This is a genomic window from Kordia aestuariivivens (assembly GCF_014397005.1).
GTDB classification, from domain to species: Bacteria; Bacteroidota; Bacteroidia; order Flavobacteriales; family Flavobacteriaceae; genus Kordia; species Kordia aestuariivivens.
The window spans coordinates 1-230,686 of the sequence record NZ_JACGWS010000001.1 but is presented as its reverse complement, the minus strand read 5'-3'; the positions used below and the strand labels follow the sequence as shown (position 1 = coordinate 230,686).

The 230,686-nt window shown below is 34.4% G+C and carries 204 protein-coding genes and 5 tRNA genes (1 of these 209 cut by a window edge); 80 read left to right on the top strand and 129 right to left on the bottom strand.

Going from position 1 to position 230,686, the window contains the following annotated elements; genetic code table 11:
• Positions 1-1,364 carry the 5' portion of a DUF5686 family protein gene (locus H2O64_RS01040; RefSeq protein WP_187560274.1) on the bottom strand. Its footprint begins 1,159 nt before the window's first position, so only the first 1,364 of its 2,523 coding nucleotides appear in the window; the start codon lies at positions 1,362-1,364; its stop codon lies beyond the left edge, outside the window.
• Positions 1,365-1,440: 76 nt separating this feature from the next.
• Positions 1,441-2,418 carry a pyruvate dehydrogenase complex E1 component subunit beta gene (locus H2O64_RS01035; RefSeq protein ID WP_187560273.1) on the bottom strand — a complete coding sequence of 326 codons (978 nt, stop codon included), beginning with the start codon at positions 2,416-2,418 and terminating at the stop codon, positions 1,441-1,443.
• 533 nt (positions 2,419-2,951) lie between these two features.
• Here H2O64_RS01035 and H2O64_RS01030 point away from each other — a divergent pair.
• The 8 genes from H2O64_RS01030 to H2O64_RS00995 all read left to right on the top strand — a co-directional run bounded on the left by H2O64_RS01030 (position 2,952) and on the right by H2O64_RS00995 (position 10,936).
• The gene (locus H2O64_RS01030) at positions 2,952-3,698 is read left to right on the top strand and encodes an electron transfer flavoprotein subunit beta/FixA family protein (protein WP_187560272.1); all 747 of its coding nucleotides are present in this window, start codon (positions 2,952-2,954) and stop codon (positions 3,696-3,698) included.
• An 84-nt stretch (positions 3,699-3,782) separates the two neighbouring features.
• Positions 3,783-4,751, top strand: a complete 969-nt coding sequence (locus tag H2O64_RS01025) for an electron transfer flavoprotein subunit alpha/FixB family protein (protein WP_187560271.1) — start codon at positions 3,783-3,785, stop codon at positions 4,749-4,751.
• Positions 4,752-4,846: 95 nt separating this feature from the next.
• On the top strand, positions 4,847-5,488 hold the full coding sequence (locus H2O64_RS01020; RefSeq protein ID WP_187560270.1) for a bifunctional nuclease family protein: 642 nt from the start codon (positions 4,847-4,849) through the stop codon (positions 5,486-5,488).
• A 13-nt stretch (positions 5,489-5,501) separates the two neighbouring features.
• Positions 5,502-7,538, top strand: coding sequence for a NupC/NupG family nucleoside CNT transporter (locus H2O64_RS01015; RefSeq protein WP_235982729.1), 2,037 nt, complete (start codon positions 5,502-5,504; stop codon positions 7,536-7,538).
• A gap of 115 nt (positions 7,539-7,653) precedes the next feature.
• Entirely contained in the window at positions 7,654-8,478 is an 825-nt protein-coding gene (locus tag H2O64_RS01010; protein ID WP_187560269.1) for a thymidylate synthase, read from the top strand.
• A 22-nt stretch (positions 8,479-8,500) separates the two neighbouring features.
• Entirely contained in the window at positions 8,501-9,358 is an 858-nt protein-coding gene (locus H2O64_RS01005) for an energy transducer TonB (RefSeq protein ID WP_187560268.1), read from the top strand.
• Between the two features lie 68 nt (positions 9,359-9,426).
• Positions 9,427-10,269 (top strand): energy transducer TonB, encoded by an 843-nt coding sequence (locus tag H2O64_RS01000; protein ID WP_187560267.1) that lies wholly within the window; start codon positions 9,427-9,429, stop codon positions 10,267-10,269.
• 73 nt (positions 10,270-10,342) lie between these two features.
• Positions 10,343-10,936, top strand: a complete 594-nt coding sequence (locus tag H2O64_RS00995) for a GNAT family N-acetyltransferase (protein ID WP_187560266.1) — start codon at positions 10,343-10,345, stop codon at positions 10,934-10,936.
• Positions 10,937-10,990: 54 nt separating this feature from the next.
• Here H2O64_RS00995 and H2O64_RS00990 read toward each other — a convergent pair whose 3' ends face one another.
• Complete coding sequence (locus H2O64_RS00990) at positions 10,991-11,287, bottom strand: isoamylase early set domain-containing protein (protein WP_187560265.1); 297 nt, start codon at positions 11,285-11,287, stop codon at positions 10,991-10,993.
• A gap of 348 nt (positions 11,288-11,635) precedes the next feature.
• Between H2O64_RS00990 and H2O64_RS00985 the strand changes: the two genes are divergently transcribed.
• From H2O64_RS00985 to lspA, 5 genes are all read left to right on the top strand, one after another.
• Complete coding sequence (locus H2O64_RS00985) at positions 11,636-12,124, top strand: energy transducer TonB (protein ID WP_187560264.1); 489 nt, start codon at positions 11,636-11,638, stop codon at positions 12,122-12,124.
• Between the two features lie 13 nt (positions 12,125-12,137).
• Positions 12,138-13,073 carry a dihydrofolate reductase gene (locus tag H2O64_RS00980; protein WP_187560263.1) on the top strand — a complete coding sequence of 312 codons (936 nt, stop codon included), beginning with the start codon at positions 12,138-12,140 and terminating at the stop codon, positions 13,071-13,073.
• A 167-nt stretch (positions 13,074-13,240) separates the two neighbouring features.
• Complete coding sequence (locus H2O64_RS00975) at positions 13,241-14,251, top strand: DinB family protein (protein WP_235982727.1); 1,011 nt, start codon at positions 13,241-13,243, stop codon at positions 14,249-14,251.
• 123 nt (positions 14,252-14,374) lie between these two features.
• The gene (fabD, locus tag H2O64_RS00970) at positions 14,375-15,265 is read left to right on the top strand and encodes an ACP S-malonyltransferase (RefSeq protein WP_187560261.1); all 891 of its coding nucleotides are present in this window, start codon (positions 14,375-14,377) and stop codon (positions 15,263-15,265) included.
• Positions 15,266-15,281: 16 nt separating this feature from the next.
• Positions 15,282-15,788, top strand: coding sequence for a signal peptidase II (lspA, locus tag H2O64_RS00965; protein ID WP_187560260.1), 507 nt, complete (start codon positions 15,282-15,284; stop codon positions 15,786-15,788).
• Positions 15,789-15,797: 9 nt separating this feature from the next.
• Here lspA and H2O64_RS00960 read toward each other — a convergent pair whose 3' ends face one another.
• Positions 15,798-16,268, bottom strand: a complete 471-nt coding sequence (locus H2O64_RS00960; RefSeq protein WP_187560259.1) for a hypothetical protein — start codon at positions 16,266-16,268, stop codon at positions 15,798-15,800.
• 119 nt (positions 16,269-16,387) lie between these two features.
• On the opposite strand from H2O64_RS00960, the gene H2O64_RS00955 reads away from it, so the two are divergent.
• The 3 genes from H2O64_RS00955 to H2O64_RS00945 all read left to right on the top strand — a co-directional run bounded on the left by H2O64_RS00955 (position 16,388) and on the right by H2O64_RS00945 (position 18,820).
• Positions 16,388-16,624 carry a class I lanthipeptide gene (locus H2O64_RS00955; protein ID WP_187560258.1) on the top strand — a complete coding sequence of 79 codons (237 nt, stop codon included), beginning with the start codon at positions 16,388-16,390 and terminating at the stop codon, positions 16,622-16,624.
• Positions 16,625-16,788: 164 nt separating this feature from the next.
• A complete protein-coding gene (locus H2O64_RS00950) occupies positions 16,789-16,974 on the top strand; it encodes a hypothetical protein (RefSeq protein WP_187560257.1) in 186 nt (61 codons plus the stop codon).
• A 265-nt stretch (positions 16,975-17,239) separates the two neighbouring features.
• Positions 17,240-18,820 (top strand): hypothetical protein, encoded by a 1,581-nt coding sequence (locus H2O64_RS00945; RefSeq protein WP_187560256.1) that lies wholly within the window; start codon positions 17,240-17,242, stop codon positions 18,818-18,820.
• Positions 18,821-18,897: 77 nt separating this feature from the next.
• Here the strand turns inward: H2O64_RS00945 and H2O64_RS00940 are convergent, their stop codons facing one another.
• The 3 genes from H2O64_RS00940 to H2O64_RS00930 all read right to left on the bottom strand — a co-directional run bounded on the left by H2O64_RS00940 (position 18,898) and on the right by H2O64_RS00930 (position 22,514).
• On the bottom strand, positions 18,898-20,178 hold the full coding sequence (locus H2O64_RS00940; protein ID WP_187560255.1) for a metal-dependent hydrolase family protein: 1,281 nt from the start codon (positions 20,176-20,178) through the stop codon (positions 18,898-18,900).
• 125 nt (positions 20,179-20,303) lie between these two features.
• A complete protein-coding gene (gene galE, locus H2O64_RS00935; RefSeq protein ID WP_187560254.1) occupies positions 20,304-21,329 on the bottom strand; it encodes a UDP-glucose 4-epimerase GalE in 1,026 nt (341 codons plus the stop codon).
• A gap of 27 nt (positions 21,330-21,356) precedes the next feature.
• A complete protein-coding gene (locus H2O64_RS00930; protein WP_187560253.1) occupies positions 21,357-22,514 on the bottom strand; it encodes a DegT/DnrJ/EryC1/StrS family aminotransferase in 1,158 nt (385 codons plus the stop codon).
• Between the two features lie 98 nt (positions 22,515-22,612).
• Here H2O64_RS00930 and H2O64_RS00925 point away from each other — a divergent pair, with 98 nt between their 5' ends.
• Positions 22,613-23,884: a 3-deoxy-D-manno-octulosonic acid transferase gene (locus tag H2O64_RS00925; RefSeq protein ID WP_187560252.1), complete on the top strand. Its 1,272-nt coding sequence runs from the start codon at positions 22,613-22,615 to the stop codon at positions 23,882-23,884.
• A 105-nt stretch (positions 23,885-23,989) separates the two neighbouring features.
• Positions 23,990-24,379 carry a hypothetical protein gene (locus H2O64_RS00920; protein WP_215907107.1) on the top strand — a complete coding sequence of 130 codons (390 nt, stop codon included), beginning with the start codon at positions 23,990-23,992 and terminating at the stop codon, positions 24,377-24,379.
• Positions 24,380-24,453: 74 nt separating this feature from the next.
• Here H2O64_RS00920 and H2O64_RS00915 read toward each other — a convergent pair whose 3' ends face one another.
• The 7 genes from H2O64_RS00915 to H2O64_RS00885 form a co-directional block, all read right to left on the bottom strand.
• Positions 24,454-24,648 carry a hypothetical protein gene (locus tag H2O64_RS00915; protein WP_187560251.1) on the bottom strand — a complete coding sequence of 65 codons (195 nt, stop codon included), beginning with the start codon at positions 24,646-24,648 and terminating at the stop codon, positions 24,454-24,456.
• Between the two features lie 135 nt (positions 24,649-24,783).
• Entirely contained in the window at positions 24,784-25,017 is a 234-nt protein-coding gene (locus tag H2O64_RS00910) for a hypothetical protein (protein WP_187560250.1), read from the bottom strand.
• A gap of 540 nt (positions 25,018-25,557) precedes the next feature.
• Positions 25,558-25,743 (bottom strand): hypothetical protein, encoded by a 186-nt coding sequence (locus H2O64_RS00905; protein ID WP_187560249.1) that lies wholly within the window; start codon positions 25,741-25,743, stop codon positions 25,558-25,560.
• Positions 25,744-25,781: 38 nt separating this feature from the next.
• Positions 25,782-27,356, bottom strand: coding sequence for a tail fiber domain-containing protein (locus tag H2O64_RS00900; protein WP_187560248.1), 1,575 nt, complete (start codon positions 27,354-27,356; stop codon positions 25,782-25,784).
• Between the two features lie 237 nt (positions 27,357-27,593).
• Complete coding sequence (locus tag H2O64_RS00895) at positions 27,594-29,171, bottom strand: tail fiber domain-containing protein (RefSeq protein ID WP_187560247.1); 1,578 nt, start codon at positions 29,169-29,171, stop codon at positions 27,594-27,596.
• 216 nt (positions 29,172-29,387) lie between these two features.
• Positions 29,388-30,914 carry a tail fiber domain-containing protein gene (locus H2O64_RS00890; RefSeq protein ID WP_187560246.1) on the bottom strand — a complete coding sequence of 509 codons (1,527 nt, stop codon included), beginning with the start codon at positions 30,912-30,914 and terminating at the stop codon, positions 29,388-29,390.
• 283 nt (positions 30,915-31,197) lie between these two features.
• Positions 31,198-31,279 (bottom strand) — tRNA-Leu (locus tag H2O64_RS00885).
• A 111-nt stretch (positions 31,280-31,390) separates the two neighbouring features.
• Between H2O64_RS00885 and H2O64_RS00880 the strand changes: the two genes are divergently transcribed.
• The 4 genes from H2O64_RS00880 to H2O64_RS00865 all read left to right on the top strand — a co-directional run bounded on the left by H2O64_RS00880 (position 31,391) and on the right by H2O64_RS00865 (position 36,882).
• Complete coding sequence (locus H2O64_RS00880; RefSeq protein WP_187560245.1) at positions 31,391-32,779, top strand: dipeptidase; 1,389 nt, start codon at positions 31,391-31,393, stop codon at positions 32,777-32,779.
• Positions 32,780-33,142: 363 nt separating this feature from the next.
• Positions 33,143-33,514, top strand: a complete 372-nt coding sequence (locus H2O64_RS00875; protein ID WP_187560244.1) for a BlaI/MecI/CopY family transcriptional regulator — start codon at positions 33,143-33,145, stop codon at positions 33,512-33,514.
• The gene (locus tag H2O64_RS00870) at positions 33,511-35,649 is read left to right on the top strand and encodes a M56 family metallopeptidase (protein WP_187560243.1); all 2,139 of its coding nucleotides are present in this window, start codon (positions 33,511-33,513) and stop codon (positions 35,647-35,649) included. The genes H2O64_RS00875 and H2O64_RS00870 overlap by 4 nt, the downstream gene beginning before the upstream one ends.
• 132 nt (positions 35,650-35,781) lie before the next feature.
• Positions 35,782-36,882: a DUF4407 domain-containing protein gene (locus H2O64_RS00865; RefSeq protein ID WP_187560242.1), complete on the top strand. Its 1,101-nt coding sequence runs from the start codon at positions 35,782-35,784 to the stop codon at positions 36,880-36,882.
• On the opposite strand, the gene H2O64_RS00860 is transcribed toward H2O64_RS00865, so the two are convergent.
• The 10 genes from H2O64_RS00860 to H2O64_RS00815 all read right to left on the bottom strand — a co-directional run bounded on the left by H2O64_RS00860 (position 36,879) and on the right by H2O64_RS00815 (position 43,115).
• Positions 36,879-37,103, bottom strand: a complete 225-nt coding sequence (locus H2O64_RS00860) for a hypothetical protein (protein ID WP_187560241.1) — start codon at positions 37,101-37,103, stop codon at positions 36,879-36,881. The two genes, H2O64_RS00865 and H2O64_RS00860, sit on opposite strands and share 4 nt — an antisense overlap.
• 126 nt (positions 37,104-37,229) lie before the next feature.
• A complete protein-coding gene (locus H2O64_RS00855) occupies positions 37,230-37,952 on the bottom strand; it encodes a LytR/AlgR family response regulator transcription factor (protein WP_187560240.1) in 723 nt (240 codons plus the stop codon).
• Between the two features lie 12 nt (positions 37,953-37,964).
• Positions 37,965-38,288 carry an Hpt domain-containing protein gene (locus H2O64_RS00850; RefSeq protein ID WP_187560239.1) on the bottom strand — a complete coding sequence of 108 codons (324 nt, stop codon included), beginning with the start codon at positions 38,286-38,288 and terminating at the stop codon, positions 37,965-37,967.
• A 1-nt stretch (position 38,289) separates the two neighbouring features.
• Complete coding sequence (locus tag H2O64_RS00845; RefSeq protein ID WP_187560238.1) at positions 38,290-40,353, bottom strand: PAS domain S-box protein; 2,064 nt, start codon at positions 40,351-40,353, stop codon at positions 38,290-38,292.
• A gap of 147 nt (positions 40,354-40,500) precedes the next feature.
• Positions 40,501-40,911 carry a response regulator gene (locus H2O64_RS00840; RefSeq protein WP_187560237.1) on the bottom strand — a complete coding sequence of 137 codons (411 nt, stop codon included), beginning with the start codon at positions 40,909-40,911 and terminating at the stop codon, positions 40,501-40,503.
• 151 nt (positions 40,912-41,062) lie between these two features.
• Entirely contained in the window at positions 41,063-41,338 is a 276-nt protein-coding gene (locus tag H2O64_RS00835) for a DUF1272 domain-containing protein (RefSeq protein ID WP_187560236.1), read from the bottom strand.
• Positions 41,339-41,351: 13 nt separating this feature from the next.
• The gene (locus H2O64_RS00830; RefSeq protein ID WP_187560235.1) at positions 41,352-41,723 is read right to left on the bottom strand and encodes an MmcQ/YjbR family DNA-binding protein; all 372 of its coding nucleotides are present in this window, start codon (positions 41,721-41,723) and stop codon (positions 41,352-41,354) included.
• A gap of 75 nt (positions 41,724-41,798) precedes the next feature.
• The gene (locus H2O64_RS00825; RefSeq protein WP_187560234.1) at positions 41,799-41,936 is read right to left on the bottom strand and encodes a hypothetical protein; all 138 of its coding nucleotides are present in this window, start codon (positions 41,934-41,936) and stop codon (positions 41,799-41,801) included.
• Between the two features lie 200 nt (positions 41,937-42,136).
• Positions 42,137-42,751, bottom strand: coding sequence for a DUF4230 domain-containing protein (locus tag H2O64_RS00820; RefSeq protein ID WP_187560233.1), 615 nt, complete (start codon positions 42,749-42,751; stop codon positions 42,137-42,139).
• Positions 42,752-42,854: 103 nt separating this feature from the next.
• A complete protein-coding gene (locus tag H2O64_RS00815; protein ID WP_187560232.1) occupies positions 42,855-43,115 on the bottom strand; it encodes a hypothetical protein in 261 nt (86 codons plus the stop codon).
• Between the two features lie 137 nt (positions 43,116-43,252).
• Between H2O64_RS00815 and H2O64_RS00810 the strand changes: the two genes are divergently transcribed.
• The gene (locus H2O64_RS00810; RefSeq protein WP_235982725.1) at positions 43,253-43,642 is read left to right on the top strand and encodes a hypothetical protein; all 390 of its coding nucleotides are present in this window, start codon (positions 43,253-43,255) and stop codon (positions 43,640-43,642) included.
• A 297-nt stretch (positions 43,643-43,939) separates the two neighbouring features.
• A complete protein-coding gene (locus tag H2O64_RS00805) occupies positions 43,940-44,287 on the top strand; it encodes a hypothetical protein (RefSeq protein ID WP_235982723.1) in 348 nt (115 codons plus the stop codon).
• Between the two features lie 16 nt (positions 44,288-44,303).
• Here H2O64_RS00805 and H2O64_RS00800 read toward each other — a convergent pair whose 3' ends face one another.
• From H2O64_RS00800 to ruvC, 4 genes are all read right to left on the bottom strand, one after another.
• The gene (locus H2O64_RS00800; RefSeq protein ID WP_187560231.1) at positions 44,304-45,053 is read right to left on the bottom strand and encodes a cyclase family protein; all 750 of its coding nucleotides are present in this window, start codon (positions 45,051-45,053) and stop codon (positions 44,304-44,306) included.
• Between the two features lie 79 nt (positions 45,054-45,132).
• Complete coding sequence (hemW, locus tag H2O64_RS00795) at positions 45,133-46,257, bottom strand: radical SAM family heme chaperone HemW (protein WP_187560230.1); 1,125 nt, start codon at positions 46,255-46,257, stop codon at positions 45,133-45,135.
• Between the two features lie 2 nt (positions 46,258-46,259).
• Positions 46,260-46,997, bottom strand: coding sequence for a DUF3667 domain-containing protein (locus tag H2O64_RS00790; RefSeq protein WP_187560229.1), 738 nt, complete (start codon positions 46,995-46,997; stop codon positions 46,260-46,262).
• A gap of 59 nt (positions 46,998-47,056) precedes the next feature.
• Positions 47,057-47,632: a crossover junction endodeoxyribonuclease RuvC gene (gene ruvC / locus H2O64_RS00785; RefSeq protein ID WP_187560228.1), complete on the bottom strand. Its 576-nt coding sequence runs from the start codon at positions 47,630-47,632 to the stop codon at positions 47,057-47,059.
• A gap of 119 nt (positions 47,633-47,751) precedes the next feature.
• Between ruvC and H2O64_RS00780 the strand changes: the two genes are divergently transcribed.
• From H2O64_RS00780 to H2O64_RS00770, 3 genes are all read left to right on the top strand, one after another.
• The gene (locus H2O64_RS00780) at positions 47,752-48,693 is read left to right on the top strand and encodes a lysylphosphatidylglycerol synthase domain-containing protein (RefSeq protein ID WP_235982721.1); all 942 of its coding nucleotides are present in this window, start codon (positions 47,752-47,754) and stop codon (positions 48,691-48,693) included.
• Positions 48,690-49,820 (top strand): glycosyltransferase family 2 protein, encoded by a 1,131-nt coding sequence (locus H2O64_RS00775; protein WP_187560227.1) that lies wholly within the window; start codon positions 48,690-48,692, stop codon positions 49,818-49,820. The genes H2O64_RS00780 and H2O64_RS00775 overlap by 4 nt, the downstream gene beginning before the upstream one ends.
• Positions 49,821-49,916: 96 nt before the next feature.
• On the top strand, positions 49,917-51,200 hold the full coding sequence (locus tag H2O64_RS00770) for a hypothetical protein (RefSeq protein WP_187560226.1): 1,284 nt from the start codon (positions 49,917-49,919) through the stop codon (positions 51,198-51,200).
• A 7-nt stretch (positions 51,201-51,207) separates the two neighbouring features.
• On the opposite strand, the gene H2O64_RS00765 is transcribed toward H2O64_RS00770, so the two are convergent.
• Complete coding sequence (locus H2O64_RS00765; RefSeq protein WP_187560225.1) at positions 51,208-51,672, bottom strand: RES family NAD+ phosphorylase; 465 nt, start codon at positions 51,670-51,672, stop codon at positions 51,208-51,210.
• The gene (parS, locus tag H2O64_RS00760; protein WP_187560224.1) at positions 51,672-52,085 is read right to left on the bottom strand and encodes a type II RES/Xre toxin-antitoxin system antitoxin; all 414 of its coding nucleotides are present in this window, start codon (positions 52,083-52,085) and stop codon (positions 51,672-51,674) included. Before parS ends, H2O64_RS00765 begins: the two co-directional genes overlap by 1 nt.
• A gap of 102 nt (positions 52,086-52,187) precedes the next feature.
• On the opposite strand from parS, the gene H2O64_RS00755 reads away from it, so the two are divergent.
• Positions 52,188-52,934, top strand: a complete 747-nt coding sequence (locus H2O64_RS00755; RefSeq protein ID WP_187560223.1) for a Bax inhibitor-1/YccA family protein — start codon at positions 52,188-52,190, stop codon at positions 52,932-52,934.
• 76 nt (positions 52,935-53,010) lie between these two features.
• On the opposite strand, the gene H2O64_RS00750 is transcribed toward H2O64_RS00755, so the two are convergent.
• The 5 genes from H2O64_RS00750 to H2O64_RS00730 all read right to left on the bottom strand — a co-directional run bounded on the left by H2O64_RS00750 (position 53,011) and on the right by H2O64_RS00730 (position 58,609).
• Positions 53,011-53,493: a hypothetical protein gene (locus tag H2O64_RS00750; protein WP_187560222.1), complete on the bottom strand. Its 483-nt coding sequence runs from the start codon at positions 53,491-53,493 to the stop codon at positions 53,011-53,013.
• Positions 53,494-53,585: 92 nt separating this feature from the next.
• Positions 53,586-55,493, bottom strand: coding sequence for an NACHT domain-containing protein (locus H2O64_RS00745; RefSeq protein WP_187560221.1), 1,908 nt, complete (start codon positions 55,491-55,493; stop codon positions 53,586-53,588).
• A 106-nt stretch (positions 55,494-55,599) separates the two neighbouring features.
• Positions 55,600-56,742: a tetratricopeptide repeat protein gene (locus H2O64_RS00740; protein ID WP_187560220.1), complete on the bottom strand. Its 1,143-nt coding sequence runs from the start codon at positions 56,740-56,742 to the stop codon at positions 55,600-55,602.
• An 8-nt stretch (positions 56,743-56,750) separates the two neighbouring features.
• Positions 56,751-58,244 carry a M56 family metallopeptidase gene (locus H2O64_RS00735; protein WP_187560219.1) on the bottom strand — a complete coding sequence of 498 codons (1,494 nt, stop codon included), beginning with the start codon at positions 58,242-58,244 and terminating at the stop codon, positions 56,751-56,753.
• Positions 58,241-58,609, bottom strand: coding sequence for a BlaI/MecI/CopY family transcriptional regulator (locus H2O64_RS00730; RefSeq protein WP_187560218.1), 369 nt, complete (start codon positions 58,607-58,609; stop codon positions 58,241-58,243). The genes H2O64_RS00735 and H2O64_RS00730 overlap by 4 nt, the downstream gene beginning before the upstream one ends.
• 136 nt (positions 58,610-58,745) lie before the next feature.
• Here H2O64_RS00730 and H2O64_RS00725 point away from each other — a divergent pair, with 136 nt between their 5' ends.
• A complete protein-coding gene (locus tag H2O64_RS00725) occupies positions 58,746-59,246 on the top strand; it encodes a DUF456 domain-containing protein (protein ID WP_187560217.1) in 501 nt (166 codons plus the stop codon).
• A gap of 547 nt (positions 59,247-59,793) precedes the next feature.
• Here the strand turns inward: H2O64_RS00725 and H2O64_RS00720 are convergent.
• The 3 genes from H2O64_RS00720 to trxA form a co-directional block, all read right to left on the bottom strand.
• Positions 59,794-59,867 (bottom strand) — tRNA-Asp (locus H2O64_RS00720).
• Positions 59,868-59,953: 86 nt separating this feature from the next.
• Positions 59,954-60,883, bottom strand: coding sequence for a DUF58 domain-containing protein (locus H2O64_RS00715; RefSeq protein WP_187560216.1), 930 nt, complete (start codon positions 60,881-60,883; stop codon positions 59,954-59,956).
• Positions 60,884-61,204: 321 nt separating this feature from the next.
• Positions 61,205-61,525, bottom strand: coding sequence for a thioredoxin (trxA, locus tag H2O64_RS00710; RefSeq protein WP_187560215.1), 321 nt, complete (start codon positions 61,523-61,525; stop codon positions 61,205-61,207).
• Positions 61,526-61,837: 312 nt separating this feature from the next.
• Between trxA and H2O64_RS00705 the strand changes: the two genes are divergently transcribed.
• Together H2O64_RS00705 and H2O64_RS00700 are read left to right on the top strand one after the other, a co-directional pair.
• A complete protein-coding gene (locus H2O64_RS00705) occupies positions 61,838-62,266 on the top strand; it encodes an SRPBCC family protein (RefSeq protein WP_187560214.1) in 429 nt (142 codons plus the stop codon).
• Complete coding sequence (locus tag H2O64_RS00700; RefSeq protein ID WP_187560213.1) at positions 62,256-62,582, top strand: ArsR/SmtB family transcription factor; 327 nt, start codon at positions 62,256-62,258, stop codon at positions 62,580-62,582. Before H2O64_RS00705 ends, H2O64_RS00700 begins: the two co-directional genes overlap by 11 nt.
• Before the next feature lie 3 nt (positions 62,583-62,585).
• Here the strand turns inward: H2O64_RS00700 and H2O64_RS00695 are convergent, their stop codons facing one another.
• From H2O64_RS00695 to dnaE, 4 genes are all read right to left on the bottom strand, one after another.
• Positions 62,586-63,599 carry a transglutaminase domain-containing protein gene (locus tag H2O64_RS00695; protein ID WP_187560212.1) on the bottom strand — a complete coding sequence of 338 codons (1,014 nt, stop codon included), beginning with the start codon at positions 63,597-63,599 and terminating at the stop codon, positions 62,586-62,588.
• Positions 63,600-63,627: 28 nt separating this feature from the next.
• Positions 63,628-64,047, bottom strand: a complete 420-nt coding sequence (locus H2O64_RS00690; RefSeq protein ID WP_187560211.1) for a carboxypeptidase-like regulatory domain-containing protein — start codon at positions 64,045-64,047, stop codon at positions 63,628-63,630.
• Between the two features lie 233 nt (positions 64,048-64,280).
• Entirely contained in the window at positions 64,281-64,937 is a 657-nt protein-coding gene (locus H2O64_RS00685; protein ID WP_187560210.1) for an HAD family hydrolase, read from the bottom strand.
• Positions 64,938-65,257: 320 nt separating this feature from the next.
• The gene (dnaE, locus tag H2O64_RS00680; protein WP_187560209.1) at positions 65,258-69,640 is read right to left on the bottom strand and encodes a DNA polymerase III subunit alpha; all 4,383 of its coding nucleotides are present in this window, start codon (positions 69,638-69,640) and stop codon (positions 65,258-65,260) included.
• 324 nt (positions 69,641-69,964) lie between these two features.
• Here dnaE and H2O64_RS00675 point away from each other — a divergent pair, with 324 nt between their 5' ends.
• From H2O64_RS00675 to H2O64_RS00660, 4 genes are all read left to right on the top strand, one after another.
• On the top strand, positions 69,965-70,468 hold the full coding sequence (locus H2O64_RS00675; protein ID WP_187560208.1) for a 30S ribosomal protein S16: 504 nt from the start codon (positions 69,965-69,967) through the stop codon (positions 70,466-70,468).
• A gap of 71 nt (positions 70,469-70,539) precedes the next feature.
• A complete protein-coding gene (gene rimM / locus H2O64_RS00670; RefSeq protein ID WP_187560207.1) occupies positions 70,540-71,067 on the top strand; it encodes a ribosome maturation factor RimM in 528 nt (175 codons plus the stop codon).
• 2 nt (positions 71,068-71,069) lie between these two features.
• Positions 71,070-71,783: a tRNA1(Val) (adenine(37)-N6)-methyltransferase gene (locus H2O64_RS00665; RefSeq protein WP_187560206.1), complete on the top strand. Its 714-nt coding sequence runs from the start codon at positions 71,070-71,072 to the stop codon at positions 71,781-71,783.
• Between the two features lie 105 nt (positions 71,784-71,888).
• On the top strand, positions 71,889-73,067 hold the full coding sequence (locus H2O64_RS00660; RefSeq protein WP_187560205.1) for an acyl-CoA dehydrogenase family protein: 1,179 nt from the start codon (positions 71,889-71,891) through the stop codon (positions 73,065-73,067).
• A 587-nt stretch (positions 73,068-73,654) separates the two neighbouring features.
• Here the strand turns inward: H2O64_RS00660 and H2O64_RS00655 are convergent.
• The 8 genes from H2O64_RS00655 to mutS form a co-directional block, all read right to left on the bottom strand.
• Positions 73,655-73,834 (bottom strand): hypothetical protein, encoded by a 180-nt coding sequence (locus H2O64_RS00655; RefSeq protein WP_187560204.1) that lies wholly within the window; start codon positions 73,832-73,834, stop codon positions 73,655-73,657.
• Positions 73,835-73,988: 154 nt separating this feature from the next.
• Complete coding sequence (locus H2O64_RS00650) at positions 73,989-74,171, bottom strand: hypothetical protein (protein WP_187560203.1); 183 nt, start codon at positions 74,169-74,171, stop codon at positions 73,989-73,991.
• A gap of 86 nt (positions 74,172-74,257) precedes the next feature.
• A complete protein-coding gene (locus H2O64_RS00645; protein ID WP_187560202.1) occupies positions 74,258-75,841 on the bottom strand; it encodes a response regulator transcription factor in 1,584 nt (527 codons plus the stop codon).
• A gap of 294 nt (positions 75,842-76,135) precedes the next feature.
• Entirely contained in the window at positions 76,136-76,678 is a 543-nt protein-coding gene (locus tag H2O64_RS00640; protein ID WP_187560201.1) for a DinB family protein, read from the bottom strand.
• Between the two features lie 46 nt (positions 76,679-76,724).
• Entirely contained in the window at positions 76,725-76,946 is a 222-nt protein-coding gene (locus tag H2O64_RS00635; RefSeq protein ID WP_187560200.1) for a hypothetical protein, read from the bottom strand.
• Positions 76,947-77,420: 474 nt separating this feature from the next.
• A tRNA-Leu gene (locus H2O64_RS00630) sits at positions 77,421-77,504 on the bottom strand.
• Between the two features lie 15 nt (positions 77,505-77,519).
• Positions 77,520-77,592, bottom strand: a tRNA-Gly gene (locus tag H2O64_RS00625).
• A gap of 122 nt (positions 77,593-77,714) precedes the next feature.
• The gene (gene mutS / locus H2O64_RS00620) at positions 77,715-80,324 is read right to left on the bottom strand and encodes a DNA mismatch repair protein MutS (protein WP_187560199.1); all 2,610 of its coding nucleotides are present in this window, start codon (positions 80,322-80,324) and stop codon (positions 77,715-77,717) included.
• Positions 80,325-80,406: 82 nt separating this feature from the next.
• Here mutS and H2O64_RS00615 point away from each other — a divergent pair, with 82 nt between their 5' ends.
• Positions 80,407-80,937 carry an RNA methyltransferase gene (locus H2O64_RS00615; RefSeq protein WP_187560198.1) on the top strand — a complete coding sequence of 177 codons (531 nt, stop codon included), beginning with the start codon at positions 80,407-80,409 and terminating at the stop codon, positions 80,935-80,937.
• Between the two features lie 267 nt (positions 80,938-81,204).
• On the opposite strand, the gene folK is transcribed toward H2O64_RS00615, so the two are convergent.
• Positions 81,205-82,335, bottom strand: coding sequence for a 2-amino-4-hydroxy-6-hydroxymethyldihydropteridine diphosphokinase (gene folK, locus H2O64_RS00610; protein WP_235982715.1), 1,131 nt, complete (start codon positions 82,333-82,335; stop codon positions 81,205-81,207).
• A gap of 417 nt (positions 82,336-82,752) precedes the next feature.
• Between folK and sppA the strand changes: the two genes are divergently transcribed.
• Entirely contained in the window at positions 82,753-84,519 is a 1,767-nt protein-coding gene (gene sppA / locus H2O64_RS00605) for a signal peptide peptidase SppA (RefSeq protein ID WP_187560196.1), read from the top strand.
• Between the two features lie 81 nt (positions 84,520-84,600).
• On the opposite strand, the gene H2O64_RS00600 is transcribed toward sppA, so the two are convergent.
• Positions 84,601-84,762 (bottom strand): class I lanthipeptide, encoded by a 162-nt coding sequence (locus H2O64_RS00600; protein WP_187560195.1) that lies wholly within the window; start codon positions 84,760-84,762, stop codon positions 84,601-84,603.
• Between the two features lie 182 nt (positions 84,763-84,944).
• Here H2O64_RS00600 and H2O64_RS00595 point away from each other — a divergent pair, with 182 nt between their 5' ends.
• The 3 genes from H2O64_RS00595 to H2O64_RS00585 all read left to right on the top strand — a co-directional run bounded on the left by H2O64_RS00595 (position 84,945) and on the right by H2O64_RS00585 (position 89,147).
• Positions 84,945-85,661: a queuosine precursor transporter gene (locus H2O64_RS00595; RefSeq protein WP_187560194.1), complete on the top strand. Its 717-nt coding sequence runs from the start codon at positions 84,945-84,947 to the stop codon at positions 85,659-85,661.
• Between the two features lie 91 nt (positions 85,662-85,752).
• On the top strand, positions 85,753-88,398 hold the full coding sequence (locus H2O64_RS00590; protein ID WP_187560193.1) for an AsmA family protein: 2,646 nt from the start codon (positions 85,753-85,755) through the stop codon (positions 88,396-88,398).
• A gap of 128 nt (positions 88,399-88,526) precedes the next feature.
• Positions 88,527-89,147 (top strand): LysE family transporter, encoded by a 621-nt coding sequence (locus H2O64_RS00585; RefSeq protein WP_187560192.1) that lies wholly within the window; start codon positions 88,527-88,529, stop codon positions 89,145-89,147.
• Positions 89,148-89,222: 75 nt separating this feature from the next.
• Here the strand turns inward: H2O64_RS00585 and H2O64_RS00580 are convergent, their stop codons facing one another.
• The gene (locus H2O64_RS00580) at positions 89,223-90,017 is read right to left on the bottom strand and encodes a DUF2797 domain-containing protein (protein ID WP_187560191.1); all 795 of its coding nucleotides are present in this window, start codon (positions 90,015-90,017) and stop codon (positions 89,223-89,225) included.
• Positions 90,018-90,148: 131 nt separating this feature from the next.
• Here H2O64_RS00580 and H2O64_RS00575 point away from each other — a divergent pair, with 131 nt between their 5' ends.
• Entirely contained in the window at positions 90,149-91,669 is a 1,521-nt protein-coding gene (locus H2O64_RS00575) for a GH3 auxin-responsive promoter family protein (RefSeq protein WP_187560190.1), read from the top strand.
• Between the two features lie 188 nt (positions 91,670-91,857).
• The gene (locus H2O64_RS00570) at positions 91,858-93,471 is read left to right on the top strand and encodes an OmpA family protein (RefSeq protein WP_187560189.1); all 1,614 of its coding nucleotides are present in this window, start codon (positions 91,858-91,860) and stop codon (positions 93,469-93,471) included.
• Between the two features lie 152 nt (positions 93,472-93,623).
• Here H2O64_RS00570 and H2O64_RS00565 read toward each other — a convergent pair whose 3' ends face one another.
• The 7 genes from H2O64_RS00565 to H2O64_RS00535 form a co-directional block, all read right to left on the bottom strand.
• Positions 93,624-94,127: a DinB family protein gene (locus tag H2O64_RS00565; RefSeq protein WP_187560188.1), complete on the bottom strand. Its 504-nt coding sequence runs from the start codon at positions 94,125-94,127 to the stop codon at positions 93,624-93,626.
• A gap of 81 nt (positions 94,128-94,208) precedes the next feature.
• Positions 94,209-94,802 (bottom strand): hypothetical protein, encoded by a 594-nt coding sequence (locus H2O64_RS00560; protein WP_187560187.1) that lies wholly within the window; start codon positions 94,800-94,802, stop codon positions 94,209-94,211.
• Positions 94,803-94,865: 63 nt separating this feature from the next.
• A complete protein-coding gene (corA, locus tag H2O64_RS00555; protein ID WP_187560186.1) occupies positions 94,866-95,957 on the bottom strand; it encodes a magnesium/cobalt transporter CorA in 1,092 nt (363 codons plus the stop codon).
• Positions 95,958-96,001: 44 nt separating this feature from the next.
• A complete protein-coding gene (locus H2O64_RS00550) occupies positions 96,002-96,538 on the bottom strand; it encodes a mechanosensitive ion channel domain-containing protein (protein WP_187560185.1) in 537 nt (178 codons plus the stop codon).
• A 102-nt stretch (positions 96,539-96,640) separates the two neighbouring features.
• A complete protein-coding gene (locus tag H2O64_RS00545; protein WP_187560184.1) occupies positions 96,641-97,537 on the bottom strand; it encodes a mechanosensitive ion channel family protein in 897 nt (298 codons plus the stop codon).
• A gap of 63 nt (positions 97,538-97,600) precedes the next feature.
• Positions 97,601-97,939 (bottom strand): hypothetical protein, encoded by a 339-nt coding sequence (locus H2O64_RS00540; protein WP_187560183.1) that lies wholly within the window; start codon positions 97,937-97,939, stop codon positions 97,601-97,603.
• A gap of 20 nt (positions 97,940-97,959) precedes the next feature.
• Positions 97,960-98,121 (bottom strand): DUF1328 domain-containing protein, encoded by a 162-nt coding sequence (locus H2O64_RS00535; protein WP_187560182.1) that lies wholly within the window; start codon positions 98,119-98,121, stop codon positions 97,960-97,962.
• Positions 98,122-98,426: 305 nt separating this feature from the next.
• Here H2O64_RS00535 and H2O64_RS00530 point away from each other — a divergent pair, with 305 nt between their 5' ends.
• On the top strand, positions 98,427-99,056 hold the full coding sequence (locus H2O64_RS00530; RefSeq protein WP_187560181.1) for an SOS response-associated peptidase family protein: 630 nt from the start codon (positions 98,427-98,429) through the stop codon (positions 99,054-99,056).
• Complete coding sequence (cls, locus tag H2O64_RS00525) at positions 99,056-100,477, top strand: cardiolipin synthase (RefSeq protein ID WP_187560180.1); 1,422 nt, start codon at positions 99,056-99,058, stop codon at positions 100,475-100,477. The genes H2O64_RS00530 and cls overlap by 1 nt, the downstream gene beginning before the upstream one ends.
• Here cls and H2O64_RS00520 read toward each other — a convergent pair.
• Positions 100,474-101,511 carry a helix-turn-helix domain-containing protein gene (locus H2O64_RS00520; protein ID WP_187560179.1) on the bottom strand — a complete coding sequence of 346 codons (1,038 nt, stop codon included), beginning with the start codon at positions 101,509-101,511 and terminating at the stop codon, positions 100,474-100,476. The genes cls and H2O64_RS00520 overlap by 4 nt on opposite strands.
• Before the next feature lie 211 nt (positions 101,512-101,722).
• On the opposite strand from H2O64_RS00520, the gene H2O64_RS00515 reads away from it, so the two are divergent.
• Positions 101,723-102,196 carry a hypothetical protein gene (locus H2O64_RS00515; RefSeq protein WP_187560178.1) on the top strand — a complete coding sequence of 158 codons (474 nt, stop codon included), beginning with the start codon at positions 101,723-101,725 and terminating at the stop codon, positions 102,194-102,196.
• Positions 102,197-102,573: 377 nt separating this feature from the next.
• Positions 102,574-102,798, top strand: a complete 225-nt coding sequence (locus H2O64_RS00510; protein ID WP_187560177.1) for a hypothetical protein — start codon at positions 102,574-102,576, stop codon at positions 102,796-102,798.
• Between the two features lie 170 nt (positions 102,799-102,968).
• On the opposite strand, the gene H2O64_RS00505 is transcribed toward H2O64_RS00510, so the two are convergent.
• The 10 genes from H2O64_RS00505 to H2O64_RS00460 form a co-directional block, all read right to left on the bottom strand.
• Positions 102,969-106,925 carry a T9SS type A sorting domain-containing protein gene (locus H2O64_RS00505; RefSeq protein WP_187560176.1) on the bottom strand — a complete coding sequence of 1,319 codons (3,957 nt, stop codon included), beginning with the start codon at positions 106,923-106,925 and terminating at the stop codon, positions 102,969-102,971.
• Between the two features lie 391 nt (positions 106,926-107,316).
• Positions 107,317-108,567 (bottom strand): serine hydrolase domain-containing protein, encoded by a 1,251-nt coding sequence (locus tag H2O64_RS00500; RefSeq protein ID WP_187560175.1) that lies wholly within the window; start codon positions 108,565-108,567, stop codon positions 107,317-107,319.
• Between the two features lie 118 nt (positions 108,568-108,685).
• A complete protein-coding gene (locus H2O64_RS00495; RefSeq protein WP_187560174.1) occupies positions 108,686-109,498 on the bottom strand; it encodes a LytTR family DNA-binding domain-containing protein in 813 nt (270 codons plus the stop codon).
• Positions 109,499-109,508: 10 nt separating this feature from the next.
• The gene (gene clpX / locus H2O64_RS00490) at positions 109,509-110,741 is read right to left on the bottom strand and encodes an ATP-dependent Clp protease ATP-binding subunit ClpX (protein ID WP_187560173.1); all 1,233 of its coding nucleotides are present in this window, start codon (positions 110,739-110,741) and stop codon (positions 109,509-109,511) included.
• Positions 110,742-110,767: 26 nt separating this feature from the next.
• Positions 110,768-111,457 (bottom strand): ATP-dependent Clp endopeptidase proteolytic subunit ClpP, encoded by a 690-nt coding sequence (gene clpP / locus H2O64_RS00485; RefSeq protein WP_187560172.1) that lies wholly within the window; start codon positions 111,455-111,457, stop codon positions 110,768-110,770.
• Positions 111,458-111,536: 79 nt separating this feature from the next.
• Positions 111,537-112,865 carry a trigger factor gene (gene tig / locus H2O64_RS00480; protein ID WP_187560171.1) on the bottom strand — a complete coding sequence of 443 codons (1,329 nt, stop codon included), beginning with the start codon at positions 112,863-112,865 and terminating at the stop codon, positions 111,537-111,539.
• 309 nt (positions 112,866-113,174) lie between these two features.
• Positions 113,175-114,683, bottom strand: a complete 1,509-nt coding sequence (locus tag H2O64_RS00475; RefSeq protein WP_187560170.1) for an SGNH/GDSL hydrolase family protein — start codon at positions 114,681-114,683, stop codon at positions 113,175-113,177.
• Between the two features lie 20 nt (positions 114,684-114,703).
• Positions 114,704-115,957 carry an OmpP1/FadL family transporter gene (locus H2O64_RS00470; protein WP_187560169.1) on the bottom strand — a complete coding sequence of 418 codons (1,254 nt, stop codon included), beginning with the start codon at positions 115,955-115,957 and terminating at the stop codon, positions 114,704-114,706.
• Between the two features lie 126 nt (positions 115,958-116,083).
• The gene (locus H2O64_RS00465) at positions 116,084-116,854 is read right to left on the bottom strand and encodes an alpha/beta fold hydrolase (protein ID WP_187560168.1); all 771 of its coding nucleotides are present in this window, start codon (positions 116,852-116,854) and stop codon (positions 116,084-116,086) included.
• Positions 116,854-117,570: a pyridoxine 5'-phosphate synthase gene (locus tag H2O64_RS00460; RefSeq protein WP_187560167.1), complete on the bottom strand. Its 717-nt coding sequence runs from the start codon at positions 117,568-117,570 to the stop codon at positions 116,854-116,856. Before H2O64_RS00460 ends, H2O64_RS00465 begins: the two co-directional genes overlap by 1 nt.
• Before the next feature lie 95 nt (positions 117,571-117,665).
• Here H2O64_RS00460 and H2O64_RS00455 point away from each other — a divergent pair, with 95 nt between their 5' ends.
• The 9 genes from H2O64_RS00455 (at position 117,666) to H2O64_RS00415 (ending at position 126,733) form a co-directional block, all read left to right on the top strand.
• Positions 117,666-118,322 carry a CBS domain-containing protein gene (locus H2O64_RS00455; RefSeq protein ID WP_187560166.1) on the top strand — a complete coding sequence of 219 codons (657 nt, stop codon included), beginning with the start codon at positions 117,666-117,668 and terminating at the stop codon, positions 118,320-118,322.
• Positions 118,323-118,325: 3 nt separating this feature from the next.
• A complete protein-coding gene (locus H2O64_RS00450; RefSeq protein WP_187560165.1) occupies positions 118,326-119,210 on the top strand; it encodes an NAD kinase in 885 nt (294 codons plus the stop codon).
• 99 nt (positions 119,211-119,309) lie between these two features.
• Positions 119,310-119,996 (top strand): type IX secretion system protein PorG, encoded by a 687-nt coding sequence (gene porG, locus H2O64_RS00445; RefSeq protein ID WP_187560164.1) that lies wholly within the window; start codon positions 119,310-119,312, stop codon positions 119,994-119,996.
• A 20-nt stretch (positions 119,997-120,016) separates the two neighbouring features.
• On the top strand, positions 120,017-120,757 hold the full coding sequence (locus H2O64_RS00440) for an isoprenyl transferase (RefSeq protein WP_187560163.1): 741 nt from the start codon (positions 120,017-120,019) through the stop codon (positions 120,755-120,757).
• 7 nt (positions 120,758-120,764) lie between these two features.
• Positions 120,765-123,389, top strand: a complete 2,625-nt coding sequence (gene bamA, locus H2O64_RS00435) for an outer membrane protein assembly factor BamA (RefSeq protein WP_235982712.1) — start codon at positions 120,765-120,767, stop codon at positions 123,387-123,389.
• A 48-nt stretch (positions 123,390-123,437) separates the two neighbouring features.
• Complete coding sequence (locus H2O64_RS00430) at positions 123,438-124,358, top strand: OmpH family outer membrane protein (protein WP_187560161.1); 921 nt, start codon at positions 123,438-123,440, stop codon at positions 124,356-124,358.
• 51 nt (positions 124,359-124,409) lie between these two features.
• Positions 124,410-124,916, top strand: coding sequence for an OmpH family outer membrane protein (locus tag H2O64_RS00425; protein ID WP_317173810.1), 507 nt, complete (start codon positions 124,410-124,412; stop codon positions 124,914-124,916).
• A 147-nt stretch (positions 124,917-125,063) separates the two neighbouring features.
• Positions 125,064-125,843, top strand: a complete 780-nt coding sequence (murI, locus tag H2O64_RS00420; RefSeq protein WP_187560695.1) for a glutamate racemase — start codon at positions 125,064-125,066, stop codon at positions 125,841-125,843.
• Positions 125,844-125,929: 86 nt separating this feature from the next.
• Positions 125,930-126,733 carry a hypothetical protein gene (locus tag H2O64_RS00415; protein WP_187560159.1) on the top strand — a complete coding sequence of 268 codons (804 nt, stop codon included), beginning with the start codon at positions 125,930-125,932 and terminating at the stop codon, positions 126,731-126,733.
• Between the two features lie 18 nt (positions 126,734-126,751).
• Here the strand turns inward: H2O64_RS00415 and H2O64_RS00410 are convergent, their stop codons facing one another.
• The 3 genes from H2O64_RS00410 to H2O64_RS00400 all read right to left on the bottom strand — a co-directional run bounded on the left by H2O64_RS00410 (position 126,752) and on the right by H2O64_RS00400 (position 130,487).
• Positions 126,752-127,261 carry a gamma carbonic anhydrase family protein gene (locus H2O64_RS00410; RefSeq protein WP_187560158.1) on the bottom strand — a complete coding sequence of 170 codons (510 nt, stop codon included), beginning with the start codon at positions 127,259-127,261 and terminating at the stop codon, positions 126,752-126,754.
• 271 nt (positions 127,262-127,532) lie between these two features.
• Complete coding sequence (locus tag H2O64_RS00405; RefSeq protein WP_187560157.1) at positions 127,533-128,264, bottom strand: LytR/AlgR family response regulator transcription factor; 732 nt, start codon at positions 128,262-128,264, stop codon at positions 127,533-127,535.
• On the bottom strand, positions 128,265-130,487 hold the full coding sequence (locus H2O64_RS00400; protein ID WP_187560156.1) for a tetratricopeptide repeat-containing sensor histidine kinase: 2,223 nt from the start codon (positions 130,485-130,487) through the stop codon (positions 128,265-128,267).
• Between the two features lie 227 nt (positions 130,488-130,714).
• On the opposite strand from H2O64_RS00400, the gene H2O64_RS00395 reads away from it, so the two are divergent.
• On the top strand, positions 130,715-131,731 hold the full coding sequence (locus H2O64_RS00395; protein ID WP_187560155.1) for an SIMPL domain-containing protein: 1,017 nt from the start codon (positions 130,715-130,717) through the stop codon (positions 131,729-131,731).
• 17 nt (positions 131,732-131,748) lie between these two features.
• Positions 131,749-132,921 (top strand): VWA domain-containing protein, encoded by a 1,173-nt coding sequence (locus H2O64_RS00390; protein ID WP_187560154.1) that lies wholly within the window; start codon positions 131,749-131,751, stop codon positions 132,919-132,921.
• Positions 132,922-133,250: 329 nt separating this feature from the next.
• Here H2O64_RS00390 and H2O64_RS00385 read toward each other — a convergent pair whose 3' ends face one another.
• The gene (locus tag H2O64_RS00385) at positions 133,251-134,258 is read right to left on the bottom strand and encodes a PorP/SprF family type IX secretion system membrane protein (RefSeq protein WP_187560153.1); all 1,008 of its coding nucleotides are present in this window, start codon (positions 134,256-134,258) and stop codon (positions 133,251-133,253) included.
• A gap of 434 nt (positions 134,259-134,692) precedes the next feature.
• On the opposite strand from H2O64_RS00385, the gene H2O64_RS00380 reads away from it, so the two are divergent.
• The 4 genes from H2O64_RS00380 to H2O64_RS00365 all read left to right on the top strand — a co-directional run bounded on the left by H2O64_RS00380 (position 134,693) and on the right by H2O64_RS00365 (position 137,264).
• Complete coding sequence (locus tag H2O64_RS00380) at positions 134,693-135,598, top strand: NifU family protein (protein WP_187560152.1); 906 nt, start codon at positions 134,693-134,695, stop codon at positions 135,596-135,598.
• A gap of 80 nt (positions 135,599-135,678) precedes the next feature.
• On the top strand, positions 135,679-135,879 hold the full coding sequence (locus H2O64_RS00375) for a dodecin family protein (RefSeq protein WP_187560151.1): 201 nt from the start codon (positions 135,679-135,681) through the stop codon (positions 135,877-135,879).
• Positions 135,880-135,965: 86 nt separating this feature from the next.
• Positions 135,966-136,334, top strand: coding sequence for a DUF1304 domain-containing protein (locus H2O64_RS00370; protein WP_187560150.1), 369 nt, complete (start codon positions 135,966-135,968; stop codon positions 136,332-136,334).
• Between the two features lie 90 nt (positions 136,335-136,424).
• Positions 136,425-137,264: a mechanosensitive ion channel family protein gene (locus H2O64_RS00365; protein ID WP_187560149.1), complete on the top strand. Its 840-nt coding sequence runs from the start codon at positions 136,425-136,427 to the stop codon at positions 137,262-137,264.
• Between the two features lie 102 nt (positions 137,265-137,366).
• On the opposite strand, the gene tsaB is transcribed toward H2O64_RS00365, so the two are convergent.
• The 14 genes from tsaB to cyoE form a co-directional block, all read right to left on the bottom strand.
• A complete protein-coding gene (tsaB, locus tag H2O64_RS00360; RefSeq protein ID WP_187560148.1) occupies positions 137,367-138,044 on the bottom strand; it encodes a tRNA (adenosine(37)-N6)-threonylcarbamoyltransferase complex dimerization subunit type 1 TsaB in 678 nt (225 codons plus the stop codon).
• A gap of 265 nt (positions 138,045-138,309) precedes the next feature.
• The gene (locus tag H2O64_RS00355; RefSeq protein WP_187560147.1) at positions 138,310-139,641 is read right to left on the bottom strand and encodes a TolC family protein; all 1,332 of its coding nucleotides are present in this window, start codon (positions 139,639-139,641) and stop codon (positions 138,310-138,312) included.
• A gap of 26 nt (positions 139,642-139,667) precedes the next feature.
• Positions 139,668-140,837 (bottom strand): efflux RND transporter periplasmic adaptor subunit, encoded by a 1,170-nt coding sequence (locus H2O64_RS00350; RefSeq protein ID WP_187560146.1) that lies wholly within the window; start codon positions 140,835-140,837, stop codon positions 139,668-139,670.
• 40 nt (positions 140,838-140,877) lie between these two features.
• Positions 140,878-142,140 (bottom strand): ABC transporter permease, encoded by a 1,263-nt coding sequence (locus H2O64_RS00345; protein ID WP_187560145.1) that lies wholly within the window; start codon positions 142,138-142,140, stop codon positions 140,878-140,880.
• A 22-nt stretch (positions 142,141-142,162) separates the two neighbouring features.
• Positions 142,163-143,392: an ABC transporter permease gene (locus tag H2O64_RS00340; protein WP_187560144.1), complete on the bottom strand. Its 1,230-nt coding sequence runs from the start codon at positions 143,390-143,392 to the stop codon at positions 142,163-142,165.
• A complete protein-coding gene (locus tag H2O64_RS00335; RefSeq protein WP_187560143.1) occupies positions 143,385-144,086 on the bottom strand; it encodes an ABC transporter ATP-binding protein in 702 nt (233 codons plus the stop codon). Before H2O64_RS00335 ends, H2O64_RS00340 begins: the two co-directional genes overlap by 8 nt.
• Positions 144,087-144,219: 133 nt before the next feature.
• Entirely contained in the window at positions 144,220-144,450 is a 231-nt protein-coding gene (locus H2O64_RS00330) for a hypothetical protein (RefSeq protein WP_187560694.1), read from the bottom strand.
• Entirely contained in the window at positions 144,450-144,998 is a 549-nt protein-coding gene (locus tag H2O64_RS00325; RefSeq protein WP_187560142.1) for a DUF420 domain-containing protein, read from the bottom strand. Before H2O64_RS00325 ends, H2O64_RS00330 begins: the two co-directional genes overlap by 1 nt.
• A gap of 12 nt (positions 144,999-145,010) precedes the next feature.
• Positions 145,011-145,712, bottom strand: coding sequence for an SCO family protein (locus H2O64_RS00320; RefSeq protein ID WP_187560693.1), 702 nt, complete (start codon positions 145,710-145,712; stop codon positions 145,011-145,013).
• Between the two features lie 4 nt (positions 145,713-145,716).
• A complete protein-coding gene (locus H2O64_RS00315; RefSeq protein ID WP_187560141.1) occupies positions 145,717-146,424 on the bottom strand; it encodes a hypothetical protein in 708 nt (235 codons plus the stop codon).
• 284 nt (positions 146,425-146,708) lie between these two features.
• Entirely contained in the window at positions 146,709-147,098 is a 390-nt protein-coding gene (locus tag H2O64_RS00310; RefSeq protein ID WP_187560140.1) for a cytochrome C oxidase subunit IV family protein, read from the bottom strand.
• 29 nt (positions 147,099-147,127) lie between these two features.
• A complete protein-coding gene (locus tag H2O64_RS00305) occupies positions 147,128-148,213 on the bottom strand; it encodes a cytochrome c oxidase subunit 3 (protein ID WP_187560139.1) in 1,086 nt (361 codons plus the stop codon).
• 46 nt (positions 148,214-148,259) lie between these two features.
• Positions 148,260-148,841 (bottom strand): cytochrome c oxidase subunit 3, encoded by a 582-nt coding sequence (locus H2O64_RS00300; protein WP_187560138.1) that lies wholly within the window; start codon positions 148,839-148,841, stop codon positions 148,260-148,262.
• A 3-nt stretch (positions 148,842-148,844) separates the two neighbouring features.
• Positions 148,845-149,756, bottom strand: a complete 912-nt coding sequence (cyoE, locus tag H2O64_RS00295; protein WP_187560137.1) for a heme o synthase — start codon at positions 149,754-149,756, stop codon at positions 148,845-148,847.
• A 157-nt stretch (positions 149,757-149,913) separates the two neighbouring features.
• Here cyoE and H2O64_RS00290 point away from each other — a divergent pair, with 157 nt between their 5' ends.
• Complete coding sequence (locus tag H2O64_RS00290) at positions 149,914-150,816, top strand: MBL fold metallo-hydrolase (RefSeq protein WP_187560136.1); 903 nt, start codon at positions 149,914-149,916, stop codon at positions 150,814-150,816.
• Between the two features lie 286 nt (positions 150,817-151,102).
• On the opposite strand, the gene H2O64_RS00285 is transcribed toward H2O64_RS00290, so the two are convergent.
• The 11 genes from H2O64_RS00285 to ruvB form a co-directional block, all read right to left on the bottom strand.
• Entirely contained in the window at positions 151,103-153,220 is a 2,118-nt protein-coding gene (locus tag H2O64_RS00285; protein WP_187560135.1) for a gliding motility protein RemB, read from the bottom strand.
• Positions 153,221-153,647: 427 nt separating this feature from the next.
• The gene (locus H2O64_RS00280) at positions 153,648-154,445 is read right to left on the bottom strand and encodes an energy transducer TonB (protein WP_187560134.1); all 798 of its coding nucleotides are present in this window, start codon (positions 154,443-154,445) and stop codon (positions 153,648-153,650) included.
• Positions 154,446-154,557: 112 nt separating this feature from the next.
• A complete protein-coding gene (locus H2O64_RS00275) occupies positions 154,558-155,274 on the bottom strand; it encodes an energy transducer TonB (protein ID WP_187560133.1) in 717 nt (238 codons plus the stop codon).
• Between the two features lie 54 nt (positions 155,275-155,328).
• Positions 155,329-155,721: a VanZ family protein gene (locus H2O64_RS24140; protein ID WP_187560132.1), complete on the bottom strand. Its 393-nt coding sequence runs from the start codon at positions 155,719-155,721 to the stop codon at positions 155,329-155,331.
• Complete coding sequence (gcvH, locus tag H2O64_RS00265; RefSeq protein WP_187560131.1) at positions 155,714-156,094, bottom strand: glycine cleavage system protein GcvH; 381 nt, start codon at positions 156,092-156,094, stop codon at positions 155,714-155,716. The genes H2O64_RS24140 and gcvH overlap by 8 nt, the downstream gene beginning before the upstream one ends.
• Positions 156,095-156,169: 75 nt before the next feature.
• Positions 156,170-163,396, bottom strand: coding sequence for a T9SS outer membrane translocon Sov/SprA (gene sov, locus H2O64_RS00260; RefSeq protein ID WP_187560130.1), 7,227 nt, complete (start codon positions 163,394-163,396; stop codon positions 156,170-156,172).
• A 5-nt stretch (positions 163,397-163,401) separates the two neighbouring features.
• Complete coding sequence (ruvA, locus tag H2O64_RS00255; RefSeq protein WP_187560129.1) at positions 163,402-163,983, bottom strand: Holliday junction branch migration protein RuvA; 582 nt, start codon at positions 163,981-163,983, stop codon at positions 163,402-163,404.
• A gap of 97 nt (positions 163,984-164,080) precedes the next feature.
• Positions 164,081-166,378, bottom strand: a complete 2,298-nt coding sequence (locus H2O64_RS00250) for an NADP-dependent malic enzyme (protein WP_187560128.1) — start codon at positions 166,376-166,378, stop codon at positions 164,081-164,083.
• Between the two features lie 137 nt (positions 166,379-166,515).
• The gene (gene queG / locus H2O64_RS00245; RefSeq protein WP_187560127.1) at positions 166,516-167,445 is read right to left on the bottom strand and encodes a tRNA epoxyqueuosine(34) reductase QueG; all 930 of its coding nucleotides are present in this window, start codon (positions 167,443-167,445) and stop codon (positions 166,516-166,518) included.
• Positions 167,442-168,776: a cytochrome P450 gene (locus H2O64_RS00240; RefSeq protein ID WP_187560126.1), complete on the bottom strand. Its 1,335-nt coding sequence runs from the start codon at positions 168,774-168,776 to the stop codon at positions 167,442-167,444. The genes queG and H2O64_RS00240 overlap by 4 nt, the downstream gene beginning before the upstream one ends.
• Before the next feature lie 162 nt (positions 168,777-168,938).
• Entirely contained in the window at positions 168,939-169,961 is a 1,023-nt protein-coding gene (gene ruvB / locus H2O64_RS00235) for a Holliday junction branch migration DNA helicase RuvB (RefSeq protein ID WP_187560125.1), read from the bottom strand.
• A gap of 222 nt (positions 169,962-170,183) precedes the next feature.
• On the opposite strand from ruvB, the gene H2O64_RS00230 reads away from it, so the two are divergent.
• Positions 170,184-170,390 carry a hypothetical protein gene (locus tag H2O64_RS00230; protein ID WP_187560124.1) on the top strand — a complete coding sequence of 69 codons (207 nt, stop codon included), beginning with the start codon at positions 170,184-170,186 and terminating at the stop codon, positions 170,388-170,390.
• 147 nt (positions 170,391-170,537) lie between these two features.
• Here the strand turns inward: H2O64_RS00230 and H2O64_RS00225 are convergent, their stop codons facing one another.
• From H2O64_RS00225 to H2O64_RS00190, 8 genes are read right to left on the bottom strand one after another with little or no spacing between them, the layout of a single operon-like run.
• A complete protein-coding gene (locus H2O64_RS00225; RefSeq protein ID WP_187560123.1) occupies positions 170,538-172,337 on the bottom strand; it encodes a cytochrome c oxidase subunit I in 1,800 nt (599 codons plus the stop codon).
• A gap of 30 nt (positions 172,338-172,367) precedes the next feature.
• Positions 172,368-173,438, bottom strand: coding sequence for a cytochrome c oxidase subunit II (locus tag H2O64_RS00220; RefSeq protein ID WP_187560122.1), 1,071 nt, complete (start codon positions 173,436-173,438; stop codon positions 172,368-172,370).
• 25 nt (positions 173,439-173,463) lie between these two features.
• Positions 173,464-174,906: an urease accessory protein UreE gene (locus tag H2O64_RS00215; protein ID WP_187560121.1), complete on the bottom strand. Its 1,443-nt coding sequence runs from the start codon at positions 174,904-174,906 to the stop codon at positions 173,464-173,466.
• Between the two features lie 27 nt (positions 174,907-174,933).
• Positions 174,934-175,506 carry a c-type cytochrome gene (locus H2O64_RS00210; protein WP_187560120.1) on the bottom strand — a complete coding sequence of 191 codons (573 nt, stop codon included), beginning with the start codon at positions 175,504-175,506 and terminating at the stop codon, positions 174,934-174,936.
• 8 nt (positions 175,507-175,514) lie between these two features.
• Entirely contained in the window at positions 175,515-176,039 is a 525-nt protein-coding gene (locus H2O64_RS00205) for a DUF3341 domain-containing protein (protein WP_187560119.1), read from the bottom strand.
• A complete protein-coding gene (gene nrfD, locus H2O64_RS00200; protein WP_187560118.1) occupies positions 176,032-177,423 on the bottom strand; it encodes an NrfD/PsrC family molybdoenzyme membrane anchor subunit in 1,392 nt (463 codons plus the stop codon). The genes H2O64_RS00205 and nrfD overlap by 8 nt, the downstream gene beginning before the upstream one ends.
• A 36-nt stretch (positions 177,424-177,459) precedes the next feature.
• Positions 177,460-180,624, bottom strand: coding sequence for a TAT-variant-translocated molybdopterin oxidoreductase (locus tag H2O64_RS00195; protein WP_187560117.1), 3,165 nt, complete (start codon positions 180,622-180,624; stop codon positions 177,460-177,462).
• A gap of 33 nt (positions 180,625-180,657) precedes the next feature.
• Positions 180,658-181,944 (bottom strand): cytochrome c3 family protein, encoded by a 1,287-nt coding sequence (locus tag H2O64_RS00190; RefSeq protein ID WP_187560116.1) that lies wholly within the window; start codon positions 181,942-181,944, stop codon positions 180,658-180,660.
• A gap of 212 nt (positions 181,945-182,156) precedes the next feature.
• Between H2O64_RS00190 and H2O64_RS00185 the strand changes: the two genes are divergently transcribed.
• Positions 182,157-182,555 (top strand): SPOR domain-containing protein, encoded by a 399-nt coding sequence (locus tag H2O64_RS00185; protein ID WP_187560115.1) that lies wholly within the window; start codon positions 182,157-182,159, stop codon positions 182,553-182,555.
• Between the two features lie 283 nt (positions 182,556-182,838).
• On the opposite strand, the gene infB is transcribed toward H2O64_RS00185, so the two are convergent.
• From infB to rimP, 3 genes are read right to left on the bottom strand one after another with little or no spacing between them, the layout of a single operon-like run.
• Positions 182,839-185,730: a translation initiation factor IF-2 gene (gene infB / locus H2O64_RS00180; RefSeq protein ID WP_187560114.1), complete on the bottom strand. Its 2,892-nt coding sequence runs from the start codon at positions 185,728-185,730 to the stop codon at positions 182,839-182,841.
• A gap of 49 nt (positions 185,731-185,779) precedes the next feature.
• Positions 185,780-187,012: a transcription termination factor NusA gene (nusA, locus tag H2O64_RS00175; protein ID WP_187560113.1), complete on the bottom strand. Its 1,233-nt coding sequence runs from the start codon at positions 187,010-187,012 to the stop codon at positions 185,780-185,782.
• 13 nt (positions 187,013-187,025) lie between these two features.
• A complete protein-coding gene (gene rimP / locus H2O64_RS00170) occupies positions 187,026-187,490 on the bottom strand; it encodes a ribosome assembly cofactor RimP (protein WP_187560112.1) in 465 nt (154 codons plus the stop codon).
• Positions 187,491-187,646: 156 nt separating this feature from the next.
• Between rimP and H2O64_RS00165 the strand changes: the two genes are divergently transcribed.
• The gene (locus H2O64_RS00165) at positions 187,647-188,471 is read left to right on the top strand and encodes a universal stress protein (RefSeq protein ID WP_187560111.1); all 825 of its coding nucleotides are present in this window, start codon (positions 187,647-187,649) and stop codon (positions 188,469-188,471) included.
• 77 nt (positions 188,472-188,548) lie between these two features.
• On the opposite strand, the gene H2O64_RS00160 is transcribed toward H2O64_RS00165, so the two are convergent.
• Together H2O64_RS00160 and H2O64_RS00155 are read right to left on the bottom strand one after the other, a co-directional pair.
• Positions 188,549-189,865 carry a hypothetical protein gene (locus tag H2O64_RS00160; RefSeq protein WP_187560110.1) on the bottom strand — a complete coding sequence of 439 codons (1,317 nt, stop codon included), beginning with the start codon at positions 189,863-189,865 and terminating at the stop codon, positions 188,549-188,551.
• A gap of 81 nt (positions 189,866-189,946) precedes the next feature.
• Entirely contained in the window at positions 189,947-190,162 is a 216-nt protein-coding gene (locus H2O64_RS00155) for a hypothetical protein (RefSeq protein WP_187560109.1), read from the bottom strand.
• A gap of 189 nt (positions 190,163-190,351) precedes the next feature.
• On the opposite strand from H2O64_RS00155, the gene H2O64_RS00150 reads away from it, so the two are divergent.
• Positions 190,352-192,142 carry a helix-turn-helix domain-containing protein gene (locus H2O64_RS00150; RefSeq protein ID WP_187560108.1) on the top strand — a complete coding sequence of 597 codons (1,791 nt, stop codon included), beginning with the start codon at positions 190,352-190,354 and terminating at the stop codon, positions 192,140-192,142.
• Positions 192,143-192,554: 412 nt separating this feature from the next.
• Here H2O64_RS00150 and H2O64_RS00145 read toward each other — a convergent pair whose 3' ends face one another.
• The 4 genes from H2O64_RS00145 to H2O64_RS00130 form a co-directional block, all read right to left on the bottom strand.
• Complete coding sequence (locus H2O64_RS00145) at positions 192,555-193,955, bottom strand: TolC family protein (RefSeq protein ID WP_187560107.1); 1,401 nt, start codon at positions 193,953-193,955, stop codon at positions 192,555-192,557.
• A 2-nt stretch (positions 193,956-193,957) separates the two neighbouring features.
• On the bottom strand, positions 193,958-195,316 hold the full coding sequence (locus tag H2O64_RS00140) for an HlyD family secretion protein (protein ID WP_187560106.1): 1,359 nt from the start codon (positions 195,314-195,316) through the stop codon (positions 193,958-193,960).
• Positions 195,310-196,980, bottom strand: a complete 1,671-nt coding sequence (locus H2O64_RS00135) for a peptidase domain-containing ABC transporter (protein WP_187560105.1) — start codon at positions 196,978-196,980, stop codon at positions 195,310-195,312. The genes H2O64_RS00140 and H2O64_RS00135 overlap by 7 nt, the downstream gene beginning before the upstream one ends.
• 526 nt (positions 196,981-197,506) lie before the next feature.
• Positions 197,507-197,579, bottom strand: a tRNA-Gln gene (locus tag H2O64_RS00130).
• Positions 197,580-197,737: 158 nt separating this feature from the next.
• Here H2O64_RS00130 and H2O64_RS00125 point away from each other — a divergent pair.
• Entirely contained in the window at positions 197,738-201,010 is a 3,273-nt protein-coding gene (locus H2O64_RS00125) for a glycosyltransferase family 117 protein (RefSeq protein WP_187560104.1), read from the top strand.
• Between the two features lie 12 nt (positions 201,011-201,022).
• Positions 201,023-201,676 carry a polysaccharide deacetylase family protein gene (locus H2O64_RS00120; protein ID WP_187560103.1) on the top strand — a complete coding sequence of 218 codons (654 nt, stop codon included), beginning with the start codon at positions 201,023-201,025 and terminating at the stop codon, positions 201,674-201,676.
• Here H2O64_RS00120 and H2O64_RS00115 read toward each other — a convergent pair.
• From H2O64_RS00115 to cphA, 3 genes are all read right to left on the bottom strand, one after another.
• Positions 201,673-201,969 carry a thioredoxin family protein gene (locus H2O64_RS00115; RefSeq protein ID WP_187560102.1) on the bottom strand — a complete coding sequence of 99 codons (297 nt, stop codon included), beginning with the start codon at positions 201,967-201,969 and terminating at the stop codon, positions 201,673-201,675. The two genes, H2O64_RS00120 and H2O64_RS00115, sit on opposite strands and share 4 nt — an antisense overlap.
• Positions 201,970-202,057: 88 nt before the next feature.
• The gene (locus H2O64_RS00110) at positions 202,058-203,344 is read right to left on the bottom strand and encodes a metallophosphoesterase (RefSeq protein WP_187560101.1); all 1,287 of its coding nucleotides are present in this window, start codon (positions 203,342-203,344) and stop codon (positions 202,058-202,060) included.
• A 184-nt stretch (positions 203,345-203,528) separates the two neighbouring features.
• Positions 203,529-206,180, bottom strand: coding sequence for a cyanophycin synthetase (gene cphA, locus H2O64_RS00105; protein ID WP_187560100.1), 2,652 nt, complete (start codon positions 206,178-206,180; stop codon positions 203,529-203,531).
• Positions 206,181-206,397: 217 nt separating this feature from the next.
• Here cphA and H2O64_RS00100 point away from each other — a divergent pair, with 217 nt between their 5' ends.
• Positions 206,398-207,261 (top strand): cyanophycinase, encoded by an 864-nt coding sequence (locus H2O64_RS00100; protein WP_187560099.1) that lies wholly within the window; start codon positions 206,398-206,400, stop codon positions 207,259-207,261.
• Between the two features lie 336 nt (positions 207,262-207,597).
• Here H2O64_RS00100 and H2O64_RS00095 read toward each other — a convergent pair whose 3' ends face one another.
• The 6 genes from H2O64_RS00095 to H2O64_RS00075 form a co-directional block, all read right to left on the bottom strand.
• Complete coding sequence (locus tag H2O64_RS00095) at positions 207,598-208,527, bottom strand: isoaspartyl peptidase/L-asparaginase family protein (protein ID WP_187560098.1); 930 nt, start codon at positions 208,525-208,527, stop codon at positions 207,598-207,600.
• 395 nt (positions 208,528-208,922) lie between these two features.
• On the bottom strand, positions 208,923-209,120 hold the full coding sequence (locus tag H2O64_RS00090) for a hypothetical protein (protein WP_187560097.1): 198 nt from the start codon (positions 209,118-209,120) through the stop codon (positions 208,923-208,925).
• A gap of 419 nt (positions 209,121-209,539) precedes the next feature.
• Positions 209,540-209,725 carry a hypothetical protein gene (locus H2O64_RS23955; protein ID WP_215907105.1) on the bottom strand — a complete coding sequence of 62 codons (186 nt, stop codon included), beginning with the start codon at positions 209,723-209,725 and terminating at the stop codon, positions 209,540-209,542.
• Between the two features lie 161 nt (positions 209,726-209,886).
• The gene (locus tag H2O64_RS00085; RefSeq protein ID WP_235982711.1) at positions 209,887-211,098 is read right to left on the bottom strand and encodes an aminotransferase class V-fold PLP-dependent enzyme; all 1,212 of its coding nucleotides are present in this window, start codon (positions 211,096-211,098) and stop codon (positions 209,887-209,889) included.
• A 67-nt stretch (positions 211,099-211,165) separates the two neighbouring features.
• Positions 211,166-211,264, bottom strand: a complete 99-nt coding sequence (locus tag H2O64_RS00080; RefSeq protein ID WP_187560096.1) for a bacteriocin — start codon at positions 211,262-211,264, stop codon at positions 211,166-211,168.
• Positions 211,265-211,359: 95 nt separating this feature from the next.
• Positions 211,360-211,515, bottom strand: coding sequence for a hypothetical protein (locus H2O64_RS00075; protein ID WP_187560095.1), 156 nt, complete (start codon positions 211,513-211,515; stop codon positions 211,360-211,362).
• Positions 211,516-211,727: 212 nt separating this feature from the next.
• Here H2O64_RS00075 and polA point away from each other — a divergent pair, with 212 nt between their 5' ends.
• Positions 211,728-214,562, top strand: a complete 2,835-nt coding sequence (gene polA / locus H2O64_RS00070; protein ID WP_187560094.1) for a DNA polymerase I — start codon at positions 211,728-211,730, stop codon at positions 214,560-214,562.
• Positions 214,563-214,663: 101 nt separating this feature from the next.
• Here the strand turns inward: polA and H2O64_RS00065 are convergent, their stop codons facing one another.
• A complete protein-coding gene (locus tag H2O64_RS00065) occupies positions 214,664-215,035 on the bottom strand; it encodes a hypothetical protein (protein WP_187560093.1) in 372 nt (123 codons plus the stop codon).
• 305 nt (positions 215,036-215,340) lie between these two features.
• Between H2O64_RS00065 and H2O64_RS00060 the strand changes: the two genes are divergently transcribed.
• The 3 genes from H2O64_RS00060 (at position 215,341) to H2O64_RS00050 (ending at position 218,464) form a co-directional block, all read left to right on the top strand.
• Positions 215,341-215,763 (top strand): hypothetical protein, encoded by a 423-nt coding sequence (locus tag H2O64_RS00060; RefSeq protein ID WP_187560092.1) that lies wholly within the window; start codon positions 215,341-215,343, stop codon positions 215,761-215,763.
• A 152-nt stretch (positions 215,764-215,915) separates the two neighbouring features.
• Complete coding sequence (locus H2O64_RS00055; protein ID WP_187560091.1) at positions 215,916-217,838, top strand: ATP-binding protein; 1,923 nt, start codon at positions 215,916-215,918, stop codon at positions 217,836-217,838.
• The gene (locus tag H2O64_RS00050) at positions 217,835-218,464 is read left to right on the top strand and encodes a response regulator (protein WP_187560090.1); all 630 of its coding nucleotides are present in this window, start codon (positions 217,835-217,837) and stop codon (positions 218,462-218,464) included. Before H2O64_RS00055 ends, H2O64_RS00050 begins: the two co-directional genes overlap by 4 nt.
• Positions 218,465-218,628: 164 nt before the next feature.
• On the opposite strand, the gene H2O64_RS00045 is transcribed toward H2O64_RS00050, so the two are convergent.
• A complete protein-coding gene (locus H2O64_RS00045) occupies positions 218,629-221,256 on the bottom strand; it encodes a DUF5916 domain-containing protein (RefSeq protein ID WP_187560089.1) in 2,628 nt (875 codons plus the stop codon).
• A gap of 184 nt (positions 221,257-221,440) precedes the next feature.
• On the opposite strand from H2O64_RS00045, the gene H2O64_RS00040 reads away from it, so the two are divergent.
• The 3 genes from H2O64_RS00040 to H2O64_RS00030 are packed head-to-tail and all read left to right on the top strand — an operon-like array spanning position 221,441 to position 224,577.
• Entirely contained in the window at positions 221,441-222,346 is a 906-nt protein-coding gene (locus tag H2O64_RS00040) for a nucleotidyltransferase domain-containing protein (protein WP_317173809.1), read from the top strand.
• A complete protein-coding gene (locus H2O64_RS00035; RefSeq protein ID WP_187560088.1) occupies positions 222,339-223,802 on the top strand; it encodes a B12-binding domain-containing radical SAM protein in 1,464 nt (487 codons plus the stop codon). The genes H2O64_RS00040 and H2O64_RS00035 overlap by 8 nt, the downstream gene beginning before the upstream one ends.
• Positions 223,795-224,577, top strand: a complete 783-nt coding sequence (locus H2O64_RS00030; RefSeq protein ID WP_187560087.1) for a class I SAM-dependent DNA methyltransferase — start codon at positions 223,795-223,797, stop codon at positions 224,575-224,577. The genes H2O64_RS00035 and H2O64_RS00030 overlap by 8 nt, the downstream gene beginning before the upstream one ends.
• Before the next feature lie 120 nt (positions 224,578-224,697).
• On the opposite strand, the gene H2O64_RS00025 is transcribed toward H2O64_RS00030, so the two are convergent.
• Positions 224,698-225,756, bottom strand: coding sequence for a mechanosensitive ion channel family protein (locus H2O64_RS00025; RefSeq protein ID WP_187560086.1), 1,059 nt, complete (start codon positions 225,754-225,756; stop codon positions 224,698-224,700).
• A gap of 339 nt (positions 225,757-226,095) precedes the next feature.
• Here H2O64_RS00025 and H2O64_RS00020 point away from each other — a divergent pair, with 339 nt between their 5' ends.
• From H2O64_RS00020 to H2O64_RS00005, 4 genes are read left to right on the top strand one after another with little or no spacing between them, the layout of a single operon-like run.
• Complete coding sequence (locus H2O64_RS00020; protein WP_187560085.1) at positions 226,096-227,481, top strand: B12-binding domain-containing radical SAM protein; 1,386 nt, start codon at positions 226,096-226,098, stop codon at positions 227,479-227,481.
• A gap of 2 nt (positions 227,482-227,483) precedes the next feature.
• Positions 227,484-228,230: a class I SAM-dependent methyltransferase gene (locus H2O64_RS00015; protein WP_187560084.1), complete on the top strand. Its 747-nt coding sequence runs from the start codon at positions 227,484-227,486 to the stop codon at positions 228,228-228,230.
• A gap of 4 nt (positions 228,231-228,234) precedes the next feature.
• Complete coding sequence (locus H2O64_RS00010; protein ID WP_187560083.1) at positions 228,235-229,338, top strand: SGNH/GDSL hydrolase family protein; 1,104 nt, start codon at positions 228,235-228,237, stop codon at positions 229,336-229,338.
• A gap of 8 nt (positions 229,339-229,346) precedes the next feature.
• Positions 229,347-230,456: an SGNH/GDSL hydrolase family protein gene (locus H2O64_RS00005; RefSeq protein WP_187560082.1), complete on the top strand. Its 1,110-nt coding sequence runs from the start codon at positions 229,347-229,349 to the stop codon at positions 230,454-230,456.
• Positions 230,457-230,686: the final 230 nt, after the last annotated feature.

Genomic DNA, 230,686 nt, shown 5'->3' with positions numbered 1-230,686 from the left:
AAAATCGGCCCATAATCGATGTTGTATTTATCAAATTCTACATAACCAGAAGCTAAAATAGAAGCCAAATTATACAAGCGTTTGAACTTTGGAACTGTTTTTAAAGTATCTAACATTTTGTAGACACCTTTTTCATCTTTGTTTAATTTTTCTAAACGATTGGTTTCCCAGAAAGCATCATCGCGTTCGTAAATTTCTTCGTTAAACGGATTGATTTCTTTTGCATAGAAGCCAGACGGTTTTTCTTCATCAAACACATAATTATCAAATAAAGTAGTACGCTTTCCATACACACCTTTTGATTTTTCTTTTTTGTTTAATGCGAAATCAGACAGCATATAATCGCGTTTCAACAAGAAAACAGAATCATTGACAACATCAAATTCTTGCTCAATGTAAATCTCTTTTACCCAGTTGATATTGGCGCTTTTACTTGCTTGAAGGTTTATTTTTTTGATCGCAAACGTAGAATCATTCACCCAAAAATCACCTTTAAAAGTCAGTTCGTTTTTTCGTCTAGGATAGTATACAATATTGTAACACAGCTTGTTATCAATATACGCCGTGTCGACCAATACATAATTATAAGTATTGATTCCTGTTCGTGATAATGGACTTGTAAAGCTCTTGTCAAAAAACTTTAAATAATTATCATAAATATCATACTCAGCATATAAATCTTTGATAAATGCTGTAATGGTTTCGTTGCTACTAAATCCTGAATTTTTGTTTCCGAGTAAATCTTCCTTTTCCTTATTTTTGACATTATCGCCATATACTTTGGAAACCGCTTCATTAATAAAGATTGGCAAATATGTTTTTCCTGTAATGCGTGAAGTATCTATTTCACTGAAGATGAATTCCATTCCGCGAAACAATCTACTTTTCATCATCGCGCTGTCAATTGTATTTAAATCAAACTCTACTTTTTCGTACTTATCATACGCGTATTGCTTGAACTGATTGACACCATTGAAACGTTTTCGGTCCCAAATTTTTCGGAGAATATCAATCGCTGGATTGTTCTTTTTGGATTGCTTTCCTGAAACAATGACAACGGCTTTCAGTTTTTCACCTTCTTCCAGCACAATTTCCATTTTGTAATTAACCTTTTTAGTTAATTTAACTTCTTTTGTAGTATAACCCACAAAAGAAAACACAACGATATCGTACGTTTTATCGGATTCTAGGTAAAATCGCCCATCTTCATTACTAATTGTTCCAACAATGGAATTTTTAAATACAACATTGGCAAATGGCACAGGTTCTCCATTAGTATCTTTGATTAATCCACTTACTTTCGTTTGAGAAAATCCTGAATAGCAGAAAAATAGGGCTAATAAACAATAGAATGTAGTCTTCAAATTTTTATCTTTTTAAAAACAAAAACTTCATCAACAAACATGCCGATGAAGCTTTTACTATGTTAAAAGTACATTTTTATTTGTACATAACTTTCTTTACAGCTTTGATTACGTCGTTTTTATTTGGCAACCATTCCTCCAATAAAACTGGTGAATATGGTGCTGGTGTATCTGCTGTATTTATTTTTTGAATTGGTGCATCTAAGTAGTCAAAAGCTTCTGCTTGAACTTGATATACAATTTCGGTAGAAACATTTCCAAACGGCCACGCTTCTTCTAAAATTACCAATCTATTTGTTTTCTTTACTGATTTTATGATGGCTGCACTGTCCATTGGACGTATGGTACGTAAATCGATCACTTCACAAGAAATTCCTTCTGCGGCTAATTCATCTGCAGCTTTGTACGCTTCTTTAATGATTTTACCAAAAGAAACAATGGTTACATCAGTTCCTTCACGTTTAATATCTGCAACACCTAATGGAATTGTGTATTCGCCTTCTGGAACATCTCCTTTATCGCCATACATTTGCTCAGATTCCATAAAAATAACTGGATCATCATCTCTAATAGCAGCTTTTAACAAACCTTTTGCATCATATACATTAGATGGAATTACCACTTTTAAACCTGGACAGTTTGCAAACCAACTTTCAAAAGCCTGAGAGTGTGTTGCTCCTAACTGACCTGCCGAAGCTGTTGGTCCACGAAATACAATAGGAATATTTAATTGTCCACCAGACATTTGACGCATTTTTGCTGCATTATTGATAATTTGATCAATTCCTACTAGTGCAAAGTTGAATGTCATAAACTCAATGATAGGCCTGTTTCCGCCCATGGCAGAGCCAACTCCAATACCTGCAAAACCTAGTTCTGCAATTGGTGTATCAATAACTCTATCTGGTCCAAACTCATCAAGCATTCCTTTAGAGGCTTTGTATGCTCCATTATATTCGGCAACTTCTTCTCCCATTAAATAAATGCTATCGTCAGTTCGCATTTCTTCGCTCATAGCTTCAGCTACCGCTTCTCTAAACTGTATTGTTCTCATACAATTGATGTTATTTTTAAAAAAGTGAAAAACAAAAATAACAATTAATTCTAAAAATGAGAGTTACAAAATCAAACATTTCTCAAAGTCCTGTCTTTTTGTGATATCTTTAGGAAATTCAGTAAAGGATTGCAGTATATTTTAATTTTCATCATTAAAATCATGAGAAAAAAATTAGGCGTAGCCTTTAGACTACTTCTATTTAAAAAAAGATCAAATACTTCTTCTGTAAATAAATCCTAGATCGTTTTTTTACAACGCACCTTCACTTCTATATAGTAGAATGAATAAAAACTTCATTGAAAACGATTGCGTTTAAGGAATTTCTATCAAATCAGAGAGAAAAAATGTAACTTCATTATTATAAAAATATGATAAATTAGATTCAAAAGAGCTTATATATTGCGGATAATGAAACAAAATGAGCCAAACATAAAAAATAATTGAATTTTACTATGCATGCATAGCATTTTTAGAGAAATTATCAGTATCTTCGTAAAAATTTTCAAAAACATTCAAAATATATAATACCAATGAAGATATTAGTATGTATTAGTCACGTACCTGACACTACTTCAAAGATCAACTTTACCGAAGGAGATACTAAATTTGATACCAATGGTGTACAATTTGTAATTAACCCAAATGATGAGTTTGGATTAACACGCGCTATGTGGTTCAAAGAAAAGCAAGGAGCATCTGTAGATGTTGTTAATGTTGGTGGTACAGAAACTGAGCCTACATTACGTAAAGCATTAGCCATTGGAGCTGATGGAGCCATCCGTGTGAACGCAGAAGCGACAGACGGATTTTTTGTTGCTAAACAATTAGCTGCCGTAGCAAAAAATGGTGGTTACGATTTAATTATTGCTGGAAGAGAATCTATTGATTATAATGGAGGAATGGTTCCGGGAATGCTAGCAACGTTAATTGAAGCTAATTTTGTAAACAATTGTATCAGTCTAGAAGTTGACGGAACAGCTGCAACAGCGATGCGTGAAATTGACGGAGGAAAAGAAACTTCAAACACTTCACTTCCATTAGTAATTGGTGGACAAAAAGGATTGGTTGAAGAAAGTGATTTGCGTATTCCAAACATGAGAGGAATCATGATGGCACGTAAAAAACCATTAAATGTCATTGAACCAACAGACGCAGCTAAAGAAACAACAGCTGTAAAATTTGAGAAACCAGCACCAAGAGGCGCTGTAAAATTAGTTGATGCAGCTAATATTGATGAATTAATCAATTTACTTCACAACGAAGCGAAAGTGATTTAGTCAAATGACTAAATCATTCCGAATTTATTTCGGAATCTTTTCAACTAATGTTTCAATTATTTAATTTTTAAATAGAAAAAAATTATGTCAGTTTTAGTATATACAGAATCAGAACAAGGAAAATTTAAAAAAGCAGCTTTTGAAGTTGCTTCTTATGCTAAAGAAGTTGCAAATCAACTAGGAACAACTGTAACTGCAGTTGCTATTAATGTTGAAGATGCTTCTGAATTAGGAAACTATGGTGTAGATAAAGTATTAAATGTATCAGCAGATACGTTAAAAGACTTTAATGCCAAAGCATACGCATCAGCAGTACATCAAGCAGCAACAAAAGAAGGAGCTAAAGTAGTCATCGTAAGTTCAAGTGCAGATAGCAAAACATTAGCACCTATTTTAGCTGTTAATTTAGAAGCTGGATACGCTTCTAATGTAGTTGCAGCACCAACAAGCACAAATCCGTTTACCGTAAGAAGAACTGCTTTTACAAACAAAGCATTCAACATAACAGAGATTAGCTCTGATGTAAAAGTTGTTGGAGTTTCAAATAACTCTTTCGGATTGGTTGAAAATTCAGGTGCCGCAGCAGCAGAATCGTTCGCGCCAAGCTTAGATGATTCATTATTTGGTGTAAAAGTAGCATCTGTAGATAAAGTATCTGGAAAAGTAACCATTGCAGATGCAGAGGTTGTTGTATCCGCAGGAAGAGGAATGAAAGGTCCAGAAAACTGGGGAATGATTGAAGAGTTAGCCGATGTATTAGGCGCTGCAACAGCATGTTCTAAACCAGTTTCTGACTTAGGATGGAGACCACACGGAGAACACGTTGGACAAACTGGAAAGCCAGTTGCTTCTAACTTATACATTGCAATTGGAATTTCTGGAGCCATTCAGCATTTAGCTGGAATTAACGCTTCTAAAGTAAAAGTTGTCATTAATACAGATCCAGAAGCGCCTTTCTTTAAAGCGGCTGATTACGGTATTGTTGGAGACGCTTTTGAAGTAGTTCCGACACTTATCGAAAAATTGAAAGAATTTAAAGCGAATAACGCATAATTTTTTTTAAATTGTGCCCAACTAAGGGCTGTCTAAAAATGGGTAATCCCTTCTTTTAGACAGCCTTTTTTTTATGTCAATGTATTCAAAGACACATGAGTTTAGTAAAACTAAATATTAAGGGAATTTCATACAGCCAAACACAAAATGGAGCGTACGCACTAATTTTGAACGAGGTTGATGGAGACCGAAAACTACCAATTGTAATTGGCGCATTTGAAGCGCAATCAATTGCCATCGCACTAGAAAAAGAAATAAAACCTCCACGACCATTAACACACGATTTATTCAAAAATTTTGCGGATCGGTTTGATATTGTTGTAAAACAAGTAATTATTCACAAATTAGTGGATGGCGTTTTTTACTCAAGTATTATTTGCGAACGCGATAAAATTGAAGAAATCATAGATGCGAGAACTTCCGACGCCATTGCGTTAGCACTTCGTTTTGACGCGCCTATTTTTACATACAAAACAATCTTAGATAAAGCTGGTATTTTCTTAAAGTTAACTTCCAAAGAAGAGGAAGAAGCTGCCGAAAAAGAAAGTATTGTCGTTGATGAACTCTTCACAGAAGAAGATGATATGGACGTTGTAGAAAGTGTTGAAGATAATGCATTAACATCGCTTTCACTTCAAGAATTATACAATATGTTAGATGGCGCTGTCGCAGATGAAGATTATGAAAAAGCCGCCAGACTTCGAGATGAAATTTCTAAGAGAGAAGACAAAAAATAAAACACCTATTCAAATGCAAAAATTTGTAGCAAGTATTATTATGATGTGTTGTGTGCTTTTTAGCGTACAGGCACAAGAAGTTGAAATTGATGGAACGTGGAATTTTAATAGCATTCAAAATTCTTTAAACGAAAGCATCATTCCTACGACTGCTAATGACCAACTTACATTAGATAAAGGAGAATTTCAATATCAACTTGCTGCAAAAGACAACTTAAAAGCTAGTGGTGATTATATTTATCAGAATAATTTATTGGTTTTTTATTACAATACGCCAACAGATACCATCCGCAAATACAAAATTACTTCACTCACCGATTCTACTTTAGTATTTAATGAAAAAGGTGTTTCGTATCAATTTACAAAAGAAAATATCGCAAAAGCTGATGGTGCAAATTGGCAACTGACGAGTAATATTGTGTATGAGGATCTTAAAAAATATCCTGACAGTATTAAGGAAACAAGACAATTCTCAAAAGGAAAAGATTTTTTAAGTCTTAATAAAGATGGTTCATACATAAGCAACCTAGACAATACATTCAATAAAGGATATTGGTTGCAAAACAATAATTTATTGGTATTTAAACAAAAAGTTCCAACAAATATTGACGTTTACTACGAGATTATAGAAGAAACAGAGCAAACCTTGAAAATCAAAAAAGGTGCGAATCAAGTTTATTCTTTTGTATCAAAAAACCATCCTGATTATATTGTTCCAACTACAGTTGAAAGTACAATTATCGAAAGTCAAGGTATCTCATTCACGAGTCTTTGGAGAGGTATTTTAGGAATGATTACCTTAATCTTTATAGCGTTCTTATTCAGTAAAAACAGGAAAGCAATTAACTGGAGAACGGTTGGTATTGGATTAACTTTTCAATTATTAATTGCCATTGCCGTATTAAAAATTGATTTCGTTAAAACTATTTTTGAAAGCGTAGGTCAAGTTTTTATCAACATTCTAGATTATACAAGAGCAGGAAGCGAATTTTTATTTAGTGGCGTAATGGACGTGAATTCATATGGATTCATCTTTGCGTTTCAAGTATTACCAACTATTATCTTCTTCTCTGCCCTCACTTCTGTATTATTTTATTTAGGAGTTATTCAGAAAGTTGTAAAAGGAATGGCTTGGGTATTGACAAAAATCTTAGGAATTTCTGGAGCTGAAAGTTTATCCGTTGCCGGAAATATCTTTTTAGGTCAAACAGAAGCACCATTATTGATAAAAGCCTATTTGGAAAAAATGACGCGTTCCGAAATTCTGCTCGTTATGATCGGTGGAATGGCAACAGTTGCAGGAGCCGTTTTAGCAGCATACATCGGATTTTTAGGTGGAGACGATCCGGCTTTACGTTTATTTTACGCGAAACACTTATTAGCAGCTTCCGTAATGGCAGCGCCGGGTGCGATTGTGATTTCTAAAATATTATATCCACAAACGGAAAAAATTAATAATGATATTGAAGTATCACAAGAAAAAATAGGTTCAAATATTTTAGATGCAATTTCAAACGGAACTACGGAAGGTTTGAAACTTGCCGTAAATGTTGGTGCCATGTTATTAGTATTTGTCGCGTTCATTGCCATGATCAACGGAATTTTTGGTTGGATTGGTGATGTAACTTCCCTAAACGATTGGATGGCAGCAAACACACCGTATCCTAGATTTTCACTAGAAGCTATTCTCGGAACTGTTTTTGCGCCGTTAATGTGGTTAATTGGTGTTGCGAAAGAAGATATGATGCTGATGGGACAATTATTAGGAATTAAATTAGCCGCCAGTGAATTTATTGGATACATTCAATTAGCAGATTTAAAAAATGCAGCAAACGCTTCGCACTTAGCGTATGATAAATCTATTATTATGGCGACGTATATGTTATGTGGATTTGCCAACTTTGCTTCTATCGGAATACAAATTGGAGGAATTGGCTCACTAGCACCAGGACAACGAAAAACATTGTCTGAATTCGGAATGAAAGCATTAATTGGAGGAACAATTGCTTCGTTAATTTCAGCTACTATTGCTGGAATGATAGTTGGATAAAGTATAGTTAATAACCTATTAATAAAATACAAACGCTTTGGTTTATAATCAACGCGTTTTTTTTATTTTTACACACTACAAAAATTGTGTTGCACCATTATTAAAAGAAACCATCATGAGACAATATTTAGACTTAGTCAAACATGTACTAGAAAACGGGAATGAAAAAGAAGATCGTACAGGAACTGGTACCAAAAGTGTATTTGGGCATCAAATGCGTTTTGACCTCAGCGAAGGTTTTCCGATGGTAACAACGAAAAAATTACACTTAAAATCGATCATTCATGAATTGTTATGGTTTATTAAAGGTGATACGAATATTAAATATTTACAAGACAACGGCGTGAAAATTTGGGACGCTTGGGCAGATGAAAATGGTGATCTTGGTCCAGTATACGGACATCAATGGCGCAACTGGAATAGCGAAAGTATTGATCAATTAGCAAACGTAATTGACACCCTAAAAAATAATCCAGATAGCAGGCGTATGATGGTTTCTGCATGGAATCCGAGTGTATTGCCAAATACGAAAATTTCATTCAGAGAAAATGTAGCAAATGGAAAAGCAGCTTTGCCACCATGCCATGCGTTTTTTCAATTTTATGTAGCGAATGGAAAATTATCATGTCAACTATATCAACGAAGTGCAGATATTTTCTTGGGCGTTCCATTTAATATTGCTTCGTATGCGTTATTAACGATGATGATGGCACAAGTTTGCGGATATGAAGCGGGCGATTTCATTCACACATTTGGTGATGCGCATATTTACAGCAATCACTTTGAGCAATTAGCATTACAATTATCAAGAAAACCACGTCCATTACCAACAATGAAAATGAATCCAGAAATTAAGAGTATTTTCGACTTTACTTTTGAAGATTTTGAACTCGTTAATTACAATCCGCATCCACGCATCAAAGGTGCAGTAGCTGTTTAATATTATTACTTTACACACATTTATGATACACAAAAAATTACTAACAGGATTATTATTCTGTTTAACTATAGTATTAAACGCACAAACTGACGCCCCTAAAAAGCCTATTACTGCTGAATCAACAGTTGTAAAAGATTGTCAATACGAAGAAGAAATCTATGAATGTTCCAGAGAAAAATTACAGCGTGCTACGTTTGCATTTTTAACACCTTCAGATGTATTGAATGTGGCTAAAAGCACAAAACAAGAAATCATTTTTGTCAATATGAGTCTTGCGACTGATAACGAGGGAAAAATTGTCAAAGAGCGTTCTTCTTTAAAATTTCACGAAACTGAAATGAAGGCTTTAGCTGTTGAACCAACAACTCCTTTGGAAGATTTTCAAATTGAATTAGCGCCAGTATCCCAGAAACAAAATAGCTATATAGCAAGTCATTTATTCCTAAAAATAGATAGAGAAAATAATATTTTCATTCCATTATACGATCATATCCCAGAACGAGTTCCGTTTAGCGGTCCAGAAATAGGCGTTATATATCCAGGCTGTCAAAAAGCAACAACAAACAAAGAAAGAAAACGTTGTATGGCTGAAAAAATATCCGCTTTTGTGGGAGAAAATTTTAATACCCGATTGGGTAAAAAATTAAAATTAGACGGTATTATAAGAATTTATGTTGTTTTTAAGATAAATGAACAAGGAAAAGCTGTTGAGATACGCTCTAGAGCTCCACACCCTGAGTTGGAAAAAGAAGCAATAAGAGTTGTGAGAAGACTTCCTCGAATGCAACCAGCTGCCATAGAAGGTGTTTCTGTAAATGTATCGTACACACTTCCAATTGTATTTAAAATAAAATCTTCACGAAAAAGAAGAAAAAATTAGTTATCATCGCTTTCAGTATACTTAAACATTATTACACTTTAATTTCACACTTTTTCCACCAAAATATTATGATGAAAAAATATCTTTTTACGGCTTTACTATTTTCTTTAGTATTTGTTTGCAACGCACAAGATTCATTTATAATAGAGCAAAAATCTACGCCACCACCGCCACCACCAATTGTGGAAGGTTGTGAAGAAGAAGAATACAGATCTAAATGCGGAGTTGACAAACTGAACAATGCTGCTTTTGAAGCCTTAAAAGCTACAGATATTGAAAAAATAATTGGGCATACACAAAAAGATATTATTTTCATGAAAATAATCTTAAGTTATGATATTGATAAAAAGTTGCTTCTTGAAGATTCTTCTATAAAATTTCACGAAAGTAAAAGGAAAAGTTTTGGAGTCCCTTTAAGTTTTTCACTTAATGAGTTGCCATTTGCGCTAAGCTCAACTTCTTTTAATCAAGAAGCCATTATGAGTAGTTCTCTTTTTTTAAAAATTGACAGAGCTAATAAAAAACTAATCCCATTATACAATTACAAACCTAAAAGAAAATCATTTAGTGTTCCTGATAAGTTTGCCATCTATCCGGGTTGTGAAGATCAAACTACGTTTGCAACACAAAGAAAATGTTTTGGATCTTCTATTTCTAAACATGTTTCTGAGAATTTCGATTTTGAAGTTGTTGAAAAACTAGATATAGAAGGCGTCGTAAAAATGTATGCTTCGTTTAGCATTGCGGAAAATGGTTCGCTCACAAATGTTAATGTACGTGCGCCACATCCTATGCTTGCGCGTGAAGTAGAACGTATTATAAAAATGCTTCCTGAAATAAAACCAGCTTCTTTACGAGATACTCCAGTTTCCATACCGTATACATTACCGATCGTTTTTAAAGTAAATTAGTATTAAAAGCAGCATAAAAAGTTTGACTTACAAGAATGATTTGTAACTTAGTTATTCAAGGAATTTATCATATATGATATTATTAGACTTCAAGAAAAATTATATTTTAGATAACGGTTTTGTACAATTGCGACCTTTACAGGCAGATGATTATGAACATTTGTTACCGTTTTCACTCAAAGAACCTGAGTTATGGAAATATTCACTGACACCAGGCAACGGAGAAGCAAATCTTAAAAAATATATGGAATTGGCTTTGGAAGGAAGAGCCAATGAAGAAGCCTATCCTTTTATTGTGTATGACAAACGCTTTAAAACTTACGCAGGCACTACCCGATTTTACGATTTTCACCAAAATCACGAAACCGTTTCATTAGGATATACTTGGTATGGAAACGAATTCCAAGGAACTGGCTTAAACAAAAATTGTAAATTCTTACTGCTTCAATTTGCTTTTGAACACATGAAAGTACAGCGTGTGGAATTTAGAGCTGACAATAATAACAAACGTAGTATTGCCGCCATGAAAAGTATCGGCTGTACCGTGGAAGGCGTGTTACGAAGTAATTGCGCTTCCGTAGATGGCAGACGCGACAGTATTGTACTCAGTATTTTACGCTACGAATGGTTTAGTCGCGTGAAACGAGAGTTATTGAAGAAGTTATAAACCAACAAAGCCTTCTAGTTTCCTAGAAGGCTTTGTTATAAAAGTTGAATCAAATTATAAACTTAAAACTCCGTTTTCTGCGGCTGCATAGTCATTCCACTTATACGAATCTGCTTGTTCGTCGTTTGTATATGCGCCGTCAACTAAATATCTAAATTCATATTCGTTGTCTTTTTCTAAATCAACCGTTCCTTTAAAAGTTCCGTTTTTTAACTTTTTTAAGCTTGTTGCTTCTGTATTCCATTCATTAAAATTTCCAACTACAGAAACCGCTTCTGCTTCTTTTGCTGCAACACTAAATGTTACTTTGCAAAGTGGTTTGCTTTTTAAATATTGTTTTTTAATTCCCATAATTTCAAGAGTTTAATAAGGTCAAATGTATATAAGAATTTTTGGCAAACATATAATTAATCCCACAAAAATGAAAGAATTATGATTTTGATAAAAAATAGGTTTCAAAACAAAAAAGAATTGAAAAAAGGCGCCCTTTAATTGACAGATTAACAACCCGAAAAACAGATGCTTTTCCCTTGATTTTCAGCGACATCGTTTTCGTAATTTTTACATTTTCATAAAACTGATCAAATTACATTCATCTAAAAAAAGTGCATTTCATAGTGAAACTTTATCTTTTCGTATCATCGGAATGTAGTATTCAAAAAAGAAAAGTATCTTTATATCATTAAAATTTATATCGTGATGAAAAAATTTATTATTCCTGCTTTATTTTGCCTAACAATACAAATTGGGTTTGCTCAAAAAGCAACCGATATGTCAACACCTAAAGTTGCTGCCAATGGAACTATTCACTTTGCAGTGATGGATAAAGCACCATTGTTAGAAGGTTGTGAAAACGCAAGTATTTCAAAAAAGCAAAATAAATGTACTGCTGATAAAATTGAAGATTTCATTCAAAAAGCATTCAACAAAGACATTGCACGTTCCGTATCTAACCAAAGAAATGGCGAAAATAATACTGTATACATTCGTTTTATTGTAAACAAACAAGGAAATGTGGAAAATGTTGGTGTACGCACAAACAATAGTTCACTAAAAGCCGAAGTACTAAGAATCGTGAAAACCTTACCTGCATTTTCTCGTGGAACGCATCAAGGAAACGCTGTAAATGCTGCGTATTCACTAACGCTTCAAGCAGATAGATTACTTAGAAATGCTGTAAACGACTAGAAAACCCGCATACATGTTTGGCAAAAAAAATAAACCTACCACACAAATCGATCAAGAACAACTTGCTATCATTGAAAATGCTCAAAAGCGTATTCGACAAAAAAAACGTCTGTACTATCATTTGGTCATATTTATTATTGGTTCTGCACTTCTAGTACTTTTAAATGTCGTCTTAGGATTTGGAGAAGACATTACACTCTTTGGAACGCAATGGTTTGTATGGGCAGTATTGGCTTGGTTATTTTTCTTCCTATTTCATGTATTTGATGTATACATTACGAATAAATTCATGGGGAAAGATTGGGAAGCAAAACAACTTGAACGTTTAGTTGCACAACAAGAATATCGTATTGAAAAACTCAAACAAAAATTCCTAACACAAGAAACTAAAGTTGCCGAAGAATTAGTAAAACAAGAAATTGAAAATACACCTCAAACTGACGCAATTACAGATCGAAGTTCTTTATCATTAATTGTTGCTGCCGCAGAAAATAATGTCATTGGAAAAGACAATAAATTGATTTGGCATTTAAGTAACGATTTAAAACGGTTTAAAAAACTAACGTCTGGTCATCACATTATTATGGGACGTAAAACATTTGAAAGCTTTCCAAAACCGCTTCCAAACAGAACACATATTGTCATTACACGACAAAAAGACTACAAAGTCCCCAAAGGTGTTATTGTGGTGCATTCTATGAAAGAAGCTGTCAGTATTGCGACACTTAGCGATGCCGAACCTTTTGTAATTGGTGGTGGCGAAATATACAAACAAGCACTTCCATTTGCTACAAAAATAGAATTAACACGTGTACATCATGAATTTGAAGGCGACACCTTTTTTCCTGAAATAGAACTTAAAGACTGGAAAGAAGTAGCAAACACTTTTCATAAAAAAGATGAAAAGCACAATTATGAATTCTCTTTTCTTACTTATGAAAGAGTATAATTAAAACAACTATATTTACACATTACATGAATACTCTCAATTTTCTTTCAAGAAAGAGTTTAGCACTCTTTTACACCCTTTTCATTCTTATTTCTTTTAATTCATACGGACAAGATAAAGTTTGGACATCATTTTCTAGGTCGATCAAAATGACAACCGATACGAAGTTGAAATTTAAACTTACTGCTTCTGTAAAACTGGTTGGCGGAGATCAATCTAGTTGGGCTTCTATTTGGGCTAGAGTTGATAATAAAAATGATGAAGATGGTTTTTTTGACAATATGGGCGATAGACCTGTACTATCTGATACTTGGGATACATACGAAATCAACGGTTATATTGATGAATACTCGAGTTCGCTAAATTTTGGTGGAATTTGCATGTATAATGGAAAATTTTATTTTGATGATTTTAAACTTTATATCGAAAACAAAAATACGGGAGCGCTAGAAGAGGTAAAGCTAGACAATCATGATTTTGAGAAAAAAATCACTGACAATAATATTCTTGATTGGAAAAATAAAAACCCTATGCTTACTGATGAAATCAAAAAAGGATATGGTTTCAAATTAGTAAAAGATGATCCTTCTAAAAACAATTCTCTTTGCATTGAAGGAAAAAATATTAAAATTGATCAAACCTATATAATTGGTGAACGAGAAGGATATTCTCCACAAATTGGCACGTTAATTTCTATGTTGAATAATTTAAGTGCACGCGTAGAACGTGTCGTGAAAGATCTAGATCAAAGACAGCTAGATCATTTACACGATGAAAAAGCAAATTCTATTGGTGCCTTAATTATGCATTTGGCTGCAGCCGAAAAAATATATCAATTATACACTTTTGAAAATAGAGGTTTCAACGAAGAAGAAGAAAAATTTTGGGGACCAGCATTAAATTTAGATGATGCAGGAAGAGAAGCTTTTAAAGGAAAAGATGTAGCCTATTATTTGAAAATTTACAAAGAAGTAAGAGCAAAAACATTAGAAGAGTTTAAAAAATTAGACGACAGTTGGCTTGCAAAAATTCGTCCAGGATCTACGGATAACAATCATTATTATTGGTTTCATGTCATGGAACATCAATCAAGTCATTTGGGACAAATATTATTCTTAAAAAAGAGGATTCCGCCACCACCAAGTATCAATTTAGAGCAAAAAAAGAAAATAGATTAATTACTACAAAAGGTGTTTGGATAAAACTAATCCTTAACTTTCTACAGAATTGCTTATTTTTGCAAATAAAATTTAAACAAAATACCACTTCTTCACTATGTGAAGAAACCAACACATACACACATGAAAGCATACATATTTCCAGGGCAAGGTGCTCAATTTACAGGAATGGGATTAGACCTTTACGAGAAGTCTGATGTTGCACAACATCTTTTTGAAGACGCAAATAGTATTTTAGGATTTCATATCACGGATATTATGTTTGAAGGTTCTCCGGAAGATTTAAAGGAAACGAAAGTAACGCAACCAGCGATCTTTTTACACTCTGTAATTTTAAGCAAAGTTCTTGGCGACAGCTTTCAACCAGAAATGGTTGCAGGACATTCACTAGGCGAACTTTCTGCTTTGGTTGCAAATGGAGCTTTGACGTTTGAAGATGGTTTAAGACTCGTTTCTCAACGTGCGTTGGCAATGCAAAAAGCTTGTGAAATTCAACCAAGTACAATGGCAGCTGTTTTAGGCTTAGACAACGAGGTTGTTGAAAAAGTATGTGATGAAACTCCCGGAATTGTCGTAGCTGCAAACTATAACTGTCCTGGACAAATTGTAATTTCTGGAGAAATTGAAGCAATTAATGCTGCTTGTGAAACCTTAAAAGAAGCTGGCGCTAGAAGAGCTTTAGTGCTTCCTGTTGGTGGCGCATTTCACTCTCCTTTAATGGAACCTGCTCGCGAAGAATTAGCAGCCGCTATTGAAAACACGACGTTTAGCAAACCAAACTGTCCTATATATCAAAATGTGACAACTACAGCAATCATTGACGCTGATGAAATCAAAAAGAACTTAATGTCACAATTGACGGCTCCTGTAAAATGGACACAATCTATTCAACAAATGATTGCAGATGGCGCGACTTCATTTACAGAGGTTGGACCTGGAAAAGTATTGCAAGGATTGTTGCGTAAAATTGATCGTTCTGTATCGGCGCAAAGTGCTACTTTCGGAGAAGAATAAGTTAATAAAACTACCTATGAAAATTTCCAGATCGCTAAGGATGTTGTTGATTTTTGGACTGATTTTAATGAATGTTGGTTGCGATCAAGTTTCAAAATCTGTTGCCCGAACTCATATTAACGCACGCGAAACAATTTCTGTAATTGGCGAGTATGTTGTCCTCATGAAAATAGAAAATAAAGGTGCTTTTTTAGGATTTCTATCTTCTATGGAAAACCCTATTTTGAAAGTTATCTTTCTCATCATACTTCCAATTGCTGTATTACTTTTTATCTTGCGAATGATCATTATCAGCACTGATTTAGATAAGTACATGATTTTCGGGTTGTGTTGTATTATCGGTGGCGGAATCGGAAATTTATACGACAGAATCTTATATCGCTCCGTAACCGACTTTATGCATATTGATTTAGGTGGAATTTTCAAAACAGGAATTTTCAACATGGCAGATGTTTCCGTCATGCTCGGAACTGGGTTGCTCATTATTTCATTTATCAAACGAAAAGAATTTTCTATATCATAAATATAAAACCTAGTGAATGCTAGTTTTTTTTATAGGTATTGCTATCATTTTTGCTTCAAAATTCATTTCATCTGGACCATCAATCATTATTCTCACATATAGTCCATCTTCTTTTTCATAAAGGTAAAATATATAATCATGTTGATGTTGCCTTTTTGTTTTAAAATGTCTAAAAGGAACATAATATTGATTCTCATAACTAATTATAAAATCATTCTCTCCATAATTATGTGGAATCGCTTTCGTGTCTATTCCATCAAAAACTAAAACATAATCTGTATTCTTTAAAAAGTCGATATCATCTTTATAAAACTTGGTACTCATCGCATATTCAACTGTAATCTTTTCTTTCAGTAACGGTGCTTCTACTCGAATTGTTATAGAATTTAATTTCCACAGTACTACAATTTCTCTATTTATAAAAAATAAAATGTAGATACATGCGGCTAGAAAGAACCCGATAATAATTATTCTTTTCAAATCTTAATTTTAGCATTTCAGATAAAGATATGTCTAAATGTTAACTACGGCATTCCCGTACACAATTTCTATTCTTTTTTTATAATTTAATGGTATTGTATAACCAAAAACTTTATATCATGAAAAAAAGAATCACAAAATCATTGACACTTCGTAAAAAATCAATTTCTCATTTAAACCATGATCAAATACATGGAGGACTTGTACAAATCACAAAAATTAATGTCTGTGGCTCACAAATTGACGCTTGTCCATCTGCGCTTGCTTGCACCTATTTTCAAACTTGTCAGACATTAAACAATACATGTCCAACACTTAATTACGAATGTCAATCATTGGTAGAATGTACAAAGTAAACGATTTCATTAGGCGTAAAATAGTAAGCCTAATTGTTCTATTTCTTTTCAATGAAGAAATATTAATGTTTTAAACTATACTTTATGTTAACTACGGCATTCCCGTAATGACTTCTTGCACTATTTATTTATCTTAATCTACACATAACCAAAACTTTAAGACTATGAAAAAAAGAAATGTAAAATCATTGAAGCTTCACAAAAGTTCAATTTCGAAATTAGGAAACGAACAAATCAAAGGAGGAACAAAACTTCCACTTACAGATACATGCACATCTGTTATTGATGCGTGTCCGTCAGCTTGGGTATGTCCAACTGATTTACCTTGGAATTGCCCTTTTCCTTATTAAGAAAAGCTGCAAAATTAAAAAGGAGAAGTGAATTTCGATTCACTTCTCCTTTTTTAAAGTCATTTTTCTAAGAAACTACTTTATATATTTTTCCTCTTTCATCACAAAAACTACGTTTTCCATCGTGTTGATGTTTTTTGCAGGATCTTCATTAGCCGTTATAATAGTAACTAAACTGATGTCAATCTTTAAAAACAGGTATTTTTACCGAGATATATATCGTATATTATCGATAAATTTGACAACTAACCAAATACTAATCATTATGAAGAATTTACTTTTTAAAGGCTTATCTATCGTTTTAATTTTAGCGTTTATTATGGTTTCCTGTGAAGAAAAAAAGGATAAGGAAAAATATAAGACGACAACGAATGATGCTGGAGCTGCTATGGCTCAAATTGTCCTGAGCACTCCCATAAACTCTAAACTCCCTACCGATGTATTACAATCGTGTACAGTAAGCAATTCGGATTTTAATTCTTGGTTTGCTTCTAAAACTGTTTCTGAAAATGGTGCTGTAAATGCAGCCAATTCAGTAACTGCTGTACACAACAACAATTGTGATTTTTACAAATGGTCTGAACAAATGTTTTTGTGGATTACCTCACCAAATACCTCGGGAGATTATAGTAGTGGAACAGTTATGGAATCAGATAGTTTTTATACGGTATCTACATCTGTTGATGATGTGCGTACATTAATACCTCATGAAGAAGGAAAATTAATAAGTGCAGTAGCTAATGCCCAAAAAAATGATGGACTCTTTGTTGATACTGAAGAAGGACAAGCAACAGATGATGTATTGATGGCTCAAAATGGTTCACTCATTTATTACATAAGTATGGTAAATGACGTATATGCGCAATACTTAAATGGAGTTGCAAATAGTGGAGGAAGTGTTAGTGGAAGTGAGTTCCCTACAACACAAGATCAGTTAAATACTATTATCGCTTTTGCAGCAACGCAAGGAATTACTGTTAAAGACCCTAACACCTTAACAATAGAAATTAAAACTTCGTGGGTAGACGCTGATCAATTAACAAATGCAGACGATTATATTACGATGAATGCTATTGTTCCTACTTATGATACAAGTAATGATCAAAAATGGGTTCCTAATGGTACAGGGGAAAAAAAGTTAGCAATGATAGGAATACATATTGTAGGTACTATTGATGGGCATCCTGAAATGGTTTGGGCAACTTTTGAACATGTGAATAATGCACCTAATCTTGAGTATACTTACCTAGATACGGAAAGTAATACCAAAACACAAGCTGCAGATACAGGAAATGATTGGTTATTAAATAGCGATAGCTCAAATTCAACCTACAATCAATCACACATGATTTTTTGTAACTCTGATGAGTTAAAGGCTAAGAAGTGTGATGAACTTAACACTATTGTTGCAAAAGATAGCAATACAATTAGTGCTAGCAATACTAAAATGACAAAACCTTGGGGAGCTGCAAATGAAGGTGCGCCTAATGCTGAAAATGACACTCCAGCAGCATCTAACAGCGAAGTGATTTCTATAAACAATAGTGTATTAGGTCAGTTAGTAGCAGGTGATTTACGTAAGAACTATATTTTTATTGGAGCTACTTGGACTGACGGTGGAGCAGCGCCAGATGGAACAAGTTATTCTTCAACAAATACAGCTCCAGGTGTAGCTATAGGAACCAGTCAATTAGCAAATAGTACAATGGAAACGTATGCACAAAACGGGGCAAGTTATGCTCTATATGGAACCTGTTTTAGTTGTCACCACTCTGCAAGCCCAGGTTTAAAACCTTCAGACTTAAGCCATATATATTCAGAATTATTAAAAGGAGAGAGTAAATAATACTATTTATTAAAGCAAACTATTAAATTAATAAAAAAGCAAAGCCATATGTAAAATGCATATGGCTTTGCTTTTTTTTATTGCTTGTATATTTTTCCATCTTTCATCACAAAAACTACATTTTCCATCGTATTGATGTTTTTTGTAGGATCTTCGTCAACGGCAACAATATCAGCTAAAAATCCTGCTTTTAGCTTCCCTAATTGATCTTCCATTCCTAGAATTTTTGCATTTGTAATCGTTGCAGATTGAAGAGTTTCCATTGCTGGCATTCCACCTTCTACCATAAATCCGAATTCTTTTCCGTTCAATCCATGCTCATATACACCTGCATCTGTTCCGAACGCAATTCCAACACCTCTTTTATAAGCTCTGGCAAATGTTCCCTGAATTTTTGGTCCAACCTCCAATGCTTTCGGCACAATAATATCCGGATAGTATCCTTTAATTTTTGCTTTCGCTGCAACTTCTTTTCCTGCCGTAATTGTTGGCACTAAATATGCATCATGCTTTTTCATGAGCTCCATCGTTTCGTCGCTCATTAAGGTTCCATGTTCTATAGTTTTTACACCACCAATAATAGCACGCTGCATTCCTTCGTCTCCATGTGCGTGTGCCGCAACATGCATTCCGTAATCTTTCGCTGTTTCGCAAATTACTTTGATTTCTTCCACAGTAAATTGTGGATTACTTCCACTTTTAGCAACACTTAAAACACCGCCAGTTGCCGTAATTTTAATCATATCTGCGCCATTCTTATACCGCTGACGGACTGCTTTTTTTGCATCACTTACATTATTGACAACACCTTCTTTTGGTCCTGGATCGCCAACAATTTCTTTACGATTTCCGTTGGTCGGATCGGCGTGTCCACCTGTAGTTGCCAACGCTTTTCCTGAAGTGAATATTCTTGGACCATCAATTCTTCCTTGATTGATAGCGTTTCGCAACGAAATATTTACGCCACTTCCACCTAAATCTCTTACAGTCGTAAATCCTGCTTTTAGTGTTACGTTTGCAAAACCTACCGAACGAAAAGCAACATCTGCATCATTGAGCGTGTATTTTTCTAAATATGCTTTTGGATTTGTTTCACTTTCAATATGAACGTGCATATCAATCAACCCAGGCATGACCGTTTTCGACTTTAAGTCAATCATGATCACATTTTCTTTTTTGGGTTGCAAATAACCATCCGAAACACTTATGATTTTATTTCCAGAAACAACAATTGTTTTTTCTGTTAACACTTTTCCGCTTTCGGTATCAATAATTTTTCCGCAATGCAAATAGGTATCTTGTGCCATTACAATGGTTGCACACAAAATACTCAAGCATAAGATGAGTCCTTTTTTCATTTGGTTGGTTTTTATTTTTTTAATAAGGTCAAATGGAATCTTTGATATTAAAAATAATCATTGTAATTGTATGCTAATAATTATTTTTAATATGTCGGTTTCATTTGGTTTTGTTTATGGTTAGTTTAGTTGGTTTTTCTAATTTTCTGTTCCCATTTCCAAGCCGAAAGCATCGCTTCATCTAATGTTGATGTTGCTTTCCATCCTAAAATAGTATTTGCTTTTGTTGTATCTGCATACGCAGAAATCACATCGCCTTCTCGCCTATCTATAATTTTATAGTTTAGTTTTTGTTGGCTTACGCGCTCAAAACTTTCAATAACTTCTAATACGGAACTTCCTTTTCCTGTGCCAATATTAAAGACTTCAAAAGAAGTTTCATGCTTCTTGTCCAATAATCTTTTTAAAGCTATTACGTGCGCTTCCGCGAGATCGACCACGTGGATATAATCACGGATGCAAGTTCCATCTTCCGTAGGATAATCATTTCCAAAAACAGCTAGTTCTTTTCGTAAACCAATTGCTGTTTGTGTGATGAAAGGCACTAAATTTTGTGGAACCCCATTGGGCAATTCACCAATTTCAGTACTTGCATGCGCGCCAATTGGATTGAAATAGCGCAGTGAAATTACCTGAAGTCCGTTTGCGATTTGAGCCGTATCTTGAAGAATTTCTTCACCAATTTGTTTTGTGTTTCCATACGGAGAGAATGCTTGTTGTATCGGAGCATTTTCTGAAATCGGCATTTTTTCGGCTTGACCGTACACCGTACACGAAGAACTAAAGATGAAGGAAATTTGTTTTTTATGTTGAATTTGCTGTAAAATAGTAATTAACGTTGAGAGATTATTTTCATAATACAACAACGGATTCGTAACACTTTCGCCAACTGCTTTGCTTGCTGCAAAGTGAATGATTCCTTCAATAGTTAGATGTTTTTTAAAGAAAGAAATTGTCGCAGGTTTATCACGTAAATCCAATTCTTCAAACTGTGGCTTTATCCCAGAAATGGTTTCTATTCCTTGTAATACGTCTAAAGAAGAGTTTGATAAGTTATCAATAATTACCACTTCAAATCCAGCTAATTGCAACGCGACAACTGTGTGTGAGCCAATGTAACCTAATCCGCCAGTAACTACTATTTTTTTCAAATTTTAATAATTTGTGCTTGTTCGCAATTATTTATTCACAAAATCCAATATCGTTTTCGTGATGAATGCTATTTGCTCATCATCTAATTCCGTGTGCATTGGAAGTGAAATTACTTCTTTTATCAATTGATTCGTTATTGGGAAATCTGCTTCGTTATAACGTTCGTCTTTGTATGCTTTTTGTGCATGTAACGGAATTGGGTAATATACACCACAAGGAATTCCAGTTTCGTTTAAATGTTGTGCTAAAGCGTCTCTATCGACATCAACAACACGCAATGTGTATTGATGAAATACGTGACAGTCACAACCTGAACATATAGGGCTTTCGCAAGATTTTGATATTTGCGGAGTGATTATTTTTTCATTTCCAGAAAATGCTGCATTGTATTTACGAGCGGCATCTTGACGTGCGGCATTGTAGGTATCTAAAAGTGGTAATTTTGCACGTAAAACCGTTGCTTGAATTGAATCTAATCGTGAGTTTACACCAACCACATCATGATGATATCGTTTGTACATTCCGTGATTTACGATTCCTCTGATTGTATGTGCTAAGTCATCATCGTTTGTAAAAATAGCACCGCCATCTCCATAACAACCTAAATTTTTTGAAGGAAAGAAAGACGTAGAAGCTACATGACCAATTCCGCCTGCTTTTTTCACGCTTCCATCAGCAAATGTATAACTCGCACCAATGGCTTGTGCATTATCTTCAATGACGTATAAATCGTGTTCTTTAGCGATGGCTTGAATGGCGTCCATATTGGCACATTGTCCAAATAAATGCACAGGAACAATGGCTTTTGTTTTGGGTGTGATTGCCTTCCGAATTGCTTCTGGATCTATATTGAATGAATCTTTTTCAACATCAACCAACACAGGAGTTAATTGCAATAATGCGATTACCTCAACAGTTGCTGCAAACGTAAAATCGGCAGTAATGACTTCATCACCTGGCTTCAGTCCAAGTCCCATCATTGCTATTTGCAAAGCATCAGTTCCATTAGCACATGGAATGACATGTTTTACGTCTAAATATTCTTCTAATTCTTTTTGAAATGCGTGTACTTCGGGTCCGTTTATGAATGCTGAAGATGCAATTACATCTAATACGGATTGATCAACTTGGTCTTTGATTTTTGCGTATTGACCTTTAAGATCGACCATTTGGATTTTCTTCATTCGTATCTTTCTTTTGTTCTAACAATATTACAAAATTGTAGAACGATACCCAATGAATTTAAACGAAAGAATGTATTTTAGCAGTAAACTCATTGCTTTTGTATTTCATCTACAACATATTGGTTTATATTGCTGGTTTCTTCTTAAAGATTGTAGCATTGTTTCATAAAAAGCTTGGACTTTTTGTACAAGGAAGAAAAACCGTTTTTGAAATTTTATCAAATCAACTTAAAAAAGAGGATAGCGTTGTATGGTTTCATACGGCTTCTTTGGGCGAATATGAACAAGGTTTGCCCGTTTTAGAATCCTTAAAAGAGTTGTATCCAACACATAAATTTGTACTGACTTTCTTCTCGCCTTCGGGTTATGAAGTGAAAAAAGATAGTGGCGTTGCAGATATTATTACATATTTACCACTTGATACAAAAGCAAATGCAAAGAGATTTATCAAGTTAGTGCATCCGGAATTAGTAGTATTTGTGAAGTATGAATTTTGGCCAAATTATTTAGCCGAATTGAAAAAACAACACATTCACACCATTTCTATTTCTACTATTTTTAGGAGTTCGCAAGCGTTTTTTAAGTCGTATGGTGGTTGGATGCGAAAATCGCTTCATGCGTTTAACCATATTTTTGTACAGGATGAAACTTCAAAACAGTTATTAGAAAACATCAATTATAAAAATGTAACTATTAGTGGCGATACTCGTTTCGACAGAGTTTTAGAGATTTTACAACGTGATAATTCATTGCCTTTTATTGCCAATTTTAAGAATGATAAAACTACTGTTGTGATCGGAAGTAGTTGGGCAGAAGATGAAGCTTTATTTGTACCTTTTATTAATTCTTCTAAGGAAGATTGCAAGTATATTATTGCACCGCACAATATTAAATCGCAAGAGATTCAAAAATTAAAAAATAGCATTACAAAATCGACTGTTTTATTTTCTGAGTTAGATCAACATAAAGATCTAAGTCAGTTTGATGTTTTTATTGTAGATACTATTGGAATTTTGACAAAAATATATAGTTATGCTGCTATTGCATACATTGGCGGTGGCATGGGAAGTACAGGTTTGCATAATACTTTAGAACCTGCGGTGTTTGGAATTCCTGTTGTGATTGGCAAACACTATGCTGGATTTAAAGAAGCCGAAGATTTGGTAAAACTCGGCGGTGTTCTTTCTGTAAAGTCTCCGGCAGCGTTTCAAAATACACTATCTAACTTACTAAAAGACACTAATTTTAGAGCTTCGGTTGGTATTATTAATCACAATTATGTGCATGCTAATGGAAATGCAAGTGAAATTATTATGGCATATCTCTCCAAAAAGCAAGAAATTCTTAAAAAGTTACCTTTCAACTGTTAAAACGATAATTTTACAGAATGTTAAAAAGATGTTAAAACATTCTTTGTGAATCCGTAAAAGAAATCTTAACATTGCTATTACATTTAACAATAAATAGATTAAGAGATGAAAAAAGTAATTTTAAGTGCTGCATTGGTTGTTGCTTTAGCATTCGGAACAACTTCATGTGAAGAGGTAAAAAAAGAAGGAGACAAAGCTGCTGATAAAGCTGGAGAAGTAGTAAAAGATGTAAAAGACGCTACTAAAGATGCAGTTGATGCAACTAAAGAAGCTGCAAATGATGCTGTTGATGCAACTAAAGAGGCTGCTAAAGATGCAGTAGATGGAGCAAAAGAGGTAGTTAAAGACGTAAAAGAAGGTGCAGAAAAAGCTGCTGAAGACGTAAAAGATGCTGCAAACAAAGCTGCTAGTGACGCAAAAGACGCTGCAACTAAAGCGGTTGATGATACTAAGAAAGCTGCTAACAATTTAAAAGAAAAAGCTTCAGGTCACTAAGATTTGTTTCTTTTCGCATACAAAAGCAAAAGCTTCTCCGAATGGAGAAGCTTTTTTTTATACATCATATTTATTTATTGACAGTTTGTTTGGTTTCCAGTAAGACACCAAGAACCAGTTTGTCCTTCAGTTATTCCACAGCCTCCAAAACAACTCTCTGATTGGTTTTCTCTTGGCGGCCAATTTGTTCCTCCAACTACTGAGTTTTGTGATAAGTTAGATACTGATTTTTTGTTCAGTTTTAAATTGATAAGATTCTTTTTTTTCATGGTTTAAAATTTTAAGTTAATTCTTAAAAATACATAATTACATTAACAATAAACAGCTTAAAGCCAAAAAATCAACTAGTTAAGTATAAAAAAAGTGAGTCGAAGCTCACTCTATTTTTCAAATAGAAGCTATTTTTAACAAATAGGATATGTATTTGTGTCTACTTCATTTGTGTTCACACAACCAATTCTTCGCGTATGACAATTATACGCCGCAGTCTGAAAACAAATGTTATTTCCATTTTGATCAACTAATGTGAGAATACAAATTTGAACTGAATTTTCTTTTCCTCCAACGCCTTGCGCTGCGCTCAAACTAGAGATTGATTTTTTGTTTAATGACAGGTTTTTGATGCTCTTTTTTTTCATGATTTAATATAATTTTGGTTAAGTCATTAAAGTAAGAAATAATCTATAATTCGCGAATATTTTTAACATAATTAACTCAAGACCATTTACTTGAAAGCTTGTAAACAATAAAAGTGGACCGAAGCCCACTCAATTTTTTTAAATAAAGGTTATTCCTAGCAAAGAGGAATTGTAAATGGATCAACTTCATTTGTGATTGCACAACCTACGAATTGTGTACGATCGCAATTAAACCTAGTTTTAAAGCATATATTGTTCCCATTTGCATCTACAAATGTTCGAATACAGAGTTGAACTGAATTTTCTATTCCTCCAATGCCTTGAGCCGCACTCAAACTAGAGATTGAATTTTTGTTTAATGACAGATTTTTAATGCACTTTTTTTTCATGATTTAAAATAGTTTTGGTTAAGTCATTAAAGTAAGAAATAATCCATAATTCACGAATATTTTTAACATAATTAACTCAATATCATTTACTTGAAAGCTTGTAAACAAAAAAAGCGAACCGAAGTTCGCTTTGATTTAAAATAGTATGCTGTTACAAGCATTTACATGCACTGGCATTGTCTAATGTAAAACAACCATCTGTCATTGGCGGACACTGTCCAGTACATACTGCCGAGCAAAGATTAGAGGTTCTTGTTCCTCCTTTTAAGCTATCTGTAGCTAGGTTGGAAACAATACTTTTCTTGAATGCGATTTTCTTAATGTTTCTTTTTTTCATAATTGAAAGTTTTGGCTTATTTATTAAATGTTGTCAAATTATCGTACGATCATCTTTTTAGAGATCATTACTTCATTATCTGAAATTAAAGTATAGATAAAAATCCCTTTTCCTATATCACTTGAATTGATAGTCAATTGTCCTTTTTGATTCGATAAATTGTATTCTTTGATAAATTTTCCTGATAAATCAACAACTGCAATTGTTGCTTTTGTATTGCTTGGCAACGTGTAATTCACAACTGTTTGATCTGTGAAAGGATTTGGCCTGTTTTGCTCCATTGAAAAACCTACTTCTCCAGCGTTATCTAATTTATTTTCTTTAGATGAACCAGCTTCTCCTCTCAACTCTTCCAACTGACTTTCTAGCGATGCTACTTTTTCATTTAATTCATCTATACTTGCTGTAGCTTTTTCATTTAATTCTTGTAAGCTTGATGTTAAAACTGAGATAAGTCCTGTGTAGTTTACAGCTTTATACTCGTAAATCCCAGTTTGTTTATTTTCTTTATCTAATATCGGCTTATTGATTGTTGTTACCAATTCAGGAAATACTTCTTCAAGGTTTTGCGCTAAAAATCCATGTTGTAATTCACTAGGTAAATTTAACTGGTCATTTGGTTTAAATGTATAGGTTACGGCATCTAACTGTGCTAATTTATCTAACACATTTTCTTCATTTTTGATATTATCTTTTAATTTTTTATCGGAAACCGTAAATGTTCCAGTAACAAAAACATTTCCATTAAAATAACCTGCAAATCGATTTGGGTCTGTTGATGAAGTACCATAAATAGCTGCTCCAAAAGCAGGAACTGCTACATCAGCAGTACTAGCTATTGATCCAAAAACACCATACGTTGGACCATCACTACCATTATCTGTTACAAATGCTCTTACTCCAGTGTTTTGAGTTCCTCCATTTAAACGAATATTAATCCCTGTATTTTCGAAGCTAGAACCCGTAGTACTTTCAATATCCAAGCCCGTTTTAATAAAACCTCCAGCATTGTTTACTGATCTTATTGCTGTGGTAAAAACACCATTTTGACTAGCATCACTTTCTAAAGTTAAGCCCACACGCGAAGAAGCACCACTAACTTCCGTATAATCAATACTAACTTTTGTATCAAATGCGGCTAATGGATCTCCAAAATAGGTTCTTCCATCATTTGTCATCGTTGCTACCAGCTTAGAATTAGTTGATGTAAAACTATTTGCCGCTCTGAATTCTAAATCGGTTCCCGATCCTACCCATTGAATTCGTGGGTTTAAATCAGCGATATCTTGATATCCCATCGTAATCGCTGTGTTTGGTAATTGAAAACGCAAACCAAATACAGTCTGCGTACCTGTTTTTAATTTCCCGATAGAAAACCATCGACTGTTGTTAAAATCAAAAGCGTTCCCTTTGTCTAATTGGGTTACTAAACCAGGTCTGAACCTAAAAATTTCTCCACCACTAAATTGTTGAGGAATTGGAGTAAAAATTGAAGAACTCACACTGCCAAAAGATTGATTTTGACTAATAGGTACAGGTACAGGTCCTACAGATATTTGTGCAAAGGAAATTGCTGAAAAAAGCAATGCTAGAATTAATGTAATTTTTTTCATGACTAAGTTATTTTTAGGTTAATTTTGTTTAAATATAAATTAAAAAGATTAAACATAATTACGGTTAAACCATAAAAATGAGCATGTTACAAATTAATTGTAAATTTCAAATACTCATATTTAATAAAAATTACGAAAAACTATATACGTTTTACTCAAACAAAAAAGCCGAAGTATTAGAACTTCGGCTTTTGCTTTTTGACTTGAAGGCTTTTAAAGTAAAAATTACTTTTTAAATTATCTTACAATCATCTTCTTAGAGATCATTACTTCGTTATCTGAAATTAAGGTATAGATAAAGATTCCTTTCCCTATATCACTTGAATTGATGGTTAATTGTCCTTTTTGCCTCGATAAATCGTATTCTCTAATGAACTTTCCTGATAAATCAACCACTGCAATTGTTGCTTTGGCATTATTTGGCAACGTATAATTTACCACAGTTTGATCTGTAAAAGGGTTTGGTTTATTTTGCTCCATTAAAAAGCCCATTTCTTCGGCGTCATTTAAGTTATCAAGTTTAGTTTCTCCATTAGATTCAACTTGATCTCTTATGTTTTCTATTACATTTTCTAGGGCTTCTACTTTTTCATTTAATTCATTTATCCTTGCTGTTGATGTTTCAGTTAGTTCATTTATTCTTGCTGTTGATGTTTCATTTAATTCTTTTAAACTCGAAGTTAAAATAGAAATCATTCCAATATAATTTACAGCTTTGTACTCATATACATCAACTTCTTTGTTGTCTTTATCAAAAATAGGTTTCTTAATAGTCGTTACCAATTCTGGGAAAACCTCTTCTATATTTTGTGCTATAAAACCATGTTGTAATCCTTGAGGTAAATTCAGTTGATCATTTACTTTATAAGTATAGTTAACCGCGTCTAACTGTGCTAGTTTGTTTAAAATATTTTTTTCATCTTCTATATCTGTTTTTAATTTCTTGTCAGAGGATAAATACAATCCAGTAGTAAACACATTTCCGTTAAAATAACCTGCATATCGGTTTGAAGTTGTTGCTGAACTACCATAAACAGCAGCTCCCAAACCAGTTGGCGTTGTTCCACTTGGTCCATAAATGAATCCTGCAACTCCATAGGTAGTTCCAGTACTACTACCCGTTACGGATGCGTTTACACCTCTATTGACAGATGCTCCGTTTAAACGAATATTAACACCTATATTATCGTAAGCCGCTCCACTAGTACTAGTTCCTGAAACATCCAAACCAATTTTTCTATACCCGCCAACATTATTAATGGATTTGAATCCTGTAGCTATATAGGCATTTGCGGTAGAAACATTATCTACGATCAAACCTGTGCGAGTACTTCCAACATCTCCATAATCAATACCAACTTTCGCTTCAATTGCGCTTAAAGGATTCCCGAAAAATGTTTTACCATCATTCGTCATCGTTGCAACTAATGTAGAACTGGTAGAACTAAAGCTATTTGCAGCTCTAAACTCTAAATCGGTTCCTGAGAAAGAAGATTCTCCTATCCATTGAACTCTTGGATTTGCATCTCCTAAATCTTGATATCCCATAGTAATTGCTCTATCTGGTAACTGAAAACGTAAACCGTATACATTTTGGGTTCCCGTATTGAGTCTACCTAAAGAAAACCATCTGCTGTCAAAATCAAAACTAACACCTGAATCTAATTGGGTTACTATACCAGAATCAAACCTGAAAATTTCTCCTGATAGTGGACTAGGAGTTGTAATTGTAGTTGATATAGTGCCTGAAGATTCATTCTGAGCGAAGCAAATTGCTGTAATTAATAACGTAAAAATTAATGTAACTTTTTTCATAATTTAAAATTAATTGGTTAACTGTGTTTAAATATAATATAAAAAAGTTAAACAAAATTACGGGGAAACCGTAAAAATGAGTATGTTACAAGCTAACTGTAAATTTCAAATACTCATATTGAATAAAAATTACGCAAAACTTTATATGTTTTACTCAAACAAAAAAGTCGAAGTTTAGAACTTCGACTTTTGCTTTGTAACTTAACGATTTTTAAATTATCTTATAATCATCTTTTTAGAGATGATGACTTCATTATCTGAAATTAAAGTGTAGATAAAAATTCCTTTTCCTATATCACCTGAATTGATCACTAATTGTCCTTTTTCACTCGATAAATCATATTCCTTAATAAACTTCCCAGATAAATCAACAACTGCAATCGTTGCTTTTGTGTTGCTTGGCAACGTATAATTCACCACTGTTTGATCTGTAAAAGGATTTGGTTTATTTTGCTCCATTGAAAAGCCTTCATCTCCAGTATCATTCTGGTTGTCCAATTTAGTTTCTCCATTAGATTCAACTTGTCTTTTCATATCTTCCAATTCACTTTCAAGCGCAACCATTTTTTCGTTCATTTCGTTTAAACTCGAAGTTAAAATTGAAATCATTCCAATATAGTTTACAGCTTTATATTCATACATACCAAGCTCCTTATTGTTTTCACCCAAAATAGGTTTTGTAATGGTAGAAACTAATTCTGGAAAAACTTCTTCTATATTTTGAGCAATAAATCCATGTTGTAAATTGGAAGGAAGATTTAGTTGCTCATTTGGTTTAAAAGTGTATGATACTGCATCTATCTGAGCTAATTTTTCCAACATATTTTCCTCAGTTTTAATGTCTTGTTTCAATTTCCGATCAGAACCCGAAGAAAATGATCCAGTAACCACCACATTTCCACTAAAATAACCAGCATATCTATTTGTACTTGCTGTTGAACTACCATAAATACCTGCTCCAAAACCAGTAGGAGTTACACCACTAGGTCCGTAAACAGTTCCTCTTACACCATTAGAGCTACCTCCAGATGCTTGGCTTCGCACTGATGAACTTACTCCCGTATTATAATATCCGTCTAGTAAGCTAACACTAAGACCTGTATTCCCATAAGAGCCACCATCACTTTGAATACTCATACCCGTTTTTATAGTACAAGAAACATTATTGATTGATTTGTAACCTGTAATCGTATAATAATTACCTTCTGTAGTATTATTTTGCACAGTTATACCTGTTCTACTGTTGGTAGCAATGTCACTATAATCAATACCTACTTTTGTTTCGCTTGTAGTTAATGGCTTCCCAAAAAGGGTTCTGCCATCGTCAGTCATCGTGGCAACTAATGTAGAACCTGTTGATGTAAAACTATTTGCGGCTCTAAATTCTAAATCAGTTCCTGAAGAAGAACCAGCACCTATCCATTGAATTCTTGGATTTACATCCAATAAATCCTGATACCCCATAGTGATTGCTCTATTTTCCAATTGAAAACGTAAACCATATACAGTTTGGCTCCCTGTATTTAAGCGACCAATAGAAAACCAACGACTATTATTGAAATCAAAAGCGTTTCCTTTTTCTAGTTGAGTTACTAAACCAGGCCTAAACCTGAAAATTTCTTGCCCACTAAATTGTTGAGGGATTGGGTTGAAGATTGAAGATTGCACACTACCAAAAGATTGGTTTTGAGAAAAGCAAAGTGCACTAAAAAGTAACGCAAAAATTAATGTAATTTTTTTCATGTTTTAAATTTATTTGGTTAATATGTTATAAATTAAGCATTTAAAATCATAATCAATTACGGGAAAACCATAAAAGTGAACATATTATAAATCAACTATGAATTTTAAATACTCAAATTCATCTAAAAGTAATTGTAGAATTTACGCAGAAAAGAAGTTTAAATGATCCCGATAAGTTTTTAACAGTAGATACAGTTTACTAAATGCTTACCGATCCATTAAAAATTATATAAGTTATACCAAACAAAAAAAGCTTCAGATTTCTCTGAAGCTTTTGGCTTTGTGCGGGTGAAAGGACTCGAACCTTCACACCGTGAGGCACTAGATCCTAAGTCTAGCGTGTCTACCAATTTCACCACACCCGCAAAATGTGGGTGCAAATATAAAGAACATTTTTAATATTCAAAGGAAGTAGATACTATTTTTTACCTCTTTTTTTAGTACATTTGAGTATATAGATAAATTCAACATATTACATGAACACTATAAAATCTTATGTCGAAACGCATAAAAATCGTTTCATTGATGAACTCATCGAACTTCTAAAAATTCCTTCAATAAGTGCTGACCCAGCATATACACAAGATGTCATTGATACTTCTGCCGTTATTAAAACCAGTTTGGAAAAAGCAGGTTGCGATCATGTAGAAATTTGCGAAACGCCTGGCTATCCTATTGTATACGGACATAAACATATTTCTGACGACTTACCAACTGTTTTAGTCTACGGACATTACGACGTACAACCGCCAGATCCTTTAGAACTTTGGGAAAGTGGACCATTTGAACCAATTATCAAAAAAACAGAAATTCATCCAGAAGGCGCTATTTTTGCGCGCGGCTCTTGCGATGATAAAGGGCAAATGTACATGCACGTAAAAGCATTGGAATTGATGAACGCAACCAATCAATTACCTTGTAATGTGAAGTTTATGATTGAAGGCGAAGAAGAAGTTGGCTCTGAAAGCTTAGCTTGGTTTGTAGAACGCAATCAAGAGAAACTTGCCAACGATGTTATCCTGATTTCAGATACTGGAATGATTAGCAACACACAACCTTCTATTACCACAGGTTTACGGGGATTAAGTTATGTTGAAGTTGAAGTTACAGGTCCAAACCGCGATTTACATTCTGGATTGTACGGTGGCGCTGTGGCGAATCCGATCAATATATTAGCAAAAATGATTGCTTCGCTTCATGATGAAAACAATCGCATTACCATTCCTGGTTTTTACGATAAAGTAGAAGATTTATCAACGGAAGAACGCGCTGAAATGGCAAAAGCGCCTTTCTCGCTAGAAGAATATAAAAATGCACTCGATATTGATTCGGTGTACGGTGAAGCAGGTTACACAACTAACGAACGCAACTCCATTCGTCCAACCTTAGATGTTAACGGAATTTGGGGAGGATACACTGGCGAAGGCGCAAAAACGGTCATCGCAAGTAAAGCGTATGCTAAAATTTCGATGCGTTTAGTGCCAAATCAAGAATGGAAAGAAATTACCGAATTATTTAAAACACACTTTGAAAACATCGCGCCAAAAGGTGTGACAGTCAAAGTAACGCCTCATCATGGCGGACAAGGCTATGTAACTCCAATTGACAATATTGGTTATCAAGCAGCAAGCAAAGCGTATGAAGAGACGTTTGGCGTTCCTGCCATTCCACAACGTTCAGGCGGAAGTATTCCAATAGTTTCGCTCTTCGAAAAAGAATTAAAAAGCAAAACGATTTTAATGGGATTCGGCTTAAATAGTGACGCAATTCACTCGCCAAATGAACACTTTGGAATCTTCAATTATCTCAAAGGAATTGAAACCATTCCACTGTTCTACAAATACTACACAGAACTTTCTAAGTAATAAAATAATACCTAAAAATCCGCTTCGTGCGGATTTTTTCTTTTGTACTAAACTTGTTTCAACCTCTTAAATTATAAAGTTTTTGGGCGTTACCACAAATGTTCATTTCGAGAAAACCTCAATGAACATTTGCGGTCAGGCTTTCCGCTGCAAGTCCTCACTATCGTTCCGGGCTTTTCACTGCAATCCTTAACGCGGTTTTGAAATTATTTAACCTCTACACTTGTAGAATACAAAATTTAGTTCTACATTTGTAGAGTAATATTGCACGGATTCCTGAGAAATGAGCAAATTATTAGTTCGATGTCGACCGAAATAGTAAACTGCAAATTCCTTATCAGAATCAAAAAACATGAGTTGAAAATGAAATTATCAAAAACAGAAGAACAGTTAATGCAGCATTTATGGAAACTTGAAAAAGCGTTCATGAAAGATATTTTGGAACAATACAATAATCCAAAACCTGCAACAACAACGATTGCTACACTATTGAAACGTATGACTGATAAAGGATATGTTTCGTATGCAACGTTTGGAAAATCGAGAGAATACTTTCCATTAATCAAAAAGGCGGATTATTTTTCCAATCATTTGAATGGATTGATTAAGAATTTCTTCAATGATTCAGCGTCACAATTTGCTTCTTTTTTTACAAAAGAAACCAACTTATCAGATGATGAATTACAAGAATTAAAAAAGGTTATCGATCAACAAATAAAAGACAATAACAAATGATCACGTATCTTATAAAATCAGGATTGTGCTTAGCATTGGTACTTTTAGTATACAAAGTATTGCTTGAGCGCGAACGCGTATATGTGTTCAACCGATATTATTTACTGTTTGGATTGTGCTTTTCGTTTATAGTTCCTTTTATTCCTATGGTAAGTTCAGTTGCAATTCCTTTAGTAGAAAACAATTCAGGGTTAATTATTGAAAATACAGAAGCATTGCCATTAAATATGTCACCACAAGAAGCTTCGAACCCAATTTCATGGACGCTCTATTTAGTAGGTTTGTACGCTATTGGCGGTTTGTTTTTCTTTTCACGATTTACGTCTAATATTTATAAAATCTTTCGAAAAATTGCCGAAAACACAAAAGCATTCTACAAAAAAGCGTCGTTGGTTTTACTAAAAGAAAATGTAGTGCCACATACGTTTTTACACTATATATTTATTGATAAAGAAGCGCATGATTCTTCAACTATAGCGAATGAATTGTATACACATGAACTCGCTCATGTTTCACAAAAGCATACCTTGGATATTATTTTAATTGAATTGATTCAGATTGTATTTTGGTTCAATCCACTACTTATCTATTACAAAAAAGCAATACAGCTCAACCACGAATTTTTAGCGGATGATGCTGTACTAAAATCAAACACTCAGATTCCAGCCTATCAACAATTATTGCTCGATAACGCAAGTTGGAATCATAACTTATACTTGGCCAGTAATTTAAATTTTTCTGTAACTAAAAAAAGACTACAAATGATGACAAAACAAACATCTCGTGTTCGCGCTTGGCTCGTTGCCTCGCTGACAATTCCAATATTTATGGGCGCACTATTTTTATTTAGCACAAAAGTGGTAGCGAAAGAAGCAACTGCGGAATTGATAGAAACTATAAAAACGCAAACGATCGTTCAGCAAGAGCAAGAAGATCCAAAAGATTATTATTATAAAAATGTGACGTTTATTTTTGAAGATGCCGATGGAAATAAAGTCAAAAAAAAGTATACGGAGCTCACCAACAAGCAAAAAGAAAACTTAAGACAGCCGCCAAAAACACCTGTAGCAAGACGTCCAACAGCTAAACTTTTAAATGATTGGAAAGATAAAAAAGGTTTTGCTATTTGGTTGGATGGAAAGGTGATTGACAACACTGAAATTTCAAATCATGATATTGTGCATTACACAGGAAGTCGTGTGGCTAAAAATGCGAGAAGCAAACGTTTTCCGCAATTGTATCAAATGCGTTTGTACACAACTGCTGGTTTTGAAGACTTTAAAAGAGAAATAACAAATCCGTTAGGTAAACGTGCTGTTATACATTCCAAAGAAGGTTCATATAAAAAACCTATGGGAAAGAAAAAAGTAAGCGCTAAAAAAGAAACAAAAACTGTACAACAAGAGCTTGCGGAGATTAATAAATTAGGTATTAATTACGTAAATGAAAAAAGTGGTCCTAATGAAATGGAGATTCCTACGAAAGCGGAAATAGTCATGAAGCAAAATAGAAAAGACATCGTAGTGATGATTAATAAAAACGGAGATTTTCTAGTGAATGAAGACTATGTCTGTAAACTAAATAGTTTAGATAAGTTTGTAAAATTGGAGCTTGCTAAAATTCTACATAAAAAATCGAGAACAGCTTCAATTCGGTATGACAATGCTATTTCAAAAGATTTAGTAAACAAAGCGGTTGCAATCTTAAAAAGTAATAAAATTTATGATATTACAATTATAACAGCTGATTCTGGAGAGGAAATACGATTGCCGCCACCGCCACCAGTGCCTAAAAAACCTTTAGTAGCGGAAAAAGAGATAGAAGTTCCAGCACCAAAAAAACCTGTAGTCGTGGGAAAAGAGGTAAAAGTTCCAGCATCCAAAAAACCTATGATTAAGGAAGTTGAAATTCCTGATGCGCCAACAGTTCAAGAAACTGCAGACGTAGCAAGAATGCACCGAAACATTAAAGGTCAGAAGGTAGAAACCATGATGATTAATGGCAAGAAACATTATTACGTAATAAAAAATGATTACAAATATATTTACAACGAGAAAAGTCAATTGGTAGATAAAAACGGAAAATTACTTCCGCCGCCTCCGCCTCCGCCAGCAAAAAAAAAGAAGAAAGGATAGCTGAAATTTAGTATCGTTTTCAAACAATTTATAAAAGAGTCTCAATATTGAGGCTCTTTTTTTGTAACATTTCTATACATTTTGCGTTCTTATTGTATCATCTTATATCATCAATCAAAAAAAAATCATCTTATGTTGAAACAATTTTTTCTCGTCTGTTCGGGCGTTGACCTCAACCTCATACGTGAATGTAGCGATGGCGAACAAACTAAATATGCAGGAATTGGCGCTACCGTTTTCTTTACCGCGCTGATGGCTTTTATAGCCGGAAGTTATGCTTTGTATACCGTTTTTGATAATCCGTTTGCCGCTGTCGGCTTTGGACTTATTTGGGGATTGTTGATTTTTAATCTCGATCGCTTTATTGTATCTACACTTCGTAAAAGAGAGAATAAGTTTGACGAATTTTTACAAGCCACACCACGAATTATTTTAGCAGTTATTATCGCAATTGTGATTTCGAAACCGTTAGAGTTGAAGATTTTTGAAAAAGAGATCAATCAAGTGTTGTTGGAACAGAAAAACGAACTCACACTTTCTAATAAAGATCAAATTGCTTTACAATTTACACCCGAAATTGAACAAGTTTCACAAGAAATTACACAATTAAAGGGTGATGTTATTACCAAAGAAAAAGAGGTAAATGATTTGTACGAGACGTTTATCGCGGAAGCAGAAGGACGAAAAGGAACTGAAATTATTGGAAAAGGTCCTGTGTATAAAGAAAAACGTGAAAAGCATGATGCAGCTTTGCAGGAATTACAAGCTTTGCGCGCTGAAAATAGTAAAAAGATTGAAACGAAAGAACTCGCTATTGCAGATTTGATTGCGAAACAGAAAGAACAAGAAGCAACCACACAACCAATTATTGACGGATTTGATGGTTTAATGGCGCGTGTGAATGCGCTTGGCGAATTGCCTTGGCTTCCCTCCTTTTTTATCTTTTTGTTGTTCTTAGCGATCGAAACGTCTCCAATTTTTGCCAAATTGTTTACGTCTAAAGGTGAATATGATTTGAAGCTTCAAGATGCAGAAGATGCTGTAAAAACTTGGGTTACCCAAAAAGTACATCAACGCAAAACGTTGTTGCAAACAGATCAATCCTTGAATAATAAAGTATATGCTGATATTGCTGAAGAAGACGAAGTGTACAATTACAAACGCAAAAAAGCGCGTGAGTTAATGCAATTACAAGCAGATGCTTTTTTTAATTTACAGAAAAAACAGTTTTAAACCATTGAACTTTTTAAATGTTTGATCATTCGCTGTTGCGCTTTTGCTTGTGCAATTTGGAGGCTGCTTGCAAATTCGCTATCAGCAACTGCTCTGTATAGCACTTTACCGTTTTTGTAAACGATCCACCAATACTTACTTTCATTGAAGTATTCTGCCTTTAAATGGTAACCATCTTCTGTAAAAACTTCCTTGAATTTTTTATTTCCTTTCCATCTCATAGGTGCATAGGTTAAGATTTTGGAATTAAAAAGTAAGAAAATTATTTGAAATAATTTGTATTTATGGCGATAAATGTTCTAAAAACTAGTTAAATAGCTACTAAGGCTTGTATAAATGTTCTGAACTTATAGTAAATTTAAGCGTTGCATTAACTCTTTTCGATTGGCTCTACTCACAGGAATTACATCTTGTTTTATAAGTACACTATTATCTTCTATATCCACAATTTTTGTGGTATTGATAATGTAGGAACGATGTACTTTTAAGAATAAATGACTTGGCAATTTTTCCTCTATTTTTTTGAGTGTAGAGTGTACAACGTAGTTTTTGTCTTCTGCTTTGATTTTTATATAATCGCCTTTTGCTTCAATCAGGCAAATATCGGGAATGTTTATTTTTACCAAACGACGATCAATATTTACATATAAATCATTGCCTACTGCTTTTGTGTCTCCTGAAGTCGAAGGTGTTGTTTCTTCTGGTTTTGCCACTGTTGCATTCCGATCTTTTATGCGATCAACGGCTTTGGCAAAGCGCTCAGGCGTAATTGGTTTTACTAAGTAATCAATGACACAGTCGTACTCAAAAGCGTCCAATGCAAAATTCCGATCAGACGTTGTTAATATAATTTGTGGCGGATTTTTTAATGTTTGAATGAAGTCAAATCCAGAGAATGCTGGCATGTGAATATCTAAAAAGATCAGGTCAACTTCGTTTGTGTTGAGATATTTTATGGCATCAATTGCATTATCAAATTCTTCCGAAATTGTTAGCTTTTCAATCTTTTTACACAATTGCTTTGTTATTGCTCTTGCAGCAGCTTCATCGTCTACAATTATACATTTCATAAGTAGGTAGGCTTATATTTTCATTAAAAATTCTTCCATCTTTTGCAGGATACTAAGAAACGTTTCATAGCGCTTGGGATTTCCTTTTTTTAGCTCTTCCTCAAAAGAGATTGCAAAGCTATAGCTTTTTTCGAGTCCTAAAATACTAATTTTATGTTTAATTTTATGTACATGTTCGGCTGAATTTTGATAGTTTTTATTCTGAACACTTTCTATAAACGCTTCTTTTTCCTTTGGAAGTTCTTTTTTTAGGATTGTAATCAGGCTTGCTTCAAACTCTGCATCGCCATCGGCAAGTTCTTTTATGTAGGATAAATTTGGGGTATCTAACTGCATTTTATTTTTTAATTTTAAAGAAGAATGTGGTTCCTTTTCCTTCTTCAGATTCTAAATAAATTTCACCACCATAAAGTTCAACAATCTTTTTTACAATTGATAGCCCAATTCCTGTAGATTTTCCTTTTTTGTCTAAGGTTTGGAATATTTTGAAGATTTTATCGTGATAGGCTTTGGAAATACCAACACCATTGTCCGAAATTGAAAACTTCCAATGTTGTTTCAATTCTCTGAACTTCACTTCTATTTTTCCTTCTTCTTTGTCAATGTAATTGATTGCATTACTGATTAAGTTTTGAAATAATTGCTTGACGCGTGTTTTATCAGCTCTGATCGTTGGTAAGTTTTCTGGATAACTAAATTTTATGTGTTCAGGAATGTACAGAATTGTTTTAATTTCTTCTAAAACTTCTTTTACTTTTACTTTTTGGACAACTAAAATATTTTTATCGTTTACACTAGAATAGCGCAAAATACCGTCAATAAGCGCGTCCATTTGTTCTAGTTTGTTATTTAACTTATCAAAAGTTTCATTGGCACCTTCGTCCAACACTTCTTCATAATCTTCTTGAAACCAAGACACTAACGCGTTGATACTTCGCAGTGGTGATTTTAAATCGTGTGATACAATGTGTGCAAAATCGTGAAGTTCTTTATTACTTCGCTTCAAGTTTTCTAAAAGTTCTTTGTTTTGACTTTCCGCTTCTATGGTACGTTCTAGGTTTACTGCATTTGTTAACTGAATTGACACTAGGTTTGCTACATTTTTAAGTAAGCGCAAGTGTTCTTTGGAAAAGAAGTTTTTTGCTGAGTTTTCAGAATCTATGATTCCGACGACTTCTCTATTGATAATAATTGGCACCGTTATTTCAGAGAAACGCCTTTTGTCATCAACTACATAACGTTCATCTTTACTTGTATCACCAATTAGTTCTGCTTTTCCCGTTTGTGCTACATGTCCAACAATTCCTTTTCCAATCGGAATGTATATTTTATTTATAATTTCTTTGTTCTTATCTACTTTAGCACCATATCCAGCAATTTGCTCCAAGACCTTTTCTTCTTTGTTGACTATATAGACAACACAGTCTTCAAATCCTAAGTCATGTGCTGTTACATTAGCAATTTCCCAAGCAATATCATGAATGGTTAATTTTCCGATGAAAGAGCGCGTTAGGTTGTTTAATGTATTTAGAATTAAACGCCTTTTATTTTTTTCTGTGACGTCTTCAATTAATGCCAATTGGTATTTTATGTTTCCTTTACTATCGCGAACTGCTGTTACTTTTGTTTTGGATAAAAAAGCGGTACCATCTTTACGTCTGTAGCGTTCTACAAGACTGTAATTATTAATGTCTCCAGCTACCATTTGATCGTAATACTTTTTTGATTCTTCGTGCGCTTCTTCAAAAGAAAGATCTCCCAAAGGAATTCCCTGCAATTCTTCTTCTGATTGTTGCATTAATTTTTGGAAAGCATTATTTGTTTTGATGATTTTACGATCTTGTGCCAACACAATTCCCAGTGTTGAATTGTCTACAATGGCGGCGAGCTGTTCTCGTTGTTCTTCAAAGCTTACAGCATTTTCTTTGGCACTTGTAATGTCTCTCACAACGCCTTGTGCTGCAATAATTCTCCCTTCTTCATTGTGAATTAAACTCGAATTGATTTGAACCCACTTTACTTCTTTGCTTTTGGTGTAAATTCTTGCTTCGTAGTTTGTAAATGAACCTTCTTCAATGAGTTTTGCAAAAGAATTCATTGCGTATTCAAAATCAGCTCTGTAAATAATATTGACAACATTTAATTCTTCTTCTTTGATGTCATATCCAAATAGCTTTACGGCTGCATCATTCATTTTAATGACATTCCCCATGGTGTCCATGACGATGAATGAGTCCAATATATTTTCAAAGAAAACATCATACTCATGTGTCTTAGCTTTTAAAGCTTCGCGTGTTTCTAACAGTTCGCTTGTGCGATGTAAGAGTATTTCTTCTGCTTTTTCGCGTGCTTTCTTTTCGTTCTGAAGCGCTTGCTTAAGGGATTGAATCGTTTCTTTCATTGAACGCAAATCTAGATGACTTCGGGTTTTGCGCTTGAATATACTAAATTCCGTATAATTTTTCGTTTTAAAAGAAAATTAACCGATGATCTACACGTTTAGAATTGAGTAAAAATGTGAGAAACAGAAAATAAGTGTGTAGTATCGTTAGAAATTAATTACTTCATTGACCATCCAATAGTCAACTACGCGTTGTATTTTGCGTATGTAATCTTCGTAACGTAAAGGTTTTATAATGTAGCCTGCAATTCCTAATTTGTAACTTTCTAACATGTCTTGATGATTGTTTGAAGTTGTTACAATAATTGCCGGAATATAACGCAAATGCTGATCTTCCTTGAGTTCTTTCAGGAATTCAAGTCCGTTCATTTTTGGCATGTTTAAGTCCAATAGAATAACATTAGGAAGCTCTTCTTTCTTTTTCAAGATTTCGAGCGCCTCCTCTCCGTTCTTAGCTTCAAGTATTCGGTGCGTAAATCCAAGTTTTTTCATGGATTTTTTGAACTTTAATACTTCAATCTCGTCATCTTCGATAAATAAAAACGAAAGATTTTCCATTGTAGGTTTTCTTATAATATCAGCAATTAATTCATAAATTTCCTCTTTATCTTCGAGATTGCCTGCTTCTTTCGATTAAATTAAATTTTAAGAGGGTTGAATGACCTTTTAATACAGTTTAGCGGTTTTACTACTGCTGTATTTTTTTGGATTATTTTGTTTTTGTTGAAAGAATTTTCTCGTAGTGCTCCAATAAATTAGCAGGTTTATGTACTCGTTTTGTGCTTGGGGGATATTTTTCTAGTAAGCTTTTTGGACGAATAGGTCGTTGCGTAAAATTTCCACCGCAATTTGGACACACACTTTTTAATATTTCTGTCGCGCAGGTTTCACAATAGGTACATTCAAACGTACAAATCATTGCTTCCGATGCATCGAAAGGTAAGTCTTTGTTGCAATGTTCACAGCTTGGTCGAATTTCTAACATATCGTGATTGTAATTATTGATAATTTGCTAATTCTGCTTGTTGTTTTTTGGTCATTCCTTTGATGACTAATTGATACGAATCATCGATAAGTTCTTGAATGAATTTGGTTGAAAATTCTCGATGATAAAGTTCAACCGTATTCCAATGTGTTTTACTCATGTGAAATCCTGGTTTGATACTTTCGTATTCCTCCCGAAGTTCAACTGCTTTTTCAGGATCGCATTTTAGATTTACAGAAGCGATTCCAGCTTCCCAACCTTTTAAAGAAGTTAATGCGAACATTTTACCTAAAACTTTAAAAACCAACGTATCTTGATCAAAAGGAAATTCTTCTGTAACTGCAGGTTTAGAAATACAGTATTGACGTAACAATTCAATATTCATACATATTGTTTTGAAAACAAGATATAAAAAACTTTCGAATACGGATTTTAATATACTGATTTTGTAGTATAAGAATTAAGCCTTAATATCTGATTTTTTTGGTGATGTGTTGCTTTTAGATTTTTGCTTTGTAACTGTTTTTTGAGTTGGTGCAATATCCAAGCTTACAAGAACATCATTCAGATAATAAACTACTTTATCTATTAGTGACATCTTATTGTTATTTAGGTTACTGCAAATATACGGCAACAATGCTTATAAATAGATCCTATTTTCTTTAAATGAATGTAAAATATCGATGAAATACATAACAAAACCGACTAGCTTTTATTTTGTTTCTGAGGTTTCTGTTTTTTTCAGGTACAAACACGTAAGTTATTCAACTACACTATTTTAAATTTCACGTTTTGTCTTTAGTTTTTCTTAAGATACGTTACATCTTCTTCCGGAAGTGTAATTTCTGAATAATCCATTTCCCAACCTATCGTTTCTACAATTTTTTCGATGATTAAAATAGCGTCTAAAGCTTCCTTTTTTGCGATTTCCAACAAACCACTTTGTGGCACTTTATCAATGATGTGTTGTTTGGCTTCTTGGTTTAATTTTGTTAAGTCTTCTGCTCCGAATTTATTCAACAAACCTTCTTTTATATCGTAGTAGGTAAAGTCCGTTTCTACCGTTAAAATTTCTGGTTGTGGAAAGTGAATGATTCGAACTTGTTTTTTATCAACATCAGTTTGTAGTCGCAATTTCTTCAAATCATACCCAACACTGGCTTTCGCCTTGATGACAATAAGCGCTCTTTTTTTACTTGAAATCATTCGTAAAAAATGCGCCGATTTATCTTCGTAATGATAAATTTCACTAAAATCGCCTTCAACCGTTGTTAGCTTGCAAACATTTTTAATTTTATCAAGCAATAAATGTGATTGATGCTTTGTGCGTTTTCCTGATTGTTTTTTACCGATGAAATCGTATACAAAATAAGAGACAATTCCTCCGATCAATACTGCTAAAACTATATCCATATATTGAGACATTTACAACAATCATACCTAATTATTGCATCTACAAATCTAAACTAATTTTAGTTAAATGTATTTTAGAGAGAAAATTATGCGCAACAAACTATTATGAAATCCCTAATATTCGATTTCTTTCTTTGATAGTTTCTTCAATCTCTTCTTGTGTACGGATAAATAATTCTATAATGGCATTTTCTATGTTTTCATTTTCATTAAGACCATTAAACACATTCCGAATCATTGACGAGCCATACGGCTTTCCGTTTCTACTTGTTACCTTCTTTTCTTTTAAGATTTTTAGGACGCCATCTGTGTAATGATATCCTAAAATTTCTTTGAGCTTTCTACGTTGTTCTTTACGTATCATACCTATTCTTAGCTTTATATATTTAGTAATTGTTATATTTGTGTCGATTTTATGCCACAAAACATAGAACTGACAGTATAATATTACAAACTATTTTCTATATAATGAAATTTTATGTAGAGTAATTTCCAAAAACGATGAAAATAATCGACAGAATACTCCTCTTTGTGAATCATAAAAATATGAGCATGCGGACGTTTGATACGTCAATAGGCGTGGGAAATGGCTACACTAGCAAGCAATCAAAATCTAGGGCTTCCGTAGGTAGCAACGTCTTGGAGCGTATAATCGATGAGTATCCTGACTTAAATCCACTATGGTTAGTTACGGGAAAAGGCAATATGATTTTGGAAATAGAGATCACAGACGAACCACTCCCCGATTATGGAAAATCTATTGATGACATTTTAGAAAACAAAATTGAACGCATTGTCGAAAGACAACTAAAAAAAATTAACGAAAGATTAGATACATTTCCAACAATCGAAGAAATTAGTTTAGAGATTCAGAAAAAATTAGGATCTTAATAAGGTCATTCTACTAGAACAAAACTCATCACTATTCCTGTCAGACTGCACGATAAAAAATGATTCTATTGAGAATCAACGGTATACAATTCCTGTCTTTTCCGAAAAAACGCTATACGTATTATTAAATTATGTATATTTACGAGTTGCTAAGCTTGTGCTGATTTACTGTCAGTTTAAGTGACGTTTTACCAACTTTTAAAAACTATACACTACAAATTGTTAATTTTTGTAGATTTATTTCGACATAAGATGAAAATAATCGACAGGATAATTGAATTTATCAAGTATAAAAATATGAGTATGCGTGCCTTTGATATCTCAATAAAAGTAGGCAATGGATACACTAGTAAACAATCTAAATCGAATGCTTCTGTTGGAAGTGATGTTTTGGAGCGTATAATCGACACGTATCCAGAACTCAATCCTTTATGGTTAATTACTGGAAAAGGAGATATGACTATAAATATTAAAAATTCTAAAGAGCCACTTCCCGATTACGGAAAATCCATTGATGAAATTTTAGAAAATAAAATCAAGCGTATCGTACAAGAACAACTCAAAGACTTTAGTAATAAGTTAGAATCGTTTCCTACGTTGGATCAAATCAGTAAAGAAATTCAAAAAAATTTAAGAGGAAAATAATAAATTACTTCCATAGTTATTTCTCTATTTTATACAGAATAGGTTTGCTTGGCGAAGCATCATTCTCAAAAGGTGCAATTTGTATGTTTAGATAATATGCGCCATCTTTTATACTGTTTGCAACATATATAAACTCCGTAATGGTAGCATCCATACGAATATCACCTGAAGTATTCCAAAATGCATTGTGCGCTAACAAATCACCATCATCTTTTTCTTTATCAACACTTGGAAGATCAATTAATAAATGTTTGATTCCTTTTTCGCGAAGATATACTGCGCCAGCTTCTTCTATGTATGGCGGATTTGTATGCGAATATTGTTTGCTTTTCTTTTCGTCAAAATTTGGCAACGTGCGAATCACAATAGCTTCTCGTTTTTTATTTCCGATCACATGTTGCAATTGTTTTTTTGAAATCACATGATCGCCATCTTTTTTTTCAGGAACTACCGTAATGACTTCGGCATGAAAGAAAAATTGGGTTAGCTGTTGATTTATAGAATATACTTCTTCCGTAATATGCCCAACACATTCTGTATGCGTTCCATGCGAATGTGGATTGAAATAAATGTTGTTAAAGTTGACATCGCCGCCTTCTTTTACACTTCCAACCCATTCATCTGTGCGCATAGGCGAAATTTCTGGTGCGTCTAAATACCAAGCATTAACATTGTCTTTAGAAGCGCGTAATGGAATGGAAATATCTAACGGTTTTGATAAATCTATTTGATGTTTTGTGGTCTTACGTTGAATAGTGCAAATCATACTGCAAAAATAGGAAATGATTTTTCAACTTCTACTGTTAAAGCATGAAAAAGCTGTTTTTCTAAGAAATTTTTCTAAATTAAACTCTAAAGAAATCAGCTGCAATTCCATCGCATAAAAACTGTCCTTTTTGTGTTGTTCTGATAATATTTGCTTCTAGTTGAATGTTTTTTTCTTGTAGATGCGATGCGGCAACTTTTAATGTATGTTGAACATATACTTCTCCAAATTCTTCTTGAATGTATGCCAACGATATTCCCCAAATTGTACGCACACCTGTCATGACATATTCGTTATATTGATCGTCTAACGAGAGTATTTCTTTGGTGATTGGCACAATGTCTTTCGCAATGCTTTTGATGTATAACGGATTGTTTGAAACATTCCAGCTTCTTGATTTTTTATCAAACGAATGTGCTCCAGGACCAATTCCGATATAGGTTGCGCCTTTCCAATAGGAAGAATTATGTTTTGAAAAACAGCCTGGTTTCCCAAAACTAGAAATTTCGTATTGTATGTATCCTTGCTTTTCGGTTTCTTCCACCAGCATGCTAAAATGCGCCCAAGATTCAGATCCAGAAACATCTGGACAGGTTCCTTGTCGGATAAATTTTTCCAATGCCGTTTTCGGTTCAACCGTTAACACATAACTTGAAATATGGTTTACGTTAAAACTAAAAGCGATTTCAAGATTTTCTTTCCATTCTTGCATGGTCATTTTAGGAATTCCATACATTAAATCAATGGTAATATTATCAAAATATTGCGTGGCAATTTCCAAACATTTTATAGCCTCATCTCCCGCATGCGCGCGATTCATGAATTGTAAATGTGTATCAAAAAACGACTGAATTCCGATACTTAATCGATTTATTTTGGATTTTGAAAATTCTTTAATTTTTGCTTCCGTTAAATCATCTGGGTTTGCTTCTAAAGTAATTTCTGGATTGTCAGTAATTGTGTAGTTTTCGTAGACACTTTCCAAAATGGCTTCTATTTCTTCAAACGATAACATACTTGGTGTTCCACCACCAAAATAAATGGTTTCAATTGTAGTTTGTTCCAGTTCTGATTTCCGTAGAAATAATTCTTTCTGAATCGCTGTAATCATTTCATTTTTCTTCCCTAAAGAAGTTGAAAAGTGAAAATCACAATAGTGACATGCTTGTTTACAAAACGGAATGTGTATATAAATTCCAGCCATTTTTAAGAAAAAGAGATGATAAACATTGAGAGCCCAAAACTAAATAAGATATATAAGACTACCGCAAAAATATAGGCTATAATTCCTTTTAAAAAAATAAGGAACTGTTTGCTCTGGAAAAATGAGGTAATTGCATACAAAAAGTACAACAGCATAATTAGAAATGGAATCGGTCGCCAATAAACAGAAATTTCACTGATAAGATACATTAAACATGAAATTAACAACGTGTACATTCCCGTTAAATAAAAAGCAACAGCGAAATATTCAGCTAGAGAATAATGCTTCCTAAAAAACAGTTTTAGAGAGATTCCAAAGGAAAAAACAAAAAAGAACAGAAAATTTGTGATGTTATTTCTCATAAATTTCCCTGACCGAAATGCTAAACTTTCCATGTCTCCAGTCGCATCTTTGATCATTTCACTATGTATTGGATCATACTTCAAAATAGCATTCACTATTACATATACAATAGTCATTAGAATGAAAAAGGCAACAGGTTTGTAATACGTTTTCCGTTTCCCGTGTATAAACTCTCTAAATAACTTTCCGGGATTTATAATTGCATACTTTAAAGTTACCATCAAAGGTGCATTGACAGAAAAAAACATATTCATAATTTCCTGAAAGGTATCCTTTATCGTGATTTTTGCAATCGTTGTCCTTTGTCCACAGGTAGCACAATAGTTTCCGTCAACAGAAGCATCACAATTTTTACAAAGTTCTTTTTGATGACTCATAAAGTATTGCTGTTTTGGTTAAAAACAAATTTTAAAGAATGAGTGTAAAGGTAATTATTTTACTTTTTTATCCTTTTTTCATTCTGCTTTACAAAACTTCCCCAACCTGAGTAACTTTTTCCGACCTCAACTTTCCCTGCATTGTAGAAATGACAAACTGCTGCTGCTAAACCGTCCATAGAATCTAAGTTTTTTGGCAATGTTTTTAATCCTAATAAGCTTTGTAACATTTTGGCAACTTGTTCTTTACTTGCATTTCCGTTTCCGGTGATTGCCATTTTTATTTTTTTCGGAGCATATTCTGTAATTGGAACTTCGCGTGATAAGCCTGCTGCCATCGCAACTCCTTGCGCACGCCCTAGTTTCAGCATGGATTGTACGTTTTTCCCAAAGAAAGGCGCTTCAATGGCAATTTCATCCGGGTGATACGTATCAATCAGTTCAATGGTGCGCTCAAAGATTAATTTTAGCTTTAAGTAATGATCGCTATATTTTTGTAATTGCAATTCATTGAGTTGTAAAAACTTCATTTCCTTGCCTATTATTTTTATCAAACCAAAACCCATAATGGTAGTTCCTGGATCAATTCCTAATATGATTTTTTCTGTTTTTAACGACTTTTTCTCTTGCTTCATCTAATTCGAACTAGATCTATAATTGTGAAAATGACTTCCATGATAGATTTGTTTTGCGAAATGCTTTACTTTGTAGCATGCAGACTTCGGTATCTCACAAAACTAAGCAATTCTTTTCTTTGGTAATAAAACTAACCATAGTTATTGGTGCCGCATATTTTATTTATGATAAGTTAGTTCACAATTCACAGTTAGATTTTGATACGTTTGTAACGCAACTGAAAGCTTCTCGTGTTTTTGAACCTACTCGTATTAGTTTGCTTTTACTTGCAACGTGTTTGAATTGGTTTTTGGAAATTTTCAAGTGGAAAACGCTTGTAAAACATCTAAAACAAATTTCTCTTTGGGAAAGTACAGCGCAGAGTTTGGGTGGCTTGACAGCTTCTTTATTTACACCAAATAGAGTTGGCGAATACGGCGCAAAAGCTTTGTATTTCCCAAAATCTCAACGGAAGCAAATCGTAGGGTTAAATTTTCTCGGAAACAGTGCACAATTGTTCGCTACTTTATGTTTCGGTCTTGTTGGATTTGTTTTTTTTATATATCAATTTGGTGTAGCGTTGCCTTGGTATAAAATTTTACGCATGTGTGTTATTGTATTGCTTTTTAGTGGACTCTTTCTGCTTGGCAGCAAACAAAAACGATTTCAAATTAAAGGATATTCTTGGAAGAACTTAAAAGGGTTTATTCGAAAAATTCCCAACACTATTCACCTAAAAAACTTGAGTATTTCCATCGTTCGCTATTTGATATTTTCGCATCAATTTTACTTTTTACTGCTTCTTTTTGGCTTGAATACTTCGTATGTAACGACGATGAGCGCAATTACCGCCATGTATTTGATTAGTTCATTAATTCCAATGTTGTTTATTTTTGATGTGATTGTCAAAGGAAGTATTGCCGTTTGGTTATTTGGCTACCTCAACGTTCCTGAATTGAACATTTTGACGGTCGTTTCATTAATGTGGATTTTAAATTTTGTGCTTCCGAGTATTTTGGGAAGTTATTTTGTATTCAATTTTAATCCTTCTTTTCCAGAAGAAAAGCCAATAACCTCATGATCAGCGCAATTCTTTATAGCATCATTGTCGTGTATAGCGCATTAATTCTGAGCTTAGTATATGGTTTTCGGAAAGTTTCAACCGTCAAACTGCAGTCTTCAAAACCTGTGACAAATTTTTCTGTAATTATTCCTTTTCGGGATGAAACCCAACATTTACCCACTTTATTAGCTTCTATAAAACGGTTACACTACCCGACTTCTGCGGTTTCTTTCTGGTTTGTAGATGATGCTTCTGAAGATGATTCTTATCAGATTATAGAAAATTTCAGCAAAGAAAATCCAACGATTACTATTACCATTCTAAAAAATAAACGCGTTTCTAATTCGCCAAAAAAAGATGCGATTAGAACCGCCATAAAACAGTTGCAAAATGATTGGATTGTAACCACAGATGCAGATTGTATCTTACCACCAAATTGGCTTCACCTTTTCAATCAAGAGATTGTATTGAAGCAGCCAAAAATGATTGCTGCACCAGTTACGTACAAAGAAGAAAAGTCATTTTTTAGTTATTTTCAATTGCTCGATTTTTTAAGCCTTCAAGGAACAACAATCGGAAGTTTTGGATTGCAAATTCCTTTTATGTGTAATGGCGCTAATTTGGCATATCAAAAAAAAGCGTTTTTAGCCGTACAAGGATTCGCCGGAAATGATACTATAGCTAGTGGCGACGATGTATTTCTACTAGAGAAGTTTGTGCAAAAATGGCCAAAAAAAGTGTTGTATTTAAAATCGAGAGAAGCTTTGGTACAAACGTTTTCAGTGCCTAGGTTTCAAGATTTAATTTCGCAACGCATCCGCTGGGCTTCTAAAAGTGCAAATTATAGTTTACTTTCAGGAAAATTGATTGGTGTGATGGTGATTTTAATGAATTTGATCTGCTGCCTTTCTCCTTTCTTACTACTATTTACAAGTATTTCATGGCAAGTGATGTTACTTTTATGGTGCTCAAAATTAATTATTGATGGGCTTTTATTATTTCAAACACTACAATTTACACAACAAAAATTCAGGTTCATATATGTGTTTTTGAGTTCAATTTTATATCCATTTTTTACCGTTTTTGTATTCTTAAAATCTTTCTTTACAAGTTATACTTGGAAGCAACGGGAATTTAAAAAGTAATTAAAAAGACGTTAATTTTCTAAAAAAAGTTAATGCTTTGTAAGTCTTTTCAGAAAAAAAATCTAATTTTAAAAGACTAACCAATATAACCGCCAAATGTCTGCAAATACACCTTGGACAATTTTTCAAAAAATAGGATTCCGTTTTTTCTTTATCTATACACTTTTATTCACATCGCCATTTCCACTAAATATTTTCGATTTCTTATCTAATATCATAAATAAGATAGATGAGTTTATATGGTTAAACCTTGTGCCTTATATAGGTGAAAACATTCTTAATGTTTTTATTGATAGTTCAGGTTCATATCGATTTACTGGAAGTGGAGATACAACTTATAATTATGTGCAAATTTTTTGTTACTTTTTGATTGCCGTTTTAGGAACACTTATTTGGAGTCTTATTGATCGCAACCGAAAAAATTATGTAAAGTTGTTGCGTATTTTGGTCGTATTTCTTGCGTATTTTTTAATATTTTCCATGTTTAGTTATGGTTTTTATAAAATAATTCCACTACAGTTTCCAGTTCCTTCTTTAGGAAGATTAGTCCAATCTTATGGAGATTCTTCACCAATGGGAATTGCTTGGACTTTTATGGGTGCTTCAAAAGCGTACACAATGTTCTCTGGTTTTGCAGAAGTTCTTGCTGGTTTGTTATTGATATTTAGACGCACACGCACACTTGGCGGATTGGTATGTTTTGGTGTGATGATGAATATTTTTGCAATGAATATGTGTTATGATATTCCTGTAAAACTCTTTTCATTTCACTTACTGCTTTTTGCGCTTTTTGTTTTTATGCAGGATTGGAAACGAATTTTTGCGGTGTTTTTTACCAAAGCCGCTACGATTCCACGTAGTTTTCCACAGTATTTTAAAAAGCGTAGTTTTAATATTATAGCTACTATCTTAAAAGTCTATATAGTTAGTTGGTTTTTTTATGTATGTATAAGTCAAGCCATGTCCGCGAATGAATCGTACGGTCCAAATGCTCCAAAACCATATATGCATGGAATTTATGACATTACGCATATTGAAAAAAATAAAGATACAATTCCGCTACTCATTACAGATGATACCTTATGGAAACGCTTTATAATTCAACGTGAAAGTTACATTTATGCTTATCAAATGAATGGAGATCGTGTTAACTTTAAATTAGAATTTGATACGATTCAAAAGTCTATGTACATGAAAAAACGTAGCGATTCAACCGATACTTACGATTTTACCTACACATTGAAAGACAGCATTTTGACTTTGAAAGGAACACATTTGAATGATACTATTCTTATCAAAGCAAAGCAATTCGATTTAAAGAAGTTTAAGTTGATTAATAGAGGTTTTCACTGGATTAATGAAACACCATATAATCGATAAACAATGTTTAACTTTCGCTATATAATCGTGAATCAAAGGTGAATTTTTGAATTTTCACAACTTGAATTTTGTGGAAATCTATATGTCGCGGATTGAGAATATAATTGAATTCGTCTTTTACAATTGCCGAAGGTACTTTTAATACAGCATGTTTGTTTTCTTCAACGAATTTGGTAAATATTTCTTGGGTTTTACTATTGTACGGAAAGGTATTCCAGTTTCTAGGTAGTTTTTTAAACTCGTACACAGAAACATCATCTGGTATTTCAACATGTACTAAAATACGATCACTTGGTAAATCTTCTGTAATGTCTAAATGCATTACAACTTCTAAATACGCTAATGAAATGTGTTGTGAAGTATATACGGCACGCGTTCCGATTTCGTTCCAGCGACCGCCAATTTTTTCAGCGCCAATTCCTGAAAGCAAATTGTTTTTACGCTTTGCTCTGTCAATTCTGTATACAATCATTAGGCAAAAATTCCGTAATCAATACGTCTAATTTCATCTATGACCAATTTAACGCCATAACTTGTATCAAGTAGTGAAAAAGGTGTTTGTCCGCCCAAAACTTTACTTTTTTTATTGAGCCATCGTGCAAACTTTTTTTCGTCCCCAAAAACTTCAAATCCTTTTGAATAGACTTCTGCAATTTCAAATAAACGTTCACTTACTTCTTTATCATAACTCAGTTTTTTGGACAATGTAGAATACGAAGCAGGCACAATTTCTGAAATCTTTGTCAATGGTAAAGCGACGCGCATACTAAATTTTTTGAGTTGCGATCGCGTAACGCCAGTTCGGGTAGCGTGAATAATTTTGAGTTTATTTTGTGGCGAATCATTTCGATTATCAATATAGCTCGATAGGGTTAGCGCTTCCATGTTTTAGTAATTTTACCTATTATACTATGTAAATTTACAAATATTTAACGAGATTGAAACCGTGAAGTAGATTTTTTTATTATTTTTAACAAAAATCAGCTCATGAGTCTATTCGGATTGTCCACCTCAAATCCTGCATTTACTACTTATTTTTGGAATACTTCTAGGAAAAAGCGAAAACTAGGAAAAATGACGCTTCGTGGTGTTGTATTGAAATCCATGTTTTGTTTGCTATTGGTCTCTTTAACAGCCGGAGTTTCTTGGAAATTATTTTATGATGGTGTGGAAGTTAAGTGGATTACTACTGGTGGACTTATTGTTGCCCTTATATGCAGTATTCTTATTTCTGTGAAACGCGAATGGGTTATGCCACTCACTATTATTTATGCACTTGCCAAAGGTTTGTTTATTGGAGGATTTAGTGCGTATATTCATAAAATTTTTCCCGATTTACCGTTTCAAGCAGTTATTATTACGTTGGTAACCTTTATGATTATGTTGCTTTTATATGTAACCAAAATTATAAAAGTGACGCAAAAATTCAGAAGTGTTGTGATTACCGTAACGACTGCAATTTTCGTGATTTATATCGTATCTTTTATACTAAGTTTTTTCGGAATTGTGATTTCTTTTTTATGGAGTTCTTCTTGGTTTGCGATTACGTTTAATGTCGTTGTTGCCATTTTTGCTTCTTTGAGCCTATTACTCGATTTTGATTATATCGATCGGTATATCGGAAAAGCCAATAAAACGTATGAATGGTTTGCAACTTGGGAATTATTAGTGACCATTATTTGGTTGTATGTGGAAGTGTTGCGATTGTTGAAGAAATTAGCGATTCGGTTTTAGGTATTGTTTTTTTGTTGATTTGTTTTTTGTGGATTCTTTATGCGTATTTTTTTATCTATTAATCAACAAAAAATTATCACTCTTCAACATGTAATATAATTGGCAGCATGAATTTTGTAGCTACAGGAATGCCTCTTTTGTTCGCAGGAGATGCTTTAGGTAAACTATTGATGCTTGCACGAATCAAACTATCTAAGCTCGGTAATTGCTTGGCTGTAAATGCTTTTTTTTGAATGTTGGCAACCTTAATAATTCCTATGGAATCGATGTGTAATTCTACTTGAATGGTATCGTGAATGGCTTTAGAAACCATAAGCTCATTTTGTGATAAACGCTCGTAAATGTGATCCGTTAAGGCTTGAAAGAAACAGTTTTTTTGTGCTTCACTTTCTAAATGATCACAACTTGTGAATGATGGAAATTCGGTAACTGTATCCAAATCAATGGTCTGTTTTTCTTGCGCTACAATAGTTTCTTCTTTTACAATAGAACTATTAATCAAGTCACAAGAAACACACACAAAAAATACTAGACAATATTTCCACAGTTGTTTCATCACTACAAATATCTTGAAAAATACGACTTTTAGACATTTTGCAACAATTTACTTGCGATTATTCTGATTTTAAGTGGGTAATAATAAAAAGTAAATTATTTTTCAAAGTATTCTTTGTATAGGTCTCTAGTAATTAACAAAGGGAACATGGCTTCTATATCATCAAAATTTATATAGTCTTCTTGCTCATTTAGGATAAATGCTTCATAAGCATCTGCCTTTATACTTACTTTACAAAGTCTACCTCCAGAAATATAATTCGCTTGAAAAAATCTATCAAAGTTTAAAAAACAATTATAAATTGTATTATTAGTTTTTGCCTTTCTAATAATTTCATTAAATTTCTTATTAAACTCTTGTGTATTTAAGTCTCTAAAAACCTCATGCTCAGTACGATCATACATTTTTATGACACCTTTACTTAATAATAAATCATAGATATAAATAAAGCTTAAAGGAATTACTTTTGTCCTTTTAAAAATAGGCTGTTCATCAATTAATCTTGTTAAAAATTCTGAAACAAATGTAGTTGTCAGATTCATTTTACCTAATTCATTAAATATAAAATCTATGTACCAATCTGTTGAATCTGAAGCAATACAAACTGCAATTGCTAATTCATTTGAGATGTTTGAATGGCTTATTTTATTAATTGGCACCTTTTTCAAGCCTGTAATGTGCTTAGCTGCTAAAATTTCTTGTATTACTTTATGATAAAATAGAAAAGTATCTATACTCGATTTAATAATAATTCCATTATGTGCTTCAATTTCTTTGACAACTTTTTCACATTGATTTCTCGGTAAATTATGGTTCTCATAAATTCTTAAATAGGATTCCTCAAATTCTTCAGTAGTGTATGATCTTGTTGCATATTTAACGCTAAGATCAAAAGCAAAGTGCGACAAAAACTTGATCTTGTCGTCTGTTTCAAATTTTGAATACTGTGTATTTTGTTGTTTCCGTTCAAAATATAATGACCTTTCTTTTATTTGCCTATTTGCATCCCAATCTTCAATCAATAATTTAAGTAATCTTTTGTACAAATTTCTTGGCTTATCGTAAAGTTTCCCTGTGAATTCGAACATTCCACAAATGTGAGCAAGAGTTAATGGTTGTATTTTTAGATTATGAATATAAAATTGAGATTCTTTAAAGCTACTTAAGAAATTTTGTGCTTCATGTTTTTCTTCACTGAACCAATTATTTACAAACTGAACAACTTGATCATCACTTAAATCGCATAATTCATACTTTTCAGAATTTGGAAATGAATAATTTAATGATGCACTTCTAGAAGTTAAAATAACCAACGTATTATCTAAATAGTTGAATAAGTCTTTAATTTCTTCATTATAAAAACTAAGTTTTTTGGGTTCTACTTCATCCAAACCGTCAATAACCAGAATAGCATTTAAACTATTCAAATACGCATTGACAATTTTTCTAGAGAGCATCTTATCCTTAAAAATTGAAGTTTTATCCTTACTATAAAATTCTAGTCCTAAAATATCTACAAGCTTTCCATATATCGTGAGCTCTTGAGGAATATCTCTCAACTTGATTAAAATAGGAAGTTTGAACTCAAAACTATGCTCCTCTCCTAAAAAACGTCTGCAAATACGACCTACTGTAGTTGTTTTTCCTGCACCTGGACCACCCATTAAAATGATATGTGTCAATTGACCAAATTCAAGCTCTTCTTCCTTGTGCTTTATAATTTCATTAATAATAAATTTTTCTCGTGAAGCCCCATAAACGGATTCACTTCTTGGCTTCACACTGATGTCGATGTCTATATATACATCACTTATTTTTTTACTCTTTTTAGTCTTTCTATACGAAATAAGTTTTGTTTCATTTTTAATATATGTAGTATGCTTAAAAATTGCTTTTTGTAATTCCTTCGGTGAATATTTGGGACTAAAATCTGACCTTTTTATTTCTTGATTAATTAATTTAATCCCGGTAGTAATTAATTTTTCGTAAATAATATCAAGCATTTAAAAATAGTATTAAGAATAACCAAATATCTAAATATAAGAAAAAACCTATGATTTTCATGTGTTGTTGGAAATTTTCCCACGAAGAAGTATGTAAAAATTAATTTTATTCTGATTTTAAGTGTATTTCCGCTTTGAGTTCACGAATGCGCGTTCGGATAATTTTCTGCTTATCGAGCTTTGCTTCAGGAAATTTTTCTAAAAAACGCTCGTACGTTTTCAAGGTTGCTTTTAAATCCGAATAGTAACTATCCGCACATAACGCCAATTGAAATTGCGCCGCTTCATAGTCTGGATTTTCCTCCAATGCTCTACTGAATAGTTTCATGGCGCTACCATGCTCTTTTCGATCAAAAGCAACCAACCCGAGAATGTAATAATCGCCTGAAGTATCAATCATTTTTGCAAGAATTGATTGTGAAGCATGATGTTCTGCTTTTTTGACAACTCCATCTTGATAGTATAATTTTGCCAATTGCGAATGGTAAAAATAGTTTCCTTGATCGCGCTTTAAAGCTTCTTCATAATAGGCAATCGATTTTAGAATTTTCCCCACACGATACGCCGAAAAAGCTGCTTTTTCATATACATATTGCGTTGCTTTTTTACGGTCGATCAATTTTTCAAACCAAAACAATGCTTTTCTGTGTTGCTTTAATGCGTAGAGCAATTGCGCATTGAAACCGATAACTTTTGCATCATCCGCATTATTTTTTAATCCTACGTTGATGAATGCTGCCGCTTTTTCAAATTCTTTATGCTTCAAGTGATACACAATCAACTTGTAAATACTTTTTTGATGTTGTGAATCGAGTTGAAAAACGGTTTTGTATGCGCTTAGGAAATCTTCTTTTTGTAATGCTTCTTTCGCCAAGCCAATTTGATAATGAAAATTTGGATTGAGCGTATCTTTTGCTTTTAACTTTTCAAAAATAGTCAAGGATTTTTGAGGTTTTCCTGTCGAAAACAATAACTTCCCATAGTCATATAAAACAAGGGTGTTTAGAGAATCGACAGCTAAGGCTTTTTCATAGTTGACAATCGCTTTTTTGGAGTTTCCTAAGGCTTTGTATGACTTTGCAATTTGCGTGTTTGCATAACTGCTATTTTCCAGCTTTTCATAAGCTTTTATTGCTTTTGAAAAGTTTCCGACACGGTATAAACTATCCGCAACAACAAAAGTCGAAGATTGCGCTCCGACTTTGCTTATGAATGTTAGTGAAATGAATACTATTAGTAATCTATTCATTCTAAAAATTATTGTATTTTAAATGAGATTGGCAACATGTATTTTACACTTACTGGTTTTCCGTCTTTTTCGGCGGGTGTTAGTTTTGGCAACGTATTTAATACACGTTCCACTTCTATTTTCAATTGAGGATGTGGCGCTCTTATTTGCATGTCTTTAATTTCTCCATTTTTATCTACAACAAATTTAGCAAACATTTTTTGCACACCTTTTAAGTCTAATTCTTCTGCTAATTTTAAATTGAAATTTTTATTGACATGTTTAGCAACATTTTGTAAAAAACAATCTTTCAAAGCTTCTAAAGTAGCTTCTCCTTCACATCCTGGAAAGGTTGGTGCTTTGTCAATCATTTTGAATTCAAGAGCATCTTTTTCTAGAGTTTCATACGAACTCGTTTCGGCTATATTTGCCTTTCTTTCTTTTAGATAGTCTTCATAACTTCTTTCTAGTTTTGATAAAGCTTCAGGTTCTTTTCCTTTTGCAATACTCAATGCGCGTTGCGCTTCAAGGAAAACTTGCATTAAGTCGCCTAGTTCTGCATATTGTTTTTCACTCAATATTTCGATGCCTTTCAGACTTTTACTGTACGTATTGAAATTATCCAACGTTGTTTTGACATTGGCTTCCAATTGCTCAATGGATGCTTTTGGGTCAATATCCGTTTCTGTACTATTATTACACGAGGTATACAATAGCGTGATTAATAATACTGGAATTAACACTAAGTACTTTAATTTTAAAATTTCTCGGGATTTTTGTTTTGTTAACATACTGATTCGTTTTTTGATTAATGAATGTTTAAAGAATTGATTGGTGAACGAAAAATGCTGTGTTTGAAAGACTTCAGTCAACAATTTTTCATAGTAATCGGATTTATTTTTATGCTTTACAACTGTTGCATCAGCAATAAACTCATGCAATTCGGAGATTCGTTTTTGATAAATATATACTAACGGATTGAACCAAAACAAGATGCGTAAGAGTTCAAAATACAACAAGTCTAGTGAGTGTTTTTCACGAATGTGAACCAATTCGTGCGAAAGAATGTCTTCTAGTTTTTCTTCTTCAATATCATCTCCGATAAATACATAATTAAAGATGGAAAAAGCCATCGTGCTGTTTGGCATTTTGATGATTTTATAACTTCCTTGATGTACAATAATTCCTTTCAATTTCAATCGGACTAACTGCGAAATTTTATATATAAATAAGATGCTACTAATCGCGATTCCAATAATGAGATACCAATTCCATGAAGGCGCAATAATTTCGACTGCTTTTTCGGGCGTGAGTATAATTTCTGGCAACAGTACAATATATTCTTGTGGAATGGCTTTTTGAAAACTTTCTATCTTAATAAAAGGTATTATAAAAGAAAGTAATGACGAACAGATTAAATATGCTCTATTCCAATTGAAAAATGTTTCTTTTTTTAGAAACAGATCGTAGCTTACTAAAAATAGTAGCTGAAACGAAATGACTTGAACAAAATATAAAATCATGATTTCTTGTTATTTTTTTCGATTTCTTGAAGTATGTCTTCCAATTCCGAAGTACTGATGTCATTTTTTTCCATAAAAAACGATACCATACTTTTAAAAGATCCTTGAAAATAACCATTCACCAATTTAGAAATGGATTGATTGCTATATTCTGATTGCGCTAACAGCGGAAAGTATATATGTCCTTTCCCTACTTTTTCATATCCTACAAATCCTTTGCTTTCTAGAATTCGAACAATGGTAGAAACCGTATTGTACGCAGGTTTTGAACCTGCAAAGTTTTCAATGATGGTTTTTACATTTGCTTTTTCTAGTTGCCACAGAATTTGCATAATTTCCTCTTCTGCTTTCGTTAATTGCTTCATATATTCAATCGTGTTTTTTCAACTAAACTCTTAGTTCTATAAAACAAATATAACTAAATTTTTAGTTTAAACTAACTTATTAGTTATAAAATTGTAACAATATCATTTTAAAAACGTCTCACAGAGAAATTAACACATGGATATTTTCTTTACCATACTTGGCTTTTTGTTGATGCTACTCGGAATCATTGGAAGCTTTTTACCTATTATTCCCGGACCAGTTACAAGTTGGTTCGGCTTGTTGTTTCTATATCTTACAGAAGCAATTCCAAATAACTGGACATTTTTAGGCATTACACTTTTTATCGCTGTCCTAGTTTTTGTGATGGATTATATCATTCCTGCCATTGGTACCAAACGTTTTGGCGGCAGCAAATATGGAATTTACGGAACTACAATCGGTTTAATTCTCGGATTGTTATTTTTAGGACCTTTTGGAATTATTATCGGACCGTTTTTAGGCGCGTTGATCGGAGAACTAGCATTTGCCAACAAAGATGTAGATAGTGCCTTTAAAGCCGCTTTTGGCTCGTTTTTAGGCTTCTTATTCTCTACGCTCTTGAAGTTTATTGTCGCTATTGTTTATTTCGGCTTTTTTTTGAGTGACTTTTGGGAATATAAAGGTGTTATTTTTTAGAAACTAGAAGAAAAATTACTCTTTATAAATAAAAATAAATTTTTGGAGTGTATTCATAAAGATCCCGCTATCCAGCGGGATTAGTTCAACTTGCAACTTTGCGTGCATCCTTCGGATTTATAAAAATTTGAATTCAAAAGAGATAAAGGAATATATATTAAGAAGTAGAAATACATTATGCATGATTCTGCTATTCAGCGGGATTAGTTCAACTTGCAACTTTGCGTGCGTCCTTCGGATTTATAAAAATTTGAATTCAAAAGAGATAAAGTAATACATATTAAGAAGTAGAAATACATTGTGCATGATCCTGCTATCCAGCGGGATTAGTTCAACTTGCAACTTTGCGTGCGTCCTTCGGACTGCGCAAAGTTGAGTTTCACTAAAATAAAAAAGCATCCCAATTTTCTATACAGAAAAAAGGAAAGCTTTTCATTGGTTTAACTACTAAACCAAAGGTAAATCAAGGACTTACCTCAAACAACACAACTAAATCATTTTGCCAAAAAAAGCTTCTTAATAAAAAGAAGCTTTTTTGCAATTTTTGCGGTCTGGACGGGATTCGAACCCGCGACCCCATGCGTGACAGGCATGTATTCTAACCAGCTGAACTACCAAACCGTTGCTTTATTGCGGTTGCAAATATACACCACAATTCTATTTATGCAAACATATTTCAATAAAAATTTGAACTTTTTCACAGTAACCTATGCAAACTTTTGTCTTTCAACCAAATACGTAGTTAGAATTTTTTCAAAATCTTTTGTAATATCTGCCGTCACATATTTTATTTTGTATTGCGCACATTTCATTCGTAATTGCTGAAAATAAGTCTCAACTGCTTTTTGATAGTTTTCTTGTACGGTATCTGCATAAATATCGATATGCTCACCCGATTCTACATCAACAAAGCGTTTGGGTTTGTTATTAAATTCAAAATTTAATTCTTTCTCAGAATCAAATACGTGAAATAAGATAACTTCGTGTTTGTTATATTTTAAATGTTGTAATGCTTCAAATAGTTTTTCATCAGCAACACCATCTTGAAACATGTCTGTGAAAAGGAAAATAAGACTTCTACGGTGTATTTTCTCTGCGATCTGATGCAAATAGGTGTATGTATCTGTTTTTTTATTAATTCGCTTTGTAGTGACTGTTTTATCAAGCGCATTCAATAACAATTGATGATGGCGTTCGCTTCCTTTTTCAGGTGCGTAAAAATCATAACTATCAGAATAAATACTCAATCCAATAGCATCACGCTGCTTTTTAAGAATATTCATCAATGAAGCGGTTGCCAATACCGAAAAACCTATTTTATTTAAGTTCTCAATAGATGGTTCTTCCACTTCTGGATAATGCATCGACGACGAATTATCTATAATGATATGACAGCGCAGATTGGTTTCTTCTTCGTATTTTTTGGTGTATAACTTATCTGTTTTGGCAAATAATTTCCAATCAATATGTTTCGTGCTTTCGCCAGAATTGTAAATTTTATGTTCAGCAAATTCCGCAGAAAAACCGTGAAATGGACTTTTATGCATTCCTGAAATAAATCCTTCAACTACTTGTTGTGCAAGCAATTCTAGATTTTTAAATCCTGAAGTTTTATTGAATTCTTGTTGTAAGTTCACAAGCGTTTTCTTTAGTGATGTATATTTTCATGAAATATACTGATTTTGATGTTAAGCGATAGTTCTTTGCATTAAAGTAAAAGGATTACTTCTTACCTTTTAATACATCTTGCAGATTTTTCAATATTAGATTAAAAAATAAGTTCTAAGAATTTATAGAAACTTTCAAAAAACATTCTTGAGATCCTGCTTTTCAGCAGGATTAGTTCAACTCAATTTTGAGTTCATCCTTTGGGCTTCTCAAAATTGAGTTTCACTAAAATAAAAAAGGTTTGGCAATACACCAAACCTTTATCGTTCTATATCGAAATATATTATTTCTTAAGCTAATAACTTGTCAATAGCTTCTGTATATGCGTTTTTTGGAGCAACTCCTACTTGACGTCCTACTAATTCTCCGTTTTGGAACATTAATACTGTTGGAATGTTACGAACTCCAAACTGAGCAGCGTATTGTTGGTTAGCATCAACGTCTAACTTTCCTACGACAGCTTTCCCTTCATATTCATTTGCGATCTGTTCTACAACAGGACCTAACATTTTACAAGGTCCACACCAAGCTGCCCAAAAGTCAACTAGTACAGGTTTGTCGCTATTCATTACTAATTCTTCGAAGTTAGCATCTGTGATTTCTAAAGCCATAATTATGTATGTTTTAAATTTTTATTTTATGTATTTTTTGTGATATATGCAATATTAGTCAAATATTCTGCCAAAACTTACACAGCAAGTATTCGTTTTGATTATACGCCAATTGGTTTTTTTTATATCACTAATTTAATCGTATTCAGATAGTCAAAGATACTGAATTAAAACTTTTTACACCATTTTCATTATTCCTTCTATCAATTATTTTCGACAATTTTCAAATAAGCAACCAAAAAGTTGCATGTTTAAGAATATTTTGTAATTTAGCAACCAATTAGTTGCGTATTAATGTAATCTCTAAATTTTATGAAAGATCTAATAACAAAAGAAAAGGTATTTAATCATCCAATTGATGTAATATGGAATGCTATCACAAAAGCAGAAGAATTGTCTACTTGGTTTATAAAAACCAATTTTAAAGCAGAAACAGGATTTCAATATACCTTCTTCCCTACGGAAGAAAAAGGATGTGAAGCCATTACAGGAACGATAAAAAGCGCCGATCCTTATACGTTGGTTTATACTTGGGAAGTAGCAGATACGAATGTTGAAACTACGGTTAGCTGGACATTAGAAACGGTTCCCGAAGGAACAAAATTACATTTAGAACATTCCGGAATCGCCAATTACAAAGGTGAAACAGCGATTGCAATGTTTGAAAGTTTCAATGGCGGTTGGGATAATTGCCTGACTAAATTACTCGCTTATTTAAAAGAAACTATACATGCAGGATAAAATCACTCAAGTATTCAAAGCAATTGCAGATCCAACGAGGCGTGATATTTTTCACGCGTTGGTTATTGCAAGTGCTGCATTATCTATTTCACAAATCTCCAATCAGTTCGATATTACACGACAAGGAATTACGAAACATATTAAAACACTTGAAGAAGCTGGCTTGGTTCATATTGAAAGTAAAGGTCGTGAGCGATTTTGCAATGTGAATACAAACCCTTTGAAAGAACTCAATAAATGGTTAAAATTTTATGAGCAATTCTGGGATGATTCTTTAGAAGATTTAGGAAATTATTTAGATACTAAGAATCCTTAATTTTTATTTATTGACCTCAACTGTGTAGGTAGAAATTAAATCATCTTTTACATACAGATGAACATCGTAATATCCTGTGGTATCAAAAGTATAATCGATAGTTAACGATTGATCCTTAATTGAAATTGATTCAGGATGAATTTTTTTACTAGTAAAAGTGGTATCAATTAAAAGATTGACATCTTCTTTTTTTACAGATTTCAGTAATTGTAATTTGAAAATAACATGCTCATTTTTTCGAATATCCGTATGCAATTTTTTTGGCGCATTATGATTGCTAAAATACGTATATGCTTTATTATAGATAATCGGAGCATCTAAAAACGTATTGAATGAAGGTTGATCGTCATTCAAAAGTGACCATTTTTCATCCACTGGAAAATGATTGACGGCAAAAATATTTGGATCAGACAGAAAGAATCCATCATTAAATTGAAACTCAAATTGAGCCGATTCTGGGTCTGGAATTCCGCTTGCCCACGTTGGATCGCAGAGGTACCATTTTCCGCTTAATTTAACAGCGTTCCAAGAATGATTAGGAACATCTAAGGTTTCAATATTTATCGTACTTGTTTTGGCAAAACCATGCACAATTTCGCAATCTATATTCGCTAAATTTGCCAATTCCTTAATGAGATAAGCATAACCTGTACAAATAGTTCTATTATTTCTACGGAGTTTTTGAAAGATTACTTTTTTAAATTCATCATTCCAATCTTTAAGACGTACGCTATCATTTTTATAGCGTTGTCTTTTGCGCATGTTTTTTGAATACAAATAATAATCATTCGCAACATTACTGCAAACCCACTTAAAAATAGCTCTAAAACGTTCCACATCAGTTGTTAAATCTGACGTAAGTTTATACGCTAATTCAGGTAAATTAGTAAGTTTTTCATTTTTGTATTCCAATGCAATTCTATCCGCTTTTTCAAAAGTGATTGTTGAAAAATCAGATTTTTGAGCATTCAATTGGAATACAAAAATGAATAGAAAAATATATTTAATTGTGTTCATTAAAAAAATAATATAATATGAATACGTATTAATTTTTTCGCTTAGACTTGTAACGTTTATTTGTATTCAAACTGCCCATAAACTCAATTATTTCTTCAGATATGACAAGTTTTACAAAATTAGTTTCTGGCTTAATTTTTACTTCCGTCGTTTTATAACCTAAATAACTAACCAATAAAATGTCACCATTTTTTAATGCTTTAGGAAATGTAAATTCCCCTTTAACATTTGTAGCAACTCCAATATTCGTTCCTTTCAGTGTAATATTAACACCTGGCAAAGGACCTTGTTCATCACTAATAAGACCTTTAATAATTCTTTCTTTTTGTGCAACTTCGGTTGAAGTTTTTTGGTCAGATTGTCCATACATTGGATTAAATGCACATGCAACAATCATGAAGATTGCAACATACCATAATTTTTGTGTACCTGTGAATTTTGTTTTCATCTGTTTCATATTTTATTGTTTTTAAATTTGTCAAATGGAATACGCATCATCATCATTTCGGTAAGCATGGAAACTTTCAAATATGCGCATTTCATAATGCTGACTATTTTATATATTCAAATTTATTACAAGAAGCATACATAGAAAAACTACATTGAGTAAACATCGGTTATGAATGAGTGAACGCGCTATTTATACAACTTCTATAAGTAATTATCTTATATCCTTTTGATTCACAATAAAGTTACATCAAATTTTTCAAAGTTTTCAAAATGATGTTTTACGCCGTGAGAAGCTAGTTTTTCTTGATTTCCTTCGCCAATTCCGATGAACTCTATTCCAAGATTTTTTGCGGTTTTCACATCCCAAACTCCGTCTCCAAGCGAAATAACTCTTTTAAATGTAGAGACATTATGAAATGTTTTTGCTTTCGCGATGGCAGAATTGACAATTTCTTCGCGTGTAAAATAATTATTAGAAGCTTCCAATACGGTTTGATTGTACTCAATTTCAGCACGATCTAATTTTAACAATACAGGTTGTAAAAGTGAACCTGTGGCAAAACAAATTGCGTAATTAGTTTCGTTTAAGATTCTTTGCAGAAAAACATTCGCGCCAGCTATTTGTGTCACTTTACAATCGCGAATTAACTTCATAAATTCAGCTTCAAACCGTAGCAACATTTCTTCTGAAAATCCACGATTCACATCAATTTCATAATTTTGCTTCGCGATAAAACTATCGGTTAAGTGTGTGTAGCTTTCCCAATCTGTATTTACGAATTCTACGCCAATCGCGTGAAGCGCATTTATAAATCCTGTTTGATGGACGTTTTCGCTGTCAAGCAACGTTCCGTCAATATCAAAAACGAGGAGATTTTCTTTTTTCATAAATTGATGGTCACAGAATATTAGACTACGTTACTAAGTTGAAAAATTATAAAAATTCGTCAAACCGAACTTGATTCGATTTCACATAATCCTTGAAAATCTACTTGACAAGATTCTGATCAAATTCAGAATGACGTTCTCAAGACTTTTCAGCGGAATTAGTTCAACTTACAGTTTTGATTGCTTCCTTCGGGCTTCACAAATATCTCGAATCAAAAATCAAGATCCCGCTTTTCAGCGGGATTAGTTCGACTTACAACTTTGAGTTTGCCCAAGATACTGAATCAAGTTCAGCACAAGCTTCTCAAAGTTGAGTCTCACTAATTAATCTTATACTTTATATCTTCTTCCGCTAGCGCGTCCAACAATTCCTGCGTAATATTCACTTTTCGTTTTTTACTTGGTGCTTGTAGTTTTATCTTTTCTTTTCGTTCATATAATGTAAAATGCAAGGTTTTATCGCCTTTATGCGTTTCCAAAATATCGTTTATAAAATCTAGTCTTTTCTCTTTTAGCTTATTTACATCCAATTGAATTGTTAACTTTCGAGCCGCAGTTTCCATCACGTCTTGCAATAATTGCATCGAGTTAAATTGCAATCTCGGATCGCCTTTTTTTCCTGTATCTCGGTTTGTCCAACCTTCTTTGATAAACGCTTTGATGTATACAAAAGAGTTTGGCACAAAGAAATGCCTGAACTTTAAATATTCTTCCCCAAAGATTCTGAATTCGTACGAATTCGAATAATCTTCTACGGTAAATAATGCCCAACCTTTTCCGTTTTTAGAAACTCTATGTTGCACATCTGTGACCACGCCGCCAAAAGATATTTCACGATTTAGATAATTTTCCATTTGTGAAAAACAGGTCAAATCGCCATTACAGAAATAATCCATTTCGGCTTTAAAATCATCCAACGGATGTCCCGAAATATAAATTCCCACGACTTCTTTTTCACGTGCGAGTTTCTCCATTGTTCCCCATTCTTCACATGGCGGAACTTTTGGTTCTTCTATTTGCACATCACTTGCTTCTCCAAAAAGACTTACTTGCGCAGAATTTTTATTCTCTTGAAATTTCGCACCATATTTTACCGCTTTTTCTAAAAACGTAATACCATCATTTTCTGTGAGGAAATATTGTGCTCTGTGTGTATCGCCAAATGAGTCAAATCCGCCAGCGAGTGCTAAATTTTCAAATGCTTTTTTATTGGCTGCGCGAAGATCTATTCGCTTTGCAAGATCAAACACTGATTTGTATTTTCCTTCCGCACGTTCTTTTACAATGGTTTTTACAGCGCCATGTCCAACACCTTTAATTGCGCCCATTCCAAAACGCACTGCACCTTGATCGTTTACTGCAAATTTGTAAAACGATTCATTAACATCAGGGCCTAAAACGTCCAATTTCATTCGCTTACATTCTTCCATAAAGAAGGTAACCGTTTTAATGTCGTTCATATTATTAGAAAGTACCGCCGCCATATATTCCGCAGGATAATGTGCTTTTAAATAGGCAGTTTGGTACGCAATCCAAGCATAACAGGTAGAATGCGATTTGTTGAAGGCGTACGCTGCAAATGCTTCCCAATCTTTCCAGATTTTCTCTAGTTTATCTTCTGCATGTCCTTTTTCAGATGCTTGCTTAATGAATCTTGGCTTCATCTTATCAAGGACCGCTTTCTGCTTTTTCCCCATCGCTTTACGCAAAACATCGGCTTCACCTTTGGTAAAATCTGCCAGTTTTTGCGACAGCAACATCACTTGCTCTTGATAGACTGTAATTCCGTACGTTTCTTCTAAATATTCTTTACAAGCATCTAAATCGTACTCAATATCTTCTTCTCCGTGTTTTCGTCGAATGAAACTCGGAATGTATTCCATTGGTCCCGGACGATACAATGCGTTCATTGCAATTAAATCTGCAAACGTTGTCGGTTTGAGCGATTTCATGTGTTTTTGCATTCCGGGCGATTCGTACTGAAATACACCTACGGTTTCACCACGTTGGAATAATTCGTATGTTTTGTCATCGTCAAGCGGAATGTTGTCAATATCGATATCAACATCGTGTTTATATTTGACAAGCTTAACGGTATCTTTTATTAAGGTTAGGGTTTTGAGCCCTAAGAAATCCATTTTTAGCAAACCTGCATCTTCCACAACCGAGTTATCAAATTGTGTACAGTACATGTCTGAATCTTTCGCCAAGGCAACCGGAACGAATTTCGTAATATCGTCTGGTGTAATAATGACTCCACAAGCGTGAATTCCGGTGTTACGCACTGAACCTTCTAACACGCGCGCCATGTTTACGGTTTCCGCTTCCAAACCATCTTCTTCCGAAATATTAATCAATTCATTGATCAACAACACTTCTTCAGCTCTAAATTTTGATTTAAGTTCTGCTTCCGATTTTCCAAAAATCTTCGCAAGTTTTGCGTTTGGAATCAGTTTCGCAATTCGGTCTGCGTCACTTAATGGCAAATCTAATACACGCGCCGTATCACGAATAGACGATTTTGCCGCCATAGTTCCGTACGTGATAATTTGTGCTACTTGATTTTTACCGTATTTGTCAATTACATAATCCATCACGCGACTTCGTCCTTCATCATCAAAGTCAATATCAATATCGGGCATGGACACACGATCAGGATTTAAGAAACGCTCAAAAAGTAGATCGTACAGCATCGGATCAATATTCGTAATCCACAAACAATATGCAACCACCGAACCTGCTGCAGATCCACGACCTGGACCAACGGAAACGTCCATGTTTCGCGCTTCGCGGATAAAATCTTCTACAATTAAGAAATATCCTGGATATCCTGTTTTTTCAATTGTTGCCAATTCAAAATCGAGTCGTTCTTCAATTTCTGGCGTAATTTCGCCGTATCTTTTTTTCGCACCTTCGTACGTTAAGTGTCGTAAATATTTGTTTTCTCCTCGTTTTCCGCCATCTGCTTTATCTTCTTCAAATAGAAATTCTTCTGGAATATCAAACGCTGGTAATAATACATCGCGCGCTAATTCAAAAGGTTCTACTTTGTCTGTAATTTCTTGAATGGAAAGAATTGCTTCTGGCAAATCCTTGAACAAAGTTTTCATTTCGTCAGGCGACTTAAAATAGTATTCCTGATTTGGCAATCCGTAGCGATATCCGCGTCCACGTCCAATTGGTGTTGCTTGTTTTTCACCATCTTTTACACATAATAAAATATCATGCGCATTTGCATCTTCTTGCGCAATGTAATACGTGTTATTTGTAGCAACTAATTGAACTTCATGCTTTTTAGCCAGTTTTACCAACACATCATTCACACGATTTTCATCTTCTTGATCGTGACGCATGATTTCCATATAGAGATCATCCTGAAAGGTTTCTTTCCACCAAAGCAAGGCTTCTTCCGCTTGCACTTCTCCAATGTTTAATACTTTACTTGGAACTTCTCCATAGAGATTTCCTGTAAATACGATTAAATCTTCTTTGTATTCTTCAATGACTTTTTTGTCGATTCGCGGTACGTAATAGAATCCTTGCGTATACGCGATGGACGACATTTTTGCCAGATTGTGATATCCTTTTTTGTTTTTAGCTAAGAATACGATTTGATAACCGTTGTCTTTTCGAGTTTTATCTAAATGATCTTCACACACGAAAAATTCACAACCAATAATAGGTTTTAGAATGTTTTCATCACTTGTTTCTCCTTTTTCTGCTGCTTCCGCGATGCGTGCCTTCACGCCTTTATTGTGATTGCTGACTGCTGAGACAAAATGAAATGCGCCCATCATGTTCGCATGATCGGTAATAGAAACTGCTTCCATATTGTATTTGGAAGCTGCTTTTACTAAATCGGGAATGCTTGATGTCGATTGTAATACCGAGAATTGCGAATGGTTGTGTAAGTGTGAAAATGGTGCATCTTGCAAGGCTTGAAGATTCTCTTCTAGTTCTTGCTGAGAAATTCCGCCTGATGGTTGCGTTTTGGCTAAACGTTGCCGAATTTTTTCAGATGCCTTTTTTAGATTGATGTGCTTTAATCCGATGAGTTGAATCGTATCCGGATTGTTCGCGGAGAAACGCTCAAAGTAATCTGGTGTTACATCGAGTTGCTCAATTGTATATTCTTTTCTTCGGATGAGTTCCAAGAAACAACGCGTGGTTGCTTCTACATCGGCGGTTGCGTTGTGCGCTTCGCCAAATCCAACTCCAAAGAGATATTTGTGTAATTCTGTAAGTGTTGGCAGTTTGAATTTTCCAAAACGTCCACCTGGCAATTGACATAAACTCGCCGTCGCTTCTGTACAGGTATCTAATACGGGAAGTTCTTGCAAATTGTTCGCCACATTTCCCCGATGGAATTCTGCGCCCATAATGTTGAGATCGAACTTCAAATTTTGTCCAACAACAAATTTTGCTTTGGAAAGCGCCACATTAAATTTCGCTAACATTTCTTGCAGTGAAATTCCTTCTGCTGATGCTAATTCCGTAGAAATTCCGTGAATTTTTTCTGCATCGTACGGAATATTGAAACCATCGGGTTTTACCAAATAATCTTGATGCTCGATAACATTTCCAAGTTCATCGTGCAATTGCCAAGCAATTTGGATACATCTAGGCCAGTTATCCGTGTCTGAAATAGGTGCGTCCCATCGTTTTGGTAATCCGGTAGTTTCGGTATCAAATATTAAGTACATATTGTGTTTTTGTGAGGAGAAATTTCAATGGTTAAAATTACAAAATTCTTTTCTGTTTTTAGCAGTGAGTTATCAACATACCGCAAAACCCGTATTAGTGACTGAGCGGCGTGTTGGAGCTCTTTTTAGTAAAACTAACTATGCAAAAGTATGAAGTTATTAACCAAATTTGTTTTACTAAAAAAGCGACTAGCGAAGGCACGACCACATTTTTCATGTGGGAATACCCAAAAAAAAGAATATAAGTATTTGTTTTTCAGAAATATTAGTATCTTTGCCGACTCATTAATAACAGAGGTCGAGAACCTCATAAATTAATTTTTTATGCCTGTTAAAATTAGATTACAGAGACATGGTAAAAAAGGGAAACCTTTTTACTGGATCGTTGCAGCTGATGCAAGATCAAAAAGAGATGGTAAATACTTAGAGAAATTAGGTACGTACAATCCAAACACAAACCCTGCAACTATTGACTTAAATGTTGATAATACAGTACAGTGGTTACAAAATGGTGCACAACCAACAGATACTGCAAGAAACATCCTTTCTTATAAAGGAGCAATGTACAAGAATCACTTACTTGGTGGTATCCGTAAAGGTGCTTTGACGCAAGAACAAGCAGATGAGAAATTCAATACTTGGATTGCTCAGAAAGAAGGACAAGTTGAAGGTAAGATTGGTTCATTAGCACAAGCGGAAGCTGACGCAAGAGCGAAAGCTTTGGAAGCTGAAAAAGCTGTTAATGAAGCGCGTATTGCTGCAAACGCTCCTGTTGTAGAAGATGCAGTTGAAGATGCTGGAGAAACTCCTGCAGGTGAAGAAGAATAAATTATAGTTTTACATATAATTTTTAGCCTAGTAAATTGTAAATTTGCTAGGCTTTTTTTATGAGATAAGATATGCGAATTGAAGATTGTTTTTATTTAGGAAAGATTGTTAAGAAGTATAGTTTTAAAGGTGAATTGCTTGCAAAATTAGATACAGATCAACCCGATTTGTATGAAGATTTGGATGCAGTATTTATTCAACTAGGACGCGAGTTTATTCCATTTTTTATTGAAAAGTCATCGCTGCACAAATCTGATTTGTTGCGATTGAAGTTTGAAGATATTGACACGGAAGAAGGCGCGGATCAATTACTGAAAAGTGAATTGTATTTGCCATTAGAGTTTTTACCAAAGCTGGAAGGAAATAAGTTTTATTACCATGAGATTATTGGTTTTACGGTGGAAGATGCTTCTTTTGGAACTGTTGGGAAAGTTACGGGCGTGAACGATTCGACTTCGCAACCATTATTGGAGATTGTACGTGATACGATTGAGATTTTAATTCCAATTAATGATGCAATTATTAAGAAGGTTGACCGCGAAAGCAAAACGATTCATGTGGAAGCTCCTGAAGGTTTGATTGATTTGTATTTGGAATAAGTATGAGCAAGCCCTTTCAATTTAAAGAATTTACGATTCATCAAGATAAAACTGCGATGAAAGTTGGTACAGACGGCGTTTTACTGGGCGCTTGGACTTCTGTTGACAGTAATCCGTTTTCAATTTTAGATATTGGCGCAGGCACAGGTTTGATTGCTTTGCAATTGGCGCAACGCTCTTTTGCAGAAGTGATTGACGCTATTGAGATTGATGACGACGCGTACGAACAGGCAGTTGACAATTTTGAAAACTCGCCGTGGGGCGATCGCCTTTTTTGTTATCACGCAGGATTGGATGAATTTGTTGATGAGATTGATGACACATATGATTTGATTGTGTCAAATCCGCCTTTTTATACCGAAAATTATAAAACAGAAAGTACCCAAAGAGATACTGCCCGATTTACAGATGCATTGCCTTTTGAGGAATTACTGGAAGGTGTTTCTAAGTTATTGGAACCATCTGGAACGTTTCACACCATTATACCTTATAAAGAACAGGAACATTTTATCGCTCTGGCGGAAGCCAACGGATTATTCCCAAAGAAAATCTGTAACGTCAAAGGAAACCCTAAAGCAGATTTTAAACGGAGTTTATTCACCTTTTCGTTTGAGAAAACTACAACTACTACGGAAGAATTAGTTATCGAAACTGCAAGACACCAATATACCGAAGCTTACATTTCATTGACAAAAGCTTTTTATTTAAAATTATAACAATTCGTTTTTGTTTTGTGAGATTTCATTGGTTACTTTTGTGATGCTTATTTGTGGAGTTGCCATAAATTTAAGTGTTTAAGAAATGCTATTAAAATACAATCAATGAAACCAGATTTATTCCAGGCTCCTGATTACTACAATTTAGACGAGCTTTTAACAGATGAACATAAATTAGTAAGAGACGCAGCCCGCGAATGGGTAAAAAGAGACGTTTCTCCTATTATTGAGGATTATGCACAACGTGCTGAATTTCCAACACAAATCATTCAAGGATTAGCAGATATTGGTGCTTTCGGACCGTATATTCCAGAAGAATATGGCGGCGCTGGATTGGATCAAATTAGTTACGGATTGATCATGCAAGAGATTGAACGCGGAGATTCGGGAGTTCGCTCTACGGCTTCTGTACAATCGTCATTGGTAATGTATCCGATTTGGAAATATGGAAATGAAGAACAACGTCAGAAATACTTACCAAAATTAGCTTCTGGTGAATGGATTGGATCTTTTGGTTTGACAGAACCTGATCATGGATCAAATCCAGGTGGAATGACCACGAATTTTAAAGATATGGGCGATCATTATCTTTTGAATGGTGCTAAAATGTGGATTTCAAATTCTCCTTTTTGTCAAATAGCAGTTGTTTGGGCAAAGAATGAAGAAGGACGCATTCATGGATTGATCGTTGAACGTGGTATGGAAGGATTTTCTACACCAGAAACACATAATAAATGGTCATTACGAGCATCTGCAACTGGAGAGCTTATTTTTGACAATGTAAAAGTTCCTAAAGAGAATTTATTACCAAACAAATCGGGTCTTGGAGCACCACTTGGATGCTTAGATTCTGCACGTTTTGGAATTGCTTGGGGCGCAATTGGAGCAGCAATGGATTGCTACGATACTGCGTTGCGTTATAGCAAAGAACGTATTCAGTTTGGAAAACCTATTGGTCAGTTTCAGTTACAACAGAAGAAATTAGCCGAAATGATTACTGAAATCACAAAAGCACAATTACTAGCTTGGCGATTGGGAGTGATGCGTGAAAATGGTACTGCTACTTCTGCTCAAATTTCGATGGCAAAGCGAAACAATGTAGATATGGCTTTAAAAATTGCTCGTGACGCACGTCAAATGTTAGGCGGAATGGGAATTAGTGGAGAATATTCAATTATGAGACACATGATGAATTTAGAAAGTGTAGTTACCTATGAAGGAACACACGATATTCACTTGTTAATTACTGGATTTGACGTTACTGGACTGAACGCTTTTAAATAAAAAAGATAGCTTTTAAGAAGCTTTTTTTAATAAATCAAACATTGGGCAACGTTTACAACGCTTGCCCTTTTTAAATTTATCGCAGCATTTACTTTTACAGTCTTTTGCTACTGGCACTTTCCTTTTTTTCTTCTTAGATTTTTTTTGAACTGGCTCTGTATCAACTAAAAAAAACATAAAATAATATTATCATATTGCGAGTGCAAATATAATTATTTTTATTTAATCTAAATAAGAAAGTTTTTACTTTTGTGAAGATATTTAGGAGGATTTTCAAAACTTTAGAAAGTTTGGGAAATCCCTTTTTAGGTTTGTGGAAGTTATTTTAACTACTAAATGAGACCCCCTAATTTCTCAATTTAATAAATAACTAACTTTTATATTTCTCTAAGTTTCCTCAGCAACACTAAAAAAAAGGGAGTAGTCATAAGAATGATCTCCCTTTTGTCTAATAGAATAATACTATTATAATGAGATTCCCCTAAACCTCAATATGTTTTGTGCTAAATTAAAGTATATCTCTTGATAAGGATAAGAATAAACATTACTTGTGTTACGGTTTTACCGTAATTATGATACGTGCAGTATTAACAAGTTGCTCTACAAGCTGCTAAATTTGCTGAACAATTAGGCGCTCCGTCCTCTCTGCAATCGGCAAAATCTTGTCTACAATCGCTAATACAGCTACTTACGCCACCATGAATTGATTGTTGTTGAGATTTAGTTACTATTTGAATTCCTTGTAAAACTAAGATGTTTTTTAACATGATTATAAAGTTTTTGGTTAATTAACTAAAGTACAACAACAAAAGAAGATTTGATTACGGTGTTGCCTTCGTTTATGCTATGGAATAATAAATCTCCAAGAAATTCAATTCTTGGAGATTTATGAAGTTTTCAACTTAATTTAATGTGTACTTCCTAGCATGCACCAGCGATTACAGAGAACACATTACATTCTTCAGGTATTTTTGAAAGTTGTTTAGTTCTTGTTTTTGGACCAGTTACGGTTGTCTCATGTGTATCTCCTCCTTTTAAGGATAAAACCTTGCTCAATTTTGCAATACTAAGTTTTCTTAGATTTAGTTTCTTCTGTTTTTTCATAGTAATAAAAAGTTTATGTTAACTCAAAACTAACTTATGAAGTCAAACATTCCAAGAAAAAACAATCGTATTTATATAAATACGACCTATATATTTATTTCATTTTCTTTTAAGCTATTCAAACTATTTATATAGAATGATGGATAAAAACCAGTTCTTCTCTTAAATGCTTTTGAGAATGATTCAGCAGTATTAAAACCTAGTTCAGCTGCAATGGACTTAATATCGTAAGCTCGAAACCTTGGTTCATTTTTTAACTGCGTCAATGCGTAATTCAATCTTAAATCTGTAATATATTGTACAAACTTTTTTTGTTTGTGCGATTGTAACGTTTTTGATAAATATGTACTATTGGTATTAATTTTTTTTGCTACATAATTGAGCGTACATTTTTTTTGCAGATACAACTGCTTCTTTTCAAACTTTGCTAAACCATCTAGTATTTTTTGAATGTTCTCATCAGTAATGGTATAAGATTGTCTACTTTTTTCTGCAATGCTATTTTGACTCAATTCTATTTCTTTTAATTCTTCTAAAACTGTATTGAAACGTTTCTTTTGTATCCGTTCTCGTTTTTTATAATACCAAAAACTAATAATTGATAATAGGATTAAAAACAAACACACATACATTAATGTTTGTGATTTTAGCTGTTCTTTCTGGGATTCATTACGATATTTTTCAATCTTACTTTTTAAAGATGGGATATCATATTGTCTATATAAATTTTCTGTTGTTTTACGAATTAAAAGATCATTCTTTGCATCCTTTTCTTCAAAAATTTTAAAATACTTAACTGCATTCTCGCGATCGTTTTTCTTTTCATAGCAATTAGCTAATAGAATATATGTTTCTTGTACTGACGGAGAACTTGTATTACTATTTGCAACAATAGAATCTACTTTTAATAGATATTTGATAGCGTTATCATAATCATTTTGTAGAAAAAAGTTTTTCCCTTCATATTGATATAGTACCGATAGTTGATTGTAGAAACCTAAATCTTTTATTTGCTTTTCAGCAGCTATAAAATCAGTAAACGCATCTTGAAGATTACCTCTTTTTTGATGAACTATTCCTTCAATTGTTAAAAAGATAGAATGCCCTTGCAAATCATTTAAAGCAATACTTTTTTCTAATCCTATGGTATTATAAATTTCAACCGAATCTAAATACTGGGGTTCATCTTCAAAGAAACTTTCTGCTAAATGCAGATAAATACTACTTAAGTTTAAAAGCGTATTAATATACTTTATTGACTGTGATTCTTTATCTAAAGTACCTTTATCATACAGCTCTAAATTCTCTTTTGTTAATTCTATAGCTTGTTTTGGCAACCCTACTTGCTTTTTCACCAAGGCAATACTATGTCGAATGTCAGCTAATTTCTGAACATTATTTCCCTTTTCAACAAGCTTATAAACTTCTGCGAGCACTCCACTCGCCTTATCATACAAATCAGCATCATAATAGATATTACCTTTTAAGTGTAAACTATTGACATAATGTTGTTGATCATTTGCATCTTTCGCTTTAGCTATGGAGATATCAACAAAATAATACGCACTATCTTTTTGATCTAATACATTATAAATTATCGCATTTATATGCGCAGCGTTGTATGTCGCTTTTACATCTTGATTGGCAATAGCCTTTTTATAAAATTCCAAAGCATATGCTTTTGCGCGCAACGGATTATTATACCTGTTTGACACTGCTAATTTTTTCAACGAATCTAATGTGAAACTCCTCAGAGAATCATTTTGTACGCTTGAAGTCAGTTGGGCATGCATGCAAAAAGTGAGTAGAAAGAAAACAAAGGGGAAATACAATCTTTTCATAGCAACTAAAAATACTATGTTTTAAGCAAAAATGATAGTTTGTATCTCAAAAATTTTAAATAATATAAAAAGAGCGAACTTTAGTCCGCTCTTCCCTACTTAATAAATGTTTACAGTTGAATACTAATTTTTAAGCTCACACCTTTTGCTTTCTTTTTTTAATACTTTCAACATTATCTTTATTTGCCCCTGATGACATAACTCATCGTGCATTAAATAATGCTTAAGAAAATAATAATTGTTCCCAAGTACTCTTCCATCTCTAGCCTTAACATTTTCAAATAACCAATCATCATTTAGTGTTTTTAAAGCTGCTAAAGTCCTATTGCGTGTATCGTTCAATTCTTGTATGTAAAACTCTAATTCGTTCTTACCAACAAGTCTATCGCTCATCAATGGAGGCAATCCTATTTTATATTTATCGTATTCCTCAACAGTCACTTTTCTTTTGAAGAGGTAATTACACTGAAATTTAAATTCCAATGCTGCGAAATGAAATAATAATGTTCCAATACTGTTATTAAATTTACCAAAAACTGAATCCAATTCGTCTGCGGATAGTTTTTTAATTAAACTCATAGTATCATTTCTAACATCATAGATTTCACTAACAATCAAGCCAATTTGAAAGCTATATTCAGGATGAGATATAATTTGATTAATCATTTCTAGTATTCAAGGTTTTTCAATAAAAAATATTAATTATCTAAGATTAACACTCTCCAGCATTACTAGCATCAATTGTTCCTTTAGAAAATGGACACTCAACAGCGAAAGAGGCGCCACCATCATCACCGCCACCACAACCGAGAATATAGGACATTAATATAGGAATTGTTACACATGGACCAGTTGCTCCAACAACTCTCCCTGCTTGCGCTGACGAAATTGTTTTTTTGTTAAGCTTTAACGATTTGAATTTCTTTTTTTTCATAATGATTTGTTTTAATAATTAATAATCCAAACTTAATAAACAATGTATGAACCTAAAAGAAACGATAGTCGTGATTAATTAAATACGTGTTCAAGAATAATGTTTTAAAATATTGATAATCAAATAAATAAAAACAAAAGATGTTGTCTTAAAAACAATAAGCTAAAATCACAGAAAACTCCCCAAATAATATCTCTCAGCAGGAAATTTCATGAATTTTCGTGGATGAGATTTATGTTTGGTAAAGGTTTAGGAAACTAGAAAAGTAGTATTAAAGCTAGATATTGTGGAACTAGAAAAACGGATTTATTATTCGGATAGTATTATAAGTGTAAGCAAAGTCGATAGGAAATCAAGAACCTATATTGGTCATTAAAAAGATCGCTTGTGATTATTTCTTGACTTTTATCCTGTTTAAAAACTTTCAAGCATAAAAAAACCCTTCAAAATCAAAAAGATTAAGAAGGGCTTTAGTACTCGAGGCGGGACTTGAACCCGCACGGCCCAAGGGCCATTGGATTTTAAGTCCAACGTGTCTACCAATTCCACCACTCGAGCGTGGATATTATATTGAGCGAAAAACGGGGCTCGAACCCGCGACCTCAACCTTGGCAAGGTTACGCTCTACCAGCTGAGCTATTTTCGCATAGTGTTAAAGAACATGCAATACTACTACTGTATTGCGGATGCAAATTTAAAACATTTCTTTAAATACCAAAGCGTTTTAAAGAAAAAGAATGAATTATTTTTTAATCAACTAAGAATCAACTACTTTTTTTTGCGCTGCAACATGCGTTTTATTTCATTGAGCTTCATTAATGCTTCTATAGGCGTTAAAGTATCAATATCTGTCATGAGAATTTCTTGCTTAATTTCTTCCAATAACGGATCGTCCATATTGAAAAAACTCAACTGCATATCATTCTCAACACCTTTTAAATCATCTGCGAGTTCTTCGCTTGAATGTGATTTTTCTAAACGCTTTAAAATTTTATTTGCTTTGTGAATGACTTGTTGCGGCATTCCAGCCATTTTCGCAACGTGAATTCCGAAACTGTGTTCGCTTCCACCTTTGACCAATTTTCGCAAGAACAATACTGTATCTTTCATTTCTTTCACAGAAACGTTGTAATTCTTGATGCGGTCAAAAATCTCGGTCATTTCGTTCAATTCGTGATAATGTGTTGCAAACAAGGTTTTCGCTCTTGATGGATGTTCGTGTAAATATTCTGAAATCGCCCATGCAATCGAAATTCCGTCGTACGTACTTGTTCCACGACCAATTTCATCTAACAATATCAAACTACGTTCGGAAACATTATTCAAAATGGAAGCCGTTTCGTTCATTTCTACCATAAATGTAGATTCTCCCATAGAAATATTATCACTCGCGCCAACACGCGTAAATATTTTATCGACCAAACCGATTCTAGCGGAAGCTGCGGGCACAAAACTTCCCATCTGCGCCAAGAGTACAATTAATGCAGTTTGACGCAAAATAGCCGACTTACCACTCATATTCGGCCCTGTAATCATGATGATTTGTTGTGCATCTCTATCCAAATACAAATCATTGGCAATATAACTTTCGCCAATGGGCAATTGTTGTTCAATTACGGGGTGACGTCCATCTTTAATCTCTAAATCAAAGGTGTCGTCAATTTCAGGATACACATAATTATTAGCTTTCGCCAACGTTGCAAATCCGCACAAACAATCGAGTTTTGCTATAATGTTTGCATTCTGCTGAACCGCTTTTATATATTGATTGATCCAAACGACTAAATTTGCAAACAACTCCTGCTCTATTTGCATGATTTTTTCCTCAGCGCCTAAAATCTTTGTTTCGTACTCTTTCAGTTCTTCCGTAATGTAACGCTCTGCATTTACTAAGGTTTGCTTTCGCGTCCATTCCTCTGGAACTTTCGCTTTGTGCGTATTTCGAACTTCTATATAATAACCAAACACATTGTTAGATGCTATTTTCAGTGATGGAATTCCTGTGCTTGCACATTCACGTTCCAACATTTTATCTAAGTAATCTTTTCCCGAAAATGCAATCGCGCGTAATTCGTCTAATTTCTCCGAAAAACCATCAGCAATGGTGCTTCCTTTTAAAATATTAACGGGTGCATCTTCGTTTAAAGTTTCTTTAATTTTTGAACGCAACAATTCACATTCATGAATGGTATCGCCAATAACTTTTAGTGCTTCATTTTTACTGGCGCTTGTAATTTGTTTTATGGGAACGATCGCTTCGAGCGAATTTTTTAATTGAATGACTTCTCTTGGCGAGACTTTTCCCGTGGCAACTTTAGAAATTAAGCGTTCAATATCGCTAATATGGCGAATGTGCTGTTGTATTCTACCTAATTCTTCTGGTTGATGCAACAAATAATTCACAACTTCGTGACGTTGCTTTATTTTTTGACTGTTCTTCAACGGCAAAGCCAACCAACGTTTCAATAAACGTCCGCCCATTGGTGAAATCGTTTTATCAATGACGTTGATTAAAGTAATCGCGTTGAGCGATGTAGAAGCGTATAATTCTAAGTTTCTGACCGTAAAACGATCCATCCAAACGTATTCATCTTCCGCAATACGCGCAATAGATGTAATGTGTTGTAACTTATTATGTCGTGTTTCTGATAGGTAATGTAAAACCGCACCTGAAGCAATAATTCCTTCGGCTAAATCTTCCACTCCGAAACCTTTTAGTGAACTCACATCAAAATGTGTGATGAGTTTTTCGTGTGCGTAATCATCTTTAAAAACCCAATCTTCTAAATAAAATACATGAAGATTCGTTCCAAAAGTATCTGCAAATTCTAACTTTCGTTGTTTTGGAATTAAAATTTCGCTTGGCTTAAAATTTTGCAACAACTTGTCAATGTATTCTGCGTTGCCTTGCGTTGTCATGAATTCTCCCGTAGAAACATCTAAAAAAGAAATTCCTAAGAGTTTTTTTCCATAATGAACGGCGCACAAAAAGTTATTCGTTTTGGCTTGCAACACTTCATCATTAAACGCAACTCCTGGCGTAACTAATTCCGTAACACCACGTTTTACAATACTTTTCGTTTGTTTTGGATCTTCTAATTGATCACAAATTGCAACGCGTTCGCCCGCTTTTACAAGTTTTGGCAAATACGTATTTAAGGAATGATGCGGAAATCCGGCGAGTTCTACATTTTCACCACCATTATTTCTGTGCGTGAGCACAATTCCTAGAATATTGGCTGCTTTTACGGCATCTGGGCCAAAAGTTTCGTAAAAATCTCCGACTCTAAACAGCAACAAAGCATCTGGATACTTGGTTTTAATACCATTGTATTGCTTCATTAAAGGAGTTACTTTTTTCGCGGTGCTTTTTGCCAATGTTTGCTATTTTTAGTGTTATTTTTGCAGAAATTGTTAATTGCGAATTTAATTAAATTCAAGGAAATCTCACGAATTACCTATGAGAAAACTTAAAAATAGTGAACTAAGCCGATTAAGTGTCGATGAATTCAAATCATCACAAAAAACATCGATTATTATTATTCTTGATAATATTCGCAGTTTAAATAATATTGGTTCGGTGTTTCGGACGAGTGATGCTTTTTTAATTGAGAAGGTATATTTGTGCGGAATCACTGCAAAACCGCCGAATAAAGATATTCACAGAACGGCGCTTGGCGCGACAGATTCCGTTGCTTGGGAATATCGTGAAGATACACTGGAATTGGTTCAAGAACTCCAAGAAAAAGGTGTTAAAGTTGCTTCTATTGAACAAGCAGAAAATGCCGTGATGCTCAACGATTTTCATCCCTCAACGGGAAAAACATATGCGCTCATTTTCGGAAACGAAGTAAAAGGCGTGCAACAAGAAGTGGTTTCTGCAAGTGATTACGTGATTGAAATTCCACAATTTGGCACCAAACATTCGCTAAATATTTCTGTAAGTGCTGGTGTTGTGATTTGGGATGTATTCTCGAAGCTTGCGCTTTAGACTCGTTTCCGCGTAGGCGGGAATCTTTTAGGTTTTTGGACTCCTTAGAACATTAGACTCTTTGGATTTGTTAGATATTACGATCGTCACTTCGAGTGGTTTTCGTAATGAAATGAAGAAAATTGTATCGAGAAGGAATTTAATTTCAAAGGAGTTCTCGATACAAATTTGTTTCACAAATCCACTCGAACTGACGTTAGAACTATCGAGCGCGCGAGAAAAATCTAAAAAGTCTAAAATTCCAAAAGCGAAGCGTGTCCAAGTAGTCTAACCTGCAACAACCTCATGAATTTCCGAAATAACTTTTTGATAATCGTTGGCGTTTGCCACGAAATCTAAATCAGAAACATCAATGATTCGTACGTTTAAGTCTGTATGTGTTCGGATGAATTCTAAATAGCCATTGTTGATTTTATCTAGATATTCAGAAGGAATTTTTTGTTCGTAATCGCGTCCACGTTTTTTGATGTTGCGCAATAAACGATCCGTATTTTGGTAGAGATAGACGTACAAATCTGGCTTTGGAATTTCACTGTACATAATATCGAATAGCTTTCGGTACAGTTTGAATTCGTCTTGTTGCAAGGTTACTTTGGCAAAAATCAAGGATTTGAAGATGTCGTAATCTGAAACAATGAAATCTTTGAATAAGTCTAACTGCGATAAATCGTCTGAAATTTGCTGATACCGATCTGCTAAAAACGACATTTCTAGTGGAAATGCATAGCGACTGTTATCTTCGTAGAATTTTGGTAAAAACGGATTGTCTGCAAAACGTTCTAAAATCAGTTTTCCATTGAAATCTTCGGCTATTTTAGTAGCTAACGAGGTTTTTCCTGCGCCAATGTTTCCTTCTATGGCAATATAATTAAATCGAGAAAAATCTTTTTTACCATTCGGATTTTCTAAGGTTTCAGTACTTTTTTCAATTTCGCCTTCAGCAAGAATTTCATTGAGTTGCGAAACCGTTTTTTTATACGTTGGATGAATTTTACTCGGTGCAATATCGCACAATGGCTGCATGACAAATTTACGCTCATGCGCTAGCGGATGCGGCAATTGCAACAAATCTGTTTTCAGCGTTTCATCTTCATAAAATATAATATCAATATCAATACTTCGATCTTGATAACCTTTTGTAGTGTTTCGAACGCGTCCAAGTGCGGTTTCAATTTCCAGAATTTTTGTCATTACATCCGCAGGAGACAATTCTGTGTGCAAACACAAACACGCATTGTAAAATTTGCCACCTTCAAAACCCCAAGAAGGTGTTTCGTATATAGCAGAAATTTTTACCACACGTCCAATTTCGACAGAAAGCTTCTGCACAGTCTGCTGCATAAGTGCGCGTCTGTCGCCGACATTACTTCCTATAGATATATATGTAGTGTGTAACAAGTTTGGATGCAATTGAATAGGTTTCTTTGCTTAAAAAGCTGCGCCAAATATAGTCAAAATATACGGATCGGATTATTAAAAACTTCTGTTTAGGTATGTTTTTAATTGTTGATGAAATGAAAAAAAGAACGGCTTTTCCTATTTGAAAGCTCAGCACAGATTAATTTAATAAAAAGTGTAACATTTTAACATAAAGGCACACCTATACCAAATAAAATACAAAACACCACAAGTCGTCTAGTTCTTTTTCAATCTAAATTCCTTGTTCATAAATGCCGTAACTACGGCTATGCCATTTAATCACAGCGTTTTTACATTGAAAAACAACTAAGTCTTTAATGCGGCATTTTGTAGTTTATTTGGTATTACTTTCTAGTTGTTCAATTAATAAATACTTTTGCTAAAAATATAAATATTATGAATTTTTTTAAACGTGTACTTTCTACAGTTGTCGGAATCGGAGTTTTCTTTGCTTTGTGCATTATCATTTTGATCTTTTTCATTTTTATGAGCGCTGGCTCAAATAAGGATATAGTTGTTGTAAAAAGCAATTCTGTTTTAGAATTAAACTTAGATATGCCAATTAACGATTATGCTGGAAAGTATGATTATGGCGATTTAGCTTTTTTCCCTAATGAACCACGATATGATGGATTGTTCAATATTATTGACGCCATCAATTATGCAGCTACCGATAGTAAAATCAACGGAATTTCTATCAAAAATAATTCAATTCAAGCTGGAATGGCGCAAACAAAAGCGTTGCGTGATGCGTTACTAGCGTTTAAAGATTCTGGCAAATTCATTGTTTCCTACGGAGATTATTATTCTCAAAAAGATTACTACTTAAATTCTGTGGCAGATACCATTTACGTAAATCCTGTTGGCGGCTTGGACTTTAAAGGTTTGGCAATGGAACGTATGTATTACAAAGATTTTCAAGAAAAATACGGTGTAAAAATGGAAGTGATTCGTCACGGAAAGTATAAAAGTGCCGTAGAAGGATATTTAAACCAAGAAATGAGCGAAGCGAATAGAGAGCAAATTTCTGTGTTCTTACAATCTATTTGGGATGAAATGAAAAAAGAAATCGGCGCAAGCAGAAACATGACTTCTGAACAACTAAATACGTTAGCAGACGAATTAGCAGGTCGCACCGCAAAACTTGCCTTAACGTCTAAGTTGATTGATAAAATTGGCTATGAAGACGAATATGAAGCAGGAATTCAAAATGCGTTAGGCGCAAACAGCGATGTCAACAGAATAACTATTTATGAATATGCTGAATATGTTGGAAAAAAATCAACAGTAAAGAAAAGTGAGGATAAAATCGCGGTTATTTATGCACAAGGACAAATTATGTATGCAGAAGGTGATGAAACATTCATTGGACAAGGCGTGATTAATAAAGCATTGAAAGAAGCAAGAGAAGATGATAAAGTAAAAGCGATTGTATTGCGTGTAAATTCTCCTGGTGGAAGTGCATTGGCAAGTGAATTGATTTGGAGAGAAATTGAATTAACCAAGAAAACAAAGCCCGTTATTGTTTCTATGGGAGATTTGGCAGCTTCCGGCGGTTATTACATCGCGTGTAACGCAGATAAGATTTTTGCCGAACCAAATACCATCACAGGAAGTATTGGTGTTTTTGGAACCATTCCGAACATGCACAAACTCGCAGAAGATATGGGAATTAATGCTGAACAAGTAGGCACGAATAAAAATGCTGCTGGTTATAGTGTTTTTGAACCAATGAGTGATGAACAACGTGCTTTAATTAAAGAAGGCATTGAAGATATTTACGATTTGTTTACACAACGTGTTGCTGACGGGCGTGGAATGACACAAACTGCCGTAGATTCTATTGCACAAGGACGTGTTTGGACAGGAAATGACGCAATTAAAATTGGTTTAGTAGACGAAATTGGCGGATTAGATATGGCAATCCAAGCTGCCGCTGATGCCGCAGAAATGACAGACTATAAAATTAAAGAATTGCCTATATATGAAAAAGATTTAGAAAGTATCTTAAATCAATATACAGGTGGATTTATTCAAACAAAAGAAGATATCTTAAAAGAAGAATTGGGCGACAAACATTATATGATGTTGCAAAAAATGAAGAAAATGACACAAATGCAAGGACCACAATTATTGTTGCCATATGAAATTGAGATTAAATAAATTGTTAGTTATTTTTTAATCACAAGAAAAAGCCTTTCCATTGCTGGAAAGGCTTTTTTAAATTAACTGTATGACAACGTATTATAAACACCAGCATAAAGATCCACCTCCTAATATAATAGAAATTGGATGACCACAGGCTCTATTATCAGATCCTCCTACTACTTTAGTTTGAGTAGAGTTATCAATAGCTGAAATAGATTTCTTGTTTAACTTTAAACTTTTTAAACTTTGTTTTTTCATAATAATAAAATTTTTGTGATTAATATTGGAGCAAATCTACATTCAGAAATACTCAAATCAAAGCACTTATAGTCAGCCATTTATAAATAACGAGTCGTGATTTATATATTACGACTACAATTGAAATTCTAAGTTTTAAGAGAACACTTATTCCGTAGTATAAAGTTTAGTATCTTTGTTGTATGACCGTAGCTGACAAAAAATTAGCCGCAAAAATCTATTTATATTTAGCGGCATTATTCATTACTTCTTTAGTAGTTTCAAATCTAATTTTTCAAAAGTTTTTCTATTGGTATCCGTTTGAAATGGAAGTTTTTGGTGAAAAATTATTTAAAATTTCTGTGGGATTGTTGCCGTATCCAATTACGTTTTTAATTACAGATGCCATTTCAGAAATTTACGGTAAAAAGAAAGCCAATCAAGTGGTGATTGCGGGTATTTTTGCTTCTTTTTTCTCCTTAGGAATTATTTATATCTCGAAAAGTGTTCCGGCATTACCAAACTCACCAGTAAATGATGAAACCTTTACCAAAGTATTCGGAAATGCGCCGTTAGCGGTTTTCGCTTCCATGATTTCCTATCTATTTGCGCAGTTTGTAGACATTCAGTTGTATCACTTTTGGAAGAAACTAACCAAAGGAAAACATTTATGGCTACGAAATAACTTTTCCACCTTCGCTTCTCAATTTGTAGATACATTTTCAGTAATTACCTTATTATGTTCGTTTGGAATTTTACCTTGGGACATTTATTTAGGACTCCTTATCAGCGGATTTATCTTTAAAGTATTGGTCGCTTTTGTAGATACACCATTTTTATATTTGATAGTTTATTTCTTTAGAAGACGTTTTGGCTTGGAAATTGGAGAAGAGATAGATCTAGATGTTTATACCAACTAAATCTATTTGGTATTACTCTGAAAATTTATCAGCTTCTTAACAGTGATTTTTTTAACATTTCACTTAATTAGAACCTGTAAAAACTGAATTTATGAAAGTCAAAAAAGTATTAAAAATAACGGGGATTACCTTATTAGTTTGTGTCGTTCTATTAGCTGCAGCTCCTTTTGTGTTTAAAGACAAAATCATTGCCATGGTGAAAGAAACCATCAATGAAAATGTAAACGCACGCGTAGATTTTGCAGATGCAGATGTAAGTTTCTTTCGAAATTTCCCAAAAGCTTCCATTATTTTGACAGAAGTTGAAGTCATTAATAACGCACCTTTTGAAAACGATACGCTTTTTTATGGAAAAGAAGTTGCCGTCACGACTGCAATTGGCGAACTTTTTAAAGGCTCAAATGAAGCCATTCAGGTGTATAGTTTTACGATTGATGATGCAAAATTGAATATTCAGGTTGATGCAAACGGAAATGCAAATTACGATATTGCAAAACCGAACGAAACTCCTAAAGATGCTTCAACGGTTGAAGAAACTTCCGATTTTAAATTCAAAATAGACAATTATCATATCCTCAACACGGACATTACGTATGATGATGCAAAAAGTAAAACACAGCTAGTCGTTGCAAATTTACAGCATGAAGGTTTTGGCGATTTTTCATTAGCGACATCCGAATTGGACACAAAAACAAACGCATTAGTTTCGTTTGCCATTGACGATATGAAATACATCAATCAGCAACAAATTGCTTTGGATGCATTAATTGGTATGGATTTGACAACGAATACCTATACATTTTTGGAAAACGAAGCATTGATCAATCAGTTGCCATTAACGTTTGATGGTTTTGTAAAAATAAATCCTGATTCTCAAGAAATTCAGTTGAAATTACAAACGCCTTCTTCCGATTTTAAAAACTTTTTAGCCGTGATTCCGGAAGCGTATGCAAAGAATATTTCTGGTGTAAAAACATCCGGAAACTTTGAAGTTTCTGGGGAAATCAAAGGAATTGCAAATGATAAAAGAATTCCGAATATAGACATCAAAATTGCATCAAACAATGCGTCTTTTAAATATCCTGATTTGCCAAAAAGTGTTGAAAACATCAATATTAATGCGCAATTAAAAAATACGACAGGAAAAACAGCAGATACTTACATTAGTATTAACAACATAGCTTTTAAGATTGATGAAGATTCATTTCGTGGAAACGGAACACTTTCACAGTTGACCACAAATCCGAAAGTAAATGCTACGGTGGTTGGAAAGTTGAATCTAGGCAACATTTCAAAAGCATATCCTATTGAATTAAATAAAGAATTGAGCGGAATTTTAGACGCAAATCTCACGACGAGCTTTGACATGAAGGCAATTCAAGATGAAAAATATGGACGTATTAAAAATAATGGAAATATAAAAGTATCGGACTTTTTGTTTTCTTCGAAAGATGTGGTAAATCCGTTGGAAATTTCGGAAGCAACAATTGATTTTGTCCCTGGACGAATTTCCTTAAAAAAGTTTGATGCAAAAAGTGGAAAGAGTGATTTTAACGCCACTGGAACTATTGAAAATTTATTGGGTTTTCTGTTTAATGAAGATAAACTAAAAGGAGATTTCAATGTAAATTCCAATGCGTTTTACGTAAGTGATTTTATGATTGCAAGCGCAGAAGGAAGCGAAAATAAAAATACCGAAGTTGAAAAAGGTGAAGCCTTAAAAATTCCTGCGTTTTTAGATTGTACAATCAATGTAAATTCTAAAAAGGTATATTACGATAATATTGAACTAGATAATGTAAAAGGAAGTCTATTTTTAGATGATGGCAAAGCAATTTTAAACAATGTAACTTCCGATCTTTTTGACGGAAAAATAAAGGTGAATGGATTGGTTTCTACCAAAAAAGAAACGCCAACATTTGCGATGGATTTAGATCTGAATTCGTTCGATTTGTCAAAATCATTTAACGGATTAGAGTTGCTTCAAACCATTGCGCCAATCGCGAAAGCGTTAGACGGAAAACTGAACACTATCATTTCACTGAAAGGCGATTTAAGCGAAAGCTATACACCAAATTTGAAAACTATTTCGGGAAATGCGTTTGCAGAATTACTCACCACAACCTTGAAGTCGAATAACGTAGCTTTCTTTAATACGATTAATGAAAAACTCAGTTTTATTGATCTGAATAAGATTGATATTGAAAATATTAAAGCAAAGTTATCTTTTGATGATGGAAAGGTAAGTGTAAAACCTTTTTCGTTTGATTATAAAGACATTCAAATTACCGTTGCGGGAAGTCATGGGTTTGATCAATCGTTAAATTATGATGCAACGTTTGAAATTCCTGCAAAATATTTAGGCTCGGAAGTAACGAAATTGCTATCTGAGATTAAATCTGAAGAAGCAAAAAACATCACTGTTCCTGTGTCTACGAAGATTACTGGAAACTTTACAAATCCAAATTTCACTACCGATTTAGCAAGCGCCACCACCGATTTAGTTACAAAATTAGCCAAAGTGAAAGCGCAAGAAGCTTTAGGAAATATTGATACAGGAAACGATGCGGTAAATGATATTTTGGGCGGTTTGATTAAAGGAAGTTCTACGCAAAAAGATTCTACGGTAACGACTCCAAATTCTACAGGCGACAAAGTAACGAGCGTGCTTGGCAATTTATTAGGCAATCGCAAGAAGAAAAAAGAACAAGAGAAAAAGAAAGATTCTGTGAATTGATTTTTGTTTTTTTGTCAATTCGTCATTTCGAGTGATTTTCGATAGAAAATTGTATCGAGAAGTGCTTTGATTTCAACTTTAATTTTAAAAAAATGTAATGTTACCGTAAAACTTCCTACCAACACCTCATGGAATTTTTAATATACTTCGCAGTTGGTGTTTTGGTAACGTTTGTAGGCGCTATTCCTTTGGGAACGGTTAATATTTCAGTAATTAATACCACATTACGTGTCGATGCGCGCAACGCAATGAAGATTGCGCTGACTGCTGGAATTGCAGAAATTATCATTTCGTTTTACGCACTACATTGCAGTATGGTGGTTGGTGAATTTATTGATATGAATCAATGGATTCAAGTCATGATTGCAATTTTACTATTTTTAATTGGTGCTTTTTTATTCTTCAAAAAAAAGAAAGAAGCGCAAGAGAAAAAGTTTAAAATGTCTAAATATATTACAGGTTTTTTTCTTGGGTTGTTGAATCCGACAGTATTGGTGTATTGGATCTTCATGATTACGTATTTGAATAAAAACGCCTTTCAACTAGATATGAATACTTCACTAAAAATACTGTTTGTGTTTTTTGCTGGTGTGTATTTAGGAAAACTTTTAACGCTTTACGCATATAGTAAGTTTAGTATTTTGATTAAAAATAAAGTCCAGAATATTGCTGCTATCATCAATAAAGTGATTGGTGTGCTGCTATTTGTGATTGGCTGTGTGCAGTTGGTGAAGTACATGCTTGGTTAAGCATAGATTTGAGTATTGAGTTAGATCCTGCCTTCATCTCGACTGCGCTCAATGTGACACGCAAGAATGAAAAATTTAGCTAATTCCCAAATTCACCACCGAGCCTTCATTTCCGCGAACGTTGAAAACAGTATTGTCTTCAAAAATTAAGTATTGTCCTTTGATTCCTTTTAAAACACCTTCAAAAGTTGCTGTTTTAGAAAGATTTAAGCTTTTTACTTTTTCTGGGTAAGAAAGTACCGGAAATTCAAGTTCTACCACTTCTCTATTGTTTAAATAGTATGATTTTGCTTCTTCTGGGATGAATTGTTGTAGTTCTTCTTTTTTCGCTAATAAATCTGCATCTGCATTTAAGTTTTGAAGCATTTTTCGCCAATTTGTTTTATCAGATACAAAGGACTTTAAGGCAACTTCCGTGATTCCAGCTAAATATCGGTTGGGAACTTCTACAATTTCTACGGCTTTTGTTGCACCTTGATCAATCCAACGTGTAGGCACTTGTCCTTTACGTGTAACTCCAACTTTTATTTCGCTTGACAACGCTAAATACACAATATGTGGTTGCAATTGTACTTTTTTCTCATATTCCAAATTACGGTCTTCTATATCTAAATGTGCCGTGCTCAATTCGGGATGCATAATCCAATCGCCAGCAGTTGGAATTTCGAAGAAACAGCTTTTACAGAATCCTTGTCGGTAAATTTCTTTGTTTAAATGACAATTTAGGCATTCAAATTTTTCAAAATTTAATGTCAGTGTTTTATTTAGTAATTGGTTCATATTCAGGAAATCATCTTCAAAATTTAGGTAATATTGAATAGGTTTTCCAAATTCAGTTTGCATTTTTGTTAAAACACCTTGATACATCATTAAAGTTTTTTGCTATTTTTATTCACTTAAAGTATGATTGCTTCCTAAGAAGATCGTTTACGAATGTAAAAAACTTTTTGCGAGTAGCCATATTTTATCAACTAAAATCACAACCGAATAACCTATACGCAATGCCGATACCATTAGTAAATTCTATCGCTTCCTGGTTCTTAAAAAAACGCATCCATCAGATTGAGTTTTTTTTAAGCAACCCAAATGAGGTGCAGTTAGAATTATTGATGTCTTTAATCACTAAAGCGAATAAAACAGAACTCGGAAAACAGTATGATTTTCCATCGATTACCAATTATAAAACATTTACAGAACGAATTCCGGTGACTTCTTACGAGGACATTCAACCTATGATTGAACGTTCCCGCAAAGGAGAATCGAATATTTTTTGGCCTACGCCCATTCGTTGGTTTGCAAAATCGAGCGGTACAACGAACGCAAAAAGTAAGTTTATTCCCGTTAGTCAAGAATCGTTAGAATTGTGTCATTATGCAGCTAGTAAAGATTTGCTATGTATGTATTTGAATAATAATGAAGGTTCACAATTGTTTAATGGAAAGAGTTTACGTTTAGGCGGAAGCAAAGAATTATACGAACAAAACGGAACGTATTTTGGTGATTTATCCGCTATTTTGATTGATAATTTACCGCTTTGGGCAGAATTTAGCAGTACACCGAGCAGCAAAGTGTCGTTAATGGGCGATTGGGAAGTGAAGATTGATGCTATTATTACAGAAACACTTCGCGAAAATGTAACGAGTTTGGCGGGTGTTCCATCGTGGATGCTTGTCTTATTGAATGAAGTGTTGAAACAAACTCAGAAAGCAAATTTATTTGAAGTTTGGGAAAATTTAGAAGTGTATTTTCACGGCGGTGTAAGTTTTGCGCCGTATGAAGAGCAGTATCGAAATTTATTGCCAAAACCAGAATTTAAGTATTACGAAATATACAATGCCTCGGAAGGTTTCTTTGCCATTCAAGATCGAAATGATTCTGATGAACTCTTGTTAATGCTCGATTATGGTATTTTTTATGAGTTTATTCCGATGGATACCTATCGTACATTAGATCAAAAAATAATTCCATTGTCAGACGTTGAAATTGGACAAAATTATGCCGTTATTATTACGACAAATGCAGGTTTATGGCGTTATAAAATTGGTGATACGATACGATTTACATCAACAAGTCCGCATCGCATTAAAGTTACGGGACGTACCAAACATCACATTAATGTTTTTGGTGAAGAATTAATTATTGAAAATGCTGAAGATGCATTGAAAAGAGTGTGTGTTGCTACTAAATCAGAAATTGTTGAGTATACTGCCGGACCTATTTTTATGCATGATGGCGAAAAAGGTGCGCACGAATGGATTGTTGAGTTTAAAAAAGCGCCCGAGAATATAGAGGAGTTTGCTTTTTTATTGGATGAAGCACTCCAAAATATAAATTCTGATTACGAAGCAAAACGCTTCAATAATTTAACCTTGAATAGTTTAAAACTACATGTGGCTCGCCGTGGATTATTTTACGATTGGCTAAAAAAGAAAGATAAACTTGGTGGTCAACATAAAATTCCTCGCTTGTCCAATCAACGAATTTACTTGGACGAATTACTCCAAATGAACCAAATTCACTAACCCTTTATAATTCAAGGGAATACCATATTTTACAGGGGAAAATACCTGTTTTCCACTTAACTTATCCCTCGGATTTTACTACTCATCGAATTTCCATGTCTTTTGACTAATAAAATACAGGTAACTGATTTGCTGCTTTATCTTTATGCTATCAGATTATTAACAATAGTACAATACCCAATTTTAAAATGAAAAAGTTCACACCTACGCTGCTGATTCTTTTAGCAGTTTTCACAGTGACTTTCGCAAATGCACAAGGGCCAGAGGCAGCGATTGAAACTAGTGATTATTTCGGAGACACTTCAACTAAAGAAGTTGAAAACAGAGCAATCAAAGCATTGGATCCAAACGGATTCATGTACGAATTCAAAAATCTTAATATTAATACTCCTTATTCTGAGCATGCAACTGCATTTTTCAGAGATAAAGTAATTGTTTCTTCTTCAAAAAGAATTGGAGCTTTAAGAAGCAAAAACGAAGGTTTCTACAATTTATACTGTGGAGATTTGAATCAAAAAGGAGATATTAAAAATTTAGTGAATTTCTCAAGAGCAATCAACACAAAAGAACATCATGAAGGTTCTGTTGCATTGTCAAATGCACAAGACGTTGTTTTCTTCACAAGAAGTGTAGAAGAGAACGGACAGCATAATCTTAAGATTTTCAAAGCTGAACTGATAAACTATCAATGGACAAACTTTGAAATGTTACCATTCAACGTAGAAGGATACGCAATTGAGAATCCAGTATTATCTTCAGATGATAAAACAATTTACTTTTCTGCGAACATTCCAGGATCAAAAGGTGGATACGATTTATTTTCTGTAACAGTTAATGAAAATGGAACATATACTGCTCCTAAAAACTTAGGAAGCGAAATCAATACACATAAAGACGAAAAATTCCCGTATGTAATGGGAGACAATAGCGCTTTGTATTTTTCTTCAAACGGACACTATAACTTAGGAGGTTTAGATATTTTTGAAAGTAAAATTATTAATGGAAAGTTAAACTACCCTGTAAACATGGGAAGTTCTTTAAACAGTCCTGAAGATGATTTCGGATTTTTAATGGATCAGTCAAATTCTGGTTTCTTCACTTCTAACAGAGATGGTGGAAAAGGTGGAAATGATATTTATTACTTCAAAAGAGAAAAGACAACACAATCATTACAAGGTACCGTTGTAGATCATAAAACAAATATGGTGTTGCCAAACGCTACAGTAACTATTGTTGACGCTTACGGCCGTGTGGTAGACAAAATTACTACGGATAACGAAGGTGTATTTACAACAACTGTAATACCTTATAATTCTTATACATTAAATGCCTCTAAAGATGGTTTCATAGAAACTGATGAAGAGTTTGAATCGTTTAGAGGAGATGATTTTAAGCATAAAATGACGATTAAGTTGCCACAAGCAAAAGCTGAAATCGTAGAAGAAAACGAAAAATTAATGATCAAAATAGAAGACATCTATTTTGATTTTAATAAATGGGTGATCAGAGATGAGTCCACATTATCTTTAAACAAGATTATTGACGTATTGAATGACAGTCCAGAAATGAAAATTGAGATCAACGCACACACTGACACAAGAGGTAAAGCTGCATACAACTACAAGTTGTCTAACAAAAGAGCTGCTGCTGCAAAAGCATATTTAATTGCTAACGGAGTGGATGCAAAGCGTTTGGTTTCCAAAGGATATGGAGAAACACAACCAAAAGAAGATTGTGGAACTACTTGTTCTGAAGCACAGCACAATACAAACCGTAGAATCGAGTTTGTTATTGTAAAGTAAGATTGTAATAAACTGATATTGCCCAACGAAAGAGCACTCAATTGAGTGCTCTTTTTTTGTTCTATGTTTTTATCTTTTTTTGGATACTATCTTATGAATGTAAATTAAAAAAGCCCTCGAAAAGACTTTACATATGGCAGATCTGCAATTTTTTATTGTTCGTCGTTATGATCTTCTTTTAGATATTTGATAATGAGTCCAAGTTGCCCCAAGTGATATAGATCGTGATGTAACATGCCGTTTATGACAAAGTGATATTCATAATATCCTTTGAAGTCTGTGTCATAATATTTTTCTGAAAGAAACTGATCATCTTTTTGTTTTAATACATCGATGAGTTGTGTAAGACTATTGTCATAATTGAATTTTAGTGTGTCCCAACCAATAGCTTTGAGTTCATCATTGTCCAACCAGTTTTCTTTACAATCATCAGTTTTACTTCCTTCTCCTGTTTTAATTTTTAAGATACATTCATTGCGCCATAAGGTGAGATGAGATATTATTTCCGCAACGCTGTGAAGATTTTTGAGAGGTCTTGTAAAAACAAGTGCTGCATCAATCTCATTCAATTTACGCGAGTACGTACTTCCAATCCATGGTTTTCCTGTTTGAACTTCTTGCAATTGACGGATTGTATGTTGAATTATGTGATTCATTTGGAAGAATTGTTAGTATATACCTTTTTTATTTCTTCTAAATATAACACAAACGTGATATGTATCCAATGAATTATTCCGCTAGTTTTCTAAAGACACTTTCGTGATTAAAACCTCTAACGGAAGTGTTTTTGCAACATGCACGAAACATTCTTCAGGCGCAGAACTATCTGCCATTGCTAATGCTTCGTTGCACTTTTTAGAGTCTTTGTAGCCTGTAATGGCATAGATAGACCAATGAATAGAAATACTTAATGTTCCATTTTCGGATGTGAATGTAACGCCTTTTCCACGCAAACTACTTGAAGGTGTTTGTGGATGCACATTCCAACCATTCGAAGGTATGTTGTTGTATATTTTACTGAATGATACATAGCTAAAGTATTTTTGCAGACTGTCGCTATGCGTTGAGGTTTCTTTTAAAGGTTTTGTGAATTTTAATTGAATTTTCATGCCTTTGTATGTCACTTCAATGAGATCATTTTTTTCTTCAGGGCGTTCTGGGTGATAGCGTGTAATTGCTGTAACTACTTCTGTTCCTTGAAGTTTTAGCACATATTTTTCAGCATTTTCTGTCTGCCAAGCATGTATATTCTTCGTGATCTTACTTTTAGACAATTGCGCATTTAATGTATGCAGCGAGAATAGCAATACTAAGGAAAGAAGCAGTTTCATGAAACGTGTTTTTACTTTATGAGCAATTAGTGTGCCCAAGATGTTTGTGAATTTCAAAAACTCTTATAACCATTTTTTCTTCCTAAAGAATAATAAGAGTATTATAAAAAGAGCAATCATGATGCCCCATAAGATGTAGTACGAATGTTTGTATTGAAGTTCAGGCATGTATTGAAAGTTCATTCCATAGACACCAACAATAAAGGTAAGCGGAATAAAGATTGTAGATATGATGGTCAGCACTTTCATAATGCTGTTCATTTTGTTACTCATCGTTGTCATGTGCATATCCATTAATCCCCAAACCATTTCTCTGTACAGGTCAATGTTATCGTTGATTTGCAACACATGATCTTGTAAATCTTTTATGTAATCGTGTGTTTTGATCGTGATGAGTGCTGACTCTGATTTTACAATGCGACTGACCACTTCACGTGATGGCAAAATGTTTCTACGCAAGCGTAATAATTCTTGTTTTAGGTATTGAATGTCTCTTGAGATTCCATCTCGCGAATTTTCTAAGAACAATTCCTCTTCTGTTTGTTCTACTTTAGATCCAAACATTTCAATAACAACTGCATAATTATCAACGATCGCATCCATGAGCAAGAAAGCTAAATAATCTGCTCCCGAATTCCGCAATCGACTTTTTTGATTTTTGAATCGTTCACGAATGGAGTTAAAGATGTCTTCTTCTGTTTCTTGAAATGTGACTACATAGTCTTGTCCAATGATGATAGAAATGTGTTCTGTGAGCAATTCATCGCTTTTTTCGCTATGGTACAGCATTTTTAGAACTATGAAGATATAGTCTTCATATTCATCAATTTTAGGACGTTGATTGGTATTTACAATGTCTTCTAAGATTAGCGGATGTAGTTTGAAATATTCTCCAATTTTTCTAATATCGTCGGGTTTGTTGAGTCCGTTTACATTGATCCACGTAACACGATTGTTCCCTTTAACATCAAATATTTTCGTGATTTGTTTTGTCTTGTGTGTACTGTATGCTTCTGTTGTATATTCATGAACTTCCAGCAGCGTTTCTAAGTTTTCCTTTTCACCTAGATATATTAATTCTCCAGGAGCTTTTCCTAAACTTTTAGAAGCTGTTGCTTTTTTGTGTTTTTTCGTCTTTTTATATGGTGCTCGCAAGTTGTATTGTTTTATTTTCAGAATGATTAAATATACGGAATGTATTATTCTTTGTATAATTCTTCTTGTTCTTTCTGAACAGACGCTTCTTTTGCTAGAATTTCGATTCCTTTCTGCATCACCAAAGAGTTTGGCAATGAGATATTTTCGCCAGCATCTGTTTCTATAAAGAAGTAAAACGCTGTAATGTTCTTAACTTCACCTACCCAATTGTAATCTTTGTCAATGATTTTGATTCGATGTCCAATTCGAATTGGATGATAAAAAAACAGAATAAAACTTGCCGTAAGGTTTGAAAGTATAGACCATTGCGCAAAGAATCCGACTCCTAAAACTGCTAATACTGAAGAGATGAAAATTGTAAATTCTTGAAATTTTACGCCCCAAATGATCGCCAAGATAAATCCTGAAAAAAGATAAATAATAAAATAGCAAATATTAAAAATCACCTTTCGTCTGTTAATTTCAATTGCTTGTACAAAACTAAATTTTCGAATTGCTTTTTTTATGATTAAACTTATAATTATCATAATCACAACCAGTAATAAGGTATATAATAGTTGTTCTTTAGGCAGAATCATAACAGTGTATTTTATGAGTTATTAATTAATTCAAATGTATATAAAAAAAGTGTAGCCAAAACATTTTTAGCTACACTTTCTTTAAGAGTTTTATAGTATAATTTATGTTTCTAAAGCTTCTTCTGCTTTGGAAACTTTTAGGGTTTGATCATTGAATTTCAAGGTTCTAATTGGGAAAGGAATGTTGATGTTTTCCTTTTCAAATGCTTGCTTTATTTTCATGATCGCTTTGCTTTTTGCTTTTAGTTGTTCTAGAGAGTTTTCGGCATCAATCCAAAATCTACATAAAAAATTAATAGAGCTTCCGCCAAATTCGGTATAGTAAAACTCTACATTTTCAGTACTTTCTATTTGTTCAAAAGAATTTGCAATGACATTTTTTGTGATTTTTTCCACAGCTTCCAAATCAGATTCGTATCCAACGCCACAATCAATCATAACACGCATTCGTGTCGTTAATGAATAGTTTTTTATTGGATTCTCTAAAATAGTTTTGTTCGGAATAACCACGATGTTATTATCAGCTTCTTTTAAGACTAAATAGTTTAACGCAATGTCAATAACTTCTCCTGCATATCCAGTGGTTTCAACCCAATTACCTATGCGAACATTTTTCCTAAAAGATAATACAATACCTGATATTGTATTTGAAAGTGTTCCTTGTAAGGCCAAACCAATTACAATACCTGAAATTCCGGCTCCAGTTAATAATCCTGAGATTGATTCACCTAAATTTAATACACTCAAGGCTAAAAACAAACCAGTTAGCACAACGAATACCGCGACAACTCTCGCTATTAGCTTTGCAACTGCTTTTTGTTTTACGCGTCCGTCAATTAGTTTCAAAGTGGTCTTAAATACTAATCTTGACAAAAAGTAGCTTAGTATTAAAACTATAATTGCTACTCCAATATTTGGTAAATTTTCCACCAATGAAACCCACCAACTTTCTAGTTTGTCGATAACGATCCCTGTGGTTGCTTGTACTCCTTGCTCCATGTTCTTTTCCTTTTAGTGTATTATGCTTTTTTTTATAGAATATATTTGTCTTTTGAATTGTGATTAGAAATTTAAATCTTCAAAGATCAACACTTTTGTATCATCCGTTTTGGGATCATAATATTCCATCACAAAGTCATTATCTTTTGTAAAATATCCAACACCATTCATTTCTTTAGATGAAATCACATAGTAATTGTTGTAATTTAATCGTACTGCTTTTCCAATTTGAACTTCAGTATCACCTTGAAAATAGCTAATGTTTAACGAGTTTCCTTCTGCTTTAAAAGCATATTTTTTATTGTCCATGTTGTAATATTTCACTTTTATTACTTTATCATAAAATGGATCTTTGTCATTATCAATCATAAATATTTTTGTAACAGCAATTGGTGCAGGCACTCTATCTTGATTTAATTGATTTAGATTCGCTTTCTACCTGTAATTAATGAGATTACAAAAAGCGCTAAAAATATAAAGAATAAAATTTTAGCAATTCCTGCAGATGCCCCTGCAATTCCAGTAAATCCTAATACTCCGGCGATTAATGCAATGATTATAAATGTGATTGTCCAACGTAACATATAGTATATATTTTAAAGGCTAATATTTATTTGATTTTGTTTGCTACAAATTTATGGCGAGATCGATGCGCGACTTTGCTGCATCAATTTTAATGTTAACTCATTTAATATCGTTGTTGGTGAAATCTGATAAAAAACGGTAGTAAATAGTCTATTTTTGAAGCTTTTCTGCGCAGTTTTAAACGAAATGAGTTAATACGAATGGTATTTGCGTCAAGAAAATCATAAGAATGGTGTTACTTTTGGATTGTAGAAAAAGAAATATAAACGAATAACATACCTATTAGCTCATAACCACACAGACCATGAATTATAAATTATCAAATACCGCGAGCAAAACTTCTCTTGAACTCACTTTTGGACTTTCATTGAAATACCCAAATATTTACAAACCACAACTGGTCATTGATGGACTGAAAGAACAATCGATTGCTATTATTACCATGGATGAACCCAATGCTATTACAGAAGGTATTTGGGGAATTCTTCCGCAAGATTTTCAAGGTGATTGGCGAAAGTTTCAAAAACTAAAAACCACTTTACATACGAATAAGGAAGAAATTTCCAGAAATGTATTATACAAAGAAGCACTTGAAAAACGCCGTTGTTTAATTTTAGCAACTGGTTTTTACATCCATCATATTGTAGATACAGAAATTGAAACATATCTTGTAGAAAAAGAAAATGCTGCACCTTTTGCACTTGCTGGAATTTATAATATTTTAGAAGATGGTTTTGTTACATGTTCCGTAATTAATACCGAAATGAATGATTTGTTGTCTTCTAAACAAAACTTATATAATTATATGCCACTAGAAATCCCGTTACTGTTCAAGAATATTTGGCTGAGCCCAAAAACGGCTTCTGAAGACATTCTACATATTATTTCAAAACCCTATTTGACGAAGTTCAAAATACAAAGAATTGCTTCGTAATGCTTATTAGTTTCTATTCCATATATATTATAAGCCTAGCTTGGGCGATCTTCAACATATTACTATATGGAAACCGACCTGCGCGTTCTATTGGTTGGTTATTAATTGTAATTATACTACCAATTGTTGGCATTGTATTGTATGTAATATTTGGCATCAACCGAAAAAAATTTAAATTTTTTAGTCTTAATTACAATGCAAAACGTCGTTTGTATGACTTTGAAAATATTACGGAAAATATTACGGAAGACGAACATCCGTTTGCAGATATCAAATATTCAAAAATCAATGATTTACTAAAAGCAAGTTCTGACTTTCCTGCGCTGGAAGGCAATGACGTTGTTTTACTTAAAAATGGTCAAGAAACTTTTGATACGATTTTTAAAGCGATGGAAAATGCCGAAAAATTCATCCATGCACAATATTACATTCTAGAAAAAGGAGAAATACTAAATAGAATTTTTGACATTTTTGAACGGAAAATTGCAGAAGGAGTAGAAATTCGTATGTTATATGATGCTTTTGGAAGTTCTGGTTTAAGTCAAAAACGAAGGAAGCAACTCAAAAAAATAGGTGTGGAAATTTTCCCCATTTTGCCTTTAAAATTTAATACCATTTTATCTACATTAAATTATCGGAATCATCGAAAAATTCTAATAATTGATGGAAAATTAGGGTTTACTGGTGGCGTAAACATCTCTGATAAATATATTTCTTCAAAAAATCCATTAGGAGTTTGGGGTGATATGCATGTGCAACTCAAAGGATATATTGTAGATCATTTGCATCGAATTTTTATTAAAGATTATTATCACGCAAGTAACGACATATTGCTGACTTCGGAAAACTATGTGCCAAAACAAGAAAAAGCGGGCGACAGTTTGGTTCAGATTGTTTCTGGCGGACCAGATCATTTAAACTTATCCATTTTACATCAATATTTAGCAATGATCAGCGCGGCAGATAAAAGCATTTATATTGAAAACCCTTATTTCATACCGAATAAATCATTACTAGAAGCTATAAAAATAGCTGCATTACAAGGTATTGATATTAGAATTATGGTTCCCGAAAATAGTGACTCACAATTAGCAAAGTATAGTATGTTTTCAAATTTTCAAGAATTGTTACGTACAGGAGTGAAAATTCACATCTTGAAAAAGTTTTCACATAGCAAGCTTATTATTATTGATAAAGAGATTGTTTCTATAGGTTCAGGAAATTTTGATTACCGAAGTTTTGAGCACAATTACGAAACAAACACATTGGTTTATGATGCCAAAATAGCAAAAGAAATAGCAACTGATTTTGAGTCAGAAATCGAAAACTGTAAACAGTTAGATTATCAAGATTTTAAAAAACGCCCATTAAAAGTAAAATTGCTAGAAGGTGCTGCTCGTATTTTTAGTCCGCTACTTTAAGCTATAATTTTTGCCTTTTGCTTATTCTTTAAAAATTGACTTGGACTGATGCCATATTTACGCTTGAATATTTTAGAAAAGTAACTTCGACTACTCAACCCAATAGTATACACAATTTGAGAAATATTAAGATTGTTCTCTTCGTCATTTATCAAATCTCTTGCTTTTTCCAAACGTACATGACGAATGTATTCTGTAACAGTTCGGGCATATAAATGCTTGAATCCTTCTTGAAGCTTGACTTGCGTTAATCCACTTTTTTCTGATAATTGCTCCAACGTATATTCTTTGGAAACTTCTTCTGAAATTTCTTCTGCAATTTCCTTCACAAGTTCTAACTCTTCAAACAAAATTGGCGTTGCATTTTGTTCCGTTTTTACATCTTTATCATGTTGAATCATGTGTAAAGACAGAATTTGATACACAATACCTTCAATCAACATTATGCGAATCATTCCTTTTTGTTCAATATGATTTAAAGAATCAATCAATTCTGCTAGTTTCAGATTGTAAGTTCCTAAGTAGACAAAACGATTTTCATGATACGAATCGTGGAATACTTTGTATAATTTCTGGTTTAAGATAGAAGCGTCATTGAGTCGTTTTCTGATAAATTTTACTCTACTTATTTGAACGACGTTGATATGCAGATATATATCTTTTGGAAAATATCCATGATTGTATCCACCACTTTTAGATGTAATGATTGATGGTTGCAACTCTTCCAAAGTTCTTTGTTCTGTTTCATCGTGAAAACGATGTTTACAAAATCCTTTTAGACAATATGTAAAATGAATTGGATTGTATTCGGAGGCATCCATAACCAATTCTATCTCTTCAAAAAAAGTGATATTATATTCGAGCAAACTTCCGCCCCATTCGAAGGTAATGAAGTGAATACTGCCTTTAGCAATATCATTATTGACTTCAAGAATATGTTCTCCCCATCTTTCAATAATTTTTCCGCCAATAGCTTCTTGAATTTGCGCCACAGTGCCTGCGGTATCTTCTGCTGTAATACGAATCGTTTTCATAGGCCATTTGTCGTTTTAATCGAAATAGAAATTTACATATTTATAAGCTTTCCAAAAGTAAAAAAAACGTAAATCAAAGTTAGTAAAAGTATAATGTCCTGAACAAATTATATGAAAAATTTATATGAGCCAATGATTAAATGATATGAGCAAAATATATTGATGACAAATACCTACTTTTGTATTATAACCAAATAAATAAGACAACATTATGAAAAATATTAAAATACTATTAGTTATAAGCTTTTTAGCTATTACGTCATCATTAAGCGCGCAACAAATATCAAAAAATGCCATCGGACTTCGTTTTGGTGATAATGACGGATTGGGTGCTGAGATTTCGTACCAAAGACATTTAAACCAAAACAATCGATTGGAATTCGATTTAGGATTTAGAAGCAGAGACAATGTAGATGCTTTTAAATTAGTCGGATTGTACCAATGGGTACGTCCACTAGACGGAAATTTTAATTGGTATTTAGGTGCTGGTGCAGGAGTTGGATCGTATGATACTCCAGCAGGAAACGGATCATTTGCATTGGTTGCAGGAAATGTTGGTATTGAGTACAATTTTGACATTCCATTATTAATCTCACTTGATGTGCGTCCAGAACTTGGATTTGATGATAATTATAGTGATGATTTGGATTTTGATATTGCACTTGGAATTAGATATCAATTCTAATTTATATATTTTACAATTATAGTGGCAAAACCGATATCTTATTTAGATATCGGTTTGCTGTTTTTTAGTTATTCTACTTTAGTGAAAATCACTTCACCAAACAATTACAGTTTTACGCTCGCGCTGCGTATATTTTTGCTATTGATAATGAACTTCGCAATAAAAATAGAGATCCTATTTTTTCGTTAGATACACAAGCAAAAATCTATTTAAGAACGTGGAATTAAATTCAAAATTTAAGTCGTTCTCTTTTACTATCAGAGATTAAAAAAACGCTTCAACTTACTATACTGTTTTTATGAATCCCGATTATAATTATTCGCTTTACGGAAAGATTTTTTCTACATTTAAAGAACGTTTAATCAAAATTTATAATTATGAAAAAAAAGAGTTTCAAAAGTCTTAAAAATCTAAATCTTAACAAACAAGCCATTTCAAATTTTAGCGGAACGCATATTATTGGTGGATCTGGTTCTTGTGGTGTTTGTCCAGAAACAGATAGTTGCTATACAACAACTGATTACACAATTCCATATAGTGACTTGTGTGCTACGAATGGTTGCCAAATTACGACTTGGTGTGTTAGTCGTGGTATCAATTAATGTTATAAAAAAAAAGCGAACTGTTTTGGTTCGCTTTTAGTTTCTATTGTGCTGCCTAGTTTTTATTAGTTTTTAAAAATAGAATAGAATCATATTTCGACACCCTAAATTAATCACATAAAAAAAGCCACCAAATTTGGTGGCTTTTATATTATTATTTAAAAGATTGATTATTGCTTAATAATCTTAATCGTATCTGTTACACCTTCAACAGTTACTTGTACAAAGTACGTTCCTGATGTTAATGCAGATGTATCGACATCTTTTGATAAACTATTAGGAGAAGTTGTTAATACTTGTGCTCCTAAAATATTGTAAAACGTTACGTTTTCGATTCTTTTTCCTGCTACCAATGTCAATTTGTTATCAACTGGGTTTGGATAGAATGTGAAAGCACGTCCATTTTCAAAAGAAATCGTAGATAGTGGGTTACAGCTTACCATAGCTTCCCATCCATCTCTTACAACTGATCCATCAGAAGTAAATACGAATGTTAAACATCCTGAAGGATCCGTAGATTCGATCATCATTCCTTGTAAGTCACCTGTACCTGCAGCTGGAACGTCATTTCTATCCCAACACCAAATTGTTCCACCTCCTGGAGGATCAATTGTTGCTGATAATGCATCTGGACCATCATGTATTGTTAATCCATCATAACAAGCAGCTGCACCATTGTTTTCTGTATTAAATGCAGTAAACTCAACTTCTATTGTTTCAGTAGCTGGGTTATCTGGACAAATTGTATAGGTAATATTTTCTCCACTTGAATAATCTCCACTCTGTCCTCCTGAATCTAAGAATGTTCCATTCGTACAATCTGGCGGTAATGCTACATACGGTGTAGCAAATGTAAATGGTCCTGCCCATGCAGATACACCATCTACTCCACAATCTGCTTGCACATAGAACTCATACGTGTTGTCTCCAACTAAACCAGTTGCTCCATAAGGGTTTGCAACGCCAGAAGCAGTTGCTGTTCCTGTTACAACTCCACCAGCAGTAATATCTACTAACTCGATATTCCAAGAAGTAGCTGTTCCGTTTTCTGTCCAACCTAAATCAGCAGTTGTCTCCGTAATCGTTGTAGCTGTCAATGCACCAGGTGCTGGACATGTTTCCAACGTACTGAATGCAAAAGGTCCAACCCAACCAGAAAGTCCTCCTGGTCCACAATCTGCCTGTACATAGAATGCATAGTCATTATTTTGCGCTAATCCAGTAGCATTGTATGGATTTGCAACGCCAGAAGCAGTTGCTGTTCCTGTTGCAACTCCACCAGCTGTTACATCAACTAGTTCTATATTCCATAGTGTAGCTGTACCATTTTCTGTCCAACCTAAATCAGCACTAGCATCTGTAATATTTGTTGCTGTTAGCATTGATGGGGCTAAACATGTCGGTAATTCGTCAAAAGTAACATCATCAATAGCGATATCATCATAGAACTCTCCAGAATCTGCAATTGAGAATCTCGCTTGCGCTGGCCCTGTAAATGTTAATCCACTAAGATCAATCACTTTTTGTTCCCATCCTGCTGCGGTATTTGTATTGTATGTTCCTACTACATTCCATGCAGCTCCATCCCAAACACTTACTGTTAAGGTTGCATTTGAAAATCCTTCGTTATCACTAATTTCGTAGAAAGATAAAGAAGGTGTTGTTAATCCAGATACATCTACAAATGGTGAGTCTAATTGTGCATTGGTAGCATCTGGCGTAGAATCATCTACTACGGCATAATAGCCTCCAGAAGCCGTACTTCCTGATAGTGTTCCTCCGTTACCAACATGGTTTGGCCCAGCTGTATTAAACAACCAGTTTTCATCTCCTCCAAGTGTCCAACAAACTGGAACTGCTCCTCCGTTTTCGAAGTCTTCTGTATATGGTGCTGTAAATGTATTACATGCTGTTATAAAGTTAAATGGTCCAGCCCATGTAGATGTTCCATTAGCGGCACAATCTGCTCTTACATAAAATTCATAAATATTTGCATCTGTTAAGCCTGTAGCATTGTATGGATTTGCAACGCCAGTAGCAGTTGCTGTTCCTGTTGCAACTCCACCAGCAGTAATGTCTACGATTTCAACATCCCAAAGTGTTTCTGAACCGCCAGCAGTCCATCCAAGATCTGCAGAAGTGCTTAAAACATTTGTAGCATTTAATGCTGAAGGAGCTGGACACGCAACTGTTGTTGAGAATGCAAAAGGTCCAACCCATGCAGAAACTCCACCTGGTCCACAATCAGCTTGTACATAAAATTCATAATTAGTTGAAGGATCTAATCCTGATTGATTAAAAGGATTTGCAACACCACTTGATGTAGCAGTTCCTGTTACAGTTCCTCCTCCAGTAATGTCAACTAATTCTATATTCCATAGTGTAGCAGTTCCGTTTTCTGTCCAACCTAAGTCTGCAGAGAAACCATCAATACTTGTTGCTCCTAATGCAGAAGGATCAAAACAAGAAGGTGCTTCGTCAAAAGTAACATCATCGATAGCGATATCATCATAGAATGATCCTGAATCTGCCACTGAGAATCTTGCTTGTGCAGGTCCTGTGAATGTTAATCCACTTAAGTCTATTATTTTCTGCTCCCATCCAGCAGTATTTGTATTATATGTTCCTACTACATTCCATGCAGCTCCATCCCAAACACTAACAGTTAATGTTGCATTTGGCTGTCCTTCATTATTACTAATTTCATAGAAAGATAAAGCAGGTGTTGTTAATCCAGATACATCTACAAATGGTGAGTCTAATTGTGCATTCGCTGCATCTGGTGTAGAATCATCTACTACTGCATAATAGCCTCCTGAAGCCGTGCTTCCAGAAAGTGTTCCACCGTTACCAACATGGTTTGGTCCAGCTGTATTAAACAACCAGTTTTCATCACCACCAAGAGTCCAACACGCTGGAACTGTTCCTCCGTTTTCGAAATCTTGTGTATATGGTGCAGTAAATGTAGTACACGATGTTACAAAGGCAAATGGTCCAACCCAAGTAGAAGTTCCATTAGGATTACAATCGGCTCTTACATAAAATTCATAAGCATTGCTATCTACTAAACCAGTAGCATTGTATGGATTTGCAACTCCAGTAGCAGTTGCTGTTCCTGTAGCAACTCCTCCACCAGTAATGTCTACGATTTCAACATCCCATAGTGTTTCTGAACCGCCAGCAGTCCAACCTAAGTCAGCTGAAGTGGTCATTATATTTGTTGCGGTTAGTGCAGAAGGATCTGGACATGCAACTGTTGTTGAGAATGCAAAAGGTCCAACCCAAGCAGAAGTACCATCTACTCCACAATCAGCTTGTACATAAAATTCATAATTAGTTGAAGGATCTAATCCTGTTTGACTAAAAGGATTTGCAACACCAGTTGATGTAGCCGTTCCTGTTACAGTTCCTCCACCAGTAATGTCTACTATTTCAATATTCCATAGTGTAGCAGTTCCTGCTTCTGTCCATGCTAAATCAGCAGAGAAACCATCAATGTTTGATGCTCCTAATGCAGAAGGATCTGGACATGAAGGTGGTGTTGCAGAAGTAATTGTTGGAGCGTCAAAACAAAATCCCCATTCGTAAGCAGCTCCACCAGCTCCACCATCATCTAAAAATGAAATACGATATCTGAATCCAGATTGTTGTGTTGCTGTAAAAGATGCAATATTTAATACGATACTCGTGAAAGAATCTCTAATTCCGCCACAAAAATTATCTGTTGGCTGATCTCCAGAAGGTCCAAATTGTTCCCATGACACCCAAGCTCCAGCATCGGCATCCCAATATTCTAGCGTTAACGTATCGGCCAAATCATTGTATGTATAATCTGCAGATACAGTTAACCAAGTTTCTCCAGCTGTATGAGCGGCTGTTAAATCGATTACTGGTGATTCTGCAGCAATATCATCATCACTTCCATTTCCTGCATCATCATCATCAAATGCAAAATTTGCAGTTAGGGTAGGATCAGCTTCAAAAGCCAATGGATCTGTGTTGTACATTCCTGTAACTACCCAATTTGTATTAGGCCAGGACGCGTTCTGATTTAATGTTTGCGAGACACCTATATAGGAGCCCAACAAGAACATAATCATAAATAGTTTAAGTGTAGTTTTTTTCATAAAAAGTCAGTTAGTTGTTAGTGAATAAATTAGGAGAAAGTAAATCCTATTTTTTTATATATGAATAATTGGTTTTTTATCATGCACTGTCTAATATATACAAGAGTTTTTATTATTTGTATAATTCCTATTTACTTAATTAAAAATTAAATTATCTATAAAACTAGAAGATTCTTGATTAAAATCAAAGTTATATATAGATATTTTCTGATTAACAAGCTTTTAACCTATTTAAATAAGCAGATAATAACTCATTTTTTTTATTATTCTTTAAAGAATCGTACTAAAATACATACTTTACTTCGAAAAAAGAAATATCCGTTTCCTTACTTAACGAAACTAAAAAAAGCCCTAAAAAGGGCTGTATATGATGTACTATTGTAGTTAAAAACTACTTCGTTTCTGTGTTGTTCTTATTCAACATCTTTTTGTAACGTCCATTTCCAACATACGTATAAATTAACTCTGATAAATAGAAACGATTGTGTCTCCACGAATCACCTAAACGAACGATGATGAGGTTTTCTGTTGGATTTACATATACATGCTGCCCAAGGATTCCAAGCGCGTTGTAATCGTCTCCTTGAAAGTAAGACACATATTTACCGCTTTTTAGTTTTTTTGAGCCTAAATACTGCTTTCCGTTCGCTTCAGCATACGTTTTTCCTTCAGCTTCCGTTTCAAATACTTCATAGTGTGAACTTGTCCACCATTTGTTTTTGTACCCTGAATGACTTCTGATTTTTTTCCCGCTGTTTGTTTTTTCTACCCAAGCTTCTGGCACTATTTTAACACCATTGTATTTTCCGCCGTTTAAGTACAAGCGTCCAAATTTTGCAAAGTCTTCCGCAGTTGCGTTTAAACAACAGAACGCTTTTACCATTTTATTGCTTTCGCTATCAACTGTCCAAGTTGCGTCAGATTTCATTCCAAGTGGTTTCCATATTTTTTCAGATAGGTATTCTTCTAACGGCAGTTGAGTGACACGTTCTAATATAACGCCCAATACTTGCGTGTCAATACTTCTGTAATTAAAACGTCCTGGCGCTTCTGCAATGGTCATTCCGTTGGTCACTTTGGAGCGAATGTTGGTTCCGTAGTATAAACGTGCCATTCCTGTGAATGGATTGATTCGTGGATATTCATCAAATTTAATTCCGCTTTGCATGTTTAACAAGTGTTGTATTGTGATTTTCTCAAAATCCTTGTCTTGCTTTAATAATTCTGGTAAGTAGGTTGTAATCGGCTCATTTTCGTCTAATAAACCTTCTTCCTGCGCAATTCCGACCAACGCGGACACAAAGGACTTTGCTACCGAGAAAGACGTTAGGAGCGAGTTTTCATTGTATTCATTATAATATTTTTCATAGATAATGGTGTCGTTTCTAATCACCATAAATGCATTGGTGTTTGTTCCTTGTAAAGTTTCATCTAAGAATGAAGCTAATTCCGCGTCATTTTTTGCTGCAAACATAAAGTCATCGCTTCCTTTTTCAACCGTAACATTTGGTTGCCATTCGTTATCAGTAATGTCTGCTTGTCCATGTGCAACCGTTCGGTAAATCATGGTGCAACTTTCACAATAGAAAGCAGTAATTATTATAATTGTTAAGGCGAATACTTTGAATAGTGTCTTTTTCATAGTGAACTTTTTAATTGTTATTGACAGTTCAATATTCCGACATTCTCTAAGTGTTTACAACTATTTGTGGCGAATGAATCGGTTTGAGTGGTGAAAATATTTCGCTTTGGCGAATGTATTATTCTGCGGGATTAGTGAATTTCTCTACTAATGCTTTTTTATAGGTTTTAGATACAGGAATTTCTGTAACGGCTGGCTTTAAGATTAAGATGGTTTGCGAAGATTCTCGTTTCCATTCTAAAAAGTGACTCGGATTTATGAGAAATGAACGATGTGTTTTTAGCAAGAATGGAAATTCTTTTTGCAAGACCGATATTTTAGTTCGAAAGAGTTCGTTTTTCAGTGTACCTTCTAACAAATAATGAACTTTCACATAGTTATTTGCAGATTCAATGAACACTAGTTCAGATTCTTTTAAATGCAATACTTCTGCTTTGTTTTCACCTTTTATGACAATCGTTTGTTTTTTTTGCGTTCCCGCGATCGTTTCCGGAATTGTTTTATCGCCAAATATCCATCGCAAGAAAATCATCATGGGCAACATGAGTAAAACCGTTGGAAATACACGTTGCGAAAAGAAAAAACCAAATTCATACGTGTTTGGTTCATTCGGCAATAAGATAAATTTAAAGAATAGAAAGCTTGTAATTCCTGAGATGAGCAGCAACGAAACCAATAAGAGAATTTCTTTGAGTATACTCCATGAGCGACCACTATTGTATAGAATTCGTTGTACCGGAATGATGATGACGTATGTTAAAACTGCCACAATACTGTATCCTAATGCTGCAAAACTGCGTTCACTTGGACGCAATTGATACATATCAAAAGGTTCTACAAAGAAGAGAAAGAGAAATACCCAAAGTCCAATAAAAAATCCAATCAATAACTGTTTAGGAATTGATTGGATGTAAAAATTTTTTATGTGCATTATCGATAGTTTATGATACTGCTTTTAATTTTTTGATGACTAGTTTCGATATTTTTTTCTCAGCGTACGTCTTCGTGATTTTTAATTCTTTTTCGTCAGATCCTGGCAAATCAAACATTGCATCTGTTAGAATTGTTTCACATAATGAACGCAATCCACGCGCACCCAATTTGTATTCTATTGCTTTTTCAACAATGAATTCTAATGCACCTTCTGTAATATCAAATTCAATGTTATCCATTTCGAATAACTTTTTGTATTGCTTGATGATGGCATTTTTAGGTTCTGTTAAGATTGCTCTTAGTGTATTCGCGTCAAGCGGATCCATATACGTCAACACAGGCAAACGACCTATGATTTCTGGAATTAATCCGAAATCTTTTAAATCTTTTGGGATGATGTATTGTAAGATATTGTCTTTATCAAATATTTCTTCACCTTTCGATGCGCTGTACCCAACTGCTTGCATGTTGAGTCGTTTTGTGATAACTCTATTGATTCCATCAAAAGCACCACCTGCAATGAACAAGATGTTTTCTGTATTCACTTCGATGAATTTTTGATCAGGATGTTTACGTCCACCTTTTGGCGGAACGTTTACAACCGTACCTTCTAAGAGTTTCAATAATGCTTGCTGTACACCTTCTCCTGAAACGTCACGCGTAATGGATGGATTGTCACTTTTACGTGCAATTTTATCTATTTCATCAATAAATACAATACCGCGTTCTGCTTTTTCTAAGTTGTAATCAGCTGCTTGTAGTAAACGTGTTAGGATACTTTCTACATCTTCTCCAACATATCCTGCTTCGGTTAATACGGTTGCATCTACAATAGCCAACGGAACGTTTAACATTTTAGCAATTGTTTTTGCCATTAATGTTTTTCCTGTTCCCGTTTGTCCAACCATGATGATGTTACTTTTTTGTATTTCGATATCATCATTTGTTGGCGGTTGTAATAATCGTTTGTAGTGATTGTATACAGCAACCGACATTACTTTTTTCGTAGCTCCTTGTCCAATAATAAATTCGTCCAAGAACGCTTTAATTTGTTTTGGTTTGCGAAGTACCAATTCAGACGATAATTCATCATTATTTGACTGTTTTGATTCTTCTAGTACAATACCGTGGGCTTGCTCGATGCATCTATCACAGATGTGTGCATCTAAACCTGCAATCAATAGATTGGTTTCTGGTTTTTTTCTCCCACAGAATGAACATTCTAATTCTTCTTTCGCCATTATTCCTTTTTATTGACCCGTAAGGATTATTCTCTTACAAGTATTTCATCAATCATTCCGTATTCTTTCGCTTTGTCAGCTTTCATCCAATAATCTCTATCAGAGTCGTTGTATACTTTGTCGTATTCTTGTCCAGAATGCTTGGAAATGATTTTGTATAATTCTTCTTTTAATATTAAGATTTCTCTCGCTGTGATTTCAATGTCACTCGCTTGTCCTTGTGCGCCACCAAGTGGTTGGTGAATCATCACTCTTGAGTGTGTTAACCCAGAGCGTTTTCCGGCTTGACCGGCACACAGTAATACAGCACCCATAGAAGCTGCCATACCTGTACAGATAGTTGCTACGTCAGGTTTGATAAACTGCATTGTGTCATAGATTCCTAAACCTGCATATACGCCACCACCTGGGGAGTTGATGTAGATTTGAATGTCTTTTTTAGAATCTACACTTTCCATGAATAGTAATTGCGCTTGTACAATGTTTGCTACTTGATCATCGATCCCAGTTCCTAAGAATATAATTCTGTCCATCATTAATCGCGAAAACACGTCCATTTGTGCTACATTCATTTGACGCTCTTCTATGATGTATGGAGTCATTCCTATTGGATTGGTAATGGAAGGTGACATGCGACTTACAATTTTATCATAGTACATGTTACTGATACCGTGATGTTTAGTCGCGTATTTGTGAAATTCTTTTTTATGATCCATTTTGTATGTTTCTGTTTTTTGATTAAAAAAGGCGTTAAAAATTATTATTTTAACGCCTTAAATATAAGTATTTTATTTTTTAATGACTGTCTCCGTAGACTTCTTTAACGAAGTTTTCGTAAGTCACTTCTTTCTTTTTAAGGTTTGCCTTTTCTTTGAAAAGTTCTAATAGTTTTTGACTTAACAACTGATCTGTTAATCTGCGTACTTCTTCTTCGTTTCCTAAAATTCGTGCAGCAATGTCTTCCAACTCTTGATCTGAAGGATTCATTTGGCCAAATTGTGCCATTTGTACTTTGATCATTTGCTTTGCAAATTCTTTTAAGTCTTCAAATTGCACTTGTACTTCGTTTTCTTTTATTAATCTGTCTTGGATTAATTGGTAACGCAATCCTTTTTCAGATTTTGTGTATTCTTCTTCTGCTTGTTCAACGGTTAATTCTTGTTCTCCAGCTGATTGAATCCACTTTTTTAAGAAGTTTGCTGGCAAATCGAATTCTGTGTTTTCGATAAGTTCTTCTGTAACATCGTTTAGTAAACGTTGATCAGATTGTTGTACAAATTGTCTTTCTGCATCTTCTTTGATCTTCGCTTTTACTTCTTCAAGCGTGCTTACGTTTCCTTCTCCGAAAAGTTTGTCGAACAATTCTTGGTTTAATTCAGCCAATTCTCTTGTGTTCGCTTCGTTGATTTTGAAAGATACTTCAATATCTAAATCGTGAACATCATCATGAGCAACTTTTAGGAAGTTCATTAAATCATGATCATCATTGAATAAACCTTTTGTTTTTAACGTGATCGTATCTCCAACTTTAGCACCAACAAATTTACCAAGGTTTGCTTTTCCTTTGATTTTGTCTAAACCAAATGTAACGTTGTTTTCAATTTCTTTTTCTTCGTTTGTGAAAATCCCTGTTACTTCAGATTCTGCAGTTACTTCATCCTGACTGATAAGTTTTCCGTATTGTTTTCTGATGTTTTCTACTTGTCCATCAATCATTTTGTCATCTGCAACAATAGTGTACTGAGTGATTTCGTTCTTTTTTAGGTTTACCTCAAAAGTAGGCGCTAATCCTAATTCAAATTCAAAAGAGAAAGTTTCAGCATCCCAATCAAATTCTTCTTGCATTCTCGGTAATGGATTTCCAAGAATATCAAGTTTTTCTTCTACTAAATACTTATTTAAGTTTTCTTGTAAAATTTTGTTTACCTCATCTACAAGTACTGCTTTTCCATATTGTTTTTTCACTAATCCCATCGGCACATGTCCTTTTCTAAATCCTGGAATGTTAGCGGTTTTCTTGTAGTCTTCTAAAATTTTATCCACTTTGTCGTTATAGTCTTCCTTTTCAATGTTTACTGTAACAACTGCGTTTAAAGCGTCTATATTTTCTTTTGTTATATTCATCTTCGTTTGTATAATATGAAAATTGGTGTGCAAAAGTACGTTATTTTTAAAAACCAATCAAGTTATTTAACCAATTGTGTATCAGTTTATTTTTACTGCAATTACAGAAATTTTGAGGTGAATTATTTGTGAAACCACTTTTTATGGAAAATTACCTGTTTTGAAAAAAAACCTGAGATCCTGCTTTTCAGCAGGGTTAGTTCAACTTATAATTTTAAGTTCATCTTGCTGACTTCTCTAAATTGAGTTTTACTAATAAAAAAAAGGCACCGATTTCTCAGTGCCTTTTGAATGAATATTTTATTCTAGTTAGTTAGAAGGAACCACGGTAACTCCTGGATAATATCCTGCAGTTACTGCTGGTACATCTGAACCATATTTTTCGTTGACAACTCTAATGAATTCGTCTGCTACAATTGCATAACCTCTTGAGTTTGGATGAACTCCATCTAAAGAGAATACTACGGTAGATATAGAGTTTGAACTACCATCAAAGTAATTGTTTGTATATACTTGTCCGTCAGTTGTGCGCAAACCAGAAACTAATTCTTCTAGTTTCGTTGCCATGTCTGCAACTGCTAAGTCATTTGCTGCTGCAATTGATACGATAGCATTGTTGTATGCTGTTCTTGCCGTTCTTACCATTTGTACTTCTGTTGAAGTCAATACCCAGTTATCAGCTAAAGGTATTCCAACTCCGTTTACACTTGTAGGATCATTAGGATCTGCTTGTGTTCCAATAAATCCAGAAGAAGGTAATATGAGTAAGTCATCTATTGTTGTCATTCTGTAACTTGGAATTCCAAATCCAGTAAGGTTTGTTAAGTCTTCATCTACAATTACAACTGGATTTTGACCTGCTGCAAATGTAATGGTACGTTGTGCTGCTTCCGCAGCTGTAATTAATCCGTTCCCCGCTGCAAATTGTAAGCCTCCATTATAGGTAGCATACGCATTGTTTACAAAAGCTGCTGTTCCTGCATCTAATGGTACTGGATTGTAAGGTACTGTTGTAAAGTAAGGAATTGATGTTACATCTGGTAATGTAGCTACCACACCTTTAGCTCCGTTAGCTGTTAATGCATCAACCAAAGCTTGGTATGTAAATGCAAATACTCCTGGATCTGTAATATCAGCTCCACCATATGATAATACATTTGGATTTCCTGTTTGATCAACTCCAACACCACCTGAAGTAGCGAATCCTAAGATATCATTGTTTCCAATCCATAAAGTAAAGAATGTAGGATTTAATGATACTGCATCTCCTATTACGGTTGCATCAGGAGTTGTTGCATGTCTTATAAAGTAAGGATTTGCATTTGGCAACCCTGCTATGTTTCCATATCCTGGAAATCCTAAGTGAAATATTTTCGCTCCTGGAACTCCCATGTTATTGTATGCTGTTGCTTGTAAGTTTGACAACTCTACTGTTGAAGCAACATTTAAGTTTTCTGGACGTCCTTGACTTGCGTCTAATACTAAACGTGTTCCAAATCCTGGTAATGGGTTTCCACCTAATAAAAATCCACCAGCATCATTTACATCATCATCAAACGATGGTTGTGTAAATGCACCTCCACCAGCATACGCAAATTGTTGCGCCATGATGTTTGGAAATGAATTTTGTTGACCACTTTTAAAAACGGTTCCGTCCATGTAACCAGCCGTAAGCGAGTTTCCAACAGCAACAAACGTTGAAAAGTCTGCTGATCCGTTTGAATAGGTTCCACTTTCTTCAATTGGATTATCAAATTCTGGCTCACAAGCGAATAATCCTAACGCTAGTACTGCTATATATTTTATATTATTTTTCATCTTTTTTCTGCTCTTTAATATTATAATTTGTACGATACTCCTATTCCTGCTACAATAGCATTCGATTTATATGCTCCTCCGAAAGACAAACGTTGTCCTGCTTCTGTGAAGTAATCGTAAGAGTTATCTATTTCATTAGAATGTACATATAATACAGATGCATCAATTGCCCATCTACTGTTTAACTCGTATGTGAAACCAGCTGTAAAGTTTACTGAATCTGGTCTTGGCGTTTCGGGAGCAAAGAATCCATCTCTAATTGGCGATTCGTCAAAGTAGAATCCAGCTCTTACCGTTACTTTTTGAGTAGCTTCGTATTGCGCTCCAATTTTATAAATAGATGAGTTTTTGTAAGCTCTAGGGTTTCTAGATAATCCTGCTGAGTTGAAGAATTGTACATCTAATGCTTCATAAGCATCCCAGAATGTTCTTGTGTAATCGATAGCAACTAACCATTTGTCCGCTGGTGTAAAAGCGATACCAAATGTTAATTCTGCTGGCAATGGTAAAGACGCTGTAAAGTCTCCATCAGCAAAACCAGGTGCTAATGCTGCTGGCAAGTTTTCAAAATCTGCTGTTCCATCTCCTCTTTCTACATCCATATCAATTCTTGAACGATAGTTAACTCCGATATTGATATCTTCTGTTGGACGAAACATTGCTCCTACTGAGTATCCCCAAGCATTAATTCCTGAAGCATCTATGGTTACATTTGAACGTGCACCATTTTCATCTGTTAAACTTCTAGATAAGTTTCTGTTAAAGTTCACTGCTCCTGATACATATATTGGTCCACCACCAACACTTAATTTATCACTAATTTTAATAGAGATTGTAGGTTGTACAAAGATTGCAGATAATTCAATATTATTTACTAAATGAGAACCTTCCCAATCTGTTGGCCATTCTACTCTACTTCCGTAAGGTGTATATACTGCGATACCGGCAGATAACCAATCGTTAATTTTATAAGCTCCATATGCATAAAATGGTGTTCCTACTGGATTGTCAGCTTCTGCTGTGTATCCGAACTCTCTATTTTGATATGATGTGTTTGAAAGTACTGCTGCAGCTCCAAGAGAAACATTCAATTTTCCATCTAAGAATACTAAGCCAGCTGGGTTAAAAAATGCCGATTCAGCACTTGTTACAACCGCAACTCCTGTATGTCCCATTGCCAATTGCTTATGACCTTGTACTCCGACTCTATATCCTCCAGCATACACTACCGAAGCCGAAAATGCGATGGTCAGTACCAATAAAAGTTTTTTCATAATTGTAAAATTGTTGATTTAAGGTTAAATTTTTGTAAAATCAGTGGTTCAAAAATAGTATAAATTATTATAAACACAAGATTTACGCGAAAATATTATGCACTCATAGTAAATTTAGAATGATTTTTAAGAATTCAAGAATAAAAGTGCTTTTCCGAAAAACTCCGTAGGATTTTCCGCATGCAGCCAATGTCCCGAATTTGAGACTTCTTGAATGATCGCTTTTGGGAAGTATTGATGAATTAATGTTTCGTCTCCAACTTGAATGTATTCAGACTTGCTTCCTTTTAAGAAAAGTGTTTCTTTTTCATAGGTTGTAACTCCCGAAAGTGCTTCGCCTATTTCTTCTACAGTATCAATTAAAACATTTAAGTTAATTCGCAAACCGAGGGTTTTGTCTTTTTTCCAGAATAAATTTTTAAGTAAGAATTGACGCGTTCCAGGTTCAGGTACAAATTTTTTCATAATATCGTCCGCATCTGTTCTACTTGCAAGCATTTCTTCTTGAATTGCCGATAAACCTGCTAATATTTGTTCGTGATGCGTTGGATAAAATTTTGGACCAATGTCTACAATGATTAGTTTTTCAAGCATTTCTGGATAGTTTACCGCAAATAACATCGCAGTTTTTCCGCCCATAGAATGTCCAATAAGTGAAACCGTATCTAAACTGTGATGCTCACAATAGCGTTTCAAATCGTCCACAAGGACTTCATAGTTAAATTCATCCGAATGAAAACTGCGTCCGTGATTTCGTTGGTCTATTAAATGTACATGAAAACCTTCTCTCGCAAATTTCTTTCCGAGCGTTTTCCAATTATCAGACATTCCTAAGAAACCATGTAATATTAATAATGGTTTCCCTTCAGTCCCTATAATGTTTGAATGTAATATCATTACTTCAATTTTTTAAGATACATATTTACGACATTGTCTACACCTAAATATAAGGACTCCGCAATTAATGCATGTCCAATAGAGACTTCTAGCAATCCTGGAATTTCTTTTGCGAAGAATTCTATATTTTCCAAACTTAAATCGTGACCGGCATTTACGCCGATTCCCAATTCGTTTGCCCGTACTGCGCAATCTATGTATGGTTGAATTGCTTTTTTGTTTCCTATACTATATTGGTGTGCAAATTCTTCGGTGTATAATTCTATACGATCTGTTCCAACTGCTTTTGCACCATCAATCATGGCGATTACTGGATCAACAAAGATAGACGTACGGATACCGTTGTTTTTAAATTCGGTAATCACTTCCGTTAAAAAGTCTTTGTGTTTTATGGTATTCCAACCTGCATTTGACGTAATTGCGTCCACAGAATCAGGCACCAATGTTACTTGTGTTGGTTTTACTTCCAGCACCAAATCCATAAATTTTTGGATAGGATTTCCTTCTATATTATATTCGGTATGTACTACTGGTTTTAAATCACGCGCATCTTGGTAGCGAATGTGTCGCTCGTCTGGTCGTGGATGAATTGTGATGCCTTGCGCACCATAATTTTGTACATCTGTGGCAAATTTTACTAAATTAGGAACATCGCCACCTCTAGAGTTTCTTAACGTAGCAATTTTATTTATGTTCACACTGAGTTTTGTCGTCATTGCGTTTTATTTATTAACTGAGTGCAAAAATACAAAGTTAGCATGCTTAGAAGTAGTTATTTTTAATTAATTTGCGCCCATAAATTTTTTATTACATGAATATTGCACCTTACATTTTAAATGATGTGAAACCTTTATCTATTGATAATAAGGTAAAAGAAGCGCAATTGGTATTTAATCAATTGACGTTTTCTCACATTCCTATTACCCAAAATGGTGTGTATTTAGGTTGCCTTTCGGAAACGGATTCACATTGTTTTGATGCAGATAAGACCATTAACGAATATAAATATGCGCTAGAACAATTTTTTGTGCGTGCACAAACCAACTGGATTGATGTGTTGGAAGCGTTTGCGCAGAATTCATCGAATGTAATGCCTATTCTTAATGAGAAGAATGATTACATAGGGTATTATGAATTGAATGACATCATTAATGTTTTTAATGACACGCCATTTTTACACGAACTCGGAAGCGTTTTGGTAGTTGAAAAAGGTATGAAAGATTATTCATTTAGTGAAATCAGTCAAATAGTAGAATCAAACAACGCACGGTTATTAGGCGCATTTATTTCTAAAATAGAAAATGATGTGGTACAAGTTACCTTAAAACTGAATAATGCCGGTTTGAATGAAATTGTACAATCGTTTAGACGCTACAGTTATAATATTGTATCTGAATTTGAAGAAGATGCATATATCCAAAACTTAAAGGAACGTTCGGAATACTTAACTAAATACTTGAATATCTAAGTTATGAAAGTTGGTATTTACGGTCAATTTTATCATAAAGATTCTGGTGAGTACATAACGTACTTGCTAGAAAACCTACATCAGTTTGGTGTGGAAATTTTTGTGGAAAAAAAATTTTACAAAATTTTTTCATCCAAATTAAATATTACAAAAAAGTATGAGACCTTTGATTCGTATGCCGATTTAGACGAAACGTATGATTTGTTTTTTAGTATTGGTGGTGATGGAACTATTTTGAGAACCATCACGCTGGTGCAAGATTTGGACATTCCTATCTTAGGAATCAACACAGGAAGGCTTGGTTTTTTAGCCACTATTCAGAAAGAAGAGATTAAAGATGCCATTTCTAAAATTATTAGTAAAGAATTTATTGTGAAAGAACGAAGTGTGTTAGCCATTGAAACTTCTCCTGTAAATGAAGACATTGCTGCGATGAATTTTGCACTCAACGAAGTTACGGTTGCCCGAAAAGACACAACTTCCATGATTACTGTAAAAACATATTTGGATGACGAATACTTAAATTCATATTGGGCAGATGGATTAATTGTAGCAACACCCACAGGTTCCACTGGGTATTCATTAAGTTGTGGCGGGCCTGTAATTACGCCAAACAACAATAGTTTTGTATTAACACCCATAGCACCACATAATTTAAACGCACGTCCTTTAGTAATTCCAGATCATACAACAATACAATTGGAAGTTTCTGGTCGTGAAGACAAACACCTTATTTCATTAGATTCCCGAATCGCTACAGTGGCTATTAACAGCATTATTACCATTAAAAAAGCTCCTTTTACAGTAAAATTAGTAGAACTCGAAGGACAAAGTTTCCTGAAAACGCTTCGAAAAAAGCTTCTTTGGGGAGAAGATAAACGAAATTAAAAGCAATAAAACCCTGCAAATTATGTTTAAATGCCATAGGTTAATTTTACAATTGCCTATAACAAAAGAGAATACTATATTTGCAAACTTTTAACACCTATGAGAAGACTAGTCATACTATTGGTTGCTTTTACTTTAGCCCAAACAACAAATGCGCAACTCCATGAAATTGGAGCGTACATTGGGTACAGTAATTTTATTGGTGATGTGGGATCAACAACCTATATTAACCCAAACCATTTGGCATACGGAGCTATATATAAATGGAATAGAAGTGCTAGACATTCGTTTAGAGCCTCTATTACACGAACGCTTTTGGAAGGAAAAGACATAAATTCGGATGATCCATCACGACAATTGAGAGGATTACAATTTACAAATACGATTACGGAACTGTCAGTAGGAATAGAATTTACCTTTTGGGATTTCAATTTACACAACACAGATGCGCAATCAACACCATATTTATATACAGGAATTTCATATTTCAATTATGACACCTTATTTTTGGAAGATGGAAACATAATTCCGTATGGAAGTGATGCTACATTTGCCATTCCGATGGTACTTGGATATAAGGCTACAATTTCAGATTCAATGATTTTAGGTTTTGAGCTTGGCGCTCGCTACACCTTTACAGATGATTTGGATGGAAGTAACCCAGTAAATGATAAAGAAGATTTCGACAGTTTAAAGTTCGGAAATATAAATAGTAATGATTGGTATATGTTTATGGGTGTAACCCTAACCTATACTTTTGGAAAAAAACCCTGCTATTGTTACTAATGTAGCAAGCACGAATACGAATGAGTTTAGAGGAAAAAATACATAAAGACTTTTTGCCGCAACATTTAGCCATTATTATGGACGGAAATGGTCGCTGGGCAAAACAAAAAGGAAGACTTCGTGTATTTGGACATGAAAGTGGCACCAAAGCAGTACGACAAACCGTAGAAGCCTGTGCCGAACTCGGCATTAAGCATCTTACCTTATATGCATTTTCTACAGAAAATTGGAATCGCCCAAAACTAGAAGTAGACGCATTGATGCGATTGTTGGTTTCTTCCTTAAAAAAGGAACTAGACTTACTAGTCAAAAACAACATTAAACTACAAGCCATTGGTAAGTTAGATACACTTCCCAAAAAAGCTAAAAAAGAGTTATTTGAAGTCATAGAAAAGACTAAAAATAACACGCACATGACACTAACACTTGCGCTTAGCTATGGATCAAGAGAAGAAATAAAAAATGCTGTTAAAGAAATCTGTAATAAAGTTAAAAATAATATAATTTCTATAGAAACTATTGATGAATCAATTATTAATCAGCATCTTTACACGCAAAATTTACCAGATGTAGATTTACTTATACGCACCAGTGGTGAACATCGTATAAGTAATTTTTTGTTATGGCAAATAGCGTATGCTGAATTATATTTCACCAATGTATTATGGCCCGATTTTAGCAAAGAGCACTTATACGAAGCGTTGATTAATTATCAAAATAGAGAACGAAGATTTGGAAAAACAAGCGAACAAATTAATTAGAATTTTAATGCAAAAAAAGTACCTAAAATCATTATTGCTAGTATTACTACTGTTTTGCAGTATCACCACAAATGCACAAGAAACTACTTTTGATAAAGGAAAGAAATATATCATTGGCGGCATTAAAGTTACTGGTCTAAAAAGTTACAACGAACAAACCGTTGTAACATATACACAATTACGTGAAGGGCAAGAAATCCTAATTCCTGGAGAGGAAATTAGTGCCGTTATCAAAAAACTTTGGGGATTAGAGCTTTTTAGCGATATCAACTTTTATATTGATCGCGTAGAAGATGGCAACAAAATTTTCTTAGAATTAAACATTCAAGAATTACCTACTTTATCAGAAGTAGAAGTTCGTGGTTTAAAAGAAAATAAAGCGGCCACGGTGATGAAAGAAACAGAACTTAAAAAAGGGAAGAAAATTACCGAAAGTTTCTTAGCCAACACAAAAAACTACATCGAAAACAAGTATAAAAAACAAGGATACTATCGTACAAAAGTAGATATCACTACAAAACTAGATACTGTAAAGAACACTACAAACGCTATGAAAGTGGTTGTAAATGTTGATCGCGGTAAAAAAGTAAAAGTTAAGAATATTAATTTTAGCGGAAACGAGCAGTTCAGTGATAAGAAACTTCGTGGCGCTATGAAAAATACGAAAGAAAAATTTCTACTTCGTATCTTCAAATCTTCAAAATTTATCCCAGAAGACTACAAAGAAGATTTAACTTCCATCATTGAAAAGTATAAAGAAAATGGATATCGTGATGCTCGTATCATTAAAGATTCTATTAGCTGGAATGATGATAATACCCTTAATGTTGATATCACTTTAGAAGAAGGAACAAAATACTATTTCGGAGATATTACATTCTTAGGAAACTCTGTATATACGGATAGAGATTTAAACAGATTGTTAGGAATCCAAAAAGGAGATACATATAATGGTATCTTATTAGAAAAGCGTATCGCTGATGAAACGGATCCTGATGCAGATGATTTAACAAACTTATATCAAAACAACGGATATTTATTCTCTAACATAAACCCAGTTGAGGTATCTGCAAAAAATGATACCATCAATTTTGAGATTCGTATCATTGAAGGAAAGCCTGCTTATTTCAACAACATCTCTGTAGTTGGAAACGAAAAAACAAACGATCATGTAATCTACCGTGAAATAAGAACAAAACCGGGAGAATTATACAGTAAAGATAAAATCATCCGTACCATTCGTGAATTAGGACAATTAGGATTCTTTGATGCGGAACAAATAAAGCCGGAAATTAAAAATCCTGATCCAAATAGTGGAACAGTTGATGTTGAATACAGCTTAGCAGAACGCGGAGGAAGTCAAATCGAACTACAAGGTGGTTACGGTGGTGGTGGATTCATCGGAACGCTTGGTTTATCATTCAACAACTTCTCTATCCGTAACTTATTTAATGGTGATGCATACAAACCACTTCCTACTGGAGATGGACAAAAATTAGCATTGCGTGCGCAAGCAAGTAGATTCTTCCAAACGTTTAGTTTCTCGTTTACAGAACCATGGTTAGGTGGAAAAAAACCAGTACAATTTACAACGTCATTATCACACACTGTACAATTCTTATTCAACCCACAAACAAACAGTGCAGATAAAGACAGACGTTTCTTAATTACAGGATTATCGGTTGGATTGGCAAAGCGTTTAGCAGAACCAGATGATTTTTTCGTATTATCACAAGCATTAAGCTTTCAACACTATAACTTACAGAACTACAACACTGGATTATTTACGTTTGGTGATGGATACTCAAATAACTTCTCATATACAGTTGCGTTAAGTAGAAATTCATCGGGTCCAAATCCAATTTATCCAATGTCTGGTTCAGAATTCTCTATAACTGCAAAACTTTCATTACCATACTCATGGTTTAACAATGTTGATTATGCTGGTTTAGAAAATGAAGAAAGATTCCAATTAAGAGATGCCAATGGTAATTTCTTAAACGCAAATGGAAATCTACCTGGCGAACCTGCAAACTTAGGTCCAACATTAGAAGAAGGAGAAGTTTCTATCGTTGACAGAGGAAGAGTAGATCAAGAAAAGTTTAAGTGGTTAGAATTTTATAAAGTTAAATTCAAAGGTGCTTGGTACCAAAAAATAGCTGATAAATTAGTTTTAAAAACGGAAGCTAATTTTGGTTTCTTAGGCGCGTATAACAGTGATAGAGGTGTCATTCCATTCGAAAGATTCTTCGTTGGTGGAGACGGCTTAGGTAACTTCAGTTTAGATGGTAGAGAAGCAATTGCATTGCGTGGATATCCAAATCAATCACTTTCTGATATAGACGGAGGTACTATTTACAATAAATTTTCGTTAGAGTTACGTTATCCGATTACTTTGAAACAAACAGCGTCAATATATGTACTATCATTTATGGAAGCTGGTGGATCATTCAACTCGTTTAAAGAATACAGTCCGTTTGAGCTAAATCGCTCAGTTGGAGCAGGATTACGTATATTTATGCCTGCGTTCGGATTATTAGGTATTGATTTTGGATATGGATTTGATCCAATTCCGGGAACAACACAACGAAATGGATGGGAAACACACTTCATCATCGGACAGCAATTTTAAGCCATTTTTAATTTTGGCACGATATTTTCTATTAACAAACCGACAGACATGAAAACTAAAGTTCTTTTTTTATTAACGATGCTTCTAACACTATCTACCGTAAACGCACAACGCGTAAATGGTGCACGAGTAGGCTATATTGATATGGAATACATTTTAGAAAATGTAACAGCATACCAAGAAGCAAACACTCAATTAGAAGCGAAAGCACAACGCTGGAAAAGCGAAATTCAGAAGAAGCAGAACACCATAGATCAAATGAAAAAAAATCTAAGTGCGGAGCGTGTTTTACTTACGAAAGAATTAGTTGACGAGCGTGAAGAAGAAATAGAAATCTTGGAACAAGAATTGCAAACATACCAACTAGATCGTTTTGGTCCTTATGGAAGTTTGATGGTGCAACGTCAGAATATGGTAAAACCTATTCAAGACCAAGTATTAACTGCCGTTCAAGATATCGCAAAAAAGAAACGTTACGATTTTGTTTTTGACAAATCCGCAGATGTAGTAATGCTTTACTCTGCAAAGAAATTTGATATTAGTGACCTTGTGTTGCGTACCATCAATAGAGAAGTGAAACGCGAAGGAAGAGCTGCTAAGATAAAGGAAGCAAGCGAAAAGTCTAAATTTGATGACACTGAAAAAGAGCCAAATCCTGAAGTTGAAGCTAGAAAAAAAGCGAGAGAAGAAGCGATAGCAGAAAAAGAGGAAGCTGCAGCGACCAAAAAAGAAGCACGTCAAAAATTATTAGACGAGCGCAAAATAAAACGTGAAGAAGAACGCGAAGCTAAAAAGAAAGCCTACGAAGAAAAACGTAAAAAACTGATCGAAGCCCGCGAAGCAAAAAAGAAAGCTGCTGAAGATAAACGCAAGAAACGAGAAGAAGACAAGAAGAAAAAAGAAGCAGCCCGTAAAAAGAAACAAGAAGAAAACGAAGGCACTGGTGGAGGTGCTGGAAACGGGAATTAACAACAAATAATAAATAACACTTAAAGTAAATAATTGAAAATCATGAAACAGATGAAAAAGCTAATTGCTATTGCAGTACTATTTTTTGGAGTAGTAAGTTTTACAAACGCACAAACGAAAGTTGCTCACATTAACACGCAAGAATTAATTAGTGCAATGCCACAGATGAAAACGGCAAAAGCTGAATTTGATAAATTACAGCAGTCGTTAGGAGCTGATATCCAAGCTTCCGTTACTGAATACAGAAACAAATTAACACAGTATACAAATGAAGCACCAACTAAAACTGCTGCTGAAAATGATGCAAGAAAAAAGGAATTAGCTGAATTAGAAGCTAGAATCCAAGAAGCACAAGCTGCTGCACAAAAAACAGCAGAGCAAAAGTATATTGACCTTACAAAGCCTATCCAAGAAAAAGCATTAGCTGCTATTCAAAAAGTAGCAAGAGCACAAGGATTTGCATATGTACTTGACGAAACTCCAGGTTCAGGTTTATTATTAGCCGACGGAACAAACTTAATGGACTTAGTGAAAAAAGAATTAGGTATAGTAAAATAATTACACACTAAAATACCACATAAAAAACCGCCTCTTGGCGGTTTTTTTGTTTTACTAGCATACTAAACATCAGCAAGACTTTTCTGAAAAACTAAAAAAAGTGATCTTCCAAAGAACAATCTTTTGTTTTTTAGTATTTTTACAGGCATGAGCAATTCTCCTATTGGTATATTTGATTCAGGCGTTGGTGGCACTTCGATTTGGCGAGAAATTCACAAACTATTGCCGCACGAAAACACGATCTATTTAGCAGATAGTAAAAACGCGCCTTACGGACCAAAAGGAAAAGAAAGAATCACCGAACTTAGTATAAAAAACACGGAGTTACTACTTCAAAAAGGATGCAAACTCATTGTGGTTGCTTGCAATACGGCCACTACAAATTCCATTCAACATCTACGAGAAACTTATAACGTTCCATTTATCGGAATTGAGCCTGCTATAAAACCTGCTGCTTTACAGACGAAATCAAAGACGATCGGCATTTTAGCAACAAAAGGGACACTATCTAGCGAATTGTTTCATAAAACGACGGATTTGTACGCTAATGGTGTAAAAATCATTGAGCAAATTGGCGAAGGATTAGTTCAATTAATTGAAGACGGACACATTGAATCTCCAGAAATGGAAAATTTATTACATACATATCTGCAACCCATGTTAGATGCCAATATTGATTATTTGGTTTTGGGTTGTAGTCACTATCCGTATTTAATTCCAAAATTGAAAACACTCCTTCCAAAACACGTAACCATTATTGATTCAGGAATTGCGGTTGCTAACCAAACCAAAGCCATTTTAGAGCATTATCATTTATTAAACTCAGCATCTAAATTAGGAACTTGCACATTTTACAGCAATAGAAACCCAGTCGTTTTACGTAAAATATTACAGCACGAATTTTCGGTGGAAGCGTTGGATTTTTAGCTAAATTTATAGATCTTTAAATTTAGGTTTAGTTATAGTAGAAATAACAGGAGTTCTTGTTATGCATAACGTTACTACACATTTGAATGAAAATCCAGAACAGAACCAAATTACAAGAATGGCTCGACCAAAACTATTGGTTCGAAAACGGATTTATATCAGAAATTAAAGATTCAAAAAATGAACTTGAGATTGTAGTCGGATATCAAACAGTCGGAACATATGTCGCAGGAGAAAAACAGGAATTAAAAGAATTTTCTTTAAAAACAATCGGACTTACGAATTGGACTTATAAAAAAGAACAATTCTCACCAACAAGAGATTCTTGTATTAACGGAATTGACTTAACGGAAAAAGGGTTCGGTTTAAAATTTGATACAGAAAGTGTGTTTGAAATGACTTGTGATTCCTTAGAAATTAGTAACCCTAAAATCATCCAAACCTATACAAAACCTTGGACTAGTAACCGTGAAATTCAAATAACAGCAACTCAAAAAGAAGTTCCAACAGTCAATTATTGGGTTGAAAAACTAGAAGAGTATGGCATTAAAATAGGTTTTAGATATTTTTCGAGCGAACTTATTAAGTCCGAAAAAGTACCATATCCTGATTATAGCGGATATTTTATACAAACTCTAAATAAAATAAGCGAAACTCAAAAAGGTCTTTTTTTCAAATTTATCGATCTAAAAAATGGAGAATTAAGAATCGGAATTGAAAATGAAGACGAAAATGAAAAGTTGTTTAAAACCATTCAATTAATAGTTTCAGATTGGAAAAACACAACAATTAATTCTGGGAATGTAAAATTTATTGGAAAGGAATTTAAAGAATTTTTGAAAAACGGGAAATATCCTGAACGAATTGAAAAAATAAAAGACGTGTGGTAATAAGGTGTATAAAAAACATCACTTAAACCAACCAGAATACTCCACATAATTATCCGCAATCCGATTGATTTCCCCAGAAATGAGTTCGTCACTAATATCTTTTACTTTTTTCGCGGGAACACCTGCATAAATACTTCCCGATTTTACATGCGTATTTTTAGTTACAACCGCGCCCGCAGCAATAATACTGTTGCTTTCTATCACGCAATCATCCATCACAATGCTTCCCATACCAATCAACACATTATCATGAATTGTACAACCATGTACAATAGCATTGTGTCCAATAGAAACATTATTTCCAATAGTTGTGGGTGATTTTTGATACGTAGCATGAATCACTGCGCCATCTTGCACGTTTACCTTATCGCCCATTTTAATAAAATGCACATCGCCACGCAACACCGCATTAAACCATATACTACATTGATTTCCCATACTGACTTCGCCGACAATGGTAGCGTTTTCAGCAATAAAACAATCGGTTCCGATTTGTGGATATTTTCCGTTTACTGGTTGTATGATCATGGGTTGTTGGGTTTTAGGTTTTGGGGCGCTTGGCTTTTGGGTTTTTATCGCTTTGCTCCTTTTGTTTGTTTGTTTGTGGATTCGTTGATTCGTTGATTTGTTTTTTGTTGATTTGTCATTCGTCTTTGCGAAAGTTTTGAAAAAACTTGTGGCAATCTGCTTCTCAATTAACAGATTACTTCACTTTCGTTCAAAAAGTACGCTGAGCGGAGTCGAAGTGTTATTCAAAATTTAGCACACATAAACTTATAAACTTTTTAAACTCATAAACTTATTTAAAATACGACAACAAATTCGCTTTCTTGGTAGACGAAACCATTACTTCTTTTCCGTTGCTCAATACAACGCTTCCGCCTTTTCCTTTTTTGTATTTTACAACTTCGTTTACATTCACCAAAAAGGATTTGTGCACACGCGCAAACGGATATTGACTTAAAATTTCTTCAAAGTATTTCAAGGTTTTGCTCACCACAATTTTTGAAGTATTAATGTAGATTTCTGTGTAATTATCATCTGCTTTGCAATAAATAATTTCGGCAACATTCAACACCTGAAAACCATCTTGTTGCGGAATGGTAATTTTACCATTAATCATTTCAATATTCGTAGCCGTTACATTTTCTACCAAACGTTCTTCTTTACTTTTGATAGCAATCACATGATCTACCGCTTTAATCAATTCATCAATTGAAATTGGTTTCAATAAATAATACGACGCATGACTGTTCAAGGCTTCAATTGCATAATGATCGTACGCAGTTACAAAAATAGTTTCAAACGAGCGATCGCCTACTTTTTCGAGCAAATCAAAAGCATTTCCAAAAGGCATTTCGACATCTAAAAACACCAAATCCAATTCATTGTTTCGAATTAAAATAAGCGCATCGTCAATATTAGAAGCTTCCCCGACAATGTTTACATTTGGACAATATTTTCCAATATATTTTTTGAGAATCTCTCTACTGATTTCTTCGTCTTCAACAATAATGGTTTGTAATTGCATTTAATCTTTTTTAAGCGTTAATATTACTTTGGTTCCTTGTCCATCTTCGGTAACATCATCAATAGAAACATCTACTTTATCTTTATACATATCATTCAAAATGGCAATCCGCCTTTTGATATTTCCCATTCCTTTCGACTTTTGGCGCAATTGATTTTTTGTTTTCAATTCCATCGAACGTTTTCTGCCAATTCCATCATCTTCAATAATAATTTCAAGGGTTTCATCGGTCTTCGCCGAAATGGTGATGCGGAGCTGCCCTTTTTGTTCTCGATACCGCAATCCGTGCCAAATAGCATTTTCAATATACGGTTGCAACAACATTGGTGGAATTTGAAAGTCCGAAACGTTCAATTGTTCGTCTACGTTAATTTCATAATCAAATTTATCCTGAAAACGCATGTGTTCCAATCGGACATACAATTCGAGCAATTCGAGTTCTTTTGACAGTGGAATAAAATCTTCATCCGAATTTTCCAAAACGGCACGCATTAAGGTTGAAAACTCAGATAAATACCGATTCGCGTTTCGTTCGTCATTAATAGCAATGTAATTGTTTACAGAATTCAACGCATTGAAAATAAAGTGCGGATTCATCTGCGTACGCAATGATTTTAGTGCTAATAAATTGTTTGCAAGCTTTTGCTGTTTGCTATTTCGATATAAAAGATAGATGGTAAACACCAACAATGACATTCCAAAAATCAGTGAGTAAATCGTATATCTTTGGGTGGTATTGCTTTGTTCAATTAAATTTTGTTCTAGCAGATTGTTATTAATTCGTGCTTCACGCAACACACGATCGGCTTCCAAACTTCGGATGCGAAGTTGATTATCTTGACTTCTTTTTGTGAATCGACTTGCTTGCGAAATTTCTTGTTCTTTCTGCAATGTCAACTCGTTTACCAATTCCACATAGTCTTCAAATGTTTGCTTCGCTTTCTCAAAAGCACCAAGCGATTCGTAAGTTTCCGAAATTTTTCGTGTGGCATCTTTCTCTACAATTAAATCTCCTCTGGTATTGGCTTCCGAGGCACTTTTCTGAAGATACGGAAGTGCTTCTGAATACTTTTCCTGTTGTAAAAATGCATTTCCAATTTTGTAATTGATCTTTTGGGAAGTAATTGTGGTAGAATCTTTTAACAGTCCTGAAATTTCTTTTTTCTCAACGCCTGACTTTTCTAAATCAACCAAATTTTGTTTGCGTAATTCTATTTCTTTGTCATACGAATTCGTTGAATTGTAAAAATCTGCAACTCTGTTTTGCTCAACTATTGCGCGGTTTACATTTTCTTCGGAAGCTAAGTTGAGTGAATTTAAGAATAATCCGTTTGCAGATTTGACATCTCCTTTCGCTGCATAATTCTCCGCAATTTTAGAGTTTAGATCTGTGATTTTTGGCGTAATTAAATCTTCTTGTGCAATCGCTAATCCTTTATTGTAATATTCTAGTGCTTTGTCATATTCTTTCAGTGCTTTATACGCGTCGCCCAAACCTTCGTATACTGAAGTTTTTTGGTATCGCGATAAGCTATTTCGTAAAATTGTGTTGAAAGAAACAATTGCTTCTGCATATTCTTTATTGAGTAATTGCGTCATTCCAAGTGAGATCCACAAACGACTTGTACTATACATTTTTAGTGCAATTTGGTAATTGCTGATTGCCAAATCGTATTGTTCCCAAAAAGCATAAATATCTCCAAGAACTGTATACGAATCTGAAAGTTGTTTTTGATCGTTGTTATCGTATAAATTTTCTAGTGCTTTTTCAATGTATTTGATACTTTTATCAATATCTTTTTTCTTGAATAATACAGCAGAATCTAACAATATTTTATGTCGCTTTAAATCTGAAGATTGTCTTTCTTTTTCTACTTCTTCATCATCACCTTCTTCAAAGCCATCGACTAATACAACCAAAGATTCATCATCAGAAACGGTATGAAACTCTTTTCCAAAACTTGGATGTTCTATCACTAATTGATCGCCAACACGCGTGCGAATCGTAAAACGTCCAAAAGCATTTGTTTTGACAACTTCTCCACCAACAATACGAATTGTAGCATCTGAAACTGGCGCTCTGTTTACTCTCCCTCTAATTTCGCCTCTTACGACAAAAGGAGCATTCGCTTCTTTTTTGACTCTCTCAGAAGTGTTTTGCGCCACACTTTCCTGAAAAGAAATCAAGCATAAGAATATACATAGAGTGACTAGTTTTTTCATCTGTTTATTTTAATATCTTTTTCATTAAGAATGATAAACTTACGCACTTTCGGCGATATACTAAAATGTGATCTTTGTAAAAACTACTATTTAAGCCTATTTGACGGTGATTTTTATACATTTCTCTCAACCAATATTCCTGTTTACTCATTCAAAAAAGCACTTCACTCATTCCCTATTTTTTACGGTTTTCTTTGCAAGTATTTTTAAGCCAAATTAAAAACATCATGAAAAAAATAAGTTTATTAATGTGCTTGTGTCTCTCCCAGTTTCTCTTTGCACAACACAAAGGAAATTATGATCAACAAATTTCCAGGCAAAATATTGTCGTAGCAGAATATGGAAATGCGCAACGTTATGGAAGTTCAACGTCCAATCTAGCGCGGAACGTCAATCCAAGTGCTAATATTATATTAGATGTACAAGCATTGTACAACGCCAAAGCTACTTCGTATACTGCAATTTTCAATATTTCCCAAATTGGACCTACTGCGGAAGATGCTAATAAGTTAGTCAACGAACGTATTGATAATGTTCGAAAACAATTACTCGCTATCGGAATTAAGAAAGAAGACATCGCGATTGATGTGATTTCTTTTGTACCTGTGTATGAAATTGAAGTTCAGAAAAAATTATTTAGTACTAAGTATAATGAAGTTCCAAAAGGTTTTGAGTTGCAACAGAACATTCACATTCAATTTAAAAAAACACAACAGTTTGAAAAGATATTAGCTGCCTGCGCTTCTAACGAAATTTACAACTTGGTAAAGGTTGATTATTTTATTGAAAATATACGACAAGTTTATAAAAAGCTACAAGATTCATTATTGGCATTAATTAAAGAAAAAAAGGAATATTATAAAATGTTAGGTTTTGATTTGGCTGACTATAATGTAATCATGGCTGATGATAAGTATTGTTATTTCCCGAAAGATTTCTACAAAAACTATCAAGCATTCAACAGTATTTCTTTTGAAGCTTTAGAGCGAAAAAAAGGTGTAACTAAAGCAAAAAAACAAACTTCCTATTATTACCAACCTATTTCTTATGAGAATTACGACATCGTGCTAAACGCAGCAATTTTAGAACCTGTAATTCAAGTAGGAATGCATATTAAATTGGTGTACTCGCCAAAACCAAAAGAGCAAAAACCAGCGCCAAAAACAGAAATAAAAACCGAGCACAAGTATTATGTGATTTCTCCTGACGGGAAAATTGACGTAAAAGAATTAAAGTCTAATTAATTTAAAAGAACAAAGACATGAAAAAATTAAATGTAATCTTGGCGAGCGCATTGCTGTTAACAATGGCTTGCAAAGGAAATTCAAAAACGGACACAGCTTTATTGAATGAAACAAAAATTGAAATCGTTACAGATAGTGGAATTCTGAAATCTAAAAAACCAAACACCATCAAAGTTACCTTGTTGTTAGATACAAGCAATAGTATGGACGGATTGATCCATCAAGCGAAAGCGCAGTTATGGGAAATTATTAATGAGTTGTCATACGCAAAATGTGACGGCGAGAAACCAAATTTAGAAATTGCGTTATACGAGTACGGAAACGACAATTTACCATCTTCAGAAGGTCATATCCGTCAAGTGTTGGCATTTAGCAGTGATTTGGATGAAATCTCTGAGAAATTATTTTCGTTGACGACACGCGGCGGAAATGAGTTTTGCGGACACGTCATTCAGACTTCCATCGATCAATTGAATTGGGGAAATAACCCAAAAGACTTGAAATTACTTTTTATTGCAGGAAACGAACCGTTTACACAAGGAAAAGTAAGTTATAAAGATGCAATTACAAATGCTACGGAGAAAGATGTTGTGATCAATACTATTTTCTGCGGAAACTACGAACAAGGAATTTCGGGCATGTGGAAAGATGGTGCGATATTGGGTAAAGGTGATTATATGACTATTGCACACACACAAACGATTGTATATATTAAAACACCGTACGATCAGAAAATCATGGAATATAATACCCGATTGAACAAAACGTATATCGCATACGGAAGACAAGGTAGCGCTAAATTTGCCAAACAAGCAACACAAGATTTTAATGCAAATTCAATTAATGAAGAAATTGCGGTTGATAGAGCTGTTTCTAAAAGTTCTAGTTTTTATACAAATTCTTCTTGGGATTTGGTGGATGGAATTGCCAACGATTCTGTAAAACTTGATGAGTTAAGCAAAGATGAATTGCCAAAGGAATTGAAAGGAAAATCGAAAGAACAAATTTTAGCGTACGTAAAAAAGCAGCAAGAAGAACGCAAAAAGATTCAACGCGAAATTCGTGAGTTGGATACACAACGTAAATTATACATTGCTAAGCAATCTAAAGATGATTCTAAAACTGATTTGGAAAGTGCAATGATTAAAGCGATTAAAACACAAGCGGCGCGTAAGAATTACACGTGGTAATTTAGATCGCTTCGCTCTTAGACTCGTTCCTGCCTAGGCAGGAATCTCTTAGACGGCTTTGCCGTTAGACTGAATTGAAATCGTTATATAGTTATCCTATTATTTAAAAAAAGTAATTGAGAGTTCGGTAGTTACTATCGAACTCTTTTTAATTGGATACTAATGAGTATTGATTTTACATCAAATCTTAGGTCTCGTTATTCAGCTGGATTAATTTAACTTACAAGTTTAAGAAGTCTAAAAAGACATTCATAAACTTGAGTTTCATTAAAAAGAAAAAGGCTTGCAATAATTTGCAAGCCTTTCGTATATATTGTTTTATGTAGTGTTTAATTGTTAATCGCAGGACAGTTACAATCGTACGGCTCTCTTGAGCTTCCAAAGTCATATCCTAAGGTAAGTTGGTGAAAACCACCATTTGATAAGACTAACGAGTTTGCCTGGTATGAATACGTATACGCAAACATAAATTTATTATAGTTTACACCTACAAATGGCGTAATGTATTGTAATTTCTGGTTGTCAACTTGTGTTCCATTTACAAATTCTGCTCCGTCTAAACTTCTTCTGTATGATAATCCTCCCCAAACGGTTCCGAAATCCATACTTCTATATACTTTAATATTTGCATCAATAGAAGATTCTTGCGTTTCATCTGTGTATTGAAACATAAAAGAAGGCTCATATTTCCAATCGCTACCGTAACCTCCGAAAACATATCCGGCAGATGCTAAATAACGACGTTGATTTTTTGATTCAAATTCTTGAGAGAATAAATCTCTTTTTGTTGGCAATGCATTTTTGATGGTTAAATGCGCATAAAAATCTAAAAAGTAGTACGACGCACCAAAGTCTACATTGAAATATGTAGCATTTGCTTGTGTTCCTCCAATTATTGGATCGGGATTGTTTATGATATCAAAACCTGTTTCATCTAATGTTCCTTGCGTAAACCCTGTACTGATTCCAAAAGATAGTTGATTTAAATCTACTCTGTTTCTTGAAAGCAATAAATGATATGCAAACGTTAAATACGCTCCTTGCTGTGAGAAGTTACCATTTGCATCATTGTAAACAATAGCCCCAAATCCTACTTTATCTCCAACTCTCGTATTGAAACTTAGTGTTTGTAAAGACGGTGCATCATCAACGTCAAACCATTGTTGTCTTGCTGTCAATCTAAGTTTAGATGAAGTAGAAGCGCCAGCCATTGAAGGATGGATTAGGTATAAATTGTCTGAAAGATAGTCTACATAGACAGGAAGTCCATCTTGCGAAAAAGAACATTGTACTCCAAATGCGATGGCAACAATAGCTAAGTATTTTTTAAAATTCATTAGTGTTTATCTTTTTGTGTAAAAAATGAACAATACAAATATTCATTGTATTGAACACTCAATGCTACTTATTATTTGATAACGAGGCCTTTTAAATATTGTGTTTCAGTTAGTTATATGCAATACTCCTGCAATTAGGTGTTTTTACATTGTAAAATGTTACACATTTGGTCAAATATATAAATTATTTGATAAGTATGTAATTCTTATCTCAATTTATTACGCAATGTTAGCCACAAGGTTCTTATTTTAACAAAACAAGCTTGAATTGCAACTATTTTAAAGATGCCAATTTATTAAAAACGTAATTATTTCTTAATTATTTTAACACAAAAAATAAAAATAACACAAAGCGACCTCAGCAATGTAATAATTTACACGATAGCATTTATAGAATACAACGATAATGGTTACTTTTGTAAAAAATTAACGCCATGAATGGTATTACGATACATATAGAAAAAACAAGCAATCCAGCAATTATAAAGTTTGAAGCAAGTTCGTTTCTTACACGACATAATAGTTATGAATTTAAGAATATTGATGATGCTAAAGATTCGCCTTTAGCACAGCAATTATTTTACCTTCCATTTGTAAAAACCATCTTTATTTCTGGAAATTTCATTGCTATTGAGCGTTACAATATTATTGAGTGGGAAGCTGTGCAAGATGAAGTAGCCGAACAAATTCAGACGTATATTAGCGAAGGAAAGGAAATCATTACCGAATCGGCAACACCAAAAAAGACAGTTCTGGTTACGATTTATGCTGAAAGCACACCAAATCCAACGGTGATGAAATTTGTTTCTAATAAGAAAATTGTAGACCGTATTTTTGAATTTAAAAATATAGATGAAACAAAATATGCACCATTAGCGCAAGCTTTATTTCATTTTCCATTTATAAAAGAAATCTTTTTAGATAAAAATTATATTTCTATCACAAAGTACGATATGGTAGAATGGAATGACATTACGATGGAAATTCGTGAATTTATTCGCAATTATGTTCATGAAGGAAAAGAAATTATCTCACAAGATATTCCAGTAGCACAAAAAGAGAAAGTTCAACTTTCTGATGAAAGCTTCGAGGCATTGGACGATATTTCAAAAGAAATTATAAATATTTTAGAAGAATACATCAAACCAGCTGTGGCAAGTGACGGTGGAAATATTATGTTTGATTCGTACGATCCAGTTTCTAAAGTAGTAAAAGTAGTACTACAAGGCGCTTGTAGCGGTTGCCCATCTTCAACAATGACATTGAAAAGTGGAATTGAAAATACATTAAAGAATTTACTGGAAGGCAAAGTAAACGAAGTCGTTGCTATAAATGGTTAAGCACAAGTTTTCATAATTGAAAGAATTACCGTAATTTGAAGGTCTAATTTATAATTTAACCTTTAAAAACACCTAATATTATGGCAGTATTAAAAGTAATTGAAGTACTTTCAAATTCGAAGAAAAGTTGGGAAGATGCAACAGCTAGAGCTGTAAAACAGGCTTCTAAGTCTGTAAAAAACATTAAATCTGTGTATGTGCAAGAACAAAGCGCTATCGTTAATGGTGATGCAGTAGTAGAATTCCGCGTAAACTTAAAGCTTACTTTTGAAGTAAAATAAACTAGTTTGCCTATCATATATAGAAAAGCGTTGTCAAAATTGATAACGCTTTTTTTATACTCACAGATTTTCCATACCTTCAACTTATGAAAACTCTACAAACCATCCTTATTGCGCTTGTCGCGATAGAACACATATACATTTTATATATTGAAATATTTTTATGGACCACGCCAAAAGGTATGAAAACCTTCGGGTTGAAATCGAAAACATTTGCTGAAGAAACTAAAACTTTAGCTGCCAATCAAGGATTGTATAACGGATTTTTAGCCGCAGGTTTATTTTGGTCATTATACACCAAAGATGTTTCTGTGAGTTTATTTTTTATCATCTGTGTATGTGTTGCGGCGCTTTACGGTGCATATTCAACAAAAAGCAAACGCATTTTAATCGTTCAAGGAACACCCGCATTTATTGCGCTTGCCGTGTTGTTGATTAATCGATTTTATATGTAGTTCACAGAATCTATACATTTTCTTATTTTCCCCGTAACTCAAAACTATTTGATTCACTATTTTTGCTCAAAATTAAAATTATAAAAAATTATGCAAGATACTGCTACGAAAATAGTCACTCCAGAAAAAGATTGGCTCACACAATTTAAAGAAGTTGCCTTTGATTACGCACCAAAAATTGTTGCCGCATTGATCATTTTAATTGTTGGTTTATTCGTGATAAATATGTTTGTCAAATTGGCAAGACGATTGATGAAGAAACGTGGAATTGATGCTACTTTACAGAAATTTTTGGGCAATTTACTCGGCTGGATTCTTAAGATTTTATTATTTGTAGTTGTCGCTTCCAAATTAGGTGTTGAAACGACTTCTTTTGCAGCTATTATTGGTGCTGCTGGTTTAGCAATTGGATTGGCGTTACAAGGTTCGCTATCAAACTTTGCTGGTGGTGTATTGATTATGATTTTCAAACCATTTAAAATTGGAGACCTTATTGAAGCGCAAGGTGTCACTGGTGTTGTGAAAGAAATTCAAATTTTTACTACACAGTTAAATACTCTTGAAAATAAACTAGCAATTATACCAAACGGATCATTATCTAATGGGAATATCCTCAATTACTCAGCAGAAGGAAAGTTGAGAGTAGATCACGTAATTGGTGTTTCGTATGATGCAGATATTAAAAAAACTAAGGAAGTATTAATGAAGGTATTAACGGCAAATCCAAAGGTTTTAAAAGATCCTGCTCCAACTATAAATGTTTCAGAATTAGCCGATAGTTCTGTGAATTTTGCGGTACGTCCATGGTCGACCACAGCAGATTATTGGGATGTGTATTTTGAGACTTTAGAGAATGCTAAAGTTGCTTTAGATGCAGCTGGAATTGAAATTCCTTATCCACATAGTGTTGAAATACAGAGAAAAGGTTAGACAATTAGACAATTAGACAATTAGACAATTAGACAATTAGACAATTAGACAATTAGACAATTAGACAATTAGACAATTAGACAATTAGACAATTAGACAAAATTATTTTTTTTTGGGTTTTGTCACCACAAAATCTTTTAAATAATATGGTTCAAAATAAGCGACATCTTCGGTGTCGTTTTTTTTGTGCTTGTCCATTCCGATAGCGATCATGTGTTTGGTAGATGGAAAGTAAATTTCATCATAAAAAACAGCATTTTCATGTGTAATGACACCTTTGCATTTTTCTGCTCCGTTTCCTATGAAGTGTACTTTTCCTTTTGCTAAATAGTCTGAAAATGAATCTTCAGTGATAATTTCTGCTTTGGTTTCTCTGATTTGCTCATGATTTGAGTTAAATACAGCCGAATAGACTTCCATACGGCGTGCATCTAGTAATGAAAGGATAATTCCATCGTTAACGTTAATTGAACGCGCTAAGATCTCTAAACTTTCAATAGCAACGAGTGCAATGTCAGAAGCAAAACACAATCCTTTTGCCGTAGAGACACCAATACGCAATCCGGTGTATGACCCTGGACCTTTTCCAACAATTATGGCAGATACAGCTGCTGGTTTTATTTGAGCTGTCTCATACGCTTCTTTGATGAATACGTGCAATTTTTCAGCATGTGAATAGTTTTTGTCATTTTCTTCCTTGAAATATAAGATTTCATCATCATCTGCTAAACAAACCGAACAGTTGGTCGTTGCTGTTTCTATGTACAATCGTATTGCCATTTGATTTCAACTATTTTTTTTTGCAAAAGTAAAAGGTATTATACCTTAGGACAAGTTCTGAACTGAAAAATATTTTTTGAATTTAGATTAATCAATTAGACTTCTTAAAAATGTTAGAAGTGAGATCCTGATTTTCATCAGGATTAATTCAACTTACAGTTTGAAGTGCGTCTTCCAGACTTCTTCAAATTGAGTTTCATTAAAAGTAAAAAAGCATCAACCTTTTGGAAAGGATTAATGCTTTTTTGTGTGTTATGTGTATTTTTTATTTTAGATCCGTAAGTGGAAGTCCAAAATAGAATTCTAGTATTTTTAATCTAAAGATGTAATCAAATTTTGTACGAACCACATCTGATTCAGCGCTTTCCAATCGTTGTTTTGATTGACTAAAATCAAATGAATTCATCATACCTTCATTGAAACGTTCTGTTGAATATTTGTGTGCTTCTTTTCGAGATACTAATGTTTTTTCAGCAGCTTCATACGCTTTTAACGCTCCTTTTGTATCGTTGTATGCTTGGTTAACAGTTGCCTCTAAGTCAATTTTTACTTGATCCAAATTTAATTTTGCTCTTTCAATAGCAATTTCATTACGACGAACATTGTTACGCGCACTAAAACCATTTAAGATAGGAATGTTTAAACGTAAACCAAATGCATGGCTTTTGTTATCAGAAATTTGTATGTTAAATGGAGTTGTTGGGAACAATTCACTGTCAAAGTAATTTGTACTGAATCCGTAGAATGCTGAAAGACTTGGCAATCTTGCACCTTTAGCAATTTTTAAATCGTATTCAGCCAATTCAATATTTGATTCTGATATTTTTACATTGTTACGCACTTCCAACGATTTTTCAAATATTTGTCTTGGCGTATTGTTCATAATTGTCGTAGCCGGAATCATGTAATCACCTTCTGCTACATCAAAGTTTTCATAATCATTGATTAATAGTAATTGTGCCAAAGATATTTTAGAGAAACGCAATGCATTTTCAGCATTTACAATTTGTTGTTCTTGTGTTGCTGCATTCGCTTCTATTTCTAATGCATCTCCTTTTGGCACCACACCTTCTTTTACTAATTCGTTGGTACGTTTTAGCTCTGCAATGGTTACTGCATATTGTGTTTGTAATACTTTTAATGATTCTTTATTAAACAAAATTTGTAAAAAGCTTTGTACTACTTGTAGTGATGTATTGTCTTTGATATCATCTAACTGATATTGGTTTGCCAAAATTGCCAAATTTGCTCTGTGCAATCTGTTTACATTTTGCAATCCATTATAGATATCAACTCCAATATTCAGTGATCCACTTGTATTCTTCTGCGTTGCCGTTACAATTTGTCCTGTTAACGGGTTTTGACCCAAACCAATACTCCAAGAATGCGAAAATGATGCATTTGCAGTTGGTAAAAAGTTACCGATGGCGTCACTTTTACTTATTTCTGTATTTTTTCTATCTAACTGTGATTGTTTGATAGCGATATTATTTTCTAATGCATGGTCAACACATTCTTTTAATGTCCAGCTTTTCTGGGCATTTACCGTAGCAATTGTTCCTGCGATGAGCACGATGTATATAAAAACTTTTTTCATATGTATTGGTTATATTTTTTTAGCAATTAGTCGTTTGTTTCATCTTCATCTTCGCTTTCTCCGTCTTCGTTTTCACTATCAGATTTTCCCTCTTCGTCTTTCTTTGCTGCCTTTATGTTCCAAATTTTGATTTTATCTTCTTCTTTTAAACCAGAAAGAACTTCTATGTTTTTCCCATCAGAGATTCCTAACTCAATAAATTTCTTTTCAAATTTTTGATCTCCTGTTTCTATTTCCACATAAGGCTTGTCTTCATTTTTAGCATCAAATCGTAATAAAGCTTCGTCAATCACTAGAATATCTTCTTTTTTCTCTAATTCAATGGAAGCATTTGCACTATATCCAGCTCTGATGAAATAGTCATCATCTAAAGCAACGTCTGCTTTAATTTTAAATTGTACGGCTCCACTTTCTTCTACACCTTTTGGCGCTACAAATGTAAGCTTCGCTGCAAATTCTTTACCCTCAATAGCTCCTAAACTCACGGTTAATTCTGAGTTTGGCTTTAGTTTTCCAACCTCGGCTTCATCTACTTTTCCTTCGAAAATCATTTTTCCTAAGTCAGCAATCGTTGCAATACTTGTTCCTGCATTAAAGGTGTTACTTTCAATTACTTGATCTCCTTCTTTTACAGGAATCATTAAGATAGTTCCTGAAACTGTTGCTCTAATGTTTGTGTTTGCAGATGAACCTCCAACAGATCCTTTTTTGATGATTTGCAAATCACTTTGTGCATTACTAAGTTCTTGCTTTGACTGACTGTATGAAAGCTCTGCTCTTTCAAATTCTTGACTTGAAATAATACCTTTATCAAAAAGCGTTTTGTTTCTGTCATAAGCAATTTTTGCATTGTTTACCACAATTCGCGAATTTTTGATTCTGTTTTTTGCGCTGTTTAGTGATTGTTCGTTTGGCACTACTTTGATGCGTGCGATTAAATCTCCCGTTTTGATTTTATCACCTTCTTCCACAAATATTTTTTCAATAATTCCAGAAATTTGAGGCTTTATTTCAACTTCATCCTCAGGAATAACCGTTCCGGCTGCGACCGTTTTGGTAATAATGGTTGATTTAAAAGGTGTTGCCGTTTCAAACGTTTCTATACTTTTCTTGTTAGAATTGATGAAGTATGATGCAGCTCCAAATGCTCCTAAGATAAACACGATTAGTAATAGGATTAATAAAACTTTTTTCATTTTTTTTGTTCTTAAATTATGATATTGATTGATGTTATTGTTATTCTTCTCTTAATGCTTCAATAGGGCGAACACTTACTGCTCTTTGCGCTGGTATTAATCCTATTAGTGTTCCTAATACGACCATAAGTGCTATTGCCATTGCTATATATTCTAAACTTACTGTTGGATTGACAAATGGGAAATCATCTAAATCTTTCGCCACATTATTTAAACTAGATAATAATAATCCGCCAACGATCATTCCAAGAATTCCTGCTACTAACGTTAGGAATACAGATTCTAAAACGATTTGCCCACGAATTTCTCCTGGTGTTGCGCCTAATGCTCTTCTGATTCCAATTTCTTTGGTTCGTTCTTTTACCGTAATTAGTAAAATGTTTCCAATGGCAATGACGCCTGCAAGTATCGTAGCAATTCCAACGATGAGTGCTGTAAATTTTAATCCTTTGACAAATCCGGTTATTTTACCAAACATTTCTCCAAGGTTTGCGGCTCCAAAAGCTCTTTCGTCATCTGGATGCACAGAATATCTTCTTTTTAATAATGCTTTTGTTTTTTCTTCTATGGCAACGATATCTTCATCAGGATATCCTGCAATTACCATCCAACCAATTCTGTTACCAGTATTGAATACTTTTTTGAATGTTGTAAATGGAATGAAGATTGAATTGTCTCCTTCAAAGAAATCTGTATTGTTTCTTTTGTAGACTCCAACTACTTGAAAATACATGTTACTTATTTTGATATATTTTCCAACAGGATTTTCGCCTTTTGCAAATAGTTCTGTTTGAATACGTTCTCCAATAACACATATTTTACGTTTTTCATCAATGTCTTTTTGATTGAGAAAACGTCCTTCACGTATTTTCTTTTTTGACACCTTATCAATTACAGGATAATCGCCAAATACTTTGTAATTCCCCGATTTGAGATTGTTGACAACTAATGGTGGTGCGCCATCAAAGATTCCTTTTGCATTCCTAGGTGCTACAAACTGTACACCTTCTATCTGATTGGCAATTCGGTAGGTGTCACCAAGTTCTATTCGGACACTTCGGTTTCTATTGAAACCTCCATACGGAATTCCTGTTTGTTGCCCCCAAAGAAATATACTATTGGTAGCCATTCCTTTGAAATTAGCTTCAAATCCGTTTTCCATTCCTTTAGCTGCACCTTGCAATCCTATAAAGAGTAGAATTCCCCAAAATACACCAATGATCGTAATCGCCGTTCGTAATTTATTTTTACGAATGGATCCAAATATTTCTTGCCAAGTATCTCTTGTGAATATAAATCTCATCTGTGTGCTTTATTTTTTCCCATTATTCGTCTCTTAATGCTACAATTGGTTTTACTCTCGCGGCTCTTCTTGCAGGAATATATCCAGCAATTAATCCTGATAGTATTAAAATTACCGTTGCAAAAATGATGGTTCCTTGACTTACATTTGGATTGGTTATAAACCAGTCTTCCAATTTATTACCCATGGAGTTTAAGACAAAGTTTCCTATTAACAATCCGATATATCCAAATATCATGGTAATGACCATTGTTTCTTGCAAGATCATTCCAATTACAGTACTTGGTTTGGCTCCTAGTGCTTTTCGAATTCCGAGTTCTTTGGTTCGTTCTTTTACGATGTACACCATAATGTTACTAATTCCAATGACACCTGCAAACAAAGTTCCAAGACCTATCCAGAAAACGATGATTTGCAATACGTTTGCTAGTTGTAAGTTTTGCTCTAAATCTTCAATGACACTTTCTACATAGATTCCATTTCGATCGCTTGGCGCTATGTTGTGTTTGTCTTTGAGTACTTTTTTAATGTCTCTTGAAAGTCTTCGTGCGCCATTTGCACCGATTGCCATATCGTACGATAAGTTGATTTGATCAATTTTATCGGTGTTTTTATAAATTAATTGTGTGGTACTTACAGGTGTGTAAATGTTCCGTTCTTCTCGGTCACCACCTTCATCACTGAACACACCTACAACTCGGTATACAATTTTATTGAGTGTAAAATATTTACCAACCGCATTTTCATTTCCAAATAAATCCTTCTCTACCAAACGTCCAATGGTAGCAACGCGCGTATCTTTTTCAATATCATTTTCATTGATAAAACGTCCTCTATCAATGATAGTTTTTTCTAGATATTGATGTTCTGGATGCACTGCTCTTACTGTATAATTTCCGTATTCACTTTTGTATTTTACAGTAGTTCCTTTAGAAATACGTGCCGTAGTGAATTCAATACGATCCCCAAATTTTTCTTCTAGAAGCGCTAAGTCTTCATTTTTAAACTCTATACGTCTATTTTCTTTAAATCCTTTGAATGGTTTGGTTGCAAATCCAGGGTAGATAAATATGGTGTTTTGAGCATCATCTTGGAAGAATGTATAAAACGTATTTTTCAATCCGTTTCCCATTCCAAATAATACGGTAAATATTAAGATACCAAGCGTTACTGTAAAACCTGCTAACAGTGTTCTCAGCTTATTTTTGTTAATAGTTTGGAATATTTCTAGCCAACGATCTAAATCAAACATATTGTGAAGCTCTTACTTGTTCTACGAATTTATCTTCTACAATTTTACCATCTTTTAACTTCACGATTCTTTTCGTCATGTCTGCAATATCATGTTCGTGTGTTACTACTAATATTGTTTTCCCTTCGTCATTAATACCTTGAAGAAATTCCATAACTTCATACGAAGTTTGCGTATCTAATGCACCTGTTGGTTCATCGGCAAGTAATACTTTTGGCTCCGATGCTAATGCACGTGCAATTGCTACACGTTGTTTTTGACCACCAGAAAGTTCACTTGGTAAGTGATGTGCCCAATCTGCTAAACCAACTTTTTCTAAGTAGTATAGCGCTTTTTCTTTTCTTAATTTTCTTGAAAGTCCTTGATAGTATAAAGGCAATGCAACATTTTCCATCGCATTTTTATAATTGATCAAGTTGAATGATTGAAAGATGAATCCTAAGAATTTGTTGCGATATACCGCAGCTTTCTTTTCACTCAAGTTTTTAATAGGAACACCATCTAATACATACGAGCCTTTTTCGGCTTCATCAAGCATTCCGATAATGTTTAATAGTGTAGATTTTCCTGAACCAGAAGAGCCCATTATTGAAACAAATTCTCCCTCTTTTATATCAAGATTGATTCCTTTTAGTACGTGAAGACTATTACTTCCCATACGATACGATTTATGTAATTCGTCTATTTGAATCATAATTTGGTTTGATGTTAGTGTACACAATAGTACATATTTGCTGGTACAACTATTATTAATATTGTGTTAATCTTATTTTATGGCAAAACCATTATATGTAAGACTAATTAAGTATCGTTTCGTTACAAAAAAATTACACTTTTTTTTCTGCCGTTTTTTTATTGTACTTTTTGTAGATGAAAATCCCTAGTGTTGCCACTAAGATATACGGAATTGCCATAAGATATACGATTCCATTATTTACACCTTTTGCTTGCGAAAGATCTGACTCAGATTCCAAAACAGCTCTACACATGGCGCATTGTGCCTCTAATGAAAAAACACTAAGCATTATAATAAGTAATAGGATATACTTCTTTTTCATCATAACATTGCGTTTGCAGCGTCCATAGCATCTTTAATCATTAAATATACAATTACACCTGTAACTGCGACATATAACCAGATTGGGAAAGTGATCTTTGCTATTTTTTTATGTTTATCAAAACGTTTTGCCAACGCTTTTACATAGGTAATTAACACTAAAGGAATGATTGCGATGCTTAATATAATATGCGTAATTAGAATGAAGAAATACACATATCTTATAAATCCTTCGCCATCAAACTTTGTCGATTCTGAAGTCATGTGATACGCCACATACATTCCTAAGAATAGGACCGAAAGTCCAATGCATGTTTTCATTAAAACTTCATGTAGTTTGACTTTTTTATTTTTGATTGCAATTACCGCCGCAACTAATAAGACTGCCGTAATTCCGTTGATGGTTGCATAAATTGGAGGTAAAAACGTTAATGGTTTCGCATCTGGTATTTTTACACCAAATAAAACTGCTACAACGAGTGGAATTGCAATTGATAAGATAATAATCCACTTTTTGTATTTTTTTTCAATGTCATTGCTCGCTTCCATAATCTGAAATATCTATTCTTCTTCTAATAAATTTTTGATGTCTTCTTTTAACATCGCTACTTCTTTTTCATCCGTTCCTTGATAGTAAATTTTAGGATTTCCGTGATTATCTTTTCGAGAACGAATGAACCCATTTTTATCAATCAATGCAAAGTATCCTTGATGCTCAAATCCGCCAGCAACTTCCGGATTGATTCCTGCAAAAATATTGAATCCTGTATTGGACAACGCATGAATTTTTTCCAAATCGCCTGTTAAGAAATGCCAATTCAGTGATTTTACGCCGTAACGTTCTGCATATTCTTTTAATGCTTTTGGTGTATCATTTTCAGGATCGATGGTAAAAGAAGCGATAGCGAAATCATCTCTTTCATGAAATTCATCATCCAATGTTCGCATGTTTCTATTCATCACAGGACAGATTGTTGGACATGAAGCAAAGAAAAATTCCATCACAGTTACTTTCCCTTTGAAATCTATATTTGAAATTTCTAAACTGTCTTGATTTGTAAATAGGAACTCAGGAACACTTCGCGCTTTTCCGTTAATTTTTATAAATAATAGTTTTTTGTTGCGCTCCGTTCCTTCAATGTTCATTCTATCTTTTTCGACAGTAGCGCCATCTTTTATTCTATTTACAATTTTAGGAACGAAAATGATTCCGAAAACTAAAATTATTAACGCAATGCCTATATATGAATAGTTATTTTTCATCATGTTATTTTTTATCAACCTTAATAACCTCTTCTCTTCTTTTTTGCGATTCATCTTTTTCAGATGCCGTTCGACTTTGTTGAAATAAAATACGAATATCATCGGTCATTTTTCCAGAAAGTTCGGAAATACTGATGGTGTTGTAGCCGTACAACATATACGGTTTCACAACTTCTTCTCTTAATTCCACTTTGGAACGATCGTCAAAACGCCCACGAAGGTTTCTGTCTTTGTCAATGATGTATACATAATCGGAACTGTTATATCCATCTAAGACTAAAGGAGATTCTAGTCCGTTAAAAATTCGAACCAATTCTGTCTCATCAACCACCACAAAATTCCAAGATTTTAATTCGTCTGCAAAGCGACTGATTTCATATTTCAGACTTTTTACTTCTTCTTCCTGTCCAGATGTGATGAGCATTACAATTTGAAAATGCTTGAATCCACTGAAGCGTTTGTATATTTTTTGATTGAGGTTTAATACATTAATTTTTCTGTCTTTCACATTTCCACCGAGAAATCCGAGAATTGTAATTTTGCTTTCAAACTGAATCGTATCTTTCTTTTCAAATGATTCGTAATTAACAATTTCGGGAACGTTTGTTTTTATGACTGGAAGCGGCGTATAATTGTGCTTGGTAAAAAGAAGAACTAGCACTATAGCTATTGGCAATAAGAATAAAACGCCTAATATGATCTTCTTTTTCATCTGTAGTTTTTAATGTTTATGATCTGTTCGTTAGCATTTGCAAACCATTATTTTCACGATAATAAAACACAATGGTTTTGATGTATTTGAACGAAATGTTTCTTGAGTACAAAAATAAAAATCGATTCGCGATTAAACGCTATAATCTTTCCTTTTTTTGACTTTTTAGAAAGAATTAACAACTTGATTTTGAATTCTATAAACAACAAAAGTAATTCTTAATTATCGTGTATAAAAAAAGGCAGTATAATTACTGCCTTTTCTCTATATTTTATGTGTCATTTTTAAAAATTCCACTTGACAAATCCATTTGTTTTTACACCTTCAATATAGGTTGCCTCTTGTAGTAAGATGAAAAGCAAGTATGCGATTAAGAAAAAAGCGGTCCAAACAACGGCTCTTCTTAATGAACTTGTTTCATCACGCAAGTGCATAAAGTCCCAAGCAATGTAATATGCTTTCACTAATGTTAGAATGATGAAAATCCAGTTCAATGCTTTCATTCCTAATGGATACCATTCCGTTAAAGACTTAGGTTTTACAATACCTAATCCAACTTCTATGATTGTTATAATAGATAAGAAGATCAATACGCCCCAAATTTTCTGAACGTTTGACTTGAACTTTAATGTTCCTCTAAATATTGCTAATTTATGTGTGTTATCGTGTCCCATGATCTATGATACTCTTTCTTTTCTTAATATTAAACTAGGTAGAAGAATGTAAATACAAATACCCAAACTAAATCTACAAAGTGCCAGTAAAGTCCAACTTTTTCTACCATTTCGTAGTTATTCTTTCTTCTTTCGTACGTTCCTAAGATTACGTTGAAGAAGATAATAACATTGATTAATACTCCCGAAAATACGTGGAATCCGTGGAATCCAGTAATGAAGAAGAAGAAATCAGCAAATAATCTGTTTCCGTATTCGTTGTGGATAAGATTTGCACCTTTTACATATACTACAGCGTCTTTTAGAGCTTTTACAGATTCAGCTCTTGTCAACACTCCTTTTTGCCCTGTTTGATCAGCATTTACATACATTTTTTCAAAACGTTCTGCTTTTGCGATACTTTCCGCATCTCCCGAAGCTTTTAATTCGGATATGTTTGGCATTAATGTTTGTGTGCGTACTGCAAGATTTGCTTTATGATTGAATCCAGTTACGACATCTTGTACTGAGTATGCTGGCAATGCAGATTCTGATGTAAACCAAAGTCCTTCTTTACTTTTGTGCTGTATTCTTTCTTTATGAGAAGCTGTTGCGAAATCTTCGACGGAAACTCGATGCATTTTTTCATCGCCTTCTTCCATGTCTGTATTCACAAATTGAAGTATTTGACCACCTTTTGTTTCTAACGCTCCATAAGAACCTTGAATAAAGTTTGTCCATTCCCAAGCTTGTGAACCTAAGAATATTCCTCCACCAATAATGGTAAGGAACATATAGAAAGTTACTTTTTTCTTATCCATGTGGTGACCAGCATCTACGGCTAGTACCATGGTTACAGAAGAAGCAATTAATATAAACGTCATTAAGGCAACGAAATACATTGGATGATCTCCATGTAAACCTGGAAAGTGATTATACACTTCATCGGCAATTGGCCATGAATCGATGAATTTGAATCTTGAGAATCCGTACGCAGCTAAAAATCCTGAGAATGTTAGTGCATCAGATAATAAAAAGAACCACATCATCATTTTTCCATAGCTGGCTTTTAGCGGCTCATTGCCGCCTCCCCAAACTTTACCTTCAGTACCTGTATTTGAAACAGTAGCTTCCATAAAAAGTATGCATTTTTAAAAAATTGTTCAAATTTACGTTTTTTTCTTATCTTAAGAAATATAAAAATAGAAACAAGAAGACCCATAGAAAATCTAGGAAATGCCAAAACATTGCACCTAGTTCTAAACCAAGCGTTTGTCCTTGTTTATACTTTTGTTTAAAATGATTATAAATTACAACCAATAACACCAAAATACCAGCAAAAACGTGTAGTATATGTGTAAATGTCACAATATACAAGAAAGAGGTGGTTACTGTGCTTCCTTCTCCTGTGAAACGATACCCACTTTCTATGATTTGACCGAACCCTACAAATTGTAAAATTACGAATGCTAATCCGAGTCCTAATGTTGCTAATAAATATACTGTTGTTGTTTGATGTAATCCTTTTTGAATGGCACTTTTTGCCATATAAAATGTAATACTACTCACCATAATCACCAATGTACTCAAGAAAAAAGCCGTTGGCATTTGAAAGTCTTTTAACCAATCTGGACGCTCTTGACTTACAATGTACGCGCTTGTTAATCCTGCAAACATCATGAACATGCTAATCATAGCAAACCACAACATCATTTTCTTTGATCTATCTTGCTTTTCTTGAAATGTTCCTTGCGTTAAATCCATATTTTACTGTAAAAATTTATCTATAACAAATAGTATCTGTATCATCGTGATATAGCCAACACTTGCTAACATTAATGCTTTTGCGGATTTGTTATCCATCTTTTTATATAAGCGGATTGCATAGTACAACAATCCAAGTCCTGTGATGAATACTAATATTGCAGCTACAATAGATAGTTTTAATTCGCCTGTAAGTCCAGTTGCTGGAAATACTGAGATTAAAATCAACCAAACTGTGTACATGATAATTTGCAAGGCAGTTGCTTTGTTTCTTTTTCCTGTTGGTAACATAAAGAATCCACCTTTTTTGTAATCATCAAATAAAAACCAACCAATTGCCCAAAAGTGCGGAAATTGCCAAAAGAATTGAATCATAAAAAGTGTTCCTGGTTCTATTCCAAAATTACCCGTAGCAGCTACCCAACCTAACATGAAAGGAATTGCACCTGGTAATGCGCCTACAAATACAGCTAACGGTGTTTTTGTTTTTAAAGGCGTATATACGCATGTATATAAGAAGATAGAAATTGCCCCAAACATCGCTGTTTTAGGATTTATAGTATATAAAATTACAATTCCTGCGAGTGTTAATACAGATGCAATGATAAAAGCGGTCGTAGTTGACATACGACCCGATGGAATAGGTCTGTCTTTCGTACGATCCATCAAAGCGTCTAAATCACGTTCAATGATTTGATTGAACGCATTGGAAGCTCCAACCATAAAATAACCTCCTAAAGCTAATAAAGCCAAAACTTTAAAACTAAAACCATCTAAACCAACTGCAAGTAAATATCCTGCTAAAGAAGAAAAGACAACGCTAATTGCTAATCCTACTTTTGTGAGCTGTTTAAAATCTTCAATTATTGAAGTAAATGAGTATGTTTTTTTGAGTGTATTCAATGCCGTTTTCATCAACCTTACTAAATTCCTGCAAAGATAAAGTACTAATCCATTGTGTGCAATGATTTCAAAGAGTTTTAATGCTTTTGTGGATAGTTATTGCAATTCTATTTTTATCTTTGAAAAGGAAGTTCGTTCAGAAACGACTACTGTCAAAAATCTAAATCTTATGAAATTTCTAAAAATTACGCTACTACTCACTTTTCTTATGGCTGTTTCTATTGGGTTTGCCCAGAAAAAAGAGGTGCAAATTAAAGTGAATAAAGTAACTGATAATGTATATATGCTCATTGGGCAAGGTGGAAATATTGCAATTTCCGTTGGTGAAGATGGTGTTTTTATGATTGATGATCAATTTGCACACTTAACACCAAAAATTTTAGCCGCTATTAAAACAGTTACTGATAAACCTATTAAGTTTTTAATTAATACGCATTGGCATGGCGATCATACTGGAGGAAATGAAAATATTAATAAAGAAGGTGCCGTCATTGTAGCACATGAAAACGTGAGAAAACGCATGAGTGTTAATCAGTTTAATAAAGATCGAAACCGCACTACGCCAGCATCGCCAAAAGGTGCATTGCCCGTAGTTACATTTTCAAAAGATGTTTCTTTTCATTTTAATGATGAGGATATTTTTATTTTCCACGTTCATGAAGCACATACAGACGGTGATGCCATGGTTTATTTTACGAAAAGTAATGTTTTACACATGGGAGACACATACTTTCAAGGAAAATATCCTTTTATCGATTTGAATTCTGGCGGAAGCACACAAGGATATATTGCCGCAATAAAGAAAGCGTTGTTATTGATTAATGAAGAAACGAAAGTAATTCCTGGACATAGAAATCTTTCTACGAAAGCTGAATTACAGGCATATTTAAAAATGCTTGAAAGTATTGAGGAAATTATCTTAGCTGAAATTAAAGCTGGTAAAACTGAAGAAGAAGTAACAAAAAATACTTCACTCACCAAAAAGTATGATGATTTAGGTTACGGTGATTGGTTTATTTCTGGAGAAGTCTTGCGAAAAACGTTTTATAGAAGTCTACAAAAAGTTCAGTAAGCTTTCAAAATTTACAACAATCACTCCAGCAATTGTAAAAAATATACAACCCAGTAGAAATACTGGGTATTCTTTTACAATATAATTGGACCCTCTACTCCTTTTATAAACAGATAAATCAAGAGATTTATATCCTAGATATATGAATGGTATAATTAATAAAAAAACGAAAAGCGGCTTAATCATTTTTAATATAGGTTTGGTGGTACAAGAAATTGGATTTCTCGTGATTTGTGGTTATCGAGGCTATTGTAACAAATCTAATAAAAAAAATTTAATTTAACTATTAAAAATCAAAATACCAATTGAAAATATCAGTTCTAATTCCAAAATTAAACCATGTTGTGTTCTCTTTGAAATTTACCAAGGTATTTGCATCCGGATTAAAGCTTCGATACGTAAGATTGGCAAAGATTTTTAAGTTCGTTTTTGGATTTACGATGTAACCAACATTCAAATCACCAATCAGAATATTTGCCTTATTCCCTTGTAATAATTCGATGCCAGTATCACCTACTCTGTTATCATTATCAATATAAATGTTGCTCCCATAACTCGTAGCATCAATTGTTGGATCAAAATCAAATCCTCTTTGCCCGTAAATTAATTTAGCACTTCCATACCAACGTTTGTAATTGTAGCGTGCAATTCCGATGAGTTCGCGAAAATTTGCGCCCCATAAATGTGCTAACGATTGATTGTTATGTCCATAATTTGTAGCTACCTGATTGTGCGAATATGTATATGGTCGCACTTGATTATATTCTAGTTGCAACAATAAATTATCTACTTTGAATGCATTGTAATATTTTGCGCCTAGTTGAAAACCAAATTTGTTTTTCCAACTTTGATTTCCTGCTTTGATATCATTTAATGAAAATTCATCTAATATAAATTGACCATAGAAATTAATATTATCATTCCATTTGTATTTTGAACTCAATCCAACAATGGCATTTCCAGATCGTGAACCAGTTGAGAATTCGATCGCTCTGTAAAATATAATTGGATTTACATAGTTAATATCAAACCCGCGATTGTTATCGTTTTTCCAAATAACAGATTCAAACAAACCAATGTTTAGTTTTTTAGAAACATTCCAGCTTAAGTAATGATTCGCAATGTATTTTGTGAGGAAAGCTCCATCTTCCGTAACTTCTGGTCGTACATCGCGCAACCACATCCAAGTATTCGTATATTTTATCTTCCAGAAAGATGTATTTAGTTTTACAAAAGGAAATGGACTTACAGCATCACTCACAAATAAGGAACGATATCCATCACCAATAAAGTTTTTCCCGTGACCCAATTGCACATTAAACATTTTGTTTGGTGCATACGAAATATAACCTTCCGCAACTGGATAATCATACGCATCTGTTTTAAATCCTTTGGCAATTCCGCGTCCAGGAATAATCGCAGGATTTCCACCTGATGGTTTTATACTTTCTGCATATCTATTAAAATAATCTGCAAATCGTCCTTGACTTTCAAATACCGTTGCCGAAAAATTAAACCCTTTCCCTAAACCACCTTGCACTTGAACACCTCTGGTATTATTATATGTATAATCGACTTCGCCGCCCGTATTTTTACCCAATTGCAAATCTAAAATAGGATCTAATACAAACCAATAGTTTTTACCTTTGACAGTCACCATGTGTTCGTTCCATAATTTGCGTCCTACCCAAGAAGAAGCTTCTTTTTTGAGTGTTGCCTGTTGCGCATTAAAGTCATAATAGTTTGAAACTGTATTATATAAAAGTGGTTTTGAAGCCGTATGACTGTTTGTTCCAACTAAGTTTACTTGTCTGTCAAAATACGCATACATATCATGCGAAAACGGAATGTTTAAATTGCTTTTATATAGCTCATCTTGATAGGTTTCTAATTCAGAATTGACATTCTCAAATTCTTTTTTAGCCGCAACTTCTAAAGCATTTTCTTTTTCCTCAAGTGTTTTCAGACTTTCGATAGCATCAACACTTCCTAGCGGAATGTTTAATTTCATCGTAAACTGCATGTAGGTTGTTCTTCCACTGTATGTCGGTGCTACAATTTCTGGAAGCAATTCAAAAACACGTTTTATTTCTGTTTTGAGTTCTTTATAAACCGCATCTACATATAAGACTTTAAATTTACCTTCTTTGGTTACTTCAAATAATACAATCATTTCACCTGTATAGTTTTCCGTACTGATGATTTCTGGAAGCTTGAAATTTGTATTGATAAATGTTTGCAAAGTAGTATTGAAGCAATTTTCCAGATTTGCAATTTCTACGTTTTCGCATTCTGTAAATACAGGGTATTTTTCATAATCGCTATTTGAGGTAGATATTTGCCCAAACGCGATTTGAAAAACGAAAAATACAAGTATTAAAAGAGCTGTTTTTAGTCGAAACATATTTGGAGGTTTTATTGGCTGGAAAGATACTTAAAATAGATTCATTACGTATAATTCTGATGTTAGAATCTTAAAAAAGCACTTTCATTTTTCATTAATTAGAAAAAAATCAAAGTGCTTTTTGAGTATTTTGTAAAAAAAAGTGCGCAAATTGAACGCATTTTCGCTTAAAAAAGCAAATATATAACGATAATATGCATTAATTAGGTTAAAGAAAAGCTGTGTAAGCTACTTTTTCGTACTTTTGTAGTGTACTTTCTGATTAAATGACCTTTGTAAGTCTTGGTAACATTTACAAAAGGCTTTAAGTTGACATTTTTCATAATAATCGGTTTTAATGTTAATGTAATGATATGTCACAGAAAGTATACCTAAAAAACCGAGTTAATAACTCGGTTTTCCTTTTTTATAAATGTTCCTTTTTGTTTTAATTTACTCTGAAAACAATTGGCAATGTATATTTTACCTTCACACTTTTATTTTGCTGTTTTCCTGGTTCCATTTTTGGAAGCAATTTAATTACACGTTCTGCTTCTTTTTGAAGTTTTGGATGTGGCGCACGCGATTGAATTCCTGCTACGTTTCCGTTTTCATCAATCATAAAAAACACATCGATACGCTTTACTCCTTCGTCCAAACCTAATTCTTCCGCTAACCCTGTATCAAATTTTCTGTTTACGTGTTTTTGAATCTTTTCAGACATACACTTTTTTCTTTTCGCTTTGCTAGTATATTTTTCACAACCTGGAAAAATTGGTGCAAATTCTACAAATGCAAAAGGAACTTCTTCAATAACCTCTTCAGTGTCGGCAACATCAACAGCATTTGGATCAAAGTCTTTCGTAACTTCTTTTGGTGTTGTGCTTGTTTCTAAAACAGTTGCTTTGAGTTTTGTATCATCTGGCACTTCTTTGAGTTCATCTGCGATGATTTGTTTCTCAACAAGTGGTTCAGGCTTTAGCTTTTCTACCACTTTTACTTCTTCTGGCGTAAAAGGTTCCACATACGCAACATCGTCTTCTAATATAGCGACATCAACTGCTTCTGTTTTAGCTGTAGCTGTTTCCACCTGAAATAGTGTGTAGACAATGAATAAACTCAGCGCGAGACTTACTGAGAATCGTAACAAAGGACTTCTTTGGATTTTTAAATCATTCTTTTTGGCAAGGTGACTTTCGTGTACACCTGTTGCATTCACATTTTCTGTGTAATTGACATTTTTCATAAAATCGGTTTTAATGTTAATGTTCTGTTAACTACACAAGAAACGTACCAAAAAGAAAGCCCGAGCAAGTTGCTCGGGCTTTTTATATATTTTTTAAGTGTTTTTTTTTGAATTACTGCACTTTGAAAACAATTGGTAACGTATAGTTTACACCTACTGGCTTTCCTCTTTGTTTACCTGGCTTCATTTTCGGCAAACTTCTAATTACTTTTTCAGCTTCTTTCGCTAATCTTGGATGTGGCGCTCTTGAACGTACATCAGTAATATTACCTTGTCTGTCGATTTTGAATACTACAAATATTTTTTGTACACCTTCTAAATCTAAATCAGATGCAAGTTCAGTATTAAACTTTTTGTTTACGTGCTTTTGCACTTGCTCAGACATACACTTTTTACGTTCCTTCTTGCTTGCGTATTTCTCACAACCAGGAAATATTGGTGCATCTTCAATTACTGAGAAAGGTACATCTTCAATTATTTCTTCTTCTTCTTCAATTTCAACAGTTTCAACCTCTTGAATTACTTCTTCTTCAGACGTTTCAGCAGATTCAATTACTGTTTCTTCTACTTCTTCCTCATCCTCTACCACTTCAATTATTTCTGGTGCTGGTGGCGGTGGCGGTGGTGGCGGTTGTATTTGTTGTTGTGTCATGATCATTTCTTCATCATCATTTTCAATCATGTCAACGACTTCTTCTTTTGCTACTTCATCGTAAGCAGTCCACTCCATACCTTGCCAGATAAGAAATGTTACTAATGCTAAACCTAAGGCAAGGTAAAAAACGCTATTTTTCCTTAAATCAACATCTGGATTCTTTTTTGCTTCCATAATAATTTAGTTTTAATGTTCGCTAATTTAATTATTTATTAGCAGAAAAAACAATTAATTTTCTGTTTTTAACTTTCTACTGTTCAATACAATATACTTTATGAGTATTATTGCAAGTATCGTACCAATTGTATTTGCTAAAACATCTTGCCAGTCTCCTTGTCGGTTACTAACTAATGTTTCTTGCATAATTTCAACACATATTCCATAAATAATTGCAAAAATAGCACTCGCTATAATGGCATTTTTTTGGAAAAATTTATTTGTGATTCCTTTTGAAAAGGAAAAAAACCAAAGAATGGCAAATATAAAATATACCAATCCGTGTATTAGCTTATCCGCAAAAGAGAATCCAAGATTGGGTGCTCCTTCTAAAGATATTAAACTAAGAAATGTAAGTATAATGATCCAAGCTATTGCAAAGATGGAATATATATACTTACGCACTAAGAGATTCTTTGTATTGGTCAGCACTTAACAAATCGTCAATTTCTGATGCATCAGAAATTTTAATTTTAATCATCCAACCTTTTCCATAAGGATCTTTGTTTACAACTTCTGGTTCGTCTTCTAATTCTTCATTGAATTCCGAAACTTCTCCTGATAATGGCATGAATAAGTCAGAAACCGTTTTTACTGCTTCTACAGTTCCAAAAACTTCATCTCTTGCAACTTCATCATCTAAAGTGTCCACATCAACATATACAATGTCTCCTAACTCTCCTTGTGCATAATCTGTAATTCCAACAGTTGCAATATCACCTTCAACTTTAACCCATTCGTGGTCTTTTGTATATTTTAAGTCAGCTGGTATGTTCATTTTTTACTATGTTATTTTTGTTATCGTTTGAACAAATGTAGTTCTTTCTCTTTAAGTTTTCAACTCCAATTATTGTTAATTTCCAAAATTGTATCGAAGCGTGATTCCTGATCGAATCGTCGTTTGTGGAAACGCTGTTGATACTGCAAATTTAGAAAATGTATGATCGTAATAGAATAAGGCAGTTAAGTTTCTACTCAACGCATAATCCGCAGTGAATTTTAACGACCATAATGTTTGTCCGGCTGTTACTTGATTGTTGAATAAATCTAAACTTCTAATAATGGTGATGTTTTCTCTGAGCGATAAATCTGCTTTTAAGTTTAAGTCACCTTTTAGTGTTGTTTTCTTTCCTGCTATACGTGTATCAATTCGAACATCTTTGAAACGATACCCTAATCCTACGATGTATTCGTTTCCGGAAACTTCTGTAAGCAAGTTATTATCAAAACTTAATGATAATGCACGATCGCGCTTTATTTCGGCTAACACTTTAATAGAACTTTTCATTTCAAAATCAATTCTGATTAATGGATTGAATTGTTCAACTAAGTTTACATTAGAGAATATATTTTGATTGTGAAAGTTCCCACCTTGATCAACGTTTGTAGCAGAAAATGGTGTATCAGCTTCGTAATCTAAGTTGTTTCTGAACGAGTTAATTGTATAACTTGAACGATATCCATGTGATAAAGAGAAACGCTTGAAACGCTTTTTAAACCATTTTAATCGCATTAAACCTGTATACTTCACTGTCCAGTTTGGAATTGGCACATCTCTAAACGCGCCTAGTTTGACATCATTTGCATCTTTCCCAGAATATGCTGCAATGAATGCGGGTAATAATACTGCCTGATTCGTTTTTCCAAATCCATCAGGAAAACCGTCTCCATCAGTATCTGTTAATGGTTGCCCATTTTCAATTGCCACACGTCGTGCAATGATTTGTCTGTTATTTTCAAAATCTTCAAATGTGACTGATTTGTCTGCATCACTTTGCTTGAAAGCTGTTTTTATGAGCAATGTAGAAATTCCAAAGTTTCCAAATGTATTTCCTGCACCATTTGGTGACAAGGAAGTGTATTCCCCATTTTGAACATTGAACTGTTCCGAGAAATTTTCAGAATAGTTACGATTGGCTACTACATCAATTTTTAAATCTTTTAATGGTTCTAGTTGCGCAGTAATGTCTAAGTTTTTATTGTGAACTTGGGTAAACTGCTGGTTGAATTCTGAGAATTCTGTTAAGTATCCTTGTCGCGCAGCTTCATATCGAACATCAGCCTGACTACCAAATACGAACCCAATAGAAGGTTTTAACGTTCCAATGAATCCAATAGAAGGTGTATATCCAGGTAATACTTTACCATTATTTTCAGAGTAACTAATATTTACACGTTTTACACTTCCAACAATATCAACTACAGTATTGAAAATTTTATTTCCAACACTCGATTTATTAGCTGGTTTTTTCGGCTGGTTTGCAGGTGTTGTTGCAGGAATCCCTGGCTTACCCGCTTGTCGTAAGTTTGTTTTTCTGTTCACTTTACGCTTTCTAACAAATCCTATGTATTTATAGAATTTTGTCATATCTAACGTAGCATTAAGTGTATGTGTGTTTGCGTTTTGGATTGTATTTAAACGTTCTCCTGAAACTTCTCGCAATACATCAGAACCACGTTGCCAGTTAAAATCTCCTGTGTAACTATAATTCGCATCTATGAAACTAAACGTTGGAATTTTGTTTAGTGGCAAATCATACGTTAGCTGTAATGATTGTGTATGCGTATTTGGATCTCCTACATCCCAGAAACCATCCCAAATTCCATAATCAACATCTATTTCGCCGTTTTCATCAAAGTAGTTGTTGACAATATTGTTATTGGCTGCTGTAAAATTGAAACGTAATGAGTTTGTTAAATTGTAATTGATGGCGTACGACCAATCAAATAAGAAGTTACGTTGTTGCAAGCGCGGTAAGTTTTCTACTTCAGCATCTGGCAATAGTGGATCTCTATAAACCTGATCGTTGAAACTTCTTGTAATATTTGAGTTTAATGAAATACTTGTCGGTAATGGATTAAAATTAAAGTCTTTTAACCATTTCCAATATCTTCCTGTGAATAAAGAATCATTCTTTTTGAATGGTTCTATTGATTTTGGCTGAAAGTTAAAGTTATAATCTAATCCTGCACGTACATTTTGATCACGCAACGACTTAATTTCATAATCGTGATGTTCTGTTTCGTTGTATGAATACGAAAGTGTAACGTTTTCTACATCATAGAAATGTGGTTTTTGCTCTGCACCTCTTTCTTTTCGAACACCAATAAAGTTGATGCTTTTACGTTTTGTGTAATCAATTGCTTCTTCAGTGATTCTGTCTCTTTCACCTTGTGTTGCGGCTAAATCCAATCGATCATCCAAACGGATATCTTGATAGAATGGATCATATTCTGGCGTAATGACTTCTTCTCCTATGCTATAATTGAACGGAATTTTGATTCCCCATTTTTTAGGCAATAATTGTCCTAAACTTATATTCGTAACAAAATCATATTGTTTTACATCTTCTCTACTTCTTTCGTTTGGCGTTTGTTCTAAATTTCCAAAACCAACCGTACTGATTCTTCCCGCAGCAGAAACCGTTGCAAAATCTGCAAAGTTTGCATCTAACGAACCAACTGCTGCCCAACCACCTTGATTTTCTAATTCGGCTAAACGCAATTCGTTAAACCAAAATTCTCCACAAATTGGAATTCCACCAACTGGTGTATTTGTTGCATCTAAACTTGTAGCTGTTGAGTTTTTTATACCAACCATTAATGAACGTACACGACCAATTGTAGGATTACCAATGATGGCAATTCGCATGCGTTCATCTGATCCATAATCTGCAAATTGGTTTGTAATTGGCTCTGCATTTTCATTGTAGTATGCCGCTTCTGTTCCAGCGGTGGCATTGTTAAAGTTTGCCGCTTTGATTCGTGTTAATAATGCTAATGGAATATCGAACTCGTTTCTCCAAACATCTTCTGATGAAGATTCATTATCCGCTGTTACATTTAATGGAATTTCTACTTGATAGTAGTTCTGTGTAAAGTCATTTCCAAATCGCAAGAAAGCAACTGCTTGCTGATCTGCTAATTGTACCGTTTGTCCAAATAATGATTCAGCATGGACAAACATTTTTAAGTTTTTATATTGTCGTAAATCAATATCAATATTTTTGAATACACCCCTGGAATCTCCCGATTCTAAGTCACAAATAGACATTGCCAACGATTGTTCATTTTGACGAATAACCGTATTGTTATTGTTTAATTGCTCACGAACAACTCCTGGTGGAATTACATATCCAATTGGTAATTTGTTTGCGTTTTCTTCAACGTTTACAGTGTTTACATCAAATTGTGTTCCTGTATCTACACCATCTTGCGGACTATCTCCGTTATCTTGTAAAGTAAGATTGTAACGTCTCCAATCACCACGAATTAAATCTAACGTTGCAAAACGCAATACCGTTGGCTCATTAAAACCTGTCATGTACATACGAATGAAACGGATAGAACGTAAATCGTTTAACGGAATTTTCTCATCTGGTGTCACTGTTGCATCTGGTGACTGATTGAATTCAGAGATTGGAATTTTGAATTGAACCCATCGTGAGTTGATTGAAGAACCATTTGGCAAATCTGTGGTTACCGTACGTTCGTCTGTAATGTATGTCGTTGCAGTTCCTATTCCTGGATTGATCGGAATTCTAAATTGATAGTAGTTATCAATTGTGTTCATCGTTTGATCTCGGTTGATGTCTTCTACATCAGGAACCGTTGTTGAACCTCTGTTTGTATCTGATACTGCAATTGGCGAGTTTCCTTGTGTACCATTGTAGTTTTTGTATCTATTTAAAACATCTCCATCTGCATTTAAGAAATACTGATAGTTATCTGCCGCTGGATCGGCTTCACCAGCATAGTTTGTATATTTTAAACCTTCTTCATCATCTGGCAAACCATCTAATCCAACATCTTGCACTTGTCGGTTGGCATCATCTGCATCAAACGCATATACTAATGATTGTGTTTGCGGCACTTCTCCCCAAAATGTTTGTGTTACTAGTGGATTGATTGCGTCTGCTTCTGGCAATCCATTTTCATATTGTTTACGACCATCTTTTAACACATCTTCCGAAATGTTACCAATGTTTAATACCAATTCTCCTCCTGGACTTGTGGTGTTTCCTTCCGAAAAATACGGGTCTAATACCCAAAACTGAATATATTCTACGTTTGCTTGCTCAAAGTTTGTCGTTGTTACAGGACGCATAATTCCTCCCCAACTTTCTTGATCTGGTTGGTCTGCAAAGTTTGGTCTGTTATTATACGGGCCTCTTTCGTTTGGATAATATGCTAAGTCTAATGTTGTTTGTATGGTAGTTTGTCCACGAGCAATATCTGTTTGTGGAAATATTTCGTCTACAAATATTCTACGCGTTTCACTTCTTGACACGTCGTTATCAGTAAGTCCACCTGGTGCCTGATTTCCGTAGAATACTGGATCAATGGTATACCAAGCTAGTTTTGCTCTGTTGAATCCGTATTCAAGTTGATCGTTTCCAAATTGTCCTCCTAAGTTATCACCTAAAATATCTCCTGGTGTTCCGGGCGTACTTGCTAAGAACCAACCTAATGGTGATTTGATGTCAATGGTAGATTGTGCACCTTCAAAATCATCTACATACGCGGTTGCTTCACCTTCAAAGTCTGCATTTTTAGGACTTCCTGGCAATAGGTATGCAAATTCTCCACGAATGGAAACATTAGATACTACATCTGTGTCAACATTTGGCAACTTGTTTACCAATCGTGTTAGGAATGGAACTTCTGTTGAGTAATTTCCGTTGAATCCAAAGATAGAGTTGTTTACTGGTTCTGCTCCGTAGTTTGCTTTTTGCGTTATTGGTCGCTCATTTAAGTTTAAATATGTAGCTCCAATTAAGAAGTTTTCATTGAATTGATGTTCAACGTTAATTCCTGTAAATCGTTTGTTTTGTTGCCCAAATAATGAGTTATTTTCTACGGATACATCAATTGGCGTATTAGATGCTTTTAGTCCTTCATCTAATATTGTAACACGTCCTTGTTGATAGTTTACTGTATAGTCAATTCCTTCTTGCAAAACACGTCCACCAGCAGTAACTCTTACAGAACCTCTTGGCACATTGAATGCTCCTAACGGAATTCCGTCGCCTCCTTGTGATTTGTAACGTCCTTTTAATTGAAATTTGTTTAAATCGGCATCATCTAGTGCGCCCGCTTTTGTTTCGGTATACATCGTTCTGTATACATATCTTGTTTGGTTGGCGTTGTAATTGATTGGAACATCATAGTCTTCAGAAGCTGCATTTCTTAATTTTTCAAATAAGAAGTTTCCAAAGGGTTCTACTTTTGTGAATATGATGCGTCCAAATTCTTGATCGACCGTAATTCCGGGATAGTAATCAAAAAAACCGTCTCCGCCTGCTTGTGGATTTTGATAAATATCTAATCGGTCTAAACCGAATACTTTTAATAATATTTCGTCTGCTACATCAGCGGGAAGTGCAGGACCAGATGGCACCGCTGTAATATAGTTTACTGGCGAAGGATCTGTATATAATATGTTTAATCTGAAATCTTCTGGACTTAATTGGTATGCATCCGTAGCATAGATGTTTTTCATCATTAAATCCCAAATAGGATCTTCTACTTCAGTAATAGCACTTTTTAATAGTTTTACAACTAAGTTTTGATTTTGAATTTGTGTTGGATTTCCGTCTACATCCGTACTTGTTACTTGCGTTGCATCAATTCCTCCATTGGCAAATTCACCAACTTGAAATACTTGTCCATTTGCGGTATATTGAAAGGCAACAGCTAAGACTTCATCATTACTTAAACGTTGGTTTAAAGAAACGTATCCTAATTTGGTGTGTACTTTGTATTCGTTTTCGTTAAGCTTTCTAGCATTTTCAAGATATACATAATCAAATCCTTGTTGTGCGCCTGCTGTAACACCAGTAAATCCTTGTTGAATGGTTGCAATATCTCTAATTTGTTCTGAAAGTGCTGAACCTGCTCCAATTGTTTCTGGGTTATAATTGTTATTTTCGTTGTCTGGAAAATCATTCGGGTTTACTGAGTTAAAGAAACCTCCCACTGAACCGATTCTTGTTTTGTTCGGATCTGCTTCACCTAAATCTTGCAATCCTACAATGTTACGGACATTACTTGTCTGAGCAGATCGGTTGGTTACCCAAACTTCAACTCTTGTAATTTCAACAGGACTGTTGATAAATGGATAGTTTTCTAACGCAGTATCGTATCGATCTCTAAAGTATTGTGACATAAAGAAGTGACGATCTTCGTCATAATCTAATGCAAATAAAGCAAATTCTTCAATGGTTCCACCGCCTTCTGAGGTAATGGTTCTGGTTTGCGAACGTTGCTCTGAGAATACACCTGTAATACGTGTTTTTCCAAATTGCAATTGTGTTTTTACCCCAAATAAACTTTGCGCTCCTGTGATTAAAGAACTGTTCAGTGGCATGCTCACATTACCAACTTCAATTTTTTGAAGGATGTCATCTTCTGTTGGCGTATATTCTAGTTTGATTTGATTCTGAAAGTCAAATGTAGATTCTGTATCGTAGTTTGCATTAATTTTTAATCGTTCTCCAACTTTTCCAAGTAAACTTAAACTGATTCGTTGATCAAAGTCAAAACTTAAGTTACTTCGGTTTCTTGGTGATAATGCTGGATTGTCATTTTTCTGGAAACGAACTCCTAAATCCATTGCCACCGAACCTTGCGGAATTACTTCAATGGTATTTCCTCCAAAGATACTTTCAAAGAAATTGGAATTGATTTCAAATATTGGTAATAAGTTTTTTAGTGCATCTTCCGAACCTTCTTTTTTCCCCGAAATAGCATCAAGCTTTTCCTTGAAATAACCTTTCATACTTTCCTTTAGCAATAACTCACGGTATTGTCTTGGCGTTAAGATTAACGGATATCGGATATCGTAGTTTGCAACAGATTCCGTGTAGATGTATCTGTCTATTTTTGGATCGTATGTATATTTTGTGACAATGCTGGTTGGGTCTTTTAATTTTATCTTCCCAATGGCAAAGCCTATTTGTGTTGAATCTTGTTGTTGCGTTGCTGGTTCTTGCGCCGCTACTATGCTGGTAAATAACAAAGCGAATACGGCAAGCGCATTTTTGATATGTTTTGTTATTAAGTCGGTATTGTTTTTCAAAGTAATTATAAGTTTTTTAATGCCATTTTGATCATTTCTTCTACGCTTCCACTAGGCATTTCTTTAATTATTTTATCGAGGACTCTTTCAGATTGTTTTCGTGTATAACCTAATACTTCCAAAGCAGATAACGTTTCTTCTTTGTTTGTATTGTTTTGAGACATTGAAACTTCGTCAAGATCGTATAATTTTAAGACTTTATCTTTTAATTCTATGATGACACGCTGTGCTGTTTTTGCACCTATTCCTTTTACTCCTTGAATTGTAGCCACATCCGCTGAGCTTATGGCTTCACAAATTTGTTCGGAAGTTAAGGAAGATAGCATGGTTCGCGCAGTGCTTGTTCCAATTCCAGAAACCGAAATTAACAACCGAAATACTGCACGCTCACTTTTTTGAAAAAAACCATATAGTGTTTGTGCGTCTTCGCGAACGTAAAGATGCGTAAACAGTTTTATGTTTTCTTGATTCGGGATTTGAGAATACGTAGTTAACGAAATGTTGATGAAATATCCGACTCCATTACATTCAATAACAACGTCTGTTGGATTTTTCTCTACGAGCTTCCCTTGTATGTGAGTAATCATCTATTTGAACTAGTTAAAGTCCCAAATGTAATAAATTTATTCACATTTCTTTAACGAATTCAGGCTTTAATATACTAAAGCAGTATACTTCTTAGATTTACATTTCTTCTTTTCGTTGTTGCCACTTTTCTTTTTCCTGTGCATCGATCACCGCAACAGCTGCCATATTGATGATTTCATCAACACTTGCGCCGAGTTGCAAAATGTGAACTGGCTTGCTCATTCCCAGCATAATAGGCCCAATTGAATCTGCTTTATTAAGCTCTTTCATGAGTTTATATGTAATGTTTGCTGCGTCTAAGTTTGGAAATACAAGCGTATTTACTTCTTTTCCTGCTAATTTAGAGAATGGAAATTTTTCTGCAAGCATTTCTTTGTTTAGTGCAAAATCGGATTGTACAGCACCGTCTACATTGATCTCTGGATGATATTTGTGTAAATATGTAACAGCTTCATCTACTTTTTTTGCTCTTTCATGATCAGACGAACCAAAGTTTGAATAAGATAACATGGCAATGTTTGGTTCTAATCCGAACATTTTTACTGTTAGTGCTGTCATGTGTGCAATTTTTGCCAATTCCCGCGCAGACGGGTCAATATTTATAGAAGTATCCGCTAAAAACATTGGACCACGTTCTGTAATCATTAGGTTTGTTGTAGCAACTTTTTTCACACCTTTTGCTGTTCCGATAAGCTCTAACATTGGTTTTACAACTGTTGGGTAACTTCTAGAATATCCTGAGATTAAACCATCGGCATCGCCTTCATTTACCATCATTGCGGCAAAGTAGTTACGCTCGCGCATTTTACTTTTTGCATCGAGCATCGAAACTCCTTTACGTTTTCTGGATTCCCAATAGATTTCTGCGTAATGTTTTCTTTTTGCTTTTTGCTCGTTTTTTTTAGGGTCGATGATTTGCACATTACCCTCAAATTCTAGTTCTTCACTAAGTTCACGAATAATTTTTTCGTTTCCTAGTAGAATCGGAATCGCAATACCTTCATCGTATACATATTGCGCTGCTTTTAATACATCTAAGTGATCTGCTTCTGCAAAAACGATTCGCTTCGGATTGGTTCTTGCTCTTTTGTGTAGCAATCGAATGATTTTATTGTCTGCTCCTAATCGATGTAATAATTCATCTTCATATTTTGCCCAATCTTCAATAGGTTCTGTGGCTACTCCAGAATCCATTGCTGCTTTTGCAATAGCTGGCGGAATTTTTGCAATTAATCTTGGATCAAATGGCTTTGGAATGATGTAATCTTTACCAAATGTAAGTTTGGTTTCTCCGTATGCAATGTTTACTTGCTCTGGCACGGGTTCTTTTGCGAGTTCGGCTAACGCTTTTACCGCAGCCATTTTCATTGCTTCATTAATTTTTGTTGCACGAACGTCTAATGCGCCACGAAATATGAACGGAAATCCAAGTACATTGTTTACCTGATTTGGATGATCTGATCGCCCTGTTGCCATGATGATATCTTCTCGCGAAGCAATAGCTTTTTCGTAAGAGATTTCTGGTGTCGGGTTTGCCATTGCAAATACAATAGGATCATGTGCCATTGAACGCAACATTTCTGCTGTGACAATATTTCCTACTGAAAGTCCCAAGAAAACATCCGCACCTTCCATTGCGTGTGCTAAAGAATCATAATGTTTTGACGTTCTAAAACGTGCTTGCATTGGCGATAAGTCTGTTCTGCCTTTGTGCAGTAAACCATCTGCATCAAACATGGCAATATTTTCTAATTTCGCTCCAAGTGCAATGTATAAGTTCATACATGAAACAGCTGCCGAACCTGCTCCAGAAACTGCAAAACGCACATCTTCAATTTTTTTATCTGCTATTTCTAACGCATTGATTAATGCTGCTGACGAGATAATTGCCGTTCCGTGTTGATCATCATGCATGACAGGAATATCCAATTCTTCTACAAGTCTGCGCTCAATTTCAAATGCTTCTGGCGCCTTGATATCTTCCAGATTGATTCCGCCAAACGTAGGTGCTATATTTTTTACCGTTTCAACAAATTTGTCTATATCTTTCGCATCTACTTCAATATCAAATACATCAATATCAGCAAATATTTTAAAGAGCAATCCTTTTCCTTCCATGACAGGTTTTGACGCTTCAGGACCAATATCCCCTAAACCTAATACAGCTGTTCCGTTAGTAATCACAGCAACTAAGTTTCCTTTTGTAGTGTACTTGTAGACGTTTTTTTTGTCTTTTGCTATTTCTAAACAAGGTTCGGCAACTCCTGGAGAATACGCTAGGGATAAATCGCGTTGTGTAGTATATCTTTTCGTAGGAACCACTTTTATTTTTCCCGGTTGCGGTTTCGCATGGTAAATAAGTGCTTCTCTTCTTTTACGTTCTGAATTACTCATATTGATGGGTTTCATCACCTTTGGCTAGTATAACTGTAGGCAATATGAATTTGCAAATTTATATGTCTGAGTTTAAAGGAAAAAATTTAATATGCTTTCTTTAGTGTTATTTAACAAAAAGTCTTTGAATCACAGTCCTACTCTGTCTTTAAGAATTTGATATTTCGAACTAATCCTGTGTATTTGGTTCGTTTGACAGCCGATTTTTTGAATATTTCACTAAATACTTCTTGTGTGATTTCTTCCCAGTCTTTTTTAGTCATGGACAATAATTCTGGATGCGGATTGAATAAAGGTTCGTTATGCGGTTTTGAGAATTTATTCCACGGGCACACATCTTGGCAAATATCGCAGCCAAACATCCAATCGTCAAAATGTCCTTGTGCGTGTATTGGAATTTCATTTTTTAGTTCGATGGTGAAATACGAGATACATTTGCTTCCATCCACCACATACGGATCTACAATGGCTTGCGTAGGACACGCGTCAATACAAGCGGTACAACTTCCGCAATGATCCGTCACTGGCGAATCGTATTCTAAGTCTAAATCAATGATGAGTTCGGCAATAAAATAGAAAGAACCCACTTGTTGTGTGAGCAAATTGCTGTGTTTTCCAATCCAACCCAATCCGCTTTTTGCAGCCCAAGCTTTGTCTAATACTGGCGCTGAGTCTACAAATGCGCGTCCTGAAACTTCTCCGATTTCATCTTGAATGAAGTTTAGTAAATGCTTTAGTTTGTCTTTGATGACAAAGTGATAATCCGTTCCATACGCGTATTTTGAAATTTTTGGCGCTTCTGGATCTTTTTGGATTTCTGACGGATAGTAGTTTAAGAGTAACGAAACTACCGATTTTGAATCTTCCACTAATTTCGTTGGATCTAATCGCTTGTCAAAGTGATTTTCCATGTACTGCATTTCGCCGTGCATGTTTTTGTTGAGCCAAGCTTCTAATCGTGGTGCTTCTTCTTCTAAAAATCCTGCTTTTGAGATTCCACATGACAGAAATCCTAAGCGTTTTGCTTCAGCTTTGATGAGTTCTGTATGTTTTTGTGTTGAATTCAAGCAGTTCTATTTGTAAATTTCAGCGTCACATTAATTGGCTTTAGCGTGATTAACGGCGCAATTTCCACTGTTTTTTGATCAGTTTCGATGTGATATTTTTTTAATACAGCATACACCGACAACATCATTTCGTAGAGTGCAAAACCATTTCCGATACACATTCTTGGTCCTGCACCAAACGGAAAGTAATGTCCGGCAGTTTCTTTTCGGTTTTCTTCCGAAAAACGTTCCGGAATGAAATCATTCGGGTTTTTCCAGTATTTTTCGTTTCGGTGCAATTCGTAAAACGAAATTCCGATCATGGTTCCTTTTTCTATGTTGAATTCTGCAAATGAATCATCTTCAATCGCAACTCTATCCGTAATCCATGCTGGTGGATATAAACGCATTGCTTCTTCCACGCAGTTTTTTACATAGTTGAGTTTTGCCAATTTTTCCATTGGCGTTAAGTTATCATCAATCGCATCTACTTCTGCAACTGCTTTTTTGAGTATTTCAGGATCTTTTGCGATCAAGTGAAATGTAAACGTGAGTGCGTTTGCCGTTGTTTCATGTCCAGCCACAAAGAAGATTAAGATTTCGTCGATTAATTGCTCGTTGGTCATGGAAGTTCCGTCTTCTTCATATTTTGCCTTGAGCAACATGTCTAATAGATCATCATGTTGTTTTTCAGACACACGACGTTCGTCGATTACTTTGTTAATAATATCTCTACTTTCTTGGACTAATCCCATGTGTTTTGCAACCAATCCGCTTACTTTATACCACCATTTTTTGTGTGGCTGACGAATTTCACGAATGATAAAGTCTTGTAATTTTTCAATGATTTCTTGCAGACGATGCATGGTGTTATCATCTGAAGAATAGTTGAATAATGATTTTGCAACCACATGAAACGCCAATTCGTTCATGATGGAGTACAAGTCTACTTTTGTATCTGTTTGAAGGTTCTCAATTTGTTTTTCAATGGTACCTTCCATAATGGTCACTAATTTTTGTAGTTTTTCTCTATGGAATGCCGGTTGAATGAGTCTTCGTTGTTTTAACCAATAGTCGCCACTTGACGTTAATAATCCTTTCCCAACATATTTGGATAGGTATTTCGTCTGAATTTTAGATTTGTTATAATTCCGATGATTTTTTCGAAGAATGTGCATCGTAATTTCTGCATCGCGCGTAAGCATGACCCTTTTTGAAAACGGTGGCGCAATTGAAAACGAATCGCCATTTTTATCAAAACCTTCTTTGTGAAAAGGAATTGGATTTCGCGTAATTGTAGACGACTTTAACAACAACTTAAAAAACGGAATGGAGTTTGGGTATTTGTACATTGGTTGTTCGTTGTTCGTTGTTCGTTGTTTGTTGTTTGTTGTTTGTTGTTTGTTGTTTGTTGTTTGTAAAATCTAACTCTTTTTTGCCACAAATTCACAAATGTTTTTTTGTTGTTAGCATCTCGACTACGCTCGATGTGACACATTTATAATTTATCACTCCTAAAACAATCCTCCTTGCGTTGCACCTTTGATTCTACCTAAGTGTTTGTATGCAAGCTCCGTGACTTCTCTTCCTCTTGGTGTTCGCATGATGAATCCTTGTTGAATGAGAAATGGTTCGTATACTTCTTCAATGGTTTCGCTACTTTCAGAAACAGCCGTTGCTATGGTTGTGATTCCCACTGGTCCACCTTTGAATTTGTCTATGATCGTTGATAAGATTTTATTGTCCATTTCATCTAAACCGTACGCATCTACATTTAATGCTTTGAGACTGAATCGGGCAATTTCTATGTCAATGGTTCCATTTCCTTTTATTTGCGCAAAGTCACGCACTCTACGTAGTAATGCATTTGCAATACGCGGTGTTCCACGACTTCTTCCTGCAATTTCTATCGCTGCTTCCATGCCTATTGGCACATCGAGTATTTGTGCGCTTCGCTGTATGATGGTTGATAGTAATTCTGTTGAATAGTATTGTAATCGGCTAGCAATTCCAAAACGTGCACGCATTGGTGCTGTTAGCAATCCTGAACGCGTTGTCGCGCCTATTAATGTAAATGGATTGAGATTGATTTGAACCGTTCTGGCATTTGGTCCAGATTCAATCATGATATCAATTTTGTAATCTTCCATTGCAGAGTAGAGATATTCTTCTACAATTGGACTTAGTCTGTGTATTTCATCTATGAATAATACATCGCGTTCATCCAAATTTGTGAGTAAGCCTGCTAAATCACCTGGTTTGTCTAATACAGGTCCAGAGGTTACTTTGATACTTGCCCCCAATTCATTGGCTAGAATGTGTGCGAGTGTTGTTTTTCCCAATCCCGGAGGACCATGAAAGAGTGTGTGATCGAGTGCTTCTTCACGAAGGTTTGCTGCTTGTACAAAGATTTGTAGATTTTCTAATACTTGATCTTGTCCTGTAAAGTCTTCAAAGGATAATGGTCGCAATGCTTTTTCTACATCTAATTCTTCTGGAGAATAGTTTTCGCTGTTAGGGTTTAAGTTTTCGTTCATAGAGGTCTGTATTGGGAAAATACATAATTATATTCCTAAATTACATACGGCTTCCTCAACAAAGATAAGAGAAAAAGCTTATAAAGACATGATTAAAGCAAGGTTGCTTTTTTCATAGTTCATCAAGAGTATTTTATATATTTTCTCACAATTAACATTAAATATTACCTATTCTCCTACGCAATATGTTATATTATACTATATAACCAAAAATCTTTAATCATGTTAAAAAACATTTTAAATTTAGATGGCGTTGAAACGTTATCTAAAAAAGCACAACAAGAAATTAACGGAGGACTTCAAATTCCTGTACCACAAAATTGCAATGGTGTGTATTGTCCAAGTTATTGCCATTGTATTAGTGCTTACAATTCCTATTGTGTATTTACTAGCGGTCGTAGGCAAGGACAGTTTTGCTATGCTCTGTAAGTTATACCATTTACAAATTAAATTTACTGTAAAAGGAAAGAGTCGCTTTAGTAGTTAAAGCGACTCTTTTTTTATGTTGATATTTTATGAAATTTCTGTTTTCATGAGATCTCCATTTTCTTGGAGATTTCCGTTTTCACGGAAATTTTAGTGATGCATTTCTTCTTCTCCGTCCTTCATTGGAACGTTTTGCGGAACAAAATCATCATCATGACCTGGTTTACTGTAATCGTAAGCCCAACGGTGAACATGAGGAATTTCTCCTGGCCAGTTTCCGTGCATGTGCTCTACTGGTGCTGTCCATTCTAATGTGTTTGATCTCCATGGATTCTGAGGTGCTTTCTTTCCGAAGAAGATACTACCAAAGAAGTTGTATAGGAATACTAACTGGAATGCTCCACCAACAATTGCAAATAATGTAATGATTACGTTTACATCTGCTAAATCATCAAATAATGGAAATTCTGAGTTTGTATAGTAACGTCTTGGCAATCCTGCCATTCCGATAAAGTGCATTGGGAAGAATACTCCATACGCACAGACTGCAGTTACCCAGAAGTGAACATAACCTAAGTTTTTGTTCATCATTTTACCAAACATTCTAGGGAACCAATGATAGATTCCTGCAAACATCCCATATAATGCAGAGATACCCATTACTAAGTGGAAGTGTGCTACCACGAAGTATGTGTCGTGCACATTTATATCTAGTGTACTATCACCTAATATAATTCCTGTTAAACCTCCTGTAATGAACGTTGATACTAATCCGATAGAGAATAACATCGCTGGGTTCAACTGTAAGTTACCTTTCCAGAGCGTGGTGATATAGTTAAATGCTTTTACCGCTGAAGGTATTGCAATTAATAGTGTTGTAAATGTAAATACAGATCCTAGGAATGGATTCATTCCTGAGATAAACATGTGGTGACCCCAAACAATTGTTGATAAGAAAGCAATTGCTAAGATAGATGCTACCATGGCTCGATATCCAAAGATGGGTTTTCGGGAGTTGGTCGCAATGACTTCTGAGGTAATTCCTAATGCTGGAAGTAATACAATGTATACTTCTGGATGTCCTAAGAACCAGAATAGGTGTTCAAATAATACTGGCGAACCACCTTGATAGTGTAATACTTCTCCTTGTATGAATATGTCTGATAGATAGAACGACGTTCCAAAACTTCTATCAAAGATTAATAGTAATGCTGCTGATAGTAATACTGGAAACGATACAACACCAATGATTGCTGTAACAAAGAATGCCCAAATTGTTAGTGGCAATCTTGTCATAGACATTCCTTTTGTACGAAGGTTGATGACCGTAACAATATAGTTTAATGAACCTAGTAATGAGGAGGCAATGAATATTGCCATCGATACTAACCAGAGCGTCATTCCTAATCCTGAACCAGAGATTGCTTGTGGCAATGCACTTAATGGCGGATAGATTGTCCAACCTGCAGATGCTGCCCCACCTTCCACAAATAATGATAGCACCATGATTACACTTGAAATGAAGAATAACCAGTATGATATCATGTTTAGGAATCCTGAAGCCATATCTCGTGCTCCAATTTGCAATGGAATTAGTAAGTTACTAAACGTACCACTTAATCCTGCCGTTAATACGAAGAATACCATGATTGTACCGTGAATGGTTACTAATGCTAAGTATTTATCTGCGCTTAATACACCATCTGGTGCCCAGTTCCCTAAGAATATTTCAAAGATTGTGAACGATTCTTTTGGCCATGCAATTTGCATACGGAAAAATATAGACATCATGACTCCAATAACTCCCATGATGGTACCTGTAATTAAGTACTGCTTGGCAATCATTTTGTGATCCTGACTAAAGATGTATTTAGTCACGAAAGTTTCTTTATGATGATGTCCGTGATCGTCGTGTCCGTGATCTTCTGCGTGTACTGCTGTTGCTGACATATCTTATATATTGTATCTTTTAATAATTTTTTATTGTTCCTTTTTTCCGAAAGTTGCTTGTTCTGCAATCCACTTATCGTAGTCTTCTTGACTTTCTACGATTACTTTCATTTGCATGTTGTAGTGCGATTCACCACAAATTTTGTTACAAATTAAAAGATAATCGAATTCATAAGCTTCTAACGCTTCTTCCCCTTTGGCTAGTAGTTTTTCACTTTTCGCCGCTCTGATATCGTTGATGCGTCTCACCTTATTCGTGATTTTTTGCGTATCACGCATTTCCTCAGTCGTCTTTGTTGGCTTCATTGCAAACTCAGTAATCATACCAGGAACACAGTTCATTTGCATTCTAAAGTGTGGCATGTAAGCAGAGTGCAATACGTCTTGAGAACGCATTTTGAAGACTACTTTTTTATTGACAGGCAAGTGCAATTCTTGCGTAATGATATCATCTTGTGCATATACATCTTCTCTGTCTAAACCTAAGATATTCGGATTGTCTCCTAAGTCAATCAAACGAACGTTTGCTTTTCCTAAGACATTGTCTTTTCCAGCGTATCTAGCTTTCCAGTTAAATTGTTGTGCGTATAATTCAACTACAATTGGATCATCATCCATGTTTACATCCATGATTTCATTCCAAGTGAATAATCCATAAAGAATTAAACCTGCTAATGTGATTACAGGAATGATTGTCCAAATAAATTCTAGCTTGTCATTATCAGCGTAGTATAATGCTTTTCTTCCTTCTTTTCCTCTGTATTTGAAAGCAAAGTAGTGAAGTAATGCTTGCGTTAGTGTTTGCACAAAGAAGATCAGTATCATTGATATGATCATTAATGTATCTACACTCGTTCCGTGTTCTGATGCAGCATTCCCAATTAATGGTAAATCGCCCCATTTTACGAAACATACTATTGTGATAACGTATATGAATATCAAGAATCCCATCATGAGGTATCCGTTGACATTGTTATCCTTGTCATTCGCTACTTGAGAATTATCAGCTTTCGCCTGTGATAAGTCAAATATCTTTGTCAGCTGCCAAATTGCGATTGCAATTAGGATAAGTACTATAATCGTTAGTAAACCAGTAGTCATCTTATTTTATACTGTTTTGAATTAATTAATAATGAAATTGTTTACTTTCTTCAATAAACGGATTTCGTTTTGGCAATAATGGTGCTTTTGTTAGTGCTGTAAACACAACAAAGATGAATATCCCTAAGAATAGTAAGATTGCTCCTATTTCCGCTATTCCAATTGACCAATGTGGACCAACTGTTGCAGGCATAACCATATTGAATATATCTATGTAATGACCAAATAAGATCACGATTCCTGCAATTACAATAATCCAATTTAATCGCTTGTAATCACTATTCATTAAGATTAATAATGGGAATATTAAGTTCAATGCAAGCATTCCAAAGAATGGCAAGTTGTAATCTTCAATTCTAGTGATGAAGTATGTTACTTCTTCTGGAATGTTTGAATACCAGATTAACATAAATTGAGAGAACCATAAGTATGCCCAGAAAATACTGAAACCGAACATAAATTTTGCTAAATCATGTAAGTGACTGTCGTTTACATATTCTAAAAACCCTCTTGATTTAAGGTATATGGTCACTAAAGCAATTACTGTAACTCCCGATACAACCATACTTGCAAATACGTACCATCCGAATAGTGTACTAAACCAGTGATGATCGAAAGACATAATCCAATCCCAAGACATTAAAGATTCTGAGATTAAGAATAATACTAAGAACATTGCTGCTAGTCTGAAGTTTTTCTTGAAGTTGCTGTTATCAGTAGCATTATCTTGACGTATTGATAAACGACGAGAGATTTGACGATATGCAATCCAAATTGAACTGTAAATAACTGCTCTGATTAAGAACCAAGGCACATTTAACCATGCTTGTTTCCCTACAGTTAACTTGTCATACGTTGGACTACCTTCTCTGATCAATTCTGGATCCATCCAATGAAATAAGTGATTCCAATGTAATACACCCGAAATAAATAGTAATAAAATTATACTAATCGTTCCTGGAATGATATACGCCGTAATTCCTTCCATGACTCTGAATAACACTGGTGACCAACCTGCTTGTGCCGCACGTTGTATAGCATAGAATGCCAATACACCCAATGAAATCATCATAAAGAAGAATGCTGCAATATATATTGCCGCCCAAGGCTTGTTTTGTAATTGTTGTAATTTGTGTTCATCTTGATGAGCTGCATCGTCATGACCAGCATTAGCACCATGACTTGCATCTGCGTGATGATCTGTTGAAGCATGCGCATCGTCGTGTGCTTTTTCATCACCATGATGATCTGCCGCATCAGCTTTGTGATCATCGTGATGTGCTGTTTTAGCATCATCATGTCCTGCGTCTGCATGGTCTCCATCGTGTCCGTGACCATGAGCAGCTTCCATTGCTTTCATATCTTCTACTGAACTTGGCACACTAGCAAGGCTAAAACCTACCATGATAGCTCCAAGTGCAAATGAAATGATTGCGAAAAGTCTTAATCTATTTGAAAACGTATACATTGTATATAATTCTATATCGTTATTGGTCTATTTTAATTCTGCCTTCAATTTTAATACATACTGAGTAACTTGCCAGCGTTCTTTTGTATTTAATTGACTTGCATGTGATCCCATGTTGTTTTTACCGTACATAAGTACATGGTAAATACTTCCTTCAGTGATCGCTCTTGCTGGGTCATTGTATTTAGGTATTCCTAAGAATTTTTCTCGTTTTGCAAGAATTCCTTGTCCGTCACCTTTGTTCCCATGACACACTGCACAATAAATTCCGTACAATTCTTTTCCGTCAGCTAAGTTTTCTTCTGTTGCTTCTAATGGAGAAATCAATTCAGCTTTTGCAGCTTCATATCCTTCGTTCGTGTTATCATACTCATAAGGCAACCAACCTCTTTTTACACTTCCTTCCGCAGGAATTTGTGCTTCCATATTGTTTTTTGCAAATCCTCCGTAAGGAACTCCGTTTACCTCTTGGTAAGCTTCATATCCTACAGGCTCATACATATTTGGAAAATATTGATAGTTTGGCTGCGATTTATTAAAGCATGAAGTCATTAGCAACGCTGCTCCAAAAACGACTCCTATTTTTATAAGGCTTTTCATAATTCTTATTAGTGCTTTTCAGTGACTTTAATTTCAGTAGCTCCTGTTTCTAATAACAGTGCTTTTAATGCATCTTCATTTCCGTGAACTGATACTTCCATTAAGAAGTGATCGTCTGTTGTTCTTGGATCTGGGTTTTCAGCTTCTTTAAATGGCCATAATCTACTTCTTAGGTAGAATGTAATTACCATTAAATGCGCTGCAAAGAATACCGTAAGTTCGAACATAATTGGCACGAATGCTGGCATGTTTTCTAAGTAACTAAAACTTGGTTTTCCACCAATATTTTGCGGCCAATCTGTAATCATGATATAATTCATCATTACAATTGCAACTGCCAATCCTACACATCCATACATGAATGCTGTAATTGCAAGTCGCGTAGGCTCAAGTCCCATTGCTTTGTCTAGTCCATGTACAGGAAATGGTGTAAATACTTCCTCGATATGATGATTTTCTTGACGTACTTTTTTGACTGCTGCCATTAGCACATCATCATCGATATACATTGCTTGTATTACTTTATTACTCATGGTTACCGTCTCTTAGTTTTTTATAATTTTCTCCTGATGATTTTAAGATTGATTTTACTTCTGCCTGTGCAATTACAGGGAATGTTCGAGAGTATAGCAAGAACAATACAAAGAAGAATCCGATCGTACCTATAAATATTCCTATATCTACAAACGTTGGCGAGAACATTGTCCATGATGATGGAAGGTAATCTCTGTGTAATGATGTTACGATAATTACGAAACGCTCAAACCACATTCCAATGTTTACAACAATAGAGATGATAAAAGAGAACATGATACTTGTTCTTAATTTTTTAGACCACATAAATTGTGGAGAGAACACGTTACATGTCATCATTGCCCAATATGCCCACCAGTATGGTCCGGTTGCTCTGTTTAAGAATGCATATTGTTCGTATTCTACTCCTGAATACCAAGCGATGAATAACTCTGTTATGTATGCACATCCAACAATAGAACCTGTAATCATGATTACGATGTTCATTAATTCGATGTGTTGTAATGTAATATAGTCTTCCATATTACACACTTTTCTCATAATGATTAATAAGGTGTTTACCATAGCAAATCCTGAGAATACCGCACCTGCCACAAAGTATGGAGGAAAGATGGTCGTGTGCCATCCTGGTATTACAGACGTTGCGAAGTCAAACGATACAATGGTGTGTACCGAAAGTACTAATGGTGTTGCTAAACCTGCTAATACCAATGATACTTCTTCAAAACGTTGCCAATCTTTAGCACGTCCACTCCAACCGAAACTCACTAAGCTGTATATTTTCTTTTGGAAAGGTTTTACGGCTCTATCTCTAATCATAGCAAAATCAGGAAGTAATCCTGTCCACCAGAATACTAATGATACTGATAGATACGTAGAGATTGCAAATACATCCCAAAGTAGTGGTGAGTTAAAGTTTACCCAGAGTGAACCAAATTGGTTTGGAATTGGTAATACCCAGTATGCTAACCAAGGACGTCCCATGTGAATGATTGGGAATAATCCTGCTTGTACTACTGAGAAGATGGTCATTGCTTCCGCAGAACGGTTAATTGCCATTCTCCATTTTTGACGGAATAGTAATAGTACTGCAGAAATCAGTGTTCCTGCGTGACCAATACCAACCCACCAAACGAAGTTTGTAATATCCCAGGCCCAACCAACTGTTTTGTTAAGACCCCAAACTCCAATTCCAGTAGATACTGTGTAAATAATACATCCAATTCCCCAAAGGAATGCGAGTAAAGCAATTGAGAATACTATCCACCATTGCTTATTTGCTCTTCCTTCTACTGGAGCTGCTATATCAAGAGTTACGTCATGATATGATTTGTCTCCCGTTACTAAGGGTTTTCTTATAGGTGCTTCGTAGTGCGACGCCATAATCCGTTTATAATTGTTTCTTATTAATTCTCTTTTTTATGCTTCTTTTGTATTCCTAACCTTCACGTGATATTGTACGTTTGGCTTCGTTCCAACGTGCTCAAGTAAATGATACATACGATCATCTTCAAATAATTCAGCTACTTTGCTTTCTTTATCGTTGATATCTCCGAATGTCATTGCTCCTGAACTACATGCTGCAGAACAAGCCGTTTGGAATTCACCATCTTTGATTTGTCTTCCATCACGTTTTGCATCAAGGATTGTTTTTTGTGTTTTTTGAATACACATAGAACATTTTTCCATCACACCACGCGAACGTACAACTACATCAGGGTTTAATACCATACGACCTAAATCGTCATTCATGTAATAGTCAAATTCGTCATTCTTATTATATAAGAACCAGTTAAATCGACGTACTTTATATGGACAGTTGTTTGCACAGTAACGTGTACCTACACAACGGTTATATGCCATGTGATTTTGACCTTGTCTACCGTGTGATGTTGCCGCTACAGGACAAACTGTTTCACATGGAGCATGGTTACAGTGTTGACACATTACAGGCTGGAATGCTACTTGTGGATTGTCCGCTGGACTTTCCAATTCTAAGAATCCTCCTAATGAACCTTTTTCTCCAAATAATCCGCTAAATTCTTCTTTCTTTTTGTCGTCTTCCGAGAATGTTTCCTCAGAAGAATAGTATCTATCAATACGCAACCAGTGCATATCTCTACTTCTTCTAACTTCTGTTTTCCCAACTACTGGCACATTGTTTTCAGCGTGACATGCAATTACACATGCGCCACATCCTGTACAAGCGTTTAAGTCAATAGCTAAGTTAAAGTGATGTCCAATTGAACGATCAAATTCAGCCCACATATCCGCTTCTGAACTTGTCGCAGCGATCATTTTGTGATCTTTAGACACATGTGGTTTTTCATTGAAGAAAAAGTCTCCATACTGATTTTTATCGCGAGTATTGAATACTTCTAATGTTGTTTCTTTTACGATGTCACCTCTACCCATTAAGGTATTGTGCAACTGAACGCAAGCAAATTCGTGCTCTCCGCCAGCTGAAGCAACTGAAACATTTTGAACTGTATTGAAATTGTTGTAAACTTTATAAGCGTTTACACCAGTTTGCATTTCTTCTTTAATTCCAGCTTTTTTACCGTATCCAAGCGCTAAACCAACGGTTCCTGGTGCTTGTCCTGGTTGAATGATTACTGGAACCTTCATTGGTTCCCCACCATTTACCGTAATGTTTGCATACGTACCATTTAGTCCGCCATTGGCAACATTCCAGTTTTTCAAGTCTTTTGCATCAGCATCTGCTTGAGAAACGGTTAAGTAGTTATCCCAAGAAGCTCTTGTGATTGGATCTGGAAATTCTTGCAACCAAGGATTGTTTGCTTGTTGTCCGTCTCCCATACCTGTTTTAGCATACAACACTAACTCCATTCCTGAAGCCGCTTTTGTCCCTGCTAATTTTCTAGCTTGTGAATTTACATCTACACTTGCAACTGCTGTTTCTTCAACTTCTGAAGCTTCAATAGCATCCGTTGCTTCTTCTGCTAAGCTAACTGTTGCGGTTGTTGAGTAAACTCCATCATGAACTGCTTTGTTCCATGAAGTTCCAAGGCTTAAAATGTTCGTAGACCAAATTTCTTTGATATACTCGTAATATGTTTTTTCGTTTCCAGTCCACTTTAATAAAGCATCTTGAAATTGTCTTGTATCAAATAATGGACGAATTGTAGGTTGCATTACACTGTAATGACCTTTTTTCATTTCTACATCTCCCCAAGATTCTAAGTAATGTGGAGCAGCAGCTACATATTTTGTATGCATTGCCGTTTCGTCCTCATGCATTGTGAAAGAAACTGCTAAGTCTAGTGTTTTTAAACTTTCAGCAAACTCATTTCCATTAGCTAGTGTATATACTGGATTTACTCCAGCCATAATGATTCCACCAACAGCATCATTTTTCATGTCGCTGATTAGCTTTGCTACGGCTTTATCATTTCCTTGTCTTACTTTACGTGGTGCATCTTTGTCATAAGCCTCACTGTTTAATGCTTCGTTGATTGCTAAGACTAAACTTTGCGCATCAACATCATTAATTCCAGTGATAACAACTGCTTTTGAACCAGCTACTTCTAATTGACGAACAGCTTTTGCTATTGCATCTTCCGCTTTGTCAGACAATTTTCTACCTGAAACACTGTTTCCAGTAACTCCTGCATAGATTTTTGCCAACGCAACTTTTTGATCAGATGGCGATAACGGAACACGCTTGTCAGCATTTGCTCCTGACAATGTCATGTTTGATTCAAATTGAATATGTCTAGACATATTTTTATGACCATTCTTTCCAGTAGGAATTCTACCTTTTGCATATCCATCATCATATCCACCACCTTGCCAGTCTCCTAACAAATCAGCTCCAACAGATACAATTACTTCTGCTTTTGAAAAATCATAGTCAACCAATCCTCTTTCGCCATATTTAGCTTCAAAAGCATCTAGTGCAGTAGATTCTGATATTGCATCATATACTACATGTGTTACATTTCCATACTTCGCTTTGAATTCTCCAACTAATTTAGCTGTTGAAGGACTCGCAAAAGTTTGTGTTAGTAATACAACTTGCTTTTGAGCAGCACTCAATTCATTTAATTTTTGTCCAACTTCCGCATCTAATGTTTCCCAAGAAGCATCAACACCCGCTATTTTTGGCTGTTTTACTCTTAAGCTATCATATAAAGATAGTACAGATGCATGAACTCTAGCATTTGCACTTCCTTTTACAGCTGCGTCTTTGTTGTTTTCAACTTTGATTGGACGACCTTCTCTTGTTTTAATTAAGATACTTGCAAAATCATATCCATCTGCGATTGTTGTCGCGTAGTAGTCAGCAACTCCAGGAATAATAGTTTCTGGCTGTACTACATAAGGAATCGATTTTATTACTGGTCCTTCACAGGCTGCTAATGTAGCTGCTGCTGTACTAAAACCAACATATTTAAGAAAGTCTCTACGAGAAGTTGAAGAGGACTCTAAAGTCTCTTTATCTCCTAAGAATTCATCTACAGGAATCGCTTCCACAAACTCATTCTGTCTAAGTGCGTCAACAATGGAGCTATTCTCATTTAACTCCTCAACACTTTTCCAGTATTTTTTGTTTGATGCCATGTTATATATATAAAATTAGCTTCTTAATTAATATTAATAGTGACATTTTCCACATTCTAAAGCTCCCATTTCAGACGCTTTGAATGATTCAACACCATATTTTTCTTTTAACTGCTCGTGAATTTTATCGTAATATGCATTACCCTTAAAGTTCACATCTGTTTCTCTGTGACAGTTGATACACCAACCCATTGTTAATGGTGAATGCTGTTCAACAATTTCCATTTCTTGTACTTCTCCGTGACATGTTTGACAATCAACTCCAGCAACCATTACGTGTTGTGAGTGATTGAAGTATACAAAGTCTGGCAAGTTATGAATACGCACCCATTTCACTGGCTTTGGCTCATTTGAATACGTTCGTGTTGCTGCGTCCCAACCTGTTGCTTCGTATATTTTTTTGATTTCCTTGTCGTAGAAGTCTTTAGAGTATTTCGCAGATGTTTCTCCGTTGTACTCATTGATGTTCATGTGACAGTTCATACATATATTTAGCGCTGGAATTCCTGAATGCTTACTTACTCTCGCTGACGAGTGACAGTACTTACATTCTATTTTGTTATCTCCTGCGTGAATTTTGTGCGAGAAGTGAATTGGCTGAATTGGCTGATATCCTTGATCGATTCCAACTTGCATAAGATATCCATATCCAAAGTATGCAGATCCTAACAAGAAGAAGATTGTGGTAACGATTACTAAGAATTGATTTTGAGCAAATGCTTTCCAAATTGGCGTTCCTTTTGCTTCTTCTTCAACCAACGTTCCATTTGCTACTGCAAATTTTCGAAGTGTTTTGTTTACTAAGAATAAACCTAATGCTAATAAACCGAATAAAACGATTAATGCCCAAAGAATCATTTCACTTGAAAAACCTCCCGGAGCAACAGGTGGCACATCTGTAAGTTGTTTACCGCCATCTGGGACTGTTTTCGGCTGAGCTGTATACGCTAAGATATCATCTATTTGCTTATTACTCAACTGAGGAAAAGGCGTCATGATGCTCTCATTATTAGCCTCAAATACTTTTACAGCATATTTATCACCTGATTTAATCAAGGCTGAGCTATTCTTAATCCATTTGTACAACCACTCACGGTCTAAGCCTTCATCTTCTGCTAAACGAGCTTCAATACCTCTTAACATCGGTCCGGTTGACTTAGAGTCTAACTTATGACAAGCAGCACAGTTGGCATTGAACAACGCTTTTCCAGCCGTCACGTCGCCTTCTTGAGCAAAGATTGAGGTTGAAAATGCTAGCATTAGCGCTAGCGCGATTCCTAAAATTCTTGAAATTGAATTACGGCGATTCACCTTTTTCATATTTTTAAGTCTTCTTAATTTGGCATGGTTTTTTCTAAGTTAGTCTTACCTTAGACCTTCATGCTGATTCCAAATTTGAGCAAAAATACGAATAGCGTTTAATTTGGGAAATGTTACTGAACTGTTAATTTGTAATTTATAGCAATTCTAAATAACATTTGTGGTTTAAAGTTCGTTAGTATATTTTACATTTGTATAAAATTGTATTCATTATGAGATTTTTAGCTTTAAAAAAGAGCACCATTTTAGCCGTATCGGCATTTTTTTACTCGGGAGTTGTTTGTGCACAACAAGCAGAAATTAATATTTCAAAAGACCCAAAAATTGATAAATTACTTACATATCAGAAAGAAATCAACCAAGAAACAGATAATAATAAGCGCTTTAAGATTCAGATTTTTAATGGAAATCTTAAAAATGCGCAGCGATCGAAATCAAGATTCGAATCTAAATACAGCGACATTAGCGTAACTATTAAGTTTGAGACACCAAATTATAAAGTTTGGGTAGGCGATTTTAGAACAAGCCTAGAAGCAGACCGTTATTTGTTAGAAGTCAAAGAAACGTTTCCTAACGCTTTTATTTTTTCACCATTAAAGAAGAAGAAATAGTTTTTTTAAAAAAATTATTATTGTTGTCTAAAAAAGATAAAAGACCGCTGCGCTGTTAGATCATAGAATAAAGACTAAATGGTAACCAATACTATTTCTACCATAAAATACCACATGCTATCTCGCTCTTTTTAATCACTCCTTATTCACAAAGATGCCTTAGAAATTCTTTGACAGCAAAGTTTTACAAGAATGGGAAATGTTTTATTAGACACTAAAGAAATATTATAAAAAAAAGGATCGCAAATTGCGATCCTTTTTTTTGATTGTATATCTACAAAGTTTATTTCAACTTTTTCTTTACGGCTACTTCTTGGAAAGCTTCTACAATATCACCTTCTTTAATGTCATTGTAATTTTTCACTTGCAATCCACAATCGTATCCTTTGCTTACTTCTTTCGCATCGTCTTTGAAACGTTTTAGCGATGATAATTCTCCTGTAAAGATCACAACTCCATCACGAATTAATCGAATGTTAGAGTTTCTGAATATTTTACCATCCGTTACCATACATCCAGCAATTGTACCAATTTTAGAGATTTTGAATGTTTCTCTAATTTCAGCATTACCTGTGATTTCTTCTTTCATTTCTGGAGACAACAATCCTTCCATTGCATCTTTCACATCGTTGATAGCATCATAGATGATAGAGTATGTACGGATATCGATTTCTTCTTTGTCAGCAACCATTCTTGCATTTCCTGCTGGTCGCACATTAAATCCAATGATAATTGCATCAGAAGCACTTGCCAATAATACATCACTTTCAGTAATAGCTCCAACTCCTTTATGAATGATTTTTACTTCAATTTCTTCCGTTGATAGCTTTTGGAATGAATCTGTTAAAGCTTCTACCGAACCATCCACATCTCCTTTTAGGATAATGTTTAATTCTTTAAAGTCTCCAATTTTGATTCTTCTACCAATGTCAGTTAATGTTGTACGACGCGTAGTACGAACAGATTGCTCACGAAGCAATTGTGTACGTTTTACAGCAATTTGCTTTGCGTCTTTTTCATCATCAAATACATTAAATTTGTCACCCGCTTGTGGCGCTCCATCTAATCCAAGTATTGATACTGCTGTTGACGGATTGGCTGTTTCAACTTTGTTTCCTCGCTCATCAAACATCGCTTTGATTTTACCACTTTGCTTTCCAGCTAATAGGTAATCACCAATTTTTAATGTTCCATTTTGCACAAGAATTGTTGATACATATCCACGTCCTTTATCTAAGAATGCTTCTACAACAGTTCCGACTGCGTTTTTATCTGGGTTTGCTTTTAGCTCTAATAATTCAGCTTCTAGCAATACTTTTTCAAGTAAGTCACCAACACCTAAACCTGTTTTTGCAGAGATATCATGTGATTGAATTTTTCCTCCCCAATCTTCTACAAGTAAGTTCATACTTGCAAGTTTTTCTTTAATTTTTTCAGGATTCGAAGTTGGTCTATCAATTTTGTTAATTGCAAATATGATAGGGACTCCAGCCGCTTGTGCGTGACTAATCGCTTCTTTTGTTTGTGGCATTACATCATCATCCGCAGCAATTACAATAATTGCAATATCTGTTACTTGCGCACCACGTGCACGCATTGCTGTAAAGGCTTCGTGACCTGGTGTATCTAAAAATGTGATTCGTTGCCCATTTTCTAGCATTACTCCATAAGCTCCAATATGCTGTGTAATTCCTCCAGATTCTCCTGCAATTACATTTTCTTTACGAATGTAATCTAGTAAGGATGTTTTACCATGATCAACGTGCCCCATTACGGTTACAATCGGTGCTCTTGGTCTTAAATCTTCTAGTGCATCTTCTTCTTCTTGGACTGCTTCTTCAATATCTGCCGCAACAAAGTCTACTGTAAATCCAAATTCTTCTGCTACAATAGTTAGTGTATCTGCATCTAAACGCTGGTTCATGGTTACCATGATTCCTAGCATCATACATTTAGAGATAATTTCGTTGATTCCAACATCCATCATTGTAGCAAGTTCACCAACAGTTACAAATTCTGTTGCTTTTAATACTTTGCTTTCTGCTGCTTGTTGTTCTAAATCCTCCTCAGTTTTCTGTCTACGAACATCTCTTTTATCTCTACGATATTTTGATCCTTTAGACTTACTACTTTTTCCTTGAAGTTTTTCAAGTGTTTCACGTACTTGTTTTTGTACTTCTTCTTCTGTTGGCTCAACTTTAGCAACAAGAGCTTTACGTACTGGTCCGCGACGATTAGCTGGTCCACGACCTCCGCCACCGGAGGTTCTGTTCCCTGGACCTCTATTTCCACCACCTGTACGATTGTTGTTATTGTTATTTCCTCCTGCACCAGTTTTAGAAATACGCTTACGCTTTTTCCTTTTGTCTGCTTCGGATTCTTTTTTACTATCTTCTTTTTTCTTCTTGGCTTTGTTAAATTGTGTCAAGTCAATTTTTTGACCTGTCATTTTTGGACCAGAAAGTTTTTGATATTTGGTCTCTATTGTCTTTTTTTCAGGTTCTGCAGCTTCCTCAGTTTTTACTTCAGCTGCTGGAGTAGCTGGAGTTGGAGTCACTGGAGCTGGAACAACAGGAGCAGCCGCCTTTTTAGGCTTTAGATCAATTTTTTGAACTTGCTTCGGCTTTGAGAATGAAGGTCTGTTAGAGGCAACTGTCGTTTCTTTTTCAGTTTTTACAGGTGCTTCTACTTTTTTAGGCGCTTCTGGTTTCTTTGCTACTTTTGGCGCTTCTTGCTTAGGCGTTTCTTGAACAGATTGAACAGGTGCTTTTGGTGCTTCTGCAACTTTTTCTTTTACCGATTCCGATTTGTCTTTTTGAGGGTTCAAATCTATTTTACCAATCGTTTTCGGGCCAGATAAGTTTGCTTTTGCACGCACTACTTTTTCACGCTCTTCTTTTATTCGTTGCGCTTCTTCTTGTTCTTTTACAAGTTCTTCTCTTAGTGCTTCTTTCTCCTTCCTTTTCTCTTCTCCTAGCTCTTTAGAAGCCACTTTTTTACTCTTGTCAGTTTGAAAACCGTCAAGTAGCACATTGTATATTTCTCGCGATATTTTAGTCGTCGGTCTTTTTTCCACAGAATGTCCTTTCTGCGTTAAAAAGTCGACAGCTCTATCGATCGAAATATTTAATTCGCGTAGTACTTTACTAAGCCTTATTTTGTTCTCTTCAGCCATAAGCTATTCTAAATTTTACCCTCTTTTTATATAAAAAATTGCTTTTTTATTAATCTTCAAATTCTTCTTTAAGAATTCGTATTACTTCCCCAACGGTTTCTTCCTCTAAATCGGTTTGCTTCACAAGGAAATCCAATTCTTGATCTAATACACTTTTTGCGGTGTCTAAACCAATTTTCTTAAATTCTTCAATTACCCAAGCTTCTATTTCATCTGAGAACTCAGTTAACTCGACATCTTCTTCAGCACCTTCACGATATACATCTATTTCATATCCTGTAAGTTGTCCTGCTAATCGAATGTTAAATCCACCTTTTCCAATTGCTTTTGAAACTTCTTCTGGTTTTAAGAATACTTCAACACGCTTCGTTTCTTCATTAATTTTTAATGAACTTACTCTTGCTGGACTCAGGGCACGTGTTATATATAATTGTAAATTCGTTGTGTAATTGATTACATCTATATTTTCGTTCCCTAATTCTCTAACGATTCCATGGATACGAGAACCTTTCATTCCCACACATGCTCCCACAGGATCAATTCTATCATCATAAGAATCTACAGCTACTTTTGCTTTTTCACCTGGAATTCTTACTACTTTTTTCACTGTTATTAATCCGTCAAAAACTTCTGGAATTTCTTGTTCAAATAATTTTTCCAAGAATTCTGGTGCTGTTCTCGACATGACAATCATAGGCTTGTTTCCTTTAAGCTCTACTTTATCAATAATTCCTCGTACGTTTTCTCCTTTTCGGAAGAAATCGGAAGGAATTTGATTTTCTTTTGGCAACACAATTTCATTTCCTTCATCATCTAACAATATAACAGCTCTGTGTCTTATGTGATGCACCTCAGCTGTATATATATCTCCTACTAAGTCTTTAAACTGTTTGTAGATTGTTGTGTTATCGTGTTCGTGTATTTTAGAAATTAAATTCTGACGTAATGCTAAGATAGCTCTTCTTCCTAAATCAATCAACTTTACTTCTTCAGATACATCTTCTCCAACTTCAAAATCTGGCTCAATTTTTCGTGCTTCTGCCAATTCAATTTCTTGGTTTGGCTCTTCTACTTCTCCATCAGCAACTACGATTCTATTTCTCCAAATTTCTAAATCTCCTTTATCAGGGTTTATAATGATGTCAAAATTATCATCTGATCCAAATTTCTTTTTTAATGCATTTCTAAAAACATCTTCTAATATCGCCATTAGCGTTACACGATCTATTAGCTTGTCGTCCTTAAATTCCGAAAACGACTCAATCAATGCTATATTCTCCATGACATGTCTTTAATTAAAATGTTACCATAACTTTAGCTTTTATAATATCTCCATAAGGTATTTCTTGTTCTTTCTGAACTGTTACTTTACCTTTTCCAATGGGTTTTGGCTCGCGCGCTTTCCATTGCAATTTTATTTTTTCATCATCCGTTTCAACTAAAGTACCTTCTACTTTTTTGTCGTCTGTGGTGATTACTTCTAATTTTCTGCCAATATTTTTTTTATATTGACGAATATGCGTAATTCCTTCTGAAACTCCCGAAGAATAAACTTCTAAAGAGAAATCTTCTTCTTCCCTATCTAGGTTGTGCTCTATGTTACGACTTACCTTCATACAGTCACTTAATGTAACTCCATTATCGCCGTCAATCACAATCACAATCTTGTTTCCCGCTGTAATCTCCTTGGAGATAAGAAATAGTGATTGATCCTCATCAAGGACTTCTTGCAATAAAGTATTAACCTTTTCTTTAAACATTTTTTAGTATGAAAAGAGGGGACTTATGTCCCCTCATTTTTAATCTTTTCGTCTTATAACGGTGCAAATATACACATTTTTTCTAATCTTAAAAACTATTCAACCAAAGGATTTTTATTTGTAACTTTAGTTATTATCTTAAAATCTAATAGTTACATGAAAAAAATTCTCCTTCCAACCGATTTTTCTGATCAAGCTGAATATGCTTTAAAAGTTGCGGCTTCTTTAGCTAAAAGAAATGGTGCTACTATTTATTTGATGCACATGCTAGAACTTCCTTCACATCTTTTGTCTGGAGACACAAATTTGAACGTCCCAGAACAGTTGTTATTTATGAAGATTGCACATGAGCGTTTTGAGAAAACCATGAACCAAGATTTCATGAAAGATATTAATGTAGAAATTACTGTTGAGACACATAAAGCTTTTGATGGAATTACACAGGCAATTCGTCAGCACGATATTGATTTGGTGGTGATGGGATCAAGTGGTGCTACTGGTATTAAAGAAATGTTTATTGGGTCGAACACAGAAAAAGTTGTGCGTACAGCTGACGCGCCCGTTTTGGTAATAAAGAATGCTATTGAGGATTTTAATGTTACCAATTTTGTGTTTGCATCCGATTTTACTGATGATCAGAAACTTGTGTTTGAGCAAGCAATAGATTTTGCAAATATTTATGGAGCTAAACTTCATTTACTGTTTGTGAATACACCTAACCGTTTTGTGACGACTGCTGCCGCAGAAAAGAAAATGAAGGATTTTATTGTTGGCTTTGAAGACTTTAAGGAACATGAACTACATGTGTATAATGATGACACAATTGAACATGGAATTTTAAACTTTTCTCGATCTATTGATGCCGATTTGATCGGAATGAGCACACATGGAAGACAAGGCTTGGCGCATTTCTTTAACGGAAGTATTAGCGAAGATTTGGTCAATCATGCATTGCGTCCTGTGATTACATTTAAGATTTAAAGATTGAATGATTCAAAAAATTAAAAGAGTCTTATATAAAAAAATCCCAATCGCATTGATTGGGATTTTTAGTTTTTTTAGCGTTCATTATGTTGAAAGTCAACTTGATATTCCGGATTATATATAAATCCGTTAGATCCTATATCATGACAGTATTCCACTAAGTATTCTCCAATAAAATCATCGCCATCATTAATCGTAAAACTGATTGGAAGATTGAACCCAAAAGTTCCAGCTCCTTGTGTCGCTAAACTATAGGTTAGTGTTGCCGTGAATGTTTGTGTGCTTCCACCGTCAGATTCAAAACATGCAACTTTCATTCTATTTCCATCCGCCACTGGATTTGTAGGAGATGCAACTCTGTCCCAAATGATGGAACTAAAGTTAGGATAGTGCCATGAGTAATCGCCACGCACATTATTTATTTGACCCGTACGTAAGTAACTCAATGCAGAACCCGTAACAGTTACACCTCCATTTTGTAAAGTATAGTTTGCGCCATCTGCCCAAATGATTACAAAGAACCATTCACCTTTACCTCTCCAAAATCCATCGTAATCATTTTGTGTTCTAAAACGCCATAAATTTTCTGTTCCGCTTTCACAATCACGTTCGCAAGGCTCGTTACATGTTGGTGGTGGTGGATATCCACTGCCGCCACCTCCGCCGCCTGGCTCTTCATCTATTGGAACTAATTTAGAATTTGCATTTACAGCACCCGAATTCACTTTTACAGATCGTCCATCAGCATACGAGAACAATACAACTCCTGCATCATCTCCTGTTTTGTTTATAGCATCATCTTCGTTGATGTATACTTCACTGTTTCTAACAATGAATGCATTTGAAGTTAACTCTTCACTTATAGATTCTGAATGTAAGGTTCCATTTTCATAGTAGTAAATCATTTCCATTGGATTCATGTCATCAAAACCATTGTCTACATATACACGATTGGAAAATTTTTGCGATTTCGCATCACCAATGAGTAAGACAGACATCGCAGGATTTGTTTTTAAATAATCTTTGATTTTTACAGCTGATTTTTCTCCATCAACATCTTCTAACAGACTATTTAAAGAGTTATTCCCAAATCCTTTTGCTTGCGTTTCCCCTTGCATTCCTACGTAGAATTCTTGCTCGTAATAACCTGTACTTTGCAATTCCAGCGCTTTTTCCTGCAACGCTTCATTCATTCCTGAATGTTTGTTGATTGCTATGGATACTAAGCGTGCATATTCAAACAATCCTTCGTGAGCTGCTGATTGTTTTGCCAGATCAGTTTGCTCTATTGTTATTGATTCTTCATCTAGGACAGCTTCATCTTTGGAACAAGAGTTCATAAAAATTAACATTGCTGCTAGAAAGAACAGTTTTATGTTTGTTGGTTTCATAATTATTTGTGATTTTTTGGTTTTCCGTACTCTTTTGATTTTGAAAAAAATCAGGATTTTTTGGTTTCTCCTTTTTTTTGATTAGTTATTTGTAGCACATACAGTTCTGTCACATTGCGTGTGTCGCCAAGAATCACACGAAGTTGTTGGCTTACATGTTAAACTTGCTGGCTGCGGTATTGGACATGCCACAAAGAAGGAAACAGAGGTTTCTGCATTTCCACCTGAGATATTGAAGTTGGAAATACGCGTTTTATGTAACATCAATTTGTGTAGATCAATTTTCTTTTTTTTCATAATTTCTGATGTTTGATTATTATTTTGTGAAGTGTTGCAACAATCCAAATGTAGGGTGCTTTTTTGCTGAGAAAAAACGATTATTCTCACCATTTATGAATTGCATCTATCAATTTATAAATTGCAAGATCATTTTGAATTGTAGTTTTATTAAGACTTTTTACGACCAAAAAAACTATATTTATAGAGATGAAACCACTTTTTAATTTTTCTATCTTTTTCATTACGCCGAGAAGTTGGCTTTCCACTTTCGCAGTTGTATTATTTTCTTATTTGCAAAAACAATTGCTTTTTGTTGTGCTGTTTTTGCTTGTACTGAATGGTGTATCTGCACAAGAAGATTCAGGTTTTATACTTCCTGATTCGCTTCAACAGAAAACATACACAACGTTGCGCACTTCGTTTGAGCGTGTTAAAAATGATTCACTTCAAAGAGTTTTGTATGCCGAGTCCTATCTGGCGAAAGCCACAAAAGAAAAAGATGTATTACAGATGACTATTGGGTATGAATTGTTGGGCATTGCGCATAAAAATGATTATCGAAAAAGTTTTAGATATTACGACAAAGGAATCGCTTTAAGCAAAACACTAAAACACGAGCGCTATCCGGCTGTTTTGTATACTTATAAAGGCGCAGTTTCGTATTCAAAAGGAAATTATAAGGAAGCTTTAGAGAATTATTTACAAGCTATTGACTACACAGAAATGAACGAGAATTTAGAGCTGTTGTCTGCAAATAAACATAATGTCGGAATTTTAAAGAAGCGACTGGAATTGCACGATGAAGCTTTACTTATTTTTAAAGAGTCTTACCAACATGATTTGCAAAATCCAAATCGCGATCCAAATGATTTTATGCGTTCGTATTTAGCATTGGCAGATGTGTATACACTAATGCATCAGGTTGATTCTTCACGAAAATACAACTCCGAAGGCATTAAGATTGCTTCAAAAGAGAATGACACTAAAGTGTATAATTTTTTAGTGTTTACCGAAGGACGAAATTTGTTTTTGGAAGGAAATTACCAAACCGCTATTGATAGTTTATCTCAAACGATTTCCAATTTTGTAGCAAGCACCGACAAGTTACCACTGATTGATGCTTACCTTTTTTTAGGAAAAGCGCATGATTCTTTACAACAAAAAGAGATTGCCATTTCGTATTACAAGAAGGTAGATTCCGTGTTTTCACTAAATCCGAATCATATTTCTACGCGTGTAATGGAAAGTTATGACGCATTATACTCTTATTATAAAGAACAAGAAGATAAAACGAAAGCTGTGTTTTATATTGAAAAGGCTTTGTTTGCCTCAAGTCAACTTAGTAAAGATTATCGTCGTTTAAGCGCAAAGATTGCCCAAAAATATGACAGACGTGTGCTACTTTCTAAACAGAAACAATTGAATGAAGAACTAGAGAATAAAGATAAACAATACAACAGCATTGTACTTTTAGCTATTGTATTGTTTGCTGTTTTTTTATTAATTTTGATTGGGTTTTACTCGAAACAACAACGCTTACGCAAGCGTTTTCAAGAGTTTGTAAAAGCACATGAAACGAGCGTTTCCAATGAAAAAACAGTTGTTGATAAACTCGATGTAAAAGAAATTGGTGTTCCTGAAGAAGTAATAAATCAGCTTTTGGAAAAATTACAGCATTTTGAAATAAAGAACACTTTTATTACGAACGATATTACACTGACAGGTTTGGCAAAGAAGTTTCAAACCAATTCTGCATATTTATCAAAAGTGATCAATACGTATAAGAATAAGAAGTTTGCAGCGTATTTGAATGATTTACGCATTGATTATGCTATTGATAAAATTCAAAACGATAGTCAGTTTTTACTATATACTATTAAGGCAATTGCTTTAGAGGTTGGATTTAATAATTCGCAATCGTTTGCCAGAGCTTTTAAACGAAAGACAAAGATGCAACCTTCCGATTTTATACAACAAGTAAAACACTCAAATTCTTAGAAACACTGTTTTATAACACAAATCGAAGTGCAATTTATAAATTGCAACTACCTTCCTGTAAAACAGCATTATAGTTTGCAAAAGTTGTACTAATTTTATGATAAATCATTAAATTTATTTGACCATGAAATTAAAAACAACAACTTTTCGATTACGTTTACAAAAATCTAAAATTGCGAATCTTACACATGTACTCGCATTAAACGGTGGACTAAAAGATGACACGAAACGGACAACAGATGTCGACTCTATTCCAAAGACGGAACCAAATGAGTTTGTAGATCTGTGTCAATCAACAAATCCTTTTGTTTGTTAATATTTCTCAGCAATTATATTATTTGACTAACAAAAAAAATCCCAATCAGTTACGATTGGGATTTTTTACTTTTCTTCTTTCTCCTTTTTCATATCCTTACAACATATTCGCCATAATATTGAAGAGATTGGCTTTGGTTGTAAAGTATTTGTTTTCAAGCTCAATGGCTTTGATTTTGTTTTCTATAAGTTTTGCTTCTCGCGAATTGACTAGGAATAACGAACTTTCTCCGAGGAAAAATTTTCGCTCTTCCGCTTGAAGCATCACTTCATAATCATCTACCAATTCTTGTGTGAGTCGGTTTTGCAATTCGTACGAGGTGATTTCTTGTGTAACTGCATTGATTTTGTTTTTGAGTGTTACACGTGTTGTCGTGCGTTCAAATTCTAAATCTTGTAATTTTAGCTTTGCCAAACGCAAATCGCCGCGTTCTTTTCGCAAGAATAATGGAAAGCTGATATTTAAACCCGCTTTGTAGTTTTGCGTATTGAACGTTCCGGGTTCATCGGGCGTTTCCGATAAAAAATTGTATTGCAAATCAATTTGTGGCAATAACATATTTTGCTTTAGACGCTTGTTGAGTTGTAAACTTTCATACTTTAAATTGAGCGATTGTATTTTTGGATGCGCTTCCACATCAAAATCTTCATTGTCAAACGCCGTTACATTCAAAATTTCATCAATGCGCTCAAAAGTGGTTGTATCTGGACGAATGCTTTCTTTTAATTCTACTGGCGTGTTATTATTTAACCATAAAAAGTTAGACAACTCCAACGACGATTTCACATACATAATACGCGTCTTTTCCAAGTCTAATTTTCGTGTATTTAAGGTCAATCGTGCTTCTAACGTATCAATAGCAGCTCTTTCACCTTCTCGAAAACTTGCTTTGATTCCGTTAAAACGCAATTCTGCATTCGATAAGAATGATTGGTACACTTGGTTGTTTCGATACGATTTTAACCATTTAAAGTATGTAATCGCTGCTTCATACAAAATTTCGTTGACCAATAATTGCTGATCTACTTGTGCTTGTTGTGTGAACAATTTGGCTTGCTTCAACATTGCCATTCGCTCGTTGATCAATAAACCTCTTGCCAATGAAACCGAAACGCCTGCGCTGTACAAACCGTCTGTTGGCACATTAAATTCAGGATTCAAAAATTCGCCTGTATTTTCTTCAAAATTTGCTTTTAATTCAATTCCATACCACGTTGGAATTTTGAATGTTGCGTTGAGTTTATCGTAATATGCTGTGTTCTTGAATTTTTTTCGATTGTAATCAACTTCCAATTTAGGATCAAATGCACCACGTGCTTTTAGCAATTTTGCTTCACTTTCGTTAATGATCAAATTTGCTTGTTTCACAATGGGATGATACGTTTTTACATACCCAAGATATTCATCCAGAGACATGATAGAGTCTAATGGATTTTCAATTTGAGCAGTGACGTTTCCACTGAAAAGAAATACAAGTAAAAGAAAGATGTATCTCATGATTATTTCTTAGCTGTTTTGTCTTTACTGTTTTTTCCATCTGGTAGATAGTAATTTGGCGGGAAACTGTTGAGTTGTCTCCAAAGTTCAAACCAAATTGGCACATCGTTTAGCAATGCAATCGTTTTTGCACCTGATCCAACTCGAATTGCTGTTGGCCAATCGTGATCATCTTCGTCTGGCGCTAACAAAATTCTGTATTTTCCATTGTCGCTGATAAAGTTTTCAATCGCAACCACTTTTGCTCCGTACGTTCCGTAAGAAACATTGGGCCAACCACTGAATATGATTGCAGGCCAACCATCAAATTGTACACGCACTTTTTCACCAATGTGAATTAATGGTAAATCAATTGGTCGTACAAAACTTTCTACAGCCAATTCATATCCTGCAGGCATAATTCCGACCAATTCTTCGCCTTCTTTAAAGGTTTCTCCTATTCCGCCTCTGATTGCTTTGTTGATGAAACCATCTTGTGGTGCTGTAATGTATAATAATCCGTTTCTAACTTTATAGTTTGTGTATTCGTTTTCCAACTTCGTTACTTGCGCTTCTGTATCAAATTGACTTGATTGTGCTGTAAACATGTTACTTTGCGCTTTTGAAATTTTGTCTGCATACGTAGCTCTTGTGCGCGACAATTCTATTTTTGCGTTCAGCAAATCGTTTTTGTTTGCTAAGTATTTGTTTTCAGCCGAAATTAATTTTGCTTGCGTTTCTTGAAGTTTTAAGCGTTTTTCTTCCACATCTTTTACAGCCTTTAAACCTTCTTTTTGTAATGTTTCGGTACGATCGTATTGACGTTGTGCAATGTTTTCATTAATTCGAGCTGCTTCTACATCAATACTATCACCTTTAATTTTCAGTTTTGCTTGTAATAGTTTGTTTTGCGTTTGCTCTAGTTTTAAGCTTCGTTCGTTTTGCAACGCTGATACTTGGCGTTCTAGCGCGCTAATTTTTCCTTTGTAGGCAGTTACAGAAGATGATTTCGCTTTGATTTGATCGCCAGTTCGTTCTACCAATCGATCATCAAAATAGGCACTTTTCACTTCTGATATTTTAAGAATGGTATCGCCTTTTCTCACAGAATCGCCTTCACGAACAAACCATTGTTCTATTCGTCCTGGAATTTGAGATTGAATCGTTTGCGGACGCTGATCTGGCCGTAATGTAGTCACCAAACCTTGTCCAGAAATATTCTGCGTCCATGGAAGAAATAGTATAATGATTCCAACAACAGCAAACACAAACAAGAATTTATTGAGTTGTTTGTAATAATTTCGATTAAAGATGTTTTTACCAGATTCGAATTTGGTAAGATCGACCTTTTTGTTGAGTTGATTATGTGAAATGTTTAGCATGATTTTCGACTTTTAATTTCTCCTTTATCTAGTGTTATCAAACCTGCGCAACCTGTTTTCCAACGTTCATTGCTACTTACTACAATTAATGCCCACGGATTTGATTTGTCTGTTAAGAAGTCAATAATAATATTACTTTCATCAACATTAAATTGATCTAGTGGATCTTCTAGAATTAATACTTTTGGCTTTTTGATAATTGCTCTTGCCAGCACTATTTTTTTAGAAATGTTATACGAAATTTGTTTTCCTTCCGGATTTAGAATGGTTTTTAATCCTTTCGGTTGTTCTTTTATAAATTGTGTCAATCCTACTTTTTCTAAAGCCCAAAATATGGTGTCATCAGAAATATTTTCATTTCCAAATGTTAAGTTTTCTCGTATCGTTCCTTCAAAAGGGGTTTCTTCTGAAAGTGATAATCCCAAATGCGATCGATAATGATTTAAGTGTAAACTTTCTATGGAATATTTATTGACATAAATACTTCCTGCTGTGGGCGCTACAACGGCAGTTATGAGTCGTAATAAACTCGATTTACCTGAACCGCTTTCACCCTGAATTAAAATTCTACTTTTTGGCGTGATCGTTAACGAAATATCTTTTAAAATTGGTTTTTCTCTATTTTCAACTTTATACGAAACATTATCAAGTTCAATCGTTACTTCAGGATCAAAATTAGGTGTTTCACCTTCTTCTGCTTCCAAACCTTTGTCAACTACTTGTCCTAATTTTTCAATAGACGTTAATACATCGTAAAAAGATTCTAGACCAACAATTAGTTTTTCAACCGAAGCAATTACAAGTAAGATGATAATTTCTGCTGCGACAAACTGTCCAATATTCATTTCCTGATTTAATACCAATGCGCCACCAATGAGTAATAATCCCGCCGTGACTAACACTTTAAACGAAATCATTTGGATGAATTGTAATACTAAAATACGGAAGTGACTTTCTCTAGCTTTTAAATATTCAGAAACCAACGCATCATTTTTTTTGAGTGCCAAATTGGTATTTCCAGAAAGCTTGAAACTTACCATTGTTCTTGCTACTTCCTGAATCCAATGCGCAACTTTGTATTTATTTTTAGATTCGTCTAAGCTTGTTTGCAATCCTTTTTGAGCTGTAAACTTGAATACTATATAAATTAAAAGCAGCAATAAGATTCCGAAAATGATAAAAAACGGATGATAGAATGATAATAGAATGAGCGCAAATAATATCTGCAACAAGGCAGAAGGCACATCTATTAATATTTTAGACAATCCTTTTTGAATGGTTAATGTATCAAAAAATCGATTTGCCAACTCAGGCGGATAGTAGTTTCGGAGCTCATCCATTCGGATTTTTGGAAAACGATAGCTGAGTTCAAAAGATGCGCGTGTAAAAATACGCTGCTGTATGGTTTCTATAATTCGCAGTTGCATCAATTGTAATGCACCCGAAAACACAACTCCTAAAGTTACCAATACAACTAGCACAACCCAAGAAGTTGATACTTGCGCACCTTGTATCAAATTGATGATTGATTGAATTCCAAGTGGTAGCGATAATGCTACAATTCCTGCGAAGATGGCATAATAAAGAATCTGTAATATATCTTTTCTCTCTAACTGAAGCAAGCCAACAAAACGTTGCCAAGGTGATAATTGCGTTTTTGTCATTGTTTTTTTCATTAAAAACGTTCACTTACATATGTTTGTGAATATCGTGATAAAACTGTCTAAATTTTTAACTTTTTTAATATTTACGAACGCAAATATAATAGTAATACTATTAATATTGAAACTATTAATATTAAAATTAACATTTTAATATTTCAAACACCTGATTATCTTTATTTTAAATATTTTTTTTGTTTAAAATTTTAACAAAAAAGTGTTTGAAAAAACCGAATAACGCAAATTTATACACAGTTCTTTTTTAAAATAATTAAAAAAACAAGCGTAAACGCGAAAAATATTTTGAAGTAAAAAAGATGCTGTAAGCACTTTATTTTTTGTTTAGTTTGACAGGAATTAAGGAAAGTATCTAAAAGAAAAAGCGCCTTTCGTATTAAAAGGCGCTTTTCATTGCTCCATTAGGATTTATTTCTACTAGGCTCAGCATAAACTTCTCACCCACGTTATCAAGCAATTACAAAATATATGGCATAAAAAAATCCCAATCTAAATCGATTGGGATTTTAAGTTGGCCCACTAGGGCTCGAACCTAGACTCTTCTGTACCAAAAACAGACGTGTTGCCAGTTACACCATGGGCCAATACTGTATTGCGGTTGCAAATTTAAAACAAAGTTTGAAACGACCAAACATTTTATTTAATTATTTTAAATAAAATGATTCTTAACGTTTTCCAAAAAAATACATTTCATATATTATAAATTCTTAAATTCGCGGTTAGTCCTATTAAAAGCAAATACATGACTTCTTTAGATTTTAAAAAATGGAACACCATCTTGGGATGGGTAGTTTTTTTAATAGCATTAATTACTTTTAGCTTAACGGTAGAACCTACCGCTAGTTATTGGGATTGTGCTGAATATATTAGTACTGCTGCAAAGCTTCAAGTAGGGCATCCGCCTGGAGCACCTTTTTACCAAATGATGGGCGCCATTTTTGGAACATTTGCTTCTAGCCCTGAACAGGTAGCAGTGATGGTAAATTACTTATCCGTATTTTCGAGTGCTTTTACCATTCTTTTTATGTTTTGGTCCATTACAAATTTGGTACGGAAAGCTTCTTTACTAAGTGTCAATGAAACTGATGATGAATCTGAATTTACCTTAGGAAAACAAATTGCTGTTTTAGGAAGTGGTTTAGTAGGTTCGCTTGCATTTACATTTTCTGATAGTTTTTGGTTTAGTGCCGTAGAAGCCGAAGTATATGCAATGGCTATTTGCTTAATGTCTGTGCTGTTTTGGGTGGCATTGCGTTGGGCAGACGAAATGCATAAACCAAGAGGCGACCGATGGTTAATTTTAATTTCTTTAGTAATTGGACTCGCTTTTGGTGTTCACTTAATGGGATTATTGACAATTCCTGCGTTGGGAATGATTTATTATTTTAAAAATTACGAAAAGGTTACCATAAAAAGTTTCATTATCGCAAATGTTATTTCAATTGCAGTACTCTTTTTTGTATTCAAATTTCTTCCTCCTACGACATTAAGTATTTTCTGGAAGATGGAAGTGTTTTTCGTAAATACTTTCGGATTGCCTTTTAATTCAGGATATATTATTGCTGGATTATTATTTATTGGCGCGTTTTACTTTGCGTTAAATTATACCAAAAAACACAATTATCGTTTATTAAATACAATTACACTTTGTTTGGCTTTTATTTTAATGGGATTCTCTACATGGTTAATGATTCCTATTCGTGCAAATTCAGATATTGTCGTAAATGAAAATCAACCGTCAAATGCGCATTTATTATTAGCGTATTACAACTTAGAGCAATATCCTGAAACACATATCCTTTACGGACCAATGTACACAGATATTTATGGTGGACTTGACAAAGAGGAACCGTATGTGGACGACAAACCTCGTTATGAAAAAGACGAAGCTTTGGACAAGTATGTTATTGTAAATCAATGGAAAGGTGCCAAGCAAAATTCCGATAGCAAACACAGAGGTTTTCTCCCAAGAATGTGGAGTTCGGAACATGCAGTAAACTATATGGAATATAGCGGATTGTTGGATATTGAAATAAAACCAGAATATCGCTCCGAAAAAGAAATTGTTGAAATCATAAACGATTTTAAAATGCGTGCGGCAAATGGAGAAATTTACGCAGAAGACTACGAGAACTATATAAAGAAAATAAGAGAATACGTAAATGTAATACCACCATCTTTTGGAGACAATTTATATTACATGCTCAATTACCAAATGGGGTACATGTATTGGCGTTATTTTATGTGGAACTTTGTTGGACGACAAGATGATATTCAAGGAAAACTAGACAATCACGGAAACTGGATTAGCGGAATTAAGTTTATTGACGAAATGCATTTGGGTGCTTCACAAGACAATCTTCCGTCAGATGTTTTAAATAATAAAGGAAGAAATACGTATTTCTTTTTACCACTAATTTTTGGGCTGCTTGGCTTTGTATTCTTGTTGACACGCGCACAAAAGCAATTTTGGATTTTACTCGTGTTTTTCTTATTCACAGGATTGGCATTGAAAGTATTCTTAAGCGAAAGACCTTTTGAACCACGAGAACGAGATTACGCATTGGTCGGTTCGTTCTATGTATTTGCCATCTGGATTGGCTATGGAGTGTATGCAATTTTTGATGTGATGAAATCATACGTAACAGGAAAAATTGCCGCAAGTGCCATTACTGTTGTTGCTTTGTTAGCAGTTCCGTTATTAATGGCAACGCAAAACTGGGATGATCACGACAGATCTAACCGCTACACAGCGCAATCTACAGCAAAAGCATATTTGAATTCTATGGAAGAAGATACTGGCGCTATGATTTTCACTATTGGTGACAACGATTCGTTTGCACTTTGGTATGCGCAAAGTGTTGAAAAGTATAGAACTGACGTGCGCACGATTAACACAAGCTTGCTTGGAACCGATTGGTATATTGATCAAATGAAGAAAAAAGCGTTTGACAGTGAAGCCGTTCCTTCCGAAATGACACATGACCAATACAAACATGGAACCCGAAACTATATTCGTTACGAACGCCATCCGGCTGTTCCTGATAGTACTGTTTGGGAACTTGATAAATTTATGGATTGGGTTTTAAGTGATAGAAAAAATACGAAATATGGATATTTAATTGATGAAGTATATGATGTTGAAGATCCTAACATTCCAGCGAGTCAGCGAAATATCACATACTATCCGGTAACGAAAATTAGAGTTCCTGTAAACAAGGAAAACGCAGCAAAATATGTAAGTCCAGAAGACAGACATTTAATGGTTGATTATATTGACATTGAATTGCCAAAAACTGCCATTTATAAAAACAATTTAATGATGCTGGATATTCTGAATCAAAACGATTGGAAGCGCCCAATTTACTTTACAGGCGGAAGTTTTGATAAAGCAGAATATATCTGGATGAAAGATTTTCTTCAGTTAGATGGTTTGGTATACAAGCTCGTTCCGATTGAAACAAAATTACCAAGCAATTACGACATGGGACGCGTAAATACAGACTTAATGTATGATAACGTCATGAAATGGGATTGGGGTAATTCTGATAGCGACGACATTTACCACGATCCGCAAACACGAAGACAAAGTATTTCATACCGAACAAACTTGTCGAAATTGGTGGAACAATTGGTGAAAGAAGGTAAAAATGAGAAGGCGGAAACTATTATTGATTTGACACTTGAAAAAATGCCGATCAAATACTTTGGTTATTACATCTTTACCGAACCTTTTATTGACGGTTATTTCAAGATTGGCAAAACAGACAAAGCGATTGCTGTTTACAATGAAGTGAAAACAAAATATATTGAATATCTAAATTATTACAAAGATGTTCCGCTCAGTCAACAATCAAATGAACTTGAAGAAATTTACGGGTTTTTAGAAAAGTATAAAAGTTTGGTTGAATTGCTAGATGCAAACGGTCAAAAAGAACTTTTAGAAAAAGAAACCATGTTATTTCAAGGATATGTTGAGCAATTTAAACATCTTTTTGGAGGTTTAGAAGAGTAATATTATTCTCAAATGAAATTATATACTGCAAAAACTCCCAAACTAGTCAAATGGTTATTTCCATCGCTAGTTTGGGAGTTTTCAGTTACAGAGAAAAAAATCTATCTCACTTTTGATGATGGACCAATTCCGGAAGTAACACCTTGGGTTTTGGAACAACTTGCCGTTTATAATGCGAAAGCTACTTTTTTTTGTATTGGTGATAATGTTCAGAAGCATCCAGCAATTTATAATGAAATTATTTCGCAAGGTCATGCCATCGGAAATCATACACAACATCACGTAAACGCTTGGAAGGTTTCTAACGAAACATATCTATCTGACACTAAACTAGCACACGAAAGTCTTTTAAACGCATTAGAATCACATCAAAATATACCTGTACACTTATTTCGTCCGCCGTACGGAAAAATTACACCTCAACTCTCAAAAAAGCTTAGGAAATTAGGCTATAAAATTATAATGTGGAATGTGCTAAGTGGTGATTTTGACAAAGATTTGTCTCAAGAAAAATGTCTAGCATACGTAATGAACAATACAGAAGCTGGAAGTATTATTGTTTTTCACGATAGTTTGAAAGCATATAACAAACTAACGTATGTGCTTCCAAAAATATTGAAGCATTTTAGTAACTTAGGCTATACGTTTGATCGTATAACGATTTAAACGTGCTCGGTAATTAATCCGATCAATGTATTAGCATCTTGCTCGCCACTTTGTCTCCAAACCATTTCTCCACCTTTATAAATCATCAGTGTTGGTAGTCCTTTCACGCGTAACGCTTCCGCTAATTCTTTATTTTTATCAACGTCTATTTTAATAACCTTGGCGCTATCGCCAACAGCAGCTGCTACATCTCTCAATACAGCATGCATTGCCTTAGACTGTTCATGCCATTCTGTATAAAAATCTAACAGAATTGGAATGTTTGCATTAATTAATTCACCAAATTTTGACATAAGCGAATGTTTTTATTTTTATTGAATTGCTATATTTTTACTTAAAAAAATAGTAATCCGCTGTTACAAATGTACTATTTTCTTGCGATTATGCTATTTTCTCACGTTTTTTCAACTCTATCACTGTAATTTCTGGCCAAATTCCAACACGTCCTGGAAACGCCAATACGCCAAATCCACGGTTTACATGCAAGTATTTTCCAGCTTCTTCATACAATCCTGCCCAACGCGGATATCTGTATTTTGCAGGACTCCATTTTAAATTTAAGAATGGAATTTCGATCCCAAACTGCATTCCGTGTGTATGCCCAGCCAAGGTAAGTTGAATCTTTTTTTCAAAATTGATAACATTTGGTTCATCTGTGATAACAGCTGGATCTTCTTTTTCTTTTTTACGAATTTCCATTTCTTTATAATCAAAGTGAGAAGGATCATGCGATAATAAAATGTTGAATTCTCCATCAACTACATCTTTTGAAGCTTCTCGCAGACTTCCTCGTTTTGGAAAATGACGGGAAGCGCCCCAGTTTTCAACACCTAAAATATGTAGTTTCTCGCCATTTCGTTCAAGTGTTCGTTTATCATTCAACAATAAATCAAAACCAATAGCTTCGTGTACCTTTTCTATTTTTTGATGATTTTCGTCGATATCTTTTTGATCGCGATATGCATAATATCCATAATCATGATTTCCTAGTATGGAAAACAATCCGTCTTTCGCTTCCAAGCGTTTAAAGGTATCAATCCAAGGATCCATTTCTTCGGCAATTGCATTTACAATATCGCCTGTAAAAAGAATGACATCACTTTTTTGTTCATTGATTAAATCGACAGCGTATTCAATTTTTTCTTTGTTATCAAAACTTCCCGAATGAATGTCTGATATTTGCGTCAGTTTATAACCATCAAATGCTTCTGGCAAATCATCAAAAAACATCGTATGCTTGATGACTCTGTAATTGTATCTTCCTTGAAAAATTCCGTACAAAAAACCTGCAAAAGGTATTGCCGCAATCCCTAATGCCAATTGACTGATGAATTTTCTTCGCGAAGGAATTGCTTCGCCAACCGTCATTCCATTATGTTGAAAATAAGCAAACAACCGGTAGAGATCTTCTGTAAATAAAATAGCGAATATGAATAGTTTTGGGACCAATGCTGTAAGTGCCAACGCAATTGCATATCCAGTAGAAAGACTAAAGCGTCCTTCGCGTTGTGCTAAGTTCATTTGATAGAAAAAAACAGCGTATACAACAACCGTAAAGATCCAAAATCCTATGAGGATGAATTTATTATTGGTTAAGGCACGTATGGAGAAAAAAGTATATAGCTCTAAGATAAGAACTAAAACTATTGGGATTAAAAAACGTAACATTTGCAAAATTTTAACAAAAATACTTGTTATCCGCTAATTGATATGACGATTTACAGGAACTTTAACATATTGAGATTCCTTAATTTACATATGTGTCAAGTCGAGTGCAGTCGAGAGGCAATGAAAAATACGGTTTCAAAGTTTCTCGACTGCGCTCAGAAATGACAATATAAGATATGTTTTATTATAAGTTTGGAATGTCGCCTACTGTATAATCATACAAATCATTGGCTTCCTCTTCTTTCAGTTTCTTGACTAAATCTAACGCATCTGGCACGACATCACTACACAATACAATAAGTCCGTTTGGTTTTATATTCTTAACAGCATGTAAAATAGCTTCTCGTTCTGAAGGAATGATAGTTGTTTTCTTATTAGGATCTTTCATTTTAATCCCATCATTCAACATCTTAATTAATTCCTCTTCCGTTTTCCCGCGCAAGCGTTTGTCTTGACGAATAATGATTTCATCGAACATTTCAGCGGCAACTCCGCCCATTTCGTTATTATCTTCTATTCTTCTATCGCCAATTCCAGCAATGATTCCGACTTTTACAGAGGCTTCTATATTATCTACAAATTGTTTTAATGCGCGCATTCCTGATGGATTGTGTGCATAATCTACTAAGATTTGGAAGTTTTTAAATTTGAATAAATTCAAACGTCCTGGCGTTTGTGATGCAGATGGAATAAATGTTTCCAAGGCAACTTTCATATCTTCAATGGTAAATCCTTTTAAATATGCTGTAATGACTGCTGGTAATACATTTTGAATCATAAACGTAGCTTTTCCGCCAAAAGTCAACGGAACATTTACCACATTTATCACACGCATTTTCCATTCGCCTCTACAGATAGTAATGTATCCATTTTCATAAATTGCAGAAAGTCCGCCACGCTTTTGCATCGCTTTAATTCGTGGATTATTTTCATCTAACGAGAATAACGCCACATTACAATCTACATTTTTACGCATTGCATACACCAAATCATCATCCGCATTTAAAATTACGGTTCCATCTGGCAACACTGTTTCAGGAATCACTCCTTTCACTTTGGCCAATTGCTCTATGGTATGAATTCCTTTGAGTCCTAAATGATCTGCTGCAACGTTGGTTACAATTCCGATGTCGCAGTTTTTAAATCCTAAACCTGCGCGTAACAATCCGCCACGAGCACATTCTAATACGGCAAAGTTTACCGTTGGATCTTTCAATACAAACTCAGCACTTGATGGTCCAGTACAATCACCTTTCATCAATAATCGGTTTTGAATATACACGCCATCACTTGTGGTATAACCAACTTTGTATCCTTTCATTTTCGCCATGTGAGCAATCAATCGTGTTGTTGTGGTTTTTCCATTAGTTCCAGTAACTGCAATTATTGGAATCCGTGAAGTTGATCCCGGAGGAAATAACTTATCAATTACGGGCGCTGCTACATTTCTTGGCAATCCTTCTGTTGGCGCTAAGTGCATACGGAATCCTGGACCCGCATTTACTTCTAATACTGCACCGCCTGTATCTTCCAACGGTTTACTAATATCTGAAGTCATAACGTCAATTCCGCAAATATCCAAGTCAATAATTTTAGAAATACGTTCTGCCATAAACACATTTGCAGGATGTACTATATCTGTTACATCTTCCGCAGTTCCACCTGTACTTAGGTTTGCCGTATCTTTTAAGATCATCACTTCGTCTTTCTTTAAGACGGTTTCTAGCGTATACCCTTTTGCTGCAATTAAGGTTTTTGTGAGATCGTTAATTTTAATCATGGTTAACACTTCTTCGTGTCCATACCCGCGACGCGGATCTTTATTTACTTCGTCAACGAGTTCTTGAATCGTAGATGTTCCGTCTCCAACGACATGCGCTGGCGTTCTTTTAGCAGCAGCGACTAATACATTATTGATCACTAACAAACGATAATCGTCTCCTGTGATGTATTTCTCTATAATAACTGATCGCGAAATTTCTTGTGCCGCTTTAAAAGCAACTACGGCATCTTCGTAATTATTGATATCAACGGTAATCCCTCTTCCGTGATTCCCATTTACGGGTTTTACCACTAAAGGATATCCAACATAACGACATGCTTCTTTTAAACTACTTTCTCTGCGAATAATTTCACCTCTTGGCACTGCTACTTCCGCTTGCTCCAATAAGTATTTAGTATCTTCTTTATCGCACGCAATTTCAACACCAATATTACTGGTTTCACTGGTTACCGTTGCCTGAATTCGCTTTTGGTTCGCACCATATCCTAATTGACATAATGAATATTTATTCAATCGAATCCAAGGAATTCCTCTACTTACTGCTTCTTCCACAATAGAACCTGTACTTGGACCTAAACGTTCATCTTCACGAATTTCACGCATTTCTTGAATATCTTCCGATAGATCGTAGTCTTCTCCAGAAATTAACGCTTCGCAAATACGAACAGCAGCTTTTGCTGCATAGCGCCCTACTTTTTCTTCCATGTATGAGAAAACTACATTATATACGCCTTCTTCGCCATATCCACGAGTTCTTCCGAAACCTGTGTCCATTCCCGCTAAGGTTTGTATTTCTAGTGCAATATGCTCAATAACGTGTCCCATCCAAGTTCCTTCGTCAACACGCATAAAAAAACCACCTTCACAACCTTCTGAACATCGGTGTGAATACATTGATGGAAACATAGCTTTTAATCGATCTCCGAAACCATCAACTTTATTGGTTGGAAGTTGCTCCATCTCTTGTAAATCCAGCACCATTACGATTAGTTTATGTCTTCTTACGGACCAATAATTTGGTCCTCGCATTGCATTTATACTTCTTATTTCCATCTGTGGTTAATTTTGTTTGTTTCATAACAAGATAAGTCATAAATATAGAAAAATTTCACAGATTTCTTAGTCCTTTTTAAGATTCTATAAAGAAAAAAATCATCCTCTTTTTATATCAATTTCAAAACAGAGACGGTATTAGATTAAGATTACACTAAAAAAAGGGTAACAGATAAAAATTTATTTTACTTTTGCATTCATAAAAAATCACAAGAACATGCAGCAGATTAAAGGAACTCTAATCCCCATTGGAGGAAATGAAGATAAAGGAGATGACGATAACGAAATGTACACAGAAGAATTTATTGACGAAGGAATATTGTTTCACGTCGTAAAAGAAGCTGGTGGCATTGATGCAAAAATTGTGGTGATTCCTACTGCTTCTAGCATTCCTGTGGAAGTTGGCGAAAATTACTTAGATGCATTTCAAAAACTAGGCTGCACAGATGTAACAGTTTTAGATATTAGAAGTAAAGAAGATTCTGAAAAGGAAATTTCTATTGAATTGATCAAAACAGCAAAATGTATTATGTTTTCTGGCGGAGATCAATCTAAAATTACGGATAGAATTGGCGGAACTAAAATTCACGATATTTTAGTAGATCGTTACCAAAATGAAGAAGGTTTTGTAATTGCTGGTACAAGTGCTGGCGCAATGGTCATGGCAAACGAAATGATTGCTGGCGGAAGCGCTACAGAAGCATTTATTAAAGGTGCAGTTACGATGTATAAAGGTTTAAGCCTGATTCCAGAATTGATTATTGACACACATTTTATTCGTAGAGGACGTTTTGGAAGACAATCTGAAGCTGTGGCAAAACATCCTGATTTAATCGGAATCGGATTGGCTGAAGACACCGGAATGATTATCAAAAACGGAAACAATTGCACTGTAATTGGTTCAGGAATGGTGATTGTGTTTGATGGTTCTTCATTAACACATAACAACGAAAAAGTTTTAAAAGAAGGAACGCCGATGACCATGGCAAACTTACGAGTTCATGTATTATCAAACGGAGATCAGTTTGATATTAAAAATCGTACGGTTTCTGTTTTACCTATTGAAGCTCCTTTTATTTAGACTTGTTCCCGTGAAAACGGGAATCTCTTAGAATTTTAGACTTGTTCTCGCGTGGCTCAAACCTCTTAGACATATTCTCGCAATGCTCGAATTTATTAGACGTTTTCCCGTGAAGACGGGAATCTCTCACGAAGCTCGAATTTCTTGGACTTGCTTAGATTTCTTATTCTGCTTTCGCAAGATTTTTCTTGTTCTCACGTCATGTTGAACTTGATTCAACATCGCATAAACTTGCTCACTGTTCTGTGAAACTGAACTTGATTCAGTTTGACGAAACATTTCTCCATATAAAACTCTTAGTTCACCAAACAAAGTACATTGAGCGTAGCCGAAATGCTACTTATAAATAGAAACCTCTTCCGTTCCGTTTGAAGATTTACACGCGCGGTACATTCCTTCCGTGTTGAACGGCATTGCGATGTTCCCTTTGGCATCAACTGCGATGAGTCCGCCATCACCGCCAAGTTTTAAGATGCGTTCGTTAATGACGATATCTGCAGCTTTTTCGAGTGAATATTCTTTGTGTTCCATCAAACTTGAAACATCATACGCGACAACGCCACGAATGAAATATTCGCCACTTCCTGTACATGAAACGGCACAAGTTTCATTATTTGCATAGTTTCCTGCGCCAATCATTGGTGAATCGCCTACGCGACCAAAACGTTTGTTGGTCATTCCGCCTGTAGAAGTTGCCGCCGCAATGTTTCCATCTTTATCACAGGCAACTGCGCCAACAGTTCCAAACTTAGAATCTTTTTTTACAGAATGATCTAACTGAAAACTATCGGTATCTTTTATTTCTTGCCATTGACTATGACGTAATTCATCGTAAAAATACGATGGATCTTCTAATGCATATCCATGAATTTTCGCAAAATGCATCGCGCCTTCGCCCGCCATAAACACATGTTCGCTTTTGTCCATCACATCACGCGCCAACGAAACAGGGTTTTTGATTCCTGTGATTAACGAAACTGCCCCCGCATTTAGGGTTTTGCCTTCCATAATAGCTGCGTCCATTTCATGTGTTCCAACAGCTGTAAACACGCTTCCTTTTCCAGCATTGAATAAGTGTGAATCTTCCAATAGTATAACTGCCTTTTCCACAGCTTCTACTGCCGATTTTCCTTCTGCTAACAATGCATAACCTGCATCCAATGCTTTTTGTAATGCTGCTTTGTATTGAGTTTCTAATTCAGGTGTCATCATTCCCTTTACTAAAGTTCCTGCGCCTCCGTGAATGGCTATTGAAATGGTTTGCATTTTCTTAAAATTTGATGGGCGAAATTACGAATTTGTTAGCATTAAAGAACAAAATTCAAAAAACTATATTAAAGTATTTTAATTCTATTACAGGTTTTTTTAATGTGAAAAAGAAAAGCGACCTATGGGTCGCTCTAAAACAAGGAATGTAACTTATTTTAAATAATCATAACTGTAATCATCCATAAGCATCGCAATGAGCACCCTGGGATGAACTGCCGCCAAAAATTATTTGAGGATTTTCGATCTCGAATTGTTCAAACTGTTCTAACATAATAATAGATTTTAAAATTAAGTAAGAAGATACTAAAAAATAAATAAACGTAAAACAGTAGAAATTATGAAAAGTACAGAGAAAAGAAAAGCGAACCGAAGTTCGCTTTTACTATTAAAGTTTATTTAGGAGCAGTACAAATTCCTGGAGAACCAGTATTGTAACACCATCTATTTAATGTCCAGTTACAAAATTCAGGTTCTATAGAACAAATTGGATGACCAGAAGTAATACCAAGACCTCCTTTTGCTTTTTCAGCAGTTAATGAAGAAACAGACTTCTTGTTAAGCCTCAACGATTTAAGATTCTTTTTTTTCATGATATATAATTTTGATTTAGAATAGAAAAATAAAAAAACAAATTATAAACCACTTACGGTAAAGCCGTAATTGAAAGAAAAGTAATGTTCAATTTATAAAATGAATAGCAAAATAACTGTAGTAAAAATATCAAGAAAAGTCATTCTTATTTTTTTCATTGACATAATCGAATAAAAGAAAGACCACAACAATAGTGATAATGAAGGCAAGAACATGCCCAACCAATAATTTAAGAACACCAAAGAGACAAGCAAATACAAAAATTATCGCCATTGATATAAAAAATCTCTTTATGCCTTTAAAATGCTCCATAATAAGAAATTAGTATGAAATTAGAAAGAAAAGTTACAAACCAATTAAACTGTAGTTATGAGACAACAGGGCAAAAGAAAAGCGAACCGAAGTTCGCTATTGGATATTAATAACAAACCCAACAATTTCCTCCAGACCATATTCCTGGACAGTGACAATTTGGGTCACTATGGTAAATCATTCCTCCAGTACCTCCACAGGGACCTAGACTAATTCTACCACCATTAATGACAGATTGTTTTTCTTTTTTTAATTGCTTAGTTCCATTTAGATTTAAAATTTTTTTTAACATCGTAATTGAATTTAAAATTAATACTAAAAAAGATAAAGCAATTAATAATCAATTGGTTACGGGAACACCGTAATTAACATTTAAACAGTAGTTAACTAGGATTTTTAAAGTCATCAAAAAAAATTATTAAAATGATGATGATTATGCTTGAAAAGCAAATATTAAATTAGACTTTTGAAACAGTGTACTAATTTTTCAAAGTCTTTCTGTGTATTGTATACGTGTGAAGAAACTCGAACAGCATTCCCTCTAAAGGATACATATATATTTTCTTCTATTAGTTTATTTTTAAATTCTTCTGTAGCTATTCCTTCTGGCAAATAAATACCAAATAAATGTGAACTACGGTAATTTACATCTTCAATAAAACATCCTAGTTCTTTTAATTCAGCAATAGCATTTCTTGAGATTTCCGCACAGTATTCTTGAATATGCATAGGTTTCCATTCTAAAAGCTGTGCTATTGCTTTTATAAGCATTGGAGTTAAGGTAAAATTACTCATCTCTCCTACATTAAATCTTCCAGCTTTTGGTTGATACTTATTTTCATAAGAAACCAAATTTGTAAAATCTTCACTCTGCTTTCTATTGATCCAATTTTCTTCTATTGGAATTCCTTTACACAGTTCATCTGAATAATATGCTAATCCGATAGCATACGGACCTAACAACCATTTATACCCTGCACAAATTAATGCATCGGGTTGAATTTCTTCAACTGAAAACGGCAAGGCGCCTATACTTTGTGTTCCGTCAATAATTAATAATGCATTATATTCTTTGGTCTTTTTTCGAATAGCTTTCAAGTCAAACAAAGTTCCATCACTCCAATGAATATGAGGCATTGCTACGACTTTCGTTTTTTCGTGTATTGATGCTAAAATTTGCGCATTCCAGTTCTTTCCTCTATCCACAAAATCTTGAGTTGGCGCAGAAACAATGCTAATTTTAGCTTCATTTTGATCTGCGATTCGTTGCCAAGAATATACATTACTTGGAAACTGCTCTCCAACGATTAAAATTTCATCTCCTTTTTCTAAGGGTATATTTTTTGCTACAGTAGCGATTCCATAAGAAACTGATGGAATTACAGCAATATTTTGAGGATCAGGAACAGTGACTAACTCTGCAAAGAGTGCTTTTAACTTTTTTGTATCTGTGAAAAAATCAACAGGTTTAATTTCAAAAGGTAAACATTTTTGACTTACCGCCTGATGTCCTGCTAGTTCTACCGATTTTAATGAAGGCGACATGTACGCACCGTTTAAATAGGTAACTTCTTCTGGTAACTTAAATTTATCTTTTTGACTTTCTAACATAGTAGAATCAAAATTACAACTTACAATTAATAATCTGCTTTCTTTTTCTTCCAAAATGAATTTATATAGAAAATTAATCCCCTCGAATTTAAGGGGATTTTAAAAAACAGTTTTCATGTTGTTAATTGGGTTGAGTTCTGTCAATATCAGCGACATCTTGCGCTCCACCATAAACAGCATTCATTTGCTCTTTAGTTAATTGTTGAAATTTTTCTAACATAATCAAGATTTTTATAATTAATAATAACCTAAGGTATAGAAAGTGAAATTACAATACAAAAACCTACTAAGAATTAACATTATACAATAAGTATGTTAATCTTCACAAGGGTCACATTTATGATGTGGATCTCCAGAAGAACAAAATAACGTATTCCACGTACCTCCTTTTATATTTTTTAAATCGTTAACAACAAGAGTAGAAATAGATTTTTTGTTCAGCTTTAATAACTTAAAATTTCTTTTTTTCATGATATAAAGTTTTGATGAAATCATAAATTATAAAAACAATATATGAATCACTTACGTTAAAGCCTTACTTAACATTTAAAATCTTGATTTTCTAGAAAGATGATAATATTATAATGTAAACACTCTTTTTTGACAACGTGTGAATAATTTCTTTTTTATCCGAGAATCTTAGTAATATTCTTAAATTTGAATTTCCATCAAATTTACGATACATGGCAGATCAGAAACGACTTTTTTTACTCGATGCGTACGCGCTTATTTTTAGAGGTTATTATGCGTTTATTAAAAATCCGCGAATTAACTCAAAAGGACTTGATACTTCCGCAATTTTAGGATTTACGAATTCTTTGTTGGATGTGATTAAACGTGAAAAACCAGATCATTTAGCCGTCTGTTTTGATAGAGGTGGAAGTGTCGATCGTGTGGAAGTTTTTCCAGAGTATAAAGCGAATCGACTAGAAACTCCCGAAGCTATCCGACTTGCCATTCCTTATATTGAAACGATTTTGAAAGCCATGCACATTCCCATTATTGTGAAAACCGGGTATGAAGCCGATGATATTATTGGAACGCTTGCCAAAAAAGCCGAAAAAGAAGGGTATAAAACATTTATGGTGACGCCCGATAAGGATTTTGCCCAATTGGTGTCTGAAAATATATTTATGTATCGTCCACGATTTGGTGGCGGTTACGAAACGTGGGGAATTCCTGAAATACAAGAAAAATTTGGCGTAGAACGTCCAGAGCAAGTAATTGACTTCTTAGGAATGATGGGCGATGCGTCAGATAACATTCCTGGATTGCCTGGTGTTGGAGAAAAAACTGCTAAGAAGTTTTTGGCGCAATACGGAAGTATGGAAAACCTGTTAGCCAATACACATGAGCTGAAAGGAAAAATGAAGGAAAAAGTGGAAGCAAGTAAAGAATTAGGATTGCTTTCTAAACAATTGGCAACAATTATGTTGGATGTTCCTGTAGAGTTTCACGAAGAAAACTTTGAGCTTTCGCAACCAGATTTAGATGCCGTTAAGGAAATCTTCACGGAGTTAGAGTTCCGAAGATTACTCGATAATTTAATCAAAACATTTAGCACACCACAAGAAAATTCCGCCGCAGCGGAAACAAAAACAACTTCAAAGAGTACTCCTAAAAAAGCAGCTCCAACAGGTCAATTTGATTTGTTTGCCGTTCCCGGAAGCGGAAATGTGGATGAAGAAGTTACGGTTTCAGGCTATCAAACGATTAAAACGACCGATCATTTTTACCAATTGGCAAACACGCCATTATCGCGAAAAATGTTGCTTCAAAAAATATTGAAACAACAAAGTGTATGTTTTGACACCGAAACGACAGGTTTAAAAGCATTGGAAGTTGAGTTGGTCGGAATTGCATTTTCATGGGAAAAAGGAAAAGGATATTATGTATCTTTTCCAGAAGATCAAGCAGAAACCAAAGAAATTTTAGAAGAATTCCGTCCGTTTTTTGAAAGTATGACGATTGAGAAAGTTGGACAGAATTTAAAATACGATATTAAAGTATTATCAAACTATGACATGCCTGTAAAAGGTCCTGTGTTTGATACGATGATTGCGCATTATTTGATCAATCCGGATATGCGTCATAATATGGACATCTTAGCAGAAACATACCTGAATTACCAAACTGTTTCTATTGTAGAATTGATTGGTAAGAAAGGTAAAAATCAATTGTCTATGCGACAAGTTCCGTTAGAACAACAAACAGAATATGCCGTAGAAGATGCAGATATTACGTATCAACTTAAAGAACATTTCATCAAAGAATTGGAAAGTGGTCATTTGACAAAATTATTTACAGATGTAGAGGTTCCTTTGGTAACAGTACTTTCGGCGATGGAAATTGAAGGAATTAATTTGAATCCTGATTTCTTAAACGAATTATCTGTTGATTTAAAAACGGATGTTGATCGTTTAGAGAAAGCTATTTTTGAACAAGCTGGCGAAGAATTTAACTTGGCTTCTCCGAAACAATTAGGTCCAATTTTGTTTGATAAATTAAAGTTGGTTGACAAACCTAAGAAGACAAAAACTGGGCAATATTCTACTGCGGAAGATGTATTATCGTATTTAGCAAAAGATCATCAGATTGTACGCGATATTTTAGAATGGCGTCAATATAATAAACTCAAAAGCACGTATGTTGATGCGTTGCCGAATGAAATCAACCCGAAAACACATCGAATTCATACCGTTTATGCGCAAGCTGTTGCCGCTACTGGACGATTGAGTTCCAATAATCCGAATTTACAGAACATCCCAATCCGTACCGAACGTGGACGACAAGTCCGAAAAGCGTTTATTCCACGTGATGAAAATTATGTATTACTCGCTGCCGATTATTCTCAGATTGAACTGCGAATTATTGCTGCTTTGAGCAAAGAAGACACGATGCTACAAGCGTTTAAAGATGGTATAGATATTCACACCTCAACAGCTTCAAAAGTATTTAATGTTCCTGTGGAAGAAGTAACACGCGAACAACGTGGAAACGCAAAAACAGTGAACTTCGGAATTATTTATGGAGTTTCTGCCTTCGGATTGAGTAATCAAACTGATTTATCTAGAAGTGAAGCAAAAGAATTGATTGACACGTATTACGAAACCTATCCAAAATTGAGAGCGTACATGGCGAGTCAGGTTGATTTTGCACGTGAAAACGGATATGTAGAAACAGTTTTAGGAAGACGTCGTTATTTAAAAGATATCAATTCACGTAACGGAATTGTTCGTGGTGCTGCGGAACGAAATGCCGTGAATGCTCCAATTCAAGGAAGCGCGGCAGATATCATCAAACTAGCAATGATTAATATTTACAATCGTTTTGAGAAAGAAGGTTTCAAATCGAAAATGCTCTTACAAGTACATGATGAATTGGTTTTTGACGCACACAAAGACGAATTAGACACAATTCAACCAATTATTAAAGAAGAAATGGAAAACGCCTTTAAAATGGACGTTCCATTAGATGTTGAGATCGGAATTGGTCAGAATTGGCTGGAAGCGCATTAAGCCGAAGGCGCAATGCTGAACTTCATTCAGCATCTCATGATGAACAATATGGTTAATTTGTAGAAAAATTATACGCTAAAAAAACATTTAGAAACAACAGTTTATTTAGAAGCATTTTCAATATAAATTATATTCTTGAATCTAATATAGAATAGTTCGTGTATTTCTGAACCCAAAATTTTTGATGCATCATATCTATTCCCATTAAAAGTATTTTTGCTCCATTCTTTGTTATTCATAAATGTTGTAATTGTAATAACGTGGTTCAATTTTAAGAGTATTTCAAAGGAAATATTGACTTGTTTGCAAATCTCAAGTATTGCATTGTATCTACTAAAACCTTCGGAAATTAAATCATTTAGAGTAGATTGAATTCTTAAACACGCTTGATAGCTCTGATCTTCATGAAACTCATAATCACAATAAGAAAACCCGAAACCTTCAACAAAATTTTTTTCATCTAAATAATCCATCGCTTTGAAATACAAAATAATTAAACAACAAGGATATGTATGAAAATCCTTTTCGAAAATACAAATCAAATATAGTAAAAGATTCGAAAAAGAGCATTAGTCGTAGACGTCATGCTGAACTTGATTCAGCATCTCATCAATAATTTAAGTTAGAACCTTCTTATTTTAAAATAGATTCCTGCCTGCATTTCGACTTCGCTCAATGTGAAACGCAGGAATAACAAAACCCAATACCTAATACTAGCTATATCGCAGCGATACATTACTGCTTACTTTTATATCATAAAACTTAAAAATCACATATTATGAAAAGTAAACGCATTGTAAAAATCGCTTTATTGATTGGTTGTTTTCTATTCATCACGAATAGTTTTGCACAGAAAAAGACAATTAACTACTATCCGTACGCAATGTATTGGGTAAACTACGACGCAAACAAACAAAACCATTTGAACTCTGTTCAGGTGATGTTTATTGGATCTATAAAAAGCACGAGTTGTTCAGAAAGTGGACGCTACGGATGGCAATCTGGAATAGGACATCAATTTAGAGAACATATCGAAGCCTATTACAAAAGTAAACTAGGTGTATATTCTAAACGTGCAAAAGATGCTGGCGGATACTGGCGTTTTGGTGCAATTCAAGATTTACCAGGCGTGAGAGCACGAATGGCAAAACGCTATCCAAGAGTTGTGTTTGTTTCCGATTTCACTTTTTACTGCAAATAGTAAATTATATTTCTCTTTCTAGCGCAAGCATAAATTTCAAATATGTTTGCGCTAAATATTTGAGAAAATCTTTTAATAAATTCAAAACACACTGAAAAACAACACAATAACTTCTAAACAATCCGTATATTGAAGTAATCAACCACCATTTTATGAGAAGTCTCCTAGTATTCCTATTGCTATTTCCATGTTTTTTTTGGGGGCAAACGCCAGAAATAGATTCTTTAACATTATCCCTAAATTCTACATCAGATAGTTATGAAAGTGCTAAAATAAAACTGCAATTAGCAAAGTTGTATGAACGTGTCGATTTAGCAAAAGCAAAAACCTATGCTTACGAAGCTTTACTTTTTAATACGAATGATTCTTTACTCGCGGAAACAACAAACGAGGTTGGACGTTTACACTTTTTTACAGGGAAATTAGATTCTGCTGTTCTCTATTTTGAAAACTCAAAAGCGTTACTCTCAAAACTGAAAGATAGTAATCGTGCTGCAATTGTAAACATTAGCTTAGGCGCGATTTCTTTACGCCAAGGAAATTATGAAAAAACCATAAAAATACTCACCGAGAGTGCTGCTTTTTTTGAGAATAAAAAAGACGATCTCAATGCTGCCAAATGTTATAGTAATATTGCGAGTGCTTTTGCAGAATTAGAAAATTATGACAAAGCAATTGAATACAGCGAAAAGGCACTTCGGATTTTTAACGAAAATGATTTTGTGCAGTTTCAATTGATTACACTCCCAAATTTAGCGACGCAATACTTTAAAAAAGGAGATACCATAAAAGCGATTGGGTATTACTCAAAAGCTGAAACCTTAGCAAAAAACCTCAACGACAAGCGTTCTTTGTCATTAATTTACAACAACTTAGGGAATATTTATCTCGAAAGTGAAACACAAAAAGCCAAGGAATATCTTGAAAAAGCACATCAATTAAAAACCGAACTTAATCTTAAATCTGGAATTGAAATCACGGAAAGTAATTTGGGATTGATTTATCTCAAAAATAAAGAATACCAAAAGGCGATTTCCTATTTAGAGAAAGCAAAACCTGTTGTAAAAGGCAAACAATTAACCGTAGTTTACACATATTTAAAAAGTGCGTATGAAGGTTTAAACGATCACAAAAAAGCATTGTATTTCTCTGAAAAAGCGAGAATTTTGAACGATAGCTTACTTAGCATTGAAAATCAAAAGACAATTTTAGACATCCAAACCAAATACGAAACGGAGATCAAGGAAAAGGAAATATTACAATTACAAGCTGAAAATCTAGAAGTAAATTACAAAAGAAAGCAAAACAGAAATCTACTCTTTGCAGCTTTAGGTATATTATTAATCACTCTTTTTATTGTATATATGTTACTCAAAAATGCGAAACGAAAACGCATCATCATGGAGCAAGGTTTGACCATAAAAGAGCAAGAATTCAATCAATTACTTAAAACCAAAGAACTAGAAGGAATTGACGCTATTTTAGATGCGCAAGAACAAGAACGGACAGACATGGCTGCCGATTTGCATGATAATTTAGGCAGCAAAGTAGCGACTTTAAAGCTATACATAGAAAGCTATGATACGAAAGAAGAATTTACAAATCACTATGATAAAATTAAAAATCTTCTAGATACTACCTACGGCGAAATTCGAAATATTTCTAAAAACAAAAACTTCGGCGCTCGAATCGATAAAGGATTGATTCCTTCTACAAAAGCGATTGCCAATCAAATTTCGGAAACGAAAAAACTACACATTGATGTGATTAATATAGACGTAAAAAATCGTCTTAAAAACGCACAAGAAATACAACTCTTTAGAATCATACAAGAGTTACTCACAAACATTATAAAACATGCAAATGCTTCGGAAGCTAGCGTGCAATTTTCGGAAGAAAACAACATCTTAAATATTATTGTAGAAGACAATGGAAAAGGGTTCAATATGACAAAAAAAGCTGAAGGAATAGGATTAATTAATATTGAAAAACGCGTGGAAAAACTGCATGGAGAATTATTTATAGATGCTTCTGAAGGAAACGGAACAACAGTAATTTTAAACATTCCATTATGAATGTAAACATCATTATAGCGGACGATCACCAATTATTTATAGATGGTATAAAATCTATTTTAGCCAATGAAATAGGAATTTCAATTATTGGCGAAGCAACAAACGGATTGGTTTTATACAAACTTATCGAAGATGGATTAATTCCAGATGTTGTACTTACCGATATCAGAATGCCTGTTTTAGATGGTGTTTCGGTCACAAAAATGCTACACAAAGATTTTCCAAAAATTAAAGTATTGGCACTAAGTATGTTTGATCAAAGTGTGGATGTGATTGAAATGTTAGACGCTGGCGCAAAAGGATATGTAACCAAAAATGCAGAAAAGAAAACCTTAGTTCAAGCCATACATACGGTTATAAAAGGCGAATATTATATCAGCGAAAATCTTCCTGATGAAATACAAGCTTGGTTTGATAATGAACCTGTTTCAACCGAACAAACACTTACACGAAGAGAAAACGAAATCTTGCGCCTGATCGCCAAAGGCAGAACAACTATTGAAATTGCCAAACAACTTAAAATAAGTCGATTTACAATTGACACACATCGCAAAAACATTCACAAAAAACTAGGCATCAAAAGCAATACAGGATTGGTAAGTTATGCGTTAAAACATAAGCTTTAATTCTTCTTCCTTGTCATTCCGCACTTGTTGCGGAATCCAAAAAATTGTTTCAACTAAATCTACTTGAGTAAACAACCGAGCAAAGCGAGCTAAACTAATAAACCGTGAGCAAAGCGAACCGTAAACTCATAAACACCGAGCAAAGCAAGCTAAACTTTTAAACATCAAAGTACAAACCGATACGTAAACTTCATCAAAAAGATATTTTCAGGTTGCTGACTCAAAATTTGAGTGTCTAAACTCCGTAATAAATGATCGCTGGCATTTCCGAAACCTGTCGTTCCTTGCGACCAAACTAAAAACAATTCAGAACCCGGAATGTATTCCCAACGGATAACTAAATTTGATCGAAATTGCACAAAAGAAAAATCAGGATTTCCGATGGAATAGTTCACATTTCCGTCTGCATTTTCGTCAATCAAATACGAATCTGAAGCTGTATCAAGGGTAATTTCATTCGGTTGGTATTGGTAAAAACGATCGTTTAAATTATCCGCGATTGAATTCGTAACATATTTAAAATCCGTATATCTTCCGATAGAAACGAAAGGCTGTCCATAATACTGAATCGACAGATTTGGATTGATGGTATAATTAAAACGAATAGAAGCACTCAAGGTTTGGTTGTCGATATTTCCTAAAATATAGCGCGCTGTTCCGTTGTTATCTGCTTCCGTAACATATTGAGTTTTATTAGGATTTCTGTTATACGCCGGATTGATAGAAATACGCATCGCATCTGTTGGTTGATACGTTAGATCTGCTCCTATTTCAAAAAAGCTAAAATTATTTTCTTTTGCTTGCGAATAGACAACATTCCAACTTGTACGCAACTTTTTTCGCTGGTCAGTTCCGAATGCGAAATACCCGAAATTTTCTTGAGAAAATCGCCAACGTGGTCCGCCACGCAAAAAAGTATTGATAAAAATTCGCGGTTTATGCGCGCCACCAAAATCTATCCACCAGTTATTTAAAAACTGCATATTTCCGTTGACTTCATATTGAATTCGATTGTAGTTTCCTTCAAAATCGTAGGTTGTAAATTGTGAAAATCTAGCAGAGATTCTTCTAAACTTTCCAACCGATTTGGTAGTTTGATACCGAACAGTTGCATATTGACGTATTTCATCCGCTTGTCTCAGAAAACCAACATCATTTAGTTCCAATTCTGGCGAACGCCATATAATTCCTGCGTTGTAACGCCAAGTTCCGCCACCAGCTTTTCCAGCTTCAAACTTTCCTCCTGTTCCTGTTAATGATGTTCTGTCTAAATCTACATCAACATGTCCCGCATCAACACGTTGAAACAAATGCGTTAACGATTGTTGCGTACTTGCAATCGCTTCTTTGCTTCCTTGCACATGACTCATCACAACATTACCTTCGGTATAAAATGTTCTATCTTTCCAATTGTGTTTAAAGTCCAATCCGCCTGTGTATGCAGCTTTATGAAGAAAGTTGAGATTATCTTCTAATCGTCGATTTGTCGCTGTAAAAATTCCTCCTATATATGTATTTCGCTCGTTGAAATCTTTTTGTAAACGTCCTACAAAGTAATTCGTGAATGGTTCTACCAATTCTTCTCTTCGCGTTCCGTTGTTGTCAATTTCGGCAAATTCTTTTCCTGTCACACTTTCTAAAACTCCGATAGACCAACCATTTTTGGTTTTCCCACTAAACTTTGCTGCACCTAAAATGGTAGAATTTTGTGGCTGATCGACAAATTCGCCACTTGCAGTATTTGGAAAACCTTGTGGACTTCGGCCAATTCGTCTGGAATAAAACACATTGTCTTGTCCGTTGGCAAATCGGTAATCAAAAATATTTTTATTTTCAACAAAAAACGGGCGTTGTTCTCTGAAGAAAATCTGAAAACCATCCAACGCAATTGCTGCTGGATCTGCTTCAACTTGTCCAAAATCTGGATTGATGGTAAAGTCTAATGTTAAATCGTTTGTGATACCAATTTTTCCGTCGAGTCCACCATTTAATTTAAAATCTTCTCCATCGCGAAACGGATTTCCAGCTTCATCCGGATACGTGTCATATTGTGTCACTATGTACGGTTGAATTTCAATTTGTTTTTGTGGTTTTATATTTTTTAATCCGTGTAATTCTCCAAATTCACTTACCCAACCTGGCGCATCAAGCGGAATTCGTTGCCAAGTAGAGCGTTCTTCTTTTCTAAAAAATCGACGTTGCACTTGCAATCCCCAAATTTGTTCTTCACTTTTTCCAAAACGCAATTGACTAAATGGAATCTTCATTTCGGCTGTCCAACCTTCACTATCTACATTTGTTTTTGTATACCAAATTGGATTCCAACTTCCGTCCCAATTATTTCCATTATTCGAGATAAATTCATCACCTTTTACACCAGCTGCAGTTACGGTAAACGAAAAACCTGTACGCTTATCGTGGTAACTATCAATATTAATTTCAACCCAATCGCCATCAAAACCATCACGGCGTGACAATCGTTTTACAATTTGATCAGGATTTGAATCAATAGCACGCACGGCAACATATAAAAACTTGGCATCATACATTATTTTGAACTTTGTTTGTTCGGATGGCGGCGTATTTTCATCTGGTCGATTCTCAATAAAATCAGTTGCCCATTCCACAGAATTCCAACTCGCATCATCAAGAATTCCATCAATTTTTGGTGATTCACCTTTAATAATATTTGTAGTATATATCCGTTTTGGAATAGATGTTGTGGCTTCTTGTGAAAGTCCGAGATACGGGATACACAAAAACCCTATAAAAAAAAATAGGAAAGGCTTCATTAGTCGTTTTTTCGTTGATTGATTGTTATAAATGTAAGAAACCTTGTAATATTTGGTCAATATTTGTGTAAAAATTAACACTTATTAAGAAAAGAAATAAATTAAGAGAATTCATTTTTAATTTCATAACCGAGCTTTCAGAAGTAGAATTTTGAGTACTTTTGAAAATATAAATCAAAAAATAGTGAGTGCCTTAAAAACCATACTATATTTCTCCCTCTTCAAGTATCCGTTGACAAGAACTGAGATTTTTCAGTTTTCTGACGACAAGGATCAGAAGGCAATTGATGCCGAAATTGATTTACTTGTAAAAAAAGGAATCGTTTTCAACGTGGATGGTTTTTATTTAGATGTAAACAACCCAGACCGTGTGGAACGCAGATTGAAGGGAAATGAAATGGCACGAAAAATAATTCCGAAAGCAGTAAAAGTTTCAAAACGAATTGCAAAATTCCCATTCGTGAAAAGTGTTTGTTTATCCGGCGCATTATCAAAAGGATATTATGACGATGATGGTGATTTTGACTTTTTTATCATCACAAAACCAAATCGTTTGTGGATTGCAAGAACATTATTAGTTTTATATAAAAAGATATTTTTACTCAATTCAAAAAAATATTTCTGTGTAAATTATTTCATAAGCACAGATCGTTTAGAAATTTCTGAACAAAATTTATTTACAGCTACAGAAATTGTAACATTGATTCCGCTTTACGGAAAAGAAACATTTGCAGCATTTTTAAAAGCAAACGCTTGGATTCTTCCATATTTTCCTAATAAACCAGCGACTCAAATAAAAACAATTAGAGATACTGAAAAAAGTTGGTTGTCAAGAGTACTCCAAAAATTATTTAATGGCTCATTTGGACTTTCGTTAGATAAAACGCTTCAAAAAATGACCTTAAAAAAGTGGGTGAATAAGTTTAAGCATTTAGCAAAAGAAGATTTTGGCATTGCGATGAAATCTACACGACACGTTTCAAAACATCATCCACAGAATTATCAAAATAAAGTAATTACGCGTCTTGACGAACGTTTCAACGAAGTTATAAAACAGCACAATTTGAAATATCCAAAAAAACATGCTTGATGTTGTCTTTTCACATTCCTATTACTATAAGTTTGATGCCAAACAATGGAAAAATCAAACGCCTTATCCGCCATTAGGAACCTTATATGCGGCTTCCTATTTACGCGAAAACGGATATAGTGTTGGTGTGTTTGATGCGAACTTGTTGGACGATCCAAAAACGATTCAACCGTATTTAGAAAAACATACACCAAAAACATTTGTAATTTACGATGATGGCTTTAATTATCTAACAAAAATGTGCTTAACCACGATGCGTGAAGCCGCTTTTGAGATGATTAAAATCGCTAAAAACTTAGATTGTCATGTAATTGTTTGCAGTTCGGATTCTACAGATCATTATGAAAAATATTTAGAAGCTGGCGCTGATTTTGTCATTCAAGGTGAAGGCGAAATTTCGTTGAAAGAATTGGTGGATGCGTTAACAGCTAACGAAGATACAACGTCCATCAAAGGACTCGTTTTTGAGAAAGATGGCGAGTTTATAAAGAATCCAAAACATCCAGTATTGCGTAATTTGGACGAATTACCAATGCCAGCTTGGGATTTAATAGACATTGAACCATACAGAAAAATCTGGAAAAACGGCGGAAACGAATTTACCTTAAATATGGCAACCACACGTGGCTGTCCGTTTAAATGTAATTGGTGTGCAAAGCCAATTTACGGAAATCGATACAACTCACATTCGCCCGCATATATCACAAAACATATAAAATATCTCAGCGAAACCTACGGCGTAAATCGTTTTTGGATGTGTGATGATATTTTTGGCTTAAAGCCGAATTGGGTTCAGAATTTTAATATCGAACTCAAAAAAGAAAAACTTTCCATTTCGTATTACATACAAAGTCGTGTCGATTTATTATTGAAAGAAGACACCATTGATGCCTTGGCAGAAAGTGGTTTGGAAGAAGTTTGGGTTGGCGCAGAAAGTGGCTCACAAGCTATTTTGGACGCAATGGACAAAGAAACCAAAGTGGAACAAATTTACGAAGCAACGCGTTTACTGAAAGAAAAAAAGGTGCGTGTGGCGTTCTTTATTCAGTTTGGATATTTGGAAGAAACGAAAGAAGATATTGCAAAAACGATCCAAATGATTAAGGAGTTGGTTCCTGATAATATTGGTGTTTCTGTTTCGTATCCGCTTCCAGGCACAAAGTTTTATGACAAAGTAAAAGATGATTTACAATTAAAAGCCAATTGGACAGATTCTGATGATTTGGCAATGCTTTTTAAAGGAACATACAGCACTGAATTTTACAGAAAATTACAACGCTACGTTCATAAAGAATATCGTAAAAGTCAAGCTGCTCAAAATTTTAAAAAGTTCTTTAAAAACCCATTTTCTATTACAAAATCTGAGTTGCGTTCTATAGCATTGCTAGGATATTATATTCCGTCAGCATTCGTAGATAAAATTCAACTTAAAAATATGGAACCTACCAATGCATAGTGATTTTGATATAGCAGCACCGCAATACGATTCAATTTTTACGTATTCTAATATCGGAAAAGCACAACGGAAATTAGTGTTCAAATATATCAATCCGATTATATCACAAGAAAAAAAACTTTCAATTTTAGAACTCAATTGCGGAACTGGCGCAGATGCAATAACATTTGCAAATATGCAACATAATGTGATTGCAACTGATATTTCGGAAGGCATGATTGCTATCGCGAAAGCAAAAAAACATCCTAAAAATGTAGCTTTTAAAGTGCAAGATATTAATACACTTACCGCGAATACATTCAACAAAAAATTCGATTTAATTTTCTCCAACTTTGGTGGATTGAACTGTTTGTCAAAAGAACAATTGGCTTCTTTTTTAAATACAGCTGTTGACTTATTAAACCCAAACGGAAAATTAGTTATGGTTGTGATGCCAAAACAGTGTTTGTGGGAACGTTTTTATTTTACTTTAAAGGGCGATCATGCGAAAGCAAAACGAAGAAATACAACCGAAAGCGTTGTTGCAAATGTAGATGGTGTTGGCGTAGAAACTTGGTATTTTAATCCTGCAGATATTCTTGAATTATCAGCGGATTCTTTTTCCAAAGAAAATGTAAAACCAATTGGCATAACGATTCCGCCATCCTATTTAGAAAAGTCGTTTGTTGCTAAATTTCCGCTATTGAACATTTTCAAAGCATTAGATTCATTGTTAACTGCTTCTTCATTAGCAAAATATGCAGATCACTTTTTGATTGTTTTGGAGAAAAAGTAGTCAACACGTAATTGTACAATATCTATCTTTATTATCTCTAAAGAATAATTCATCTAAACACTGTACAATTTTCGTCTTTACGCTTTCTTGTAAACTTTCCCGTTTTATGATGTATTAATGCTATTGTTTGATACTGTAAATTGTTTGTGTTGGATATGCAAAATCTAATCCTGCTTTTTCAAAACGTTCTAATATTTCAAGATTCATGGTATTTTGAGCAAGTGCAATATCTGCTTCTTTTCGGATATAATAAATAAAAAGTATGACTAAAGATGAATCGGAAAAGTTTTCAAAAAACACCACAGGAACATCGGTAACAATATCTTGATTGTCTGCATTTATTTCTTTTAAAATCTCCATAGCTTCCTTTATCTTCGCTGGACTAGTTTGATAAGTTAAACCTAATTTTAATACTATTTTTCGAGTCGGTTCAAGGGCTATATTTTCGACACTATTGCTAATAAATATAGAATTTGGTATGGTAACTAACGAACCCGAAAGTGTTCTAATCCGTGAACTACGGATTCCAATTTCTTCCACTTTACCATCAAAACCATCAATTTTTATACGATCATCAATTCTAAAAGGTTTATCTGTAAAAACGGAAATACCGCCAAAAATATTTTGAAGATAGTCTTTAGCTGCCAACGCAAAAGCCAATCCGCCGATGCCCAATCCGGCAATTAAGCCTGCTAAGTTATATCCAATAGTATTAAACGCAATAATGATTCCAATAATCCAAATAGTAATTGTCACCACTTTGGTAATAATAGGTAACAATTGTCTTTTAGATTTGCTTTCAGACATTTCAATAGCAGGTTCCATGTACTCTTCAACAATAGCATTCACAAAACGCACAAAAAACCAAGTAATACAAATTACGACCAACACTTTATCAATATTTAAGATCAAAGACTCAATAGCTGAGGTCATATTTAATTTATTCATTCCTAGATAAAAACCAAGAATTGCAATGGCAAAAATAACTGGCTTTTCTAATGTTTCAATTAATACTTCATCTAGTTTTGTCTTAGTTACATTGGTGAATTTCTTGGATATTCGCTTAAATATAAAATATACTATTTTGGCAATAATAATACCGCCAACTATATATGCGAAGGCTGTTAACCATTGCGATGGCGTATTCATAAAATAGTGTCTTGATAGGAAGTCTGTCATTCTGTATTTATTATATAATTGTAAGTAACGTTGCGGTTTCTGCCTGAAAATAGTTGTGTCTAACTAAAAGCTTCTCTATTAAGATAACATTTATATAAGTTTCTAAAAATCAGAAAATTGAAATGATTTAATTATATTTTACACGCAATATTTTAGCAAAATTACAACAAAATACTAGAAACTTTAAAGTGCTCGACTTCTAAAATAAATTATTTACATAAAATACACAATACAATCGCATATTGAAACAGAAAAACATAGCGAATCTATTTGTGGTTAGCTTTACAAGGAGATAGAAAATACGTATCTTCGCATCCATAAAATGATATAAAAAAATCTATGAGTATCATTCTTACACATACTTATTTTTTATTTGAAGATGAGAAAGAACAAAGTATCATGCGTCCGTATGCGCCTTTGGGTTTATTATACATTTCCTCCTATTTGAATGAAAACAAAGTTGAAAATCATCTGTATGATTCTACCTTTTACTCCAAAGCCGATCAACTTCGTTTTATAGAAGAAAAACAGCCAAAAGCCATTGCGATTTATGCTAATTTGATGACAAAAATTAATGTGATCGAATTGGTGAAAATCTTAAACACCGACGAAACGTATGGTTTCCCGAAAATTATTTTGGGTGGTCCCGATATTACATACAACTTAGAAAATTACCTCAATACTGGTGTCGATTTCTTGATTATTGGCGAAGGCGAACAAACTACTTTAGAATTATATCAAGCAATTGTAAACGACGAGGATTATAGCGAAATTCATGGAATTGCGTATTTAGATAATGGCGAAGTCAAAAAAACGCCGCCACGCATGCGCATGAAAAGTCTCAAAGAATTGCCATTGCCAAATAGAGCTGCGATTCCAATAGATAAATATTTAGAAACGTGGAAAACACATCACGGACAAAGTTCCATGACGGTAAGTACGCAACGTGGTTGTCCGTACACCTGTAAATGGTGTAGCACGGCAGTGTATGGTCAAAGTTACAGAAGGCGTCCGCCAGATTTAGTCGCTGCAGAATTGAAAATGTTGAAAGACACGTACAATCCGGATGCAATTTGGTTTGTAGATGATGTATTTAGCGTAAGTTATAAATGGATTGAAAAATTTCATGAAGAAGTTATCAAGCAAGATGCAATCATTCCGTTTGAATGTATTACACGTGCCGAACGTTTGAACGATCATATTTTACAATTGTTGAAAGAAGCTGGTTGTTTCCGTATTTGGATTGGTGCCGAAAGCGGTTCACAAAAAATCATTGATGCGATGGATCGTCGTGTGGATGTAAATGTCGTCAAAGAAGCCATTCAAAAAACGAATGAACTTGGTATCGAAACTGGAACGTTTATCATGGTGGGTTATCCAGGCGAAGACGAACAAGATATTAAGGAAACGATTGATTATCTGAAAGCTGCAAATCCAACACATTTTACGATTACAGTTGCGTATCCAATCAAAGGAACTTCTTTATATAATGAAATTGAAGATAAAATAACGGTGCAACCCGATTGGGACACATCAACCGATCGTGAAATTGATTTCACCCGAACGTATTCACGAAAATTTTACGATTTTGCTGTTCGGCGAATTGTCAATGAAGTTAATTATAGCAAAGAAATTCGCAAAGGAAAAGAACGCAGTTTCGTAAAATCATTCAAACTAAAAACAAAAGCTGTTTTGGCACAAACAGGAATGAAATTATACAAATAACAATGGATTTCAGTAACGTTACACAACTCCAAAATGTCTATTATTTGACACCTGAAAATCCCGAATTTTCAACGCATTATCTCGCTGTGCGCGAAAAAGAAAACCGAGTGCTTTCGGATGCGCAAGTTCGAGAATTGCCTTATTTAGATTTATATGAATGGCCATTTCGCGTAAAACCGACGGAACGTTTTACAAACTATATTGCTTCAAAAAATAGTGAATTAAAAATACTTGCCATTGGTTGTGGAAATGGTTGGTTTTCAAACAAAATTGCGGAAGTTTCCGAAGAAAATCAAGTGATTGGTTTAGATGTCAATCGTGAAGAATTGGAGCAAGCTGCCCGAATTTTTAGAAAGAAAAACATCCAATTTATCTATGCCGATATTTTTAAAGTTTCGGAACAATTTGAAGCGCAATTTGACATCATCACGTTAAACGGAGCTATTCAATATTTTGAAGATTTTGAAAGCTTGATGACACTTTTAAAAAGCTATTTAAAACCCAAAGGAGAAATTCATATCATTGATAGTCCTTTTTATAAAACTGACGAGATTCTTTCTGCAAAAGAACGCACCAAAACATATTATACCGAACTTGGTGTTCCAGAAATGGCCGCACATTATCATGCACACGATCTAAATTTTGTCAAGAATTTTGATGTTTTATATACTTACAAACGAAATATAATCAACAAAATCTTAGGTAAAAAAGATTCGCCGTTTTCATGGTATCGATTCATTAAAAAATAACCCAATGCCACGTAAAACCTTTTTCAAAAAAATAAAATACTACGCTATTTCCACGCTAATCATACTTGTGATCACTGAAGTTGTATTGTCATTATTAAATATTTACCCGAATGACTATTACACCAATACACCAAATGCTAGCAATAAATATCCTGAAAACCCTAGTAAAATAGATGGTATTTCAGGGTTTTACGAGATAGCATACGATGCTCTGGGCTCACGATCTGTTTCAGAGTATTCAAAAGCAACGCATAAGATTCTTGCTATTGGCGGAAGTACCACAATCTGCTCTGTATTGACTCAAGAAAAAACCTGGACTGCTTTACTTGATAAAAAATTAGGAGACTCTTATTGGGTTGGTAATTTTGCTAGAAGCGGAAATAGCAGTAACCACCATATTTTTCAATTTCAACATATTCTTGATAAACCCGAATTAAAAGACACAGAAATAGTATTGATGCTAGTTGGAGTGAATGATTGTCGAGGATACTTAATCTCTCAAGATAAGTATATGCACATGTCGGACTTAGATGTTAAAAAAAGTGCTTTTAGTCATATGCCAAATTCTGAATTGCCTTTTTTTAAAAAACTAACCTTATTTAAACTGGCAAAACAAGCAAGACAAAGAATTCTCTTTTATACGCAGCCTAGAAGACCTCTTGATTATTTAGAAACATATGAAAGCGAAATAGAACCCATTACTGAGCTTCCCGATTTAACCGATGGTTTAAATCATTATGAACATAATTTAGAAAAAATTATAAAAGAAGCACAAAAACGAAATATTTCAATAATTTTCATAACACAACCTACACTTTGGCAAAAAGACTTGTCAGATAAATACAAAACCTTACTTGCTTCAAGAGCTCATTACAATAAAACCCCTTTATATACAGGCGAAGCTTTAGATAAAATTATGACTACTTTCAATAAACGATTAATGACCGTATGTAATACGTATAATATTCCCGTGATTGATTTACAATTACCGAAAAATCAAACTATCTTTTATGACGATATGCACTTTAATGAATCTGGTGCCGAAGTGGTAGCAGAAAAAGTTTATAGCTTCTTAAAACGAAACAACCATGTATCAACTGATGAATAGTAAAGTTTATGAATAAAAAACTAGAAAAAACTTTAAGAAAACTAAAATATTACAGTATTTCCACAGTAATTTTATTGGTCGTAGCCGAAATAATCTTGTCTTTATGTAATATTTTTCCAAGTGATTATTACACCAACACACCAAACTCAGAATTTACTTGGAAAATTGACCACAATGAAATCACTGGTATTCAACAAGATTCTGAAGTTTCCTTTGATGAATTAGGTGCACGTTCTATTTCAAATTATGAAAATAAGGATCATAAAATTATTGTTTTTGGCGGAAGTACAACAGCATGTTTTGCACTAACACAAGAAAAAACTTGGTCAGCTTTACTGGAAGAAAAATTAGGCGATTCGTATTGGGTTGGAAATTTTGGAAGACCTGGAAATAGTAGCAATCATCATGTATTACAGTTTGAGCATATTCTTAAAAAAGAAGAATTAAAAGACGCGAAAACAGTATTGATTATGCAAGGTGTGAATGATTTAGTTGGCTATTTAATTTCGTCTGAACGTTATCTAAATTTACCAAAACAAAAACTAAAGCGCATTGCTTTTCAGCATGTTCCAGATGAGAATATTCCGTTTTATAAAAAATTAACTTTATATAAATTGGCGCGAAGAGCGAAGAAAAACATTTCTTTCTATTTCAAGCATAAAGACTATTTGACGCAAGCTGTTACGGATGTAAAACTTCTCAGAACACAAGTGGAACGTGTTCATACACTTCCAGAATTAACCGAAGGTTTGGAGCAGTATGAAAAAAATACGCAGAACATCATAGACCAAGCAAAAGAAAAAAATATTCGTGTTATTTTCATTACACAAGCTACGATGTGGAAACCAAATTTGGAAGCACAATACGAAAAACTAATGCTCACGAGCGGATTTGCTAACAATGAAGCTTTTTACAGCACAGAAGCATTGTATCATGGAATGGAAGCTTTTAATCAGCGACTAAAAACTGTGTGTGATCGCAATAGTGTTTCGTATATCAATTTAGAATTGCCAAAAACTACCGCGTCATTTTACGATGATTTTCACTTCAATGAATCTGGTGCAAATTTAGCTTCTGATGAAATTTCAAAAGCGTTGAAAGTGTTGTTGAAGAAGTAAAATTATCATAGCATCTCGACTGCGCTCGATGTGACACGCAAGAAATTCGAAGATTCGGCGAAGCCGATGACAAAGAAATTAAGTTATAAAAGCGAAGCGATCCAAAAGCGAAGCGATCCAAAAGCGAAGCGATCCAAAAGCGAAGCGATCCAAAAGCGAAGCGATCCAAAAGCGAAGCGATCCAAAAGCGAAGCGATCCAAAAGCGAAGCGATCCAAAAGCGAAGCGATC

Bases quoted from the DNA above. Each gene is read 5' to 3' on its own strand.
- H2O64_RS01035 (WP_187560273.1), bottom strand. From the start codon at position 2,418: ATGAGAACAATACAGTTTAGAGAAGCGGTAGCTGAAGCTATGAGCGAA.
- H2O64_RS01030 (WP_187560272.1), top strand. From the start codon at position 2,952: ATGAAGATATTAGTATGTATTAGTCACGTACCTGACACTACTTCAAAG.
- H2O64_RS01025 (WP_187560271.1), top strand. From the start codon at position 3,783: ATGTCAGTTTTAGTATATACAGAATCAGAACAAGGAAAATTTAAAAAA.
- H2O64_RS01020 (WP_187560270.1), top strand. From the start codon at position 4,847: ATGAGTTTAGTAAAACTAAATATTAAGGGAATTTCATACAGCCAAACA.
- H2O64_RS01015 (WP_235982729.1), top strand. From the start codon at position 5,502: ATGCAAAAATTTGTAGCAAGTATTATTATGATGTGTTGTGTGCTTTTT.
- H2O64_RS01010 (WP_187560269.1), top strand. From the start codon at position 7,654: ATGAGACAATATTTAGACTTAGTCAAACATGTACTAGAAAACGGGAAT.
- H2O64_RS01005 (WP_187560268.1), top strand. From the start codon at position 8,501: ATGATACACAAAAAATTACTAACAGGATTATTATTCTGTTTAACTATA.
- H2O64_RS01000 (WP_187560267.1), top strand. From the start codon at position 9,427: ATGATGAAAAAATATCTTTTTACGGCTTTACTATTTTCTTTAGTATTT.
- H2O64_RS00995 (WP_187560266.1), top strand. From the start codon at position 10,343: ATGATATTATTAGACTTCAAGAAAAATTATATTTTAGATAACGGTTTT.
- H2O64_RS00990 (WP_187560265.1), bottom strand. From the start codon at position 11,287: ATGGGAATTAAAAAACAATATTTAAAAAGCAAACCACTTTGCAAAGTA.
- H2O64_RS00985 (WP_187560264.1), top strand. From the start codon at position 11,636: ATGAAAAAATTTATTATTCCTGCTTTATTTTGCCTAACAATACAAATT.
- H2O64_RS00980 (WP_187560263.1), top strand. From the start codon at position 12,138: ATGTTTGGCAAAAAAAATAAACCTACCACACAAATCGATCAAGAACAA.
- fabD (WP_187560261.1), top strand. From the start codon at position 14,375: ATGAAAGCATACATATTTCCAGGGCAAGGTGCTCAATTTACAGGAATG.
- lspA (WP_187560260.1), top strand. From the start codon at position 15,282: ATGAAAATTTCCAGATCGCTAAGGATGTTGTTGATTTTTGGACTGATT.
- H2O64_RS00955 (WP_187560258.1), top strand. From the start codon at position 16,388: ATGAAAAAAAGAATCACAAAATCATTGACACTTCGTAAAAAATCAATT.
- H2O64_RS00950 (WP_187560257.1), top strand. From the start codon at position 16,789: ATGAAAAAAAGAAATGTAAAATCATTGAAGCTTCACAAAAGTTCAATT.
- H2O64_RS00945 (WP_187560256.1), top strand. From the start codon at position 17,240: ATGAAGAATTTACTTTTTAAAGGCTTATCTATCGTTTTAATTTTAGCG.
- H2O64_RS00940 (WP_187560255.1), bottom strand. From the start codon at position 20,178: ATGAAAAAAGGACTCATCTTATGCTTGAGTATTTTGTGTGCAACCATT.
- H2O64_RS00930 (WP_187560253.1), bottom strand. From the start codon at position 22,514: ATGAAGAAAATCCAAATGGTCGATCTTAAAGGTCAATACGCAAAAATC.
- H2O64_RS00920 (WP_215907107.1), top strand. From the start codon at position 23,990: ATGAAAAAAGTAATTTTAAGTGCTGCATTGGTTGTTGCTTTAGCATTC.
- H2O64_RS00915 (WP_187560251.1), bottom strand. From the start codon at position 24,648: ATGAAAAAAAAGAATCTTATCAATTTAAAACTGAACAAAAAATCAGTA.
- H2O64_RS00910 (WP_187560250.1), bottom strand. From the start codon at position 25,017: ATGAAAAAAAAGAGCATCAAAAACCTGTCATTAAACAAAAAATCAATC.
- H2O64_RS00905 (WP_187560249.1), bottom strand. From the start codon at position 25,743: ATGAAAAAAAGAAACATTAAGAAAATCGCATTCAAGAAAAGTATTGTT.
- H2O64_RS00900 (WP_187560248.1), bottom strand. From the start codon at position 27,356: ATGAAAAAAATTACATTAATTCTAGCATTGCTTTTTTCAGCAATTTCC.
- H2O64_RS00895 (WP_187560247.1), bottom strand. From the start codon at position 29,171: ATGAAAAAAGTTACATTAATTTTTACGTTATTAATTACAGCAATTTGC.
- H2O64_RS00890 (WP_187560246.1), bottom strand. From the start codon at position 30,914: ATGAAAAAAATTACATTAATTTTTGCGTTACTTTTTAGTGCACTTTGC.
- H2O64_RS00880 (WP_187560245.1), top strand. From the start codon at position 31,391: ATGAACACTATAAAATCTTATGTCGAAACGCATAAAAATCGTTTCATT.
- H2O64_RS00875 (WP_187560244.1), top strand. From the start codon at position 33,143: ATGAAATTATCAAAAACAGAAGAACAGTTAATGCAGCATTTATGGAAA.
- H2O64_RS00870 (WP_187560243.1), top strand. From the start codon at position 33,511: ATGATCACGTATCTTATAAAATCAGGATTGTGCTTAGCATTGGTACTT.
- H2O64_RS00865 (WP_187560242.1), top strand. From the start codon at position 35,782: ATGTTGAAACAATTTTTTCTCGTCTGTTCGGGCGTTGACCTCAACCTC.
- H2O64_RS00860 (WP_187560241.1), bottom strand. From the start codon at position 37,103: ATGAGATGGAAAGGAAATAAAAAATTCAAGGAAGTTTTTACAGAAGAT.
- H2O64_RS00855 (WP_187560240.1), bottom strand. From the start codon at position 37,952: ATGAAATGTATAATTGTAGACGATGAAGCTGCTGCAAGAGCAATAACA.
- H2O64_RS00850 (WP_187560239.1), bottom strand. From the start codon at position 38,288: ATGCAGTTAGATACCCCAAATTTATCCTACATAAAAGAACTTGCCGAT.
- H2O64_RS00845 (WP_187560238.1), bottom strand. From the start codon at position 40,353: ATGAAAGAAACGATTCAATCCCTTAAGCAAGCGCTTCAGAACGAAAAG.
- H2O64_RS00840 (WP_187560237.1), bottom strand. From the start codon at position 40,911: ATGGAAAATCTTTCGTTTTTATTTATCGAAGATGACGAGATTGAAGTA.
- H2O64_RS00835 (WP_187560236.1), bottom strand. From the start codon at position 41,338: ATGTTAGAAATTCGACCAAGCTGTGAACATTGCAACAAAGACTTACCT.
- H2O64_RS00830 (WP_187560235.1), bottom strand. From the start codon at position 41,723: ATGAATATTGAATTGTTACGTCAATACTGTATTTCTAAACCTGCAGTT.
- H2O64_RS00825 (WP_187560234.1), bottom strand. From the start codon at position 41,936: ATGTCACTAATAGATAAAGTAGTTTATTATCTGAATGATGTTCTTGTA.
- H2O64_RS00820 (WP_187560233.1), bottom strand. From the start codon at position 42,751: ATGGATATAGTTTTAGCAGTATTGATCGGAGGAATTGTCTCTTATTTT.
- H2O64_RS00815 (WP_187560232.1), bottom strand. From the start codon at position 43,115: ATGATACGTAAAGAACAACGTAGAAAGCTCAAAGAAATTTTAGGATAT.
- H2O64_RS00810 (WP_235982725.1), top strand. From the start codon at position 43,253: ATGAAAATAATCGACAGAATACTCCTCTTTGTGAATCATAAAAATATG.
- H2O64_RS00805 (WP_235982723.1), top strand. From the start codon at position 43,940: ATGAGTATGCGTGCCTTTGATATCTCAATAAAAGTAGGCAATGGATAC.
- H2O64_RS00800 (WP_187560231.1), bottom strand. From the start codon at position 45,053: ATGATTTGCACTATTCAACGTAAGACCACAAAACATCAAATAGATTTA.
- hemW (WP_187560230.1), bottom strand. From the start codon at position 46,257: ATGGCTGGAATTTATATACACATTCCGTTTTGTAAACAAGCATGTCAC.
- H2O64_RS00790 (WP_187560229.1), bottom strand. From the start codon at position 46,997: ATGAGTCATCAAAAAGAACTTTGTAAAAATTGTGATGCTTCTGTTGAC.
- ruvC (WP_187560228.1), bottom strand. From the start codon at position 47,632: ATGAAGCAAGAGAAAAAGTCGTTAAAAACAGAAAAAATCATATTAGGA.
- H2O64_RS00775 (WP_187560227.1), top strand. From the start codon at position 48,690: ATGATCAGCGCAATTCTTTATAGCATCATTGTCGTGTATAGCGCATTA.
- H2O64_RS00770 (WP_187560226.1), top strand. From the start codon at position 49,917: ATGTCTGCAAATACACCTTGGACAATTTTTCAAAAAATAGGATTCCGT.
- H2O64_RS00765 (WP_187560225.1), bottom strand. From the start codon at position 51,672: ATGATTGTATACAGAATTGACAGAGCAAAGCGTAAAAACAATTTGCTT.
- parS (WP_187560224.1), bottom strand. From the start codon at position 52,085: ATGGAAGCGCTAACCCTATCGAGCTATATTGATAATCGAAATGATTCG.
- H2O64_RS00755 (WP_187560223.1), top strand. From the start codon at position 52,188: ATGAGTCTATTCGGATTGTCCACCTCAAATCCTGCATTTACTACTTAT.
- H2O64_RS00745 (WP_187560221.1), bottom strand. From the start codon at position 55,493: ATGCTTGATATTATTTACGAAAAATTAATTACTACCGGGATTAAATTA.
- H2O64_RS00740 (WP_187560220.1), bottom strand. From the start codon at position 56,742: ATGAATAGATTACTAATAGTATTCATTTCACTAACATTCATAAGCAAA.
- H2O64_RS00735 (WP_187560219.1), bottom strand. From the start codon at position 58,244: ATGATTTTATATTTTGTTCAAGTCATTTCGTTTCAGCTACTATTTTTA.
- H2O64_RS00730 (WP_187560218.1), bottom strand. From the start codon at position 58,609: ATGAAGCAATTAACGAAAGCAGAAGAGGAAATTATGCAAATTCTGTGG.
- H2O64_RS00725 (WP_187560217.1), top strand. From the start codon at position 58,746: ATGGATATTTTCTTTACCATACTTGGCTTTTTGTTGATGCTACTCGGA.
- trxA (WP_187560215.1), bottom strand. From the start codon at position 61,525: ATGGCTTTAGAAATCACAGATGCTAACTTCGAAGAATTAGTAATGAAT.
- H2O64_RS00705 (WP_187560214.1), top strand. From the start codon at position 61,838: ATGAAAGATCTAATAACAAAAGAAAAGGTATTTAATCATCCAATTGAT.
- H2O64_RS00700 (WP_187560213.1), top strand. From the start codon at position 62,256: ATGCAGGATAAAATCACTCAAGTATTCAAAGCAATTGCAGATCCAACG.
- H2O64_RS00695 (WP_187560212.1), bottom strand. From the start codon at position 63,599: ATGAACACAATTAAATATATTTTTCTATTCATTTTTGTATTCCAATTG.
- H2O64_RS00690 (WP_187560211.1), bottom strand. From the start codon at position 64,047: ATGAAAACAAAATTCACAGGTACACAAAAATTATGGTATGTTGCAATC.
- H2O64_RS00685 (WP_187560210.1), bottom strand. From the start codon at position 64,937: ATGAAAAAAGAAAATCTCCTCGTTTTTGATATTGACGGAACGTTGCTT.
- dnaE (WP_187560209.1), bottom strand. From the start codon at position 69,640: ATGTACTTAATATTTGATACCGAAACTACCGGATTACCAAAACGATGG.
- H2O64_RS00675 (WP_187560208.1), top strand. From the start codon at position 69,965: ATGCCTGTTAAAATTAGATTACAGAGACATGGTAAAAAAGGGAAACCT.
- rimM (WP_187560207.1), top strand. From the start codon at position 70,540: ATGCGAATTGAAGATTGTTTTTATTTAGGAAAGATTGTTAAGAAGTAT.
- H2O64_RS00665 (WP_187560206.1), top strand. From the start codon at position 71,070: ATGAGCAAGCCCTTTCAATTTAAAGAATTTACGATTCATCAAGATAAA.
- H2O64_RS00660 (WP_187560205.1), top strand. From the start codon at position 71,889: ATGAAACCAGATTTATTCCAGGCTCCTGATTACTACAATTTAGACGAG.
- H2O64_RS00655 (WP_187560204.1), bottom strand. From the start codon at position 73,834: ATGTTAAAAAACATCTTAGTTTTACAAGGAATTCAAATAGTAACTAAA.
- H2O64_RS00650 (WP_187560203.1), bottom strand. From the start codon at position 74,171: ATGAAAAAACAGAAGAAACTAAATCTAAGAAAACTTAGTATTGCAAAA.
- H2O64_RS00640 (WP_187560201.1), bottom strand. From the start codon at position 76,678: ATGATTAATCAAATTATATCTCATCCTGAATATAGCTTTCAAATTGGC.
- H2O64_RS00635 (WP_187560200.1), bottom strand. From the start codon at position 76,946: ATGAAAAAAAAGAAATTCAAATCGTTAAAGCTTAACAAAAAAACAATT.
- H2O64_RS00615 (WP_187560198.1), top strand. From the start codon at position 80,407: ATGAGAAAACTTAAAAATAGTGAACTAAGCCGATTAAGTGTCGATGAA.
- sppA (WP_187560196.1), top strand. From the start codon at position 82,753: ATGAATTTTTTTAAACGTGTACTTTCTACAGTTGTCGGAATCGGAGTT.
- H2O64_RS00600 (WP_187560195.1), bottom strand. From the start codon at position 84,762: ATGAAAAAACAAAGTTTAAAAAGTTTAAAGTTAAACAAGAAATCTATT.
- H2O64_RS00595 (WP_187560194.1), top strand. From the start codon at position 84,945: ATGACCGTAGCTGACAAAAAATTAGCCGCAAAAATCTATTTATATTTA.
- H2O64_RS00590 (WP_187560193.1), top strand. From the start codon at position 85,753: ATGAAAGTCAAAAAAGTATTAAAAATAACGGGGATTACCTTATTAGTT.
- H2O64_RS00585 (WP_187560192.1), top strand. From the start codon at position 88,527: ATGGAATTTTTAATATACTTCGCAGTTGGTGTTTTGGTAACGTTTGTA.
- H2O64_RS00580 (WP_187560191.1), bottom strand. From the start codon at position 90,017: ATGATGTATCAAGGTGTTTTAACAAAAATGCAAACTGAATTTGGAAAA.
- H2O64_RS00575 (WP_187560190.1), top strand. From the start codon at position 90,149: ATGCCGATACCATTAGTAAATTCTATCGCTTCCTGGTTCTTAAAAAAA.
- H2O64_RS00570 (WP_187560189.1), top strand. From the start codon at position 91,858: ATGAAAAAGTTCACACCTACGCTGCTGATTCTTTTAGCAGTTTTCACA.
- H2O64_RS00565 (WP_187560188.1), bottom strand. From the start codon at position 94,127: ATGAATCACATAATTCAACATACAATCCGTCAATTGCAAGAAGTTCAA.
- H2O64_RS00560 (WP_187560187.1), bottom strand. From the start codon at position 94,802: ATGAAACTGCTTCTTTCCTTAGTATTGCTATTCTCGCTGCATACATTA.
- H2O64_RS00550 (WP_187560185.1), bottom strand. From the start codon at position 96,538: ATGATTCTGCCTAAAGAACAACTATTATATACCTTATTACTGGTTGTG.
- H2O64_RS00545 (WP_187560184.1), bottom strand. From the start codon at position 97,537: ATGGAGCAAGGAGTACAAGCAACCACAGGGATCGTTATCGACAAACTA.
- H2O64_RS00535 (WP_187560182.1), bottom strand. From the start codon at position 98,121: ATGTTACGTTGGACAATCACATTTATAATCATTGCATTAATCGCCGGA.
- H2O64_RS00530 (WP_187560181.1), top strand. From the start codon at position 98,427: ATGAATTATAAATTATCAAATACCGCGAGCAAAACTTCTCTTGAACTC.
- cls (WP_187560180.1), top strand. From the start codon at position 99,056: ATGCTTATTAGTTTCTATTCCATATATATTATAAGCCTAGCTTGGGCG.
- H2O64_RS00520 (WP_187560179.1), bottom strand. From the start codon at position 101,511: ATGAAAACGATTCGTATTACAGCAGAAGATACCGCAGGCACTGTGGCG.
- H2O64_RS00515 (WP_187560178.1), top strand. From the start codon at position 101,723: ATGAAAAATATTAAAATACTATTAGTTATAAGCTTTTTAGCTATTACG.
- H2O64_RS00510 (WP_187560177.1), top strand. From the start codon at position 102,574: ATGAAAAAAAAGAGTTTCAAAAGTCTTAAAAATCTAAATCTTAACAAA.
- H2O64_RS00505 (WP_187560176.1), bottom strand. From the start codon at position 106,925: ATGAAAAAAACTACACTTAAACTATTTATGATTATGTTCTTGTTGGGC.
- H2O64_RS00500 (WP_187560175.1), bottom strand. From the start codon at position 108,567: ATGAAAAAGACACTATTCAAAGTATTCGCCTTAACAATTATAATAATT.
- H2O64_RS00495 (WP_187560174.1), bottom strand. From the start codon at position 109,498: ATGCACATAAAAAATTTTTACATCCAATCAATTCCTAAACAGTTATTG.
- clpX (WP_187560173.1), bottom strand. From the start codon at position 110,741: ATGGCGAAAGAAGAATTAGAATGTTCATTCTGTGGGAGAAAAAAACCA.
- clpP (WP_187560172.1), bottom strand. From the start codon at position 111,457: ATGGATCATAAAAAAGAATTTCACAAATACGCGACTAAACATCACGGT.
- tig (WP_187560171.1), bottom strand. From the start codon at position 112,865: ATGAATATAACAAAAGAAAATATAGACGCTTTAAACGCAGTTGTTACA.
- H2O64_RS00475 (WP_187560170.1), bottom strand. From the start codon at position 114,683: ATGAAAAATAATATAAAATATATAGCAGTACTAGCGTTAGGATTATTC.
- H2O64_RS00470 (WP_187560169.1), bottom strand. From the start codon at position 115,957: ATGAAAAAACTTTTATTGGTACTGACCATCGCATTTTCGGCTTCGGTA.
- H2O64_RS00465 (WP_187560168.1), bottom strand. From the start codon at position 116,854: ATGATATTACATTCAAACATTATAGGGACTGAAGGGAAACCATTATTA.
- H2O64_RS00460 (WP_187560167.1), bottom strand. From the start codon at position 117,570: ATGACGACAAAACTCAGTGTGAACATAAATAAAATTGCTACGTTAAGA.
- H2O64_RS00455 (WP_187560166.1), top strand. From the start codon at position 117,666: ATGAATATTGCACCTTACATTTTAAATGATGTGAAACCTTTATCTATT.
- H2O64_RS00450 (WP_187560165.1), top strand. From the start codon at position 118,326: ATGAAAGTTGGTATTTACGGTCAATTTTATCATAAAGATTCTGGTGAG.
- porG (WP_187560164.1), top strand. From the start codon at position 119,310: ATGAGAAGACTAGTCATACTATTGGTTGCTTTTACTTTAGCCCAAACA.
- H2O64_RS00440 (WP_187560163.1), top strand. From the start codon at position 120,017: ATGAGTTTAGAGGAAAAAATACATAAAGACTTTTTGCCGCAACATTTA.
- bamA (WP_235982712.1), top strand. From the start codon at position 120,765: ATGCAAAAAAAGTACCTAAAATCATTATTGCTAGTATTACTACTGTTT.
- H2O64_RS00430 (WP_187560161.1), top strand. From the start codon at position 123,438: ATGAAAACTAAAGTTCTTTTTTTATTAACGATGCTTCTAACACTATCT.
- H2O64_RS00425 (WP_317173810.1), top strand. From the start codon at position 124,410: ATGAAAAAGCTAATTGCTATTGCAGTACTATTTTTTGGAGTAGTAAGT.
- murI (WP_187560695.1), top strand. From the start codon at position 125,064: ATGAGCAATTCTCCTATTGGTATATTTGATTCAGGCGTTGGTGGCACT.
- H2O64_RS00415 (WP_187560159.1), top strand. From the start codon at position 125,930: ATGAAAATCCAGAACAGAACCAAATTACAAGAATGGCTCGACCAAAAC.
- H2O64_RS00410 (WP_187560158.1), bottom strand. From the start codon at position 127,261: ATGATCATACAACCAGTAAACGGAAAATATCCACAAATCGGAACCGAT.
- H2O64_RS00405 (WP_187560157.1), bottom strand. From the start codon at position 128,264: ATGCAATTACAAACCATTATTGTTGAAGACGAAGAAATCAGTAGAGAG.
- H2O64_RS00400 (WP_187560156.1), bottom strand. From the start codon at position 130,487: ATGAAAAAACTAGTCACTCTATGTATATTCTTATGCTTGATTTCTTTT.
- H2O64_RS00395 (WP_187560155.1), top strand. From the start codon at position 130,715: ATGAAAAAAATAAGTTTATTAATGTGCTTGTGTCTCTCCCAGTTTCTC.
- H2O64_RS00390 (WP_187560154.1), top strand. From the start codon at position 131,749: ATGAAAAAATTAAATGTAATCTTGGCGAGCGCATTGCTGTTAACAATG.
- H2O64_RS00385 (WP_187560153.1), bottom strand. From the start codon at position 134,258: ATGAATTTTAAAAAATACTTAGCTATTGTTGCCATCGCATTTGGAGTA.
- H2O64_RS00380 (WP_187560152.1), top strand. From the start codon at position 134,693: ATGAATGGTATTACGATACATATAGAAAAAACAAGCAATCCAGCAATT.
- H2O64_RS00375 (WP_187560151.1), top strand. From the start codon at position 135,679: ATGGCAGTATTAAAAGTAATTGAAGTACTTTCAAATTCGAAGAAAAGT.
- H2O64_RS00370 (WP_187560150.1), top strand. From the start codon at position 135,966: ATGAAAACTCTACAAACCATCCTTATTGCGCTTGTCGCGATAGAACAC.
- H2O64_RS00365 (WP_187560149.1), top strand. From the start codon at position 136,425: ATGCAAGATACTGCTACGAAAATAGTCACTCCAGAAAAAGATTGGCTC.
- tsaB (WP_187560148.1), bottom strand. From the start codon at position 138,044: ATGGCAATACGATTGTACATAGAAACAGCAACGACCAACTGTTCGGTT.
- H2O64_RS00355 (WP_187560147.1), bottom strand. From the start codon at position 139,641: ATGAAAAAAGTTTTTATATACATCGTGCTCATCGCAGGAACAATTGCT.
- H2O64_RS00350 (WP_187560146.1), bottom strand. From the start codon at position 140,837: ATGAAAAAAGTTTTATTAATCCTATTACTAATCGTGTTTATCTTAGGA.
- H2O64_RS00345 (WP_187560145.1), bottom strand. From the start codon at position 142,140: ATGAGATTTATATTCACAAGAGATACTTGGCAAGAAATATTTGGATCC.
- H2O64_RS00340 (WP_187560144.1), bottom strand. From the start codon at position 143,392: ATGTTTGATTTAGATCGTTGGCTAGAAATATTCCAAACTATTAACAAA.
- H2O64_RS00335 (WP_187560143.1), bottom strand. From the start codon at position 144,086: ATGATTCAAATAGACGAATTACATAAATCGTATCGTATGGGAAGTAAT.
- H2O64_RS00330 (WP_187560694.1), bottom strand. From the start codon at position 144,450: ATGAAAAAGAAGTATATCCTATTACTTATTATAATGCTTAGTGTTTTT.
- H2O64_RS00325 (WP_187560142.1), bottom strand. From the start codon at position 144,998: ATGGAAGCGAGCAATGACATTGAAAAAAAATACAAAAAGTGGATTATT.
- H2O64_RS00320 (WP_187560693.1), bottom strand. From the start codon at position 145,712: ATGAAAAATAACTATTCATATATAGGCATTGCGTTAATAATTTTAGTT.
- H2O64_RS00315 (WP_187560141.1), bottom strand. From the start codon at position 146,424: ATGAAAAAGAAGATCATATTAGGCGTTTTATTCTTATTGCCAATAGCT.
- H2O64_RS00310 (WP_187560140.1), bottom strand. From the start codon at position 147,098: ATGGGACACGATAACACACATAAATTAGCAATATTTAGAGGAACATTA.
- H2O64_RS00305 (WP_187560139.1), bottom strand. From the start codon at position 148,213: ATGGAAGCTACTGTTTCAAATACAGGTACTGAAGGTAAAGTTTGGGGA.
- H2O64_RS00300 (WP_187560138.1), bottom strand. From the start codon at position 148,841: ATGGATTTAACGCAAGGAACATTTCAAGAAAAGCAAGATAGATCAAAG.
- cyoE (WP_187560137.1), bottom strand. From the start codon at position 149,756: ATGAAAACGGCATTGAATACACTCAAAAAAACATACTCATTTACTTCA.
- H2O64_RS00290 (WP_187560136.1), top strand. From the start codon at position 149,914: ATGAAATTTCTAAAAATTACGCTACTACTCACTTTTCTTATGGCTGTT.
- H2O64_RS00285 (WP_187560135.1), bottom strand. From the start codon at position 153,220: ATGTTTCGACTAAAAACAGCTCTTTTAATACTTGTATTTTTCGTTTTT.
- H2O64_RS00280 (WP_187560134.1), bottom strand. From the start codon at position 154,445: ATGAAAAATGTCAATTACACAGAAAATGTGAATGCAACAGGTGTACAC.
- H2O64_RS00275 (WP_187560133.1), bottom strand. From the start codon at position 155,274: ATGGAAGCAAAAAAGAATCCAGATGTTGATTTAAGGAAAAATAGCGTT.
- gcvH (WP_187560131.1), bottom strand. From the start codon at position 156,094: ATGAACATACCAGCTGACTTAAAATATACAAAAGACCACGAATGGGTT.
- ruvA (WP_187560129.1), bottom strand. From the start codon at position 163,983: ATGATTACTCACATACAAGGGAAGCTCGTAGAGAAAAATCCAACAGAC.
- H2O64_RS00250 (WP_187560128.1), bottom strand. From the start codon at position 166,378: ATGAGTAATTCAGAACGTAAAAGAAGAGAAGCACTTATTTACCATGCG.
- H2O64_RS00240 (WP_187560126.1), bottom strand. From the start codon at position 168,776: ATGTACAAATACCCAAACTCCATTCCGTTTTTTAAGTTGTTGTTAAAG.
- ruvB (WP_187560125.1), bottom strand. From the start codon at position 169,961: ATGAACGAAAACTTAAACCCTAACAGCGAAAACTATTCTCCAGAAGAA.
- H2O64_RS00230 (WP_187560124.1), top strand. From the start codon at position 170,184: ATGTTAAAAAACATTTTAAATTTAGATGGCGTTGAAACGTTATCTAAA.
- H2O64_RS00225 (WP_187560123.1), bottom strand. From the start codon at position 172,337: ATGTCAGCAACAGCAGTACACGCAGAAGATCACGGACACGACGATCAC.
- H2O64_RS00220 (WP_187560122.1), bottom strand. From the start codon at position 173,438: ATGACTACTGGTTTACTAACGATTATAGTACTTATCCTAATTGCAATC.
- H2O64_RS00215 (WP_187560121.1), bottom strand. From the start codon at position 174,906: ATGTATACGTTTTCAAATAGATTAAGACTTTTCGCAATCATTTCATTT.
- H2O64_RS00210 (WP_187560120.1), bottom strand. From the start codon at position 175,506: ATGAAAAGCCTTATAAAAATAGGAGTCGTTTTTGGAGCAGCGTTGCTA.
- H2O64_RS00205 (WP_187560119.1), bottom strand. From the start codon at position 176,039: ATGAGTAATAAAGTAATACAAGCAATGTATATCGATGATGATGTGCTA.
- nrfD (WP_187560118.1), bottom strand. From the start codon at position 177,423: ATGGCGTCGCACTACGAAGCACCTATAAGAAAACCCTTAGTAACGGGA.
- H2O64_RS00195 (WP_187560117.1), bottom strand. From the start codon at position 180,624: ATGGCATCAAACAAAAAATACTGGAAAAGTGTTGAGGAGTTAAATGAG.
- H2O64_RS00190 (WP_187560116.1), bottom strand. From the start codon at position 181,944: ATGAAAAAGGTGAATCGCCGTAATTCAATTTCAAGAATTTTAGGAATC.
- H2O64_RS00185 (WP_187560115.1), top strand. From the start codon at position 182,157: ATGAGATTTTTAGCTTTAAAAAAGAGCACCATTTTAGCCGTATCGGCA.
- infB (WP_187560114.1), bottom strand. From the start codon at position 185,730: ATGGCTGAAGAGAACAAAATAAGGCTTAGTAAAGTACTACGCGAATTA.
- nusA (WP_187560113.1), bottom strand. From the start codon at position 187,012: ATGGAGAATATAGCATTGATTGAGTCGTTTTCGGAATTTAAGGACGAC.
- rimP (WP_187560112.1), bottom strand. From the start codon at position 187,490: ATGTTTAAAGAAAAGGTTAATACTTTATTGCAAGAAGTCCTTGATGAG.
- H2O64_RS00165 (WP_187560111.1), top strand. From the start codon at position 187,647: ATGAAAAAAATTCTCCTTCCAACCGATTTTTCTGATCAAGCTGAATAT.
- H2O64_RS00160 (WP_187560110.1), bottom strand. From the start codon at position 189,865: ATGAAACCAACAAACATAAAACTGTTCTTTCTAGCAGCAATGTTAATT.
- H2O64_RS00155 (WP_187560109.1), bottom strand. From the start codon at position 190,162: ATGAAAAAAAAGAAAATTGATCTACACAAATTGATGTTACATAAAACG.
- H2O64_RS00150 (WP_187560108.1), top strand. From the start codon at position 190,352: ATGAAACCACTTTTTAATTTTTCTATCTTTTTCATTACGCCGAGAAGT.
- H2O64_RS00145 (WP_187560107.1), bottom strand. From the start codon at position 193,955: ATGAGATACATCTTTCTTTTACTTGTATTTCTTTTCAGTGGAAACGTC.
- H2O64_RS00140 (WP_187560106.1), bottom strand. From the start codon at position 195,316: ATGCTAAACATTTCACATAATCAACTCAACAAAAAGGTCGATCTTACC.
- H2O64_RS00135 (WP_187560105.1), bottom strand. From the start codon at position 196,980: ATGACAAAAACGCAATTATCACCTTGGCAACGTTTTGTTGGCTTGCTT.
- H2O64_RS00125 (WP_187560104.1), top strand. From the start codon at position 197,738: ATGACTTCTTTAGATTTTAAAAAATGGAACACCATCTTGGGATGGGTA.
- H2O64_RS00120 (WP_187560103.1), top strand. From the start codon at position 201,023: ATGAAATTATATACTGCAAAAACTCCCAAACTAGTCAAATGGTTATTT.
- H2O64_RS00115 (WP_187560102.1), bottom strand. From the start codon at position 201,969: ATGTCAAAATTTGGTGAATTAATTAATGCAAACATTCCAATTCTGTTA.
- H2O64_RS00110 (WP_187560101.1), bottom strand. From the start codon at position 203,344: ATGTTACGTTTTTTAATCCCAATAGTTTTAGTTCTTATCTTAGAGCTA.
- cphA (WP_187560100.1), bottom strand. From the start codon at position 206,180: ATGGAAATAAGAAGTATAAATGCAATGCGAGGACCAAATTATTGGTCC.
- H2O64_RS00100 (WP_187560099.1), top strand. From the start codon at position 206,398: ATGCAGCAGATTAAAGGAACTCTAATCCCCATTGGAGGAAATGAAGAT.
- H2O64_RS00095 (WP_187560098.1), bottom strand. From the start codon at position 208,527: ATGCAAACCATTTCAATAGCCATTCACGGAGGCGCAGGAACTTTAGTA.
- H2O64_RS00090 (WP_187560097.1), bottom strand. From the start codon at position 209,120: ATGAAAAAAAAGAATCTTAAATCGTTGAGGCTTAACAAGAAGTCTGTT.
- H2O64_RS23955 (WP_215907105.1), bottom strand. From the start codon at position 209,725: ATGTTAAAAAAAATTTTAAATCTAAATGGAACTAAGCAATTAAAAAAA.
- H2O64_RS00080 (WP_187560096.1), bottom strand. From the start codon at position 211,264: ATGTTAGAAAAATTTCAACAATTAACTAAAGAGCAAATGAATGCTGTT.
- H2O64_RS00075 (WP_187560095.1), bottom strand. From the start codon at position 211,515: ATGAAAAAAAGAAATTTTAAGTTATTAAAGCTGAACAAAAAATCTATT.
- polA (WP_187560094.1), top strand. From the start codon at position 211,728: ATGGCAGATCAGAAACGACTTTTTTTACTCGATGCGTACGCGCTTATT.
- H2O64_RS00065 (WP_187560093.1), bottom strand. From the start codon at position 215,035: ATGGATTATTTAGATGAAAAAAATTTTGTTGAAGGTTTCGGGTTTTCT.
- H2O64_RS00060 (WP_187560092.1), top strand. From the start codon at position 215,341: ATGAAAAGTAAACGCATTGTAAAAATCGCTTTATTGATTGGTTGTTTT.
- H2O64_RS00055 (WP_187560091.1), top strand. From the start codon at position 215,916: ATGAGAAGTCTCCTAGTATTCCTATTGCTATTTCCATGTTTTTTTTGG.
- H2O64_RS00050 (WP_187560090.1), top strand. From the start codon at position 217,835: ATGAATGTAAACATCATTATAGCGGACGATCACCAATTATTTATAGAT.
- H2O64_RS00045 (WP_187560089.1), bottom strand. From the start codon at position 221,256: ATGAAGCCTTTCCTATTTTTTTTTATAGGGTTTTTGTGTATCCCGTAT.
- H2O64_RS00035 (WP_187560088.1), top strand. From the start codon at position 222,339: ATGCTTGATGTTGTCTTTTCACATTCCTATTACTATAAGTTTGATGCC.
- H2O64_RS00030 (WP_187560087.1), top strand. From the start codon at position 223,795: ATGCATAGTGATTTTGATATAGCAGCACCGCAATACGATTCAATTTTT.
- H2O64_RS00025 (WP_187560086.1), bottom strand. From the start codon at position 225,756: ATGACAGACTTCCTATCAAGACACTATTTTATGAATACGCCATCGCAA.
- H2O64_RS00020 (WP_187560085.1), top strand. From the start codon at position 226,096: ATGAGTATCATTCTTACACATACTTATTTTTTATTTGAAGATGAGAAA.
- H2O64_RS00015 (WP_187560084.1), top strand. From the start codon at position 227,484: ATGGATTTCAGTAACGTTACACAACTCCAAAATGTCTATTATTTGACA.
- H2O64_RS00010 (WP_187560083.1), top strand. From the start codon at position 228,235: ATGCCACGTAAAACCTTTTTCAAAAAAATAAAATACTACGCTATTTCC.
- H2O64_RS00005 (WP_187560082.1), top strand. From the start codon at position 229,347: ATGAATAAAAAACTAGAAAAAACTTTAAGAAAACTAAAATATTACAGT.